This is a genomic window from Bacillus sp. WP8 (assembly GCF_000800825.1).
Lineage (GTDB): Bacteria > Bacillota > Bacilli > Bacillales > Bacillaceae > Bacillus > Bacillus safensis.
On sequence record NZ_CP010075.1, the window covers coordinates 2,759,327 to 2,990,012 of the forward strand.

Sequence of the window (230,686 nt, forward strand, 5' to 3'; positions counted from 1 at the left end):
GTCGCAACTGTTGACCAAACTTCAACAATTTGGTCTTTGATTTCAATGGCTTTTTGGCCAATCTTTTCAAATCCGCCGCCATCAAACCATTTTCCGATCGTTTCACCGATAGATTCGCCGCCCATACTTCCAGCGATGCCGCCTACTAGACCACCGATAGCTGTACCTACTCCTGGAACTACGCTTCCAATGGCTGCACCTGCTGCTGCACCTGCCATCCCGCCGGCGATACCGCCTCCAGTCGTACCGATCTTTTCACCAGCATTCTCTTTTTTCATACCGATTAAATTTGTTGCACTAAGTAAACCACCTAGAATAGGTACTTTCTTTAGTAATTTACCGCTCCCTTTACCGATATTTTTCATCGCATCCCCTAGTCCCCTTAACCTAGATGTTGGCGCTGTTGTTGGCACTGTTGTTGGCGCTGTTGTTGGCACTGTCGTTGGCGCTGTTGTTGGCGCTGTTGTTGGCACTGTTGTTGGCGCTGTTGTTGGCGCTGTTGTTGGCACTGTCGTTGGCGCTGTTGTTGGCGCTGTTGTTGGCGCTGTTGTTGGCACTGTCGTTGGCACTGTTGTTGGCACTGTTGTTGGCGCTGTTGTTGGCGCTGTTGTTGGTGTCGGAGTGGTACTGCTATTTTCACTTGATTGATCACTTGCTCCAAAGAGACGATCTAATCCAGTCTTCACCCATTGATCTAGTTTTTCTTCAGGATTAAATTTAATCTTCTCTTTAATTCTTCCGATCACATCTTGTTTGTACTCTTCTATTTTATTTTCAACCCAAGGAAGTGCTTTTTCATCCCAAAACTTTCTAGGACTCAATTTTTCCTTCACTTTGTCTGCAACGTCACCTGCATATTTTTGAATTTCATTTAATCCTTTATTGGCAAAGTTCTGTAGCAAACTCTGTTTAGGTTCATCCGTTTTAGCTGACGGACTAGCAGCCTCAGGCTCTTTTTTTATGGTTTTTTCTTTCACAACAGACTCTGCCTGATCTCGTTTTTTCAACTTACTTTTTGCATTGTCTTGAACAGACACTCTGATTTCGTGTTTGGACATCGTCAAGCTTTTGAGTGTCTTTTTGATTCGTTGAATTGCAGCGGTGGCTTGGTCAACCATGTTTAATCTCATATAGTACGTTCTGTTGATGAGCTGAAGGATTGATTTTTTGATTGATGATATTTTACCTGATAATTGATCGTTCAATTTAAACGTCAGCATAATGGGACTTGTCCCCACTTGTCTCAAACGATCTATGCTGGTTTTAATGACATCCAGTCCCTTTGCTTGAATGGATATGACCATATGATTCGGTAACATATTTAACTGATTTTTTAATGATTTTAGATCACGATAGATTCCCTGATCCAGCGTCATGGTAACAGCTGAAATTTTCCGGAGCGATAAGGTGAGATTTCTAAGCTTCTTTTCATCCATTTCTAGGCTTATTTTCACTGGTTTTCTAAATGGTTTGAGCTGCTTCTCAAATGTTTGAAACCGTTTTTGAATGCGTAATAGCTTTTTCGACACCCGGTCTTCTAATTCAAATCGCGCTGTAAGTTTCGCCATTTACTTACCTCCTTTCTTTGCTTCTTTTTCTAACATGTCTAGTTTGTAGCTGATCAGTCCGAAAAGGAATGCTTTGAACGGTCTTGGTGATTCGTATAAATCAAGGAGTTCAGATGGGGAGTAGTGAAGCTCGTGCATCGCGTAATATAAAAACACGGCTTCTTTATCCCCATCTTTTATTAGTTTTTTGCTGCTTCTTCTAAATCTTCAATTTCATCTTCGAATCCATTGATTTCGATTGCTTTGTTTAACCAGTTCGCATATTCGCCACCGACTGACAGGACACGTTTTGCTACTTCAACTGGATCTTGAGTGCTGTAGGCTTCTCTTAATTCCTTTGAACGGAAATCTGGGTAAATCGTCGATTCAATTGCAATACGTGCGTAGAAGCGCTGGCTGTCTAAGTCTTTCACACGTCCTCTGCCTTTGATATTTTTGAAGGTTGTGTTTTCTTTTTCCAGTTCATCAATACGTTCAGTTGTAATAGCTTTAAAGACAAAAGGAATGACATTCCCTTTTTTATCAACAAAACGCTTAGAAATCGGTACTTTGACTTCTTCCGCTTCTACTGTTTGTCCTGGCATAAAAAATGAAAGATCAAATGTTTGTTTTTCACTCATGTTTAAAAACTCCCTTTGTTATGTTTTTTTGAATGCAAAAAAGCACATCCATTTTTTGAATGTGCTTTCCAATCTTTTCATGTATAATTTTAATTGTACAATTGAATGGCTTGCTCAAGGGCGTCTGGCTCATCCCCGATAGGAAGGGGGTGATGCATATGTCAACATTTGAAGCGATTTCCCTCATGTTTTTATTCGGGATGTTTATCCTTACTTTGTTGACGTATATAAACAAAAAATAGACTCCCCTTGAGCTTTGGACGGTTGAAGGGGAAGTCTATCCTAAAAACTATCTAAATTGATTAGCCAGCCCCTTTGAGGGCCTCATTGTACATTGCCGGGATGTTAGAGCATCCTGGCTTTTTTTATTGTATGCAAATGGCTTTGCATGTAAACATATTTTAATGAATCGAATACAAGACGCTGCCAGACGAAATTTAGACGGCTTCAAGACGGCTGTATTACAACTGCATTATAGCATATTCAGTTTTTAATTTGCTAATTAATTAGCTGATTTCCTCCACTTTTCTTAGAAAGTATTCTTCAGCTTCTCAGGAAGATCAAAGTCTTCAAACGTGAAAGGAACTTCTTCTTCAAGCGCCTCTGAATCAACATCCAATCCAGCGATTTTAGCTGAATCAAAGTTGACATCAAATAATGTCACACGCTCAGTGCCACGGCCTGATGATTTATCGTCAATGACAGCTTGAAGAGTGAAATATGGATCTTCTCCTTTTTTCACGTAATTGAGCATCAATTGAACGAAACGAGATGTAACTTTATAAAAGGTTGCCGTTCCTGTTCCGTTTGCTCCCGTTGTTTTATGGCCAGTCATTCGGCGGCCCATGACGTTCACTTCTGATTTGTTTTTCTCCACGTTTGCTTCGAAGGTTTTGATAAATGCAAGCTCCTCACCTTCTAAGAAAAGACGACCTTCTTTACCTGAAATTGTATTTTGCGCTTTAAAAGCCATCTTACTTCACCTCCACATTGAAATAGAATTTTTCTGCTGCATCTACTGGTTGAACCGCTAAATCGATGATAAATCCATCACGATCTTCATTGAGGCCGATCACGATATCTGTTTCTGAGTTAAAGCCTGTAATGCCGCTGCCATCTTGAAGCTGTGTGAGATACTGGGTAATCAGTGTTTTCACAAGCTGCACACCATCATCTGATGCTGGAATGTCATTGCCATTGGCTTTGCGTAATTTAATCAGATTTTTTAATTCGAAAGTTAAATCATTGTTGATCGCATCAAGCACACGAATGATTTTGTTTTTCGCCATTTGCTGGTTCTTTTCAGCTGTGAAGCTTGTCAAAGAGTTAATATCTTTTTCAACACTCACGGTGCGATCTCTCGCATCAAAGGTGAAAATGAACTCCCCTTGTGATAATCGGTATTCTACTTGATCATTGTCAAGGCGTTCTAATGTATCGACTGCTCCTTCGTATTCAACAAAGGTGAGTGACTGATTGAAGTTTGCTCCGGCACTTGCACCTGCGACCCATGCTGTTGTTTGAGCAGGTGTTAGTTCTGTTCCATCTTCGAGTACAACACCGCTTGTCACATTGATGATTCCTTCTTGGTCAGCTGCGTAATTAGCCACAACCCCTTGCACCTTACGTCCTTGCTTATCACGTAAACGCTCGATAAATGAAGCGAAGGTTGCTTTTAATTGCTCACTATTATCGACTGGAAGGGCAATGACATCGAAGTATTCTGTTTCTGCTGCTTCTAGGAAAGCTGTATAATCTGCAACACTTGCCACGCCGTTTTTCCCGCCGCTTAGTGCCACACCAGCTGTGATGACTGCTTCACCTTCACCAGAAAATTGAACGTACTTGTTTTTCACAAGATCTTTGACATCAGTGACAACCTGTTTGTCCACAATATCTGTTCCAAGATAAGTGATAACATCGCGCTTTGTGCTATCAAGTACATTTTCTGCCACTTGTACTGTGATCTCATTTCCTTTTAGGCCGCCATAATTTGCTGTGACCACAAAGTTTTCAGCAATTTCAGCTTTAGCCGGCTCCCCTTCATTTAAGCGGTAAAGCAAGACCGTTTGCGCTTTTTTCTTTGCTTCACGGAAAAGAAGAAGTGACTTATCATCAATGTTAAGTCCAACCTTCTTATTTAAGTCTTCCATATTTGAAACGGAAATAAAGGTTTTTGGTTCTCCCCAGCTCATCACAAGAGGAAGTGCCACCGTACCTCGGTCACCTAAAGTAATTCGCTGCTCTGCTGTTGTTTTAAAATTAAAGTAAATGCCAGGACGCTTTTTCTCTGTACCTGGTGTAAAAGTGCCTCCGTTCATCCTTTAAACCTCCTTGGACAAAAAAGCATCAATGTGCTTTTTTGCTTCTGTTTTTGTAATTGGTTGATCTTTGATATAAAAAAGAGCGCCTTCAAGGATTTCTGGTTTGACCCCAAAAAGATCCTTGCTGTGCTCCTTTAAGGCTTCAAATGAAAAGCCAAATTCTTTTTCTTCGCCGGCTGTTTGAGCGGGCTGTGCATTTTTAGTCTTGCTCACGTTTGATCACCCCATCTGAAAAGTTGATATCTTCAAGGCTTGCCTGTTTGTCCCGGTTGTACCAATAGCTGCTATCCCATGTCAGGACAATCGCTGCTACGCCTTGATCTATCATTCTTGTTTCCACTCTTTTTATGCGGACATAATCATCAAGCACCTCTCCGTCTTCACTCATCATCTGAATGATTTGACGATCAGCAAGCAATGCATCAACGATTGTTTCTGCCGCATCATGTGCTTTTTCTGTATCAATATGAAAGACTTTCACTTGTAGCGAATAAGATTTCATAAAGGTAGAAACCGTATCTGGACCACTGATCACTGTCACAGGCGGCACATAAACAGATGGCACTTGAAAGCGTTCTGGCAAAAGACGATCATACATTGTCACAGGAAAGTGTGTGTAGATATAATGCATGATTGCCCCGACTTCTTGATTCATTCCATCACCTCCCAAAATGTCGATCGAACCAGCTTTGCAGCTTTCGATCCAGCGACTGTTCAAACATTTTCTCATAGAGCATGACAGCATGATCCCAGTAGCCATTGCCTTCAATCCATTGAGAGGCAAGCATCATTCCTGTACTTGCATTCGGATCATATTCAAAGCGGCTGCCAGTCCATCTGCCAGGCACCCATCTTCGCTCTCCACTTGAAGAAGTGGCATGTCCGTCATTGACATAGGAGGCATATTCAAGCTGCGTTCCCACTTCAAGTGTGAGACCGCCTTTTGAAAGGAAAAAAAGATTCTCCTTGTCGCCTTGTGTAAAGGATCTTAGAAGCCGTCCTGTATCAACAGCATTCTCCTTGATTAATTCATCCTGAATGATGTCTAAAAACTGCAGGCCCATGTCCTCCAACCAATCTTGATATTCTGCCTTTAAACCGCCACCACACGCTGTCTGCAGTTGTGAAATCAGCCGGTCAAGTCCATCAATTTTCATAGATTTTCCTTCCTAACTGCCATCACTTCGATGTGATGATTTTTCACTTTTTTAGGCTGCTGTAATTTGAGTGACACGCCATTCCACACCATTTTGTCATGCAAGCGAATATCACTTCCTAAAGGAAAATGGACAAGATAGGATTGATAAATGACTGTATTCGGCTCTTCTTGCACAAGTGACTGGTTCTTTTCTATGACATAACAAGCTAGATCGGTCAGGCTGGGAGCGTCGGGATAGGAAAGTGTCATTTGTAAATCATCAGCTGGAATTCCAAATTTCCCGCGGGCAGACTCCTTATGTTCAAGGTGAAAAAGATCACAGCGATCTGTTAATAGAGATTGATAGCTCATAATGATCTCACCTTTAGTTTGGCACTGCCGGCAGTTAATGTTGGTTCAATGTAATCTACTAGCAAGGCATATACATAGGGTCTGCCTTTCACTTGATCAGCTGCCTTTGCATATGAATAATCGCCCATTTTCTCTGACGTAAAGCCTTTCATCATAGATTCGTCATCATTCAGCATGGCAAAATATTGGGCCATTTTTAATAATGCGATTCTTGCTTTTTCAGGGAGAGGCTGATATTTTTCGCTTGAGAAATCGTGACCTACGATCTGAAATACCGCAGCTTCTGCTTCGATAATATCTGCTGTCAGTCTTTCTACAGATCGATTTTTCACACGATCAAATACAGAATAGGCCTGCAGTTCTTCAGCAGAAATGATCATGGTCTGCCGTCACCTACTCTTTCACTTTCATCACTTTTGCTACAGCATCCTCTTCCTCAAATTTGCTGTCTAGCTTCGCTGTGAGGACAATAATAAATTTACGGCTGCGAATATCTTTTTCTACTTCAATTCGAATATTTCGAGAGAAACCTACGATAATATTTTTAGGATGTGTCAGCAAAATATCTGATACATCTGTTCCCGCTTCGTCATATGGCTGCATATTGGCAAGACCTTTGACCGGCACACCGAATGCAGAAGAAAGTCCGCCTTGAATGGCCGCATCTCCAAGGCCCGTCTGACGGTTTGCTACTTGATCCTTCCATTCAACTTCTAAGCTTGGGGATGTGTAGAAACGGAAATCCTGAGGAACACGTAAATATTTTGACGGCATCGCTTTATAAGCTTGCTTAAACATTTGGCGGCTGATTTCCGCTCCATTTGCATCTACGATATGAGATACTGCTTGTTTTCTCACGCCATCCATTTGAGCTAGAAATGGATCTGCTGAAGTCGTATCGCCATTGACGATGAGCTCTTCAATGTCAACCGCTGCTCGTTCAGCGAGCATTTGCATAATCGTCTGCTGAATGCCGTCTTTCTCAATATTGTTTTCAATGCTGTCGTAGGTCATGTGGATCTCTGCGATGACCTCTTTCGCATTTAGCTGGACAGTGCTTGTCGCTGGGACAACACGGTCTTTCGCATCAAGCGCTTTGCCTTCTTCTGCTGGGCGCAAAATACGCTGGCCAAAGCCGATTTTTTCGATTTTTTGTGAATCACTTTCCATTGGAATGATACGTGCATCATTTAAAACGGTTGGTGTATTTTGCATCATTCTAATGAATGTGTTGGATTGGGTTGCGTTCATGAGACCGCCGGTTTTTAAGCTGGCAAGTGTCATTTCGGCCTTGCGAATCAACTCTTGATTTCTCACACTATTTCCTCCTTATTTAGGCTTATAGTAAGCCATCCCATATGGGCTTTGTACTGTCGTTTTGTGTATCGTGGATTGTTTGTTTTGACATGCCGCGCGCTTTTTCAAGCATGTGAATCCGCTCTGAAATAGGCAAAAGCTGCTGCTGAAGCACTTGCTCAAGCGCAGCTTTTTCTCTGCTGGCTGATTTCTCTAAAGAAGAAAGCTGATGACGAATTGGTGCTACGGCTTGCTCAAGCACCTTTTGGACAGGTTCTTCCCCAGTTTGATCTGTTTCCTGCTGTTCAGCATGCTGTAAGACGTTTTCGATGGCCATTTTTGCTTTTTCAAGCTCTCGTACTTGCTCCGTCGTCAAAGCGGCGTCTTGTTTTTGTACGGAGGCTGGCCTTTCACCAATCGTTTGAAGCACATCTTCTGTCTTCAAAATCTCCTGCACGATTGGCAGCAATTGCTCAAGCGCTGATCTTACACCCACCTCATCACCATCACTTGACTGTAAGGTTTCCAGCAGGTGGTCTAAAACGCTCCAAAATTGTTGTGACATGTTTGCACCTTCCTCTTTCAAAAAGAAATTTTTCAGCAAAGAAAAAAGCCCTCTCTCATTCGTGCTTTGAGATAGGAGCTGATCTTGTTCTTCAATTGCTACGATGTCCGCCGTTCCTGCCATTGAATATCCTGTAATGTGGCCTTTCTGAATTTGATCCCAAATCTCTTGAGAAGCCTTTGTTACAAGCACCCAAGATCCTTTTCGAATCAGCTCACCGCCTACTTCAAAATCAGCTGGTGCAATGTATGATTCAACCACTTCTCCAACACCATGTTGAAAATCATGTTGCTTATCAATGTGGCGGGCATCCTTCATAAAACCATGTGCTGCTCTTTCAATTTCTTTGGCAGACATAAAGTCTTGGTGTGCATCAGGTGTATTCGGTTCATACACGACACCATACACAAGGCGATGAGCATCTTCTGCCTTTGTCAGCACACTCACCTCTTTTTGAAAGTCAGGCTGGCTTTTCTTTGCCTTCATCAAAAAGAATTTCTTTTTGTTTGCGGCTCTGTCCACGTAGGAAACATGCGTAATTTTTGCGTTTTTTAATTCTCTTGGCATATGTTCACCCCCTTTCAAAAAAGCGCACGCGCTTCGGTTTATTCTTTCAACTGATCTGGCTCTCGTTGAGGCTGTTGTTCAGCTGATGTCATGCGGCTTTCTAAAGGTCTGTGATAGAGATCCTCCGGCCATTCCTCTAACGTTTTCCCAAGGATACGTCCCGCCAGATCTCGCAAATCGTTTGGTGACACTGCCCCAGCCTGAATAAATGGTGTCAGAACCTTGGCAATCTCTAATGGGTCTCTAAAGTCAGGACCATTTAATAGGAAACGGACATGCCAAATATCAAGATCCGGCAGGAAAAGGGTATTGAGTTTCCCTGTGATGAGGTGCCGTTCAGGCTGAAATACCTGTTCTTCTGTTGTTTTCCGCGCCGTATCGGCTGTCGCTTTGTTATAGTCTTGAGACTCACCTGTATAAATAGGCGGCAGTCGAAAAGCAGAGCGGATTTTGTTTCTTGTTTTTTCATCGTATTCTAAAAAGAGTGCATCTTCTTGCAAGATCTCTGCTAAGGATTTGAAGTTCACTTTGACATTTGAAACATCTTCTTCTCCAGTTAACCCTTTTTCCGTCGGGAGACCTTCGACTTCAAGCAATAGAAACTTATGTGCATGATCAGAGCCTTCAATATCGTCCATATAATCTTGAAGCTGCTGATAGGATGACTCAGACAGCATTCCATTTTCGACAATGATGGCACCAGGTACGTGCCGCCCTTGTTTAAAATAAAGGTAGTTCAGTTCTTCTGCCTTGCGTGCCCCATACATATTGACGATGTTGCCAATCCAGCGGGGAATCCCATACGTTCCACTGCCGATTTTAAAATGAATCACTTCTGTTGCACGCAGCGGCTCTGGGGTGGTGTCATCGTATTTGCCTGTTTCACAATGTAAAATGCGGGGATCACCATACTCCTTGAAGAAGACTTTCTTTTCATTGATCACCTGCACATATTTACGGAATCGCTTCTTTCGATTCATTGTTTTCAATTCGCCGTTTTCTGTATACCGAAATTCGACGTCGACTGGCTCACTCAGCTTGCAAATGCGGATATGGAGCGCATCTAAATACTCGATTCCTGCCGGCTTTCCCTGGCCATCTCGGAGAACTTCTAAAAAACCATTCCCTGTTTTCTCCCGGTCTTCGATGACATAGCCAAGCACCACATCAGCAGACTCATCATAGTTCATGTATTTCGTAAACTCTTCAAGTCTTGTCCATTCCTTCTCTGCTGCCTTCTTTTTTGCCGGTTTCACGCCTTCTGCATTAAAGTCAAAGGCATATTCTACACCAAAACCAAAGCCTAAAATATTGGTCTTATACGCATCAATACATTGCTGAAGAATGGTTGAATATTCTGCCATACTTTTTAATTCATTAATATTGTAAGGCGGGGGAACAATGTCATCCTTTTCGTAGGAAAATTCATCTGCATACATTTGTTTTGTATGATCAGACATGTTTGCCTTCATAATGGTTGCTTTCAATTGTTTCATTGTATGGACCTCCTCTCTCTGTTTGGACGGACACGCTCCGAGGCAGTCTGTTTCAAATCTGTCACTTCATAATCATCCAGCGCATACCAGATGGCTGATAATGTGTGTGGATCGATTTGAAATTCATCTTCCTCTAGACGTCCATCCTTATCTGCCTTATAGGTTAGTGATTGAAGTTCATAGATGGTATATGGACATGCATCAGAACAAATAATTTTCTTAAACCGTTTGATCTTTTTTGTATACTGCAAACGTGAGCCTTGGAACTTATGTGCCGCCACCATTTGAAAGCCGCGCTGCCGAAAATAGTGAATGGTTTTAGGTTCGGCTGCATCGGCTTTAATCAGTTCTTTTGATTCAATAAACTCTTTCAAGTCAAGGGCTGTTTCATCATCTGTTTTCCCGCGGTCGTAATATTCCCAATAAATATATAAGTACTTTTTTTCATGATCGACAGCTAGCCGAATAAGCGCATTGTATGATTCAACAAATCCAAAATCCATGCCTGCTCGTTTCAGCGGTCTGTCAATCTGCTGAATGGCTTCTAATACATCAGAATGGCTTCTCACCTCAAATTGAGGAAAAACCTTTGTGCCATTAATGCCGAAATATCCCTTCCTCGCAATGCGATAGAGGTCTGGGTCATACTCTTTCAGCTCATCCAGCTGCTTTACGTAACTTTTAGGAAGGAATAGATTATCTTCTGCCGTGGAGTGATGGTAATACGTATCCTTGATAACAACGGTTCGCTTTTTGTATAAGGTTTCATCATCTAAAACAAAACGCTTCAGCTGTTCATCTCGAAAAAAATGTCTATACGTCCAATTATCCTGACCAACAGGATTGGTCGATAACATCATATAAAGCGGTAAGGATGGATGCCTCAGCCTTCCAAGCAGCTCTTTAAAGCCTTCATAAGAAACCTCTGAACATTCCTCAATCCAAATGATCGAGATGTTGTTGATTGATTTCAATTTTTCAGGTTTGTCCAGCCCTTTAAATAAGATGCTGCTGCCGTTTCGAAACGTCAGTGCAAGCGGCGAACTTCGGCACTTCACCACATGGTCGATGCCGAGGTCGCTGACGATCTCTTGTAATAAAGAAAAGGTTGATTCGCGGTGCGTATCATACACTTCTCGAATGACAAGTGCTGTCCGTTTTTCTTCCAGCAGCTTTAAGACGAGCTTTAAAGCAATGTGATAGCTTTTAGAGGAGCCATAGCCTCCAACTAAAAATTGAAACTTTTGATTCCAATCGAATAGAAAGTGTTCAAAGTGAGGATTGACTTCTTTTTCAATCAATGGCGTCATGAGTCGTCCTCTTTTCGCTTGATCATGATTTGAAGATCTTCCTCTTTTTCTTCACGCACTGCTTTTTTTGTTTTTTCGATCGTCAGTTCAATTTGTTTCAGCCTTAATCTTCGTTCATCCTTCGCATGTGCGAGCTCTTCAAACTGTTTTATTAAACGCCTGAGTTCACCCATTGCACGGGATTGTGCATTTAGAAACGTCGCATGCCGATCCCATGAAAATTGAAACGAATATTCTTCTGAGGTGATGTCTAGTTCTGGCTGAATGCCTTCTCCTGTTTCTTCTAATGAAGAAGGCATGTATGCCGCCTTTTTCAGCTCTTTGATCATGTCCTCTTGATCTGCTACATACATGATTCGCTGCGCCCGAATAATGGCTGCATATTGAATTTGAATTTGATCCCAGATTAAATCAAGCGATGTGCGTCCATCCATTTTCTCCATGATTTCAATCGTTTCATCTGAAAGAAATTGATTGAAGATTGAGTGTGCTTGCTTAGACGAAGTTTTTTGTCTTTGCCATCCGTATCGCCTTTTCCACGATTTGACGGTATGGATTGAGACATTGTAATGATCAGCAATTTGCTGGTACGTCATCCCCTTCATATAATCCTGCTTGGCCTCTATCCGTTTATCTTTCATTTACATTCACCTGCCGCCTCCTTTTAATTCGAATGATTCCCTTTGAAGGAATCATTTGTGTAGGGCTAGCAAACATTCGTTTGGTCTTTCTAACTATAGGTGGCAACTGTAAGACAAGCTTTAGCTGATTTATTTTGGATAGAAAAAAACGCCTATTCAGCAGCTCTGAATAGGCGTTCTTGTACTTTTTTGGACATCTTCGTCCGCGCTCTTTCCATATGTTTTTGCACAGTTCCTTTTTTGACATCCAGCATGACCGCAATCTCGCTAAACGATAATCCTTGTGTTGTGTGCATAAAGAATACGTCCTTTTCTCGATCTGTTAAAACAGACAAAGCTTCATCAATTCGTTTTTTGTCTCTCTCACTGACTTCTCTTTCTTTCTCTTGAATAAGGGTATATTCATGTGATAAAGCCTCTAACACTTCTGGATTTGCAAGAATGGTGCGCTGATAGACTGAACGTCTGTCTAACCCTCTGCGCGCACCTGGCTCTCTTCCGATTTGTAGCCATTCTACTACGTATTCTAGATCGCTCACCATACTGGCGATCATTTTTTTATCATGCTTGTCTTGAACGGACAGCTGATGTTCTTCTTTTTCTTTAAATGGTTCATATTGTTTTCTAGCATTCTTTAAGGCTCTTTTATATTCAATGAGTAAATCTTGCATATTGGCTCTCTCCCTTTTTTAAGAAAATAAAAAACGGACACCAATCAGGTCCCCTTTTAGCAGGGTCTTGATCAGTGTCCGCAGGCTTTCCGTCTTGGACGTATTATGATTTGATGTGTTTAGTCTGTTAGCTGATTTTAAAACCAATCTCGTGATCTACTCTTGCAAAATGACCTTTTGCCGTTTGAATAATGGTTTTTCCATGTTCAGGTACATCTATTTGATAAGCCGTTCCTACATTTCCATCTAACACGATGACTTGAATTTTTCCTTTTTCCATCTCACCGACAAATGTTTGGTTATCTTGAATGAATAGTTGTTTTGGCTCGTTCATATGCTTGTCTCCTTTTTTGATGGTGGCCTCGTGCCACCACCTACCGTATTGATAATGATTTCAACTCTTTCACACATACTATAAAACTGGGAAACTCTTAAATCGACAATCTGCAGAGGGACTTGATCGGCTATAGAATGAAGTGCTTCTTGAATATGCTGTAGACTTGGCTGTAAGATGCTGACGTGGACCGGGCGTATCAACCCTTTTTCTGCGTATGTACGCTTTTTTTGGCAGTCAGCTATGTCAAGCGGCATGTGATCAAATAAACGAATTTCAAGTGATAGTGCACCTTCTAATTTTTGCGGGCATTGTACTTTTGCAGCTGATCGTATTCTTTTCATCAATGTCTCTTTTGTTAACAAATGTTCATGTTCAATGATTAAATGGATGACCATGTTATGATCTCCCGTCATCCTCTGCCCACTGGCGGATATCTTGTTCGTTTTTACTCGCTTTGAGCAAGCATTTCAAAAATGTCATGATTTGCTTCCATCGTTTCACGTCGCCCTAATTCCTCCTTTTTTGTCATCGACTTAGCTTTCAGGAGGGTCATATATGTCTCTTTCTCTTCTGCTGTGGCAAAAACAAACATCGGTTTCTGTTGATAAAAGGCGATCCAGCCGCCAGCTTGGTCTAAACAAAGCTGCGCTTCTTTTCTAGCATCAAACATCAGCTGATGTCTCATCTTCTTCAGATCCCTCCAAACTGTCATCAATTTCTGTTTGGTATCCATATCGTTTCATGTCATATGACCAGTAGCTTTTTGGATAACCAAAGTCACTCATCTGTGTCACCATTGGATGTTCAATATTCATTCTGCTCGTCTCTCCTTTTCTAAGAACTGATCTTCTTCTAGAGATTTACTCTTTTTGTGTAACTTTTGACCAAAAAAAAGCTCTTGAACACCGGTATTCAGCAGATCTGCAATATGCTTTGCTATTTCTAAGCTTGGCTTCGTTCTGCCCATTTCTATATTCGCATAGCCACTTGTGTACTTATAACCTAATTTTTTCGCCATATAGGTTTGTGTTTTTCCTTGCAACATGCGCTCTTCTCGTAAATTTTCAAGTTTCATCTTTCCACCTCTTACTCAATATGTGTAAGTTATATTCATTATGATAATATACACAAAACGAGTAAGTCAACCACATTTTTATTCTTTTTGTGTATTTATTTATCTTTTCCGTGTAATTCATGATAAAATTTACTCATAACATGAAAAAAGGTGTTTCTGATGGATAATTTGACTGGGAAGATTTTAACTGAATTAAGAGAGAAGCATGGATGGAGCAAGTCAACAGTTGCTAAAAAACTCGGATTAAAGGCGATGTCCACTTATGCAAACTGGGAATATGGCTTGAGAAAGCCCGACGGTGAAATGATTGTGAAAATTGCTGAGTTATATGGGGTCTCAACCGATTATCTTCTCACAGGTAAGGACAAAGGCAGACACGATGATGATCTTGCAGACGATCCTGATTTGCAAATTGCATTTAAAGCCGCCTCAGATTTTTCCGAAGAAGCACGAAGACAAACCATCGATTTTATTAACTACATTAGAGAGAAAGAGAAGCAAAAAGGCCGTCAGCCAAAACAGCAAGACGACCATTGATCACTCTTTCATCTGCTTTACATTGCTGGGGTGAACCCAGCTTTTTTTATACCTCTTTTTTCCCTTAAAAAGAAAGAGCATATGAATAAAAAATCATGTGTTTTTTTAATATTCCCGACATAATATGTGACAATTTTCACCACAATTACTCTTTTTTCACATATTATAATTGACATATAATTCTATTAATATTAATATATGTATATACCAAAAAAAGGAGTGTTACCGATGAAAAAATTCATGAAAGTCTGTACATTGTCTTTAGCTGCTTTAGGTGCTCTTACGTTCTCTCAAACTGAAGGTGCTCATGCAGCTGCACAGCCAAAAGAACCAGTCATAGCAAAAGCTCCTATTATGAATAAAGTAATTACAGTGAACCGTACACTTTCTGTAGGTTCTTCAATCGCCGTCTCTCTTCCAGCAAGCCAAATTTCTGTGTCGGGTGCAACGTATGCGATTCAATTAGATCAAACGGCTCCAAACTTCACTTGGATTCGTGCCGTACAACGCGGTTCAGTAACCGTTTCTTACTATAATTCACAAGGCGAGCTTGTCATTAACTATATTACGGTTCGATAAGCAATCTAGCTTTACATATCTGAAGGCGATGACATGGAGTCATCGCCTTTTGGTGTTTAAAGTTGGTTTCATTTGATTCATGATTGCCAACACCTCTCCATTATGTTAACTTTTAATAAAAATAAGTTAACATAATAAGGGAGGCATTAATGATGAAAGAGCAACTGTCTTTGTCTTGGGAAGCGATAGCGGAGAAGGCCATGAAAAATGAACCGATTACGGTGCAAGAGGGTTTAGACATTCTTGAAGCTGACGATAGTGAATTGTTACCTATTATGCATGCAGCCTATCAAGTACGATTTCATTTTTTTCAAAAAAAGGTGAAATTAAATATGATTTTCAACTCAAAAAGTGGATATTGCCCTGAGAACTGTGGATATTGTTCACAATCGATGATTTCAAAAGCACCGGTTGAAAGATATACAATGCTTGATCAAAAAACCATTGTGGCAGGGGCGCGTGAGGCTCTCAAAAGAAAAGCCGGGACTTATTGTATTGTGGCAAGCGGGAGAGCGCCTTCTCATAGGGAATTAGATGAAGTTACAGCAGCAGTAAAGGAAATCACTGAAACGATGCCTTTGAAGGTGTGTGCCTGTCTTGGGTTATTAAATGAAGACAAAGCGAAGCGGCTGAAGGAAGCAGGTGTTCATCGGTATAATCACAATATCAATACACATCATGAACATCATGCTCACATTACGACAACTCATACATACGATGACCGCGTGTCGACCATTGAGCAGGTCAAACAGTCTGGCATGTCACCTTGCTCAGGGGTCATTATTGGAATGGGTGAAACCAATCAGCAAATCGTTGAAATGGCTTTTGCGCTTAGAGCACTTGATGCGGATTCAATTCCAGTCAACTTTCTTCATGCCATTGAAGGAACACCGCTTGAGCATCAAGAACGGACACATCCGATCAAAGCATTGAAAGTGCTGGCAATGATGAGATTTGTCAATCCAACAAAGGAAATTCGGGTATCCGGAGGTAGAGAGTTTAATTTACGGACACTCCAGCCGCTCGCACTTTATGCGGCAAATTCGATTTTCGTTGGTGATTATTTAACCACAAAAGGCCAGCAAGTCCAAACGGATCATCACATCATTGAAGATTTAGGGTTTGAAATAGAAGAATGTGCGTTATAAAAAAGTCTGCCGATTCACCGGCAGACTTCTAAGATTAGAATCTTTTATGAAAATCGACAGTTCCGCTTCCATCTTCTCGGTCAAAGCTGCCAACAAACGTCCAGTTAATATATCCACCGTCACCATTGTTGACAAACGTACCATCTTCAAATACCCAAATCCCAAACGTAATACCGTCATATTCAACACTATCATAGTAGACAACATTGTTCAGACCGCTAAAGTCGTGATCTTGGCTTAAGTTTTGGACAACTACGTTGTAGTTTTGACCTGCTTCATAGAACGCACTGTATGCCGCGTTTTTTACGAATCCATCACGATTTTGAGATGATTTTACTGCTTGTTCAATTTTATCGGCAATGGCTACTGGATCAATTGAGACACTTCCATCAACACCTGTTGTTGTAGCAGCTTCAGCCGTTTGACCAAAAGTCGTAAGAGATAGAGGGGCAGCAATCATTGACGTAGCGATGACAGAACCAACAAACATTTTACTTGTTTTTCTCATATTTTCTAACTCCTCCTTTAATTGGTATGTTTATGTACTACCCCTTTCTCTGTCTCTTAAACACTATTTTATGAAAAAAATTCTTATTCTACCAATTAAGAGGGTGTTTTTACTGTTTAATTAGGCGAAATAACAAAGAAACTACTCTTTATAAAAGAGTAGTTTACAGTATTACATGAACAGGATAAATAAAATCACACCTAGGATAATTCGGTATATCGCAAAAGGCACCAGTTTGATTTTATTGATCAGTTTTAGGAAGAATCGAACAACAAAGAGAGCCACAACAAACGCACTCACAAAGCCGACGATAAAGAATGGCAGCATGTCTGTTGTTAAATATTCAGCATTTTTCACAAGGGTTAACAGGCTTGCTCCCGCCATAATCGGCATCGCCATGATAAATGTAAAGTCTGCCGCAGCACGGTGATTCAAACCAAGAATAACCCCGCCTGCGATCGTCGAACCTGAGCGCGAGAAGCCTGGCCATAATGCCAAACATTGAAACAGTCCAATATAAAGCGCCTGTCTGTACGTCATGTTATCGACAGAGCTTGTTTCTGTTTTCCGTTTATTGATCCAGTCAGCGACAAGCATCAGCACTGCCCCTAAAATCAAACCGACAGCGACCGTTCTGACGTCAAATAAGTATTTATCAATATAATCTTCAAATAAGAATCCTAAAATGACGGCTGGAACAAGTCCAACAGCAATTTGGGCGATGGTCAGCTTATGCCCGCTGCGCTTTTGTTCTTCGGTGATATTTTTCTTTAAGCCCAATAAGTTTAAAATACGATCTTTAAACACGATCATGACAGCTAAAATAGAGCCTAACTGAATCACGACTTTAAATGTGTTAGCCGCTTCTGGCGTAATAATTTCCTTTGATTTTAACCAAAGATCATCGACAATGATCATGTGACCTGTAGATGAAACAGGTGCGTACTCTGTTAATCCTTCGACAATTCCTAAAACCAGTGCCACGAATAAATCCCATAGATTCATGATTTTCTTTCCTTTCAATTCTGATCTTTTGAACACGCCAAACATCTATGTCCACATAAAGACAAGCTTCCTTTATCGAAAGCTCGTCTTTATGATACTATATTTTTTTCAAAAAAAGATTATGACATCAAACCTTTTCTTCTTTATACAAATTGGACCGCATTTTAAACCAATCAAACAAGTGGGTTGTGATAACCTTCAGAACGGCATACGTCGGAATAGCGACAATGATGCCGATGACGCTGAACAATTTACCAGCTGTTAATAGAACAAAAATAATCGTAATTGGGTGAATATGAAGGTTTTTCCCCATCACCTGAGGCGAAATAAATTTACCTTCAATGAGCTGAACAACTGTCCAGACAATAATGAGTTTTAAAAGCATCACTGGTGACGTCACAAGTGCAATCACAATCGCTGGTGTAATCGCAATTGTTGGACCAAGGTAAGGTACTACGCTTGTACATGCCGCAATGATAGCAAGCAGCAACGCATAGTCAAGTCCAATGATCATATAACCGATTAACAGAAGAACACCGATACAGAAGCTGACAATAATCTGTCCGCGAATATACGAGCTCAGCCGGTGGTTCATTTCGTGAAGCACGATATGTGTATGTTCTCTCATTTTATTTGGAATGAATTTCAAGAAATAGTCAGGCAGCTTTTTGCCGTCTTTTAATAGATAAAACAGAATGAACGGCACCGTCACGATCGAGATGATAACTTCTGTGAGCGCCCCTAAGAATGTTCCTACACCGGTAAAGGTGCTTTCCAAAATCTTCGTCGCTTGACTAGATGCTTTACTTACCAATTCAGACACATTAAAGTTCATCGTTTTTTGCACTTGATTAATAAAGTTACTTCCCGTTAATTGTCTAATTTGTTCTTCTACTGTATCGACGTATTTCGGAAGATTATGAAATAGACTCATGGTTTGAGCTTGTAAAAAAGGAATAATAGACACGATGGTCACTGTAATAATCCCAATAATGACAAGATATAAAAGCAAAATGGAATAGATCCGCTTGATTCTTGCTTTCTCTAACAAGTTGACAATTGGATTTAATAAATAATACACGACCCCCGTTAAAATAATCGGTAAGGCAATGGTTTTGACGAGTACAATGAGCGGTGTGAAAATAAATGATGTTTTCATGAAAACAAGAATATTCAATCCGATTAATAACAGGACGAGTAAAAAGAGAACAAACTTGTTATCAAGAAAAAATTTTCTAAATCGACTGCTCCACATTTGCATAGAATTCATATCGTTCCTCCAAACACGGGCTATTTTATGAGTAAATTGTACACTACTTGATCATGAGATGGTGATCATTGTTTCAGCTTTTTTTCCCATTTTGCAATAGACATCGCCCATACAATGAGAATCGGCTGTCCAATAAGTCTTATCCATAGCAAAGCTTGTTCTGTATTTTCTTGACCTGGAAATGGTATTCCCTCACGTGCAGCAAATAAGTTTGCCGGGAAAATGAGTACAAGATAGACAGCAATGAATTTTGCCGCTGCAATCCTGGAATTCGGCAAAAGCAGCAGCACGGCCAGCAGCCATTCAAGACATGCAGTCACATAGACCATTACATATGGAAATGGCCAGCCTGGCATCATGCGAGCAAAGCCGCCCGGCTCTATTACATGAAAAATACCAGCCACTATGAATAAAAGCGCAAAGGTGTATGTACTTCCTATATGCAGGACGCGCTTCATGTTTCCTCCTCTCCCTTCTATCCTGAGTATTACCCGAAGAAGGAAGAAACTACCCACTTTTCGTACATTTATATCCTTTATGTAAGACGCATCAGCCTATATAAAGGTTTCATCCGCTTTTCAATAAAAAGAATATTCTTTCATACAAACGCTTTCAAAGCATGTATAATCAGAGGAAAGCAGAAGGAGGGAATCACATGATTCGATTTGCTGTCATCGGAACGAACTGGATTACAGATCGGTTCTTACAAGCTGGTGAAGGAATCGCTGACTTTACATGTACAGCCGTCTATTCACGGTCCGCTGAAAAAGGACAGGCCTTTGCCGAAAAATACGGGATTGAGACGGTTTTTACGAACTTACAACAAATGGCGGAAAGTGATACGTTCGATGCCGTGTATATTGCGAGTCCAAATGCCCTTCATAAAGAGCAAGCTATGTTGATGATGGAGCATCAAAAGCATGTTTTATGCGAAAAACCATTCGCCTCTCATCGAAAAGAAGTGGAAGAAATGATTGCCGCAGCAAAAAAACATCAAGTGTGTTTGATGGAAGCGATGAAAACGACATTTCTGCCAAACTTTCTGCAAATCAAACAGCACCTTGATCAGCTTGGACCTATCAGGCAAGTGGTCGCGCATTACTGTAAATATTCCTCAAGATACGATGCCTATCGAAACGGCGAGCTTCCAAATGCCTTTAAGCCGGAGTTATCCAATGGTTCGTTAATGGATATCGGGGTGTACCTCATTTATCCAGTCATATCCTTATTTGGTCTGCCGAATCAAATCACCGCGAGAGGCTATAAGCTTTCCTCTGGTGTAGATGGGAACGGTTCAGTCCTTTTACAGTATGACGGGCATCAAGCACTTCTTTTTCATTCTAAAATTTCAACGTCTCATTTATCGGCTGAAATTCAAGGCGAGGATGCCACGATGGTGATTGATCAATTCCACCGGCCTTCACGAATCACGATACATCATCGTGACGGACATCAAACTGACATCTCGCTCAAAGATGATCAGCCAGCTATGTCTTATGAAATCAATCATTTTATTGAGTGCATTCAGCAGGGAATGGGGCAGTCTCCGATCAATACATTTGCGTTATCTGTTCAAACCATGTCCGTCATGGACGAAGCAAGAAGACAAATGGGCGTGATGTATCCTGCCGACAGACAAAATGTATAGGGCATAAAATGATGAACAAAGGGCGAATTATTTTTTGGTTCGCCCTTTGTTTTTTACGTTTCGTGTCAGTCGCTTATTTTGCCGCTAACACATCCGCAAATGCTTTCACATACGGCGGAAGGTCCGGCGGACGTCTGCTGGAGATGAGGTGGCCATCTGTGACGACCGCCTCATCAAACCAGTCCGCACCGGCATTTGTCATATCATCTTTAATACCAGGTGTACTTGTCACTTGTCTGCCTTTCAGGATTCCTGCTGAAATCAGCACCCAGCCGGCATGGCAAATCTGTCCGATTGGTTTTGCCTTCGCATCAAATGTACGGACGATGTCTAATACTTCTGGATAACGGCGCAGTTTATCAGGCGCCCATCCGCCAGGGACAAGCACAGCATCATAATCATCAGCTTGAATGGAATAAAAATCTGCATCAGATACCGCCGGCACACCATACTTCCCGATGTACTCATGATTTGCTTTTTCACCTACAAGATGGACAGTCGCCCCTTCTTCTCTTAAACGCAGAACTGGATACCACAGCTCTAAATCTTCAAAATCATCACTGACAAACGCAATGACCTTCTTATCTAATAAACGCATACTATCTCTCCTCTTTTTTCAATTTCCTCTATTGTACGAGATGATCTCTTAAAAAGAAAAGCGGTTCCCCTCGAGGAGAACCACTTGACCTTATTCACTGATCTTGAATTTTTTAATTAAATCGCGTAATTCTTCCGCCATTTGGGAAAGAGTCGTGGATGAAGAACTAATCTCTTCCATCGAAGCAAGCTGTTCTTCTGCTGAAGCTGCGATATCTTGGATGCTTGCTGAACTCTCTCTCGATACATCTGCAATTTCATTCACTGCTTTAGAAATTTGCTCAGATCCTTTCGACAGCTCGCGCACCGTTGTATTCATTTCGTTCATTCTTGCTGCGATTTCCGCTGTTTGCTCATTTATTTGTGAGAAGCTTTCTTTCGTTTGATCTGTAATAGTAAGACCGTTCTTTACTTCTTCATTCACTGCTTTGAACATATTTTGAGATGTTTCAATTTCAGAGACGATTTCATTCACAAGCTTTTCAATCTCTTTTGCTGAATCTGATGATTGAACCGCTAGTTTACGCACTTCTTCCGCAACAACGGAGAAGCCTCTGCCTGACTCGCCTGCGCGTGCTGCTTCAATTGCGGCATTTAGTGCAAGTAAATTCGTTTGATCCGCTATGCCGTTAATCACGCCTAGGATGTTTGTGATATCTTTTGATTTATGCTCGAGTCCGTTGATCACGCCTTCAGCTTCTTTCACTGAATGGTCAATCGTCTTCATTTGGCCGACAGTTTGCTCCACAAGTTGACCGCCTGTTTCTGCAACTGTTTTTGATTGAACAGATGACGCTGTGATGACATCAGACGTTTCGGCAACTTCGTTCAGTCCTTCATTCATTTGTTTTAAATGAACTGCGCTTTGCTCCACCATTTCGCTTTGATTTTCATTGCCGTTTGAGAATGTTTCAATAGACGATGTAATATGTTCGGTTGCTTTTGTTGTTTGACCTGCACTTGCCGTCAGTTCTTCAGATGATGAAGCGACATTCTCAACAGATGTTTGTACAGCTTGAATGACATCTCTTAGAGACTCACTCATTTCATTAAAGCTTGTGCCAAGCTGTCCAATTTCATCTTTTGAGTGGACATCAATTTTTTCTGTCAAATCTCCCTGACTGATCTTCTTCGAAGAAGAGACAAGAGTGGAAAGTGGTTTTGTAATGGAACGGATGATAAAGAAGATCAGAATCCCGCCAATGATAAGCGCGCCGGCTAAAATGATGGCGGCCATATTAAAAACTGGCTGTGCAGCTTCTTCTACTTCACTGACAAACATCGTCCCGACAATCTTCCAGCCAGTCGCCTTGTTTGTCGTGAACTCCATTTGCTTTTCTTTCCCTTCAAACATATAACTCATAGATCCGTTATCTTGTGAGTACATTTTTTCTAACCATTCACCAGATAATTTCGTTCCTGCTTTTTTCTTTGGATGTGCCACATATGTGCGGTCCGGACTTCCAATAAAGGCATAGCCTTGTTTCCCAATGTTAATGCTATTGGACTCTTTTACTAGATTCGCAATGTCTAGGTTCATCGCGATGACGCCTGATCCATCCTCTAGTTTTTTAGAAATCGTCACCACCAGCGTACCGGTTGATGCCGTTGCATATGGTGCTGAAATAGACAGCTCGCCGTTTTTCGCCCAGCCGTCTTTATACCAATCCCGCTCAGTTGCGACATAATCGGCAGGCATTTTTTGATTAGGATATCTTGAAAACACTTTGCCGTCACTTGAAGCGACAAAAATACCTTCTGTGTCATCATTCATACTCATGAACTGCTCAAAGCGTCCTTGAATATCGGTCGTGCCTTTTTGCTTGAGCTTTTTCTCCGTGATCCATTTGCTAAAGAAATCGGCTGCGTCTGTTTTCACTTTTACAACCTTCGTAATATTTTTATCTAGCTGTTCTACATTTTCCTTTGCGCTTTGCATAATTTGATCATTTAAGGAGGTGCTTGCCGTATGATATGAAGAGAATGCCAATACGATGATTGGGCATAAAAGAATAAATAAGAAAGAGAATACGAGCTTTTTTGAAATAGATGGCTTTCTGAAATACTGTAAAAATTTCATAAAAAAGAAAACTCCTTTTAGTAAGATAGTATATATATCGGAAGTACTACTAGGTTCTTTACTTTTTTAACTTATTAAAGTCTAAATAAGTCCAAATTACCCAATTTATATGCATTGAATGGAAAAACACCTGACGTTTTGGCGTCAGGTGCTTAAGATGGTTGACAAAGGGCTAAAATGTTCTTGATTTTAGCCCTTTGTCTTCTTTTCAGCGTGATAGAAAACCTTTGCAGTCCTAGGAAGGACGAGCACCGGAGCGGAGCACATTTGACATTCGTGAGCACCGGCGCGCAGACCTGAAACCGAATGCGAGGGTTTGTCTACACGCTGAAACACCTGACGTTTTGGCGTCAGGTGTTTCGCTACTCTCTTACATTTTAAATTGTTTAATGAGCTCTCTTAGTTCTTCTGCCATCTGAGATAAAGTGGCAGAGGAAGAACTGATCTCTTCCATAGATGCAAGCTGTTCTTCTGCTGAAGCTGCGATATCTTGGAAGCCTGCTGAGCTTTCTCTTGAGAGCTCTTTGATTTGATTCACCGCATGAGAAATATCATTTGAGCCATGCGATAGCTCTTTGGCTGATCCGTTCATTTGTTTCATTTGTTCTGTCATTTCTGATGTTTTATCAGTGATTTTCTCGAAACTCACTTTTGTTTCATCTGTAATGTTTAATCCAGACTGTACTTCCCCTGCTACTTGTTTAAACATTTTCTGCGATTTTTCTATTTCCTCCACAATTTCGTTCGTCAGGCTTTCAATTTCTTTTGAAGAGCTTCCTGACTGCTCTGCCAGCTTGCGGACTTCTTCTGCGACAACAGAGAAGCCTCTGCCTGCTTCACCTGCTCGTGCAGCTTCGATCGCAGCATTTAAAGCAAGGAGATTCGTTTGATCCGCAATACCGTTGATGACCCCCAGAATATTTGTAATATCCTTTGATTTCTGCTCTAAACCTGCAATGACAAGCTCTGCTTCTTTTACTGCCTGCTCAATGGTTTGCATTTGACCTGCTGTTTTTTGAACGAGTTCTCCTCCAGCCTGAGCGGTTTTGCTCGATTCGATCGACGATTCCATCATATGAGAGGTCGTGTCGACCATATGCGATAGGCTGCGATCCATTTCGTTTAACTGGACTGAGCTTTTTTCGATCATATCATTTTGATGTTCAGTGCTGTTTGAGAACTGTTCAATAGAGGATGTGATATGCTCGGTCGCTTGAGCTGTCTGTCCTGCACTTGCCGTTAATTCTTCAGACGAAGCAGCCACATTTTCAATCGAATTTTGAACAGCTTGAATGACTTGTTTCAGCTTTGCTGACATGTCGTTAAAGCTTTGCGCAAGTTTACCTATTTCATCGTGCGTACGAACTTCAATATGCTGGGTCAAATCACCTTGACTGATTTTCTCAGCCGATTCAGAGAGCTCTATCAGTGGCTTTCGAATCGATTTAATAATAAAATAAACCGCGATTCCGCCAATGACAATCGCAGCCGCAAGGATGATCATTGTTAAGTCGAGCACTGGCTGAGCGGCTTTTTTTACTTCATTCACATACATCGTTCCAGCAAGCTTCCAGCCTGTTGCTTCATTTGTGTCAAAAAACATTTGCTTCGGCTGGCCATTGTATTCATATTCAAAGCTGCCTTGTTTTTTATCATACAATTTCGAGATAAAGTCACCAGTCAGCTTTGTCCCAGCCTTATCGGTTTTATGGGCAACATAACGCTGATCTGAGGTGGCGATAAACGCATAGCCTTCTTGGCCAATTTTGATGCTGTTTGTATCTTTTATAACCGTATTTAATCGTACATTTACCCCGATCACACCAGATCCATCTGCTAATTGTTCTGATATTGTGATGAGCAGGTCATCAGATGACTTACTTGTAAAAGGATCTGAAATAATGAGTTTCTTATCTCCCATCGATTGCTGAAACCATGGTTCATTTTTTGCGCTCTTTGCATTATCTTTGTGTATCTCGGAATATTCAGTTAGTTTACCATTTTGATCTGCAACAAATACTTCTACTACATCGTCATCTGTTTCCGATAATTGCTCTAATTTCACTTTGAGTAAATCTTTGTTTTTAGCAGCCAATTCACTCTTTTTGACCGATTTGGATAAGTATGAAACAATGTCAATTTTAGGCTGTATATCTTTATTAATGAGTTCATTTAATTGTTGAACACCATTTGCAGCGCTAGACATAATCTCATCATTGAGAGACTTTGATGCCACTTCATAAGAAAATGCGGCCAATACGAGAATTGGCACTAGGAGAATCGCTAAAAATGCAGTAATTAATTTCTTCGACATCGTAAAGTGCTTAAAAAAGTTGATTTTTTTCATAACTCTACTCCTTTTGATTTATGATTTGTGGTCTTTCTCTTCTATTCTTAGGTAATATGAATTATTTTTCAAGGAATAATGTTCAAAAAACCCAAAAAATAAGTACAATTACCTATTTCTTTTTATTCAATAAATAAAAAGAGCCTCTAGTTGGAGGCTCTTTTCTTCATGTCTATTCAACTTTAAACTTGCTAATTAAATCGCGTAATTCTTCTGCCATCGAAGAGAGTGTGGCAGAGGATGAGCTGATTTCTTCCATTGATGCCAGTTGTTCTTCTGCTGAAGCAGCAATGTCTTGAATATTTGCTGAGCTTTCACGTGATACGTCTGCGATCTCACGAACAGCCTCTGACACATGTGCAGAGCCTTTTGAAAGCTGGACAACGGTTTGATTCATTGTTTGAAGCTGGTTAGAAATTTCTTTTGTCATGTCGAAAATATTGTGGAAGCTTACTTTCGTTTGTTCAGTGAAGCTTAGGCCTGATTGAACTTCTCGATTCACCGCAGTGAATACTTCCTGGGATACGTCGATGTCTTGCACGATTTCATTGATCAAATTCTCAATTTCTTTTGCCGAGTTAGCAGATTGAACCGCAAGTTTTCTTACTTCTTCTGCTACAACGGAGAATCCTCTGCCAGATTCACCAGCTCTTGCTGCCTCAATTGCTGCATTTAGTGCAAGTAAATTCGTTTGATCGGCAATTCCATTGATGACACCGAGAATTTGGGTAATGTTTTTAGATTTATTTTCAAGCGCCCTGATGACGTTCTCTGCTTTTTTCACGGACTGATCAATGACATTCATTTGAGAAGCCGTTTTTTCAACAAGCTGTCCGCCTTCTCCTGCGATATCTGTTGATTTGATCGATGAAGCCGTAATAGACTCAGCCGATTCATTCATATTTTGAAGACCACGGTTCATTTCCTCTAACTCGACTGAGCTCAATTCGACTTTATCATTTTGGCTTTCATTTCCGCTGGAGAATTGTTCAATGGCTAGTGTAATATGCTCAGTTGCTTTACTTGTCTGTCCTGCACTGGCAGTCAGTTCTTCTGATGAAGATGCGACATTTTCGACTGAAGTTTGAACGGCTCCAATGAGGGATCTCAATGAATCAATCATCGTATTAAAGCCTTTCCCAACTTGTCCAATTTCGTCATCTGACTGGATCTGAAGCTTATCGCGCAAATCACCATCGCTGACTTTTTTCGAGAAACGGGCAAGATTGGATAATCTTTTTGAAATAGAGCGGACGATAAAGAAAATAAGGGTTCCTGCTACAATGAGTGTGACACTGAATACGATAATGGCAGTATTGAAAACGGGCTTTGCCGCTTCTTCTACTTCAGATACGAGCATCGTTCCACCAATTTTCCAGCCGGTTAATTCATTGGTGACATATGCAACCTTTTTATCTGTTCCTTTGAGGGTATAGCTGCCGCTTCCTTCTTTGTTTTTATAAATAATACTGGCCAGATTTTCATTGACCTGACTTCCTGACTTTTGGGTTGGATCTGCTAAAACCGTTTGATCTTTCTCCATCATGAAAGCATAGCCTTTTTGCCCAATTTTGATTTCTTTTAGTTTTTGGAGCAGGCTGTCAATTTCCATATCAAGACCAATGACACCTGAACCATCTTTCGTTTTTTGGGCAATTGTGATCACCATTTTGCCTGTGGATGCTGCTACATATGGTTTTGTGATGACTTGTTTGCCGTTTTCTGCTTTCAATGCCTCTTGATACCAAGGACGTTCTCTTGGATCGTAGCCATCCGGCATCTTTTGGACTGGGTATTGCATAAACAATCCCTTTTCAGAGCCTGCATAGATCGCAGAAACATCTTTTTCATTAATTTTTCCAAATTGCTGTAATTCTTTAATGGTTGCATTTCTATTTTTTTCTTGAAGATTAGACGCTTTGAGTGAATCTGAGAACAGTGTCACAGCATCTGATTTGTTTCCAATATTCTCATTGATTAAGGTATCAAATGCATTGACCTGACTCATCGCACTGCCCATAATCTGTTTGTCTAGCTCTGTCTTTGATGTAAAAAACGCACTAATTGTCAGTGCCACGGTTGGCAGGATAAGAACTACCAAGAAGGCAATGATTAATTTTTTTGAAATGGATGGTTTTTTGAACCATTGGATCATTTTTCCCATTTTAACTTTCCCCCTTTACTTCTCTAAAGTTAATATCGGATGAAAGGTGTATTTTTAGAGACTGGAAATGACGTTTAAAAATAAAAAAAATACCCAGACAATTCTGGATATTTTTTCATCATTATTTAATTAATTTTAAATTGACTTGTGAGCTCTTTTAGCTCCTCTGCCATGTTAGCAAGTGTTACAGAAGAAGACGTGATTTCTTCCATAGATGCTAGCTGCTCTTCTGCTGAAGCCGCAATGTCCTGAATGTTTGCTGCGCTTTCTCTTGAGACTTGGCGCATTTCCTGCATCGCTTGTGAAACAAGCTTTGAACCGCTCGATAGGTCAATGGCTGTATCGTTTAATTGTGACAGTTTTTTCGACATTCCTTCTGCCGCCTCATAAATGTGCTGGAAGCTTTCTTTAGCTTCTTCTGTCATACCGAGCCCTGCGTTTACTTCTCGATTGACTGCTTTGAACATATCTTGAGATTTAGCAATTTCTAACACAATTTCTTGGATAAGCTTCTCAATTTCTTTCGCTGAATCTGCGGATTGGACAGCTAGTTTTCGCACTTCTTCGGCAACGACGGAGAAGCCGCGTCCTGATTCACCTGCTCTTGCTGCTTCGATTGCTGCATTAAGCGCAAGTAAGTTTGTTTGATCCGCAATGCCGTTAATGACATTTAAAATACTCGTAATATCTTTAGACTTGTATTCTAATTCTTTCATGACCTGTTCTGCTTCTTGTACGGATGTATCAATATGTTTCATTTGGCTCGCTGTGCTTTCAACAATTCGCCCGCCTTGACCAGCCGCCTCTGTTGATTGAAGTGAGACAGCAGCTACTTCAGATGAGGTTTGTGACATATCTTGTAATCCTTCGTTCATTGCCACAAGCTGATTCGTACTAGATTCTACTTTCTCGTTTTGTGCTTCATTTCCATTTGAAAATTGTTCAATCGACATCGTGATATGCTCTGTTGCTTGACTCGTTTGACTGGCACTTGCCGTCAGCTCCTCTGAAGCCGAAGCCACATTGTCGACAGATTGCTGTACAGCACGAATGACGTCACGAAGAGATTCACTCATCTTGCTGAAACTTCTTGTGAGATCTCCTATTTCATCCTTCGATTTCGTTTCGAGGGTTTCTGTTAAATCCCCTTCACTCACTTTTTCTGAGAAATCAACAAGCCTTCTCAGTCCAATTGTGATCGAGCGAACGATGAAGAAGATAGCGACACCACCAAGGATAAATGAAGAAATTAAAAGAATAATGGCAGAATTCCAAACTGGCTGTGCTGCTTCTTCTGTTTCTGAGACAAACATCGTTCCAGCAATTTTCCAACCTGTTAAATCATTTGTTACAAAAACGAGGCGTTTTTGTTCTCCTTTATTCTCATAAGTTGATGTTCCTTCTTTGCCGCTGTAAAGGATAGATGAAATATTTTCTGTGACCTTAGATCCTGATTTTTCTTCTGGATGGGCTACAATTTGTTTGTTTTTATTTGCAATAATTGGATATCCTTCTCGTCCAATTTTAATATCTTTTATTTTATTTACAATGTCTTGCACATCAATATCGATTCCGATGACTCCCGACCCATCCTTCAGTCGCTGAGCAATCGTGACAACCATGCCGTTTGTTTTGGAAGAGCCCTTTCCGTTTGTTGTGGCAGAAATGTATGGATTGGAGACAACAGGCTCACCTTTTTCATCCTGCATCGCTAGTTGATACCAATCACGTGTTGTTGGATCATAGCCTTTTGGTATGTCTACTTTAGGAAACTGAATGAAATCACGATTTTTACTTGCTGCATAAAAACCTACTACATCATCTTCATTGATTTTGCTGTATATTTCAAAATGCTCATACAGTTCGTCCTGGTTTTTCTTTTTAAAGTCTGCAGCAGTAGATGTTTCAGCAAAGAGTTTCACCGCTTTTTCCTTATTCGAAAGCTTTTGCTCGATCATGTCATTCAGTTCATTGACTCTTGCATTTGCTCCGTACATGATTTCATGATCTAGTTCTTCTTTGGCAATCTGATATGAAATCGTACTGAGTGTAATAATGGGCAAGACGAGAACAAGTGTGAATGAAATAATCAATCTTTTAGAAATCGATGGTTTTTTCAACCATTTTATGACACTTTTCATGTTTTTCCTCCTTTTAAACGTTATTTTATATATCGGACGGCTTGATATTATTTTCATGTTTTTCAAATAAAAAGGATGACTTTTTGTTTATTTTCACAAATTGATTCCTTGCCCAAGCACCCTGCATACGCTAATACTAAAGGGGGCGCTTTTCATATGATTATCCTTTCAGGACAGCCAGTGACTAATGAGCAGCTGGCATCGTTTCAGCTAGAAGGACAAAAGCGGATCATTTTGATGCAGTTACAGGCCTCGAATGGTACGTTCCGCTATAGGCAAGCATCTGATTTGTTATTTGAGGTCACTTTAAGATCAAACATTATGAATGCTGCAAGAGATTTGAATAAAAGCGGTGCCTCATTTGCCATCTTTCAAAGATCGCGTGCAAATGATGCGTTTTGGCGTGTATCGGAAGCAGGAGCATTAGAGCTGCGCTATCAAGTGGAGCCATCTAGAGGCATTAAAGACATTTTTGAAAATGGTTCAAAATATGCATTTGAATGCGCAACCGCGATTGTCATTGTGTTTTATATGGGGGTCTTGCAAACAGTAGGAGAGGAGAAGTTTAACCGAAGACTTCGCAGTTTAACACTGTATGACTGGCACTATGATACTTTGTCAATTTATACAGAGCGCGGAAATGATTTTATCTATGGGGATTGTTTATATTTCGAAAATCCAGAGTTTAGCTATCAGCAGTCGCAGTGGCGCGGGGAAAATGTGATTTACTTAGGAGAAGATCAATATTACGGTCATGGGCTTGGAATTTTAACAGCGGCAGAAATTATCGACAAACTGAATAAGAGAAGACGGCCAGGTGCAGTTCAATCCGCTTATTTATTACCGCAGACTACCCGGATGGATGTGATTTATCTCAGGCAAATGTTTGGCAGCTAAAAAAAGCCTCTTGTCTATTGGTTATGACAAGGGGCTTTTGTATGCCTTGCGCTTACGATAATTTTGGAGTGTGCCAAGCAACGTGTTCGCAAGGATCTCCATTTCTTCTAAATCTTTTCTTGTGACCGGTGGATCGTGCCTGCTCCACTTCACGTATCGAACAAAATAGTAGTGACGAATGGGCGTAAGGACGGCAGGAGAATGAGGAAAATCATCAAACCAGAATTCAATCTGACCTTTTTTTCGGTAGGAATGTTTTAAGATGTCCATCCTGTCACACCCCCCGTCATGATTTTATCTGCGTCAGTTCGTGCATGATGTCTTCAACGGTTAAAATCGAGCGAATACGCCCAACGCCCTGTCCTGCCCACAAAGCCATTTGTTCAGGGTTACCGCCGGCAGCAGCTGCTTTTCGCATCGGTGTTGTCCATACATGCTGAACCGGATAAGGAAGAACCCTATCTTCATGCAGGCTTTCATCCTCCATCCACTGATTCACAATGCCTCTCGCTCTTTTCCCAGAAAAAAGCCTTGTCACCCTTGTTTCACTGCCTTCTGCCTGTAAAATGGCCTTCTTGTATACCTCTGCCGCAGCACTTTCCTGGCTGGCTAAAAACCTTGTGCCGATTTGAACCGCATCTGCTCCAAGCGCCAGCACTGCTTTCACACCTGCTCGGTCCGTGATACCTCCGGCAGCAATCAATGGCACGCGGCAGAGCGGTTTGACATCAGAGATCAGACTGATCAGTCCCAGCAGTGCGTCTCCTTTTGCCCGTAAAAATGTGCCGCGATGCCCCCCTGCTTCACTTCCTTGCAGAACAATAGCATCCATTCCTTTTTCCTCTAAAAGCAGTGCTTCCTCTTTTGTTGTGGCCGTTCCGATTAAAAAGATTCCCTTTTGTTTTAAGCGGTGAATCGTTTGTTCTTTTGGACAGGCAAATGTAAAGGAAACAATCGGAACGTCTTCTTCCAGAAGAATGTTGATTTTTTGTTCAAAATCATCCCACAATTCTTCTTCGCTTGGCATCCTATCTGCTGACGGGCGTGCAGGCAGTCTCTTTTCCCAAAATGCCACATCCTCTTTTTTCACTTCTGGAATTGGCTCTGGTACAAACACATTGACCTGAAACAGGCGAGATGTCAGGTGTTTGACCTGTCTAATCTGCTGTCTTAAATGGTCAGGCTGCACATATCCACTTGCCAGGCTGCCAAGCCCTCCGTATTCCGAAACTGCGGCTGCCAGCTGCGGTGTCACAGCTCCTCCTGCCATTGGCGCTTGGATGATTCCATGTTCAATCTGCAGTAACTTTTTGATATCCCCCATTTACTTCCCCCATCTCTTACTCGTTTGACGATACTTGTACATAAAAATGACGATGTCTCGGCCCGTCAAACTCACAGAAATAGATTCCCTGCCACGTGCCAAGTACAAGATCTCCATCATGAATGAGAACATGCTGAGACGCCCCCATATAACTCGCTTTCATATGCGCTGCCGTATTCCCTTCCATATGGCGGTCCTTTGGATGTTCCCACGGGAAGACTTCATCAAGCCGGCGAAGCATATCCCGTTTCACATCTGGATCCGCATTTTCATTAATGGTGATCCCTGCTGTTGTATGTGGACAATAGACGATGACAGTTCCGTTTTGTATGCCTGTTTCCCTGACATATTGGAGAACCTCGTGTGTGACGTCGATCATGTCATCGCGTCTGTCTGTTTGTACATTGATTTTTTTCATATGAGCTGCCCCTTTTTGACGTTTCTATAAATTCATACCCTTTTTATGTGAAACAAATCTTCTTACCTAAAGTTTACCAAGCAAAAAAACCTCGTCAAGCAGTACGAGGTTTTTAAGAAAAGTGAACCTTTTTGACTTCAATGGTTCGAATATGGTGGTCTTCAGCATCAATGATCGTAAATTCACAGCCTTCTGCTTCAATCGTATCTCCAATGTCAAAATCAAATTTATGCGTCATCATCCAGCCTGCAATTGTATCAACATCATCATTCTCAATGGCTAAATCCAATAAATCATTTACTTCATCAATCAATGCTTTCCCATCCATCACATAATGGAAATCACCTTTTTTCACGATGTGAGGTGTTTCATCCTGATCATATTCATCTCGAATCTCTCCGACAATTTCTTCTAATATGTCCTCTACTGTGACAAGTCCCGCTGTACCTCCGTATTCGTCTACGAGCACTGACATATGGATTCGTTCCTTTTGCATCAAAATGAGCAATTCCTGAACAGGGGTGCTTTCAATGACCCGGATCACCGGACGCATTAAGTCTTCAATAGATACATCTTGATTTAGGAAGCTCGCTTTAAATACATCTTTGCTATTGATAACTCCAATCACATGATCTTTGTCCTCTTTAATAACAGGGTAGCGTGTGTACCTTTCGTTCAGCATATAATGGGTCACATCTTCTAAGGTCTGTTCAATCTCTATAGCTGAAATTTCTGTACGTGGGATCATGATCTCTCTCGCCACTCGGTTATCAAATTCAAAGATTTTATTCACATATTTGTACTCAGATTGGTTAATCTCACCCTTCTCATAGCTTTCAGATAAAATGAGTCGCAATTCTTCCTCACTGATCGCCACTTCATGTTCTTTGACAGAATGATAACCAAATAATTTCACGATGCTTCGTGCAGCCCCATTTAATGCTTTAATAAACGGGTACATGACTTTATAGAAAAAGATGAGTGGTTTTGCTGTCACAAGGCTGACGGCCTCTGCCTTTTGAATGGCAATTGTTTTAGGCGCGAGTTCTCCAACAACAACATGTAAAAACGTAATGATCACAAATGCGATGATAAACGAAAGGATGTCAGTTAATGCGGAATGAAGCCCGATTTTTTCAAAAAGCGGATGCAAAAAATGCTCCACCGTCGGCTCACCCAGCCATCCTAAGCCTAAAGCTGTGATGGTAATTCCTAGTTGGCAGGCGGACAAATATTCGTCTAGATTTGATATCAGCTTTTGAACATGGATGGCCCTTTTATCACCGCTTTCAATCAGCTGGTTAATTTTAGAGCCTCTAATTTTCACAATCGCAAATTCAGTGACAACAAAAAATGCTGTCGCAGCAATGAGTAATATGACTAAAAATACGTTTAAAATGTACAAAAAAACCCTTACCTAACACTGGTAAGGGCTCACCTCCTCTGGCATCAATTAATCATTACGGCCATTTAGGAAGATCATTACAAAACGGAGCAATTCAAACAGGGAGACAAGGGCTGCTGCTACATACGTAAGAGCTGCAGCATTTAACACCTTGTTCACGCCTCTTTCTTCACTGCTTCTAATGATTCCTTCTGAAACAATGATATCTTTTGCACGTGAACTTGCATTAAACTCGACAGGCAATGTCACAAGCTGAAAGAATACAGCTGCTGAGAACAAAATGATCCCAAGCCCGATTAAGTTAAGGCTGCTGAGCAAAATTCCACCAAGGAAAAGAAGCGGAGCAACACCAGATGCAAAGTTCACGACAGGAAAGATCTTATGTCTCAAAACAAGCGCACCATAGGATTCCTGATGCTGCAAGGCATGTCCAACCTCGTGTGATGCGACTGAAATGGCCGAAATGGAGTGGCCGTAGTACACAGGTTCAGATAAACGAACCACACGCTGCGTCGGGTCGTAATGATCAGTCAAAGTTCCTCTTACCGGTTCAACGGGCACATCGTATAACCCGTTGCGATCTAAAATATATCGAGCGGTTTCAGCACCTGTTTTCATACTGGATGCTTCCACCTTTGAATACTTTTCAAAATTATTCTTCACTTTAAATTGTGCCCAAAATGATAATCCCAATGCGGCAAATGTTAAAAAATAAAAAAACAGCATGCTCATCAGCTTCCTTTTTATTTTATATATTTATTTACAATTTTAATGACTTTTATGTACCATGTACAGCAAAAAGCACTAGGTCTTTTTCAGGGGAATGACCGCACCAATGAAAAAGAAGAACACACCTAAGCAAGCTGTATAAAAGGTCACTGTACCATAAAGGTCTTGAAAGAAGTGCAGCCATGAAAAATCATTCATAAAATGATTCACAGCATTTAAATCAAACACGAGTAAGATGACAGCTGATGATAAAAAGTGCACACCAATAAAAAGAAGTACGGTCTTTTGAACGAACGACATTCGAATTCCCTCCTTCTTCTCCCTTATTTTAAGATATGGGTTCTATTTCAATACATGACGAAGATGAAAAAATCTTTCCTCAATCGGGCATACTGACATTAGCATTCTCCTGAAAGGAAGAGTCCGATGAAATCAAACCGTATCTTTATCGCTTGGCTAAGGTGGCCGCTTTATCTTCGAATTGCCATCATCATCTGTTTCTTGCTTCTTTTTTTTGGACAATTGATCGTTTTACTTGAACCGAAGCAGTATCATACGATCTTTGATGGGATCTGGTGGGCGCTCATTACAGTCTCTACGGTTGGCTACGGTGATTTTGTGCCGCAAACCATGCCAGGGCAGGTGGCGGGTATGGCTCTCATTTTTATCGGAGCCAGCTTTGTCACCGCTTATTTCGCCACACTTGCCGCCGCCGTGTTCAGCAAGCAGCACCATTATGTTGAGGGCAAGGTAGCCTTTAAAGGGAAAGGACACCTGATTATCGTCGGCTGGAATGAGAAGACGAACAAACTGCTTCAGTCGTTTCAAACGATTGATCCAGCCATGCCGATTGTGCTGATTGATGACTCCTTGAAAGAGGGGCCTCTTTTGGAAAATGTTCATTTTATTAAAGGACATGGGACCGAAGACGTCACACTCCGTAAAGCCAATATTACCGGTGCAGATGCACTGATGATTACCGCAGATCAGCATGAAAATGAAGTGACAGCCGATATGCAGAGTGTTTTAACCTTACTTGCAGCAAAAGGCTTAAACCCTTCGCTATATTGTTTAATCGAAATCTTAACAGATCGTTACGTGAAAAATGCCGAACGTGCTGGTGCCAACCAAGTCATTCATACCTCTGATGCTGTCAATCATTTAATGGTTGAACATTTTCTGATAAAGGAACAGCTTACAGCGTTAACAAAAAAACGACAAATGACCTTGCATAAAAACGTCACGATCATACCTGTACCAGCTTCATTAGCCGGAGAAACATTCTTAACAGCGCTCCATCACTTTTTAGAGCATCATGTGATCATCGTTGGCGTACAAAAAAAAGAAGGACCCATGATGAATCCTCCCTTTGGCTATGAGCTTCATCCAGAGGATGAACTGATCAGCCTTTAAAGCAGTGCGTCTTCTAATTCCTTGACGAGCGAAAAGCCAATCTCAGCATAAGCCTTTGATACATCTCCATCTTTCTCTTTTGGTTCTTGGAATTGGTTAAAGGATGCGCCCACATTTCCAACCATCGCATGATCATCTAACTTGTCTTGGTATACATGCTTTAAGAGAAATGGATGTCCCATTTTCACCACAACACCTGGCTGATCCAGCTGGCCTTTCTCGGCTGTAAAAGGAACTCTGAGAAAGGTATAGCCATCACGGTTATCAATTTTATAATCAAAATACCCGTGATCATAATCCCAGTTCCCATTAATGACATAACCGAGCGGCTTCATCGTTTCTTCTAAATGGTAAAGTGAAAAGCTTTCACCAGGCAGCCTGGATGGTACATGAATCATACGAAACCCTCCTTTTTTATTAGGGTTCGTTAAAGAGAGGAATTCATACATTTCCTCTCGCGATTTGTACATTGTTTGTAAACGCGGCATCAAATAAGCTTTGATTGGTTGATTGATTCGTCTCGTTATCGCTGCCAGAACCTGCTGTTTCCTTCGTAACACTCTTAGAACAAATGCGTCCGACATTGCCAAAGTTCACGATCGCCTGGCCAGAAATATCATGAATATAAATATGATTCGTCCTCATTTTTCACCCTCCTCCATTTATTATTCTATGTACAGTACACAGGAAAGCTTGCACAGGAACCTGAAGAAAACAAAAAAGGCACACCTTTATGAAAAGGTGTGCTTTTTCGTCTTATGATTGTTTTAAACGGCTTTCAAGCTCTGCTTTTTTCTCTTCGAAGCCCGGTTTGCCTAGTAAAGCAAACATATTCACTTTATACGCTTCTACTCCAGGCTGATCGAATGGATTGACGCCTAGTAAATATCCAGACATCGCACATGCTTTCTCAAAGAAGTACACAAGGTATCCGAATGTATAAGCATCCATCTCAGGAATTGTCACGATAAGATTCGGTACTTTTCCATCTGTATGGGCAAGCATTGTTCCTTCAAATGCTTTTTTATTGACGAAATCAACCGTTTTTCCTGCCAGATAATTCAAGCCATCAAGGTCTTGCTCTTCTGCTTCAATCACAAGCTCATGTCGAGGCTTGTCTACATTGACGATTGTTTCGAACAAATCTCTTCTTCCTTCTTGAACATATTGGCCAAGTGAATGAAGATCTGTTGAGAAGTTAGCTGATGAAGGATAGATTCCTTTTTCATCTTTGCCCTCACTTTCACCGAATAATTGCTTCCACCATTCTGCGAAATATTGGAGGCCTGGCTCATAGTTAATCAGCATTTCAATCGTTCTGCCTTTATTGTAAAGGACATTGCGGACGACAGCATATTGGTAAGCCGCATTTTCAGAAAGCTCAGATGAAGCGAAGTCTTCGCTTGCTTTTGCCGCACCTTCCATCATCTGATCAATGTCTGCACCGCTCACAGCGATTGGCAAAAGACCAACTGCTGTTAATACAGAATAGCGTCCACCAACATCATCAGGGATGATAAATGATTCATAGCCCTCTTCAGTTGCTAATGTTTTCAGTGCACCGCGTGCCTTGTCAGTTGTCGCATAAATACGTTTTTTCGCTTCTTCAGCACCGTATTTTTCAATGAGGAGCTTTTTAAAGATGCGGAACGCAATGGCTGGCTCTGTTGTTGTACCAGATTTTGAAATCACGTTAATGGAGAAATCTGCATCTTCCAATAGATCCATCACATCTGTTAAATAAGAAGAACTGATGTTGTTTCCAATAAAAATGATTTGTGGTGTCTTGCGCTTGCCTTTTGGCAAAGTGTTATAGAAAGAATGGTTCAAAAACTCAATCGCCGCACGTGCACCTAGATATGACCCGCCGATTCCGACAACAAGCAGGACGTCAGAGTCAGACTTAATTTTATCTGCACTTTTTTTAATGCGGGCAAATTCTTCGCGGTCATATTGCTTCGGCAAGTCCACCCAGCCTAAATAGTCACTGCCTGCACCCGTTTGTTCATGAATATTATGATGGGCCACCTTCACAAAATCTTTTAAATATGTAAGCTCATGTTCTTGAAAGAAAGGTAACGCTTTCGAGTAGTCAAATTGAATATGTGTCATCGCTTGTAAGCCCTCCATTACGTTAGTTCTGTCCCTTTCACTTTAGCGGAACTAGCTTTTGAAATCAAGTGATCGTCACTGGCATAACAAAAAGCCGCTTCTCATTCGGAGAAGCGGCAATCTGAATTATAAAGAAGCTTTCAAAATCGATAGAATGTCATCACGGTTAAGTTTCATAAAGTTTCCAAAACCACCATATTCCATTTCTTTTGCTGCAATGTCAGCAATTTTGTCCAGCTGATCCTCACCAATGTCATAATCAGCTAAACGGCTTGGTGCACCAAGGCTTGTCCAGAACGCTGACAGTTTATCGATTCCTTCCAATGCGATGTCACGATCTGACTTTCCTTCTGTTTCGATGTCAAACATGTTCAGCATAAGGTTTTTAAAGCGTTCGACATTATGATCGAGCGTGTGGCGCATCCAGTTTGGGAAGAGGATGGCAAGTCCGCCTGCATGCGGAATGTCATAGACAGCCGATACAGCATGCTCAATCGTATGGGATGCCCAGTCGCCAAAGTAACCCATTTGCAGCGTGCCATTTAAAGCAATCGTTCCTGCATAAAGGATGGTTTCACGGTGTTCATAGTTTTGTAAGTCTTCAAGAAGCTTTGGTGCTGTCTCGATGACTGTTTGAAGAACAGCAAAACACATCCGATCTTGTAGAGGCGTGTTTTTCACATTATGGAAGTATTGCTCAAAAACGTGGCTCATCATATCAACCATACCATACACTGTCTGGTTTTCTGGCACAGAATACGTATGCTCAGGATCTAGAATCGAAAAAGCAGGGTGAGTGACAGAGCTGCCCCACACATATTTTTCATTCGTTTCCCAGTTTGTGATGACAGAGTCCGGGTTCATTTCTGAACCAGTTGCCGCAAGTGTCAGCACTGTGCCAAACGGCAAAGCTTTTTGAGCGGTTGTTTTCTTTGAAATAATATCCCACACATCACCGTCATACTCTGCTCCGGCTGCAATCGCTTTTGTACAGTCGATCACACTGCCACCGCCAACGGCTAATAAGAAATCAATGTTCTCCTTGTGGCAGATATCGATTCCCTTTTTCACTGTTGTGAGGCGCGGGTTTGGTTCAACGCCAGACAGCTCAAACACTTCGGCATCTGCTTCATTTAACGCACGGATGACATTGTCATAAAGACCATTTTTCTTAATGCTGCCGCCGCCATATACAAGTAACACTCGTTTTCCATAACGAGCGAGTTCGCTTTTGAGTCCTTCTAGTTGTCCTTTTCCAAACATCAATTTTGTTGGATTGTAGTAAATAAAATTCTCCATCTGTTGAAACATCTCCTTACAACGAATATATCCAAAAACATGAAAGACTACTGTAACATATGTACACGATGAACTCAAAAAAAGATAACTGCCCGCAAGCAGCTATCTTTTGTTGTTCAATTATAAAGAAGCGTTCAGAATGGCTAAAACATCTTCTTTGTTTAGCTTTTTAAATTGACCAAATTCACCGCGTGCCATTGCACGGTCTGCAATTAAATCAATTTTCTCATCGTTGATATCATAATCCGCTAAACGGCTTGGTGCGCCAAGACTTGTCCAGAAAGCTGACAGCTTGTCGATTCCTTCTAAGCCGACTTCTTCATCTGTTTTGCCCGCAGGATCTACATCAAATACACGCACCGCTAATTGTTTAAAACGGCCTGGGTTTTCTTGAATCACATGTTTCATCCAGTTCGGGAACAAGATCGCAAGTCCGCCTGCATGAGGAATATCATAGACAGCAGATACTGCATGCTCAATGTTATGAGATGCCCAGTCACCACGTGCCCCCATTGAAAGCATTCCATTAAGCGCAATTGTACCAGTGAATAAAATCGTTTCACGCAGCTCATAGTTCTCTAGATCGTTGATCAACTTCGGTGCTGTTTCAATGACAGTGCGAAGAAGTCCTTCACACATACGATCTTGATAAGGTGTATTTTCTGTGTGATGGAAATATTGTTCGAACACATGTGACATCATGTCAACCATGCCATAAATCGTATGGTTTTTAGGCACAGTGAATGTGTTGACTGGATCCAGAATAGAGAATTTCGGGAAAACTGCTGGACTTCCCCAGCCATACTTCTCATTTGTTTCCCAGTTTGTGATAACTGATCCAGAGTTCATTTCAGAGCCTGTTGCGGCAAGTGTCAACACAGTACCGAACGGAATAGCTTCCATTGGGACGTGCTTACGTGTCACGATATCCCAAGCATCTCCATCGTACTTCGCACCAGCAGCGATTGCTTTTGTCGCATCAATGACACTGCCGCCGCCAACTGCCAAAATAAAATCAATATCGTTCTCCTTGCAAAGCTCGACCCCTTTTCTTACTGTTGTTAAGCGCGGGTTTGGCTCTACGCCAGCAAGTTCAGTGATGGCAGCTCCTGATTCTTTTAGGATGCTGACAACTTGGTCATAAAGGCCGTTTCGTTTAATACTGCCTCCACCATATACAAGTAATACGTTTTTTCCGTAGTGTTTGAGTTCATCTGAAAGGGCTGATACTTCTCCCTTTCCAAAAATTAATTTCGTTGGGTTCCAATAAGTAAATCGATCCATGTGATCTCCTCCTCGCGCTACATTATGCGCCTCATTCATTCCAAAAGTAAAGTAATTTGCTTTCATCCATTTTCTTACGCATAGTTTGGCTAAAAATCTGCAAAATATAAATGTATTGATGCTGTAGCGAAAGGAGGAATCACGATGAGTGCTATTCAGCGTATTGCCCTCGTGCTCACGATTATCGGTGCTATTAACTGGGGACTAATCGGCTTTTTTCAATTTGACTTAGTAGCAGCGATCTTTGGCGGACAAGGTTCTGCATTATCACGTATTATTTATGGTCTTGTTGGAATTGCAGGTCTTGTCAACCTTGGTCTGTTGTTCAAGCCAAGCGAAGAAGCTGTTCGCCGTGACGAGCCGAATCCAGAAGTTCGTTAAATAAAAAGGCTGCCTACATGAGGCAGCCTAAGGCACCGTTTGAAGCGGTGCTTTTTTATTATTTCTTGATAAGGTCTTTACGGTTTGATTGCTCAATCCACTCTTCAAGTTTATCTTTAAGCGTATTGAAACCTTGTGGTGCAGCAGCTTCTTCTTTCACTTGCTGTGGTCTTTGTTTCTTTGGTTTGCTTTCTTTTCTTTCAGGTGCTTCTTGTGTCGCACGGATAGAAAGGCTGATTTTACCTGCATTTTCATCAACAGAAAGAACTTTTACTTGTACTTCGTCACCAATTGAAAGGTGCTCGTTGATGTCTTTTACAAAGCCATGTGTTACTTCAGAAATATGCACAAGTCCTTGAGTTTCTTCATCTAATGCAACAAACGCACCATACGCTTGTAATCCTGTTACTTTACCAGTGTAAACACTGCCTACTTCAAACTTTGTCGCCATGATAACAACTCCTAAATAAATGTTTTAATATTCGTTTATACGCAATTAAAAACTATATCACAGAACGGGCAGTTACGCAAAATATTTTTTAAATGGGTTTAGATTAGATCAAAAGGGGGAATACCTGAAAACAAGAATGCTTTCTAGTATTCCCCCCTAATTTGTGAGGCATGAGTCCATTTGGATTGATGCCTTTTTTTATTTTAAAATGGCTGATGCTTCTTCCTTCACTTGTCGAGCCTGCAAAAAGCGCTGAATTCTTGAAAGTGATTCCTGAAGATGATCAAGTGATGAAGCATATGAACAGCGAATATGACCCTCACCGCTCGGTCCGAATACATTCCCAGGAACAACAGCGACTTTTTCACTTAGGAGCAGCTCCTCAGCAAATTGTTCTGATGTCATGCCTGTGCTTTTAATCGATGGGAACGCGTAAAACGCTCCGTTTGGCTGATGGCATGTGAGTCCTAGTTCATTCAGGGAGCCGACAAACAAATTACGGCGTCTTCTATAGCTTTTCTTCATTTTCTCTACATCTTCAAGCCCATTTTTTAATGCTTCTTCTGCCGCATATTGTGCCATCGCCGGCGCGCACATCATAGAATATTGATGTATTTTCAGCATGGCATCGCGCAGTACAGGTGGTGCTGCCACATATCCTAAGCGCCAGCCCGTCATGGCAAACCCTTTAGAAAAGCCTGAAATCAAGATCGTTCTTTCTTTCATATCCTGAATAGCCGCCACGCTTGTAAAAGCTTCATCGTATGTCAGCTCTGCATAAATCTCATCCGTAATAATGAGCAGGTCATGCTCTTTCGCAAATTGAGCAATATCTTCAAGCTCTTCCTTTGAATAAACAGACCCCGTTGGATTTGATGGCGAGCAAAGCAAAATGGCTTTTGTCTTCGGCGTCAGCTTTGTGCGAAGATCAGCAGAATCCGCTTTGAAATCTTTTTCAGCGGATGTACTTAAATAGACAGGCACTCCGCCTGCTAGTGTCGTAAGCGCCCCGTATGCTACGAAACAAGGCTCTGGAATGATCACTTCATCTCCGCTGTTTAAAATCGCACGAAAGGCCAAATCAAGTGCCTGGCTTCCGCCAACTGTGATAATGAGTTCTTCTTCTGGACTGTAGTCAATGTGAAACCGCTTATATAAATAGTGGCTCAGTTCTTTTCGCAAAGAGATTAAACCTGCATTCGCCGTATAGGAGGTCAGTCCTTGTTCTAATGACATAATACTTGCTTCTCTGACATTCCAAGCTGTCACAAAATCCGGCTCACCGACACCAAGGGAGATAACCCCTTCCATTGTGGCAGCCAAATCAAAGAATTTCCGAATACCTGACGGCTGAATGCTTTGTACCGTTTCAGATAAATAAGACTTTTTCATTTAAGGAGACACCACGATTCTTTTGTCATCGTCTCCTGTTTCAAACACTTTCCCATCATGTTTATATCTTTTCAAAATAAAGTGGGTAGTTGTTGAAACAACGGAATCAAGTGTCGATAATTTTTCAGATACGAAGCGGGCAATATCAGACATTGATCTTCCGCGGATCACAACGGAAAGATCATAAACACCTGACATGAGATAGACAGACTCCACTTCCTGAAACCGATAAATCCGTTCAGCAATTTCATCAAATCCGACGCCTCTTTTTGGTGTCACTTTTACATCAATCATTGCTGTAACGCCTTCATGGCCATCCACTTTTCGCCAGTCAATCATAGTTGAATAATCAATAATAACTTTTTGATCTTCAAGTTTTTGAATGATGGCTTCGGCTTCTTCTGTTGTCACGCCTGCCATTTTTGCTATTGTATTTAAATCGGCGCGGCTGTTTTCATCTAAAATCTCTAATATTTCAGTTTCTTTTTCTGTTAGTTTCATTTGATTTCACACCTCAGATTATAAAAGCTAGTTTTAAAAAATCTTCTGAACATTATAGCACGTTTTTCCCATTATGCTAAGCAGGGAAAAGATTCTAATGATAGCTTAAAATCCACTTTTTAGGGTACAATACAGTCACCTAACAGAGAGAGTATCAAGTATCGGAGTGAAGAATGTGGACATTGTTCAGCCAGCTTATATGAAAAGTACATTCGGTTTAGACATCTATTACGAGCACTATCCAAATGAGGGCAAGAAGACATTGATCTTAATTCACGGTCTCTTCTCTTCTACCTTCAGCTATCGAAAACTCATTCCGCTTCTAAAGCAGGACTTCAATTTAATTGCGATAGATCTGCCGCCATTTGGACAGTCCGAGAAGTCGAATACGTTTATTTACAGCTATCGCAACATGGGAAAAATTATTATTGAGCTAGCTGGTTATTTACAGATTCAGCATGCGATTCTAGTAGGCCATTCAATGGGAGGACAGATTGCCTTATACGCTGCCACTGAGCGGCCGGACCTATTTGAAAAGGCGGTTCTTTTATGCAGCTCTGGATATTTGAATAAGTCAAAAAGATCACTTGTTTACAGCACATATATTCCTTATTTTTATCTGTATCTAAAAAGAAAGCTTTTAAAGCAGGGCATTATGAAAAATTTAACTGCCGTTGTGCATGATCACTCCATCATTGATCAAGAGATGGTCGACGGATATTTAAAACCGTTTTCAGATGATCAAATCTTTCGGGGAATATTTCGTTTGATTCGGCACCGGGAAGGAGATTTAACCTCGGACGTTTTAAAGAAAATGGAAACACCCGTGCTGCTTATTTGGGGCGAGGAAGATCGAATCGTTCCCATTCAAATAGGCGAAAGACTGCACAAAGATCTGCCGAATTCGACCTTACATGCATTAAAAAAAACCGGGCACCTCATTCCTGAGGAAAATCCGGTCTTTGTGTCTGATCAAATCGGACATTTCAGCCTGTCTTAGCGTGAACAGGAGCTGCTGTCTCGCAAGACAAAAAGCTGATTTGCTATATGCTGACAGCTCTCTATCGGAAGAAGCTGTTCAAATGAGTGATGGTAGATGGCTTGAATCTCTTTTGCTAAAGATAACGGGTCTTCTGCGTCGTATAATGCACTGATGACGTCAGCAGGCTCCGTTTCATAAAAATCCTCTCCATAATGAAAAGGGTCCCATGCCTTAATGAATTGAATCATCTCTTCTACAGCTTGACTATCTTTCATCGGTATCACCGCTTATAATAAATTTTGTGATGTTTATTTTAGCACAACCAAGAATGGTTGAAAAACAGCTAGAGGTGGGTTTCATGAATTTCGACGAACAGATCATACGTAAAGGTTCAAAATCAGTGAAATGGGATCAAGCAGAGTCTTTGTTCCTGACAACAGATGCCCTCCCGATGTGGGTGGCCGATATGGATTTTAAAGCGCCGCAGGTCGTCCTTGATGCATTGAAAGAGCGATTAGGCCATGGTGTATTTGGCTATGCATTTCAAGATCAGGATACGCAGCAGGCAGTAGCTGGATGGCTCAAAAGAAGACACGGATGGACCATTCAGACAGAAGCGGTCACTTTTACACCAGGCATCGTAACGGCACTTAGTTTTGCTGTTCAAGCCTTTACAGCACCGCATGACGAAGTAGTTATACAGTCACCAGTGTATACACCTTTTTATCAAATGATTGAGCGAAATGGACGTACAGTCTCAACCAATCCTTTAAAAATAGAAAACAACCGTTATATGATGGATTTTGATGATTTAGAGAAAAAACTGAGCAGACCACAAGCAAAGCTCATGTTCCTATGTCACCCGCATAATCCGTCTGGAAGAGCGTGGTCAAAAGAGGAATTAAAGCGAGTTGGAGACCTCTGTGTGAAGCATGGAGTCACAGTCGTTTCAGATGAGATTCATTCTGATTTGATGCTTTACGGGAAGCAGCATGTGCCCTTTGCCAGCCTTTCTGACGACATTGCACATATTACAGTAACGTGTATTGCGCCGAGTAAAACCTTTAATCTAGCGGGGCTCCAGGCATCTGCTATTATCATTTCAGATGAAGAAAAAAGAACCCTTTTCACCAATGAATTGCAAAGAAACGGACTGTCCAAACTGAATGCATTTGCGATTCCAGCGATGGAAGCAGCATACCGCCACGGGGATGAGTGGCTTGATGCCCTTGTTCTTTATCTCGAAGGCAATATGAAGATGGCGATGGACTATATTGACGAAAATCTTCCAAATATGCGTTATATGAAACCAGATGCTTCTTATTTATTGTGGCTGGACATTCGGGATTATCAATTCAGTCAAGCGGAATTAAAGCGGAATCTGCTGAAAAAAGGGAAAGTGATCCTAGAGCTTGGCCACGTGTACGGACACGAAGGAGACGGCTTTATTCGGATGAATCTCGGCTGTCCTGCTTCAACAGTCAAAGAAGGACTGAAACGTCTTCATCAAGCGTTCACACCATCAGCTGAATAAGATCTATACGGTAGAAAGAACATCCTAACGGGTGTTCTTTTTAAAGAAAAAAACCCTCCTTTTATCATATCTACTTTGTACATGAAATGATATAATGAGAGGAATTACTATTATTTACGAGGAGAGCATTTAAATGGAAATGTTCAAGGATTTTCTGCTCCATGTATCTTTTATTCTATTTCCAATTTTTTTATATCATGCGCTATGGTTAAGCCGGACCCCTGCTCATTTCCCAAAAACGAATAAACTGCTCATCACAGTATTCGCATCCATCTCTTCAGCACTATGTATTATGTATCCAGTTGGTTCGATTTTAGATTTGCAGACTGGGCTTCAATCTATTCCCCTTGTACTTGCTATTTTATACGGAGGATACATGGCGGGGAGCGTTGCCATCTTGATAAGCATCATTGTCAAATTCGTGATGTATGGCTCTTTCTTATGGATTGGACTCATTGTTGTCCCAATTTACTTTTTCATCCCATTCCTGTTCTACCGAAAATGGCATCAATATTCGAAGCCAAATAAGCTTTTTTATGGAGTGCTTATCGGTTTATCCAAAGGATTCTTTATTTACATTGGACTGCTTGCGGTCAGCTTACTGGAATACAGCCCAGCTTTTATTATGCAGCAAAAGCTCCTTGAGTTATTTTTCTCAACTCTTTACTACATATTCTTTCTTGTGCTCAGTATCTATTGTATTGAATTCGTTAAAGAAAATGCGGAAATGAGAACACAGCTTGTCCAGTCAGAAAAACTGACCATTGTAAGTGAACTTGCTGCAAGTGTCGCCCATGAAGTACGCAATCCGCTGACAGTTGTGAGAGGGTTTATTCAATTGCTCTTTTCGAGTGATCATACGAAAGAGCCGCCTGCCAATAAAGATTATAAAAATCTTGTTCTATCCGAATTAGACCGGGCGCAGGACATTATCACGAGTTATCTTGACATCGCAAAACAAAACTATTATCAAATTGAATCACTCAATCTATCTAAATTACTTGAGGAATGTGCATCACTGATGACATCCTATGCGAATTTTAAATCGGTCACGATTCATCAATCCATTGAACCTGACTTATACATTCAAGGTGACGTAACGAAGATCAAGCAAGTCATGATTAATTTAATCAAAAATGCGATAGAAGCAGCTCCCGAACATGAAGGAAAGGTTGAACTTTTTGCTTCGAAAGAAAATCATAAAATCTGCCTTTATTTCGTTGATAACGGTGTAGGTATGACAGAAAGCCAAATGAAAAAGCTTGGCGAACCGTATTACACCTTGAAAAACAAAGGGACTGGGCTTGGGCTGACAGTGACTTTTTCAATTATTGAAAATCACCATGGTACCATTCGTTTCAAAAGCTCGCTGCAGTCTGGAACAACCGTCACCGTAAAATTTCCTGAAGATACAAGAAGAAAATGATTAATCCATTTTTTTTGTTCTTTTTTCATCTATCCGCTCCTGCTTTTTAGACGCACGCACGATGAGACGAAAACAAATAAACGCAGCAATAAAGAAAATCACCGTGGTGATTGCCGCCGGGATGTACTCCCTTTTATCTTCAGGAAAATATAGTAGAAAAAGTACGATGAATGACATCTCGCCATTCCCCCTTTTGCTCGTTTACTTCACTATATTGGCTAAAAGAAATGAAATACCTTCCTATGAGAAGGAAATGGAGGAATTTCACATGACAGACATTCAAATTGGACAAGTTGTGAAAGGTTTTTATAAAACAGGTGTATACGTTGGGGAAGTGACAGCAGTGAAACCATCGACCTATCTCGTTCAAGTAAAAGCCGTTCTGACACATCCCACTCAAGGCGACCTGCATCATCCGAAAGAAGCAGACGTGCCTTTTTTCCAGGAGAGGCGGGCTTTGGCCTATAGAGAACAGACCAATATCCCTCATCATATGGTGAAACCTTATGATGGCGATATACCTGATTATGAAGAGTCACTGAAAGAAGCTGTAGATAAATTGAAACAAGCACTCCATGCGGATGATTCCAAATGGGCTGAAAAATCAAGAGCGTGCCTATCTTCTCTTGAGAAAGATTATTTTCCAGAAGACGTCCGCTAATCAGCCGAATCAAAAAAATGTGAGAAATCGATCAGCTCACCAATTTTGGTCGTTTGCGGATTTTCCACATAGGCTCTGTCTTTTTCAAAAAGGGTTAACAGCTGATAAGTCGTCATGGCATCATCGAGTGCTTTATGATGCTTACCAGCTCCTTCACTGCCATATTCCTTTGCCGCTTTTCGAAGCCCTGTCAGTGTGCGGTCACCAAAAAAGGTTTTATATTCAAAGGCAAGATCCCTCAGTTTCCCCTTAAAAGGAAAGCTAATATGATTAAGCATACAATTTTGCTTCAATACCTTCATGTCCATGTTGCCCCACGTAATAATCTCACAATTCTCTCCCCCATCAAGTGACACGAGCTTCTCGATAAACAACTCAAATGAAATCCCGCTCTCTACATCCTCCTGCGTAATTCCGAGGAATGATTTACAGCGCTTCGTCAGCTTTGGGAACTTTTTCGGTTTGACGTAGCTGGAGAATGTGTCTATGATCGTTTCATCTGCTGCTTTCACTACTCCAGCTTCAATAATTTCAGGAAAAAAGTTTTGTGGATGATATTTTCCATCAGGCATCGTAAATTCAAAATCGACCACAAGCACCGTCTTCTGTTCCACCAGTTTCACCTCACTTTTTCGTCAGTTTTCATTCTCATACCATTATATTAAGGTGGACCTTGAAATCACTTCATTTTCGTGAAAATAATGCAGATTCACTACGCCCAACCTATTCATCTGATGAAAGATCGTTTATTTTCCTTTATAATTATTAAGGAACACGAAATAAATAAAGAAGGTGGTCTCTATCACAAACAGGAAGAAAAACTTGTACATCATGTGGTTTGTGAACTTTTTTGTATCTGCGAGCATTACAATGATCGTCCCTTTTTTATCACTTTACATAGAATCTCTTGATAGCAGCTATTCAAATGAATTTGTTCAAAGATGGAGCGGCTATGTCTTTGGGGTCACGTTTTTAACGGCCTTCCTGATCTCTCCGATTTGGGGGCGGATTGGCGACCGGCATGGCTATAAAAAGATATTATTAATTAACGGTATTGGCATCGCCACAAGCATTTTATTAATGGGGCTTGTGCACACCGTGTATCAGCTATTCGCATTAAGGCTCTTCATGGGGCTTGTCACAGGCTTTATCTCGACTTCCATGGCACTGATTTCTGCACAGACCGAAAAGGCAACAGCCGGTAAAACCCTTGGAACGATGCAGATGAGTAATGTCGCCGGAGGATTGTTTGGTCCATTAATGGGCGGATTCATGGCAGACAGCGTCGGATTTATTTATACGTTTTTCCTCACAGCGGCTGTCATTTATGTGTCAGCTATTGTGATTATCTTCGGAGTGAAGGAACAGCCGATCCGGTCAAAAGAAGCAAAGCGTGTTTCTTACTCACGGAAGGATGTACTCTTTCACATTTTCAAACAGCCTTTACTTATAGTCACGATGCTTTTAACGTTTATTACACAAGTAGGGAACTTTAGCATTCAGCCGCTTTTGGCTTTATACATTCATGATTTACATGGTCCTGTCAATCTCGCTTTTTATGCGGGGCTTGCATTTTCTGCAACTGGACTTGGCAATTTGCTGTTTACGCGAAAATGGGGAGATCTCGGAGATCGAATTGGTCATGACAAGGTGCTGCTTGCCCTTCTCATCCTCTCCTCTATTTTATTCATCCCGCAAGCGATGGCGGATTCGTACGTGATGTTAGTCATTTTCCGTTTCCTATACGGCATGGCACTTGGCGGCATTATTCCGTGTACGACGGCGTATATTCGGATCAAAGCACCTACTTCTATGCAAGGGGAAGTGCTCGGATACAATGTCAGCTTCCGCTTTCTTGGGAATGTCGTCGGTCCGGTAATCGGCGGCATTGTGGCGAGTCATTACGGGATTCCAGCTGTCTTTTATGTCACTGCCGGCATTTTTCTGTTTGGCGCTTTATTTTTATGGGTGGTCCGCTCGCATGCGAAGACAAAGGAAAGGAGTGTCTGATCATCTTCAGACACTCTTTTTTTCTTTCAGAAAAGCCTTATTCACTAGACTTCACGCCCATTCTTTTCTAAAAATAACCTTCTCGTATTCGCAAAAGAATGGTACGATATGGCTAGAAAATTGAAGAAAGTGAGTGACCTCATGTTTCGTGCAATCATTGGTTGGTTATTACTTGCTGCCCTCATCCCATTATTTGCTCTGACTTTTTATCTATCAAAGGAAGAAGCTGCAAGTGTAAAGCCTGTTAACGAAGTGCTTGATCAAAAAATCAAGCTGGAAAAGATAGATTTTTCCCAAAACAGTTATATGTATGACCGGGATGGTTCTCTCATCTCCGAGATCGTCTCAAACGATGAGAACCGAGTGTTCGTAAAATACGATAAAATTCCTGAACCTGTGAAGGAGCTGTTCCTCCGTTCAGAGGACCGCAACTTTTATGACCATAAAGGCATTGACTTTATGGGGGTAGTTCGTGCCCTTGCTGCAAACGTCAAAAATCATGGCATCAGCCAAGGAGCGAGTACGATCACACAGCAGCTGTCCCGTAACTTATATTTAAGCCATGAACGTTCGTTCAGCCGAAAGTTTACAGAGCTGCTCTATTCCTATGAACTTGAGCGGAAATTCTCGAAAGATGAAATTCTCGAAAGCTATTTAAATACGATTTATTTCAGTAATGGTGTTTACGGTGTCGGTTCTGCGGCTAATTACTATTTTGATAAGCCGCTTAGTTCTTTAACACTCGCACAAATGGCATTTATCTCTGCTATTCCAAACAACCCAACACTGTATGACCCATTAAAACAGTTCAAGCACACAAAGAAACGCCAAGAACGACTGCTTGGTATTTTGAAGAAAGATGGCGTCATCACCAAAAAGCAATACAAAAAAGCCGTCAAAGAAAAAATCAGTCTATCCTTAAGTGAAAAGAAAAACCTTTACCCTGACTATGTGACATATGCCAATGAAGAGTTTACCGATCTTGTGTCTGATCAGGAGGGCTTTACAAAACGATTGAAGAAGGCCAAAACGGCTGAAGCAAAAAAGGCGATTCAAAAAGAATTATCTGAAAAGGTCAGTGCTCTGCTCCAGGATGGCGTGAAGATTTATACGGCGCTTGACCCTTCCTTACAGCAAAGAGCTGTCTATCAGCTCAATGCTCAATTGCCTTACCAAGGGGTCGAAGGCGGATCAGCCGTCATTAATCATGAAACGCATCAAATTGTTGCACTTGCTGGCGGGAAAAACTATAAGAAATTTGATTTCAACTACGCTTATCAAGCGCAAAGACAGCCTGGTTCTGCGATTAAGCCGCTTTTAGACTATGCGCCTTATATTGATCAAACCGGTGCAACGGCTTCAAGCACCATCAGTGCCGGCAAGTTTTGCAGCAGCGGATACTGCCCGCAGAACTATAATCATAAAACGTATGGAACAGTCACACTTGAAACAGCCTTTAAAAATTCTTACAATACCCCTGCGATCCGAATGCTGGATACAGTAGGTGTCAAAAAAGGCTTCAGCTATTTAGAGAAGTTCTCATTCGAGCATATCGTAGCAGATGATTACCGCCTTCCTTCTGCACTTGGCGGATTTACGAAAGGCTTCTCACCGCTAGAAATAACAGATGCGTACACCGTTTTTGGCAACCAAGGAGCCTACACACAAAGTCATTCGATCACAAAAGTGACAGACTTAAACGGCAAGACCCTTTACAAGTGGAAAGAGTCGCCAAAGCAAGTATATTCTCAGCGGACAAATGAAACGATGCGTAAGCTGCTTTCCTCCGTTGTAAAAAGTGGAACAGGGAAAAAAGCGAATTTCAATGCCCCTTATATCGGTGGTAAAACAGGGACATCCAATGACTACAAAGATATTTGGTTTGTGGGACTGACAGATCAGTACACAATGGGTGTCTGGGTCGGAAGAGATAGAGGAACGGTTGAATCGATTTATCGTTCAAGCCCGCACTTACGTATTTGGAAAAATACGATGCAATACGCCAGATAAACAGGAGGTTTGATTGCGATGCATTCAACACATCCATCCCATTTAATTTTATTTGACGGTGTCTGCAACGTGTGCAGCGGCGCTGTTCAATTTGTGATTAAGCGCGATCCGAAAGAACGGATGATGTTCGCTTCATTACAATCAGATACAGGACAGCGTATTTTAAAGGAAAACGGTTTGCCTTTAGAAGAGTTCAATTCATTCATTTATATTGAAAAAGGAACACTTTATACGAAGTCAACAGGCATCTTAAAAGCCGCGCGGCATTTAAAAGGGATCTACAGATGGAGCTTTTTACTCCTGGCCATACCTCGCCCACTCCGTGATTGGTTTTATGAGCTGATTGCAAAAAATCGCTACAAATGGTTTGGTCAAAAAACATCTTGTATGATGCCTACACCCGATATTCAAAAGCGGTTTCTTTCATAAAAAAAGCATCCTCCAATGATAGGAGGATGCTTTCTTTGTCTGCTTACGAAGGCAGACTTGCCATCACACTGTTATAAAGCTTAATAAATAAGTACAAAATACCGATCAAAAATGTCGCCCAAAACAGCAGAATGAACATCATAAATCCAATCAAATTCAGCATATTAAGCGATTGATAAATGCGAACCACAACCCAGATAAAATAGACAAGACTTGCTAATGCAAAAAGTCCGACTAGCAGAATGAGCTGCTGCGTCAACAGAAATGCAAGCAAGCTGGCAAATAAATAAACAACGGATGCAATCCGAATTTTCTTTAAGTTCTCCCCTTCAGGGTCCTTAGCGAAAAAGAGTAACGCCAGCTCTAATACCGTATCTGCAATCAGTTTTAAGGCAGATAAGATCATAAAATAAACAAGTGCAAAAGCGGCAAAAAGAGCAAGACGGATGCCCTGTTCTGAGAAAAATTCCAGCATTCCTTTTAAAATACCTGCTTGAGTCAAGAAATCAGTTGTGATACCTACTGTAAAAATCGAAAAAGCAGAGCTGAATAGTAAGATTGAAATCAGCGGAAAATATCCAGTCAAATATGTATTTTTCATAAATAGTTCCTTTCTCATAAGCTCACATTTATTATGGCTCACTTAAAACGGATTGACAAGATGCTTTCAAAGTAAACTGACAGCAAAATCAAATTTATGATTTTGCACGTACATTCCTTCACAAACTTACATTTTCCCGTTAAAGTATTACTGTTACGAAAAAATCGTGCGTTAGGGGTATACTCGTGAAAAAAACTTTAAGACTGCAAACACGGCTGACGATCTTTGTGTGTATCGTTGTCCTGATCTCCCTTTGTATCACATTCTTTACGATATGGTCGGAAACAGCCAAGAACATTCATCAGCAGGAGCGTGACATTGCTCTGTCTACTGCCAAAATGGTCGCAGAGGCACCGATCACAGCACAATCATTAGAAGATCATTCATATTCAGCATTACGAAAATATACAACAAATGTTCAGCAAATCACCAAAACCGAATTCGTTGTCGTCATGGATATGAAAGGTATCCGCAAAACACACCCGAATCCGCATAAGATTGGGAAACGGTTTGCCGGCGGTGATGAAAAAGCAGCATTACAGGGAAAAGAACATATTAGTACGGCTTCTGGAACACTCGGCAGATCCATGCGTGCTTTTGTTCCTGTTTATGATCAAAATGGTAAGCAGCTCGGGGCTGTAGCCGTAGGGATTACGTTAAAGGAAATTGACTTGATTATTCATCAAAGCTTACTTCCACTCTACTTCGTCACATCACTCAGCCTCCTATCTGGCATCATCGGGGCACTCATTGTGGCAAGAAAAGTGAAGAAGATTATGTTTGGACTTGAGCCGGATGAGATTGCCACATTGCTAAAAGAACGAAGTGCCATGCTAGAATCAACAAAAGAAGGGATTCTTGCCGTCGATCAGCACGGTAAAATCAAGCTGGCCAATGCAGAGGCAAAACGACTCTTTCATAATATGGGCATTATGGTTGATCCTAGAGAACAAGATGTTCAAACTCTCCTCCCTTCAAGCGGCTTAAAACAGGTCATTGAAACACGCAAGCCACTGCTTGATCGTGACGTGAGAATGAATGGACTGGAGCTCGTTTTTAATGAAGTACCAATTACAGTAAATGATGAGATTGTCGGGGCCATCGCCACCTTCCGTGACAAAACAGAAGTCAAACACCTGGCTGAGCAGCTTAGCGGGGTCAAAATGTATGCGAATGCCCTCCGTGCCCAGTCACATGAATTTATGAACAAGCTTCATGTCATTTTAGGTTTGGTCCAGCTCAAAAACTACGATGACCTTGGCACCTACATCAAAGATATTGCCATTTATCAGCAAACGGAAACAAATGAAATCATCAACCATGTGAAAAACTCTGTTTTAGCAGGATTTTTACTAGGAAAACAAAGCTATATCAGGGAACAAGGCGCTTCCTTGGAGGTTATTTGCAGCACACAAGTGCCAAATACAGAGGACCCGGCAGTGACGCATGACCTCATTACCGTGATTGGCAACCTGTTAAATAATGCACTCGATGCGGTTTCACATACTGAGACGAAAAACATCTCGATCTCCTTCAGATACGTTCAGGAGCAGCTTCACATTGAAATCACGGACACAGGTGTTGGTCTCACTAAAGAAGAACAAGACATCATGTTTGATCAAGGCTTTTCAACTAAAGGAGAAGACCGAGGTTTCGGACTCTACTTCGTTGACCAAAGCATCAAGAAATTGAATGGACATATGATTGTCACGAGTGAAAAAGGAGAAGGAACGACCTTTAGTCTTCGCATTCCGTATAAACAAAAGGAGGATTCACATGATTAATGTGTTAATAGTAGAAGATGATCCAATGGTTGGGGAGCTGAACAAACGCTACCTGACCCAAATCGATGGCTTTGAGTTAAAGGGAATTGCCACCTCTTTTCAGCAGGCGCTTGAAGTGTTAAAAACAGAAGTCATTCACCTCGTACTGCTCGATATTTATATGCCAGGTCAAAATGGGCTGGCTTTACTAACAGAAATTCGCCAGCAAAATCATGCCGTTGATGTCATTGTCATTTCGGCTGCAAATGAAGTGGACGTTGTTCAGCAAACGATGCGAAACGGAGCGGTTGATTATTTAATCAAACCTTTTGAGTTCGAACGATTCCAATCAGCACTGGCAGAGTATAAACGGAAACACGCCCTGTATCAATCCATGAACAGCATTTCGCAAAATGATTTAGATGCGAAGCTTTTTCATAAAAAAGCAGAGGCGGAAAAAGTCCTCCTGCCAAAAGGCCTGACCAAAAGCACACTCAAACTCATATGGACAAGCATTCAATCATTTGGTCAGCAGGCTTTCACGACCGAAGACCTAGCCAATCATACAGAAATCTCTCAAGTCTCCATTAGAAAATATTTGAAATTCCTTGAGGACATCGAAGTGGTGGATGTTGAAATGGCTTATGGGACAATTGGACGTCCTGTTTTCCAATATAAACTGAACACGAGCAATATGAATTTGATTCAACAATATCTTTAAACTGTTACATCTGACCTTCACGAAAGGCCAGATGTTTTTTTATGGCATACGATGTAACAAACCCCTTGATATCAGTGGTTCTACTGTAATAGAGCACATCACAAAAGCGGCATTATATCATATTTCGGCAGATAAAAAGACATCAAATAAAGCCATTTAACATTTTTTTTAAAATAAAACAAATTTCTATTTATTTATTCGATGGGAAATGATAAATTATGATTGATTAGTTCAACGAGATATAAGTCTGATGTCTTACATCTTCTCTCCTGCCCTCCATAAGTTTCGTGAGAAAGCAGGATAAAATACCCTCTTTAGGGTGAGAAGAGATAGATCGGTCTTTTTTCGCGAGACTTTTCTGAAACTTTTAAATTTTATAGGGGGTTATGTTTTGAAGAAGCGCAAAATTGGACTAGCATTGTCCTTAGTCGTAGCAGCAGGAACCATCCTTGGAGCATGCGGCAACTCTGGCTCAAACAGCGGTGAAAGCAAAAAAGATAAAGATCAATTCACTGTTGCAATGGTAACTGATGTCGGTGGTGTCGATGACAAATCGTTTAACCAATCAGCTTGGGAAGGTTTACAAGCATTTGGGAAAGACAACAATCTAAAAAAAGGTAAAAACGGCTTTGATTACTTACAATCTAAATCAGATGCTGACTATACAACAAACTTAAACACACTTGCTCGTGAGAAATTCGATCTGATTTACGGAATTGGTTTCTTAATGGAAGATGCTATATCTGAAATTGCGGATCAACGTAAGAAAAACCACTTTGCTATCGTTGATGCAGTCGTGAAAAAAGACAACGTGGCCAGCATCGTTTTTAACGAAAACGAAGGATCATTCCTTGTGGGTGTTGCGGCTGCTCTTACAACAAAATCAAACAAAATTGGTTTTGTCGGCGGCGTTGATTCTGAATTAGTCAGAAAATTCGAAGTCGGTTTCCGCGCAGGTGTTGAAGCTGCTAACCCGAAAGCAAAAGTTGAAGTGAAATATGCTGGTGCATTCGATAAGGCTGACATCGGTAAAGCAACAGCTGAAAGCATGTACAAATCTGGCGTCGACATCATCTATCATGCTGCTGGCGGCACTGGAACTGGTGTCTTCACAGAAGCGAAAAACCTGAAAAAAGCAGATCCTAACCGTAAAGTTTGGGTCATCGGTGTAGATAAAGACCAGTATGACGAAGGAAAAGTACCTGGAACAAAACAAAGTGTCACTCTTACTTCTATGGTTAAGAAAGTAGACACAGCGGTACAAGACTTAACAACAAAAGCAAAAGATGGTAAGTTCCCTGGCGGCGAAGTGATCACATACGGTCTGAAAGAAGGCGCTCTTGACATCTCTCCATCTAAGGAAAACCTTGATAAAGATGTATTAAAGAAAGTGGAAGAATGGAAACAAAAAATCATCAAGGGCGAAATCAAAATCCCTGCAACACGCGATGAATTAAAAGATTTTAAAGCTTAATTTGAGCATCGGGATAAGCGCGCCTTATCCCCTTGCCTCTCCTTTACCTCCTCTTTATTCGTAAAAGGTGGTAAAAGAAAAGCTGCAGCCTCGTTTTGCAGCTTTTCTTTTGCTAGTTTTTATCTTCATCAGCACCCTAAAAAAGGAGCGGTTAAACCTGTGGATTATGTCATTGAAATGTTGAATATACGCAAAGAATTCCCTGGCATTGTAGCAAACGACAACATTACGCTGCAGCTAAAAAAGGGCGAAATTCATGCGCTGCTTGGTGAAAACGGCGCTGGAAAATCAACGCTCATGAACGTGCTTTTCGGACTGTACCAGCCTGAAAAAGGTGAAATCAAGGTACACGGAAAACCCGTGACCATCTCTAGTCCAAATGATGCTAGTGATTTAGGCATCGGAATGGTGCATCAGCACTTTATGCTTGTCGATACCTTTACTGTCGCTGAAAACATCATTTTAGGTAAAGAGCCAAAGAAGTTTGGAAAGATTGACAAAGAGCAAGCCATACAGCAAGTACAAGAGCTTTCTGACCGCTATGGTTTAAAAATAGATCCTGCCGCAAAAGTATCTGACATCTCTGTCGGTATGCAGCAGCGTGCAGAAATCTTAAAAACACTTTACCGCGGCGCTGACATTTTGATCTTCGACGAACCAACGGCCGTTTTAACACCTCAAGAAATCAAAGAACTCATACAAATCATGAAAAACTTAATCAATGAAGGCAAATCCATTATTTTAATCACCCATAAGCTGAAAGAAATTATGGATGCCTGTCATCGCGTGACCATTATCCGAAAAGGTCAAGGTATTCGTACACTTGATGTGGAAAGCACAAATAAAGACGAACTTGCAAGCCTCATGGTTGGTCGTGAAGTGTCATTTAAAACAGACAAAAAAGCTGCTTCTCCTGCTGAGGAAGTTCTTCAAATTCAAGACCTCACAGTAAAAGACGCCAGAGGAATTGAAGCGGTCAAACAGTTAAACCTCTCAGTAAAGGCTGGCGAAATTGTTGGAATTGCTGGGGTAGACGGCAATGGCCAGTCTGAATTAATTGAAGCCATTACCGGTCTAAAAAAATCAGAATCTGGCACGATCATGCTAAACGGGAAAGCCATTCAAAATCTCCCGCCTCGTAAAGTGACCGAATCTGGGATTGGACATATTCCTCAGGACCGTCATAAACATGGACTTGTACTCGATTTTTCAATTGGAGAAAACATTTCCTTACAAACGTATTATCAGCGTCCTTATTCAAAATTCGGCTTATTGAATATGAAGAATATTTATCAAAAGGCAAAACGAATCATTGCGGAGTATGACGTCAGAACACCGAGTGAATATACAGAAGCGCGCGCCCTGTCAGGCGGTAACCAGCAAAAAGCCATTATCGGCCGTGAAGTGGACCGCAATCCTGATTTATTAATTGCCGCTCAGCCGACACGAGGACTTGATGTTGGTGCGATTGAATTTGTTCATAAACGTCTCATTGAGCAAAGAGACTCTGGCAAAGCCGTTTTGCTCATCTCCTTTGAGCTTGATGAAATTATCAATGTTAGTGATAAGATCGCTGTCATTTTCGAAGGCAGCATTGTGGCCATTGTTGATCCAAAAGAAACAACAGAGCAAGAGCTTGGCCTATTAATGGCTGGAAGTACGCAACAGGAAGTGGGGAAAGAAGCAAATGTCTAATCGCTTAACAAATCTGCTGATTCCGCTTATAGCCATTGTACTTGGTCTTTTGGTTGGGGCCATTATTATGCTGGCAAGCGGTTATAGTGTCATCGAAGGCTATGGCGCCCTTTGGAATGGCGTTTTCGGTGAAACCTATTATATGGGAGAAACCATCAGGCAAGTGACACCTTATATTTTATCAGGTCTTGCTGTTGCCTTTGCATTTCGGACAGGCCTGTTTAATATCGGTGTCGAAGGTCAAATGCTTGTTGGCTGGGTAGCTGCTGTATGGATTGGAACAACTGTCCATGCACCTATGTATATTCATCTGCCGCTTGCACTCATCACCGCAGCTGCTGCAGGTGCTTTATGGGGCTTTATTCCCGGATTTTTAAAAGCTCGTTTTTATGTGCATGAGGTCATTGTCACCATCATGATGAACTACATTGCCCTTCATGTCACAAACTATTTAATCTCAAATGTCTTAACAGATAATAAAGATAAAACAGATAAAATCGATGCCACTGCCTCTCTTCGCTCTGGATTTTTTGAGCAGATCACTGATTTCTCCCGGATGCATAACGGTATTTTTGTTGCCATTATTGCGGCGGTCGTGATGTGGGTCATTATTCAAAAAACTTCTAAAGGGTTTGAATTACGGGCTGTTGGAATGAATCAGCAGGCATCACAGTATGCTGGCATGAATGTTCGCCGCAATATCATTTATGCGATGCTCATTTCAGGTGCTTTTGCAGGTCTTGCAGGCGCTATGGAAGGCCTTGGTACATTTGAATATGCCTCTATTAAAGGCTCGTTTACAGGCGTAGGTTTTGATGGAATTGCTGTCGCTTTATTAGGTGGAAATACGGCTGTTGGTGTTGTCCTTGCTGCATTATTGCTTGGTGGATTGAAGGTCGGTGCATTAAATATGCCGCTTGAATCAGGCGTACCGACTGAGGTTGTTGATATTGTCATTGCGATCATCATTCTTTTCGTCGCCTCAAGCTATATTATTCGTCTTGTGATTCAACAAATGAAGAAAAAGGGGGGAAAATAAGTGGGATTTCTGCAAATACTTGAAATCATCGTCCCAGCTACACTTGTTTATGCTGCACCACTTATTTTAACCGCTCTTGGAGGCGTCTTTTCAGAAAGATCAGGTGTTGTCAATATCGGTCTTGAAGGTTTGATGGTCGTCGGAGCATTTTCCAGTATTATCTTTAACTTATTTTTTGCTGATACGTTTGGAGCCTTGACCCCGTGGCTTGGGCTTCTCGTTGGAATGGCCGTTGGCGGATTGTTCTCACTGATTCATGCAGTCGCGACCATTACCTTCCGAGCTGATCAAACGGTCAGTGGTGTGGCCATCAACATGCTGGCACTTGGCGCTACATTGTTTGTCGTAAAACTGATTTACGGAAAAGCACAAACTGATAAAATTACAGAACCTTTCTATAAAGGAGATATTCCCCTTTTAAGTGACATTCCGATCATTGGTGATATTTTCTTTAAAGATGTTTATTATACGTCCATACTTGCTTTAGCCCTTGCGGTGGTTGCATGGTTTGTTTTATTTAAAATGCCATTTGGTCTTCGTCTTCGTGCAGTCGGAGAGCATCCAATGGCAGCAGATACAATGGGAATCAAAGTGTACCGGATGCGTTATATCGCTGTCTTCATTAGTGGACTGTTTGGCGGTCTGGGCGGGGCTGTTTATGCCTCAACGATCGCGCTTGATTTCTCCCATGCCACCATTACTGGACAAGGCTTTATCGCACTAGCTGCGCTTGTATTCGGTAAATGGCATCCATTCGGCGCAATGGGAGCTGCTTTATTCTTTGGATTTGCTCAAAGCTTAAGCATCATTGGTTCTCTCCTGCCGCTGTTCCAAGATATACCGAATGTGTATATGCTCATAGCACCATATGTGCTCACCATTTTAGCACTTACTGGCTTCATTGGACGTGCCGATGCACCTAAAGCACTTGGTACACCTTATTTAAAAGGAAAACGATAAATACGATGTATGATCAATCCCCTGAAGGACAAACTACCTTCAGGGGATTTTTGTATGATAAAAAACTCAAAAACTCCTGTTTATTTTACTTTTATTACACTTATTTTAGTTTAATAAATAGATGAGTGTCACAGAATCTTCTACAATTGAGACAAATAGCATTTGGGGGTGTTTATGTGGCTAATGCACAACAATTGAAATCGATTACAGACGATTCTGACAATAATAAAAGCGTTTTCCGTAAGATCATGTCTTGGAAAATTGGTGTTATTGATCTACCTGTGTATTTAGTACTTGCAGCGATTATTTTAACTGCCGCTTATTTTAATAAAATTCCAGCAAATATGCTTGGTGGTTTCGCTGTTATTATGATTTTGGGGATTTTCCTTGGAGATGTAGGACAACGTATTCCAATCTTAAAAGATATTGGTGGACCCGCGATTCTTTCTTTATTCGTACCATCGTTCCTGGTCTTTTTTAATGTTCTAAATCCGAACTCATTGGAAGCGGTTACGTCTCTGATGAAAACGTCGAACTTCCTTTACTTCTATATTTCTGCTCTTGTAGTAGGAAGTATTCTTGGCATGCAGCGAACTGTTTTAGTACAAGGCCTTATTCGTATGTTTGTCCCTCTAGTTGCAGGTACAATTGCAGCTGTGAGTGCTGGTATCCTTGTTGGCCTTTTAGTTGGTTACACACCGCATCATTCATTCTTCTTTATTATTGTACCGATTATTGCCGGTGGTGTTGGAGAAGGAATTTTGCCATTATCTATCGCTTATTCACAAATTCTTGATGTATCAGCAGAGTCATTAATTTCTCAATTAATTCCTGCGGCTGTCATTGGGAACGTCATTGCCATTATCTGTGCTGGCGCAATGAAGAAGCTTGGTGAGAAACGTCCTGAACTGAATGGGAATGGCCGTCTTGTGAAATCTAAAGAAGCAAACGAAATTTTCGAACAGCCAGATATGGATGCAAAAGTTGATTTCGGGTTAATGGGTGCTGGTGTACTCGTTGCTTGTACAACCTTCATCTTTGGTGGTTTGTTAGAAAGCTTTGTTCATATTCCAGGTCCAATCTTAATGATTGTTCTTGCTGCTTTAATCAAATACTTAAACGTGATGCCTCAGCATCTTCAAAATGGCTCACAGCAGTTCTACAAGTTTGTATCAAGAAGTTTTACATGGCCGCTAATGGTTGGTCTTGGTATTCTATACATTCCACTTGATGATGTAGCAACTGTCATCTCAATTCCATTCGTATGCGTATGTATCGCTGTTGTACTCGCAATGGTTGGTTCTGGTTACTTCGTTGGAAAACTAATGAACATGTATCCAGTAGAATCTGCTATTGTCACTGGCTGTCACAGCGGACTTGGCGGTACTGGTGATGTTGCCATTCTTTCAGCTTCTGGAAGAATGGGTCTTATGCCTTTCGCACAAGTATCTACACGACTTGGCGGAGCAGCAACTGTTATCTGTGCAACGATCTTACTCAGAATGTTTAGTTAAACTACCACACATAAAAAGCATGAGCTCTCACATGGGCTCATGCTTTTTTATATTTCTTTTCTCCTATAGGATCTCTTATTCATCAGCTAATACAATTCGTAAATATTCCCTGGGCTGAAAAGGATACAGCTTCGTTTCTTGATAGCTCATGTGAAGAAGATGCTCAGAAAATAGCGGCCATTCACTTCCGGCCTGCCACCTTTTTTGATCATTTCGGTCAATCAAGAATGCTCCTCCTAAAATCGTGCAGAATAGGCTTAAGCTGATGGCGATCTTTCGTTTCATTTGATCAGCTCCTTTAAGAAAAGCATGTACGAAAAACAAAACAATATACAATGAGTGTCATTTTTGATAAAATTATTTTTGTGGTCAAAAGAACCTAAAACAAATACAGTTTGCTTGAAATCGTTTCAAACCAATGCACTATGGCTGTATTTACGCTATAATTTTAATTACCAGTTCTTTAGAACGTGAATTTATATTGATCAAAGGAGGTTCATTTTCTTGCAGCTTATTCACTTCGCCATCCTATCACCTTTTTTACTCGCTTTTGTTGTACCTTTCCTTTACAAATATGTGAAGCGTATACATACAGGATGGTTTGTTCTCATCTTGCCGATTCTTTTATTTACCTATTTCATCCAAATGTTACATATCACTTCGAATGGACGAACGCTTTTCTCACAGGCTGAATGGATTCCATCTTTAGGGATGAATTTCACTGTGTATGTCGATGGTCTCAGCCTGTTATTTGCTTTATTAATTACAGGTATCGGCGCACTTGTGGTACTGTACAGTATTTTCTACTTATCAAAGGAAAAAGAACAGCTTGGCTCTTTCTACACGTATTTGCTCATGTTTATGACCGCGATGCTTGGTGTCGTTCTTTCTGACAACATGGTGGTTCTATACTTGTTTTGGGAGTTAACGAGTATCTCTTCCTTCCTCTTAATTGGGTATTGGTATAAGCGTGAGCGCTCTAGGTATGGAGCAACGAAATCACTGCTTATTACTGTTTTTGGCGGATTAGCTATGCTTGGTGGCTTCATCCTCATTTACCTGATTACTGATTCATTCAGTATTCGTGAAGCAGTCAATCAGCTTCAGCTCATTATGGCATCACCTTACTTTATCCCTGCCATGATCCTAATCTTACTAGGTGCCTTTACGAAATCTGCGCAGTTCCCATTCTATATCTGGCTGCCTGATGCAATGGAAGCACCGACCCCTGTGAGCAGTTATCTGCATTCTGCTACGATGGTGAAAGCCGGTATTTATCTTGTTGCCCGCTTCAGTCCAATCTTTGCTATATCAGAGGTATGGTTCTGGACCATTTCCATCGTTGGACTTGTCACATTATTCTGGGGATCATTCCACGCCGTCCGGCAAAACGATTTGAAAGCCATTCTGGCCTATTCGACAGTGAGTCAGCTCGGCATGATTATGCTCATGCTTGGCGTCGGCGCAGCTGCGATTCATGAAAACAATCCTGCCTTTTTTGGTGCAGCCGTTCTTGCAGCTATTTTTCACCTCATTAACCATGCTACGTTTAAAGGAAGTCTCTTTATGGCAGCTGGTATTATCGATCATGAAACAGGGACTCGTGACATTCGAAAATTAGGCGGATTAATGACGATCATGCCGATTACCTTCACAATTACGTTAATCGGTACATTTTCAATGGCCGGATTACCGCCATTTAACGGTTTCTTAAGTAAAGAGCTATTTTTCACAAGTATGATACGAATTTCTGACATCAGTTTTACGGACGTTTCAACATGGGGTGCTATCATCCCAGCACTTGCTTGGCTCGCTAGTGTCTTTACGTTCATTTATAGTATGATGCTCCTCTTTAAAACTTTTAGAGGCCGTCTGAATATAGACCAATTGGAGAAAAAACCGCATGAAGCACCGATCGGCATGCTCATTCCGCCAATCATTCTCGCTGCACTTGTGGTCACCTTCTTCTTTTTCCCTAATATTCTTGCCTATTCTGTCATCGAACCCGCAATTGCGGCGATCATTCCTGAAGCGATTGAAACAGGAAGCCGTTTTTCTGTGAAGATTGAAGCATGGCATGGCTTCCAGCCAGAGCTCTATATGACAATAGGTGTTGTTGTACTCGGCACAATCGGCTACTTGACGCTTTCAAAATGGCGTCCAATGTACAACATCTTTAAGGAAAAATGGTCATTTAACGCTTTATACGACCGCTCTCTTATCGGTTTGGAAAAAGGGTCATACCGCCTGACCAACAGTTATATGACTGGTTTTCTTCGTGACTATCTTGTCTATGTGTTTGGGTTCATGATTATCGTCATTGGCGGCGTCATGTTTTATCAGCAGGCCTTTTCATTTCAAACAGATCAGGCTGCCTCAATTGGCACGTATGAGGTGATTCTTTCACTTGTGATGGTGGCGGCGACGATTGCAACAGTCTTCGCAAGCTCACGATTAACAGCTATTATTGCTCTAGGTGTCATGGGCTACACGCTGTCATTATTCTTCGTGATTTTCAGAGCACCTGACCTTGCGCTGACGCAGCTGATTATTGAAACGATTTCTGTCGCACTGTTTTTGCTTTGCTTCTATCATTTGCCGAAGCTGAGCTTAAAGCAAAAAACGAGAAGATTCAAAATGACCAATTTCATCATTTCATTAGGTGTTGGGGTTGTTGTCACTTGTCTAGCTTTCGCTTCCACAAGTCAGCAGTCACTTGACACTATCTCAACTTACTTTATTGAAAACAGCTACAAACTTGCTGGCGGTGACAATATTGTCAATGTCATTCTTGTCGATTTCAGGGGCTTTGATACCCTTTTTGAAATCACTGTGCTCGCCATTGCGGCACTTGGTATTTATGGGTTATTAAAAACACAAGCAAAACGGAAGAGAGGTGTGCGGCGATGAGAAAGATTGATACGAATGATATGCTTTTGCAAGTCACAACAAAAATCACAGCATTCATCATCTTGCTCTTCTCCCTTCACCTATTTCTTGCGGGGCATAACAATCCTGGCGGCGGATTCATCGGCGGCCTGATGAGTTCTGCGGCTGTCGTTCTTCTGCTTTTAGCCTATGATCTGAAAACAGTAAGACGCATTTTACCCTTTGACTTTATTTATGTAGCTGGAGCCGGTTTGCTCGTTGCGATCCTGACAGGTATGGGATCCTTTCTATTCGGTGCACCTTTTCTATCACATGCATTTGATTATTTCCAATTACCGTTTTTAGGAAAAACAGAACTGGCAACAGCCGTCCTGTTTGATATCGGTGTGTACTTGGTCGTTGTTGGTGTCACCATGACCATTATTCAAATGATTGGAGAGAAGGAATAATGGAATTTCTAATGTCTATTATCGTCGGAATTATTTTTATGGCGGCGACCTATTTGATGCTGTCAAAAAGCCTTCTGCGGGTCATCGTCGGTACTGCTGTTTTGAGTCACGGCGTCCACTTGCTTCTTTTAACAATGGGCGGCTTAAAAAAGGGAGCACCTCCCGTTCTAAAAGAGGGGCTCACATCCTATGTAGATCCATTGCCGCAGGCATTAATTTTAACAGCCATTGTCATTGCTTTTGGTGTGACATCCTTATTACTTGTCATGGCCTTCCGAGCCTTCCAAGAGCTGCGAACAGATGACATGGATCAAATGAGAGGAAATGATCAGCATGAATAATCTCGTGATCCTGCCTATATTAATTCCATTACTAGCTGCTACACTATTGATTTTTATAAATAAAAACATCATGCTGTCAAGAGTTTTTAGTGTCTTGGCATCTCTTTCAGCCATTATATGTAATGCATATTTGGTTCAAACGATTTTCACAAATGGGATACAAACCCTTTATTTAGGCGGCTGGAAAGCCCCATTTGGAATTGCCCTTGTCGCCGATCAATTTGCTGCACTCCTTGTGCTGACTGCTTCCGTTGTCGGGCTTGTGACAGTCCTCTTCTCCTTTCAAACGATTGGGAAAGAAAGAGAGCGGCTCTTCTATTATTCTGGTGTGCAGTTTTTGTTAGCTGGCGTGAGCGGAGCCTTTTTAACGGGAGATATATTCAACCTGTTTGTCTTCTTTGAATTACTGCTGATGGCATCTTATATGCTCATTGTATTAGGCGGATCAAAGCCTCAGCTTCGTGAATCACTCAAATATATTGTGTTTAATATCATCTCGTCGGCATTATTTATTGTCGGAGTTGCCTGTTTATATGCAGTTACGGGTACGCTCAATATGGCTGATTTAAGTGTGAAAATAGCTGAATCAGGGCAAACAGGGTTAATCACTGTTATTTCCATCCTGTTCCTCATTGTATTCGGCTTAAAAGCTGGGATCTTCCCGCTTTATTTCTGGCTGCCAGGATCGTATCATGCACCGCCAGCAGCGATTTCAGCTCTTTTTGGGGCTTTGCTCACAAAGGTTGGCTTATATGCGATTGCCAGAGTCTTTACATTAATTTTTATACACGATACAGGCTTCACCCATACACTCATGGCGTGGCTTGCCGCACTGACGGTGATATTCGGTGTGATAGGTTCGATCGCCTATTCTGATGTGCAGAAGATTGTGATTTATAATATTGTCACAGCTGTTGGTGTCATTTTGTTTGGATTTGCAGCCAACACACCTGCATCACTCCAAGGAGCTATTTATTATCTCATTCACGACATGGTGATCAAAGGGGCTTTATTTATGCTGGCAGGTGCCCTCTTTGTATACGCTGGCACAAACCAACTGAAAAAAATGGGCGGACTGATTCAATCCCAGCCTCTATTGGGATGGATGTTTTTCATATCGGCTTTATCGCTTGCAGGAATTCCGCCGCTGAGTGGCTTTGTTGGGAAACTAAAAATTGTGGAAGGTGGATTTTCTGCTGGACACATGACGTTTTCTATCCTGGTCTTACTGTCAAGTCTTCTTGTCCTCTACTCTATTATGAAGATTTTCATGTCCGCATTTTGGGGCGAGGAACAGGATATGCGAAGAAGAAAGCCATCAATTAAAGGAATGGTGTATCCTGGCGTACTGCTTGTCGTCTTATCGCTTGCTATTGGGTTAGGGACAGAGTTCATTGCCCCTTATATCAATCAAGCAGCGGAAATGCTCTCTACACCAGAAAAATATATTCAAGCTGTGCTGAAGGAGTAGATGAACATGGCCTTTCAAATATTACTAAACGCTCTCCTCGCCTTTACATGGATGTTTATGAATGATACATACAGAGCCGCAGACTTTGTATCAGGTTTTGCATTAGGGATGATCGCCATTTTTATGCTGCGGCGATTTTTCCCGCAGCGTTTTTACGGCTATGCCCTTTATGCGATTTTCAAGCTTATCATCATTTTTATTCGCGAGCTGCTTCTTGCCAATTTAAGTGTATTAAAGACCGTATTATCTCCAAAGCTCACGATTAAGCCCGGAATTTTCGCCTTTCGTACGGATTTGAAAACAGATTGGGAAATCACCATACTGGCCAATATGATTACATTGACACCAGGTACACTAGTGATTGATATTTCCGACGATCGTTCCATTTTATACATTCATGCGATGGATATTGAGGATGCTGAAAAAGCCATTCACGATATCCGGGTTTCATTTGAGAAAGCGATTCAGGAGGTGAGCGGTAAGTAATGGAACTCATTTTGCAAATTTCACTTGGCATTCTTGCGCTGTCTACGTTGCTTTTTGTGATACGAGTGATCAAAGGTCCCTCTATTCCTGATCGTGTGAGTGCGCTTGATGCGATAGGAATCAATTTAATTGGGATGACAGCCATCGTTTCAATTTTACTGAAAACCACTGCATTCTTTGAGATTATTTTACTGCTCGGTATCCTTGCCTTTATCGGTACTGTCGCTTTTTCCAAATTTCTTGAGAAAGGGGAAGTGATTGAAAATGATCGTCATCGCTAAAGCCATCGTCATTTTCTTTATCCTGCTAGGCGCTATCCTCTGTTTGATTTCAGCTATTGGTGTCCTTCGACTGCCGGATGTTTACACACGTATGCATGCTGCATCAAAAGCATCGACACTTGGCGTTGTTCTGATTTTAGTAGGTGTGTTTTTTCATGAATGGTTTCTTGCAGGCGTTATTTCTGCAAAAATCCTTCTCGGCATCGTATTCATCTTCCTGACAGCACCAGTCGGCGCACACTTAATCGGAAGAGCCGCCTACAATACTGGTGTTAAGCTCGACAAACGCAGTGTACAAGATGATTATGGCGGTTTCCGTAACTTTGTAATTAAACGAAAAGAAGATTCTTATTTATAAAAAGCGAAAAAAGAATGGCCTGATATGTTGGGCCATTCTTTTTTTATCGCTCAACGTGCATATAAAAAAAGCTTCCGCTGCACCGGGAGCTTTTTTATATGCGATCAATGACAGCAAGTGTGCATCTTGACGTACAGATGTGCCGGTCTCGATCATCTTTTATATCGATTTGAAATACCATTGTACGTCGTCCTACATGCACAGGAACAGCTGTCGCTGTCACAACTCCATCGCGTACAGATTTTAAATGATTGGCATTGATTTCAATACCTGAGCAAACTTGCTGCGTTAAGTCTAAATGAGCCGCAGCCCCCATGCTCGCCACTGTTTCTGCTAGAGCAGCAGATGCTCCTCCATGCAGTAGTCCAAATGGCTGTTTTGTTCTGTGATCGACTGGCATTGTTGCAACGCATCGTGATTCATTGCACTCTACAATCTCAATGCCTAGTGCCTCAAGCAGTGTATTTGATCCGCTCACATTCATTAAGGCCCTCTCCCTTCACACGTTTACAGCACACTTTCAGACTTGGCAATTAACACCGCTTCTGTACGAGATCCAACATTCAGCTTATTAAAGATGGATGTCAAACTGTACTCAATTGACCGTTTGCTCAAATGAAGCACATCGGCAATCTCCTGGTTCGTGTATCCTTTTTCCACTTCTCTAAGGATCAAACACTCCCGTTCCGTTAAGAGATCGTGGTCAGTCTGCTGCGCTTGTTCTGGCTTTTCTTGCTGCTGTGAAATTAATTTCTTTAAATAGGACAGCTGAATGACAACTTCTCCTTGCAATGTCCGGTGTATGTATTCAATAATTTTGTCTTTCGTCTCTGTTTTACTAATTGCACCGTGTAATCCAGCCCGAATAGCCTCTTCAAAATAATCATCTACTTCATACCCTGTATAAATGATAATTTTCACTTGATGGTTGGTTTCTAAAATTTGTTTCGCAATGTCCATTCCATTGATATCCCCGAGATTTAAATCCATTAAAATCACATCATAGATGGAAAAGTCATGCGTCTTTAAAAAGGCGGCTTCTGCATCAGGACTTAAACAATCGACTGATAGCTGCTGGTCTGATTCTAATATGCTTTTTGTCCCTTCCATGACAGCCGGATGATCATCAATGACCAATATCTTCTTCATGTCTTCCTCCCTTTAAATCACTCACTTCCATTTTATATAAAAGACTTGGCTGATGCCAAGTCTTAATCCTTAATAAATGGTTACAATTCCATTTCAATTTTCACCTTGAGCCCTTTGCCCGGGGCTGTGTGAATTTGAAGCTTTCCATTTAATGCTTTGACTCGTTCTCTAATTCCCGAAAGCCCCATGCTCATTGTGTGCTGATCAAGATGACTTGCATCAAAACCGACTCCATCATCCTCATAGTGAAGAACAACCTGATCTTTAATACAAATCAGCATCACTAACACTTGAGTGGCTTTAGAGTGCTTCAGGGCGTTGGATAACAACTCCTGAACAATTCGGTAAATATTCAGCTGTGAATCAATATCAATGTCCAATTCTTTATCAAAGCGTGTCGTATTCAGTCTAATATGAAACGGTGCTTCCTCCTGAATTTGAGAAGTTAGCTTCGATATCGCCTTTACTAAACCTAAATCATACAGCAGCTGAGGCCGAAGCTCATGACATGTTTCTCTCGTCGTTTGAATCACTTTAGACATTTGATCGTTCCATGAGATAAGCGAATTTTCAATAGATGTCGGGCATTGATTGCTTTGGAAATTCGTTAAAAACATCTCCGACTGTCTTTTTAGTGATATCAAGTCCTGCAGCACGGAATCATGAAGATCCCTTGCTAAATCTGAGCGCTGCTTTTCTTCCATGGCAAACATGATTTTCTTTAGCCAGGCAGGATTGGCCTCGCGCTGTTTCAAATCGTCAAGATGCTCCATCAATTCTTCAATCTTGACGACATTTTCTAAACTGACACTGGTGTAAAATGCCAATGTTTTCAACCAAGAAATCTCATCACGCGTTAATTTCGGTGTCCGTAAATTAGATAAACAGCAAATCACAAAAGAGTGACCGCCCCGCTCACCAATTTTCATCATAAACCCTTTATCAAGCGCGATGATTTTACCAACTTCACCTAAAATATCTTGAAATTGATCCACATAATCTTTCCATAGCTGGCTTTCTTCTATTGATTCATCAATTTCAACAATTTGTCCATCTGCCTTCACTTCAAGCACAAAGGCTTTGTTCACAACAAGTACTTCTAAGATGGTGTATTTTAAATGATACAATACTTGATGAAGTGATGACGCCTCACGAATGAGCTGTGTAAATTTAAATACACTATCCTGATAATTATGCTTCTCTGAAAAACGCTTTAATCGAAAACGGAAATCGATAATTTCTTTAAAGTAGAAGACGGTGAGCATAAGAATGTACGTGATGATCGTAAGTTTCACTGTATAGAAATTTGCATTAGGTTTTTGAATAAAATCAAAAATAACAACCACTAGTATTGTTGGCGTAATCGCTAAAAAACCGTAGTATTTAATCCTTCCCATAAAGAAATCAACATTATACAGCTTATTTGACATAAATTGATAGACTAAGAAAAAAGGAATTAAAAGAACAAACGATGCAACAACATAAGGTGAAATAAAATATATACCAAAAAAATAAGGAATGATAAAAAATAGCATGAATGGACTGAATGCTGAGATTAAAATGAGTGCAAATGCTCGAAGTACATTGCTGACTTCATTGTCTTTCAATTTTTTAGCAGCCCTTATAGTGATAATAATCGAAAGGAAAGCCAGAACAAAAAATGAAAGTAAATTGACATATGCTAATAGATCTACTGGTCCTGCTTTATTTTTATAGAATAAAACTAATAAAACGTTAGTAACTGGAACTAGATACAAATAAAAAAGAATTCGACGACGAATAATTTCTGTTCCTAATTCTTTTAAATATTGATACATAAAGTGCATATATAGTGGAGGTACAATATTCATTGTAATGATTACAAGAATACGACTGATAGCCTCTCCTTTTCCAGAACCACCAGAACTTACATAACCTATAGACACCGCCAAAAGAAATAAAGCTAAAATATAAGCTGACTCTTTTTGGTTTACTTTATTCATTTTTAAAATCATAAATATACAAAATAGACAGATGGAATAAAGAATGACTGGTATTAGATAAACAAACAGATTCGCTTGACTCAATAACCTTACATTCTCTAAATCAATTTTATCACCATGTCTATCAACGACTAAACTTTTAACATTAGCTAAAAAACCTCTTTTAACTTCTTCAACTGGTTTTTTATTCCCATTCACTTCAAGTATGATATCGCCTTTCCTAACTCCAGCTAGATAGCTATCTGTAAAATTATCGACATCCACTACCTCAAGTTGACCGTGGCTATTTTCCTTAACAGCTGCTCCAACAAAAATATTAAATACGTTGATATAAGAGATGTAAATCACATAGATGAAGCTAAGGATAACTAATATAACTGTTAACTTAGAGTAAAACTTTCTCATAATATTTATCTACTCAAGCAGTTGCCCATATGATTGCTTTAATAACGTCTTCTTTCTGGAATCCGTCAACAATAATACTTGCAGTTTCTTGATCAACGTGAAGCAATGATGCGTTCCCGTTAACGATTTGATTTAATGTTGAAGGATTCTCCACTAAATAACTAACCAATTCCTGAATTTTCATCTTCTCCATCTCCAATTAAAAAGAGTAGTAGCTTTTCCTTTTTAGAAGCCTCTAAATGTAATATTTTGAATGCTTCTTTAAACTTATTTCTGAGAAGGTTTCTCATAATAAATACATATTGTTGAGCACCAGATTTTTTTAATTTATCCTTTAATTCTTCAGAGCCGGCACTCTTATCCTTTGATTGAAAATAACTGAGCAAGTCTGAACTAGATGGATTAAACTCATTTTTCAAGTAAACTAGCGGTAATGTTTGCATTCTTTTAAAGTCAATATTATCTTTATTAAAAAGACCTAGGTAGTCATTTTCAAGCTGTTCCGCCATTCCTAAATAATAAGCATATTCTTCTACCTTCTTTTCAAAAGAACCTGTTGCCAAAACAACCCCCAACATACAGGGTAATACAAACAGTGATCCTGCCTTTAACTTCATAATATTTAAACATTCCTGCTCATTCTCCGGCACCAGTGTCATATCCAAATGCTGCCCTTGCATTGACTGAATAGAATAGGTGTATACACTGTTTAAAAGCTTCGCTCCATGATCAAGCTTTGAAAACACATCAAAACTCAATGCAAAGAGAACATTCGCCGCATTAATCGCAATTCCGCTCTGACATTTCATCCAAGGATACGAATCATTGTCCTGATCTTCAATATCATCTAATATATCGGCTGATAAGATGAGAAGTTCAATCCCTGCTGCCAGTTTTGTAATCGCTTGCTTGTCTTGACCGCCAAATGCCTCATAATGCTGGTAAGCTAATTGTCCAAAAGGGAATTCATTCTTTATATCAGTAAATTTCAGAAGCAGCTTTTGTAAATCATTCTGCCTGACTGCATGTTGAATAAAATCAGACATATTCTGCTTGATTTTTGTATTCTCTAGATAGTTTAGCATACTCGATCTCGTACCTCACCCTTTCGTCTTTTATTTTACTAAAAAGACATGAGCAAATGTCCACTGACATCGCTATTTAACAATTATATAATAATATATCCTTTTTTTGTATGTATTTGGATAAAAAAAAGACTTGATGATTATCAAGTCTTTAAGAAATTTTCACATATTCATATTTGTCGTATTGATCAATGCTTTTGTTAATGTTATGAAGAGAAGCCGTTGTTTCTCTGATTTCGTTTTCAAGTTTCCATAATAATTGTTTAAGCTCTTCGATTTCATACTTTTCCATCGATTCCACTCTCCTTTTTTGGAAGATCAATGTATTTGTGTATGGTGATTGGGTCATAAGTATTTGATCTGTTACTAACAGTGTAAATGTAATTGAGTATTTTTTCACCGAAAAGTATGCACAAAACGTGTGCGCGATACCGCAAAATTCAATAGGTCTTTTTTCATCATTTTCTGACTTTTCAAATCATACTTTTATCTCAATTTCAAAGGAATTGCGTCATTTTTGCGACAGGAATAGGCATCATTCGTCACACTTCTCTCCTAATAGAACGTACGATCCCCTCTATATCTTCGGTTTTGCGTGTCATAGGTCAGACGACAGACGCTATTGTGGACACCGCAATTTTTTGGCGACATTCACCGAAATTGACCGCAAAAGTACCTATTTTTATGCTGGAATTACAAAGATAGAAAGATCATTTTGATTCTTTATTCTGATTTTCTACATACATTTAGAACAGATATCCGTCCAATTTCACGCCAATGAGAGAAGAGGTGACCATGTGTTTTACTATGTACCTTATCCTGCTTTGCAGGTTCCCGCAATGAACAACGCATACCCGCCGCGCACGCCAATGACTTTTCCTCCAGTTGATGCCCACTCATTTCAACGAGCTGCAAAGGAATCAGCCCGTCTCGTTGCTGATGCTTCACTCATCACGCAGCAAATTTCCAGCTCCCTTCCGTTTGCGCAGCGCATCATGGAGGCTGCTGAGCGCTCTGATTCGACAAGTGTCATCCGAATGCTGAAGCAAATCGGGGTGAAAAGCGGCATTGATATCCGCTTTAGTCCAGAAGGTATTCGAATCTACTTGTCTCTTGCCTCCAGCAGACTTTTTCTTCTTTTACAGTGGGCATGACAAAGAAAAAGCCACTCTCACGCGAGCGGCTTTTCTTAAGATTCAAACATTTTATGGCACCATTCAATGGCTTCTATATAACAGCCATAGGCTTCCTGTTTCGGGAGATTTCCATTGAACATTTCATCATCCCATTCATTTCGTTCAATACGTTTGGCCACACCTAGCACAAAAGAATAATCATTTTCATAGCCAAGTAGTGCCTCGCCAACTTCATCAGAAAGCGGCAGCTCCTTCACAAGTTCTGTAATATCTGCCCTGACAAGTGTATCAATGAGAGAAAACATGCCTGTCAGCATATAAGAGGCAGGGTGCTCCCGTTCAGTCCGATAGGCAATCAGTTCACACGTTTTGGCACGAATGAATGACATTTTGATAATTTCTTTTTGGCTTGAGTTAGCTTGGACATTCAGTTCTTTAAATGAAAGGATAAAGATCCAGCGCCGAATTTCATTAAACCCAAGCAGGATAATCGCCTGCCGGATACTCTTAATTTGATATAGACGTCTCATGCCGCCTGAATTCAGCATTTTTAATAATTGATATGATAGCGAAAGGTCACTTTCAATAAAATGGGTCACGGTCTGGATATTCGGCTGGTCCTTGCTTAACTCATTTAAAAGCTGATGGTACGCATGGAAGCTGGTCGATAATGCTCGTCCTGATATCACATGCGGCTCACTAAAGAAATACCCTTGAAACAAGTGGAAACCTGCTTCTAGCGCTTCTTCATATTCTCTTCTCGTTTCTACTTTTTCTGCTAGAAATCGAAGGCGATACTTTTTATACGTATTCAGAATAGCTCTTCGTTCTTGCGTTGTCGTTTTCAGAAAGTCAATTTTTAAAATATCAATGCAATAGAGGAGTTCCTCAAGCAGCTTGTCACTATAATGTGTTCCGTTTAGGAAGAAATCATCGAGTGCAATCGTATATCCCCATTTTTTTAACTGCTTACATCTCATAATAAGTGCCGGGGTAATCGGTACATTTTCTAATATCTCGATCACAAGCTGATGCGGATCAAAATAGGTGAGCAGATCAGATGAAAGCAAGCTTTCGGTGAAATTAATGTAGCATCGTTTTCCTTCTGTCAGTGTTTCGATGCCGATATTTAGAAAACTGTTGATAATGAGGTCCGTTGTCGCTTGATCACCGTCTTCAGCGCTATATGTATTGGTTTCACTATCTCTATAAAGCAGCTCATATGATACGACTTGTTCTTTTCTGTTAAAAATAGGCTGTCTCGCAACAAACACCCTCAACTGCTCCAATCCTCCTTTATGCCATGACAAACAAGATGTGCTTTCAGTATACCAAATGATTGCGCTTTTAGTTCATTTTCAATCGGTCAAAATAAAAAAAAGAGACCATCTGGCTTGATGATCTCCCTTTCTTCTAATCATTCGCTTTCATAAAGCTCTTTTTTGATTTTATTTTTCACATCATGGATAAACTGCATTTTATTATCCCAGCATTTTTGACTCAAATCGACTGGATATTCTTCTGGTTTGCTGATTCGTTTGTATTCCTCCCAGAAGAGTCCCAGACTGTCCTGCACGTAGGCTTGAATCGTTTGAATATCTGGATTGTCATAGACAAGTTTACCTTGTTCAAAAATCGGTACGTGAAGATCTTTCGCCACAAAGTTTGTCACGAATTTACTAATAAATGTATGCACGGGATGGAACATTTTTAGTTTATCCTCACTATGAACATCTTCCTCTTCAAGTGCAATGTAGTCACCTTCAGAATGATGATTCAATTGATTAATAATGCGGTACACTCGTTTACGGCCTGGTGTTGTCACTTTCTCTGGGTTGGATGAAATTTTGATGGTATCATTCATTTTGCCGTTTTCTTCAATGGACACCAGTTTATACACTGCACCGAGGGCTGGCTGATCGAATGCTGTGATCAGTTTTGTCCCAACACCCCACACATCAATTTTGGCGCCCTGTGCCTTTAAATTCATAATGGTGTGTTCATCAAGATCGCTTGATGCAATGACTTTTGCATCATGGAATCCTGCTTCATCCAGCATTGTTCTAGCTTTTTTAGACAAGTATGCAAGGTCCCCGCTATCAAGTCTGACACCAATGAAGTTGATTTTGTCTCCAAATTCTTTCGCTACCTTAATCGCATTTGGAATACCTGATCTGACAGTATCATACGTATCGACTAAAAAGACACAGTCTGTATGTGTTTCAGCATATTTTTTAAATGCTGTATATTCATCACGGTATGCTTGTACAAGTGCGTGAGCATGTGTTCCTGATACAGGGATGTTGAAGCGTTTCCCAGCACGAACATTACTTGTTGCTTGGAAGCCGCCGATGAGTGCCGCTCTTGCTCCCCACATCGCCGCATCCATTTCATGTGCACGTCTTGTTCCGAATTCTAAAGCTGTCTCATTTTCAATGATTCCTTTAATCCGAGCTGCTTTTGTTGCAATCAGCGTCTGGAAATTCACGATATTGAGCAATGCCGTTTCGATTAACTGAGCTTCAACAAGCGTTGCCTCGATGCGCATAATCGGTTCATTCGCAAAGACAATTTCCCCTTCTCGCATTGAATGAAGTGTACCTGTAAAGGACAATCCGCTTAAATAGTCAATGAAATCGCTTTTATAACCAAGTTCATCTTTTAAATACGCGAGATCGCTTTCAGTGAAGGAAAAGTCCGATAAATATTCAATCGCTTTCTCTAAGCCAGCAAATACAGCGAAGCCATTGTCAAATGGAAGCTTTCTAAAGAAGAGTTCAAAGACTGCCTTCTTCTCATGAATGCCGTCTCTCCAATACGTTTCTGCCATGTTAATTTGATAAAGATCTGTATGTAGTGATAAACTGTCGTCATTAAACCGATGCTCCAACTTCCATTCTCCTTCCCTTACTTAACCACTTTCGCACCAAGCGACTGCTCAAAGTGAGAAAGTGCCCACTCGTGCCCCGCTTCATTAAAACTCGCCACAGCATTTTGGTGAATCACAAGTTCAAAGCCTTTATTGTACGCATCAACAGCTGTATGAAGTACACAAATATCGGTACATACGCCGGCTAAGTGAAGTTCCGTGATGCCGCGCTCGCGCAGTTTCATTTCTAATTGAGTGCCTGCAAAAGCAGAGTATCTTGTTTTTTCCATATAGTAGACATGTTTTAAATGTTTTGACGTGTGAAATAGTGAACTTAGTTGTCCATAAAGTTCAATACCCTCTGTTCCGCGAATATTATGGGGCGGAAATAACTTTGTCTCTGGATGATAAGGGTCCTCTTCTTCATGATGATCGACAGCAAAGACGACAAAGTGGCCTTCATCAATAAATGAAGAAGTGATCTCTGTGATCTTAGACTCAATCGTCTGTCCAGGCTTTCCGCATGTCAGTTTTCCATCGTCTGCAACAAAATCAACTGTATAATCAATACAAATCAACGCTTTGCCCATCCGCATCTCTCCCATATGCTCTTTTGAATCATTATATCTTATTCATTTCACTAGGGAAACCTATTCAACAGATTCATGAGAAAAAGCTTTTTGAAACAGCTCATCCTCTATATAGATGTGCTCCTGATTCACCGCACCCCGCATCTCTATGACAAGACCAAATGGAGAGTGCGCTTCATGATGATTCACCACTTTAAAGGAACATCCAGCGGCATTTGCCATTTTCACATATTGAGAATAAGAAGCATAGGACAGTTCACCATTTAAAAGAAGGGATGCCTGTCGATTGGCCTTCAATACTTGCTCCACCTCTTGATACGGTTTATTTCTTGATACCTGTCCCTTTGTGAGGGCGAGAAGCGCTCGTTCCCTTAATGAACCAAGAAACATCCTTCGTTCATCGGGTTTTGTTTCAGCATGTCCAAATATCCCCTGCTGCAAATAAAAGTCTACGGATTCTTCTTTCATCGCTGTTTTCACTCCTGGTTTCTAAATTTACATTTCTGTGACCCAGTGCACAATCTTGAGTGCGAGGTCACGGGCTTCGTCTGTTTCTACTCTTTCCATTAAAGATTGTTCAAGCGTATGGATGAGCTGCTCTTTTTCGTCCTCATACGCAATGGAAATACTCCATTCAATGTCAGGTACGGCTACAAGCGTTTTATATTCTTTTTTATTTTCATGTAAATATACATTGTAGGTCTTTGGTTGTCCGCTTGTGATGTGTGCTTTTCTAATTTTCATTTGACTCTGTTCACACCTCTTTTTTCTTCTTACATCCATATCCATTGTACCATAAAAAAAGACAGCTTCTGAAAAGGAATTCCCTTTCAAAGCTGGCTACGCATTAAAGCTCTTTTGCTGGCTGATCAGGTCTATATCCCACATAAACGTAACGTTTGGACTGCTAAAAAATTGGACAAAGTCCCCTGCATTATAGGTACCTGAACCACCAGCGGAGTGATCGACACTTTTTGGCGAAATGGCAAAAACATCACCGAAATGTGCAGAACCATTTCCAATCACACGGTCAATATGAATAGGTCCAACAATCGCTGGCATCTTTCCACCACCTTTTCTCCCCACATCATATGCCCAGCTTAAAAATACGTGTATGAAAAATAAAAAAGACAGCTGATCTGTAATCATCAGCTGTCTTTCTATGCGTTAAATGATTGAGGCTGGCCAAACAATGTGAAGTCCCAAAGCATTGTGGCATTCGGATCACTTGTAAGTGACATATAATCACCTGAATTAAAGGCTCCCGCTCCGCCAGTAGAGTGGTCTACAGCCAAAGGGGCAATGGCCAGGACATCACCGAAAGTAGCTGCACCGTTTCCTCCTAATGACTCGATATGAATAGGTCCAACGATTGCAGGCATCAGAATCTCCCCCTATCTGCTTATCTCAATCATCTTATGCAAAAAGGGAAAAGGTGTGCATCTGTCCTAGACGTTTAAATGCTGTTCCTTACGAGATCGCTGACGCAGCTGCACCAATCTGACAATATTCAAGGTGATGGCTTTGAGCAGTGCATAAACAGGAACCGCAAAGATCATACCAAGAATTCCGCCAAAGCTTCCTGCCCCAATTAATAGCAGGATAATGGTCAAAGGATGTGTGTTGAGGCGTTTACCAATAATCAATGGAGAAATGACATTTCCATCAACTTGCTGAACGACAAGAATCACAATCACTGTCACCACAGCTTTTCCAGGCGAATCAAGAAACGCAATAAGCACAGCTGGTGCCGCGCCAAGATATGGCCCAAGGTAAGGAATCACATTCGTGACCGCAATGATAATACCGAGAATGAGCGCATATTTCACACCAATTAATAAGTACCCGATAAAACAAGCCACTCCAACAAATAAACAGACAACAATCTGCCCTTGTATGTAAGCCGCAAGCGTATCGTTTAATTCTTTAAAGATTTTCAATCCTTCTTTACGGTAAGGCATTGGCAAAAATTGAACAAGCTTGTCCGGAAACTTATGTCCGTCTTTCAACATATAAAACAAAATGAACGGAACTGTGATCACAGCTAAAGCAATATTGGCAATCACGCCAAACACAGCAGACATACTTGAAGCAATATTTTCCGGCAAATCTTTTAATGTCGAAACAATTGTCTGTTCAAACTTCGAGACGGAGACATAATCTTGGTTCATCATCCAAGTAAATGTTTTAGAATGCGAGAAGTCATTCATAAATTTCTGCATATCCGTCACATAACCAGGGAAGCTTTTGACAAGTCCACCGACCTGCGTGACAATAATCGGTCCCGCAGCATTCACAATGAACGTGATGAGTCCGATGAACAAAAGATAAATGATCAGGATAGCCAGTGTCCTAGGAATTTTCTTGGACAAAAATCGAACAATTGGATTAAAGATGAAAAAGAGAATTCCAGCCAGTAAGATGGGAACAAACAAGGTTGAAGCAAATAAAATAATCGGCTGAAATAAAAACGAAACCTTTGTTGATACATAAACAATGAGTAAAACAAGTAATATTTGGAATGTCCAGAAATGAACTTTAGATTTTAACAAAGATGCTCCTCCTGTTACGTATTGATCTTATTAAAAAACTACTATTCAACCCACCTTCTGTCAACTGCTTCTTGTTTTAGAACCTTATTTTTTGTAAAAAAAAGAACAATTGGTATATCATGCACTTTTTCCAGATATACATTCTGTAAGCATGAAAAAAGCAGACACCTTTGCGTCTGCTTGCTACACTCTTTCACTGTGATCAGGCATCACCGATACAATTTGCTGGATCCGCACATAAAAAACTGATTTCGCCCCCGCCTCAATGACAATATGATCCGGCATGACTTCTTTTAATTTTCCACGCACCGTATCTTTCACTGTTTGAACAATTAATCTCATACCGATTACTTTCTGCAATGTTTGATAAACATATGGATCAACTAATGAAACAAGCTGTGGACTTCCTTGTTGTGCCATCCTACCTGCCCCTTTACTTGTGTATTTACCCACAGCGTATGCAATGACCCATGTGAATGTCACTCAGGGCAAACCTACAACATAAATACCATATTTTAACATTTTATGTTATTTTACATCTTTTGGAAGTATAATAGATTGGTGCTGCCAACAACTTAAATCATTTGAAGAGGTGAATGATCTTGAAAAAACTCATCTGTCTCGCTGCTGTCATGCTCTTTTTTTCCTTTGCAAGTTATGCGTATGCAGGATCAATTGGAGATGAACCTGGGACACCGGGGAAGTGGTTTAAAGGAGAAGCGCCAGTTCAAAAAGACGAGTCAAAACCGCCACTTGTTTTTGTTCACGGCATTAACAGCTCCTCCTCCACATGGTTCGACCGAAACGACATGGCAAAGCAAGCTGTTCTGAACGGATACGAAAGCGCATTCATAGATTTGTATCCAGATCAGGATACGAAAAAGAATGGCAAACTATTAGCAGAAAAGCTAAAAGAAATCTATGATGTGTTCGGTCGAAAACTCATTGTGATTGGTCATAGTAAAGGCGGGGTGGATACACAGTCCGCACTCGTGTATCACAATGCCCATCCATATGTAGAGAAGGTCATCACACTTGGCTCCCCTCATTACGGGACGCCGCTTGCAGATTTAGCGTATAGCAAGGGCGGAAGCTGGCTCGCGGAAATTCTTGGACAAAAAAGCGATGCGCTCTATTCTTTGCAAACGGGGCTCATGGCGGCTTTTCGAAGTGAAACCGACAAGCTGGAGAAGTTTCCTCAAAAATACATCACTTATTCGGGATCGGAATGGGGCACATTTGGCGGGGTGCTGTACTTAGGCGGCATGTATTTAAAGAGCTTTGGTGCAAACGATGGCGCCGTCACGGTAAGCAGCACAAGACTATCATATGCAAACAATATTTTAACAGGGAAATGGGATCACAACTCCATTAAAAACGGCACAAGCATGTTCCCTGTGTTCCAGCATCAGCTGCTGGCAAATGCCGCAAGCACTGGAAGTGAAAATATAGAGAGCCCGAACTCTACTGAGCTGAATACAGATGTTTATGTGAAAGGCGGAGAAAGTGAAAAGGATAAAACAGAAGCGTTCTATGTAGAGGAAGGAACGAATGGCTTATCGATTCAGTGGTTAAATGAAAGGCAGGAGGCGCGGCCGGAAATCATCGCCCCAAATGGAGACGTCTTAACAAATCTGAAGACATCGGAAGCATCTTTCCCATATGAAGGCGCATTTTCGCACCATGTGCAAATCAATAAACCCGTTCCTGGAAAATGGACAATTCGATCAAATTCAGAAAAAATGACTCCTTATTTGCTGCTCGTATCCTTTGATTCACCACTAAATGAAGAAATCAAAGCAGAAGCAGCGAAATCAGGGGATGATGCATCAACCCATTCAAGCGGTCTGATTAAACGATTAAGCAAGAAAGTAGAAACCTTTTACTTTAAGGATGCCCAAAAAGATCATCCTCTCAAAACAACTGCTTCATCAGCTGTTCAATTGAAAAAAGAAGGTGCTTATTCTGTCACGGTTCATTACACTGGACTCACTGCATCAGGTACATCAGCATTTAACCGTACCGTTATTCGCACATTGTATGTCGATCAGCATGGAAATATTCATGGTGACATTCCATACTAAACAGAGCGTTTCATGGGCTGAAGTGCCTGCTGCACTTTCTGATCCAATTCCGTGATTTTTTTCATTGCAAGTGATTCGTCTATTTGTCTGTAATGGTGATGCCCGCCAGGCTCTTCATCCATTTCATCTGCTTTCTTAACGATTTGCTGGAGTGTGTCCTTATGAAGGTCGCCCTCTGGCAAATATGAATCCGTATGAAGCAGAATTGCAAGCGCAATATCTTTGGCTGCCTTTGGTTCCTCACCGAGGCGTATGAGCAGTTTGTGAGCACGCTCCGCGCCTTTAATGGCATGAATATCATTCCGTCTATATGTCTCGTAATCCCATTCTCCGCCAGCTGTATACCATTCATAGTGGCCGATGTCATGCAAGAGGGCTGCTTTCACAGCGAGATCTGGATTAATCCCAGCCTGCACCGCCAGTTTGAATGCGTGATAAGCACAAGCAATCGCATGGGCTTTACCTGAACGATTTAAATATTTTTGAGCGACTGGATGGGTGTAAACATCCATTAATGTAACTTTTCTCATGGAAACCCCTCCTTATCTATATTTTTAGCATCCTAACATATTCTGAAAAGAAACTCAAATGTTCTGTTATATTTTCTATGAGTCTCAAAAATAGCTTATGTCAAATGAGCTGTTTTTGCTTGTACAATACGAAAAAAGCAGTCGTTATGACTGCTTTTTCACATACTCACGTGCATCGTAGACACATCCGCCAGCTGGATCATCTCCTAAAAGATCGAGCAAAATACCTGCGACTTCATCTGGACTCTTCAGTGTGCCTGTTTCATATAATTGCTGAAAACGGTCTATTTGTTCAAAGTCTTGTTTTGATGACTTCCGAATTTCCCCCTGCATATCTGTATCAATCGTGCCGGGTGAAAAGGAAAACGTGTTGATCGGATGCGCCTCGTCCTGCTGTTCCTCATGAAAAGTCCTCATAAACATATCGAGTCCTGCCTTTGAACTGCAATACGCACTCCAGCCTTTGTATGGGTTTTTCGCCGCTCCAGAAGAGAGATGAACGATCGTTTTCTTTCCGTTAAAAGATTGAGTCTGTTTGGCAAACACATGGCTCAGCAAAACAGGAATGACAAGATTCAACTTGTAATGCTGATGAAGCGTATCCTGTCCGCCTTGTCCAACGCGTTTGATAGGTGTAACCATTCCTGCGTTATTGACGAATAAGATGTCATCAGCATCTACCAGAGTTTGCGGCATGAGACTATGTTGAAGCCATTTGGCCGCTGCTTCTTCATCCGTCAGATCGACCTGAGTATGTGTGAGCTTTGGATGGGATATCGGCGATGCACTTCTTGCTGCTGTGTACACATGATCCCCGCGTGAAAGCAGCCTGTTCACAAGTGCTAGGCCAAAACCTTTTGATCCGCCTGTAACGATTGAAATTCGAATGACAATCTCCTCCCTTGATATCACTATTTTACGTAGTGAAACGGTGGGACATCAAGCAATCTGCATAAAGAAAAGCCTGCCTCTTTTAAAAGAGACAGACTATTTCTTTTCAGCCTTCGCATTCACCTTTGGAATCAGGATAATCATCACGACGAGACCAAGGGCTATCAAGAAACCAAAGATAATCGGAAGCAGTGCTGATGTCTGCTTCTCATGTTCATCCTCAGAAGGTGCTGATACAGCCGAATCACTAAAAGAAATATTCATCTCTTTCATCATGTGAGCTGGTGTTTTGGGTGGGTTCTCTTTTAGATCACTGAAAAGCTGCGGAGAAAGAGATCCACCCGGGGCTTTAGGCGGTTCAGCAAAATGAATGTCTGTTTTGACCTTTGACGTTGTTTTACTTTGTTCATATTTCGTTTGATCCCTCAATATACTCGAGTTAATATTGAGCTCCTTTTCCTGATATTCATTCGGCTTGACATTCGTATCGGTATCTTCACCAGCAGCAAAAGCGGCAGGGATGAGGAGAAAAAGGGAAACGGCAGCGAGTGCCGCCCCTTTCACGAATAGATTAAGCTTCATGAGTCACATCACGTTCCTCTGTTTTATCTTTCCATAGCTTTTTCACAAGCGGTACGACCATGAAAAGGACAGTTAAAATCACTAACCCTGTGACGCCCATTCCAAAGATGTCTCCATTTCCATATTGGATCGACAGGTACACGTCTGTCACTGGATTGGTAAAGTGGAAATTCGGCATCACCAAATCAATTAACGGTGCGACAAAGAAGAAAATAAGCGCCGTTGCTGCCATCCATCCTGCAATGGAACCGAAAAGGAAGGCCGTGCGAATAAAGGCAGAGCACGCCACTAATAACAAAATGGTGAAGATCGACCATTGAATAGCTTGATCATCTGCAAGCTTGTAAATGTTCAGTCCAAACAAGCTGATCATGAGTCCGACTAATAGATTTAAGATGCCAAACAGTGCACCTTTGACCAGCATCGGAGCTGACGCATAATACGAGCTGAAAAAGCCAATTAACAAACTGCTGATCATCACAATGACCAAAATGACGACCGGCGGTACAGTCTGCGTTTTTTCTTCCGGCACATCGCCGCTGATTTTCAGTGGATTGGCTAAATGATTATACACATAGTTGCTGTTGCCTTGATCACTTAATGTATTTCCTAAAATACCCTTTAAATCTTGCTGAACAAGTTTTGTAGAGTCGACATTCTTGCTCCAGTTTTCATTCAGCGTATCTGCTTTTTCTTGAACCGTTGTCACACTCTCTTCAATGTTATTCGTATAATCCGCCACCCCTTTTTGGCGGTCGGTTAACGAACTCATATTTTCAGAAAGACGAAGCACTTCCTGACCAATTGAATCCTGTGCACTGACAACAATTGAACTGCCTGCAAGGTCTGCTGTATATACCGCATCTCCTTGATCAGCCATTTGCTCAGCTACATTGTCCGCACTTTCAGCAATTGTCTGTAATTCCTGTTCCATACTTGCCTGCTGAGTCGTGATGTACTCAGCATAACCATCTGAAAACTTCTGCATCTCATCAATAAAAGTAGACACATCATCGTTTGATGTCAGCATCTGGTTTTTGAGTTTATCCCAGTTTTCTGTTTCTTCTTTTTTGATGGAGAGGATGGATTGGATTTCTTCTCCTTTAGTGTCATACAGAGAAGAGTTATTAGATGGTTGATAGACATTTGTGATCATTAGCTCTAGCTGAGAGAGTTGATTTGAATAGTCCATTAATTTTTTAGTTCTTGTTGATTTCGTTTCGAATTTTTTCTCAAAAAGATTATCGCTAAAGACATTACTAATCGGTGAATTTCTGCGCTTCAGCTCTTTTACTTTGCTGACAATGGATGATTCCTGATTTTTGATTTCATTTGGAATGACATTATATCGATCTTGTAACGATAGAATCATCTTTTCAAGTTTATCTACTTTTTTCGTCAGACTCTCAAGCTCTTTACTCATTTGACTCACTTTGTCTTTCAATTCGTCATTATGAGCAGCAGCTTTTTCTTGAATTTTCTTTTTCACTTCATCTAAGCGAGTTGAGAGTGCTTTTAGGTCATCCTGCGATGAATTCTTACTGCTGGTATCTGGCTGAGCAGGATTTTCACCGCTTTCACCTTGTTCCCCATCTTCAGTCGAAGGCGGTGTTTCCGGTTCTCCTAATTGATCCGCAAGTTCGTTCATCTCTATTGAAATTTGTGAGAGTTCATTTGTTTCTTCATCTAAGTTAATCCCAATCTCTTCTGGGTTTTCATTATCTTGGTCTGATGGCCCGTCATCATCAGAATCAACTGGCGGTTCCGACTCGTCCATTAACTCTTGCCTTTTTGCTAATAGCTTTGTCTGCAGGGCTGATATTTTATTTCGATAATCTTCTAAGTAACGCTCTTCATACTTTTTAATCAGTTCTTCCTGAGACGCTTTCACAAGTTCCGTTAATCCTGTTGATTGCTTAGGAATAGCTTCTTCTCTCGACCTTTGAACAGATTGGATGGCGCTGTCAGTTGTTTTCAGCTGGCTTTGTACCCCGTTGATGTCTGTTTTAAGTCCGCCCATTTGATCACTAAAGCTGCGGGCATTTTGGTTTTGAATGTCAGCGAGCTGTTTGAGCCCTTGCTGGATTTGCTTTTGGTTTGTTGATTGCGCTTTGATCAAAAGATCCTTTTGTTTGTCTTGATACTGCTGGTATTGATCGACTACTTTCACAAAGTCCTTTAACTGGTTCTTTGCTTCTTCTGTTGTACTCAAGCCGTCTTTATATTGTTTCTGTGAATCGGCCATTGCATTCTTTAATTCTTCTATTTGTTTCTTCTGCTGCTGTACGGCATCTGATAGTTTGTTCGAGTTCGGTTTATAGAAGTTGTACATCGTATTTTGGAATTCGACTTCTTTGCCGACAATATGCTCAAACTCTTCTCTCACATTACCAATTTCCTGTGATACAAAACTCCAGTATAACGTCGACATCTGTTCATTCATTTTCTTTTGTGCATTTTCCAGCTCTCTTTGCACTTTCTCTTTATTGACAGCATTGAGCTGATCTTGAATCGAAAATTGAATGGACGCCTTTTCCGGATGGTCTTTATCATAGCTCAGCACATTTTTAGAGAAGTCCGACGGAATATAGAGGACAGCGTCATACTTTCTGTTTTTCAGTCCATTTTCCGCCGCACTGCGATTCACTACAGTCCATGTATAATCAGGACGCTCTGACAATGCTGCCACAACATCCTGTCCGAAACGAGCCGTGTTTTCACTTTCACTCGCCCCCATATCCTCATTGACCACCGCAATATTTCGTGTGGCATTCTTCTTCTGTTTTGCCGGATCATCTCCAATCAGGTGGAAAAACAAAACCGGCAGCACAAGAATTAATATCATGGTGGATATGATTTTGATGGAGCTTTTTTGCTGCTCTGTCATTGAACACTCTTCCTTTCTACCGCACATAAAGGAACCTGGATTTTCTTCTCTTTCCCGTTTTCAACCAAATAGCCGAAGCCTGGCTGAATGTCTGGTTCTTGTCTTGCATACGGAAGCGGTATGATGTTTTGCTCTGATTTTTTCATGAGTAACATGGCATGACGAACTTGTTTGATTTCGTTTGTGAGTGCATCATAACCCTTACTGAACTCGGTATGATTCCCTGATGCAATCAGGCTGAAGCCTAAGTGTGCATATGACTTCATGAAATCAGCCAATTGATCTTGAAGACGCGGATCGATCGTCTGCTGAAAACGCGTAATGCCATCAATCACAAGCACAATTTGAGGAAATGACAGCTGATCGGTCTCCCCTCGGCGAACAGCTTCGACATACATCTCTTCCCGCACCTTGAATAAGCGGTCCATTTCTTCTGCCCATTCCGTGATATCATCCTTTGTTTCAAGGTAATCAATGTTCTCTTCTTTTGCATAATGGGATAGACCTCGATCAATTGAATCAAAGACTGCCAGTTTTTCAGGCTTTGCCACTAAAAGCTGATCAAGCATTAGTTTTGTCACATTTGTTTTCCCGCGCTGCGTTTGACCGATGATGAGGCAATGTTTATTCTTTTTCAAGTCAAAATAAACAGGTGCCACAGATTCCTCATCTAATCCGACTGGAATGTCATAAGGTGGTTTTTGTTCATCTAAACGACTCTCAAGCTCCCAAACTGTCAGCTTATCAGGAAGCATTGGCACAGGCTTTGGTTTTTCGGCTGCTTCAAAGCGGTCATGAAGAAGCTGTATCTCTTGTTTCAGATGCTCAAACAATTCGAGATCGTTCTCTCCTTCAACTGGCAGAAACATTTGCGCAAAATAAAGCTCTTCTTTGTTGATAATCACTCGTCCTGGGATCGGCTCTAAACTGAATTTCGGTCTGCCAATAATCGAGTACGCCTCTCCTTGATCCATTAAGTAATGGACAATCTTAGTTTTCAGATTGTTCATCAGCGATTGACGCACTGCATTTACCCGAGTCGCTGTAATCAAGAAGTATATACCTAGAGATTGTCCGTCACGGCTCAGCTGAATAAATTCAGATTCGAGATCATGCATTTCGTCTTTGACAATGTCAAAGTTGTCAATCACGATAAAAATGAACGGAAGCTTTTTCTCATTTAAGGCATTGTACATTTTGATATGACTCATTTCTTGCTGTCTGAATAACCGCTTGCGATATTCAACCTCTTCCCGCAGACGCTTCATTGATTTTTGAATCTTTCTCATCTGATCCATTAAGAAATAATCCGCCGTATGCGGCAGTTTGGCTAACGGAAGCAATGTTCCGTTTCCGAAATCATAAATATATGCGTGCCATTCTTCAGGTGAATACCTCTCCGCAAAGCTCATCAATAGTGTTGTAGCAGCAAGTGATTTGCCGTAGCCGGAGGAACCAAAGATGCCAATGTTCCCATCTTCCATCATTTGATAAGAAAGTGGATGCTGGCTTTGCTGATCTGGTTCATCGACAAGCGCAAAATGGAAGACATGCTCTTCACTCGACGCATACCGTGTTTTTGGAATCCGCTCTTCAAGCGGTGGAAGCCATGGACTTGGCAGCTTCTCAATTCCAAGCTCTTGCTGCATACGTTCAATTTCATCCACAACAGCAGAAATTTCCGTCACTGTCTCTTTTTTCACTGCTGGCTCTGTGCTTACTCCTGATAACGGAATAAGACCAGTATCAGTCACAATGGCAATATCATCTTCTGACCCGTAGCCATCTTCCATATATGGTGCACCGCTCCAAGCCGATTGGAACAATTCATAAATTTCATTGTTGCCCACTTGTAAATAGCCGCGGCCTGTGACGGTAATGGACGCTGCATCACTATTTTTCAAAATTTCCTTACTGTCTGACGCATCTTGCACTTTGAGTGCGACCTTAAAGCGGGAGTTACTCCAAATCTGGTCATCAATAACTCCGCCTGGCTTTTGGGTAGCTAAGATAAGATGGACCCCGAGGCTTCGGCCGATACGTGCAGCACTGACAAGCTCCCTAATAAAGTCTGGCTCTTCACTTTTTAATTCAGCAAACTCATCAGAGATTAAGAACAAGTGAGGCATTGCCTGCTCAGCCTTTTTCTCCTTATAGAGCTTCGTATAATCATTGATGTGATTCACATGATACTGATCAAACAGCCGCTGTCTTTTCTTCAATTCACTTTTAATTGAGGCAAGCGCTCTTTCACTAAAGTTCTTGCTGCCTTCAATATTGGTGATCGTTCCAAGTAAATGAGGAATATTTCGGAACGGCTGCGCCATTCCGCCTCCTTTGTAGTCAATCAACAGGAAAGCAACTTCGTGCGGGTGAAAATGTACAGCGAGCGATAAAATATACGTCTGTAAAAATTCACTTTTCCCTGATCCCGTTGTTCCCGCCAACAGTCCGTGCGGGCCGTGTGCTTTTTCATGCAGGTTCAGATCGACAATGTCGTTTTTCCCTTTATAACCGATTGGCACTGATAATGATTTGGCCGTTTCTGAAGTCAGCCATTTTTCACGAATGCCAATGTCATCTACCTGTTTGGCATGGAAAAGATCAAGGAATGAGACCGTCTCAGGAATCGAATTGGTCATACCGACTTGATGATCTAATGTTCTCAGGGTTCTGGCAAACAGTTCATTGTCCCCGCGCTGATGTGTATCAAGCTGAAACGGAATTCGTACTGCCTTCTTGTGCTGAATGAGAATATCTCCTTCTTCTTCGTTAATATAACGGACAAGCGTCGAAATATTTTCAGCTAAACTTTCCTTTGTTTCTGCTGCAAAGATGATGGAAATACCAAGATCTGTCCGGCTGCCTTCTAAGTATTCTAAAATCACATGCTCGGCAATGAGCTCATGATTTGTCACGATGAACACAAAATGAGGCGTAAAGATTTTCTTCTCTTTTTCTTCTTCTAAATCACGCTCACGTAAAATTTCATAGATTGAGGACAACAGCTGATCACGTGTTTGTTCGTTGTAAATAAACCCTTTGCCATATGTATGAGGCAGCTGGAAGTGCGGAAGCCATTTCATCCATTCCCAATTCTCATACTCCTGCTCATGAAAGATAAAGACAAATCTCAAATCGTGATAGCTGTGCGAGAAAGCAAGCTGTCCGACAAGCTGATGAAGCTCATTTTTCACAATCGCAGGCTTCCCAATTAATCCTGTTGGACCATCCGCAAGGCCGAATGTAATCGGGACATTCTTCACTTCACGATATACTTTTTGCATGTGCTGCGTTTGTTCCATTAAGTCATCAATATCCCGGTTGGCCATATCGCCGCCGCTCATCGATAATTCATAGCTTGATGGGACTGCGCCCGTTCCAAGACGCAGATGCAAGAAGTCGTCACTCACAAGCGTCTTTTCCCAAATGCGGCCGCTGATTTCTGATGTTAAATACTTCATTTGTTCAAATGACGGATAATGATACGTCAAAATATATTGCTGGCGGTCATACAGCTCCTGCAGCTCTTTCCGCTTATTTTCTAAATAAAGAGAATAGACTCGCTGCCGCTTCTCTTCTCGTCTTTTGCGCTGTGATTTTTCTTTAAAGTATTGAACGGACGATGTAATTAACGTCATGATAAACATCGCCATCGACACGACAATAAAGATTCCGCGCGGCTGGATAAGGGCGACAATCCCCATCACAAGGAGCATAACAAGCGGCGGAAGGACAACAAGCCAAAGCCCTCTGCTGTTATTTTCACTCTCCTGCGAAGGAAAGCTAAAGGATACCCGGTCATCTGGTAAATCATAAATCAAACGCGGTGTACGTCTGTATGAAGGGTATTTTTGTTTTGTTTCTGTGCTTGGAGGTCTTGTTTTTTCCAAACGCGTTTGAAAAGGTTCGTAAGCTGTCACCTGTAATAAATCATCATCTATAAATGTCACCGTCAGAAAGTTCCAGAACAACTCATCTCCGGTATAAACCCTCTCTGGACCGTTGATTTTCTTTCCGTTCACGTAAATCGTCTCATCCTGAGGCATGACATACCATGTTCCTTCGATTTTCTCTAAAGTGAACTGGTTGGCATCTTGAAACATGGAATGAGCTTGTTCTTTCCACACATCGATCTCATTTTTCTCATCACGTGAAAAAGACAGCTCAACTCTATTTCCTAGGTAATAAATATGCTGATCATGATGTGCATCCATTAAAATAAATGTGAGTGAACCAAGCTGATATGGTTCATGTGGAAGTAATTTGCCTTTCTTTTCATTCCCCTGATAAATAGTAAAACCATCATTCGGTTCATCAGGAGATAAACGAATTGTCCCTTCATCAAATGAAAGTGAAGGGATTGTCACCGTATGCTCTATTTCAGGTCCAATCAGAGCTTCTCGATTGAACTGCTCATCTAAACGGACGGTTTGATAATCCTCCTCATAAAAAACCCAAAGAAGACTCAAACGCTCCACCTCCTCATCGGACAGCACCAACTGTCAGTTGTATCGAAAGAATTATTTTTTCTCATCTTTTTTTGTCTGAGAGGTTTTCTTTTTCGCTTCAGATTCTTTCTCTTTTTTCTCTTGATCGGCTTTTGACTGCTCTTTTTGTTCAGCTGTTTCATCTGTTTGGCTTGTGCCCGAGGAGTCACTTGTGCTTGTCTCGGTTGTTTCTTTTTCTTCATATTTCGCCATTTCTTTAATGATTGGATCTAGCTGTTTTTGTTTTTCTTCAGCAGAAAGGCTGTCATCGTTTTGAATTTCATTGCGGTAGGCGACGAGTGCCGTGAATATGTACCTGTCGTCTCCAAGCACCCGTGCAATATCAAGTGCTTCCTTGCTATTGCCTTGTCCAATATGAATCCAGAATAGGAAGTATTGCGGATCTGTCTGTAATGTGTACGTTTCTGTGATTTCTTTTTTATGCTGATCAAGTAAGAGGCTGCCTTGATTCGTTTGTACATACGAAATGGCCAGTTCATATTGAAGAGAGACTGGCATTTTATTAGCTGGATATTTCTCTAACGTATCCACCACTTGACTGTACTGCTTGTTGAGATAATATTTGTTTGCCTCGACGTATGCTTCTTGTTTTGGCATGGCAAAAAAGAAGGTATAAATGGTGTACACCAAAGCAGGGATTAACAGGACAAGCAGACCTAGTCCAATGTATCGCTCAATCTTCCATTTCTTTTTAGGGATGGTTAAGAGCGTTTTTTCTTTCGTATCGATTGCTTTGATCTTTTGCTCAATCAAAGCTGACAATTCTTCCAGCGACTTCGTTTCACTAATTTCTTTTGCCAGCTCAGATAATTTCAACGTTTCATTGTAAGCCACATATTCTTGAAATTGATATTCATGGTCAACCACTCGAAGAACGACGGCCTTGACCTCTTTTAACAGGCGATGCTCATCAGTTTCATATGGCGGGATGCTTTCTTTGACTCCATAATGCAAAAATGCAGGAGCTAAGCCTTGATGAAAAACAATGTTTTCAGGAGAAACAATAGGATGCAGCCGCTTCACGTCGTGTTTAAGAACTGCATCGACAAGCTGGTATGAAAAAATCCATTTGCTTTTTTCATCCTTTGCATGGATGAAACGAAATTCCTGATAGGCAGGAGGCGGTTGAATAGAAATGATGACCTCATCTTCAGTTAATTGAATCTCTTTCTGAAATGAAGGGTTGATGTCTTTGATCGGTGCCGCTTCTAAACCGTCTAAGAGTTTAATTGTCTCTTTTTGAAAAATAAAGGTATAGGTGCCTCCCTCTTTTTTCATGACTGCTTCTAATTGTTCTTCTAAATAGGAACTCTTTTTATCTGCCATTTACAAAAGTCCTTTCATAGTATTTCCAGCCTGTCTCCTGTGGTAATTCCACAGTCTGACAGCTTATATTCGCCTGAAAACACAGCTTTCTTATTGACTACTCGCACCCATCCGCCTTCCCGCTTTGGAAGCGAGATTTGTTTTGCCTGCCAGGCGATATGGATGACTTGTTTAATATGTAAATAATTTGATAGTCTCAAATCAAACACACTGCCATCATAATTTTTTAAGTCGATGGTAATATCGATATACACAAATTTCCACCTCACAAAATAGAAAGAGCGCCGGCATCCATTGACAGACTCGGCGCTGTTTCTGCTTTTCACACTTAGAAAGGAAATCCCCTTGATTAGCCGCGGATTTGGCTTGCGATGTCTTGGTCAGTGCTTTCAAGTGTATTTGCCGTTTGATCAAGCTGATTGCTGACATCTGTTAATAGATCAGACATTTTGATAAATGAAGGCTTAAGCTGTTCGTATTGATCAGCAAATGCTTCACTAGAAGCACCTTCCCACATTCCTTTTAAATCAGAGATCATTCTATTTAGACGATCAACTTGGTTTAACACTTCTTGACTTTCAACACCATATTGCTTAGCGGTCGCTCTTAGTTCTTCTGGGGTTACGCGAATAATTCCTGACATATTCCTCATTACCTCCCGTGCATAGCCGCCATATAATGGGCTAATCCACTTATTTTTTGACGTTATTATTATAAAAACAGAAATGATACACAGTCAAACAAATCTGTTTTTATTTTACAAAATGAGTCTATAGAATTACTGTTTTTTCGCTTTTTATCTAGTATTTAACAGTTTTTTGGTCATATATTCTTAATAAGTATCCACCGACTTTGGTGGACCTTTCCGCCTATTGATTTTTTACTACGTTATTATTGTACTATTTCTTTTTCATCGTGCTTCAACATCCACTTGCTTGCTTCTCACACTTTTTGTTTTTTTAAGTTTATGGCAGTTTTTTGTTGATTTACGTACCTCATTCTCTTCATAATGTAAGTACGTGAAATATTCGAAAAAGCAGGGGTTTTTTATGACAAAAAAGACAGATCCGTTTAAGTATAGTCTTGATCGTTTAGAGGATGTGGCAGACCAAATAAGTGATGTGCTCAATTGCCCTATTACTATAGAAGATACTCATCATCGATTATTGGCATATAGCACACACAATGATTTTACTGATCCCGCCAGAACTTCAACCATTATCTCCCGCCGGGTACCGGAAAAAGTCATCAATCGGCTTTGGAAGGACGGCATCATCCCTACACTCCTTAAAACAGACGAACCGCTTCGTGTCCCTCAAATTGCAGAGGTGGGTTTATCTAGCAGGGTCGCCATATCCATCTGGAAGGACAAAGAAGTGCTCGGATTTATTTGGGCGATTGAATCTACGCAGCCATTTTCAGAAGAAGAAATGGACCTTCTCAAAATGGCAGCACATGCCGTGAAAAACAAATTACTCAATTTACAAATTCGAAAAACGAAAACAGAGGAACGCAATCAGGAGCTTTTCTGGAAGATGCTTACGGGTCATATTCATGAAAAGGATGAGATGCTCGACCTTTTTTTAAGACTTGGCATCAGATGTCCAGACACATATGCCATCATCATCTTCCGTCTTCGTGACGAACTCACAGAGGAGACAGAAAAAAAGCTGTCCTATCTGCTTGAAACAACACAGCAAGTACAGGTATTGTTAACGACTGTTGATTTTCACGAATTCATTATTCTTGTCTCACCAAAAACAGAACATCCGCTTCAAGATATTAAACAATTCACAAGCGGCATGCTGCAGCAACTTGCGGACCGGTATCATATTCAGCATGTTCAGGCAGCAATTGGAGGAATTTACGATAACATCTCTCAAATTCAGCCTTCCTATAAAGAAGCACTGGCTGTATTAAAAACGAAAGAACGCTTTCCAGTTGAAACAGAACGTTTAAACAGCTTTTCTGAACTAGGCATTTATCAATATCTTGATGTGCTTGCTGAGAAGCGAAAGGGCTCTTCTTACTCCAGTTACTCTTTATCGAAGCTGGAGGATTACGATCTGAGGCATCATTCCAACCTTGTCGAAACACTTGAACGGTTTATTGACTGTGACAGCAATGCCAATATTGCCGCAAAGCAATTAAATATCCACATCAATACCTTAAATTATCGATTAAAACGGATTACAGACATCGCAGAAATTGATTTAAAAAACATGAATGAGAAAATGACTATATACCTTGATATGAAGCTAAAAAACGTCCATTTGTGAAATTTCACAAAGAGGCGTTTTTTTATTTTTTATTTCAACCGAAGAATTTTCTAAACTTTCAGGATACACTAGACATACAATATCAATAGATAAGCATAGGAGGAATAAACATGATCATCGGCATTCCGAAAGAAATTAAGAACAATGAAAACCGAGTGGCATTAACACCAGGAGCAGCTTCTCAATTGCTTTCAGCTGGACATCAGATTTTAATTGAAACAAACGCTGGTTTTGGAAGCGGATTCACTGATGACGATTATGTATCTGTTGGTGCAGAGATTCTTGATCAGGCGAAAGATGTATGGGCATCTTCTGATATGATCATGAAAGTAAAAGAACCATTACCTGAGGAATATCCTTATTTCAGAGAAGGACTCATCTTATTTACGTACCTGCATCTAGCCGCAGAGCCCTCCTTGGCTGAAGCATTAAAACAAAAAGGCGTTACAGCCATTGCTTATGAAACCGTAACGGACGGAAAATCACTCCCTCTTCTCACACCTATGTCTGAAGTAGCAGGCAGAATGGCCGCTCAAATTGGTGCACAATTTTTAGAAAAGCCAAAAGGCGGAAAGGGTATTTTACTTGCAGGTGTACCAGGGGTATCAAGAGGAAAGGTCACCATTATTGGCGGCGGAGTTGTTGGAACAAACGCAGCGAAAATGGCAATCGGACTTGGCGCAGATGTCACCCTGATTGATGTAAATGCAGAACGCCTGCGTCAGCTGGACGACCAATTTGGCCATCAAATGAAAACGTTAATGTCCAACCCTGTCAACATTGCAGATTCAGTCAGTGAAGCAGATCTTCTCATTTGTGCTGTGCTGATTCCTGGTGCCAAAGCACCGACGCTTGTGACAGAAGAAATGGTGAAACAAATGAAGCCTGGTTCTGTCATCGTAGATGTAGCGATTGATCAAGGCGGCATTGTCGAAACCATTGATCATATCACAACCCATGACCAACCTACTTATGAAAAACACGGCATATTGCATTATGCTGTCGCCAACATGCCAGGTGCGGTTCCGCGGACATCAACTGTTGCGTTAACGAATGTCACTGTTCCATATGCACTGCAAATTGCGAATAAAGGCGCTGCTAAAGCCATTAGAGAAAACAACGCCATCGCAGAAGGCGTCAATGTCATGAACGGACATATCACGTACGAAGCGGTTGCTCGTGATCTCGGCTATGATTACGTACCTGTCAGCAAAGCCATCGATGCCACTTTTATGACTGAAGCTTAATCAACTACCTGCCCTCTTGATGGGCGGGTTTTTATTGTTAACTTAAAATAAAAACAAGTTGACAAAATTTCTTCTTCCCCTTAATCTATTTGTACAGATAAGACAGGGGGAAACATCATGCAAAAGAAGACACGAACTGCTGACTTTGTGCTAGTCGGAATGTTTGCTGCACTCATGGCTATCGGGGCCAATATCACATCCATTGTGCCGTTTTTACAGGTGGGCGGAATTCCACTTACGATGCAGCCGTTTTTTTGTGTGCTTGCCGGTCTCTTACTCGGCAGACGGCTCGGGGCATTAGCTATGATTGTCTATGCCTTGGTTGGAATTGCTGGTGCACCAGTATTCGCTCAGTTCTCTGCGGGCTTTGGGGTCATTTTAGGCAAAAGCGGCGGCTTTGTATTATCATACATCCCTGCTGCCTGGCTTGCCGGATTCATTCTAGAAAAAAGAAAAAACCCTGGCTTTGGCCGCTTTTTGCTTGCAGCCATTGCTGGTACGACCGTGATGTATGTGATTGGAACGACCTATACATACCTCGCATTAAATGTATGGCTCAATGCACCGATTTCCTATCAAACCACATGGTTCTTTATGATCTGGTTTATGGTAAAAGACTACGCATTGACTATATTACTTGCGATGCTGGCACCTAAAATTTATCGCTCTGTATCCAAAGCCACATCCTTTCGAAAACAAGAAGCTGTATCATAGAAAAAAGAGCCTGTCATCATTCAGGCTCTTTTTTCATCGTTACTCAGCGTATTGATCTATGATTTGTTCTAGCATTCCTTCAAGCACTTCTACATTTTCAAGATCTGATGGACTGAAGCGGTAGCGCGCAAGCTGTTCTCCTTCATTATACATCTCTTCGAGCCATCCTCTCAGGCCTCTTGCTCTGCGGTCGACTTCAAAAACAATGTCTAAGCCGCCTTCATCTATCAGAAAAATCAGCTCTAGCTCATCAAGCATATAGCGATAGTAGTCTGATGTCGGAATGAACTCGAATTCTTGGACGAATGGCAGGCGCCGCTGAAAGTAAGGTGCTTGCTCACAGTCTGCTTCGTTCAGGTGGAAGCCAAGATTTCTAGTGGCCTGCAGTACATTTCTCACCCAAGGATGTGCTTCAACGAAAATGCGGTCATAGTCAGATTTATCGATTCCGCCTTGGATATCAAGGTCTGTCTCCACTGCAATTTCTACTTTTCCGATCGTCATCGGGGTATCAATAGGAAGAATAAATGAAAACGGAAATTCATGCTTTTCTCCAGGCTGGATGGTAAAAGAATCCGCCACCCGGACAGAATGGATGTTGGCATATTTTCTACGCTCTTCATCATCTTTTACAATCACATACTGTGTTTCAATTTTAACATTGATATGACGGATTTCCTGAGAGATTTTCCCGCCCTTTACATGGACAGTTCCCTTTACTTCTTGTCCTGGATAATAAGCGTTTTTCTCTAAAATGGTATCTACTTTTGCTGCACCAATCCCAGCACTTGCCGCTAGCTTTTTAAAAAATGACATATCCCATCTTCCCCTTTTCATTTTTATCAGCATATATACGTAAGATAGAGGAAAAAAGATTCATTTAATTCATACTTTTGTCCTAATTATTTTTTCATCTACGAACAACAAAAAAGCTTATAGAAAAAACATCATCGTTTTCTCTACAAGCTTTTCATTTTACAGAATAATCGCCGCCAGCCAGCCGAACAGAACAAGCGGAATATTATAATAGATAAAAGTCGGGACACAAGTTCCCCAAATGTGGTGATGCTGTCCATCCATATTCAATCCAGATGTTGGTCCAAGCGTACTGTCACTTGCAGGTGAACCTGCATCTCCAACAGCCGCAGCAGAGCCAATAATGGCAATGGTGGCCATTGGACTAAATCCTAAGTGTAAGCAAAGTGGAACAAAGATGGTTGTAATAATCGGAATCGTTGCAAATGATGATCCGATCCCCATTGTCACAAGCAGGCCGACAAGCAGCATTAAAATCGCTGCAAGGCTCTGGCTGTTGCCGATAAATTGGGAAGATGCTTTGACAAGAGATTCAATGTCTCCTGTTTTTGTTAAAACGTTGGCAAACCCAGCGGCAACAAGCATGACAAAACCGATAAATGCCATCATATTCATTCCAGATGTAATAAGTTCATCTGCTTCATCGCGTTTCATCATTCCAGTCACAAACAAGACAAGCAGTCCTGCGAGTGCACCGAAGATCATTCCTTCCACACCAAGGCTTTGCGATAGATAAAGCTGGACAATCAACGAAACGAGAATAGCAAGACCGGCAAAGAATAAGCTTTTTTTCGTATAAGCCGATTTCTCTACATCTGTAATTTCACGATTCTCATATACCTTCGGCTTTCGATATACAAAAATGGAAACGATCAAGCCAAGAACCATTCCTGCTACAGGAATCAGCATCGCATACGGAATATCTGCAAGGTTTACGGTCAGACCCGCTTCCTTCATATTGTCACGAAGCATTCCGTGGAAAATCTGTCCAAAACCGACTGGAAGTAATATATATGGTGCAGTGAGTCCGAAGGTAATGACACACGCTAGCAGTCTGCGGTCAATCTGAAGCTCGTTAAACACCTTTAATAACGGCGGAATGAGGACTGGGATAAAGGCAATGTGAACAGGAACGACGTTCTGTGAGAAACAGGACACGATCAAAATGACAAGAACGATGAGCACTTTTGATAGTGTTTTCCGTCTTGAATCGCCTTCTTTTCCTAGAAGCTTCACTGCTCCTTCAACCATGGCATCTGGAAGACCTGTTTTCGTCAGCGCCGCAGCAAATGCCCCTAATAACGCATAACTAATCGCCACGGTTGCATTTCCTCCGAGTCCATCCGTAAAGGCGTCCACTGTTCCTCCCAAGCCTAATCCACCTGCAAGTCCGCCAGCTAAAGCACCTATGGCCAGCGCAATCACGACATTGACCCTCAGCAAGCTTAATATCAACATTAAAACAACCGCTAAAACAACTGCATTCATGGTGAAACCTCCGAAATCCTTTAGTTTACTAATGTAGTAGATAATTAAAGTACCAACGTATGTTACCATAGAAAAAAAACTTCGTCAAATGGCGTATGTCCTACATAAAAAAGCTCTGCCATCCGGCAGAGCCTTATCCTTTATTTTGTTCCTTCAAATCGTTCCACAAATGTAGCAAGTGATCTTACCATCACACCTGTTGCCCCTGTTGGCCCAAAGCATGAAGGTTTTTCTGTTGTTGCAGTTCCTGCAATATCTAAGTGAACCCAAGGCGTATCCTCTGCGAATTCACCAATGAAAGCACCTGCCATGATCGCATGACCATCACGGCCTGGTGAGTTATTGAGATCAGCCATTTTGCTGTTTCGTACTCGTTTCTTATCTTTTTCCGTGATTGGCAGCTGCCAGATCATTTCACCGCATTCTTCTGATGCTTCTTTAAACTGAGCGTACAGCTCATCGTTATTGGTCATTACGCCTGTTGTCTCATTTCCAAGCGCCACAATGACACCGCCTGTTAATGTGGCCACATCTACAAGGACAGAGGCACCGTGCTGCTTCGCATATGTCACCCCATCTGCTAAAACAAGACGGCCTTCTGCATCTGTATTGAGCACTTCGATTGTTTTCCCGCTTAGTGACACAATGACGTCGTCTGGCTTCATAGCGTCTGCGGAAATCATATTATCCGTTGAGGCGATGACCGCAATGACATTTTGCTCTGGGCGAAGTTCCCCGATGATTTCCATTGCGCCTAAAACAGAGGCTGAGCCGCCCATATCTGTTTTCATGCCAACCATACTCGCTCTTGGCTTTAAAGAGTAGCCGCCGGTATCATACGTGATGCCTTTACCGACAAGACCGATGACGTCTGTCCATTCTTCCTTGCCTTGATATTTCAGCACGATGAGTTTTGGTGGTTCTGTTGAGCCTCTATTGACGGCTAAAATACCGCCCATTCCGAGCTCTTCCATTTGTTCTTTATCTAAAATTTCAATCTCAAATTCATATTTATATGCAAGCTCTGCCGCATACGAAGCGAGATCAGAGGATGTGAGCATGTTCGGCGGCATATTCACAAGGGTACGGGCCGAATTGACTGACTGTCCGTATACTTCCCCGACTTTCAGACTCGCTTGAATTTCAGCTTGATCATGCTCCGTCGTTGCATAAACAAACTCGATAAAGCGATCTGGTTCATTTGTTTTATGTTTAAAATCCTGCAATTCATATGTAGCTAAAAGGCAGCTTTCAGAAAGGGCATGGGCTGCATCTTGAGCAGGCAGATCCTTTCCAACAAACGTATCCAGCAAGACAGAAACCGCTTGCTTTTTATCTTGATGAAGCTTTTTAAATAAATGGGCAAACACTTCTTTTGCCTCTTCAAACGTGTAATCTGATTCCTTCCCAAGCCCGACAAAATAAATGCGTTTGATGCCTGTTTCAGGGGATGGGAAAAACTTCGAAAGCTGATTTCGTTTGGATGAAATGTCGCCTTCTTTTAATAATTCAGTGATTCTTCCTTCAAGTAATTCATCCATTTCTTTTGCTTTTCCTGATAATTGGCTCTTTTGAAAAAGTCCGATCGCCAGTGTATCTTTATGCTGCAATTCATTTGTCGAGAAAAACATATTTATCACACGCTCCTTAATGAACTCCATTTTTCACATTGGAACTTCTATTATATCAAAATTTGCGTGCCTATACGATCATTGCCAGTCTGTCTTTACTTGATGAACATTTATATTTTCACACGTGGAAGGGCATCATGAAAAAGCACCGAAAACCTAAGTTGCCTGTCCGTGTTCTCCTCGTTCCACATCTAGTTTCTTTAATGTTATAATGAACATGGACTTGGCAGCATTTTTTACTGCTATCATTTTTTCATCATACTAGGATTTTTAGTTCATCATTTCGCACGATATTTTTTCTTAAAGAGAGGATGTTTCTTGTTCATGAGCGTACTGACGAATTTTCCGCTGCTTGCCAGCCTAGCAGCCATCTTTTTTGCACAATTTGTAAAAGTACCGATTCAATTTATTATTTCTAGACGACTAGATTGGTCGCTCATTACAAGCACAGGCGGAATGCCAAGTTCACACTCCGCAGCAGTAACAGCACTCTCCACAGCAGTGGCTTTAGAGCACGGGCTAGATACATCTATCTTTGCCATTTCCGCCATCTTTGCCATTATTACTATGTTTGATGCGACAGGCGTTCGCAGACAGGCAGGAGAACAGGCGACTGTTCTCAACAAGCTCGTAACAGATTTTAACCGATTTGTTTCCGAAGCAAAGAATTTCCCAAATGCGGAAGAAAAAGAAAAGCAAAAGAAATTAAAAGAGCTTCTTGGTCATAAGCCGATTGAAGTCTTCTTCGGCGGCTTAACAGGGATCTTGCTGACACTCATCTTAGATTATTACTTCATGTAGAAGCGAAAAAGCTTTGGACCTTAAACGGCCCAAAGCTTTTTTATTCTTTATTGGCTTGAAACTGCTGACGGAATACTTGCATCGATTCTGCTTCATTGAGCTGATTTAAGTCTTTTTCCGTTAACGTCCCTTCACCCTTTTTGATGATATACACATCGAGCACTTTTTTACCCCATTCTCTATACACATCATCAACGGTTTCATAGTATAAATCAAGCTTATGACCTTTAATGGCTTTCCCGGTATCTGCAACGACACCGTAGCCATAGTTTGGGATAAACAGCACCGTTCCAATCGGAAAAACGGATGGGTCGGCTGCCACTGTTGAATATAAATCACGTTTCACTTTGACGCCTGAATATGTAATGCCATATGCATGATGTTCCTTCGTTTTGCCTGTTGATTCCACACCTGCTGTATAGCCGGTTGCCACAACCTTCTGCTTCGGGTAATCGTTCCAATTAAACGCTTCTTCGAGAGAAACAGATCGCATGTCTTCACTTTTAAGTGCCATCGTTTCCCTTTTTGGCTGCTGAAAAAAAGAAGATACTTGCTTGCCCGCATCGGTCTCTTTCACCCACGCAGCTAAATCACTTGGTTCGACTCCAGATATGCCCGTAAAGCTTGTCAAAAGTGCAATCATGAATAGCGCTGTCATGAACAATCGTTTCATCCATGTTTTCATCTCTATTTGTCACTCCTCTACCCATCTATTTGTTTCCAAACAAAATGGAAACTATGCAAAGGAGAAACAAAAAAACCCACTTGCGTGTCCACAAGTGAGTTAAAACATTTGATACCCTCTTTTTCGAAGTGCATTAATGACAAAACCTGATGCGATCGCACCGATCAGGCCGCTTAATAAGATGATGATATCTGCCGCAGCGAGTGAGACGATCCGGTCTCCTATTCCTGAAAAAGCAGTGCCAGGCTCTCTTACATAAGCGATCATCTTTTGATTGTTAATAATGAAAAGGCATACAATTGGATATAAAATAGCCATAATCCATGACATTCTCAGCAGCATATTGAGCAAAAAACCAATGCCAAAGAATAACACGAAAAATAAAATAACTGAAATGATAACGACTGGTAAACTGATCACTTCATCTCCACCCCCAAATATCCCATCATTAGTTTAACTTGGAAATAGAGATGAAGTCAATCAATGGAAAAAGCAGATCGATTAACGCTTCTTTCCTGTCCCTTTACATTCCTCACACGTTTCAGATCCGCCGAGCAATAGCTGAAAATACCCTTTTCCTGAACAATATTGACAGGCTGATGTTTTTTCCTTTGTTTGTGCATTCATATTGCTCACTCCTTAATCTAAATTTTCTGATAATTCATCATAACATATTTTTCTGTCCAGTACCAAGTGAGAAAATATTCCGTCAAACATGAAAAAACGTGTACCACAGGGATACACGTTTTTGTCTATATCGGTTTAGAAGAACTTGAATTTTCCTTTTTTCAGAACAAGTCCTGGTCCGCCAACCATGAATAATGAACGGTTGTCGATGATTTTTTTCATTGCAGAAGCTTTTGTTCCTTGAAGTTTTTTACCAAACGCAACACCTACAGCGTCGTGTTCACCAAGAGAAGCAACTGTTCCTTTGATGTCTGGCTTAAAGCTTTCAAGAGAACCGCCTTTTACTAGTGCTGCAAGGTTTTTCGCTACTGTCTCACCTTGCTGCATAGCGATTTGTGCAGTTGGTGGGTATGGACGGTTGATTTCTTCATTGATAATCAATGAACAGTCACCAATGATGAAGACATCATCATTTTCTGGTACACGAAGATCTGGAGAAACTTTTACGCGGCCGCGCATGTTTTCAAAACCAGCTTCTTCAACGATCGGGTTACCGCGTACACCTGCAGCCCAAACAACAGTTTCAGCTTTGATTTCTTCTGTATCATCGTCTTTTCCAACAATGATACCTTCAGGCGTACATTCTTTGATCGCTGTACCGATTTTGAACTCAACACCTTTACCTTGAAGGTAGTTCATCGCATAGTCGATCAATTCTGGATCGAATCCAGGAAGAGCTGTTGGCGCAGCTTCTACACAGATGATACGCACGTCTTTTTGATCAATGTCATACTCTTTGCAAAGCTCAGGCACACGGTTTCCAAGCTCACCAAGGAACTCAATACCTGTGAATCCTGCGCCGCCGACAACGATCGTCAAACGCTCTGGACGTTTTTCAGCATCCGTATTATACGTTGCAAATTGAAGCTCGATGTGCTCACGAAGCTGACGAGCAGAGTTGATGTTAGAGATTGAGAATGCGTATTCTTTCAGTCCTGCAATACCAAATGTTTCAGGAACAGCACCAAGTGCAACAACAAGGTAGTCATAAGAAAGTTCGCCATCTGATGTCACAACTTTCTTCGCTTCCTTATCAATGCTTTCAACTGTTGCTTGTACAAAGTTGACACGGGAACTGTTAATCACATCTTTGATTTGATAACGACAGCGGTCATGATGAAGTGTACCTGCACTTGCTTCATGTAACCATGTTGTTTCGTAATGATAATTATGCTTGTTCACAAGAGTAATATCCGCATCATTTGTGCCAAGCTGTTTTGTTAATCTTGTTACAGTCATTAATCCGCCATAACCTGCACCTAATACAACGATTTTCGGTTTATTCACTGGAATCACATCCACCTTTTTTAAATTTGCTGTAAAACGGATAAAGAATTACATATCGTTATTCTCAACCGCTTTGCGGCATTTTATGAAATTTAAACAAAAAAATAAGTATGTGAAAATCTGAACTTTCACCTACATAAAACGAAAGCATTTGACCGTATCCGACAAAAATTCATAAAAAATTAATATTTAGTTCCCTTAACAATAATAGCGAGTTCTGCTCCAATTTTCAAGGCTTTAAACTGAAAATCCTTATGATAAACGGTCTTTCTCACTTTTTCCTCCTTTTCAAAGCTTCAGCATCAAAAAACGACAAGTTTTTCAAAACAAGTCAAACGACGATATGTGGTATGATATGATATAGTGATAACAATTTTCATTTGGGAGGATTAAAGGAATGCAAGAAGATTCTAAGGTATATGACATTACCGTTATCGGGGGCGGCCCAGTTGGATTGTTTACTGCGTTTTACGGAGGCATGAGACAGGCAAGTGTGAAAATCATTGAAAGCCTTCCTCAGCTCGGCGGTCAACTATCCGCTCTTTACCCTGAAAAATATATTTATGATGTGGCTGGTTTCCCAAAAATCCGCGCACAAGAATTAGTTGATAACTTAAAGGAACAAATGGATAAATTTGATCAAACCATTTGCTTAGAGCAGGCAGTTGAAACAGTTGAAAAGCAGGCAGATGGGATCTTTAAACTTGTCACAAATCAAGAGGTTCATTATTCTAAAACAATCATCATCACAGCTGGTAACGGTGCATTCCAACCGAGAAAGCTTGAATTGGATACAGCAGAATCATTTGAAGGAAGCAATCTGCACTACTTCATTAATGACCTGAACCAATTTGCCGGTAGACGCGTGGCCGTTCTTGGCGGCGGAGACTCTGCGGTGGACTGGGCACTCATGCTTGAGCCAATCGCAAAAGAAGTATCCATCATTCACCGCCGCGATAAATTCCGCGCACATGAGCACAGTGTAGAAAACTTGCACAACTCGAAGGTCAATGTGCTGACTCCATTTGTGCCAACTGAGCTCATTGGTGAAGACCGCATTGAACAGATCGTGCTCGAAGAAGTCAAAGGCGACAAAAAACAAGTGCTTGATGTGGACGACGTGATCGTCAACTTCGGATTTGTTTCCTCCCTTGGACCAATCAAACAATGGGGCCTTGAAATCGAAAAGAACTCCATCGTAGTGAAATCTACAATGGAAACAAACATTGAAGGCTTCTATGCGGCAGGAGACATCTGTACGTATGAAGGAAAAGTCAAATTGATTGCAAGCGGATTTGGTGAAGCACCAACTGCTGTCAACAATGCGAAAGCCTACATGGACCCGAAAGCCCGTGTACAGCCTCTCCATTCCACAAGCTTATTTGAAAACAAATAAGAACGGATCAAAAAAGGAGTTCCCACTCGCGGAACTCCTTTTTCGTTTATTTAAAAACCCCAATATAGGCATTTGCCATTCCAAGTACCATTGCAGCAAGCAGCACCACAACAATCCCTGCCACAACCAAAATCACCCGATCCTTCACACGTTCCTTTTTCGGAAGCGGCTTCTCAATCCCGCAAGATGGACACGTTTTGGAACGATACGGAATCAGCTCATGACAGTTCCTGCAATTGATTTGTTCACTCAAACCTCAGCAACCTCTTTTCTCACTACAGTTTATGTTTGGTTTTCATGATACTCTTTTCGAGTGGAAATAGCCAGTTGTTCGGGCCAGCTGTAACAAAATTGAGCGATTTGCGAAAAAACATAACTTCTTGAATTCTCTGCTTCAAACAAGATCAACAATGATATAAATTTTTAAAAAGATGATTGACCCTAACGCAACGTCATATTTTATAGTGAATATCAAGAGAGGTGAATTGAAATGAAAGTAAAAGAAGTAGCTGAATTATTTGGTATTAGCATTCGTACACTTCATCATTACGACAAGATTGGTTTATTGACTCCAAGTGAAGTCACAGATAATCGTTATCGACTGTATTCAGAAGAAAACCTTGAAACATTACAGCAAATACTATTTTTCAGGGAACTTGGATTTCCATTGAAGGAAATCCAAAAGATGATGCACAATTCTTCATTTAATAAGAAAGAAGCATTTATGCTACAAAGAAAAATGTTAATAGAGAAACGAGATAATCTCAATAAAATGATCGGAAATATTGATAAGACGCTACAACATTTAACGGGAGAAACTCAATACACATATAAAGAGAGGTTTGAGAATATGAATATGAAATTTAGTCAATATGAAGAAGAAGCTCGTCACCGTTGGGGAAATCAAGCTGTTGATGAAGTCAGCTCAAAACTAAATCATTTGTCTAAAGATGAACAAATTGAATTATCTGATAGCTGGGATAGCATATTGAATAAACTAGCCTCTCTTCGCAGCCATTCCCCTAAATCCAAAGAGGTGCAAATCGTCATCAAACAATGGTACGACTTTTTAAACGAAAACTTTCGTTATTACTCTCTTGATGCTTTTTACGGTTTAGGTCAACTCTATATTCAAGATGAACGTTTCAAAAAGAATATAGATCGTTATGGTGAGGGCTTGGCATCATTTATGAGCGAAGCGATGAAAGTCTTTACTACTCTTCATAAAAGAGGGAACAGCTTTGAAAATGATGAGAATACAATCGATTAATACGAAACGTTATTCTCAACGAAACACAACAAAGAACATTTTTTCCGACACACCATGATGAAACCTTTTGAAAAGATGTGGAAGATGAAGAGAGGAAATACTAAGAAACTGCGAGCTTTTTTCTAATTAAATATCTTTATAAAGAGGACGTGCTGAGTGATTGAAGTCATGTCCTTTTTTTGCATCTTTAAAAACAACACAAAAAACCTCCTCAAGAAAATGATTAATATGAGGAGGTCTTCATTATACAAATGGTTTTACAGAATGAATCGTTTTAACCCTTAACACTCTTCCGGCGTACCGGTATTCGTTGCTGTTCTGAAAGAAGAACCACATCCGCATGACGCGATGGCGTTTGGATTGTCAATCGTGAAACCGCCGCCCATTAGTGATTGTTTGAAATCAATGATGGTTCCGTTCATGATATCAAGGCTTTCGGAGTCGACAAGGACATTGATGCCGTGCTGCTCGAACTGCGTGTCTTTCTCTGAGACTTCATGGTCAAAGCCCATGCCGTACGAAAGACCGCTGCAGCCGCCGCCTTTTACGCCCACTCGCAGGAACGCATTTTCTTCTTCATGTTCTTTCATCATATCTTTAATCTGCAGTGCAGCAGCTTCTGTAATGGTTACTGGTGTACTCATGATCATCCCTCCTTTTGACTGGATGTTTCTTTTTCAATTATAAACGTGATGATGCCTTTTCTCAAATAAATGGTTTAGAGATAAAATGTCCCGTCACAAATGGTCTCCGCAGGTCCTGTCATAAGCACGTGGTCATTGTCTTTCCAGCGAATGATGAGGTCTCCGCCTGCTAAATGAACTGTCATGTCTGTTTCTTTTTTCGCCTTCCCATTCACAATCGTGGATACAGCCGCAGCACAAGCCCCTGTTCCGCAGGCCTGTGTAATGCCTGAGCCTCTTTCCCACACACGAAAATGCAGTTCGGTTTCACTGACAACTTCAACAAATTCTACATTAACGCCTTCTGGAAACATATCGTGTTTTTCAATGATCGGCCCAAGTGTATGAAGAGGTGCTTTTTCAATGTCTTCTAAATAAAAAACGATGTGCGGATTTCCCATTGAAACGGCTGTTCCATTTAAATTTGCAGTGCCAAAATCAAGCGGCTCATTTATTGTTGTGCTGGCCGGTTCACCAAGCATCGGCATCGCTTCTTTTTCAAAACGTGGTTTTCCCATATCTACTGTGACTAGCTGAACATGACCATCTTGAGCGTGAACGGTAGCTTCAACGAGTCCTGACAATGTCTCAATCTGGAACGTTGTGTCCGTCACAATTTGATGCTCATACACATACTTTGCAACGCAGCGCAGCCCATTACCGCAGTTTTTGCCCTCTGATCCATCATTGTTGAAAATGCGCATCTTCACAGGTGCAACATCTGATGGGCAAATCAGGATCATCCCGTCAGAACCGATTCCTGTATAAACAGAAGAAACGCGAATCGCTATTTCTGATAGCTGCTCTTCTGGAAGCTGTTCCTTCATCTGATTAACGTAAATATAATTATTTCCTAATCCGTGCATTTTCGTGAATTGAAATGATGTCATGAGCTTCCTCCAAAAATGTTGTTTCTTTATAGTATAAAAGGAGTCGATTCAGGAGACAATCTTATCATCCCCCGTTTTTCATACATAGAAGCTCTTTGCTGCCATGGCAAAGGGCTTTTATTATGCATATGCCTCTTTTTCTCTCGTGTGATGTTTCATATTGATGATATTTTATTAGCATAACATATTGAATACGCTTTCCATTCATTCTCCTTAAAAATGGAAGGTGGAAGAGTGAAAAAAATGCACCTCATGACCCATGTGGTGCATTTAAAACATGTCGTTTTCCTCTATAAAAGCATAAATACGCTCGACTAGCTGCTCTGCATTTTCTCCTGAAACAAATTCTCCATTCACAAGTGCAAATGGGGAGTCCATACATTTGCCGCAATAGCTTAAACAGCCGTATTCCATTACGTCTAGGTTTGGGTCTTTTTCAAGCTTCTCTTTTGCTTCTTGAGACCCTTGTGCAAGATTACTTACACAAAATTCGATCAGTGGAAACACTGTGCTTCACCTCACATTGCCTTACCATCCTACCGAAATTCCTTGTATTAGTCAAAATATGAGCTTCATCTGTATCGTTACGCCTATTCCTCGTAAAATGTTTTACTATTTAGGACTAACTGATGAATATGTAGGTTATTTTGAAACAATTATTGTGGTTTCACAGTAAATTCGATATAATTTTATTTGGTATTTTAACTTAAAGTTTTTTAGTATAAGTGTTTTTCAATGTCTACGGGGAAAAGGAGAATCGTCATGAAAAATTTAGTCTTGATCGGCGGAGGTTACGGGAATATGCGGGTTCTCCACCGCTTATTGCCAAATCAATTACCTGATGATGTCACTATCACATTAATTGATCGAAATCCTTACCACTGTTTAAAAACAGAATATTATGCACTTGCTGCTGGAACGATCTCTGATCATCACATTCGAGTATCTTTTCCAGAGCATCCGAAGCTGGATATTCAATACGGGGAAGTAGAAAAAATTGATATTGAAAACAAACAGATCTTATTCAGCGACCGTGAACCGATTCCGTATGATGATACTGTGATTGGACTCGGCTGTGAGGACAAGTATCATAATGTCCCTGGTGCAAAAGAACATACATACAGCATTCAAACCATTGATCAGTCAAGACATGCGTATAACAAATTAAACAATTTGAGCGCAGGTGCAACGGTTGGCATCGTCGGTGCTGGACTTAGCGGGGTAGAGCTGGCCAGTGAACTAAGAGAAAGCCGTGCTGATTTAAACATTATTCTTTTTGACCGCGGAGAGTTGATACTATCAAGCTTCCCAAAAAGATTAAGTTTGTATGTGCAAAAGTGGTTTGAAGAAAATGACGTAAAGATCATTAACTGTGCCAATATTACAAAGGTTGAAGAAGGTGTCGTTTACAACCATGATGACGCAATTGAAGCAGATGTCATCGTGTGGACAGCAGGAATACAGCCAAGCAAAGTGGTACGAGAGATGGATGTTGAAAAAGACGCACAAGGCCGCGTCGTATTAACTCCTCATCATAATCTTCCAGGGGATGAGCATGTATATGTCGTAGGTGACTGCGCAAGTCTGCCTCATGCCCCAAGTGCACAGCTTGCTGAGGCGCAGGCAGAACAAATTGTCCAATCTCTGCAAAAACGCTGGAAAAATGAGCCGCTTCCTGAGGCTTATCCACAGTTTAAGCTAAAAGGTGTTTTAGGTTCTTTAGGGAAAAAAGCCGGCTTTGGCTTAGTGGCTGATCGTCCACTTGTTGGCCGGGTGCCAAGACTCCTGAAATCTGGACTCCTTTGGATGTACAAGCATCACAACGGCTAAAATCATGTGAATTTTTTCTCAAAGCTCCTTCGTGACGAGGGAGCTTTTTTCTATGAAACGGCATGTGCCGATGAGTTGGTCCATTTGATCGGAGCAAGGGCAAGAATGCAGTCTTTACGAAAGGTTCTCATCGTCTTCTTCGATAAACAATACGCTTGGATAAGCTGATCCGTTTGACGGTGTACAATGATTTTTCTCTTTGTGCACTCTCCGTTTTTCTTCATATAAATCATCTCAATCGGTACTTGCTGATGAAGAGATTGTTTCAGTAAATAATTCATGATGCTCACGCTCCTTTCATTTCATTATAAACGAACAAACGTTCTTTTTCAATACAAAAAGGAACGTTTGTTCGTTTTATTCTTCAAAAAAAGAACAGCTTATTCACTGCTCTCCTTGTACCCGTATTTCTCCATTTCTTGATAAATGTCTTTTAATTTCGGATTGCCCTCTCCAACGATTTGATCCTCTACTAAGACAAGTGGATAAAAGAATTCATCATCAAGAATTCGTTCAGACAATTCCTTTTGTTGTTCGTTTTCTGGCGGGTGCTCAATATCAATATATGTGATGCGAAATGGCTGATTCGGATATTTTCGTTTTAATGCTGCATCTAACCATTCAAATGTATCTTTTGAAGAAGGCAGATTCACGCAGCTAGCGCACAATACATCTCTTCCATATACATAAAGATCGACAGTTTTGTTCATTTGACAAGCCCCCTATTCTTTCTTCATTTTAGCTGAATTTTCTGGATGAAAAAAGCCAAAATCACTTTTTGTTTCAAGATGAGATTGTGCTATAATGAAAAGGAAACTTTGAAACCAATTCAATAGATTTTTATCGTCCAGATGAATATAATGGTGATATGTTGTGAAAGGAGCGATTATATCTAATGACTGAAGTCGAAATGAAAGACCAAGTACAGGAAGTACTGGACAAACTTCGTCCATTTCTATTACGTGATGGTGGAGACTGTGAGCTTGTAGACATTGAAGATGGCATTGTGAAATTACGTCTTCTTGGTGCATGCGGCAGCTGCCCAAGTTCAACCATTACATTGAAAGCCGGTATTGAGCGCGCATTATTAGAAGAAGTGCCTGGCGTTGTAGAAGTTGAACAGGTTTTCTAATTCATATATGACATGAAAACGACCCAATTAGGGTCGTTTTTTTCATGATTGACAAAGGCTTTAGCCCTTTGTCTTCTTTTCAGCGTGATATGAAAACCCTTGAAGTCTAGGAAGGACGAGTACTGGCGCGGAGCGAATTTTCTATTCGTGAGCACCAGCACGCAGGACTGACACCAAATGCGAGGGTTTGTCAGCACGCTGAAGGGTCGTTTTTTATTAGGCTAGCTTTTCTCTAAACCATTCCTTTATAAAGGTCAGTCTTTGAATACGCTGCCCCGGGTGGCCGCTTCTGGATAAATCATGAGATGCCTTCGGGAATTTGACCAATCTTGTGTCTTTCCCAAGCTCCTTCAATGCCACAAAAAGCTGTTCTGCTTGATCAACTGGGCAGCGATAATCTTCATCGCTGTGCAGGATGAGAAGCGGCGTGTTCATCTGCTTCACATATTTTAGCGGCGAACGATCCCATAGCTTATCGACAGAATCATAAATATCCCCATCAATCTGCCACCTTGTAAAGAAATAACCGATATCACTAATGCCATAAAAGCTAATCCAGTTTGAAATGGAGCGCTGTGTGACAGCTGCGCGGAAGCGGTCGGTCTGACCGACAATCCAGTTGGTCATAAAACCGCCATAGCTCCCGCCAGTCACGCCGAGTCTTGTTTCATCAAGGAAATCATAGGCTTTGAGCACATGATCAACAGCCTGCATAACATCGTCATAATCAACGTCACCATAACTTCCTCTCACACGGTCGGTAAACATCTGTCCGTATCCATGACTTCCGTGCGGATTGATATACACGATGGCATAGCCTTCAGAAGCAAGCATTTGAAATTCATGAAAATACGTATAACCATACATCGCATGCGGTCCGCCATGAACCTCTAGAATGAGCGGATATTTCTCCCCCTCTTCCATCTTGGAAGGCTTCATAAACCAGCCATGCACCTCGTCGCCATCTTTTGACTGAAAAGAAAATGGTTCAGGTTCGGATACGACATACTCCTTTAGAAAATCATGATGCTCAAACGTGATTTGCTTTAGTTCTGTCTCCCCTAATGTCAGCTCATACAGCTCGCTTGGTAAAACAGGTGAAAGCCGGCTGAGCAGCAGTTTGGATTCATCTGGATGAAGGCTGAAATTGGTGATATGTTCCGACTCTAGTCGAACTGGATAGGCTAAACCTTCAATAGAGAAATAATAAATCCCTGTACTGCCTTGATCAGAAACAAGCGTATAAAATCCTTGGCTGTCTTTTGTCCACTGTGGAACCTGATAGGCCTCTCCCATCACGCTATCTCCTGCCATACAGTTTCCAACATACATATCGAGCATTTCTGATAGCTGAATCGCCTTGTCTTCTTTCAGATCATACAGCCATAATGATGGGAAGGTGGCATTTTGGAATTCACGCTCATGTCCAATATACAAAAGACTCTCGCCATTTGGAGAAAAAGATACGGTGGAATAAGCGCCGTTTGCTTGTGTGATCTTTTTTGTCTGACCATCTTCTAATGACAGAAGACACACGTCACTTATGTAAGGTATCTGTGGATTTAATTGAATAAAGGCAAGCCATTTTCCACACGGAGAAACGGTATGATTCATATGATGAACCTGCTCGCTCGTGATAGGCTCTACCTCTCCTGAACGGATTTCCACTTTCACGATCTGTGTGACACGTCCATCTAAAAAGCCTCTTCCATCTGCTTTATAGGTCAAATCATCATATACCGCTGGAGCAAATTCATCTTGCTCTTCCTTTTTTTCATCATGAATAGATTCTGATTGTTTCAATGACACAGCCGCATAAATGAATGCTCCGTCGGGAGAAAAGACAGGGTGAGATACTCCGTATGGAATCTTCGTTAAAGTACGTACGCCGCCTCCTTCGCTCTTTATGAGTGCGAGCTGAGGGACTTCCTTTGGCTTTTGCAAAATAAAAGCAAGCTGCCTGCCGTCCTTTGACCAAACTGGCTGATGATGCTTTCCATCCTCAAATGTCCATTGTGCCAGCTCCTCTGTCTCTTCATCTCGAACCCATAAGTGGATGTTGTAATCGTCCTTTTTCTCATTCACAGTGACTTTTGTAAAGACTGCCTTTTTTCCATCTGGTGAATAAACCGGATGAGAAACGGAAACAATCTTCGTTAAATCTTCTGCCGTCATCAATTTCTTCATGAATGTATCTCCCCCTTATATGCATAAAAAATAGTTCGATCCTCTAAATAATAATCCCTGCTTCTTCCCATAAAAACAAGCATAAAAAAGAACGTGCAGATTCACAGCACGTTCTCAGATTGCTGAAAAAGGGCTAAAATGATCTTTATTTTAGCTCTTTTTCTTCTTTTCAGCGTGATTGAAAACCCTTGAAGTCTAGGAAGAACGAGCACTGGCGCGGAGCGAATTGAACATTCGTGAGCACCAGCGCGCAGGACTGACAAAGAATGCGAGGGTTTGTCTACACGCTGGGAACGTGCAGATTCACAGCACGTTCTTTACTTGATTAACAGGATAATGCTGCACGACAACACCTTCTACTGGCACCGTCAGCAAATCGACTTCGCAATGCGGGAAATTTTGGGCAAGCTGTTCTTTCAGCGCTTCTCCCTTCCCTTTTTCCACTAAGGTGAGGATCGTCGGCCCAGCGCCGCTCAAAGCTGTTCCATACGCTCCTTTGAGCGAAGCGACATGCTCTACCTTCGACAGCTCTGGAACGAGCATTGTGCGGTAAGGCTGATGAAATAAATCCTTATTCATCATTTCTCCAACAAGCGGCCAGTTTTGTGTCATTAATGCGGCAACAAGGACGTTGCTTACAGCACTCGCACTAACAGCATGCTTATAGGAAAAATCCTCTGGCAGGACATCACGGGCATCCTTTGTGAGCACTTCATAAAAAGGAATGACCACGACGACATCTACATCCACATGCTGCACTTTAACGGCATGGGTTTTGTCTTCCTCATGAAGACCGATCAGTAAACCACCGAATAAAGAGGCACCCGCATTATCTGGATGACCTTCTACCTCACTTGCATAAAAGAGCTTCTGATCATCTGTCATGTTTAATTCAAGAAGCTGATTGGCAAGTTCAATGGCGGCCACGATGGCAGCAGCACTGCTGCCAAGCCCCCGTGCCAATGGAATATCACTCCACACTTTGACATGAACAGGCGGGAGTGTTTTTCCAAAGTCATCTGCGACCTTTTTGGCTGTTTGATAAATCAGGTTGTCGGTGCCTGATGGAATCCCAGACACGACATCTGTTTCTGCTTCAAACAGCCAGCTATCATGGTCATAGACCGATAGCTTTAAATAGCGGCTGAGTGCCATTCCAACTGAATCAAAGCCTGGTCCTAAATTGGCAGTGCTTCCCGGTACTGTGATTGAAAAAAGCATGGAGGCTTCACTCATACGCGTGCGGCCTTTTCTAAGTGTTCAAGAATTTGATCTTCATCTGCATCGAGTGTGACCGGCTTGATTTGTGAAATATCGATAGCCGTATTTGGATCTTTCAGTCCGTTGCCTGTTAGTACCGCAACAACTTTACTGCCTGGCTTGATTTCACCAGATTTCACCTGCTTTAACACGCCCGCAATCGATGCACATGAGCCCGGTTCTGCAAACACACCTTCTTCACGTGCAATCAATTGATACGCATGAAGAATTTCCTCATCAGTCACTTCATCAATCTTTCCGTTTGATTCATCTGCGGCTGCCACAGCTTGTTTCCAGCTCGCTGGATTTCCGATACGGATAGCTGTTGCCACTGTTTCTGGCTGCTCAATCACTTCATTTCGAACGATTGCCGCTGCACCTTCTGCTTCAAAACCACGCATGACAGGCAGTCCAGTTCCTTTTTTCTCATGATATTCCTTGAAGCCTTTCCAGTAGGCTGTGATGTTCCCGGCATTTCCAACAGGAATCGCTAGTACGTCCGGGGCTGAGCCTAGCTGCTCACAGATTTCAAATGCTGCTGTCTTTTGTCCTTCAATTCGATAAGGATTGACCGAGTTAACAAGAGCGATCGGCGCTTTTTCACAGATACTGCGGACGATTTTCAGTGCATCATCAAAGTTACCATCAATGGCAATGATCTCTGCTCCGTACATAACAGCCTGTGCAAGCTTACCGAAGGCAATTTTCCCGTCTGGAATGATGACAATACATTTCATATCAGCACGGGCTGCATATGCCGCTGCTGCTGCAGAGGTGTTCCCTGTTGAAGCGCACATAATTGTATCATTGCCTTCTTCTTTTGCCTTTGCAACGGCCATGACCATTCCTCGATCCTTGAAAGAACCTGTTGGATTCACGCCTTCTGTTTTCACATGAAGCTCGATTCCCAGCTTTTCTGAAAGCTTGGCGAGATGGATCAGCGGTGTATTCCCTTCATTTAATGTTAGTTTAGGTGTAGATTCGTTTACTGGTAAGAATTCTTGAAATTCTTCAATGAGTCCATTCCATTTCATCAGCTTAAACCGTTCCCTTCTACTCGGTACGTGCTCTTCACTTGAACCACCACGTCGAGGTCGTTTAATTTTTGCAGGATATTTGAGAAATCTTCTTCTGAGGTCTGATGTGTAATAATCACAATTTCAGCCAGCTCATCGTGTCCTTTCACAGGAAGCTGAAGGATCTTTTCAAAGCTGATGCCTTTTTCAGAAAAAATAGATGTAATACGGGAGAATGCCCCGACTTGATCTCTGACATGAATTCTTAAGAATTGCTGAGCAAATACTTCTGATGACGATTTGATCTTCTTCTCAAACTGCGGTGCGATAAATCCGCTTCCGTTCACGCCAAGGCGCATGTTTTTCATTACTGCGACTAAGTCTGATACAACAGCTGTTGCCGTTGGCAGACTTCCTGCTCCAGGTCCGTAAAACATCGTTTCTCCTACAGCACTTCCGTAAACATACACCGCATTAAATTCATTGTTAACGGATGATAATGGATGATGATCAGGAAGTAAGGTTGGCTGAACGCTGACCTCTACTTTCTCTCCGTCCCGCTGAGCAATTCCAATCAGCTTCATTGTATAGCCAAACCGCTTACTGAAATTAATATCCTCATCAGAGATATCTGAAATACCTTTCACCTTGACGTCCTCTAAATCTACATTCATGGAAAAGCCGAGTCTTGCAAGAATCGCCATTTTCCTGGCTGCATCCAGTCCTTCTACATCAGCTGTCGGATCCGCTTCTGCAAAGCCAAGATCCTGTGCTTCTTTTAAGACATCCTCATATGCGCTTTTATCGACATTCATTTTCGTTAAAATAAAATTCGTTGTACCGTTCACAATCCCCATCATCTTGGTGATTCGGTCAGAGGCGAGCCCTTCCTCCAGCGTGCGCAAAATCGGAATTCCTCCGGCAACACTTGCTTCATAATAAAGATCACAGCCATTTTCTTTCGCTACATGTAAAAGCTCCGTACCGTAAAGCGCCATTAAATCTTTATTGGCTGTAATGACATGCTTCTTCTCATTCAACGCATCTATTAAATATTGTTTTGTCTCTTCAATGCCGCCCATCACTTCAATGATGACGTCGACCTCTGGATCTCTAATCACATCGTATACTTCAGTTGTGAAGACCTCTCTTGCGACATCCACATCTCTTTTTTTATCGGGATTGCTCACAAGCACTTTTTGTATTAATACCGGACAGCCGATTTGGTGCATTAATTTATCCTGATGGTCTTGGATAATTTTTACGACACCGCTCCCCACTGTTCCTAATCCTAATAGCCCAACTCGAATTGCCTTCACCTGAAATTCCACCTTTCTCCATAAATGTCCTCTCTAAAAAGACATTTGTTAACCTTACACAGACATTCAATGTACACACATTATAAAGGGGTATCCTCATTTTGACAAGGTAATAAAATAAGAGATTGTCAGAATGAAACCGCTTAACAGCTATTTATATCAAGATTCTATATTTTCAAAATATTTTTGTCAGAAAAGCTCCCGAACACCGGGAAGCTTTATATTATGAACGAACCGGCGTTTTGGCTGGCTTGTCTTGTAAGACAAGTGCAATATTCTCAGCACATAAACGCATCATCGTTTTTCTCGTTTCGACACTAGCACTTCCAATATGAGGGAGGACTGTGACGTTAGGTAATGTCGTTAATGGATGAGATGGACTGACAGGCTCTTGTCTAAATACATCTAGACCTGCTCCGGCAATTTTTCCTGTCGTGACAGCCTCGTATAAAGCATCCTCATCCACAGTCTGTCCTCTTGATACGTTAATGAAATAAGCAGAGTTCTTCATCAGATCAAATGCTTGTTCATTAAACATGTCTTTTGTTTCCGGGGTTAACGGTGTCAGACAGACGATGAAATCAGACTGTTTGAGCAGTTCCTCAAAATCCGCATATGTCACACCAAGCTGCGCTTCTGCCTCGGGTTTTCTGGAACGATTATGATAAAGGACATTCATATTAAAGCCTTTGGCCCGCTTGGCTAGTGCTGTTCCAATGCTACCCATTCCGACAATCCCGAGCGTTTTGTGATGAACATCCGCACCGGCAAGAAGAAGCGGCCCCCAGCCTGTCCAATTTCCATCCTTAATCCAATCACTCGCCTCAACAATGCGTCTAGCTGACGCCATCAGTAGGGCAAAGGCTAAATCAGCCGTCGATTCTGTTAAGACGTCTGGTGTATGACATACAGTGATTCCACGCTTTTTGGCTGCTTCAACATCAATATTGTCATAGCCAACAGCAAGGTTTGCGACCACCTTGATATTCGGAGCCTTTGATAAGAGAGGCTCATCTATTTGATCTGACAGCATGGTGAGAAGCGCATCCGCTTTAGCTGCTTGTGTTTCTAGCTCTTCTCTTGGACACGGCTCATCCTCGCTTGGCCACATCTCAACATGAGCGACTTCTTTTAATGGTGTAAGTGATGCTTCATCAAGCTTTCTTGTGATATAGACATAAGGTTTCGTCAAGAAGGACACTCCTTTAATCGATTTCTTTAAGCATATCGAAAAACGCCTCAAGAGAAAAGAGACGTTTCGTCTGTTCACTGAAACTTCAAATCAGCTGCAGGCTGAATCCAGCCAATAGCCGGAATGGGGCTCCCACCGCTTCGCATGGCGCTCATTTCTTGAAAAACCTTTAGAAAGTATTCATAGCGATTGGCATCATTTAAAACGTAATCTAACCGCTCTTCATAATATGCTTTTTCATTTTCTCCCGACATGTAGTAGCCTTCCACAATTTCAAAATAATGAAGCGGGAACAGCAGACGGCTGTATAACAAACGCTTTGAAAAGGAGGAAAGAGGTGTCACCTGTTCATATTGCTGAAGAAAGGAAAAGCCCTCTTCAATTAAATCTTCCTTATGCTGCACAAAAGTCTCTCTTAAATATTCGGCAATATCACGGGTTGGATGATCAAAGACCCAATCCACAGGTAAACGAAGCGGCTGCTCATGCGGCCATGTCATACGTGAAAAGCGCTGGTGACAGACAGTGCCTGAGTCACATTCTTTCGGTTCATCATCAAGCTCAGTATCGACTAAATATTGAATGGCATTCTCCGTTAATCCAAGATAATACGGAAACGATTCAATGAATTTTTGTTCAAACCGTTCCAGCGGTTTTTGATGCATTTGCTGCATCCAAAAGCCTTCAAGCTGATCTAATCGTTTTGCCCATAATTCCTTCCAGGCACCGACACGTTTTGTTTCGGATACTTCATATGGAAAGCCTCTTCCCCTAACATGAAAGGCCGCCAGCTCTGACGCTTGCTGAAACGATCGGCTTGAGATCGGAGGCGCTGCTTTTAATAAAGCGTACTGCTCCTTCCCATGAGTAAAGATGGGCTTTTCTTCATTTGTTAATTCAAACACAGCGACGTATGGGTCTCCAGCATTCAGTAAATACTGACTGATATGATACATCTCTGCGAGTTCTTCTTCTCGCAAATGAGACACAGGAACAATGAGGAAGAGAGCCTCCGCCGTTTGAAAGCTCTGATAACTGCCATATGGCATAAACTGACGAACATCAATACCAAATGTGTGATAAATGGTTTCTTTCATGTTTTCACCTGCGTTCCTATGATCAATCTCTTATCATATCGTAGTCGCAGGTTGAGGGATTTATGAATACTATTTACTATCCGAAGCTTTTTACACGTTGTGGACAAATTAAGAGGATTGGGTGAGGAATACATGCCGCATCATCATGAGATGAACGAAGTAGAAAAAACAGCAAGACGCCGTTTACAAGAACGAGGCGTAACCATTCAAGATATAGCAGACCTTGTCTACTTTTTACAGGAAAAATATCATCCTGGCTTAGACATGACAGAGTGCATCCACAATGTGGAGCGTGTCATCGCAAAACGTGAAGTCCAAAATGCGATTTTAACGGGCGTCGAACTAGACGTACTCGCCGAGCAAAAGAAGCTGACTGAGCCGCTTCAATCAATACTTGAAACGGACGAAAGCCTGTATGGCGTTGATGAAATTTTATCCTTTGCTATCGTCAATATTTATGGTTCGATCGGCTTTACGAATTACGGATATATCGATAAAGAAAAACCAGGAATTCTCGGAAAACTCAACGATAAATCCACAGGTGAATGCCACACCTTTTTAGATGACATCGTCGGCGCTATTGCTGCTGCCGCATCAAGCAGGCTGGCACATAGTGCGAGAAATGCAGAATAAAGAAAAAGAGGACGCGCGCGTAACGCTTGTCCTCTTTTTTTATGATAATCGCTCAATCCACTCGGATAATGAATCAATGACATAGGTTGGCTGCTTTTCATACTGCTGAAGCAGCTCTTTTGTTGTCACACCGGTATGGACGAGTAATGTGTCCATGCCTGCATTCATTCCTGCCATAATATCCGTATCATAGTTATCACCCACCATGAGCGTCTCAGACACATCTGTTCCAAGCACACGCATCGCTTGTTCCATAATAATGGATTCTGGCTTTCCGATAAATGTCGGCTGTACTGTTGTCGTCACAGTCAGTACAGATGTTAACGAGCCATTCCCTGGCAAAAGCCCTCTTTCTGTTGGGATGGCAATATCTCCATTTGTTGAAACAAATTGTGCGCCTTGACGGATGGCAATCGCACCTACTGCTAATTTTTCATATGTAATGCCACGATCAATTCCAACAACAACAAAATCTGCGTCTTCCTGACCAAACGTCAGCCCTTTTTCTTCAATGGCCTGCTTGATTCCTTCTTCACCGATCACGTAAACTGACGCATCTTTCTTTTGCTCAGCAATATAATTGGCCGTCGCCATACTTGTTGTGAAAACTTGTTCTTCTGTGGCTGGAATATCGAAGGAAACGAGTTTTTCCGCTACCTGCTTTGGCGTGCGTGATGAGTTATTCGTGACAAACAAGTAAGGGATGTTCAACTCATTTAACTTCTGAACAAATTGACCTGCTTCTTCAATCTTTTCTGTTCCTTTATACATTGTCCCGTCTAAATCAATTAAATAGCCTTTGTATTTCATGATGCTCACAACTCCAATGGTTTATTTAAACGCTGATACTGGGCCAAGCTCCTGCTCCAAGTAGGTACGGATGCGGCTTGGAAAGACCTCTAGCGCTTGCTCTACTTCACTGATGACCTGCAATAAGTCATGATGATCCACTTCCTGATATTGCTGCACAAGTGTTTTGCGGGATGAGACAAGCTTTTTCAGCTGACTGCCTTCACCTTCTGGTACGACCTTTTCATCAACAAGGATATCCATGATGTCATCATAGCTTCCTGGGTCACGCATAATAAAGCCATCAATCATGTCATTTCCAGTATCAAGAATACATTCGACGAGCAAATGAACAATTCGTTCCAGCGCTTTTTTTTCTAAAGGACTTGTCCATGTTTGATGACTTTGCATCAACTCATATTGCTCCTCGAAAAAACGTAATGTCTCTTCAATCTTTTTTCTGTCTACGAAATACATTATGACGCTCCCCTTTGCGTTATTTTCTGATTCGTTTTAAGACAAAATAGGCACAGCCAAAATTACAGTATTCATAAATGTATTCATCGAGTGTGCTGATTTTAGTATCAAATGTGGCCTTTTGGTTTTGGTCATCAAAGAACCCTTTCAGCCTGAGCTGATTATAGCCCCAGTCCCCCACAATATAATCATACTTATTTAAAATATCTGAGTACCTTGCTTTAAACGCTTCTTCATTAAAGCCGTCTTTGATATCTCTTACAAGATCAAAGGTAGCATTCTGAATGACGATCATCTTCTCACCTCTTTTTAAACGATCCATCTTTAATGATAATTCATTGGAAGAACTCCATCAATTGCTAAAGCATGTTTTTTCCGATTTAGCCGAAGCTAAAGGAAAAAGGAGGTCACATTTATGAAGAAACAACTGACAGCCGCGATTCTCCTCAGCATGCTTTTAGGCGGGTGCGGCTTTCAATCAGGTATGAACCGGCAAGTGGATGAAGATTCTTCAAGTAAAACCATCCGTCTGTCGGATCGTCATGAAGGAAATAATTCCAACATGCCAGAAGCAGACACAAACAAAGCAGGATATGTTCGTTATCAGCGCCAGCAATTAACGGATCAGAAAGAAAGAACCCCTGCTTTAAATCGTGAGCATCTTGCCCACGTGATTACAAGTTTAACGGTGCAGCTGCCAAACATCAAAGATGCTGCGACACTTGTGACAGATGAGGATGCACTCATCGTGTATCGAACAGGAAACAAAAACCGTGATGAATCTGCCGATCAAGTAAAGAAAACGGCGGTTTCTGTTCTCCCTCGTTATTATCATGTATACGTCTCTGATAATCCAGAGCACTTTCAATCCATTGCCAATTTTTCACGTCTTCAAACCAATTCACGTGATTTTGACCAGATTTTAACTAAAACAATTCAGCAAATGAAGTACTCCCCTCAAGGTGGAGATATTTCAACGAAAGAAGATGCAAATGGGATGACGAATTCCGACCGTACGATGAGAAGAAACGCCCCTTATGGCCAAAATTAATATGAGAAAAAACGCCAGAGAGCTCTGGCGTTTTCTTTGTTATGCTTGCGCCTGACGCTTTTTAGACGCTTCGTTTACTTGTTCATCTGCATGGTAGGAAGAGCGCACAAGCGGCCCAGCTTCACAGTGGCTAAAGCCTTTTGACATCGCAATTTCCTTCAGCTCTGCAAACTCATCCGGATGATAGTATTTTTGAACTTTCAAATGCTTTTTCGAAGGCTGTAAGTACTGACCAATCGCCATAATATCCACGTTATTGGCAAGAAGATCATCCATGACTTCAATGATTTCTTCCTTCGTTTCACCGAGTCCAATCATAATGCTTGATTTTGTTGGAATGTCGGGCTGCATTTCTTTTGCACGACGCAAGAATTCTAATGAACGATCGTATGTAGCACGCGCACGAACTCTTGGCGTTAATCTGCGCACTGTTTCAATGTTGTGATTTAAAATGTCAGGACGAGTGTCCATTAACGTCTTCAAGTTATCATAATTACCGCCCATGTCTGAAGGGAGAACTTCAATTGTGGTAAATGGGCTTTTTCTTCTAATCGCACGAACGGTTTCAGCGAACACACCTGCTCCGCCATCCTTTTGATCATCCCTTGCAACCGCTGTTATGACAGCATGCTTTAAGTTCATTAATGCTACTGAATCTGCCACGCGTTCTGGCTCTTGCAGGTCAAGCTCAGTTGGAAGTCCAGTTTTCACCGCACAGAAACGGCATGCGCGCGTACAAACAGATCCAAGGATCATAAATGTAGCGGTTCTTCTCACTGCCCAGCATTCATGAATATTCGGACATTTTGCTTCCTCACAAACGGTATGCAGGTTGTTTTCCCGCATCATTTTCTTCAAACCGGTATAGTTTTCATTCGTATTCAGCTTAATTTTAAGCCAGTCCGGTTTTCTTACGTGCTCTTCCTTCTTTGCCAATTCCATCATCTCCATATGAATTCGTTAAAGGTGCATCTACAAAAATCTTCCTGCTATATACGATGGATGCAGCCAAGAAGCTGCAAAAAATTGAATCTTCGGCCTAAAGCCTTTTCTTTAGACACTTTAACATAGTACAGATTGAACAACAAGGGAATGAGCTGCAAAAATACCCAAAAGCCTCCTAAAAAAACAGAAGAAAATTACTAACATTTTCTTCTTATGAAATAGAGTGATCTAACCACACTAAACGGTAGAAGACGATGCTCGATGAAAGGAGATGGACGTTTGTGAAAGTGGTTTTAGCCATCATGATTGCTCTTTCAATGCTCCCTTTACCTGTTCATGCAGAAGGGACCGGCAAACAGCCAGATGAATTGAAGCAGAGAATGGCCCTATATGAAAAAGTCTCCATCACAACACAGGTTCCATGGTATGTACTTGCTGCAGTTGATCAGTATGAACACAATATTCGAAAAAGCAGAAGAGATTTACCGAAACAAAAAGGCGTCATTGGCATCTACATTCCCCGGGAAATGTGGATTGGACCAGAAAACCCGAATAAACAGGATACCTCTCCTTTAAGCATTAAAGTGTTTGATGGAATTGGGCTTGATGGGAATGGGGATGGCAAAGCAAGCAGCGATGACGATGAGGATGTATTATTCACGTTTGCTCAATACTTGCTTCACTACGGCAGCAGCATTGATCAATTAAAAATTGGCTTATGGGACTATTATGGACGTGATCAAACCGTTGGAATCATTTCATCTTTTATGAAGCTATATAAGCACTACGGCCATCTTGATCTTGGAAAGCATGCTTTTCCTCTACCAGTTGGAGCTGACTACAGCTACCGAAGTACATGGGGAGATGCGAGAGGATTTGGAGGAAGAAGAATTCATGAGGGAACCGATTTATTTGCCCATTATGGACTTCCCGTTCGTGCGACATCGTATGGCGTGATTGAAATGAAAGGATGGAACCGCTTTGGCGGCTGGCGGATAGGCATTCGAGATATTCATAATCATTATCATTACTTCGCTCACTTAAATGGCTTTGCGAAAGGACTTAAGACAGGTCAAATTGTTGAACCAGGTCAGGTGATTGGATCTGTCGGAAGCTCCGGTTACGGCCCTCCAGGCACCGCAGGAAAATTTCCGCCGCATCTTCACTATGGCATGTACAAAGACAACGGTAGAACGGAATGGTCATTTGACCCATACCCTCATTTGAGGGCGTGGGAAAGAGCTGAACGGAAACGAAAATCGTAAAAAAACAGCCCAATCATTGTTGGGCTGTTATTCCTTTTTCTCCTTTTTCTCTGGGAGAACAATTGGTGGAGCACCTGAATTTGTTCCGCTGCCATTATAATAATCTGGTACGTCTCCTTGAACGGCTTGTATGGAGACAGGAACAGAGTTTTTAACTACGATTGTTTCAGAAGCAAATGGGATAATGACTCTTACCTTAACCTCGATCAGAACACTAATATCAATCAAGGCATTGTTGATGCCATAAGGCTTAATGTTTTTCTCAACGTCCGTGTGCGGATCACCAATCACACTAAAGCGTACAGGTACTTTGGGTCCGAGGTTGGCGATGAGTGCATTTCCGGATGCCTGACCGAGCGGAATGTTATATATAATGCCGTCATGTCCATCTGCTTGATCCTTTAACGCTTCTTTTGCCTCTTTTTGAAAGTTCCCCTTTTCAATGTCCTCTAAATTTTTCTGAAGATGACGCGACAGGTCAGCCATTGCTTTCGATGTTGCTTGCGCATTAAAATCGATGGTCGTCACTTTTCCGTTCTCACTTGTATTCATGACCACCATATCCTTCATATTCTCCTGATCGTCTGCAAAGTCTTGAACTGAATATTGTATGAGGTGATTGGCGATGCGCTCTGTTTCTAGTTCAGCAATGTGAATAAGGGTTGGTTTAATTGATCGGTTGATAAAAAATAAACTAATCACGGTTGAGAGCACAAAGAATAAGATCGCAAGCAGCATGACGTAACGAAATGGCAAAGGGCCCTTCTTGTAGGGGCGATAACGGCGGTTCATTCTCAATAAAAAATCCCCCCTTCTCCATTACATGTGTATGCAGACAGGCGGGGGGATAGGAATCATCTCTCTATTTTATTTCACCATTTTTAATAATGCATCTCTTCCAATTGTTCCAGCAGAGATACCCAGTGCTTCTGCGGCGTATGTCACAGATTCTAAAGGAGCATCGAGCAATTGCTCAATGGTTCTTACCCCAACTGCTCTTCCTGCAATAATTCCTCTATCTGCAAGCTTTTCATTCAAGAGCCCGACATCAAGTGCACCGCACATGATATACCCGTGTTCATTTGTTACTGCCATGAAATTTGTCTTCGGCAGTTTGACGGTGACCGCTGTAAAGGAATGGCCATCAATTGTAATAGGTGTTAAATTCACCAAATCCCTTCACTCCTCTCATCACAATCTATGTGAAAAGAGGGCGCGTGTTGTTAGGCTGAAGCGGATTTCATGTTGCTTCCTTCAAGCGCCATGTCAGAACATCACGTAAAAATTCAGGCATGAAATATTCAATGTGATCGTGATCACGGATATGAGGAAAAAGAGAGCCTAATGTATACATATCGACTGTGCCAACTGTATAGGAGGCGTCTTTTTTGATCAATTGACCATGTACAAAGACATCCTTCACCCGTTTGGCCTCGCCTTCTTCTAACGTATAGCTGAGTCCGCTATATAGCATTTTCCCCATCAGCTCACCTCTAAAGCCGAAGCCTTTAATGCGCAGCTGTTCCATTTTTTCTTCACAGCCCCGTCGAACCGTTTCGATGAGCTGTTGACCGGTAAGCGTCACCCGAATGGGATTAATAGGATGCGGACATATCCGGTGGATTTCTTCTCTTGTGACGATCCCTGCCTCTAATGAATCAAGCACCATACCCGCATTCATCATGCCAATATCTGCCTCGCACCAATCTTTAATGGCATCTGTTAAGAGCTGCGGAAGCGGAGATTCGTCGAACCACTTCGTTTCTAGCTTCGACTCAATTGTTGTGACTTTTTCCTGCATGAGTGCTTTCGCTCTTCTTTCTGCCTGCTGTAAGGTGGTGATGGCTTCATCTGATTCACTGATGAGCTGATCCACTGACTGCACTGTCGCCTTTTTCTCTATCAGCTCTTTGCGTGCTGTATCGATTGTCAGCTCGACGCAGCCAATATAATGCCCATACTTTTCAGCGCATGCAAGAAGCACCCCATTGTCCATTTCACCTTGTTCTAACAGATGATGCGTGTGCGAGCCTAGGATGATGTCGATTTCAGGGAAGTCACGGGCGACCTCTCGATCATGGATAATACCGAGATGGGATAAGAGCACAATGACATCTGCCTGTCCCTTCACTTCCTGCAACATGTCCCGTATGCTGTCAAATGGATCAGTAATGTTCCAGCCCAGCTTTTCATAAACAGGTGTATACGCAATGGTCACGCCTAAGAGACATATTCTCAGTCCGTTTTCCATTGTGATCATATGATAGGGCTTTGCCCATGATGGCCTTTTGCCTTTCTCAAATAGATTAGACAGGACCACAGGAAATTGTGCATTCTCATATAGGTGATCCAGCTGATCATGAGGCAGCGTAATGCCTTCATTATTCCCGATCGTAACTCCATCATAGCCAAGCTCATTGAGGAGCTTGACATTTACCTTTCCATAATCAGCTTCGGATACGAGGTTCACTCGATCCATATGGTCGCCAATATCAAACAAGAGCATCTGATCGTGAACTTGACGCTTTTCTTCAATATAAGCTGCAATTTTTGGCCAGTTCTCAAAGTGGCTGTGCAAGTCGTTTGTATGATATAACCATAGCTTCTGCAGCATGTTGATCTCTCCCTCAAGTTGTCACTGACCGTCTCATTCAGGTTGAAAGCTTCAGTCAGCTCTCGGTTAACTAAATAAATCTAACTGCTTCGGAGATAGGCTTGAATACGTGATATCCAGCAAATCAATCATCTGCTGTCCATTTGCTGCTGCATCTCCGCCGGAGTTATTATTAAACACGACATAGACATCTTTCGATTGCTGATGCAGGATGTCGAGATTCTTTTTCCACTCTTTTAATTCAGCTTCATTATATAAATATAAGTATCTCACTTCACGCCAATTCTCATGGTCTGCCGGGTGAAGCCAGCCCTGTTTATTCCTCCCGTGAAATCGCACCAATGTTTTATCACGGTGTGTAGCTTGTATGACTGGCGGAATGGAGCCTTCTCCGACTTGCGGTTCATCACAGACGGAATGAATCCATCCTTCCTTTTCCATAAAGGATAAAGTTTGCTCATAAAATTCCTCTGAAAACCATGTACGGTTTCGGAATTCGAGAGCACAAGGAATATCGCCCATCTTCTCCTTACACCATCTTAAATAGTAGACGTGCTCTTTTTTGCAATCAAACCATGGGGGAAATTGAAACAGGACCATGGCTAGTTTCCCTTCACGAATAAGCGGAGTCAATGAAAGAATAAACGCGTCAAACATTTCTTCCTTCGAAGCAAACGGAATCTCGCCCCTTTGATGTCCAGTCATTCCTTGGTATGCTTTCACAACAAATTGAAAGTCATCCGGAGTATCCTTTATCCACTTTTCATGATTACGCTCAGGCTGAACCGCATAAAAGCTGGCATCTAGTTCCACAATGGGAAACGTTGATGCGTAGTGAAACAGCTTTTGCGCGCTGCCAATTTTCGGCGGATAAAGACTGTCATGATCTCCCCAGCCAGTTAATCCGATATAAATCATGTTTCTCACCTCTTGCCACTCTCATGTATAGACGGCTTCCTCATTCGAAGCCTTTGTTCCTTGTGATCCCCATAATTCTGAAAGAAATTCTTCTGTCTACAACATATCATATTTGCTCGTAATTCTGAATGAAGATGACTGGCGGCATGTGATTTTGTCCTGACGCTCTGTTTGTTTGTCATATTAATTAACAACTTTCTATCTAAAATGATTTTAGCTGATAACATAAAATGCATATCAGAGATGTTGACAGCAATTGTCCATTTTTTTATTCATCTTCACCAATAAAGGAGATTGAGTGGATATGAACATAGACGATAACCAGTTTGACATATTACAAAAAATCGCCAGAAATATTCATAAGCCTGTCTATTTGTTAAACCAGTATGGACGTATACTGTATACCTCGCACTCCATGATGACGAACCCAGAATGGATGCACATTCTCCCCTTTTTTCGAAGCAGGACAACTCATTCTTTTTCGATGATACATGCTAAACAAACCTTTTCCATCTTCCCGATTGATTTAAACGAACAAACATGTGATTACCTGGTCATCCTTTCTTTCATTCACCCGCAGAATAAAGCATTGCATGGGATGATTGCAAAAGCAGTGAACGAAATGTCGATTGCTCGTATGAGACAATATGCCGCCCTGCAAACGGCCAAGCGAGCTAGAAATGAGGGTTTTCGCAGATGGATAGAGAGGGCATCGTCTTCCCAGCAAGATCATTTACATTTCGCTCAATCGTTTGGATTAAGCGCCGAATGCCGCTATCTATGTATGATCTGTCAGCTTGACCAGCGTAGTGATACCACATGTTTTATGGAGCAGCAAATGGTTTTAGATCATGTGATTGATCTGCTCGAAAGTGCACTTCTAACCTGCCCATTTCCTGCCTTTCTGTTTGTCAAAGGTGATATGGGTGTTGTATTGATGGAGGAGACTGGCAGTTGGCCGGAGGTTAGCGGCAGTCTCATCTCTTTTTTAAAACAGTTGCAGAAGCTTGTTAAACTGCAATTGAATCACACCATTTCTTTTGGAGTGAGTTTGACCGCCTGCCTAATCCACCACCTGTCTGAGGGCTACAATGAAGCATTAGAGGCTCTTCAAACCGGACATCTCTCATCGCGAACTGATTATATTCAATTTTATCAGGCGAAGGATGTACCAGATTTACTAAGGCTTATTCCAAGAAAGGATATGATCACGTTTCACCAGCTGCACCTACACCCGTTATCTGAAGCATCACAAGTCGATCAAAGTCTTCTTCACACCTTGTCTGTCTATTTAGAAACCCATTGCCACATTTCAGAAACAGCCAAACGATTGTCTATTCATCGCAACACGGTCATTTATCGCCTTGAGAAGTGTGAAGAATTGCTTCGAATCAGCTTAAAAGATCCTGACGCAACATTGCGGCTGCGCTTAGCCTTCCGTATTCAAAGATTTCTCACATCCCATCCTGATTGAATTTTTTCTTCCGAAGCTTCATATAGTTTGGAAGAGAAAAATGAGTCTCGAGGAGGGATGACAAATGGATGATGAGCTCCGTCACATCCCGCAGCCCATTCGAAAGGATGGCGCGGGTGCTACCGACTTAGGCCCGCGTGATGTCCTTCGAGATATAGAGAACCCAGATATGCTCGTTCCCCCTAAAACCGATGCCGGAACAATCCCTAATTTAAAATTTTCATTTTCTGATACACACATGCATTTGAATCACGGCGGCTGGTCGAGGGAAATTACGAAGCGGGAGCTGCCTGTTTCAACAACGATTGCAGGTGTCAACATGCGGCTCACACGCGGAGGTGTTCGTGAGCTTCATTGGCATAAACAGGCGGAATGGGCGTATATGATTTTAGGCAAAGCCCGCATCACATCTGTAGATGCAGAAGGGCGAAATATGATCGCTGATATAGAAGAAGGCGATTTGTGGTATTTTCCACCTGGTATCCCGCACTCCATCCAAGGACTTGAGGATGGATGTGAGTTCCTTCTTGTATTTGATGATGGCGATTTTTCTGAATTTGATACATTCACGATCACAGACTGGTTTGCCCATACACCAAAAGAGATTCTATCCGCCAATTTTGGTGTTCCTAAGAAATTGTTTGACCGTATTCCGAATAAGCAGCGCTATATGTTTCAAGGCTCACCGCCGGCATCTTTAGAAAGCCAAATGGTATCTGATCCATACGGGAGCATTAAGCCGCCATTTACGCACCAGCTTCTTCGTCAAAAGCCGCTAACGACCTCAGGCGGAACCGTCCGAATTGTCGACTCACAGAATTTCCCGATTTCAAAAACGATTGCCGCTGCACTTGTCGAAGTAAAACCTGGCGGCATGAGAGAAATGCACTGGCACCCTAATAATGATGAGTGGCAATACTATTTAACCGGCACGGCCAAAATGACGGTCTTTGGAGCAGGAGGTACTGCCCGCACCTTTAATTACAGAGCAGGTGATGTTGGATATGTTCCTTTTGGTATGGGGCATTACATCCAAAATATCGGCCAAACGAGCCTTTGGTTTTTAGAAATTTTTAAAAGTGACCGGTTTGCAGATATTTCGTTGAATCAGTGGATGGCCTTAACCCCGCCTCAATTAGTGAAAGAGCATTTACACGTAGATGATGCAATGATTCGTGCGCTTCATAAAGAAAAATCACCTGTCGTGAAATATGAGAGATGATGCGATTTTATTGATAAAAAACCGATCATTTTTTAGATGATCGGTTTTTTATCATGGTTAACTCTTATCGATACCAAGCTTTTGCTAAATTGTTTTTAAAGTTACTGTCCTTGAATGGTACGTTGGCACTACCAAAGTCTGTTGTATTCAATGCATGTCTTGCTGCCGGCGTTAGATCATCCCAGCCAATTAAAGGCTGCATCCCTTTACCGCTCACATTGCCGCTTACATCCAGCTCGTGGTTCAATGGCCAATTGCTATCATAACCAACCAAAGGATTTGTTCCTAAAATACTTGCGGCACTCGGTGCTGCTTTCTTATATTGCCCATGACCTGAGTAAGCAATCGATTGAACACGCGGGCTCGCTACAGCTGGGTTGTCAATCCAAACGACAATGGATTCCCAGTCATGACGATGACCAAAGCCCGGTGAAGGATTATCTTTTGGGAAATACCAAGCATACATAATTGCCCAGCTGCCATTGTACCAATCTGAACGTGAATATACTTGACCGATATTACTGCTGCATCCACCATTATGTGAACCGCTCGTTTTTAACCCTCTGCTTGTGTTTCCAGCAGCATCTACAGCTGGGAATGGTACACATCCATGCCATACTTTCAAATAAGGCTGAAATTTTTTCGCTGCTTTTTGTGTAACAGTTGTTGGATTGACTTCTCTAAAACCAACTACCTTGTCATGATCAATTTCTGCCGCATGAACTGCTGATGGCACTGCTGTACTAAACATGGTGACGATAAAAAATATAATGGCAAACATAAACTTCTTCATTTTCTATCCCCTTTTCTCTTGATTATCTCAGTTACCTCATGCTGTCGAGATTGATGTTACCATTGCGGAAAAAACCAATCAATCACTTTTTACACAAAATGTATATTTTAGTATTTTATTAACAAGTTTTTATTGATCTTAAAGACCTAAATCTATGGATTTCATCTCAGTAAAAGGTGTAAATATTGATAAACTATACTATTCATTTAGATAAAATATAAAACATATACTATTTCTAATTGGAATTTTTTCTAAATGTATTTCATTCAATAAAAAAAGATTGTAGATCAACTACAATCTTCCTTGCGCTGCATGAGTATGCTGCACTTTTTTCCCCCACACGATGGATGCAGCGAAACTGACGCAAAGCACCAGTGTTCCAAACATAAAAGGAAACTCAATATTCACATCAAATAATATACCAGCAAGACTCGGTCCGACGATATTGGCAAGGCTCATAAAGGATGTATTGAGACCGCCTGCCACCCCTTGCTGATTGCCTGCCATCTTGGACAGCAATGTATTGAGGGCTGGACGGACAAATGACGTAGCCGATAAAAATAAAATCGAACCCGTAAAAATGAACCAAAAGGACGGCGCAAATCGGCAGGCGATCAGCATGAAAGCCGCTCCTAACAGCGCATAACGGACGACTCTCATCTCCCCAAATCGTTTCACACAGGCATTCACTAACGCACCTTGGACAAGCACCCCTGTAAGACCCGCAACCGTAATCACAAACGCAATATCCTTCGGTGAAAATCCGTGTTTTTGGTCTACATATAAGCCGAAAATCGATTCAAAGTGAATGATCCCGAAATTGAGGACAAAGGCCAATATAAACAAAAAGCCGTACGATGTCTTTAGAGCCTGGATCATTTGTACAAAAGGATTGAAATGAATGTCCTTGTTGAGCCGCGCCTCTTCCTGCTTTTCCTTTGTTAATGTTTCAGGTAAGAAGAGGATGGATAACAAAGTAGAAAGGGCAGCAAAGGAACCGGCAATGAGAAATGGAAAAGCGATCCCGTACTCAGCCAAATAGCCGCCTACGCCCGGCCCAATGACAAAACCTAGTGTCATCGCTGCACTGAATAGGCCCATTCCTTTCCCTCGGTCCTTTTCACTTGTGATATCAGCGATGTATGCAAACATGGCCGGCATGAGCAAAGCCCCGGCAGCACCGCCTAAAAAGCGAGACACAAACAGCATCCAAAGCTGATCAGCAAAAGCAAAAATAAACTGAGCAATCGTAAAGCCAGCAATCCCGGCAATGATCAATTTTCTTCGTCCAAATCGATCGGTCAGTGCGCCGGCGATCGGCGATAACGCAAATTGTGTGAGGCCTGTTGCAGCCACAAGAAAACCGAGTGTTTTTCCTGTTGCGCCAAAGGCTTCGATGTAACTCGGCATAACAGGTACAATGAGGCCAAAGCCAAGCATGGCAATAAAAATATTGAGCATCAAAATGTATAATCTGCCCATCTTCTTCATACAAAAAACCTCTTTCTGCAAAATAAATGAAAATGATGACAAAAAGGATGAGAACTTCTCCAGTATAGCGATAACCTTATCTATAAGTCTAGTTTTTCAAAAATTAGCGTTCTTTTCCAAATAAAAAATACCCGCCAGTGGCGAGTATGATGTATCTATTCAGCATGTTCATAGATAGAAAGAGCCGCCTGAAGCCCTGCTCCGCAATGGATAGATGCTCCGTGTTTGATGAGGATCGCTTCCAGACCCGCTAACACAAACAGCACATTTTCCTTTCGGCAGCTGTAGCCCATTGTCCCAATTCTCCATATACGGCCGGCAAGCGGTCCAAAGGAGCTTGCAATCTCAATTCCAAAATGATGAAGCAGGTCGGCACGGACCGCTTCTCCGTCAATACCCTTTGGAATGACAACACAGGTCACAACCGGCATTTTACAATCTGGATCACCAAACAATTCAAGCCCCATCGCTTCAAGACCTTTCATCAAGGCTTTTTCATGATACGTGTGTCTTTGAAAACGTTCAGACAGCCCTTCTTCCAGCACAAGACGAACCCCTTCTCGCAGTGCATAGAGCATCGTTGTCGCTTCTGTATGATGATTTAATCGTCTTGGGCTCCAATAATCCTGAAGCTGGCTTAAATCAAAATAATTGCTTTTGATTGGAGAAATATCGATCTGTTTTTGTAATTCATCCTGTGTCGCTATCCCTTTTTCTACTTTCTTTCTCGATTCAATGACAGCTGCGACTCGGTCATTATATGTAATAGGTGACATGCCTGATGGAACAGATAAACATTTCTGCGTGCCGCCAATCGCCGCATCAATTTCCCATTCGTCCACTTTTACCTCGACACCGCCAATGGTCGCCACAGCGTCTACAATGAACAGCGCATCAAGAACCCGGCATGCTTCACCGATTTGCTTGAGCGGCTGCAATCGTCCGGTGGATGTTTCACCATGAACCATGGCAACGATTTTAGGCTTGACCTGCTTTATTTCTTGGATGATGTCGGCAGGATCAAAAACCGTCCCCCATTCACATTCCATAGTATGTACCTCAGCACCGTAGCGCTGCCCTATTTCAATGAGCAGGTGACCGAAGCGTCCAAAGACAGGCACAAGCATCGAATCTCCCGGCTCAATCACACTGGCGAGCACAGCTTCAAGCCCTGAACGGGACGTACCGTCAATTGGATAAGCCCATTTGTTTTCTGTTTGAAAAAGTGACCGCAATAAGGTCATTGTTTCGTTCATTATGTGTGTAAATGCTGGATCAAATTGACCAAGAATAGGGGTGCTCATCACACGGAGCACTCTCGGATCTACTTCTACGGGCCCCGGTGTCATTATCGTTCTCGAAGGTGTTTGCAGTTCTTTCACGTTATCCATCCTCTCCCTTGCTGTCCATCCTTATAAGCCCACTTATACAGGAATGCTCTTAAAATAGCAATCTCTTTTCCTACGAACTCATTACATAAAATTTACGAGAAATCCATTTATTTCTTCATGACAATATGATAGAAATAAAGAGAATACATTCCCTATCAAGGAGGAAATCGAATGAAAAGAACTTTATTTGGAACTGTGGCCGCCGGAATCATGATATTCGGCACATTCGCCGCCCCGCTGCCTCCAGCTGCAAACGCTCAAGGTTTCAATCTGAATGAACCTAGTCAAACGATCACCTTTTCCCCGTTACAGCTTCAAAACGAAACATCTGCACAACAAACGCAAACTGCCGCCACAAGTCAAATCGATTCCTATTACCAATCTGCTGCTGGCAAATCAGGACCCGCTCTTAAAAAGGCTTTACACGATATCATTGATGATCATACGCAGCTATCCTACAGCCAGGTTTGGGATGCATTAAAGAAAACAGATGAAGACCCCAATAACTCTAACAATGTGCTGCTGCTTTATAGTGGTGCCTCCCGCTCAAAGCAAGCGAATGGTGGAAATGTCGGCCAGTGGAACAGAGAGCATGTCTGGGCAAAGTCTCATGGCAATTTTGGGACAAGTCAGGGGCCTGGGACAGATCTCCACCACCTTCGTGCGACAGATGTGCAAACGAACAGCACACGTGGAAATTTAGATTTTGATACAGGCGGTAATGAATACAAAGGGGCGCCGGGCAATTTCTACGATAGCGACTCATTCGAACCTCACAGCCGGGTCAAAGGAGATGTTGCGAGAATGCTCTTTTATATGGCGGTTCGCTACGAGGGTGATGACCGCTTTCCAGATTTAGAATTAAACGACAAAGTGAATAATGGAAGCTCGCCTCTTCACGGCAAAATGTCTGTGCTTCTCAAATGGCACAAGCAGGACCCAGTCGATCAAATCGAACGGAACCGCAATGAGATCATATATCAAACGTATCAGCACAACCGCAATCCTTTTATTGATCATCCTGAATGGGCAAGTGAGATTTGGGAATAAAAAAAGGCACTGCTATAAACAAGCAGTGCCACATATTGTTGACAAAGGGATAAAATGATCTTGGTTTTATCCCTTTGTCTTCTTTTCAGTGTGATAGAAAACCTTTGCAGTCTAGGAAGGACGAGCACCGAAGCGGAGCGAATTTGACATTCGTGAGCATCGGAGCACAGACCTGACAAAGAATGCGAGGGTTTTCCTACACGCTGAGGCACTGCTACGAGCAAGCAGTGCCTTTCTTTTGTTCAAGAGGACAAACAAGACAATAATCAAGACTCTCTGATTTTTTCTCAAGCTTATAATACATACAGCAGGTTTTCCGGTTGGATGTTTCAAGTAAGCTGTCGTCTAGGTTTAAACTGTGCTGAAATGGATTTTGCTGAGCTCCAAATACATCCCCAGCCGCCTGCTTCAGATACAGATAATCCTCCCGCACACGCTGCTTCACCGCAGGTTCTTCCGCTTCCCGCATCATGCTTCGATAAAGAGAGTTGATTCGAACCGCTACATTTTCCCATAAAATACGAGAAGAGAGTTTTGATGTGCGGTTCAGCACGTCTAAAAGAGGTGTGACACACTCCGTAAACAGTGCACGTACGACCTTCTCTCTCCATTCATGCCGATCTCCTTCTAGTGGAACAAACGAACACGCTGCCTCATCAATTTCAATTTTCCGATCCTCTCTAAATGCACATGCTGCTGGTGAAAACTGATAGACACCGTCATACAGCGTCATCAAATAAAGAGAGGAACTGACGGCTAAATAGGCATACCGCTTTGAAAACATAGAAGCTGCTACCGCAAGATTGGGTGCATGCATCGCTTCCTTTTCAGCTTCTAATAAACGTATGACGGCTGCTTCTGAAAAAAGCGCAGCAAGTGTGCGATCAGATGTCATTGGTCCATTTGTGATGTGTACCCCGAAATCAAGTAATTCTCTCTCAACCCACTCTGGCCTCATATCAAAACCCCTATCTTTCGTTTATCGATTTCGCTGTTGATATAACAAATAAATAAAGAATGGTGCACCAATTGCCGCCGTAAAAACACCTGCTGGGACATCTAACGGTAGAAAAGCGGTTCTAGCCACAAGGTCTGCCAGCATCACGAGAATACTTCCAACAAGCGCAGATGCTGGGACAAGCGCTATGAAAGAACGTCCGATGATCATCCTTGCGACGTGCGGCGCCATGAGTCCAACAAATTCAATGCCGCCTGCAAATGCGACTGCAACACCAGCCAATGTCACACTCATCAGGAGAAAGAATAATCGTTTCGCCTGCACTTTTACCCCGAGACCTGTTGCAAGATCATCGCCAAGTTCTTTTACATTCATCGTTCTTGCTAACACCATGACAATCGGTAAAATAATCATCACCCAAGGAAGCATCGCAGTGACGTCTTTCATCGTAGAACCATATAAGCTGCCCGTCAGCCAAATATATGACTTAGTCGTTGTCATCGTATCACTAAGAACAAGCGTAAACGTCACACACGCCTTCATAATGGCAGAAATTCCTATTCCCATTAGTACAAGTGTGATCGGTTTGACCCCTTTTTTCCATGACAGCAAATAGATCAGGCACGATACCGCAAAAGCACCGGCAATCGCCCATAAGGATTGATAAGCAATGGGCACAGTGCCCATCCAAAAGACGATGAACATAATCGCACCAAACGAAGCACCACTCGTAATCCCAATGATGTCAGGCGATGCAAGCGGGTTGCGAATCAATCCTTGCAAAATAAGCCCTGATACCGCAAGCGAGGCTCCGACTAAGACAGCCAGCAGCGTTCGTGGAATCCTCAGCGTATTTAACACAAAGGAATTTCCCTCTCCCTGACCGATTAAATGAAGCAGCACATCCACCGGCTGAATGAACCGGCTTCCCATACTGAGACTGAGAATAAATAAACCAAAGGCAATGGCCGTCAATAAAAGTAAAATCAAAAACGTCCGCTTTGAAAATTGAAATGAAATGCGCCCGCCCTTAGAACGCACTGTATATGTTTTAGCCACCTGTCTTCAACCCCTTGCGCACGAGATAAACAAATAGAGGCGCTCCTGCTACCGCCGTCATGACACCAATCGGCACTTCCTGCGGCATGATCAGAAAACGAGCCGCCAGATCCGCGGCAAGCAAAAGCGACGCCCCCACAACGGCACAATACGGCAGTACCCAGCGATGGTCAGGCCCGACAAGCTTTTTCACAATATGCGGCACAAGAAAACCAACAAAACCAATTGAACCAGCAACAGCGACCGAACCACCTGCTAAAAAGACGACGAGTACACCCATCGTGATTTTCAGCAGCAGTGTACGCTGGCCAAGTCCTTTGGCAATATCATCTCCTGACAAAAGAACATTTATAGAAGGTCCTAGAAGCAGCGCCACAATCGTCGCACCGAGAATATAAGGTAACACAGGGATTAACATATCAATGCTTCTTCCAGACACTGAACCCGCCATCCAGAACAAAATACTTTGAATCGACTGCTCATTCACGATTAAAAGACCTTGTGTAAAAGACGCAAACAGTGCAGATATCGCCGCTCCTGCAAGGACAATTTTGACCGGCGTCAATCCATCTCTTCCAATGGAACCCAATAGAAAAACGAGCATCCCTGCAATCGCTGCGCCTAGAAAGGCTGTCCACATATAGCCTGTTAACGACTCTGTTGAAAAAAAGACAATCGAAATCACGATAAAAAAGAGTCCACCTGCATTAATTCCTAATAAATCTGGCGCCGCAAGCGGATTTCTCGTCAATGCCTGCATGAGTGCACCTGAAATCGCCAGGCTAGATCCAACGACCGTTGCGATTAAAGCTCTTGATAATCTGGATGTCATGACAATGACACTGTTTGGATCCGATTCATCAAATTGAAGAAAAGCATGGATGGTGGCTTTGAGGGAAATTGAGGTTTGCCCAAGGGAAATACTGAGCATAAAAAAGACCAACATCAACACAATGAATCCAGCAAAAAGCAGTGCCTTGCTTGAATCCTTTTTTAATAAACTTCTCATCTGATTCCCGCTTTCAATCTGTTATGGAAAAAAGGAGAAAATGGTATGTTCACATTTTCTCCTCTGTTATGACTTATTTATCAATTCCTAGACGATCATAAATATCATCAAGCATCATGTTTGCAGCGATAATACCGCCGCCCATGTTCCAAGTGATTTCATCTACTTTATGCACTTGTTTCGCTTTCACTGCGTCAAGCTGCTTCCATAAAGGATGACTCGTCCACTCTTTATATGCTTTCTCAACCGCCTTATCTTGATCATCCATGAAGTAATAGATCACATCTGCATCCATTTGCGGAATGCTCTCTTTGTCTGTCAGTGTAATAATGTCTTGCTTTTTATCTTTGACATTCTTAGGTCCTTTAAAGCCTAACTCTGTTAAAATCGACCCTGCGAAACCAGTTTGATAGATTCTAGCATGGTCTGCACGGAAGTTCACCACAGACACACTCATTGGCCAGTTTTTGATGTCTTTTTTCGCTTTTTCTTTGAAGTCAGCGACGCGGTCATCCCACTTCGTCAGCAATTCTTTTGATTTGTCTTCCTGATTTAACGCTTCACCCATCAACTTCACTGTATCTTTAAAGGTGAACACTGTTTCTGTTGCAACAGTTGGAGCGATTTCTTGCAGCTGATCAAAAATTTGCTCATGGCGGATTTTCGATGCAATGATCAAATCAGGCTTGAGCTTTTCAATTTCCTCTAAGTTTGGCTGTGTTTCCTGCCCAACAATTTTAACATCCTTTAAGTCGTCTCTTAAATATTTATACGTAGGTGCTTCAAGCCATGATTCAACAACACCCACTGGTTTAATGCCCATAGCGACTGCTGCATCCGTTGCTCCTTGGTACAGCGTCACAATGCGCTTTGGTTTATCCTTAATATTGTCAGTTGAACCGATAGCGCTTTCAACAGTCCTTGTTTTCTCTTTATTACCTGACTTGCCGTCACTGCTATTGCTGCCGCAAGCTGCAAGTAAAACGATGGAGAGCACAACTAATAGCGACCAAAAAGATTTCTTGAACATGTACCTCACCTATCCATTCTATATGTAGTCATATCGTTTGATAACGATTCTCATTATCACATTATGATTTTATCATAGAAAAGGATGGTGTCAATGTAAATTTTTAATTAAATGGGAGAGTATTGACTAGTTGTTCATACTAAATAGAAGGATTCCACATTTGGATCGTCCTGCCAATCTGTTTCCCCGCTTCTAATAAAATCGACAAATGGGTATGTCCTTCCAGCACTTGATAGACTGATTGTTTTTTGATTGATTCCTTCGGCAGCTCATGATAGCCGAGAAATGTCTCGACGTCATATAGCTCATCCTTGCTGCCTACAAACATGCCATACGGCCGATCCATCTTCGCAAATTGTTTCTTAGGTGCAGATGGGGTTAAGGCAAGAGATAGATTGACGGTGATAGCCGTCAATAGAAGCGGATCCTGCTCAACTGCCCATGCAGGATAATGAAAACGTACGGCTTCAGAATGACTCATCAGACTCCCTTTTGTCATCGCAGACAGAATGAATTTCCATACTTGAACGGTGGCAAAAGGAATTTGATCAGCCCTTGCAGTACCTGATTTATAGCCAAATTCAGGTGCGATGAAAAAGTAACCGTCCACTTCTCTTTTTTTTGGCCAAGACAAGTAGTTAAGCAGCAGGCCTGCTCCCGAAGAATGCCCACAAAGGTAGATGGCACCTTTATGATCCTGTTTAATGGCATCCACAACCTGCGACATATCTTGCCATACATCCGTGACACTAGGTGTATCCCCTTTTTTTCCTTGTGAATGGCCATGGCCTCTTAGATCAAGTAAAAATACATTTACGTGAAAATCATGTTGCAGTGTGTAAGCGATATGCTCATAACCAGCCAAACTATGAGCACCACCGCCATGAATCAAGATCACATTGGCCTGCGTCTTCTTTTCTGATAAAAATGGATAATACGCAAGGCTTGTACCATCATGTGATGAAATGAATTGTCTTTCTGGAATATGTACAGAGGCTGCCTGCTGCATACTTGTAAACGAGAATGGTTCTGTCTTGGTGTGTGTCAATTGATTTCGCTCCTTTAGCCAGAAATGAGAATGACTAAGCCGAATTAGTCATCCTCCTTCCTGCATCCTATTCATTCATATCCTGCAGAGGGAAGGTCTTACTTTTTCTAAAGCATACCATAAGAACATGTCAATAAAGTCGGTGCTTTGTCAAACGCCTTTCATCATACTGTACATCTCTTTATGAATGCACAAAAAACGAACGTCCATCGTTCGTCTTCTTTCCTTACTTCACTTCCTCATGCTCTTGAGCAGCATCTCTTTTGCTCGCGATAAAGAGTGCACAGGTCATAGCAAGAATGGCCAGCGCCCACCAGAAGGTCGATACCGCCTCTTCATGATCAATGATAATTAAACGGATGACTGCTGTGATCCCTATATAAATAAAATAGCGAAGCGGAAAATGAAAGTTGGATTTAAAGTATTTAATAATTAAGGCAATAAACTCAAAGTACATAAAGAAGATCAGCAGTTCCCCAAGCATTCCATAATAGCTTTCTCCTTTGTTGAACAGTGTTTTATAAACAAATTGGACAATGTACCATGTTTCACTGATTAAGAGAACACTTAAAGCGATGGCCAAAAAGAACAGACAGATATTGAGAAGGCCTTGTAAGAGATCAGGTATCTTTTGGAAGTTGTTGAATCGTTTCATTGAGTTGTCTCTCCATTCCAGTATATTCATTGGTTTTCTACATTTTGATGTTCCAAAATCGCAGCACGATGTAGTAAACATCGTTCCTTTCTATCCTTTCAAACTGCCCGTGCATGCGGGTCATCATTCGTTTGATGCTTCGTTCACCAAGTCCATTGCTTTCCGGCGTGACCTTTGTCTCTTTTATCGCATTGCTGACATGAATCTCAAAGATTTCTTGATTCGATAAAAACGTGAGATTGATATCCTTTTTGGGATCTGCGTATTTCCGTAAATTGGACATCACATTATCAAATACTCGGCCAAGCAGCTCGACATTCACATTGATATAGCTGTCAGGCAGTTCTCCTAAAAGATGAACCTTAAAGTTCTCTTGATGCAGAATGGCCACCTGATCTGACAGGAGATCATAAATCACCTCTTTGACTGCAACGGTCTCAAGCTCAAATTCATGTTCTTTATCCAACAGAAAATAGGCAAACAGATTGTCAGACAGATTTTTTAATTGCAGTGCTTTCCCGTAGGCACTCGCTATATATTGATCTTTACGGGTATCCGCTCCAGTCTCTTCTTTTTTCGCAAACTCCAGATTCATCATCAACGACGTCAGCGGTGTCCTCATATCATGGGACATTTCGGTGACCAAGCTGCGGCTCTCTTCTTGCAGCTCATCAATGGCTTGAAGCTTGTCCAAAAAGGCTTTTCGCAGATCCTCAATACTTTTGGCAATCATCGCTAATTCATCATGCCCTTTTACAGTCATCTCATAGTCCAGCTCTCCGCCTTCAAGAATATGAATCTCTTGATGAATCATTTGCAGGTAGCGCAGACTTTTGCGAATGCCAAGAAGAACTATGAGGAGAAATATAAGCGTCGCCCCGAGCAACTCGAGTGTAAAGGCAAGATCGTGGTAACGAGATGAATAGAAACCATCCACCATGACGCGGCCATTACCGTCGCTAAACTGAACCGGATACGAATGGTGTTCAGCGTACTGGGTCATCCTTTCTTTTCCGTACGCCGATTCATCGGCAGCGGAATAAATAGAGTCATATTGCAGCACTTGATCCTTGAAAATGGTCAAATTAATGTAATTCTCTTTTTTCACCCACTCGCCAAACGCTTTTCGATCCGTTGAAGACAGCTCATTCTCAGACACGTAGCGGCTGAATTTTTGAATATACTTGGCTGACTCCTGCTCGTAATACTCGTCAGAACTCAAATATCCATCAATTAAATCATTGGTGATCTTTTGCAGCGTCAAAAAGACAATACCACTCACAATTGCAGCCGCCAAAATCAACAGAGCCAGCTTTTTGGTCAGTGTATATTTACGTTGTGCCAAATCGATATCCTCTTCCCCATTCTGTTTTGATATATACAGGGCGCGCAGGATCATCTTCAATTTTGGCACGAAGCTTTCGAATATGCACCATCACCGTATTGTTGGAACAATAGAAATAGGGCTGTCCCCACACGCTTTCATAAATATTTTGAGCAGAAAATATTTTGTTTCGCCTGCTCATGAGCAGCTTTAACATCCGATATTCTAGATCAGACAGCTTAATTTGCTGGTTTTCTTTCCATACTTCATTAAATTCTTCACTTACCCTCAGCTTACCCCCAACAAGAAAAGTCTCTTCCTGCTCCTTCTTTTCCTGATAGACGGTATACCTGCGTAATTGTGCAATGACTCTAGCATGAAGCTCCTCTTCTGAGAAGGGCTTTGTCATATAATCATCCCCACCGGCAAGTAATCCTTCAGTTTTATCGAATGTACTCGACTTGGCTGTCAGAAATAGAATCGGAACGTTAGATGAGGATCTTATGTGCTGGCATGTTTCGATGCCTGAGAGCCCTGGCATCATCACATCTAAAATCACCAAATCGAGCGAATCATCCACAAGCTTCAATGCTTGCTCGCCATTCATCGCTCTTAGCACCTCATATCCTGCACGTGTAAGGGATTCCTGCAGAAGTTCACCAATATCCTGATCATCTTCTACGACTAATATTCGATGGGTCATGTCTCTCACCTCATGAAATGTGATGCTCTTTCTTTTATGTCTTTACTATATATCATCTAGCTATGTGAAAAGATACAGCATAAACCTTAACAGTTTATGAATTTAAGAATCTGCCATCAAATGGACACATTCATTTCCAAAAATTCACTTCTTCATAATTTGTTAAGAATTGATCTATATATTGATTCATTGTAAGGATCAATGGTTCGATCCAAATCACATTTATCATAACAAGAAAAGGAGCATGGATATGAATGCAAACAAAGTAGCACACGGACAACCGATGAGTCTGCGAGAAAGGGTTCATTTCTTGGACATCGTACGAGGATTCGCCTTAATGGGGATTATTCTAGTCAATTACTTTTTGATCGTGGATTCGGCCAAGGGATTTGACATGCAGTCAAATGATGTCTTTCACAATGTGGTGAATTGGTTTGCCTCGGGGAAATTCATTACACTGTTTTCCTTTCTATTCGGGGTTGGTTTTATGATTTTTATGGACCGAGCTGCTCAGAAGGTAGACAGTCCGAACAAGCTGTTTGCCCGCAGATTAACCATTCTCTTAGGATTTGGCCTTCTGCATTTGACCTTTGTTTGGATTGGTGACATTTTGGCCTATTATGCAGTCGCTGGCTTTTTATTGCTTTTCTTTTACAAACGAACAGCCAAAACCATCCTATACTGGCTGATCACACTCTTTGTGATTCAATTGCTCACACCTATTTTCACGATGCTGTTCAATACCATGAACACAGCATCAGGCAAGCCGGATTTTGCTGATTTCGAGCTGACCAGCCACAACAGTCTGACTTATTTAGCATCTATTGGTGATCGGTGGACAGACATGGTCACAATGGCTTCCAGTTCTTTTTCCACCGTCTATTCTATGTTCTTCATGTTTTTACTTGGTGTGTATTTTGTGAAAATGAAGTTTTTCAAAAACATGAAGGCGAAAAAAGCGATTTGGAATCGCATTTGGGTCATTTGTACAATCGCGTTTCTCATCACACAAAGCAGTACGATCATTCTAGCGGTCAATCCTTTTGAAAATACACTCTGGGTGAACATTGCCACTGCTCTGGAACAAAACGGGGGATTCACTGGCAGTATGTTTTATATGAGTACACTTGCGATGCTGTTTCTGCACGTTCCTCAGCTGCGAGGTGCTTTGATGTTCTTTACCAAAGTTGGACGCATGTCACTGACCTGTTATTTGCTTCACTCTATCATTGGCACAATGCTATTTCTGAAATACGGGGCCGGACTTGCCAATCATCTTCAGCCAGCTGGCACGTTTATGATTGGACTGGGGGTTTATGTCTTCCTAGTGCTCTTCAGTACGCTATGGTTAAAGCGGTTTAAATATGGTCCGATGGAGTTTATTTGGCGTCAGCTGACGTATGGGAAGGTCGATGATAAATCGAAAACAAGCACAATGCATGTGGCTAAGTAACTGACATCATAGTAGTTAAAAAGAGTGAGAAAAGGCGAACTTTAGTGGTTCGCCTTTGCTGTAGTATATTAGTTTTTTGTGATTCAATACTGGTCAATCACTTCTCGTAATTGATTCAAATAACTTTCTTTCAATTCATCTGGGTATTCAATTTTCACATGTTTCCCAAATGACATCAAATAAAGAGTCATATACGATAATTCTTCTTGGTTGTATCCACCCACAATATAAGGGATCTGATCAATGATCTCCAATCTCATATTTGGGTAATGATGCTTCAAAAATTTTTCTTTTCCTTGTTCCGTTAATCGACATTTAAATGAGATATCATGATAAGTTTTTTCATATTCGAGTTGCAGTTCTTTTAATTCTTCCTTTGTAAATGTGTCTCTGATTTCTTCTTCAATCACCATGTCTTTCATAAAGTCACATCTATAGATGCCCCACTTTTTATTTTGAACATCATATGCTTGAGTAAACCAAATGCCATTTCGATAAAACAACTCAAGAAATTGCAGACTGATCCATTTATTTTCATATTGAGTGTACGTCATCTTCACTATTTGATCTTCCATCATTGCCTGTAAAATCAATTCCAAATGATTTTGTTCACTAACTGGTGCGACATTATAGTAATGAATCACATCCAAAGTCTCCGTAATCATTTGCTTTCTCTCTTCAGACATTGTGGCAAACAGCTTTTGCCGAATTTGTGAGTAGGATTTTTTAAATGGTGTTGCTGACACCAGGTCTAGCGCTTTAAGAGCGAAAAAAATAGCTTGAACTTCTTCTATATTGAAATATATAGGAACCAATGGAGATTGATTCACCAGTCGATATCCTCCGTGTCTGCCATTTTCAACGTAAAAAGCTAAGCCCATTGACTCTAACTCTTCTATATCCCTTAAAGCCGTCCTTTTAGAAATGCCAAATTCGGATTGTAAATCCTTTAACTGAAAAGAGTGTTTATCACTTAAAAAAATAAGTTCTTGGTTTAATCGTTCTGATTTTTTCATTTGTTTCCCTCTTAAAAAGGTGACTTCTTTTGTCACCTTTATCGTTTATACTCAGCTTATCAAAAGAAAAGGAGCATGTACATGCAAACATTAATTATTAACGCGCACCCAGATTTCACTCATCGAGAAAGTTATTCAAACAAACTGCAAACACTATTTTTAGAACAGTTTAAAGAAAGGTTTCCTCATAAAGAACCAACCATTTTGCATTTATATGGAACTGAAATTCCTCGTATCGAAAAAGAACAGCTGCTAGGTATTTGGGATAAGCAAGCATCCGAACAAACATTAACGGCTACCGAAGAAAAAATCGCCGCTGCGTCATCTGCTTTATTGGCTCAATTCAAAGCACATCATCGAATTGTGATCGTGTCACCTGTTCATAATTTCAATGTGACTTCACGAATGAAAGATTATATAGATAATATCTTTATTGCGAGAGAAACGTTCAAATATACAGAAAATGGTTCTGTTGGTCTGATGACTAACGATTATCGTGTACTTTTGCTTCAAGCAAGCGGCTCAATTTTCACAAATAACGATCGTTACACACCTCTGGAATTTTCACATCATTACCTAAAAGAAATATTTCAAAACTTGATGGGCTTTCAACAATTTCATATTGTCCGAGCACAAGGAACAGCGATTTTAGAAGAAGATACGATCTTGACATCTGCAGCTGACGATTTGTCTAAAGCCTTTGATGCGTTTTACCAGCCTAGCGGGGTGTAAGCAAAACAAAAAGACCAAAAACGTTTGATAGCACGTTTTTGGTCTTTTTTTATTAACCGATTGAACCTTCCATTTCAAGCTTACGTTCTCTTGTGGTCGTGATCCCCACGTTTTATATTTGTTAGGCATCATATAAAATAATAAGCCATCATAAGTTTATGGGTGTTTTGTAGGTGTGCCCACATCAACAGCAAGCTAAGAAAATACAACTACCCCAAGACCTTTTTATTTATCCCACCCTCTCATCTGCTAGTATACTATTTTTTATAACCAATGCTGCGGTTTCACTCGGATGGCTAAGCGGAAAATGGTGTCCATATGGAACAACATCAACCTTACCAAGATGCGATGGAGCAGAATAGCCTCTGTCATACTCCCCCCAAATCATATAAAGATTATCCTTTGTTATTTCATTGAAATCACTGTGTTCGTGTTTCAGTAGTAACTTGTTAAGCTGAACTGTCGTATTTAAAATTCTAGGAGAAGTAAAGCTGTTTCTGATTTTTTCAATATAACGTTCAGGGATGCTCTCCGTCTTTTCAAACAAACCATTACTTAATAAATAACGCTCTATCATATTAGGAGTTGCCAAGTTTAATGTCCATTTGTTCATCCATTGAGGAACATTTAGCGATTTAGCATTTCTTTTAGCAACAGGCGGCTGAAGTAAAGTGATTGAACACTTCTTATCTATGTACCCTTGTCCCAATGCTTTCAATAGAATAAACGCACCGAATGAATGGCCAATTAGATGTGCACCATTAACCGTTTTCTCCAATAACTTTTTCACTACATTCAAATAGATATCTAGAAGATGTTTCTCTCGTTTAAATGGCGAACGCCCCAAACCTGGAAGATCCAAGATCCATACAGGCTGACCCGTTTTTTCATGAAGCTCTTGTGCTAAAGGAAATAAATCCTCTCCATCACTCAATAAACCATGTAATAAAATAAATGGTTTTCCCTCTCCTTGTAATTGGTAAAGGGTATTGTTATCGCATAATGTTCGCTCAAATAAATGATGATGCTCACCATGTTGATCCATCATGCGATAATCCAGATCAGCTACTACAGCAGGGAAAAAGTTCATGACACTCGTCTTCTTAAACCAATCTCCCCCCATCATTTTTTTCACTAAAGCATTTGAAAATGTTCGTTTTGTCATAAAATTGAGTCCATCAGAAGGAATGTTTGTTATTTTACTTACGCCACTTTTCATCATTGCTTTCATAAACGGCATTGGGACAGAGATTTTTGGTGCTCTCATATTCATACTTTCCGACATCACACTTAATAATTCAGCAATGTTCTGATCATGCTCTTTGTCTTCAACAAGTGTATATGTTTGAATAGCCGGCTGCTCCATCCTGAAAACCTGCACAATAAACTTCGCAAACTCATCGTTTGAAATAAGTGGCAGCCTGTATCCTTTACCTCCAGGAATCACTGGCATGAGCCCTCTTCGCATACTTGTTACAAGCAAACCTATTCCTGCTATCTGTTCTGTACTCCCTGTTTTACTACTGCCGACCACAGTTGGCGGATTAATGACAGACAGTGGATAACCTACAGCTGATGCTTGTTGACGGATATAAAGATCTGCTAAAAATTTTGTTCTCTCATAAGGATTTTTTATTTTCAGGTGATTATTTCCTTCTTTAAACACATCAATTTCAATCTTGCTATTTTCATCATCAAAGGGACTCATATAACCGACAACATGGATAAATTGCTGCAAGCCCTTCGATTGATGAATACTTTTAGCTAATTCACCAATATATTTGGCGCCATTTAAAAAGACGGAAGCTGCCTCATTACTTGTCGCTTGAATATCCATGGGGCCTCCTGCGTGAATGATCACATCCGTTTTCAATACCCTTTCCTTATCTTCAGTACTTAGACCTAAATCTATTTTCGTCAAATCACCTTCAACAAAGTGCATCATTGACTCTTTTAAAATGCCTCTTTCTTGAAAAATACGTGCTGCTTTACTTTTCGACCTCACTAAAAGAAGAATGTTCACATCCTCTTTCGCTAATTCTTCAACTAATTGCTTTCCAATAAAGCCTGTTCCACCTGTTAAAAATACTGTTTTCATATAAAATCCCCTTTTTAGTACTATTTAGTACTAATTTGATGTAAAAAAAATGCTTCTTTATCGAAGCAAGTTAAATAAATGATCTGCTGTTTTTGTGATGACAGTGGCATCCTTCAATGTTTCTGAAATAAATAACGCCCCTTCAAGATTTGTAATAAAAAGTGATGCCACCTCATCAATCTGAATCGTATTTCTGAATTCCCCGTTCTCTACACCTTGTTTCAGTAATAGAGAAACTTTCTTTTGTAATCCTGTGAAAAAAAGACCTATTTTTTCTTTTATGTGCGTGGCCTGTGCAGGACTTTGAATATAAAGAGTAATAAATGGACAGCCGCCCTTATACTCTCTCGACTGAACGCCTTGTGATAATTGCTTTAAAAACATTTGGATACGATCTTCAACTGAAAATTGGGTCTGAGATATTACGTCATCAATTGCAGATTGATACATGTCAATCCAATAATCAACGACTCCTTCTAATAATTCTTCCTTATTAGAAAAGTGATAATACACATTCGACTTTGACACTTTGCTTACACGTACTAATTCATCCATACTTGTATAAGCAAATCCTTTTTCTAAAAACAATGTTGCAGCTACTTCAAGTACACGTTTTTGATTCATTAATTTAGCCTTTGTCATAATTAGAACTATACAGTACTAGTTTATATGTTGCAAGTATTTATGTTCATTTAGAGATAAGTTTAATTCCACAGAAAAATATGATGGCTTTAATGATGATGGTATTGGAGGGATGGACCTGACTTCACGAACTAAACACATCTGTCGTTTCATCATGAATGTGAATAAGAGACATTTGTTGAGGATGAACACTGTATACTTCTCCACATTCACATAAAAAAAACAAAGCCATGAAGGCATTTGATTAACAAGTGGTATCATAACGGTATCACTCGAAATTAAATGCCTTCGAAAAGCGTTGTGTATCCTTCAATTTCATTTTCTTTAATAAATCCTCCAATTTTTTTATTTCAGATATTTTTTGCTTAGTCTTGTGTTTTTGTAAATGGCAAAATAAATACATTTCTGCATCATAATTATCTCCGAATACCTGTCTTGCATAAAGATTATGCTTTGTTTCTCGACCGTAATATTCAAATTTGAATGGTTCCTGCCCACCCCTACACTTTACATCAAGTTTTATTTCATCAGCTGCTAGTATAAAATCAAGTCCAGTATCTGTATCCTTTCTATGTTTCGCATCAGGAAGATATTTCTTTACTACTAATTCAGCTAATCTTCCTGTAGCTTGTTCCTCAAGTGAACCAGCACTTTTTTCACTTATTACGTTTTTAAGGGCATACTTTAGTGCTTCCAATCTTAACTGATGCCCTTCTTCCTTTAATAAATAAACTGCAATTACATCAGACTCATATTTAGGATCTGGAATATTTGGTACATAAGTCTTTAAAGACATAATCCACCCAAAATTTCCTATAATAAATTCATCAATACCTGTGTTTAGTTATCTTTCGCTAGTATGATTGTATCAATAAAATTTTAAAAAAGTGCACTAAGTGAAATTCCAGATAAAAATTACTCCTTAAAGTGTTATTATTTAGATAAAGATTATTGTATAGGGGTTGATCATATTACTATGAAGGCACTCACGGGTTACAACGAAAGAAGTTGGGCAATAGATGTAATTCAAGAAATAACAAACTGGGCTAATCAAAGATCAGTAGCAATAAAAAGAGCAGGTGGCGAAAATACAGTTAGCACGGGTACAGGTAGTCTATTTCCAGATGTTCTTTTATATGGGGACAAGACAAGTAACATTAATATACTTCAAGGTTGGGAATTAAAATTTCCAGATACTCCATTAACTGATGCCGAACTAATTAAAAACGCAAGAAAAAAAGCGGATATTTTTGGTGTAAACAGTTTTCTTGTTTGGAATGTAACATCTGCTGCTCTTTATTTTATAAACGACAAAGGCGAGCATAGTATATTACATACATGGAACGATTTAAATCATATAACTAAGCGAAATCAAGTAGAGCAGCAGAAAGAAAAATGGATTCAGATGTTACATAATATCTTAAGTGATATTTCCGATTATTTTAATAATGGAACAATTAGAAGTGCATCAATCATAGATTCCGTTACAGGAAATGGTATATCAAACTTTATTCTTGGTAACACCGAACAGGTTGCAGAAAGATTAAAACAAGAAGCTCAAGTTAATGGTGATTTCCTTGATGAAGTTAACCTATGGTGGTTAGGGATTAGAAATGAATATATGGATGAAGATGATCCTTGGATACCTCTTGCAAGAATATTATTGATTTCCTGGACTAATAAACTAATTTTCGGTCATTTATTAAAAAGCTTTAGAGAAGAAGCAAACGAAATAAATAATATTACTGGTGACATTACTGTTAAAGAAGCTATGCAAATGATATCTATCATATCTGAAAAATGTGATTTTTGGAATGTATTCAGACCAAACCTTGGTGAGGAACTAATTCCTGAATCTGCATGGCGGGGACTTGTCAAATTCAACGACCTTTTAACACAACTAAGATTAGAAGGAGTAGAACAATCCTTATTACAAGAATTATTAAGACATACGGTTTTTCGTTCCCAACGAAAGGCTGCAGGTCAGTTCTCAACTCCAAGAGAATTAGCAACATTACTTGTTTCCATAACATTAAAAGATAAAAAGTCAAAGGTGATTGACCCTTGTTGTGGAACAGGAACAATACCAAGAGCGGCATATGATATTAAGGTAGATGCAGGTATAAGTAATAAAGAAGCATTAGAGAGTACTTGGGCAAGTGATAAGTTTACGTTTCCTATCCAAATGGCAACATTAGCTTTAGCTTCCCCGGAAAATATGGGTGAAATTATTCGTATTTTTAGAGAGGATGCAACACAGCTTTCTCCAAATTTGGTAGTAAATTTATATGATCCATTTGACGGAAGTATTATATCGGCAACTATACCCAAGTTTAAAAATATCGTATCTAATTTACCATTTGTTCAACAAGAGGATTTAAAAACTTTAAATCCCACTATTATTAATGATATAAATAAAACTATTTCAAAGATAGCTAATGAAGATCTAATGCTTGACTCTAGAAGTGATCTATATGCTTATATACCTTTCTCCCTCTGGTCTCTTTTAGAAGAGGGTGGAAGATTTGGATTAATCCTTTCTAATTCTTGGCTTTCAACAAACTGGGGCGAGAATTTCAGAAATTTATTGAGCCGATTCTTCCACATAGAAAGTATTATCACTTCTGGTAAATCCCGCTGGTTTAAAGATGCTGATGTAGTAACAAACATTATTGTTTTAAATAAAAGAACAGAAGACAAAGTAATAAATAATATTACCGACCCTGATGAAAAAACATCATTTGTAACACTCAATAAAACTATTGAAGAGACTGTAAGAGACAATAGCGGTAATATTGACTATAACAAGACAGGGCAACTTTCCAGCATAATTAGAACACAAAGTGCAACAACCAGTGGCGATTTAATTCTTTCTTCTTACACAAGAAAAGAAATAGCGTCTGTTACTTATATGGGTATAGGATTAAATTCACTCTTTGCCGACATAAAATGGCTTTTAACAATTTCAAATAAACTTGTTAAGGTCAATACTTTATTTGAATCTATCCGAGGAACTAGAAGAGGATGGGACCCAATGTTTTTCCCTAAAGCGGGACACGGGATAGAATCGGATTATATTCTACCAGTATTGCTATCCTCTAGAGACATAAAAGGACTTGATGCAAAAGCAAGTTCAGATGCATTTTGTTGTGACGTATCTGAACAATACCTTAAACAACTTGGTCATACTGGTGCTTTAAATTGGATAAAAACATTTGAGAAGGGCGTTAATAAAAAAGGTATGCCATTGCCTAATGCATTAGCTAAGAAAGGTATGCATTGGTATACTATGCTACCTAATGAACTAGCCGAATTAGTTATAAGTATAAATCCTGGAGATAGATTATTCTTTGCAAAACTTGACCATAGGTCGTTTATCAATCAAAGATTAGCTGGTTTAACTAGAATAAATCCAAATACAGACATTAATCTTTCTCATGCTCTTCTGAATAGCGTTCTGGGTTTATTCTATATTGAAGCCTTAGGCTTTGGTAGAGGATTAGGGGCTCTTGATTTAAGGTCGACTGATTTGAGAGATCGACTTCATATGCTAAATCCGAATATCTTAAATCAACAGCAAGCAAAAGACATAATTGCTAAGTTTTCAGTCCTAAAGAAACGACCAATCATGCCAATTTTAGAAGAATTAAAACAAGCAGATCGAGCTGAATTTGATGAAGCTGTCCTTGATGCCTATGGTATATTACACTTAAAGGACAAAATCAAAAACTCATTAACAACACTCTATAAGATTCGTATGTCAGTAAAAAACTAATAAAATGCAAAAGAGAGCCATTCTAGGCTCTCTTTTTATATATTCATTGTTATATTTTTAGTTTTTCTCTCATCTCCAAAGAATGAAAAAATTATTTCTCTCTGTTTATGGTTAACTGAATATATATCAAATATCTTTTCATCTATTTTATCTATTATTGATTCAAGATCGTTTTGATTTGATAATGCTTCATCAACGAGCATTTCAATATGTTTTATATCATCTTTACTTGTAATATATATAGGAAGAACGCTCATCCATGTAGGGAGAAAATGATAATACCCCCCAGCAATCTGTATGCCTTTATAGATAATACCATAAATAAAGCTGTAAAGCTTAGAGTTTAATAATCCAGTTAAGTATTTTACCGACAGGTCTGAATTATCAATTTCCTCTTTTTCAAACGCTATAGGAAATACATCTTTAGTTACCCATTCTCCCTCTCCATCATAAGTAGCGGTAATCTCCTTAGCGTGTTGGCAAAAAATTATCTTTCTCTTATTAAAATTCTCTATTGGTGGAAGAGCATTTCCTATAGATTTTAGATATTCATTGTCATAATTTATATAATATTCATTCCAATCAATTTTGTAACGGCTAACTTCATTCTTTTTAGAGTAGCTTAAGCCACCAAGATACTTTCTAATATTACTTTTATCAGCAATATTATTAAAGGTTTGTCCTACAAATTGTTCTCTTAACCCTTTTTTATGGAATGATACTGTTGATCTAAATTCTAAATATTTATCAATCCTATCATAATTTGAAAATAGATTTACAAAGAATTCTTTGAAATCTCCACTCTTAGGCAAACAGAAATATGTGTTCATATCCCCAATTTGTTTGTAAAGCTCTTGTGGCACTTCTGTGGCATATAAATCATCAAATAAGTCTACATAATTTTTCACAGACATTTTTGTTCGTACTTTATGATTTGTATTTGGTTTTGTATTTTTATATGTGAAAACTATCGGGTATACGTCAGCTTTACTGAAAATATCCATTTCTGATAAGTCAATTAGCTCTACTAATGAATAGTTATTTAAGTAAATCTCACGTATTTTCTTAGCATATTTTGCAACTGTAAATTTATTAGGAAGGATTAAACTTACTATACCATTTTCTGATGATAAACGATTACATTGTGCAAGAAATGCTATATATAAATCGAATGCTCCAAATATTTCTTCCTTATAATTGGCCTTACATATTTCTTTTAGATCTTTAGGCATTTTCTTTGCTTCTAAATATGGAGGGTTCCCAATAATATAGTCAAACCCGTTCATAAATTCATCTAATTTTAGCTTTATCTTGATATCAATTGAAGCGTTAGAATGTGTAAATATGTCTGATCGATTTTCAATAGAATTAGTGCTATAGATATTAAAGTCTACATTTTTAATTTTTGAAAAACATTCTGATGAAAATTCGAATAATAGAAAATTAAATATATTTAATTTGGTGATTATACATGAAACAGGATTGATATCAAGACCATAGATATTATTCATTACAGTCTTAATAATCACCTCTTCAGAATATCCTCTTCTTTTTAATACTTCAATATACTTCTTTATAGCACTTAATAAAAACACTCCCGTGCCACACGCAATATCAATAAATCTTTTAGATATTATTTCATCTTCCTCATCCAAACCTAAGCTTTCAACAATGTAATTTACAACTTCAATAGGGCTGTAAAAGGATCCAGAGGATTTTCTTGTACCGTTATTATGAATAAATGATTCATATACTCTTCCTACAACATCATACTCTAAAGGATTTATGACTTCTTTTGAATTTATGGGAATTGTTTCTGTAAAAGTAGTATTGAACATACTTTCGAATCTATTTATAATTATTTTTCTAGTTTCTATGTCATACCCCAGTATATTAATGTTATTTAATAAAATAGATTTTCCTAGGCCAACAGCAATATCTATTTCTAACTCTCTCTGTAAATCATACTCATTCTTTTTACTCTCTATTGCATACTCCCAATGCTTATACATTAGTTCGACTAATTTCGACATTTTATTCCTCCTCTTTAATTTCATTTTATTACACTGAGTTAGTATATGCAACTCAGTATAATAAAGTTTTTATAAAAAACATGAAGTCATTCTGAAAAGGCAAACCCTATCTAGGGAGTGTAGAAACTAAACTCAATAAAAGAGCAGCTACTTTTTACATAACTGCTAACGATTGGAGGGGTATTAAACAATTAAAAATGACTTAAACTAAAACAACAAAATTACACTTTAAACCTTTCCGCCTAACTTCTTTTTTAGGGTTATAAACTCTTGTAGTAATCCTTTTTTGCATCCTGCCATTTGTTTAAAAATTCTAACCCCACAGCACCGTAATTTTCTTCTAGCGCTTGGTACAATTCAGAAAAATAATTGTGTTTTACCTTCCCAAAAGGTTCGTCAACTAAAGAAATAGCCCTTGCTGCAGCTCCTCCTGCTTTCTTTGCATATTCCGTGCATTATTACAGTAATAAATGATAGTTCCAATTGAATAATTGTTTAATTTGACTTTTTCTCTTTCAAATTTCGTAAAGGTTTCACCTCTACCATTATCTATAATCGAACAAATTTCCAACGCTTGTTCCTCGGTAATCATACCTTCTTGAAACAAATCACATAAAGCCAGAATGAACCTTATCCAATGCTCATATGTAAGCAAAATTCCTGTTTCAGTTACTTTCAAAATACATTCTTTAAATAGATGAAAGTCAAAATCCTGATGCCTTGAAGAATTAAATTTGTTATTAGATTTCATGAAAACATATAAACATCAACAATTTCTTGATTATCAGCTTTATTACTTGCTTATGTACTTTTTAAGCAAAACAGGTTTAAGGATATCTGAAGGTTTAGCTTTAAGATGGAAAGATATTAATGATAATAAAATAACCATAGGTAAATAAACAAGCCGTGATGATAATAACAATGTAAAATTGACAAAATTAAAAAACTCTTCTTATCGCTCTATCAAAACAGACCCTGATTTAGTCCGTGAATTAAAGAAGTTCAAATTGAAGCAAAATGAATTAATTTTAGGAAATGGAAGATTTCACAGAAATAAAGATGGTATCATTTTCCAAAAATTGTCACAGTCATTATTTAACACCTTCTACTATTCGTGATACCATGCATGGTTACTGCAAAAAGACTGGTGTTGATTATAAAGGCACTCACGGCTTTAGGCATACTCATGCCAATCTACTGCTTGAATCAGGTGCAAGCCTTAAATATGTATCAAATCGTTTGGGGTATAAAACCATCAAAACAACTGCCGACACTTATCTTAATATTACTGAAAAAATAGAAGAAGACGAACTTAAAAAGTTCGTCTTCTACGCTAAAAGGTCATCTTGATCGGCACGCTTCATCAACCTCTTATATCTATCATTTTCAACCCTCTGTATTAACCAATAGAACCTTCCATTTCAAACTTAATCAAACGGTTCATTTCAACGGCGTATTCCATTGGCAGTTCTTTTGTGAATGGCTCGATGAAGCCCATGACGATCATTTCTGTTGCTTCTTCTTCAGAAATTCCGCGGCTCATCAAGTAGAATAGCTGTTCTTCTGATACTTTCGATACCTTCGCTTCGTGCTCTAATGAAATGTTGTCGTTTAAGATTTCATTGTAAGGGATCGTATCAGATGTTGATTTGTTATCCATGATGAGTGTGTCACACTCGATGTTTGAGCGTGCACCTTCTGCTTTGCGTCCGAAGTGAACGATTCCGCGGTACGTTACTTTACCGCCTTGTTTCGAAATTGATTTTGATACGATCGTTGAAGATGTGTTTGGTGCAAGGTGAATCATTTTCGCACCTGCATCTTGGTGCTGACCTTTACCTGCAAGGGCAATACTTAATGTCATACCACGAGCGCCTTCACCTTTTAGGATGACTGCTGGGTATTTCATTGTCAGCTTAGAACCGATGTTTCCATCAATCCATTCCATTGTTGCATTCTCTTCACAAATCGTACGTTTTGTCACAAGGTTGAAGACGTTGTTTGCCCAGTTTTGAATCGTTGTATAACGGCAGTAGCCGCCTTTTTTGACGATGATTTCAACAACCGCACTGTGAAGTGAGTTTGTTGTGTAAACTGGAGCTGTACAGCCTTCTACGTAATGCACATGTGCGCCTTCGTCAACGATGATCAGTGTACGCTCGAACTGACCCATGTTTTCAGAGTTGATACGGAAGTATGCTTGAAGTGGAGTATCTACTTTTACGCCTTTTGGTACGTAGATAAATGAACCACCAGACCATACAGCCGAGTTAAGCGCAGCAAATTTGTTGTCAGTCGGAGGAATGACTTTTGCCCAGTGCTCACGGAAGATGTCTTCGTTCTCTTTTAATGCGCTGTCTGTATCTTTAAACACAATTCCTAGATCTTCAAGATCTTGTTTCATGTTGTGATACACAACTTCAGATTCATACTGAGCAGATACACCTGCTAAATATTTTTGCTCTGCTTCTGGGATACCAAGCTTATCAAAGGTTTGTTTGATTTCTTCTGGTACTTCATCCCAAGAACGCTCAGAGCGCTCTGATGGCTTTACGTAGTACGTAATTTCATCAAAGTTTAATGCATTTAAATCTCCGCCCCATTGTGGCATCGGCATGTTGTAAAAGTGCTCAAGAGATTTCAAACGGAAGTCGAGCATCCACTGAGGCTCTTCTTTCATACGAGAAATTTCTTCAACGATCTCTTTTGTCAGTCCGCGCTCTGAACGGAAAATGGAAACGTCTTTATCAGAAAAGCCGTATTTATATTCACCAACATCTGGCATTTTTTTAGCCATCCATTTTCACTCCAATCTTATGATTTGCCGTTATCTTCGGCAGATGCGCCTTTTTCAAGCGCCTTCCAGGATAATGTTGCACATTTGATGCGGGCTGGGAATTTTGCCACTCCCTGCAGCGCTTCAATGTCACCAAGATCAATGGAATCGTCGTATTCTTTTCCTTGCATCATATCGGAGAAAATCCGAGACATTTTCAAAGCTGTTTCAATATCTTTCCCTTTAATCGCCTGCGTCATCATTGAGGCAGATGCCATCGAAATCGAGCATCCTTCTCCTTCAAATTTCGCATCAGTGACTTTTTCGTCTTCGATTTTCATCGTGAGACGAATGCGGTCACCACACGTTGGGTTGTTCATATCGACGACAATGCTGTCGTTTAACACACCTTTGTTTCTCGGATTTTTATAATGATCCATAATCACTTGTCTGTACAGTGTGTCTAAGTTTACATTAAAAGACATTCGTAAAATACTCCTTTGTCTTACGGAGCGCTGCAATCAGTTTGTCAATCTCTTCTTCTGTATTATACAGATAGAAGCTTGCTCTTGCAGTCGCTGATACACCAAGCCATTTCATGAGCGGCTGTGCACAGTGGTGTCCAGCACGAATGGCGACACCTTCCGTATCCAGAACAGTTGACGCATCATGCGGATGGACGTCGTCTAAGTTAAACGTCACAAGCCCAGCTCGGTGCTGCGGTCCATAAACAGTCGCACCTTCAAGCTCCTTAAAGCGCTCAAGCGCGTAAGTGGCAAGCTGATGCTCGTAACGGCTGACTTCCTCCATACCGATGTCATTTAGGAAGTCAATTGCTTTTCCTAGTCCAACTGCTCCAGCAATAATCGGTGTTCCCGCTTCAAATTTCCACGGCAGCTCTTTCCATGTGGAATCATACAAATCCACAAAGTCGATCATTTCACCGCCAAACTCAGCAGGCTCCATATTATTCAACAGGTCCTTCTTCCCGTAAAGCACACCGATGCCAGTCGGTCCACACATTTTATGCCCAGAAAATGCGAAAAAGTCACAATCTAGATCCTGAACATCAATTTGCATGTGCGGAGTGCTTTGTGCACCGTCGACGACAATGATTGCCCCATGTTCGTGGGCAATTTTGGCGATCTCTTTAATCGGGTTGATGGTTCCTAATACGTTTGAGACATGTGTGACAGCGACGATTTTCGTTTGATGTGTGACCGTTTGCTTCACATCTTCAAGCGATAGCGTGCCGTCTTCCTGTAACGGAATGTATTTCAATGTGGCGCCAGTTGCTTTCGCTGCTTGCTGCCAAGGGATGATATTCGCATGATGCTCCATATGCGTAATGACAATCTCATCGCCTTCTTTGAGGTTGGCTCTAGCATAGCTGATCGCCACTGTGTTTAGTGCAGTCGTTGTACCTCTAGTAAAAATAATCTCCTGGACAGATGAAGCACGGATGAATGCACGAACTTTCTCTCTCGCACCCTCGTATGCGTCCGTTGCTCTTGTGCCAAGGGTATGAACACCCCTGTGGACGTTCGAGTTGTAAGACCGGTAATACTCATTCATTGCATCAATGACCACTCTTGGTTTTTGAGAAGTCGCTGCACTGTCCAAATACACCAAATCATGTCCGTTCACTTGCTGATGAAGGATTGGAAATTGCTCACGAACGTCTTTGATATTCATTATTTTACTTTCCTTTCAATTACAGAAATCAGCTGCTTTTTAACTCCTTCAATCGGCAGTTCTTTCACAACTGGATTTAAGAAGCCGTAAATCACAAGTCTTTCTGCATCTTCTTTGGAAATTCCACGGCTCATGAGGTAGTACAATTGAATTGGATCGACACGTCCAACAGAAGCAGCGTGCCCTGCTGTCACATCATCTTCATCAATTAATAGAATTGGGTTTGCGTCACCGCGTGCTTTCTCACTCAGCATGAGGACACGTGATTCCTGCTCTGCATTTGACTTTGTTGCGCCATGCTCGATTTTGCCAATTCCGTTAAAGATAGAGGATGCTTGATCCTTCATCACACCATGCTTCAAAATATACCCTTCAGAGTTTTTACCAAAGTGGATGATGCTTGTTGTGAAGTTTTCTGTTTGGTTTCCTCGGCCGACAACAACTGATTTCGTATCACCGAATGTACCGTCGCCCATCAGTTTTGTGATGTTTTCAGACACAACGTCTCCATCATTCATCAGGCCAAGCGCCCATTCGATTTTACTGTCACGGCCATTTGCCATACCACGTCTGTTCACATATACTGTGACACCTTCTGCAAGGTTATCTACAGCGCCGTATGTGACGCGGGCGTTTGCGCCTGTGAATACTTCAGAAACGATATTGAAGATTGCTTCTTCTGGTTTTGCTGTACTGATGTAGTTTTCTACATATGTCACAGCACTATGATCGTCTGCTACGACGATGACATGGTTGAACAATGTCGTTTCGTCATTTTCATGAAGATAAACAGCTTGAATTGGTGCTTCAAGCTCAACGTTTTTCGGAACATAGAGGAAAGCTCCGCCATTGACTAAAGCAGCGTGTAAAGCTGTTAGTTTATGCTCATCCACTTTCACTGCATCTGTCATGAAGTATTGTTTCACTAAATCTCCATGCTCACGAATCGCTGTATGAAGATCAGTGAAGATCACACCTTTGTCTTTCGCTTCAGCTGAAAGAGACAAATAGGCCGGCGTTTGATCACGCTGAATGTAAACTGTCTTATCTGTGTCCTCTAAATCAATAAGAGATTTCACTTCTTCTGGAAGCTCTTCTAATGATCCAAATGGTGCACTTTCGACTGTATGCTGTTTGAAATTCGTTAAATTCCATTTTGAAATATTCGTTTTGTCAGGCTTTGGCATTGGGAGGTCTTCTGCTTTTTCAAGAGCCTGTAAGCGAAGGGAGCTCATCCATGCCGGTTCCTGATGCTTCTCGGAGAAGCTTTTGACATAATCTTGATCTACTGATAATTTCGTTTCTAATGTCATCAATAATCCTCCTAACGCTTACGCTTCTTGACCAACAGTTTCGTCTTCAATTCCTAACTCTTTTTTAATCCAATCATAGCCTTCTGCTTCTAGACGCTGCGCGAGTTCTGGTCCGCCAGATTTCACGATACGACCTTGCATCATAACATGAACGTGATCTGGTGTGATGTAGTTCAGTAGACGCTGATAGTGAGTGATCATTAAGCAGCCGAAGCTTTCGCCGCGCATTTTGTTAATTCCTTTAGAAACAACTTTCAGGGCATCGATATCAAGACCAGAATCGATTTCGTCAAGGATGGCGATCTTTGGTTCAATCATCATTAATTGAAGAATTTCGTTGCGTTTTTTCTCCCCGCCTGAGAAACCTTCGTTTAAGTAGCGCTGTGCCATATCTGGGTCCATTTCAAGGAACTCCATGTTTTCGTCCATTTTGCGGATGAATTTCATAAGAGAGATTTCATCGCCTTCTTCTCTGCGTGCGTTAATAGCAGAACGAAGGAAGTCAGCATTTGTGACACCGCTGATTTCAGATGGGTATTGCATCGCAAGGAAAAGACCAGCTTGAGCGCGCTCATCTACTTCCATTTCAAGGACATCTTCGCCATCAAGCAAGATGCTGCCTTTTGTTACTTCATATTTAGGGTGACCCATAATTGCAGCAGATAAAGTAGATTTACCTGTTCCGTTTGGTCCCATTACTGCGTGGAATTCTCCACCTTTTATCTCGAGGTTTACACCCTTTAAGATTTCTTTCCCTTCAATCTCAACGTGCAAGTCCTTAATTGTTAATGTCGAAGCAGTCATATATCGATACCTCCAAAATAATCATTATTCTCAATTTATTCTCATTCTAATTTTATAACAAATTAAAACTGAATACAACACATTCACGATAAGCGTGAGAGGATGCTCTCAAAATTCTAACAAAAAAAGCAGGTAGATAAAAGGATTTATGTCGAAAAGACTGTTTTCATAAAGAAAGGGCGGGAAACTGTTCTCCCCGCCCCTCAGCTATTATTAGCCTCTTATATTCATTTTTGCGAGCTGTCTTTTCTCATCTCGATAGGACTGCTCTCGTTTATATTCCACTTTCATCCTTAAGTCATGGTCTCTTTCGTACTCTGCATAGCTCATGCCATGAGCTTGATGCATGGCCTTTTCCATCTCGGCGGTATAATCCAATCCCAGTGTACTATGGTCCGAACAAATAATAAACCATTCCCTTCCTTGAGTGTAGCTTTATTGTAGCAAACGTATGCGGCTTCACTCAAAAGGGATATGACGCTCTATGACGGCATATTTTCTCACACATTCGGATGAGAAGTACTCAACTCCTTGATATGGAAAAATACCTTGTTTTCCTTCTTTTAATGCGTCTGTCCTCCAAATTCATCAATACATTGCTGAACGACAGTGATTCCTTGGCTTAGTGCTGCCCCGCCGCCAAAAGCTGCCGCCACGCTCACAACCTCTAGCAGATTCTCTTCTGTCGCCCCTTGATCGAGCGCTCCCTTTGTATGATAAATCATGCAGTATTCATCCTGCGCGTGAATACTGATGCCAAGGGCAATCATTTGTTTTTCCTTTTGCGTTAATGAATCGCTTTGAAAGCACTGCTCCGTAAATTCATTGAATTTCTTTCCAAACACCGGCATTTTCTTCTGGAATTCACCCATTGCGGTTTTATAATCAGTCAGTGATTGCTGCATGGATCCGCTCATATGCTGTTCATTCATCTTGATTCCATCCCTTCAGGTCATTTGTACGTTTTTATTATGAGCGAGATTTGAAAAAATACACAAAAAACCTCGCTTTGAAAGAAGCGAGGTTGCAGATTGTTGACAAAGGGCTAAAATGATCTTTATTTTAGCCCTTTGTCTTCCTTTCAGCGTGATAGAAAACCTTTGCATTCTAGGAAGGGCGAGTACCGGAGCAGAGCGAATTTGACATTCGTGAGCACCGGAGCGCAGAACTGACAAAGAATGCGAGGGTTTGTCTACATGCTGAAACCTCGCTTTGAAAGAAGCGAGGTCGAAATGTTGTTATTCAGATACAGGCAATACTGCACCGTCATATTTTTTGTCGATGAATTCTTTGATTTTATCAGAGTGAAGAACTTCCATTAATGCCTTGATCTTATCTGATTTTTCGTCACCTTTGCGAACCGCAACGATGTTTGCATATGGGTTGTTCTTTGTTTGCTCAAGTTCGATTGAATCTTTTTTCGGATTCAATTTATTTTGGATCGCATAGTTGACGTTGATAAATACAGCATCGCCTTCACTGTTTTCATAAGCTTTCGCAGTTAATTCAGGCGCGATTTTTTTGAATTTTAGGTTCTTTGGGTTTTCTTTAATGTTCTTTACTGTTGCGTTGATTGTATCAACCTTTGGATCAAGCTTGATGACACCAGCATTTTGCAGAAGGGCAAGCATACGGCCTTGTTCAGCTACGTTGTTTGTCATGATGATTGTGCCGCCGTTTGGAATATCTTTTACTGATTTGTATTTCTTAGAGTAGATACCGAAAGGCTCAAGGTGAACCGCACCAGCACTCACTAGGTTATAATCTTTGTTTGATTTATTTTCTTCGTTTAAGTAAGGGATATGTTGGAAAAAGTTCGCATCCACTTCTTTTTCAGCTAACGCTTTGTTGTACATTTTATAATCGCTAAGTACTTTCACTTTTAAATCGTAGCCTTTTTCTTTTAGAAGTGGTTTTGCTTCTTCAAGAATTTCGGCATGCGGCGTTTTTGATGCGGCAACCGTAATGGTTTTGCTTTCACTTGCGTTATTAGATGAACCGCACGCAGCTAAAATACCTGCAAATGCTAGAAATAGTGCACTTAAAATCAATTTCTTCATGAATAAATCCTCCCTTAACGTTTATCAATTTTATTTGTAATCAAATCACCGATTATTTGAATAATAAAGACGATGATCAGAATAAACACAGTGGCTACAAGTGTGACATCTGTATTACCAGATTGGTACCCTTCCACATAGGCGAGGTCACCAAGTCCGCCTGCTCCAATTGCACCTGCAATCGCAGTAGAGCCAATTAGAGCAATCGCTGTTACGGTAATACCTGAAATAAGGGCTGGCAATGATTCTGGCAGTAATACTTTGAAAATGATTGTCGACGTTTTTGCTCCCATTGATCGTGCTGCTTCAATGACTCCTTTGTCTACCTCACGCAGTGCAATCTCGACAAGACGTGCATAGAACGGAGCTGACCCTATGACAAGGGCAGGGAGTGCTGCATTTGGGCCAAGAATCGTGCCCATAATGAGTTTTGTAAATCCTAATAATAGAATGATTAGAATGATAAAAGGAATCGATCTGAAAATATTGACGACTGCCCCAATGACGGTGTTAATCGGTTTATTTTCCCAAAGACCGCCTTTACTCGTTAGAAAGAGTAATAGTCCAAGGATAATACCAATGGCAAAGGCAAATGCCAATGAAATCAGTGTCATATACACCGTTTCACCTGTTGCACTCCAGATGACGTCTAAATCAACGTTCGGAAACCATTTCTCAAACATGTGTCATCACCTCGATTTCAACCTGTTTGCTTTGGATATAGGCGATGGCTTTTTCTACCTCAGTCTCTTCTCCATTAATGTGGATAAAGAGTGTTCCAAACGCGCCTTCCTGCGTTTGAGAAATCTTCCCTTGAAGGATATTCACATCGACATTGAAGGATCGAATGATTTCAGTGATCAGCGGCTGCTCGGCAGAGTCTCCAATAAAGGACAACCGTACGACCTGACCTTCTTTTACTCGTTCTAAGACGTGCTCGATTGTTTCTTTCGCTTCCTCTGGTTCTGCAAGCTGTTTCACAAATCGTTTCGTCATTTCTTCCTTTGGCTGTCTGAAGACGCGTAATACTTCGCCTTCTTCGACAATGCGTCCATTTTCCATGACTGCGACGCGATGACAAATTTTGCGAATGACGTGCATTTCATGTGTAATGAGCACAATCGTGAGCCCTAATCGTTTATTGATATCCGCCAAAAGCTCAAGGATCGAATCGGTCGTTTGCGGATCTAGCGCAGATGTCGCTTCGTCACATAGAAGAACCTTTGGATCATTCGCTAATGCTCTCGCAATGCCGACACGCTGTTTTTGCCCGCCGCTAAGCTGAGACGGATACGCATTTTCTTTTCCTTCTAAACCGACCAATTTAATCAGTTCATTCGCACGTTCTCTCCGTTTTGATGTCGGTACCCCTGCGATCTCAAGCGGGAACATAATATTTTGTCTCACCGTTCTTGACCAAAGTAGGTTAAAGTGCTGGAAGATCATGCTGATTTCTTGTCTTGCTTTCCGAAGTTTCGCATTCGATACTTCATTGATCCGGTTGCCTGCCACTTCAACAATTCCTTCTGTTGGCAGCTCCAGACCGTTTAATAGGCGAATAAGCGAGCTTTTTCCTGCACCACTATACCCGATAATTCCGAATATTTCACCTTTATCAATATCCAAGTTGACGTCTTTCACGGCATCAACATTTCCGCTTTTTGAATGATACGTTTTTGATACATTCTGTAAATGAATCACAGTCTGATCACCTGCTTTCTTGCTGAATCTATAGGTTTCCATCACATACGTTATTTATTCTTCTTTCTGTCATGACTCTAGCCTGACGTCAGGTCAGTAAAAAAGACCTAACTGCAACGCAAGCAGAAAGGCCTTTTATGTCAATTACGCCTTTCTCTCATCTTTCAAAGCGCTGCGGCTTTGAGTGAATTGGCACCAATTTCAGCTATGCTGACGGTTGCCGGGTTTCATAGGGCACGTCCCTCCACCTCTCTTAATAAGAGAAAATATGTTGTTTTATGTGATGTTCATGTTTTTACTAACGTAGAATATCATGCTATCTCCGATATGTCAACGCTGTAAATCGCTAATTTCCAAGTAAACAACTACGTTATCATTTTTCGAAAAAAACCGTTCGTCAGCCAAAGCACTGCCTCTAGTCTAAGGAGCGCACGGAATGACCCTTTGACTTTGACTTGTCCTCTGCTGATTAACTGCTGTAAGGACATATCTCCATCTAATAATTGTAGAATCTCTTTCCTCTCACCATAAAAGATGAGATCCGATAACTCAATTGCAGGTAGTTTCTTCACTTCACCACGTTCATCCACAATCAATGTACAAGAGTCAGTTTCCGCCTCAAATGTAATCTTCAAGGATGATGATGAGAGCAGCGGTTTTAATAATAAACGCTGCCCTGTGTTACCATGGGCTTTCACATTTTCCACATGTATAACCTCCCTGTCATTTGGTTATACATAACATTTCTCTACAAACATCTTCTTGTCCTTTATAAATAACTCGACAAATTTTCAAATGAATTTCTTGAAATATGACAAAAAACCGCTTTATTTAGCGGTTTCAATCATTTCATGAAGATATGGAACTGAGTGAAAGGCATAGCCTTTTTGCACCAATTCTCCTTTTTTAAACAGTAGAAAGCAAGGAACACTCTCGATCTCAAATGCTTTTGCAAAGCCTGGTGAATAGTTTAAATTGTTTTCGTAAAATGGTACATCCGGCTGCATGGCGTCTACGACTGCCAGCATTTTCTTTGCCAGCTGGCATGTTCCGCAAAACGGTGTATATAAGTATAAAAGAAATAAATCGTCCTCTATCTCTTTGAATTCGTGTTCTTCAATTTCTTTCATAATACGTCCACCCTCATAAATATTTCGAATGAACATCAATGTTTGCAGCTAATAGGATAGATGCAATGTGGGCTGCCGGTGAAGCGGCCACTTCGCGGTACGTTCTGTCGACAAAAAGATGAAGTGCTTCAGGGAATTCTTTTCGAAATTGCTTCCGCAGTTTGTCGCCTGCATCGTCACTGTCTGCTAATATGTAAACGTCTTTCCCCACTAAATCGTCCACAAGCTGGTCCAGCTTCGATGTACTGATCGTGCCATTGGTGCAAATGATGGTAACAGGTTCACTTATGACTTCTTTCAGCTTTTGTTTGTCTGTTTTACCTTCTACAATGATGACCTTTTCTATCTCGACATTCATCACGATCACCCGGCCCTTTTGACGTTGATTCACTTCTTCCTTAGATTACAATCTTTCATTCAGGTTGTAAAGATTGAGTGCCTCATCATCAAAAAGACTGCAGTTTTTGTTCACTGCAGTCTCCTCTGTGATTAGCACCACCCATTTTCATCGTCACAGTCTACATATTTTTCTGTCCCATCGGTCAATGTATCCGTTAGACGATAAAAACGATTTTGATCATAGGAATATCCCGATTTCAGCTCATATTGGTTTTCACTAATCATTGTGCCAATCTCTTCATTTTGATGATAAAGCACCATGCCGCTTTCTTTGAATCGTCCAGTGACATGCTCTGTTATATCCACCTGTTCTTTTTGAAAAGACAAATTGGACACCCCCCATAAAGGTAGAGTGTCCAATTTCACATGAATTAGTCTTCTTTTGTCATTTCTTCATATTGCTCAGCAGTCATTAAGTTCTCGATTTCAGATGCATCAGCTGGTTCTACAACGATCATCCATGCTTTTTCATAAGGAGAGTCGTTGACGAATTCTGGGCTGTCATCCAGCTCATCGTTCACTTCGACGATTGTGCCATTGATCGGTGCATAAAGTTCAGAAACTGTTTTCACTGATTCTACACTTCCGAAAGGCTCGTCCGCTGTGATTTTGTCTCCTACTTCAGGAAGCTCAACGAACACGATATCGCCCAGCTCAGATTGAGCAAAATGCGTAATACCGATACGCACCTTATCTCCTTCTACTTTGACCCATTCATGTTCTTCTGAATAACGTAAATCTTTTGGTGTGCTCATTCAATACCCCTCCAGTCTTTTCTTACAATCTATATTGAAGATACCACAATCTGAATGAAAGTTACATCATTTCCAGACGCTTTTAAATGTATCTTCGTTAAATCCAACTGTTACTCGTTTACCGTCTGTTGTAATCGGGCGCTTGATCAGCATTCCGTTAGACGCGAGTAATTCTAGCTGCTCGTCCTCTGACATTGCAGGAAGTTGATCTTTCAGCTGCAGCTCCCGGTATTTTTGTCCGCTTGTATTAAAGAATTTCTTCAGCTCTAAACCGCTTTTTTCGTAAAGGGCTTTTAATGTTTCTTTATCCGGCGTCTCTTCGACGATATGTATGCTGTTGATGTCTTTATTGTGTGCTTCCAGCCACTTTTTTGCTTTTCGGCATGTACCGCAAGATGGGTATTCGTAAAAATCTAAAGCCACCATTTTCACCTCCTGCAAATTGTGACAACATTTTATCACAAAATATTTTAAAAACCTAAATGTATGCTTACAAAAAGGTGCGGAGTGATATCCGCACCTTTTAAGCCATCCTTATACGATATATTTCTCTGCTTCAAAGATTCGTTTTGCCACTTCACGCTTTTTGGCGATGACATTGATTGGAGTAAATCTTGTCAGCTTGCGAAGGGCTGACAGGCTCATGCGGAGTGAATCTCCTTCCTCCATCGCAATCAAGGATTCTTTTGCATGGGCTTCAATCTTTAAGAAAGCCTCCTGCGTGAAAATTTGTGTGTAAGCCAGCTTTTGAGCGTTCTTTTCTGCGCCTGATGCAGCGATTGCCTTTTCCGTACGCAAAATTGCTGATTCAGCAGCAAAAATTTCATTGACGATATCGGCTATGTTCACAAGAATTTCTTGCTCTTTGTCTAAGGCTTTCCCGTATTTCATGGCTGCCATACCAGCCACCATTAAAGCGACTTTTTTCGCATGGGCGAGCAAATATTTTTCTTGATCGAGCGGCTGATCGCCTGGCTCTTCCGGCATCATCATCATTAGCTCTTCCTGTAAGGTCTGCGCTTTTTGAAGCAGCGGAAGCTCTCCTTTCATCGCTTTCTTCAAGAATGTACCTGGTACAAGCAAACGGTTGATTTCGTTTGTCCCTTCAAAAATCCGGTTAATTCGTGAGTCGCGATAGGCTCTTTCGACCTCGTATTCTTGCATGAATCCATATCCGCCGTGAATCTGCACGCCTTCATCCACAATATAATCTAACGTTTCAGAGCCAAGGACTTTACAGAGAGAACATTCAATCGCATATTCCGCAATGGATTGAGCAATTTGTTTGCCGTCTTTTTGCTCTTCGTCACTTAATAGACCCATCCGCTGTTCAAATAATCCAACCGTACGGTAAACAGCACTTTCCATCGCATAGAGCTTTGCTGACATATTGGCTGCTTTTTCACCAATTAAGCTGAATTGAGAAATTGGTGTTTTGAACTGCTTACGCTGGTTCGCATATTCTGCCGACAATTGAATGACGCGCTTTGATGCACCGATTGTGCCAACTGCCAGCTTATAGCGTCCGATATTTAAAATGTTAAAGGCAATCACATGTCCTCTGCCGGCTTCACCAAGCAAATTCTCCTTCGGTACTTGGGCATCTTCAAGAATTAATGTTCTCGTCGATGATCCTTTAATGCCCATCTTTTTCTCTTCAGGTCCCGTTTTGACACCTGGAAAATCCTTTTCGACAATAAAAGCAGAGAAGTGTTCACCATCAATCTTCGCATACACAACAAAGACATCGGCAAATGCGGAGTTTGTGATCCACTGCTTTTCTCCATTGAGGACATAATGGGTACCTGCTTCATTCAGAACCGCAGTTGTTTTTGCTCCAAGAGCGTCAGAGCCTGATCCTGGCTCAGTGAGTGCGTACGCCGCAATGGTTTCACCAGAGGCGAGTCCTGGCAGGTACGTTTCCTTTTGCGCTTGATTTCCGAAGAGCACGATCGGCAGAGAACCAATACCGACATGAGCGCCATAGGAAAGTGAGAAACTGCCTGCTCTAGCGAATTTTTCAGTAATGATTGCTGAACTGATTTTATCCAATCCAAGCCCGCCGAATTCTTCAGGTACATCGGCTCCTAGAAGGCCAAGCTCACCAGCCTTTTTGAGAAGCCTGACCGAATGCTCGAACTCATGGTTTTCAATTTGATCTATATGCGGAACCACATCTTGTAAAATATAATCCTCTGTTGTCTTTCCAATCATTTGATGTTCATCAGAGAAATCCTCCGGTGTAAAGATATGCTCATAATTCGTCTCATCAATTAAAAAGCTTCCACCCTTTTTTACATCTTCCAATGCTTTCATCCTGATTTCCCCCTTTAGATCAATTCAAAAATGCCTGCTGCTCCCATGCCCCCGCCGATACACATTGTGACAATGCCAAATTGCTCGTTTCGCCGTTTCATTTCATGAATAAGTGACAGCGTTAGTTTCGTTCCTGTACAGCCGAGCGGATGTCCAAGCGCAATTGCCCCGCCGTTGACATTCACTTTTTCTTCATCAATTCCTAAATGGCGAATGACTTGAATTGCCTGAGAGGCAAACGCTTCGTTTAATTCAAACAGACCAATATCCTTCAGCTCAAGTCCAGCGATTTTCAGCGCACGCGGTATGGCTTCAACCGGACCGATTCCCATCACCTCAGGCGGTACACCGCCAACAGCAAATGCTCTGAATTTAGCGAGCGGCTGAAGAGAAAGTGAGGATGCTTTCTCGCGGTCCATCATCATCACACACGCAGCCCCGTCACTTGTTTGAGACGAGTTCCCTGCGGTCACCGTACCTTTTGTCGAAAAGGCTGGACGCAAAGTGGAAAGAATCTCTTCCGTTGTGCCTGCTCTCACACCTTCATCCTGTGAGAACGTGAATTGATGCTCTTCCAATTGATATTGCTCTCCTACCCGCCGGTCTGTTACATCAACGGGCACAATTTCATCAGAAAACTTCCCTTCTTGAAGTGCCTTTGCTGCCTTTTGATGACTCCTCACCGCAAAGGCGTCCTGATCTTGACGTGTGACCTGATACTTTTGCGCCACTTGCTCTGCCGTGTGCCCCATGCTCATGTAGTATTCAGGTGCTTGCTCTGCCAAGAGAGCATTCGGACGAATGGAATGCCCCATCATCGGCACCTGCGACATCGATTCGACTCCTCCGGCTAAAATCGTGTCTGCCTGACCGAGCATAATTCGTTCACCCGCATAAGCGATAGACTGAAGACCAGACGAGCAGTAGCGGTTTATGGTGATGGCAGGTACCGTATAAGGCAGTCCCGCTAGTGCTCCAATATTTCGGGCTACATTTAACCCCTGCTCTGCTTCTGGCGTTGCACAGCCGATGATCAAATCATCTATTTGACCGTCGTATTCACCGGCACGCTTTAACGTTTCTTTTACACATAATGCGCCCATATCATCAGGCCGGACATGTTTTAATGATCCCTTTTTCGCCTTCCCTACTGGTGTTCTTGCGCCAGCGACAATGACTGCTTCTCTCATTTTGACTCCCCCTTAGTTACGTAAAGGTTTTCCTTTGACGAGCATGTGCTGCATACGTGCCTGTGATTTCACTTCTCCTACAAGACTTAAAAAGGCTTCTCTTTCAAGCTCTAATAAGTATTGCTCCTCTACCTCTGTTCCAAATGGCAGTTTCCCGCCGGAAATGACATGAGCTAATTTTTTTACAATGGTCATGTCATGCTCTGAAATGTATCCTGACAGTCTCATATTTTCAGCAGCCAAAATCATCGCTGCATAGCCTGTTTCTCCCATGACCGGCACCTTTTGCTTGAGCGGCGCGCGATAACCGGCTTCATCAAGAGAGAGCACCAGTTGTTTTGCATCATAGATCAGGTGATCTCCGTTCATACTAATCCGGTCGCTCACGCGGAGCATGTTCATATCCCGCGCTTCCTCAGCTGAAGTTGATACTTTTGCCATTGCAATTGTTTCAAATGTTTTCAGCGTGGCATCCTGTATAGCCGTCTGCGACGGCTTCGCTGCTCCTTGCAGGTGACGAATATATAATTCTTTATTTCCACCGCCCCCTGGGATCAGTCCAACTCCCGCTTCCACAAGTCCCATGTAAGTTTCGCTGGACGCCTGTATAGCCGCTGCCGGCAGACAAACCTCCGTACCGCCTCCTAATGTCATCCCAAACGGTGCGGCTACGACTGGGCGGTCGCTATATTTCACCTTCATCATCGCCTGCTGGAAGCGCCTGATCACAAAGTCAATTTCAAAGAAATTGTCGTCCTGTGCTTCCATTAAAATTAGGGCAAGGTTGGCGCCAACACAGAAGTTCTTCCCTTGGTTTCCGATGACAAGCCCTTTGTAATTCTTTTCCGTCTCATCAACAGCGCGATTGATCATATCGATGACATCTAGTCCAATGGCATTGCTTTTAGAGTGAAATTCGAGCAAGGCGACATCATCACCAATATCAATCAAGCTCGCACCAGAATTTTTGAAGATGACGTCCTGTTTCTTTTTCAATCTAGCTAAAGAAATATGTTTGTCGTTCCCTTTTTCCTGTACGTAAGCCCCATCCTGATAAAACGCACGCTCTCCATCAGCATTCTCTTGATAGAATGTGTCGTGTCCTTTTGACAGCATGTCTTGCACCCATGCTGGGATGCTGTGGCCTTCTGCTTCCATGCGCTCGGCGGCTTTTTTGACGCCTATTGCATCCCACAGCTCAAATGGGCCGTGCTGCCAGCCGAATCCCCATTTCATTGCGTTATCGATGGACTGAATATCATCCGCAATTTCGCCTTTTAGATGCGCTGAATAAAGAAGTACGGGCGCTGTCATGTTCCAAAGCAATTGCCCTGCACGGCCATCTTGATAAATAAGCGCTTTCAACTTTGCTTTTGCACCCTTTTGCTGTTTCGCCATTTCAATGCCTGGATCTTTTAGCTTTGTGCGTTCACCATATGTGAGCGTCACTGGATCAAGCTCTAAAATAACCTTGCCATTTTTTTGATAAAATCCTTGTCCTGCCTTGCTGCCAATCCATCCTTTTTCGAGCATTCTTTCAATAAACTCAGGCAGCTGGAAAATCTCTTTTTCCTTTCCTTCTACCTGTTCATAGACGTTTCGTGCCACATGAGAAAATGTGTCAAGCCCCACTACATCGAGTGTACGGAAGGTCGCACTTTTCGGTCTTCCAATGAGAGGTCCTGTGACAGAATCCACTTCTCCAATGGTGTATTTGTTCTCAAGCATTTCACGCACTGTGACAAGAAGCCCATACGTGCCAATGCGGTTTGCAATAAAGTTCGGTGTGTCTTTAGCTTCAACCACACCTTTGCCGAGTACATCCTCGCCAAATGTTTTCATAAATGAAAGTACTTCTGGATCGGTTTCCTGAATAGGAATGATTTCTAAGAGCTTTAAATAACGAGCTGGGTTAAAAAAATGTGTGCCTAAAAAGTGGCGTTTAAAATCATCTGATCGCCCTTCTGCCATTTTTTCAACCGAAATACCAGATGTATTGCTCGAAACGATGCTTCCTTCTTTGCGGTGTTCGTCGATGAGAGAGAATACGTGTTGTTTTATGCTGAGCTTTTCAGTGACGACTTCAATGATCCAGTCAGCATCGTGTAATAAGGAAAGGTGGTCTGTGAGATTTCCCGGTGTGATGTATGATAGGTTTTTTGCTGAAGTAAGAGGTGCTGGCTTTTGCTTTAACAATTTTTTCATCGCTTCTTGACTTAATCGATTCCGAACACTAGGGTGATCAAGCGTTCTCTTTTTCGCCGTTTCTTCCTTTGTCAGTTCATTTGGCACAATATCTAGCAGTGTTACTGGTATCCCGATATTGGCTAGATGCGCAGCAATGCCTGATCCCATGACACCTGAACCAATGACAGCCGCCTTGCGAATATGTTTGCCCATAAATATCCCCCTAAACATTTTGAATGAACAGTCATTCATTTTTTGTCCAAAAAAAAGCAATGCCTCTTTCTTTATCTTAAAAGATTTTCCGAAACAGTTCAATAGCGGATTTCAAAAATTTACACATTCTCATGTGCCTTATTTTGCGGTGTATGAATTAAAGATCAAAGGGAATTGTAAGAATGGAGGTGATGTCCACATGTCTCGTTTGAAGAAAAACCCATCGAAAGCAGGCGTAAGTGCTGCAAGTGTAAAAGGAAACGCAGGTCCATCACAGGAAGCAGACCTAGGCGGGAAAAAAACCAGTCAAAATCAGCAATATAAAAAGAATCAGTAAGGAAACAAAATCGTAAGGAGGAACACATGTTGAACAATCAGCCAATGAATATGCCCCCAGAAGTCATTTCAGTGAAGGATTCCTTGTACTTAGAGGATATGCTCAACTGGAACTTGATCGCCATGAAAAAGGCTCATTTTATGGCCGAGCATTGCCAGGATCAAACATTGAAACAAGAATTAAATCAAGTTGGCCAAATGCATCATCAGCATTACACACAAATTCTTCAGCATTTAGGCAGCTCAGGGCAAGGCCAGTCTACTGGCTTTATGCAATAGGAGGAAAAAACATGGAACAGCAAAACCAACAAAAAATCGGGAATCCACAAACCCCGGTTCCCACAACTACAAACATGAACGATCGTGATTTCGTTACAGATCTCTTGTCTACTGAAAAATACATGACAAGTGGATACAACACAGCGCTCAATGAATTCAGTCATGAATCTCTTTACCAGGATATTCAGCGAATTGCGCTGGAAACACAGAAAACACAAAGACATTTATATGATGTCATGTTCCGATATGGCTGGTATTCTGTTGAAGCGGCTGATCAGCAAAAGCTCCAGCAGACACACCAGAAATTCCAGCAAACACTGACAGATCAATCTCCGTACGGATCATCACAAATGTCATAAGAAAAAAACTGCCAGTCTGATGCTGGCAGTTTTTTAACGGTCTTTATTGGCGCGATGAGCTTCGTTCAACTGTTTGATTCGTTGAATTGTTTCTTTGATTTCTTCTTTTGCTTCCGGATACGTTTCATTGAAATGCTTTGCTAGCGGCGGCATGCTTTTGGCAATATGAGAGTAGATCACCCATTGTTTCACATCTTGTTTCAGCTCGTCTGTTGATTCACCGAGCAGCAGCTCTGTATATTTATCAAGCAAGCCTTCCAGCTTTTCATCTAATTCATTTCCCATTGATATTCCGCTCCTTTTTCAGAAAAAAGCCTGACTCTGTGAGACACAGATGTCAGGCTTTTGACATACGATTATCTTGCAGCAAGAAATGTTTCAGCTTGCGCTTGCTGCACAATACAGCGTCCTCTACCGTGCGGAATACATAATGGTGTTCCAAATAGAGGATCTGTTGTCACTTGGCAATTCATATCAAAGACATTTTTCACGAGATCACAATTAATCACTGTTTCTGGTCTGCCTTCTGCATAAATTGACTTGTCTTTAATCGCGACAAGATGATGAGCATATCTGCATGCGAGATTGAGATCATGAAGAACCATCACAATCGTGCGCTGCTCTTTCTCATTTAAATCAAACAGAAGGTCCAAAATTTCGATTTGATGCGTCATGTCTAAATATGTCGTCGGCTCATCTAACAAAATAATATCGGTCTCTTGGGCCAGCGTCATCGCAATCCATGCACGCTGCCTTTGTCCACCTGATAATGAATCAACGGTCCGATCAGCAAGGTCTTCCATCTTTGTTGACTTCAATGCGCGATTCACTGCTTCTTCATCTTGCTTCGACCACTGCTTCAGCCAATTTTGATAAGGATATCTTCCTTGCTTCACTAACTGATGCACAGTTAATCCTTCTGGCGCTTCTGGTCCTTGTGGAAGAATAGCGAGCTGTTTCGCTACTTCTTTTGTTGGTAATTTTGCAATGGAATGACCTTCAAGCAGGACAGAACCACCCATTGGCTTCATAAGACGCGCCAAAGAGCGAAGTAGCGTGGATTTACCGCATCCATTACTGCCAATAAATACTGTGATTTCACCCTTAGGGATTGATACATTTAGTTCATCGATGATCATTGTTTCTCCGTAGCCTAAGCTTAAACCTTCAGTAGAAATGGCACTCATTCCGCTCAAACGCTCCTTTTCTCATCCAAATTTTTATATGAAATATCGTCTATGTACAGACGTAAAAGATCACTTATCTCAATTTAGTGTATCAGATTTAAGTGATCTTGAAAATCATTTTCAATTAAAAAATGAGAAAGTCTCGTTTATTTCTTCCTTTGGAATGTCCGTTTGGTCCCATCCTCGAGCTTCAGATCGATCTGAATCCGCTGATAATCATCATCTAAATTAAAAGCAGCTAATAGTTCATTTACATACGCTTCATTGATCTTTGCACTAGGAATCGACATATCATTCAGCTTCATCTTCATCTCGCGCAAGGCTTCTTCCCCTTCATAGCGGACCCCATTCATATGATCACGAATAATTGCCTCCTCTTTGCCTCTTGCCTGACGGTAGGTCGCTTCGTATAATTCGTTTTTCTGTCCATATTGTACATGCAGATGCAGATGCTGAAATGGCAGTTCCTTCATTTGAACAGCTGACAGACTTTCTGCCTCTGCTTCATGTGTTTGTTGTAATGGTTCAATTGATTGACAGCCGGACAGCATAAAGAGCAGCACTCCTATTTGTCCCGCCTTCTTCCAACACATCATGTGTTTCCTCCTATTTCATAGCATCGCTTTTTATTCTTCTCCAGGCTCCTTTTTGTTATTCAATAAAACATCTCACTATGATAAATTTAAACAAAAAGGAGAACCGGATGATGAAAAAAACAGCCATTGTAACTGGTGCCAATAGCGGCTTTGGCAAGCTCATCACGATACGTCTCGCCAAGCAGGGCTATACAGTGATTGCCGGCGTCAGACAGGAAACCAATGCAAAAAAGCTCGCTGAAGAAATCGAGCAAGCCTCTTTATCCGGCATGATACATATTGAAGCGTTAGATGTGACGGATACGCAGTCGATCCAAGCATTTCAGAAGAAACTTCATGCCTACGCACCTATTACCCTGCTTGTGAACAATGCGGGAACAGCCTTTGCTGGTTTTGCGGAAGAGATTCCTGTTGACACGTACCGCCAGCAATTTGAAGTGAATGTCTTCGGTGTGATGGAAATGACCCAAGCAGTCCTGCCGTTTATGACGAGCGGCGCAAAGATTTTCAATATGAGCAGTATCAGCGGATTAATGGGAATGCCTGCACTTTCTCCATATGTATCGTCTAAGTTTGCGTTGGAAGGCTATACAGAAAGCTTACGGATTGAACTAGCTTCGTTCGGTATCCAGGCGGCCTTAATTGAGCCGGGCTCTTTCCAAACAAATATTTGGAATACCTCCATGAACGAGCAAATGATTCGGCCAGCAGAGGGATCGAAATACATAAAACTCTATCAAAAGATGATGGCCCATATTGATGCCCAGAAATCCAACTATGGAGATCCTCGTGAAGTGGCAGCGCTTGTTGTTCGGTTAGCAGAGAAAAAGCGGCTGAAACGGCTGAGATATCTTGTTGGAAAAGGCGTACGACTTTCATTCACAGCAAAACAGCTTCTGCCGTGGAACATGTGGGAACACCTCATACTGCGTACACTCTCTTCAAAAAAATAAGCACAAAAAAACAGGTGGATATGTTGACCTCCACCTGTTTTTTTCATTTATTCGCTCTCTGACTGTCCAAGGGTAATATCTAAATTTTTGTTCTTTCCTTCACGGATGACAGTCATTGTGGTTTTATCGCCGACTTTTGTTTCTTTGTAAAGAATTTCTTTCAGCTGAGAGCTGTTCACTACGTCTTTCCCTTTGAACTTGATGATGACATCTCCAGATTTCAAGCCTGCTTTTTGCGCAGGTGAACCTTTTGAAACATCCTTTACGTAAATGCCTTTGCCGATTTGTTTATCAAATAAGCCGAGCGTATTTTCCTGATACGTCTCAGGCACTTGCTCAAGGTCAATCATTTGTACGCCAAGGTATGGACGTTCAACTTTTCCATTTTTCAACAGCTCATCTACAATCGGTTTGACATCGTTACTTGGGATCGCAAATCCGAGTGATTCCACACCGCTTTCGCTGATTTTCAAGCTGTTAATACCAATGACTTGACCATCTGTATTGATCAGTGGCCCCCCGCTGTTTCCTGGGTTAATGGCTGCATCTGTTTGCAGTACATTCATCTCCACTGTACCAGATGACGTATTTGCTTCTACGGTACGATCAAGACCACTAATGATTCCTTCTGTCACAGTACCTGAAAATTGTGCACCGAGCGGATTCCCAATGGCAATAACTTTATCTCCAGCACGAAGCTTAGAAGAATCACCAAAGCTTGCCACTTTATCAATGCCGTCTGCATTGATTTCAACAACGGCTAAATCTGTCATGACATCACTGCCGACAAGCTTTGCATCTTTTGTTTTACCATCGTATAGTGTGACCTTTAATTTATTGGCCCCTTCGACAACGTGGTTATTTGTAATAATGTACGCTTTTTTACCATCTTTTTTGAAAATGACACCAGAGCCTGTTCCAGCTTCAGCTTCTGTTTGATCACCGCTCAGGCCAAATGAATTTTGTGTAGATTGATAGTTTGAGACCCCTACAATGGTGGGCTCTAAATCTTCTACCATATCAGCAACATTTGTCGCATTGGTGATTTGTTTTGTCGAGAAATTATCTGAGGCTGCCGGCTCACTTGATGCGGTCTGCGTTTGCGTGTTGGCAGCTGTATCCTGTGACTGCGGCAAAAGCGGTGTAATGCCAAGTACAAGACCCCCGCCAATAATTCCTCCAAGAATCGGGCTGAGCCATGCCGCCTTCCGCTTTTTCTCCTTTTTTGACGCACGGTCATCCACCATTTGAGGAGAATGATTCGTCACACTCTCCTGCGCGGCAGATGCTTCGATTTCATGCTGGTGTAAAACGAGTTCCTTCTCTTTTTCTGGTGCGTCTATTTGTTTCTCCTTCTCTTGATGGGTATCTTCTTGATGGTTCATTTCATTGTCTTGATTCGTGTTTTCTGGATGATTCATCTTATTCTCTTCATCTTCTCTTCGGAAATCCATCGCTTGCACTCCTTTACATCATGTTTCATTTCATATGTCTAGATAGGACTCATGTCCTCTTAATGGAAAGATCATTGAAAAATACTTTATGGCAATATGTCAAATTATATAATACTTATTCATAGAAAAAAAGCAAGGTGCGCACATTGATGAAAAGCACCTATTCATCCGCCTTTTGTCTATGCCCTTTTTTCCCTTGACCTTATCATAATCAAACATTATGGGATAATGATGAGAAGAATATGTGAAATTGTGAAAAAAGCGTGTGATTGTTGACATGCCGCCTTTGTATCCCGTTATAATGACGTTGAGAGGATGTGGAAGACTTTGTCGTACACCATTTATTTAGTTGAAGATGAACAAAACTTAAATGAACTGTTAACCAAATATTTAGAGAGTGAGGATTGGAATGTCTCCTCTTTTTTAACCGGAGAAGCGGCACGCGAGGCAATGAACAAGCCGCCTCATCTATGGATTTTAGATATCATGCTGCCTGATACAGACGGCTACACCCTCATTAAAGAAATCAAAGCCGCATCACCTGACGTACCGGTCATTTTCATTTCAGCACGTGATGCCGATATCGACCGTGTCCTCGGCTTAGAGCTGGGAAGCAGTGATTATATTGCGAAGCCGTTTCTTCCGCGTGAGCTGATCATTCGGGTACAAAAGCTGCTGGAGCTTGTGTATAAAAACAATGATACTCCGCAGCAGCAAAGCGTCACAACCGTTTCTTCTTATGTCATTCATGAGGATGTAAGAGAGGTGTATGAAGAGGGTCAGCTCATTACCTTAACTTCTAAGGAATTTGACTTGCTGCTTTTATTTACACATCACCAAGGACATGCTTTTTCTCGTGAAGATATCCTCGTCAAAATTTGGGGACACGATTACTTCGGGACAGATCGTGTAGTCGATGACCTTGTTAGACGGCTGCGCAAAAAAATGCCCGACTTAAAGGTCGAGACCATCTATGGATTCGGTTATAGGATGCTAAAAGGATGAAGAACAAACCGCTCGCTTTTCAAATTTGGGTTGTGATCTCTGGCATTTTGCTCACCATTTCCATTGTCCTGATCATTCTATTTTCTAATACATTACGTGACTTCTTCACAAATGAAATTTATAAAAATATTGAAAATGAACAGCAAGTGCTGACAGAATATCCATTAAACCGAGACGGCTCGCCAAAGTCGACACCGGAAAACCGCTCCGTGCAGCACATTTTGATTCCGTCAAATGAATTAGATCAAATGGCGCAGTTTTTTCCGCATGCCTTTATTGAGAAAATCCAATCGTTTGTGAAAAAACAAAAAAGCGCAACGAAACGGTATTCTGAAGAGGTGAACGGCCAGCATATCTTTTTTGTCATCAAAAAGGTATCATCAGGCAATACACCATATATTCTTCTATCCTATGCACCAGATTCTTATCGAGACGACCTGTCCTTTACGCTGTTTAAACAGCTGATCTTTATCTTAGGCACCGTTATTTTACTAAGCTGGATTCCATCGATTTGGCTTGCCCGCTATTTATCCCGACCAATCGTTGCGTTTGAAAAACACGTCAAACGGATTGCACAAGAGGACTGGGACGATCCTGTCATCGTTGACCGGCAAGATGAAATTGGCAAGCTTGGTCATACCATTGAAGAAATGAGACAAAAACTCATTCAAAAGGATGAAACAGAACGGACACTTTTGCAGAATATTTCACATGACTTAAAAACACCTGTCATGGTCATCCGCGGCTACACGCAGTCCATTAAAGATGGTATTTTTCCTAAGGGAGATCTTGAACAAACGGTGGAAGTCATTGAAGGTGAAGCGGAAAAGCTTGAGAAGAAAATCAAGGATCTGCTGTACTTAACAAAGCTTGATTATTTATCAAAACAACATCCCGCACATTCTTCCTTCCTAATCAGTAATACGATGCTAGAAGTGGTCGACCGAATACGCTGGTCGAAAAATGAATTGCAGTGGAACGTGGACTTAGATGATGAGGCTGCTCTTGAAGGCGATCCAGAACAATGGAGCAAATTATTTGAGAATGTACTAGAAAATCAACTTCGCTACGCAAAAAGTAAGATTGATATTCAGATGAAACAGGAAGAGGATCAAATCCGCATTGTTATTCGAAATGACGGTCCTCCAATTGAAGAACATATGCTGTCCAACCTATACGAACCTTTTAGTAAGGGAAAAAAGGGCGAATTCGGTATTGGATTAAGCATTGTCAAAAGAATCCTTTCAATGCATCAAGCGTCCATATCTATTGAAAATGATGATCTAGGTGTACGTTATACAATCATAGTTCCAAAGAAGAGACTGTAGGTTTTTGACCGCAGTCTTTTTTAGATGAATGAATACCCATTGAAATCACGGTATGTGGCTTTGATCTTTTTGCCAGCTTGATACATCCATTTCTTTTCAATTGTTGTCTCTTTCGGCATTTTGACTTTTTCTACTTGAATCCCTTTTGTTCGCAAGCGTCTAATCATATCATCAATTTCTCTCATGGAACATCATCCTTTCACATATTTTGACCAGTTGGTCACCTTACTTTATAATATAAAGAATTACACTGTAAAAAACAAGTTACAATCTGATTAATTTTTGAAAACTTTCGTCGTTTATGACCGATAAGTCATATCTCTTTGCGCACGTTTCCTAAGACATTTGTCTCTCGGTAAGAAAGGATGACATTCATATTGAAAAAGAAAGAAAAAATGATCATTGAGGCTGGCATGAAATTATTTGCCAGCAAAGGCTACAACACAACGTCTGTTCAGGAAATTGCGGATGAATGCCACATGTCAAAGGGTGCTTTTTATCTTTATTTTAAATCAAAGGAAGCATTGCTCATTTCGATCCTTCATTACTATTACGATAAGGTATTTACCCGGATTCATGAGGTTCAAACAGAGGGCGGCACACCAAAAGAAGCCTACCGAAAACAGCTCACTGTCTATTACGATAATATTTTGCAGCAAAAGGATTTTATTAAAATGCAGCTGAGCGACAGGGCGCTTCCACTGAATGAAGAAACGCAGCAGCTCGCAAAACAAATTAGGCTTGCGACCATCCAGCTTCACATTGATAACATTAAACAAGTATATGGAGATGCTGCAATTCCTTATATGGCTGATTTATGTTTGACGATTGAGGGCATGAGCCACGTTTATTTCGAGCTGGCGATTTTATATGATTTTCAGCTGGAAGCAGAAGAACTTGCCACAACCATGATTCATCGTATCGATGATTTGATGGGCGGTATGATGAAGCGAAATGACCTTCCTCTCATTTCTGTAGATCAAGCGAGCGATTGGTTTGGCCCGATTTATGAACGGTCATTCGATCCGCTCACAGAATCTCTTTTAAAGGAATTAAGAGAGATTGCTGAATCACAATATGAAGTGAAGAACGAACCTGAATTATTTGAAGCGCTTGGCATACTAGAAAATGAATTAAACAAACAAAAACCAAGACAAGTCATCGTGAAAGGCATGCTGTACCAATTAAAATTATACGCACCGCTTCAAACCAACTCTGAGTCACTTTTGCGTATTTTGAAAGAGGATCATTTGTAAACACATCACTTTTAATGAAAAAAACCAGGGGCAGCCGCCCCTGGTTTCTTATTTTGCTTTCGGTGTCACCATTTCTTCTGGTTTCACAAATTGCTCGAACTGCTCCTCTGTTAGCAGCTCTAATTGAAGTGCTGCTTCTTTAAGTGTTAATCCTTCTTTGTGAGCAAGCTTCGCAATTTTCGCTGCATTTTCATATCCGATGTGCGGGTTAAGTGCCGTCACAAGCATCAATGAATTGTTCAAGTTTTTCTCAATTGTTTCTAGGTTTGGTTCGATTCCAACTGCACACTTGTCATGGAATGAGTTCATGCCGTCAGCAAGTAGTTCAACTGATTGCAGGAAGTTATAAATGATGACTGGCTTGAATACGTTCAGCTCAAAGTTTCCTTGGCTTGCCGCAAAACCGATTGTGGCATCATTCCCCATGATTTGTGCTGCAATCATAGTTAAAGCTTCACTTTGAGTTGGGTTGACTTTTCCTGGCATAATAGAGCTTCCCGGCTCATTTTCAGGAATGATCAATTCGCCAATTCCACAGCGTGGGCCACTTGCAAGCCATCTCACATCATTGGCAATTTTCATTAAATCAGCTGCAAGTGCTTTTAAGGCACCATGCGCATACGTAATTTCATCATGGCTTGTCAGCGCATGGAATTTGTTTGGTGAAGAATTGAATGTTTGACCTGTCAGCTGGCTGATTTCCTCAGCAACATATTGACCGAACTCAGGATGTGCGTTAATGCCTGTACCAACAGCAGTTCCGCCAATGGCTAATTCTCTCATTTTTTCAGTTGATTCTAGAATCATTTCTTTTGAACGGTCCAGCATGTATACCCAGCCGCTAATTTCTTGACCAACTGTCAGCGGTGTTGCATCCTGCAAGTGCGTACGGCCGATTTTCACAATCTCTTGATACGCTTTTGCTTTCTCATCAAGAGTTGTTCTTAACTGGTCAATAGCAGGCAGCAACTTTTTGTACACAGCTAAAACAGCTGCCACGTGCATAGCCGTTGGGAATGTATCGTTTGAGCTTTGGCTGCGGTTAACGTCATCATTCGGGTGAATGCTGAACTCACTATTTTTATCTTTCAAATAAGCAGTTGCTCTATTTGCAACGACTTCGTTCATGTTCATGTTACTTTGTGTTCCACTACCTGTCTGCCAAACAACAAGCGGGAAATGCTCGTCATACTTTCCGCTGATGATGTCATCACATACAGCAGCAATTGCTTCTGCTTTTTCGCTTTCAAGGTTGCCAAGACGCTCGTTGGCAATCGCTGTGCTACGTTTCAAAATTGCAAACGCATTCACAACTTCCTTTGGCATTTTCTCAGAACCGATTTTGAAATTTTCTTTGCTTCGTTGTGTTTGTGCACCCCAGAACTTGTCCTTCGGCACTTTGATTTCGCCCATTGTATCTTTTTCGATTCTAAATTCCGTCATTATGTATCCCTCCATAGCTTCTCATCACTCAACTCTATTCTATACAAAAAACGAAAATCCTTTAAGCGTTTTCAATTAAAATTTTATCTTTATTTTAATTTTAGTTCAATATAAACGCGAACATCCTTCGAATATTTGTATTTTGGGTTCGTTTTTCCGTAGTCCTTTGATGTATATGTCACCTCATAATGCTTGTCAAACGACTGTAGAATACGGTCGATCTCCTCTTTTGTTCCTGCTAAACGAATCTGTGCCATCTTGTTTCCTCCAAAACCCTCATTCTTTCTTTTACCACAAAATAATGTAACACAGAATATTGTTTTTTCAAGCAGGTAATGCTAAGAAAAAGATTTGAGGCGGGTGATCCGAATGAATCAAACTCCATTAAAAGAGCACTTATACGATAACCTCTCCGTCATCCTTCCACAATTAAAAGAAATGGACGACTTGGTTCATGAGAAAAAAACGCTGCCTCACGGACAGGTTGTTTACTATTTATACATAAAAGAAATGAACGAAACGATGGAGATTCAAACCTTTTTAAAGCTGCTTCTCCAAGATCATACGTCTCTCACAAAAGAGAAGCTGGAATCCAATTTATCGATGATGACCACCCGTTCGGTGAAGACTTCTGAGGAATTGGTCGCTGCGATTTTTGATGGGCATTGCGTGGTACTGATTAACGGTTTTCAGCATGCGTACATTTTAGAAACGCATGGAACGAAGAAACGCAGTATAGGGGATGCTACCTCTGAAACAGTTGTGAGAGGACCGAAAATTGGCTTTATTGAAGATTTAGATACGAACTTAGCTCTTGTAAGACAGCGCTTGAAAAACCCCGATCTCAAAACGGTTGATATGAAGATTGGACAAAAGAAGTACACCCAAGTGACCATCATGTACATAGATGGCATGGCTCAATCGTCTGTTTTAAAAGAAGTGAAAAAACGACTCAAGCAAGTCACCATTGATGATATACAAGACTCTGGGGTTCTTGAGGAACTGATTGAAGACAATGTGTACTCTCCTTTTCCGCAAATCCAAAACACAGAACGACCGGATAAAGTGGCGTCTGCTTTAAATAATGGACGTGTCGCCATTTTTGTTGATCATTCTCCTTTTGTGTTAATTGTACCTGCTTCTCTCGCGACGATTATGCAATCACCTGATGATTATTATGAAAGGTGGATCGCCGCCTCTCTCATTCGGATGCTGCGGTTTACCTCTATCTTTCTGACATTATTTTTATCAGCTATTTATATTGCGCTTGTGTCCTTCCATCAAGGACTGTTACCAACAACACTGGCTATTTCGATCTCAAGTACAAGAGAAAATGTCCCATTTCCTCCTATTGTGGAGGCACTCATTATGGAAATAACGATTGAGCTGCTGCGGGAAGCGGGTTTAAGGCTGCCAAATCCGCTCGGTCAAACGATTGGACTTGTAGGTGGAGTTGTCATCGGACAGGCGGCCGTTCAGGCTCATATTGTGAGCTCAATCATGGTGATTATCGTCAGTGTGATTGCCCTTGCGTCCTTTACTGTTCCTCAATACGGGATGGGCATGTCGTTCCGCGTGCTCCGCTTTGTGTCTATGTTTACGGCAGCTACTTTGGGTTTATATGGGATTGTGCTGTTCATGCTCGTTCTCCTTACTCATTTAACACGGCAAAAAAGTTTTGGTACGCCTTATTTTTCACCAGATTTTGTGTTCAGCTATAAAAATGAAGACAATTCCATCATTCGATTGCCTTTGAAAAATCAAAAGAAAGGAGAACGATATGGTCAATCATAAAGAGTCGATCACCAGCTATCAGGCAAGTGCCATTATTGCCAATACAACATTAGGTGCAAGTATGATGATTCTGCCAAGAGCAATGGCTCAAGCTGCAGCTACACCTGACGGCTGGATTGCGCTCTTGCTCATGAGTGCCATTTACATTGTATTTATTTTTGCGAATGTCCTTATGATGAAAAAAGTCCCCTTCTCCTCTTACTATGATTATACAAATGAGGGTCTTGGAAAGTACATTGGCGCTCTTGCTAACATATTGATTATTATTTATTTTCTTGGCGTTGCCAGCTATGAAGTACGAGCGATGTCGGAAATGGTGAAGTTTTTTTTGCTTCAAAACACACCTGTAGCAGTGACAATGATCAGCTTTATTTTGGTTGGCCTTTATCTCGTAGTCGGTGGGATTGGTGATTTTGCCAGACTGTGCCCCTTTTTCCTCATTGTCACCTTGATTATCTTATTTGTTGCATACGGACTCAGTGTTCAAGAATTTAAGTTAGATAACCTCCGGCCTGTTTTAGGAGAGGGATTCTCCCCTGTCTTCAAATCCCTTAACGCATCAGCCATTTCGTTTGTCGGCATTGAAATGATATTGTTTATGCCTGTCTATATGAAAACGCAAAAACACACCTTTGCTTATGGCGCAGTCGGCTTTTTGATTCCTGCGATCATCTATATTTTCACCTATATTCTTGTCGTTGGTGCGTTCACGGTGAAAGAAACAGCGACTTTGACTTGGCCGACGATTGCCTTATTTCAATCGTTTGATATACAAGGAATCTTTATTGAGCGAATCGAATCCTTTTTGCTCATCGTTTGGCTTGTTCAACTTTATACGAGCTTTGTAGGATATACGTTTTTTGCTGCAATGGGGTTATCAAAACTCACAAAATTCCCTAAAAAGATCGTGCTCGCGCTGATGGGAATTGTCATCTACTTTGCCGCCATTTTCCCAAAGGATGTTGATACAGTGCGCAATTATTTAACGTATGTAAACCATTTATTTTTCCTTTTATTCGGTATCCTCCCGTTTCTCTTATTTATCATCGTGTTTTTGAAAAGGAGGCGGAAAACAGCATGAAAAAGAAGAAGGTCTTTGCATTACTCGCCCTTGTTCTATTAAGTGGATGCTGGGATAGTACCAATATTGAGGAGCTCAACATGGCGATTGGTTATGGCTTAGATAAAGGAGATAACGGTCATAAGCTGAAAATATCTATGCAAGTCCTTGTTCCTCAAAAAATTGAACAGGAATCCAGCGTAAAAGACCCAACAAAGATTATTGAAACTAGCGGTGATTCCGTGCATCAAATATTCCGAACAACGACTCTCAAAAGCCATCGGATTTTCGCCCAGCAGCTGAGGGTGTATTTATTTTCTGAGGAGCTTATCAATGAAAATAATTTCGACCTCGTCATCAATCAATTTATTCGCGACAATGAAACGCGGAGAGGAAGCCTTGTCTTTATGACCGCTGAAAAGCCTGGAGACTTGCTGAAAATCAATGATGATGGGCAGCCTGCTTCTTCTACATTATATGATATTTCGGGGAATACAAAATCGACCATCCGTATGTTAAAGCCTGTTTCATTAGGAGATATTTCTACTGCTATGCAAAACAACGTATCTTTTGCTGTTCCGAAAGTCAGTGTGGATCAAGGGAAATTAATACTCGACGGTGCCTCTATTATTAAAAACAAACGATTTCTCACCGACATCTCTCCGTTAGCCGTGCAGTCATACAACCTGTTGACAGGGGAAGGAAAAGGCGGAGTCATTGAATTTGAATATGACCACAGCATCTATTCTTATGAAATATTTAAACTGAAACACAACATTGAAACGAAGAAAACAGCCAGCGGAAGATATCAATTTGATGTATCCGTAGAACTTGATGGAAGATTATCTGAGGATTGGAATGAGCGTGAGAATGCATTTAATGAGAAGTATCTTCAAGAGATTGAGGGTGCAGTGGAGCGTCAATTAAAGAAAACTGTAAAAGATTTCATTGGGGAATTACAGCATGAGATCAAAGCAGATATTTGCGGGTTTTCTCAAAAAGCGAGTATTGCGTATCCGAAGGACTTTCGAAAAGAAGCGAAGCATTGGGATGAGATTTTTAGTGAATCGGACATTCGTTACAAGGCAAATGTGAAAATCCGTGACTTCGGGACTAAGGGCGCAACACAATCTTTATAGAGTATGTTAAAATGGTAAGAAAAAAAGGGTGTCAATCATGAAACGAGCTTTACTTTCGGCCGGCATTCTATTTTTGATTCTAGGGATACTTCTGTTAATCGTTGTATTCATGCAATCAAAAGAAGATTTCTTCATTGAAGCCGACAGCTTTTCAAGCACATTTTTGATCGTGGTTTATTATGGACAAACCCCTGCGCTCCTTCTGTTGGGAGGCGGATTATTCGTCGGACTTTCACAGATCATTGATTTGCAGGAAAAAAAAGCGGCAGCAGCAAAGGAGAGCGTAAAGCTTTTATCCGAAATGAAGAAAACCCTGGAAGAAAAATCGGCCAAGGAGCAGGAGGCTTTTCCAGTTCCTGAGCTCCATCAACTATCCGAACGTCCGATCACAGGACAGAAGGACTAATTTTACGCATGTTCTAGCAGCTTTCACTTGAAAGCTGTTTTTTTATTGAATCAGCTTATGGCGGTGGGCATACACAGCCGCTTGCGTTCGATCTTCCACATCAAGTTTGGAAAGAATGTTGGTAATATGGGTCTTCACCGTTTTAATTGTAATAAATAATTCCTCGGCAATGACCTTATTCGATTTCCCATCCGCAATCAGCTTCAAGATCTCCATTTCTCTTGCTGTTAATGAATCGTGAAGGATAGACCCATTTGATGAATGACGGAGTTTATTCATGACCTTTCCTGCCACTTTCGATTCAAGTCTTGGTTCGCCGATGCTTGCAGATCTGATGGCATCCGCAATTTCTCCTGCCTTGGATGTTTTTAATAAATAGCTTAAAGCACCCGCCTCAATCACTGGATAGACTTTATCATCGTCAATAAAGCTCGTCAGAACAATGATCTTGGCATCTTCAATTTCCTGACAAATTCTTTTCGTTGCTTCGATGCCATCCATCCCTTCCATGACAAGATCCATTAAAATCACATCTGGCCTTAATTCAACGGCTAGCTCTACACCTTTTTGTCCATCTGACGCTTCACCAATGACTTCAATATCAGCCTGCGCCTCTAAAAAGGCCGCAAGCCCCATTCTCACCATTTCGTGATCGTCGATTAAAAGCACTCGAATCATCGAACGTTCTCTCCTTTTCCTTCATCAAAAATGGGAACCTTCACATCAATTTGTGTGCCTTTTCCCTCAAATGACATAATCTCTGCGACACCGCCTACCTCACTTGTTCTTTCTCGAATCGATTCCAGTCCGTAGGAGGCCGTCTTCACATGGTCTGTTTGAAAGCCAATACCATTATCAATAATCTTTAGCTGCACTTGACGGTTTCTTATGAGCAGACGCACTGTCACTTTTGTCGCCTTTGCATGCCTAAACACATTCGACAGTGCTTCTTGCACAATTCGGAAGAGGTGGTCCTCTACTCCTTTAGATAACGGAACATCATCTTCGATTTCCCAATCAATATCAATCGGCTGCTTTGCTTGAAATTCATTTAGCAGCTCAATTAAGCCTTTTTTCAGGTCTTTTCCTTCTAGAGTGATCGGTCTCAAATGAAGCAGAAGAGCACGCATCTCATTTTGTGCATCGCCAGACATTCGTTCGACAAGCTGCATTTGTTTTAAAATCTTTTCGTCCTTTTCCTTCATGCCTTCAAGAATAGCTGAGGTCATCATCGAAATCGCAAATAACTGCTGGCTGACCGCATCATGGAGCTCTCGTGCCAGCCGCTGACGCTCTTCTGAGACAACCGATTTCTTCATTTGAGCCTGCCATTCAGCCCGTTCATTCGAAAGCTTTTGCAAAGAGGCTACTTGCCCTTCCACCCGCTTCGCCATTTCGTTTAATTGATCGGCGGCTAAGCCAATTTCATCATCGCCAAGCGACGGCAGTCTGTATGCAAAGTTTCCATTTTCGAACTTCAAAATCGACTCTACAAGCTGGTCGAGCCTCTTCTTATGCTGATAGCCAAATACACTCGCGGCAGAAATCCCAATCGCAAGACTAACGATGAGTAAAATACAAAAAAACGGTATGCCAAACCAGCGGGTAGAAAGCAGGATCATTGGATCAAGCTGATAATAAAAAAACATCAGCAGTGTCGTCATCGTTACAACACCGAGCGAGACGCCGACTCCAAGACGAACAGATTGCCACTGGATACCTAAATGCAATTTCCTCATAAGTATCTCACATCCACATCTCCGATCAGTAGAGAGATGGAGATTTTCACTTTTCGTTTGCTCTCATCATAATCGTTGGTCATCACATACACTTTACTGCCGAAGCCGCTTCTTTTTTCATCTATGATTTTCATATCACCAATCGCGGCTGAAGCACTCACACATACTTCAATATCCTGCGGTACGTAAATATCCACATCGCCGATCAGTCCGCTAATCACGATTGTGCTCTCTTCTTCTGCAATGATCGCCTTTGATAAATCGATTTTAACATCGCCAATAAAACCTGAAATCGTCAAATCACTTAGTTGAAAAGGCTTTTTCATCAGCCTGACTTCACCGATAAAAAAGTCATGCTCTTTGCGCGGCTTTGTCTGGCTTTTTGTTTTCTTCTGATCGCCCTCTTTTTCAAGATTGACTTTCAGTGAAGGCTTCCCATCGTCTGATGTTTCCTTTTTATCGACATCAAAAACAGGTTTATTTTTCAATAAACGATAGCCCGCATAAATCAAAAAAGCCGCAAATAAGTACCCTGTTAAACTAAATGTAATATTGAGCAGAAATTTTAAGAAGAGAAAGCCGGCAAAAATATAGGAAACTGAACCGAGCCAACGTTTGGATCGTGAGTGCAGCCAATAACCCGCCAGCGCAAAAAACACAGGCCAAAACAGATCTGCTCCGATCCCAATAATTTTGAGAAATAAATTAATACCAAAAATCACCACAATGATGCCTAATATTTGATTCCTTGTAAAACGCAGTTGACTCGCCTCCTTCCTTTCTTTCATTCATTAACGCAGCTTGAGGTTACCACTTGTCATTTCAATATCGACTAAATGTGTCCCTTTTCCCCGCGTACCTTTAAAGCCTCGACCTTCATTCTCCACTTGATCAAAATCATACGAGTGATCGACGCTTCCACTTGTTTTTTTCACCTGAACGTTGAAATCTCCGTCGTCTGGCAAATTAAATTTCGCGCTCCCTGATGTCATCTGAAAGGAGACAGGTGACTCAATTGTATCAAAACTTGCCGTCATTCGGCCGCTTGTCATGCCCAATTGCAGTTTGCCTTTTACATCATTAATATCGGCACGCCCTGAAGTTGCCCCAATATCACTATCCTTCGCATCGATATGCGACACTGCCATCCTGCCAGAGGTTGCTTTGATTTCTACATTTTTTGCTGAAAAATTCTCGGCTGTGAGGTTTCCACTCGTTGATTTGAGTATCACATCTTGAAGGGACAGCTTTCCTCCTCCGTCAATCTCACTGACGCCACTTCCACCTGTAATCTTCACATTTTTATGATAATCTGTTGGAATTTTAACTAAAAGCTCTCCTTTTTCAAATTGAGTGAAAAACAAGAAGCTTTTATTTTCAGCACGAATTTTGAAGGTACCACCTGTTTGCTCCGCATACATTTTCCCTTTTCCATTGACAGCAGTCACGGAAATATCGGAACGATTTTCAGGTTTTACCTTCACGCGAAACCCAGAAAGAGAAATATCTAATTGATCAATCTCCTCTGTTTTTGCTGAAGCTGTTGTCACTGGTTTTTCACGGGAAAAACTTAAATGAAAGAGACCTTCATTTTTGAAAAGCATGCCAATCATTAAAAAGATACCTACAAGTATACAAATTAGACCGATTAATCGCTTCATTCATACCATCCCTTTATCTTCTGACCTTTTCATTATAAGGAAAAGCGAAACAGAAAGAAATCAAATATCGGAAGAAAAAGCCTGCTTTTCTTCCGATGTGATCTCTATACGTTTGCTTGCTGCTGTTCAGGCTTTTTCTCAAGCTTCAGTTTCTGCCATTCTTTTTCAACCTCATCGGCATAGTCTAAATGAGCATATGCCCCTTGATCCGCAAATTGTGCATAGCTGCCTGCTTTTGTTTCCATTTCTTCAATACGGTTCTCCATTCGAAGAAATTCTTTATATGCACTTTCACTGTCTACTTTATTGATGGAATCGTTCATATGCTGCTTTGCCTGTGCGGCATTGGCTCTTGCAATCAGTACCTGTTTCTTGTCTTTTATATCACGCAGCTTCGTTTCTAAGTGCTGTAATTGCTCTTTCAGCTCTTTCAATTGTTTCACAGACTGCTGGTACGCTTCCTGATATTCGTTGTGCTTTTCTTCAAAATACTTCATTTCTGTGAGCGCTTTTCGTGCAAGCTCCTCTTCTCCCGCATGATATGCCATCTCTGCCTGTTTCTTTCGCTTTTCAGCAAATGCTTCCGTCTCTTCTGCTTTTCGCAGGAAGCCTTGCTGAATCGTTTGCTGTTTGATGATGGCATGTTTCGCTTTCGCAACATCATCCTCCATATCACGAACGTATTGATTCAGCATGACACGCGGATTCTCCAATTTATCTAACCCTTCATTGACAGTTGCAACAAACATATCTCTTACTCTTCTTAATACCATTTGATGTTCCTCCTTTTATTTTTTCTTTAAAAAGTCTTCCCATTCTTGATCAAATGACGTGTGAATCGGTTCTTCCGTATTGGGTGCCGTGTTTGGCTCCATATAGGCTCTGCTTGATGATTTTTTGGTAGATTCACCATTAATCATCGACCAGCCAAAATAAAGAAGTACCCCTGCAAATGCGATGCCGAGTAAAAACGGCAGGAATTGCACGACGATCAGTACACCAATGACTGCTAGAATGATCCCTGAGGTTTTACTGCCTTTTTCATATTTTTTAACACCTACATAGATGAGCCATGCCCCAATCAAAACCGGAATCAGTCCACCTAATGAACCACCAAAGAAGATGGATAAACCGACAAACAATAAAATTGAACCGATAATGGTTTTACTTGTTATTTTCATCTTCATGCCTCCTTTCTTGCTCCTTGCTTTAACTATAGTCAAAAAAGAAAGCCGGCAAAACGTGTTACAGATTGATCTTTGATTGCGACTAGAGTCGTAACAATGCTCAGACTGAACGGTTGAATCAAACAAAAAGCACTCTTCGAAAAGAAGAGTGTTGCAGATTGTTGACAAAGGGCTAAAATGATCTTTATTTTAGCCCTTTGTCTTCTTCAGCGTGATAGAAAACCTTTGCAGCCCTAGGAAGGACGAGTACCGGAGCGGAGCGAATTAAACATTCGTGAGCACCGGAACGCAGACCTGACAACGAATGCGAGGGTTTGCCTACACACTGAAACACTCTTCGAAAAGAAGAGTGTTGTTAAACGTATGGTAGAATCACAGAATAAGTTGTATCTAAATCAAGTAAGAGGCAGGTGTCGTATATTGATAAATAGAGATCAACTAGCTGATCTATTTGCTAGTCATCCTTTTCACATAAAAGAAATCTATCGTTTAGTCATCCAGCCCCATAGTACATTAAGGGAGTTTAAGACAGAAAGTGCTTGCTTTCTTTTCAGTATTCGCGGGGAAGCTAGGCTGAATGTTAATGGAAAGAGCTACGATTTGCAGCCAGGGTCCGTCATCCATGTAACACCAGGATGCCAGCTTGCCCTGCAGGTGATCAGTCAATCAGAATACGAGTACCATTCACTTTTCTATCATTTGAATTGTGATAAAGAATCTGACTGTGACACTGTTTTCAAGCTGGAAACGGGAGCAAATCCGAGAATCATTGAATTACTCACCATGCTCCATCAGAATGTCCATACACCTGGCGGAATGGGGAAACTTCGAGTCAAAGAATTATTTTTACGCATCCTATATCAAATACTAATGGGCTGTAAGCAGGAAGAGAGCTCTCCTCATGAAAGGGTCATTGAGGAAGCCATCGCTTATATTAGAGGACAATATATGATTCCATTAACACTTCAGGATCTCGCTGAACTGTTCGATATGAATCCTAAAAGCTTCTCATACTTTTTCCATAAATATACCGGACTTCACCCAATTGACTATGTCATCCAGTATCGTATGGAAAGAGCGCTTGAAATACTAAAGGCAGGCAATATTTCGATTCGTGACGTTGCTATGACTGTCGGCTATCCCAATCCGCTATATTTTAGCAGACTATTTAAAAAGAAATTCGGAGTGCCGCCTAGCGCATATATCGCTAAATAAATCTGTCGTATTTCTTCTCAAAACGATAGACGCCAGCCTCATTCCTTAAAGGAATTCCACAGCTCTCTATGAAATAACCAGCCTAACTGCCTCATAAATTGAAGTCGATCAAGATCATCGCTCTTCTGTCAGTCCAGATTAGATAATAATGCATATGATATTCGCTATTTGTGTATTCGCATTTCACGAGGTCCTTGCTATACTATTAAATGATAATGATTATCAATATCGATTATTACTGACTAATAATCAGCAACGACAGGGAGGCAGATGATGTGAACAAAAAAAGGCAGCTTTGTATCGGAATGTCCTTGTCAGCGACCTGGTTGAAGGGAAAAGGCTGGCAGCATCCGAGCAGCATGGTAGAACACTTATTTTCAACCAACTTTTACGTTGAGCTTGCAAAGAGAGCAGAGATGGCCAAGCTTGACTTTCTTTTTAAGCCGGATGCACTGACACTCCACATAGAGTCATTGGATCACTCCCCTGGCTTTGGCGGTCTTGATCCAACGGTTCTGCTTGCTTCGATTGCTCATGAGACGGATCGAATCGGACTTGTTTCAACTGCCTCGACTACGTTCAATCCTCCCTATGTAGTGGCGAGACAGCTTCAGTCCTTGCACTCGATCAGCAATGGACGTGCCGGCTGGAATATTGTCACTTCGATCGACGGAGCCGATAATTTTAGCCATTCACCCATGCCAACCTCAGAAGAACGATATAAGAAGGCGATGGAATTTACGGATGTTGTACGCAAGCTTTGGGAGAGCTATCCAAATGAGGCGCTGCTCATCAATCGAGCGACAGGACAGTTTGCTGACAAGGAGAGAATTTATTCTATTCAACATGAAGGGCATTTCTTTCAAATTAAGGGGCCGCTTAATGTGCCAGCTCATCCGTCAGGAACCATTCCTTTGTTTCAGGCAGGTGCTTCGGAAACGGGGCGGGATTTTGCCGCTTCAACTGCAGATGCGATGTTTGCAGCAACCCCTGATATGGCCTCAGGCATTGAATTACGGAAAGACATGAGGAGAAGAGCATGCAAGCATGGCCGCCAGCCGGATGAGATCCGTGTGCTGCCTGGCTTGTACTTTTTTATAGGAAAAACACGTGATGAGGCGCATGAAATGTATCGAGAGGCTCATTCCCATTTAAGCACTGCACAAGGTTATGCAGCGATACAATCGATTCTAGGTCTCGATATTCGTCACCTTCCCTTAGATCAACCCGTTCCTGCCGATATGCTGCAAGGATTGGATGAGCAGGTACGCAGTCAGACTCATGCTGATTTGCTGCGCAGGTTGATTGTACAAACGCAGCCTACCGTAAGAGAACTACTCTCCAGACCAGAGGTCATTGGATCGGCACACTGGGTCATCGTGGGAACAGCTGAGGATGCACAGAGAGAAATAACCAGATGGTTTGAAGCAGGCGCTTTAGACGGTTTCATTGCTCTTCCGGGCTCAGTACAATCACTAGAATTATTTTTTGACGAATTGGTCCCCTTACTCGTCCAACATGGCTTATTTAGAAGTGAATATATAGGATCCACCTTACGTGAGCATCTGGGGATGAAATAAAGCACGACTACAATAGACAGTTTGAGAGGAGTTTTGAAAAGATGAATAAGAAATTAATGATCATCGGCTTCATTTCCTTATTGATGCTGATCATGGCGGCATGCGGCGGAGGAGACAAGCCTAAGCAATCAACTACTGCCTCCGGAAGCAAAAATGCCGGAATTGAAAATTCAGGTGATGCTGCTACGAAAACAATAGAGTATCTTGGGAAAAAGTATACCATCCCGAAAAAAGCCGAAAAAATCGTCATTACTGGGGCAATGGAAGCGATGGAAGATGCCGTTGTACTTGATGTTCATCCGGCAGGGGCAATATCAGTAGGAGGAAAGTTTCCGAAAATATTTGCTTCAATCACAAGCGATTCCGAATCAATCGGTGAAAAACAGCAGCCAAATTTTGAGAAAATATTAAGTTTGAAACCTGACGTTATTTTAGGCTCCTCTAAATTTCAACAAGTCGTACTTAACAAGTTAGAGAAAATTGCGCCGACCATTCCAATCTCCCATATCGCGACAAATTGGGAGGCTAATTTAGAGCTAATGGCCGAATTAACAGGAAAACAAACGAAAGCAGAGAAAATCCTCACTCAATACAAAACAGATGTCAAAGACGCAAAAGCTTCGTTAAAGGAAAAGCTCAAGGATAAAAAAGTAGCCATCATTCGCATTCGGGGAGCACAAGCCTTCGTATATCCAGAAGATGTGTATTTCAATCCTGTCTTGTATAACGAATTGGGTCTCGCCGTTCCTCAGCCGATTAGTTTGGCAAAGACACAAGAAGCAATCTCTGTCGAGCAGCTAGGAGAAATGAATCCGGATTATCTATTTGTACAATTTTCTACGGATGAAAATCAAGAGGCAAGGCAGGCATTTGATGACATGAAAAAGAATCCTGTTATTCGAAACATGACGGCCTTTAAAAAGGATCAGGTTTATATCAATGTGGTACATCCACTCCTTGAAGGAGGACCTGCTTATAGCCGCATCCAGTTTTTAGAAGCCTTGCAGCAGCAATTAGAAAATAAATGAGACTGCATGAATCAGCTATGAAATCATGACTATGGTCATTTTTAAAAATATATGAAGCAAAAGAAGTGGGGCGAATTGTACGATGCAGGATATGGAAGTATATGATGTAACCATTATTGGCGGCGGACCTGCTGGATTGTTTTCCGCCTTTTATAGTGGATTGCGTGAAATGAAAACGAAACTGATTGAATTCCAGCCTTTCCTTGGAGGAAAGGTGCATGTTTATCCAGAAAAGATGATCTGGGATATAGGAGGATTAACGCCAGTTCCAGGCTCGCAGCTGATTGAACAAATTGTTACTCAAGGACTGACCTTTGATCCAAAGGTCGTACTCGGAGAAAAGGTGACCTCTATTTCTCAAGACGAAACAGGTCACTTTGTTCTCCACACCGCGTCCAATCAAAAACATTACTCCAAAACCGTCATTTTAGCTGTTGGAGGAGGTATCCTCAAGCCGATTAAATTGGATATTGAGGGTGCAGAACGATTTGAGGTTCAAAATTTGCATTATACGGTCAAATCCCTTGCACGTTTTAAAGATAAAACCGTGTTGATCTCAGGAGGTGGTAATTCAGCCATTGACTGGGCGAATGAGCTGGAGCCGATTGCCAAGCAAGTGTATTTAACCTACCGGAAAGATGCTTTAAAAGGACATGAAGCCGAAATATCAAGACTTAATAACAGCTCTGTCCAATGTCTGCTTCATACCTCGATTGAAAAGCTCATCGCAGCAGACGATCATGAACGGATTGAAACGGTTGTCCTCAAAAATAATCAGGACGATACTTTATTTAAGCTAGCCATAGATGAAGTCATTATCAATCATGGATACGAACGAGACAAAGAATTACTTGCGAATAGTACCATTAAACTAGAGCAGAAGGATTACTGGATTGCAGGAACTCCACTGAGTGAGACGTCAGTCCGGGGCATTTATGCAGCAGGCGATATTTTGCATCATGAAGGAAAATTACATTTGATTGCTGGGGCTTTCCAGGATGCTGCGAATGCGGTAAACCAAGCGAAGCAATACGTAATGCCTGATGCAAGCGCTCGTGGAATGGTTTCTTCGCACAATGACATATTTATTCAAAAAAACAAAGAGCTGATGAAGCATTTGTATACGAAATAAAGTGTTCATTGCACAAGCAAGACTTGGAATCCCTTCTGTGCTTACAGAACGAAGACGTTTAGCACTCTTCTCATTCGAAGAGTGCTTTCCTTATTTAGAACGAAACACGTCGGCACTTCGTTCATATTCAACATCAGCTTCACCAAGCCGATAATTCACGATTCGGGCAGCAGCAAATAAATAATCGGATAGACGGTTTACATATGTGAGCGCAACGGTTGGAATCTCCTCCTGTTTCGCAAGCGTCACAATATGCCGCTCTGCTCTTCTAACGACTGTCCGCGCCACATGTAAAAGAGCAGCACCTTCCTGACCGCCCGGTAAAATAAACTTGGTGAGCGGCGCAGCTTCTTCTACATAGACATCCATTCTTTCCTCAAGGACTGCCACAGAGGCTTCTGTTAATTTGCCCTCTTTAGGTGGTTTCACTGCTGCCAAATCACCGCCGCAGTCAAACAGCTCATGCTGTATAACGATCAGCTCTGACAAAAGGTCCTGAAACAATTCGCCATGCTGCCGTAAATTTGCATGCGCAAGTCCAATGAAGCTATTCGCCTCATCTAATGTGCCGTAAGCTTCAACTCTCACGTCATCTTTATCGGCTCTTCCTCCGATCAAGCCTGTTTGTCCCTGATCCCCGGTTTTCGTATAAAGTTTCAACGGTATTCCCCCTTTTCTACTGCTTTGTCCTTTTAGTATAACCCGAACTAAATAGGATGTAGTTGTTTTACTAAAACATGGTGAATGAATGTCATTAATGAAACAGAAAAGTGAACCATTTGTCCATTATGAAGGCCAACCACCCCTTTTATTTCCTTATAAAATAATGATTGAAGATATAGTTTATAGTGTCTAAAATGTGATTAAGACAAAATGAAGGAGGATGGTATGAGTAAATTTAGTTTATTTAACAAGTTTATGGTACAAGAAGGCGAAAAAGAAAAAATGGTTGATATTCTGTTAGAAGCAGCAGAATCAATGAAGAATTTGGATGAATGTGAAATATATCTTGTGAATATTTCCGAGAATGAACCAAATTCTGTTTATGTTTATGAAGTGTGGGCAAACGAAGATGCCCATCAAGCATCTCTAGGTCATGAAGCTACCCAAACATTAATAAGTCGTGCGAAACCAATTATTACTGGTATTGATAGAATCAATACTTTAATAACACAAGGCGGAAAGGGCATTTCATCTAATTAGAATTCAACCGTCTTAGATATAAAATTAGAACTGGTTGTCATTGTGGCAGCTTTTTTTCTTAAGAACAATTGTAATGACTACACATTTTAGATATGTGTAGTCATTACAATATCAACTGTTTTACTCAACTAACCTAAATATAACTGTACGTTCACTTTTGAATGACTTTCAACTTATGAAGAAGCCCATACACCTTTTGTCCTAATCTTTCGTGTAGAAGGTCAACATCTTCCGTTTCCTGCGTATTGGGTGCAGCAATACAAAGATGATGGATTGGAATGCTTGTTTCTTGCTTTATGATGTGCATAAGCTGACCTATAAGCTGAACAGCTGCGCCGTCTGATAAAGATCGTTTCAGGATAAGCCAAATGTTCAACTTTTCCTGCTGAAGCATGCTGTAAAGGATCATATCGTCTTCGGCGTCTTCTGCAGCGTATTTCGCTAATCCTTTAGCTTGCTCGAAAAACAGCATATCTTCAGTTGGCTCTAACTGATGATGAAGCGTCTTCGTTCCCGTTCCAATCGACCTTTTCCAAAAGAACCCGCCGTTTTCCTTATGTGAGGTAAGGATGCGAAGAGGCTGATTAATGGAAAATGTCATTCCTTCTGAGCCATATGTCCTCCAGCCATCCGCTATGTTTACAATTGATGTTTTAGAAGGGGCGGAAGGTTCAACCATCAGCTGAGGGTTTGCCCTAATTGGATGCTGGAGCGGTGTCACATTTGTTTCATACACACGGTTGATTCGTTCGGTGGTCAAAACGTGATGCGGCAGTCCTAACATGTCAGTCTTTCCTTCATGAAGCAGCAGCAGCCGATCACAATATAAACTAGCAATGTTCACATCATGGAATACGCCAATGACCGTTAACCTAGAGGAAGTCGTTTCTTCTTTAATTAAATCAAGCAAATCTTTTTGATAGGCTAAGTCAAGGAAGCTGGTTGGTTCATCCAGCAATAAATATTCAGGCTGCTGCGCCAATGCCTGTGCCAAATACACACGCTGCTGTTCACCGCCACTTAACTCATGGATGGGTTGATCCTTAAACTGCGCTACACCCGTTTGTTCCATTACTTTTCTGACAACCTGCACATCTTCTTGCGTAGCAGATTGCAGCCACCCTTTTTGATATGGATAACGGCCGAATTGGACGGTTTCTTCCACCGTAAATGAAAAAGCTTGGTCCGTTTTCTGCGGCAGAACTGCCATCTTTTGCGCAAGCGCCTTTGGCTGATAGGATTGAACAAGGTGACCGCCGAGGCGCACTTCACCGCTCTCAGGGGCTAAAATTCCTGCCATCATTTTAAGCAGGGTCGTCTTCCCGCTCCCGTTTGGGCCGAGTATACCGAGAAATTCTCCTTGCTTTACTTCAAGGCTAATGCCACGAATGATCTCTTTCTCTCCATAGCCACCTCTGATTTCCTTCACTTGAATCATACGTGCGTCCCCCCTCTATATTGACGAATGAGGATGATGCCAAATACAGGTGCACCAATTAACGCAGTAATGATGCCAATCGGTAATTCAGTCGGCTCAATGATGGTACGGGATAACACATCTGCTAATACGAGAAAGGAAGCACCGTTCAACATAGACAAAGGCAGCAGATGCCGATGATCCGTGATAGTTAAGAGGCGGATAAAATGCGGAATCACAAGTCCTACAAAACCGATCGTCCCTGATACCGCTACTGCACTTCCGGTCAGAATCGAGCCTGCCAGGAGCACAATATATTTGCTCCTTTTCACATGGACACCTAATAGCTTTGCCTTCTCCTCGCCATATGTCATGACATTCAAATCTCGCCCCATCAACATTAACGTAAAGGTCCCAATAAGAAAGAAAGGAAGAAAAAGCGCAATATAACGCCAGCCTCTCATGGACACACTGCCAAGCAGCCAATGAATGATCTCTTTTAGATCATCACCTGTTAAAGCAATCATCAATGAAATGAGCGCACCCAAAAAAGAGCTAAAAATCACTCCTGTTAAAATTAAAGAAGAAATGCTCATCCCCCGATGAACAAGACGCGCAAAAAAGAGAACGAGACACAGGGTCACAAGCGCCGTTGTCATACTGAATAATGGCAATGTGAAACTGCCAACAAGCGGGAGCTGCAAGCTAAAAAACAGAGTCGCTACAGCTCCAACTGATGCCCCTTGAGATACCCCCAGCGTATAAGGGTCAGCGAGAGGATTTTTTAATAAACCTTGAAAAGCTGCACCAGATAACGCCAGTGCTGCTCCGACTAATGCCGCTAATATGACTCTTGGCAGCCGAATGTTCATCATAATATTGCGATCGATGGAATCAATGGTTCCAAACTGTACTCCGAATAGTTCATGAACAAATATACGAAGAATAGAAGGAATGGGAATCCCTAAGCTTCCAAAGGAGATTCCCATTCCAATGCTCATCACAAGAAGTAAAGCACTTAGTGTATATGCGATGATCAATTTATTTGAACGTGTCAGGATAGACGCTTTTCGCAAGAGCCTCGACTCCTTCAACCAATCGCGGTCCCGGTCTTGATGCGAGATCCGTATTCAATTGAAAGACTTGTTTTTCTTTCACTGCTTTCATTGCATTCCAGCCGTCTCTTTTTTTCAAATCAGCTAAGCTGGAACCATCAATTGTCACGATGACATCAGGATTTCGTTTGATGATCGATTCTTCTGTCATTTGCACCCAGCCAGTTTGATCGCCAGCAGCATTTTTGGCATGGATAACAGAAAGCATTTCATCCATAAATGTATTTTTACCAGTTGTATAGATTTCAGGCGCACCTGACACTTCGACAAAGACAGTTTTTTGTTTGTCTTTTGAAATCGTCTCTGCTTGTTTCTTGATGTCATTCAATTTTGTTTTCATCTCGTCTACAAGTTTTGTTGATGCTTCTTTCACGCCAGCTGCTTCACCGATCATATCGATTGATTTGTACACATCCTTAAAGGAGGTTGCATCATTTACAGTCAGAACTTTTATCCCTGCATCTTCAAGCTGTTTAAATCCTTCTTTTGATCCCATTTGAGATGCATGTGCTAACACAAGATCTGGCTTTAATGAAATGACCTTCTCGACATTGAATTCAAGTCCGCCAATCTTCTCTACCTTTTCGACTTCCTTTGGATAATTATCAAAGTCTGATCGTCCAACCATTTTATCTCCAAGGCCGAGTGCATAGGCAACTTCTGTATTACTTGGAATTAACGAAACAATTCGTTTAGGCTGTTCTTTGATTTCGACCGTTTTTCCAGCTGCATCTTTAATCGATACTGGAAATGCCGCAGTGGCCGTTTCTTTATTTTGTGACCCTGTTGCTTTATGATCTGTCTCAGCGCCTGCACATCCTGCTAAAACACCCATCACAAGCAATAACGATAGCCAAATAGCTGTTAACTTTTTCATGAGTGAACCCCCTGGTTTATGTACTGCTTAACGAAATCTCTTTCGTCAATTCTTTTCTAATTTCGGGAATATTATACTACAGTGCAGATAGGTTGTATATGTGATTTCTAAAAGCGTCTTTTCTGTTCATAAAACAAAAAAACAGCCTCTAAAAAGACTGTTTTTCACTCTTCTATTGATTGATTGGTTCTCCATTGATAACGACTTTCTGAAAAGCAGGAGAAACTGCATGCTCTAAAGATAAGGGATACGCCACTTCATCTATGACACAATCTTTCATTTTAAAATGAGTAACAGGAGAATGTGCGTATGCGGCTATTTTCACACCATATCGTCCGCCGTTGCTTTTGAGTCCTTCTACTTCAATATGACGTACAACAGGACGATGCGGACCAGCATCTCCTTCCTCATACATCATGTCGATACAGATCACTTCATGCTCTAGACTTTTGACTGTATTGTTTTTAAAATAAATATGTTCAATCGTACCGCCTCTGACAGAGTTGGTTTTAATACGCAGTGCCCGATCAAGGTTCGGACTGTCCATTACGTTATCTTCTGCATAAACAAACTTTACCCCGCCAGAAATCTCGCTCCCGATCGTCACACCGCCGTGTCCATCCCTCATCTCATTTCTACGAATGACGATGTTTTCAGATGGAACCCCTATTCTCCGTCCATCCTCGTTTCTGCCCGATTTGATGGCAATACAATCATCTCCGTTATCAAAGTAACAATCTTCAATGAGCACATTCCGGCAAGACTCCGGATTGACACCATCTGTGTTTGGTCCATGCCCAATGATTTTAACGCCGCGGACGATGACGTGACTACTTAATACAGGATGAATTTGCCACATTGGTGAATCCTTCACTGTCACTCCTTCGATTAGAACTTGCTGACATTGGTATGGCTGAATAAAGCTCGATCTTAAATAATGGCCTTCTCCAAATACCCTTTCTTCTACCGGTATTCTCTTTTCCGCCATTTCAAACAAGAGCTGACGATCCTGATCTTGAGAGGGCTGGCCATTTGTCCCATACTTCCAAGGCCACCAATGATGCTCATCCCCTCTGCCATCAAGCGTTCCGGCTCCAGTAATAGCGATATTTTCTGCATGGTGTGCATAAATGAGAGGTGAATAATTATAAAGCTCAATCCCCTCATATCTTGTCAGTACAAGAGGCAGATAATCCTTTGGGTCTTGACTGAATGTCACATAGGCTTTCTCCTGCAGATGAAGTTCTACATTGCTTTTCAATTCTAAAGCACCTGTCACAAACGTCCCTCTTGGGATCAGCACCCTTCCTCCTTTCAACCGATGTGCTTCATCGATGGCAGACTGAATGGCATTTGTAGATAACTCTTTCCCTTCCGCATCTGCTCCATAATGAACCACATTCAATTCACGATCTGGGAAATGCGGCGCTTTTATCTGCTTTAACACTTGATCGATCCCGTTTGCTTTTTTATCTTTCTTCCCTTGCTTTGCTAAACGAGCAATTCCGACTCCAGTTAGTACCGTTCCTGCTGTGATATACATCAAATTCCGTTTTTTAGACACTTTCTCATCCCCCAGTCGCCTTAAAGTGTGACACCTGTTTTGAAAATAGCCAGCTCTCTAAAATTGTTTTTTTCATGATTTAACAGCTTCCCACTCGCCACATCAATAACCGTTGAAATGAATTTTTCTAACACAACATCTTTCGGTACATCTTCAAGCAGTTCTCCGGCATTAAAGTCAATCCAGTGCTTTTTTGTTTCATATAAAGCTGTGTTGGTCGAGATCTTCATTGTTGGCACAAACGTACCAAATGGTGTCCCCCTGCCTGTTGTAAAAAGCACCATTTGACAACCGGAAGCAGCAAGAGCAGATGAAGCAACCAAATCATTACCAGGTGCACTTAATAAGTTCAATCCCTTTTGTTTCAGCAGCTCCCCATATTTCAATACATCTTTAATATCAGAAGTGCCTGCTTTTTGTGTACAGCCGAGAGACTTATCCTCTAATGTCGAAATTCCACCAGCTTTATTTCCCGGGGAAGGATTTTCATATACCGGCTGTCGATGATCCAAGAAGTATTGTTTAAAGTCATTGATCATTTGCACAATATTGTCGAAAGTCGCTTCTGATGCTGCTCTCTCCATTAAAATCGTTTCAGCACCAAACATTTCGGGCACTTCTGTCAGCACCGTCGTTCCACCTTGCGCGACAATAAAATCGGACAGTCTGCCTAAAAGCGGATTTGCAGTAATACCGGAAAATCCATCTGATCCTCCACACTTCAAGCCAATTTTCAGCTCAGATAACGGAATATCTTCACGATGATCTTCTTTCGCCGCATCATAAATTTCCTTGAGTAAAGCGACTCCCGTCTCAATCTCATCTCCTACTTCTTGGCTTCTTAAAAATTTCACTCTCGTACGGTCATATTCACCTAATGTGGACTGAAAATCCTCAATGTCATTGTTTTCACACCCAAGTCCAAGAACAAGTACTCCTCCAGCGTTAGGGTGCTTCACCGCATTTTGTAAAATGGTTTTCGTATTTTCATGATCGTCCCCAAGCTGTGAGCATCCATAATTGTGCTTTAATACGAGGGCTGTTTCAAAAGGATGGATGTTTCCACCCATTTCAGCGGTGAATATTTGGATCATTTGATCGGCGATGCCATTCACGCATCCAACGGTGGGAACAATCCAAAGCTCATTGCGGATTCCGCTTTCACCATTTTTTCGTTTAAATCCTTTAAATGTAAGATTCGTTTTTTTATAGGGGTTTTCTGATAATGAAGGCTGGTATTCGTATTCTAGCTTGCCAGATAAATTGGTTTTAATATTATGCGTATGCACCCATTCCCCAGCAGAAATGGCAGTCACTGCATGACCAATGGGATAGCCATATTTGATAATATTCTCTCTTTGCTTGATATCAGCCAATGCAAACTTATGACCTTTGCCAACGGTCTCTTTTAAGATAATCGTATGTCCTTGATGCTGCAGCTCTTCCCCTTGTTCCAATCCTTTTAAAGCAATACCGACATTATCTGAAGGGTGGATGACAATAAAGTCTTTCATGCCTTCTCCCCCTGATTTTCATATTGATGACGCATCATTCGGTGAACAGCCGCTCTCATCCCGTACTTCTGTATGAGGGTAAGCTGATCAGCTACAGCTTGACTCAATCCTTTTACATCGGTTAAATCTCTGCCCCATAATGATTCGTATGAAAGGATACTCGCTGCAACCGCTTCATTGGAACGGTTTTCCCATGCGTCCTTCATGAGCGTGAGCACAGTTTCATCATCCTTTACCCTTCCTGCATATGCTCTGTAGAAATAAATGAGACTGCTAAGTGAAAACACAAGTTTCATTGGCAGCTGTTTCTTTTGCTCGACATAATCAAGCAATGACGGAAGATTACGGGTTCGGAATTTGGATACCCCATTCAGTGCAATATCCAGCAATTGATGCTTTACAAATGGATTGCAAAAACGATCCCAAACGGATTGTGTATAAAGAAGAAGCTCATCTTGAGGAAGTTCAAGTCCTGGAAGTACTTCCTCCTCCAGCATACGCCGGATGAACGGACCAACATGCTCATCATCCACAGCTTCTTTTACAGTTTCTATACCGCATGAGTAAGCAATCGGCACCATCGCTGTATGTGCACCATTTAAAATTCGTACCTTGCTCATACGATAAGGCGCAATATCCTCTACAAAAAGAACATTTAACCCTGCTTCTTGAAAGGGGAGCTCCTTTTGTACGAAGGCAGGTGCTTCAATGACAAAAAGATGATAATATTCTGCCGTGACAAGCAATTCGTCAATATACCCTTCTTCCTTTTCTACGATTTCAGCCGCTTCCTTAGAGAATCCAGGGACAATCCGGTCCACAAGCGTATTACAAAACGTGTTGGCCTCTTTTATCCATGTCATAAACGCAGGCGGCAATTCCCACTCAGTTGCCATACTGATCACATATTCTTTCAATCGATCACCATTTTGTTCAACCAATTCACAAGGCAGAATGATCAGACCTTTCCGCTCATCTCCAGCAAAAGCTTTAAACCGGTGATACAAGAACGCTGTCAGCTTTCCTGGAAAACTGGCTTGTGGCCGATCCTCCAAACGATCCTCCTTTTTGAACACAAGTCCTGCCTCCGTCGTGTTTGAGAAGACAAAGCGGAGATCCGGGTTTTCCGCTACGTGTAAAAACTCCTCGTAATCCGTATACGTACTAATTCCTCTGCTAATCGATTGGATGATTATACGTTCATTCATTTCTTGCCGGTCATGATATCCCTGAATACATAATGTGTACAAGCCATCTTGTTCATTTAAGGCTGCCACTGATCCTTTTCGAGGAGGGACAACAACCGCTCTTCCTTTAAAATCTGTGCAGTCGTTCAGCTTCTGGATGTGCCAATTGATAAATCCTCGCATAAAATTTCCTTCACCAATCTGCAAAATCGTTTCCGGATACTCAGGTGCCGGGTAAATGGCTTTTGATAATCGTTTCAAATGGATTCCCCTCTCCAAGTAATATGCACACGTGAACATTTTTCTGAAAAGGTGCTGATTACTGCACCTTTTTAACTGAATCTCTGATCATCAGCTCTGTGTGAACATACACTTTTTCCATATGATCTTCTTCTTGCTCTTCACCGTTTATTACTGAAAGGATGGCTTCTGCTCCAAGTGCACACATTTTTTCAATCTGCTTTTTCACCGTTGTCAATGCAGGTGTGGTATAGGATGAAAATGCAATATCATCAAAACCAATAATAGAAATATCATTTGGACACGTTTTGCCTTTTGCAAATAAAGCATTCATTGCACCGATCGCCATGTCATCATTTGAGCAAAAGAGCGCTGTTGGCGGTTCATCAAGGGCCAGCAGCGATTCCATTGATTCATAGCCGCTTTTCATGTGATAATCGCCTTTCATCATATATTCTTTCTTCATAGGTATTTGGTGATCAATTAACGCTTGCAGGAAACCAGCTTTTCTTTCTTGAGTTGATTTAAAGCCTTCTTTCCCTTCAATGATGGCGATTTGTTCATGACCTTGCTGAATGAAATGGTGTGCAGCCTGGTAAGCTCCTTGACTATCATCTGCTAATATATTCATGACTTCATGACTTTCTACACGGCGATTCAGCACAATGATGGGAATGCCCTGTTTCTTCACATGATGGATAAACGCCTCATCGTGCTCGCTTTGACTCATGAGCAAAATGCCATCATAGCGTTGTTTATGAATGGTTGTATAATCGTGAAAGTCATCAATTCCTCTTACAAAGAGATTATAATACTCTGTCATGACGCTATTGACACCTTTTAACGCATCCACAAAGAAGCTTGAAGATGTGCCCTCTGTTAAACTCGTAAAAAACAGACCGATTGTAAATGATTTTTGTGATACAAGGCCTCTCGCATGGACATTCGGTGAATAATTCAGCTGTTTTGCAATCGACAAAATCTTTTGTTTTGTCTTCTCTTTAATAAAAGGACTGTTATTCAAAGCCCTTGATACCGTGGTATGAGAGACGTTTGCCAATTTTGCTATGTCTTTAATTGTGACTGTCATGCTATTCCGCCTTTTATGATTTTTTACCATCTTATCATAAAATCGCTTTCATTTTCTTCATGTCATTTTGTTCGGATGCTGGAGCTGCTTCGCCCGGTCAAATTGGAAATACTGTCTGGCATTTTCATAGCCGATTCCCTTCACGATTCCCCCTAACAGATCAAGATCATATGGAGCTTCCCCTTTTTCTACCCAATCTCCGATGATATCGCAAAGCAGTCTTCGAAAATATTCATGCCTTGTATACGACAAAAAGCTTCTTGAATCTGTCAGCATCCCAATGAAACGGCTGATCAGTCCAATACTGGATAGAGCCATCATCTGCTCTGTCATCCCTTGTTTCGTATCGTTAAACCACCAAGCTGTACCGTGCTGAATCTTCCCAGGTGCCGTTCCGTCTTGAAAGCTTCCAGCCAATGTGGCAATCACAACATTATCCCTTGGATTCAAGGAATATAAAATGGTTTTTGGCAGTACCTGTTCTTGTTCTAAACGATCCAATATTCGGCAAAGCGGCTTGGCAATGTCTTCATCATTCATCGCATCATACCCTGTATCTGGCCCAAGCCGCTCAAACATTTTCGTATTGTTGTTCCTAAGCGCATTGATATGAAGCTGCATCGCCCAGCCCCGCTCATAGTAAGCCTGACCAAGCTTAATGAATGTTTGTGTTTTAAATTTAATCTTCTCTTTTTCCGTCAATGCATGCCCAGACATTCTTTTATGAAAGATGGTTTCCACTTCTTCTTCCGTCGTTTCTTCAAACGTCATTTCGTTAATAGCATGATCTGAGATCAGGCAGCCCTGTTCATGGAAAAAATCAATTCTTGCACGGAGTGCTGTTAAAAAGTCTTGATAGGATTGGATTGGAGTAGATGAAGCCTCTGCCAGTTCGTGAACATACGCTGTAAATAGTTGATTCGTTATATCAAGTGCCTTATCAGGCCGAAATCCGGGCAGCACTTGCACAGTGAATCCTTCTTCCCGCAGTTTTTGATGATAGCAAAGCGAATCGACTGGATCATCTGTCGTCACGACTGTTTCAACATTCGATTTCACAATGAAGTCTCTTGCACCAAAACCCTCTCCTTGCAGCTTTTCATTTACTTTTTGCCAGATGATGTGTGCGGTTTTTTCGTTTAAAAGTTCCTCAACTCCAAAATATCGTCTCAATTCTAAATGAGTCCAGTGATAGAGCGGGTTTCCAAGGGTCATGGGAACAGTCTTCGCCCACGCCAGAAATTTCTCATAGTCTGAGGCATCCCCTGTGACGTGTGATTCTGGTATGCCGTTTGCTCTCATGGCACGCCATTTGTAATGATCTCCGTAAAGCCATGCTTCGGTGATATTATGGAAGGTTTTATTTTCATAGATTTCTTTGGGGCTTAAATGACAATGGTAATCTATAATTGGAAGGTCCTTAGCAAACTCATGATATAGCTTTTCCGCCGTTTGATTGTTGAGTAAAAACTGATCATCTAAAAAGGCTTTCATCAAACTCCCCCATCTCTCTTATAAATAAAAATGATTTGTTCACGTTAACAATTTTATTGTAATCGTTTACAAATTTGATTTCAATCCTAAAACAGGAAAAAACGATCTCCTTTAGAAAAGAAAATCGTTTTTTGGCTATTTTACAGGTGATGATTTTTTTAGGATAATCGCAATAGTTGTTCCAGAGCCTAGTTCACTTTCAACTTGAATATCACCGTCATGCAACAAGACAAGCTCTTTTGCTATCGCAAGCCCGAGACCAGTTCCATTCGTTGGATCATTTGTATTTGTCCCTCTGTAGTAGCGGTTAAATAGGTGATCCACCGTTTCCTGTGCCATTCCGCGGCCATTGTCTTTCATTTCGATCCGAACTTCTTCATCTGTTTCAGATAAAACAGCTGTAATATGAGTGCCTTTTTCGTTATGCTTCACTGCATTCGCCAGCAGGTTCTCAATCACTCGTCTGAACCAGGCTTTATCGATCTCAAATATGACACCATCTGTTTGATCTTCAAAGGTGGATGGATAATCCTCTGATGAGGAGCTTCTTGAGAACTCGTCCATAATGGAAGCTAAAAATTCACTGAGTTCAACAGGTTTCCGATTAATAGGCAGGGCGCCATTCTTCAATCGGTACGTGAGGTTTAAATCCTCAATCAGTGTCGACATGTATTCTGATTTCTCACGAATCACCTGTCCCATTTCCATGACTTCTTCCTTGGACCATTGATATTGATCGGATTCAAGCATGAGTCCATAGCCGTAAATCGTACTTAAAGGCGTTTTCAAATCATGAGACAATCCTGCAATCCATTCTTCCCTTGTGGTTTGAATTTTTCTTCGGTTTGCTTCATTCTCTTTTAACGTATGTGTGAGCTGATCCATTGTTTTTAGGATATCCTCAAATAAACGGTATTCCCGCTTAATACGGCCTTTTTTATTTTTACTGACTGGAATTCCCTTTCTATTTGTTGGTTCCTGCAATTTATTTTTTGATAAGAAAATCAGCCAGCGAATAATGTGATAAATTGGCAGCCCATAGCGATACGAATACCATAATGTCATGACAATGATAATAGTGAGAGCAAGACCTGCAATTAAGATGGTTGTATATTGATTTAAAGCGTCTCTCTCTTTATCGTAAAGCTCATCTGGGCTGTATACTTTATTTGGTACCGAAACGATGATATACAGGTTTTTATTCACCTTCATATAAGTGAGGTCACTTCTAAACTCCCAAGGCTTCGATTGATACTTGAGCAATTCAATATCTGTTACGTTATGTTTCAAACTTGTGTTGGTCCGAATGCCTTTTAAATATTTCCCTTCGTCATTGAACAGATGAACCGATCCGTTCATTCTCTTCAAGAATTCTTTCGTTTCAACCGAATATTGGGATAATGCAGCCAAATTTTTCTCGTGCTGCTTCAGATAATTAGCTACCTTTGTACTGTTCGTTTTGAACCCGTATAACACAATAAAGCTTTTTTGATCAATCTCAATTGGCCAGAAGTACATCTTGTAATCTTTAAATTCTCTTTTTTCAAAGATCTTGATCATTTCATCCTTTTGATAGGATGTTGGAATGGATTTAGGGCGGTGATAGCTATAAACGTTTTTCTTTTTCGAATCAATCACTTGCAGCCAGCCGTCTCGTTTTTTTACTGCTTGCTTGAGCTGATCGTCGGCTTCCATTTGTCCATCCTCGTTAAAATAAAGCCAGCTCATGAGTGTATCTCCATCAGCTTTTGTTAAACCGGTTTCAGCTATGTTCTCATAGTATTTTTTATAATATAAGTTATCAGAGAACGTATTCCCAATCATCAAAATGGCAATGACAATAAACATTTGTCCGACAAAGTGAAAGAAAAGTTTTGCTCGTAAATTCATAAACTATTGAAGAACCTTTGCAGGGTGTGGTATAAATTTATATCCCATACCACGGATCGTCACAATATATTCGGGCTGACTCGGATCTAACTCGATCTTTTCTCTCAACTTTCGAATATGAACCATGACAGTGTTGTTATCACCATATGACGGGACGCCCCATACTTTCTCATAAATTTGATCTTTTGAAAGAACCACATTCGGATGATCACAAAAGTACTTCAGCAAAGAAAGAAGCTGAGCAGAGCATGCCGTCACCTCTCCTCTTACTTTCAATTCGGCTGCATGAGGATGATAGGAGAAATGGGCATATTGATATTGGCTTTGAGTGTCTTCTTGTTCCTCCTGTAAGGAGATATATGTTCGGTTTAGATGAGCCTTAATTCTAGCCACTAGCTCAAGCGGATTAAATGGCTTCGTGATATAATCGTCTGCCCCCTGCGCAAAGCCCGTCAGTTTATCGACATCAGACGTTCTTGCAGTTAAATAAAAAATAGGCGCTTTCGTTACTTTTCTGATTTCAGGCAGAACGTCAAAGCCAGATTTACCGGGCATCATCACATCTAGAAGTAAGAGGTGGATGTCCTCGTTTTTGACAACATCTAATGCTTCATCTGCATGGTAGGCTTTATAAATATGCTTGAATCCTTCTTTTTTTAATACGCGTTCAACCATTTTCACAATTGCTTCTTCGTCATCTGCAATCAATATTTTTGCTGTTTCCACGCATCTCTTTCCTTTCTAGCTATGATCTCTAACCGTATATTACCATTGTCTAAAGTAAAAAAGTACCTCTTTTCTGCATAAAAGCGAAAAAAATCAACTGGAAAAAATAGCAGCACTAGGAAGTTTCAAACACGCAAAAAAACCCGGCATCTGCACCGAGTTCCTTTACATCTATTATCCATTTACAGCTTCTAGCTTTCGTTCATGATTCATTAAATCATATGTTAAACAAATCGGCTTATTCGTTCTAGGATCAAGCACAATTTCTGCATCAATATGGAATACCTGACTGAGTACCTCTTTGGTCATGACCTCATGAGGCGTACCGTCTTTTATGACTTTCCCTTGATTGAGGGCAATCATGTAATGTGAAAAACGCGCCGCATGATTCAAATCATGGATGACCATCAACACAGTTCGCCCCTGCTCTCTATTTAAGCGTTCTAACAGCTGAAGAATCTCGAGCTGATGTGCAAGATCCAAATACGTCGTAGGTTCATCCAATAGGAGCAGCTCTGTTTCCTGGGCAAGTGCCATCGCAATCCATACTCGCTGGCGCTGTCCGCCGGAAAGTGCTTCAATTGGTCGATCATGAAAAGCGATCATTCCCGTTTCCTCAAGTGCCCATCTGATGATTCGTTTATCTTCATTTGATAAGCGACCAAACCCATTTTGATGTGGGAAACGTCCATATGACACAAGCTCATACACTGTCAGTCCACTAGGTGCTTCGGGTGTTTGCGGTAAGATCGCCATTTGTTTTGAAATTTCTTTTGTCGGCGTCTCATGGATAGCCTGGCCATTTAAATAAACAGCTCCTCGATTGGCCTTCATAATACGAGACATCGTTTTTAAAATGGTTGATTTCCCGCAGCCATTCGGTCCAATCAGTGTTGTCACCTTGCCTTTTGGGATACTGACATTCAAATCTTCTACAATCAAACGGTCTTGATAACCGATACAAAGCTTTTCTGTTTCGAGCGATTTCATATGTTGTCTCTCCTTCCTCATTAGTTCGATTTCATCAATAAGTAAATGAAGTAAGGTGCGCCTAAAGCAGAAACGACAAGGCCAACTGGCACTTCTGATGGTGCAAGTATGACGCGGCCAAGTGTATCCGCCAATAATAATAGCAGCGCCCCAATTAACGCGGAGGCCGGTATCATTCCTTGATGCTTTGGCCCAACAAGCTTTCTCGCCAAGTGCGGTGCGGCTAACCCTAGGAAAGAAATACTCCCTGCAACAGCAACACTCGCACCAGCTAATGCAACGGCAATCAGCATGAACAAGCTTCTTTCTTTATGAACTGAAATACCCAATCCATAGGACAGCTGATCACCCAAATTCATGATATTTAAATAGCGTGATCTGACAATCGCGAATATAAGGAAAATCACCATCCATGGTAGAACAGACAGGACATACGTCCAGCTTGAGCCATAAATACTTCCAGATAACCACACGATGGCTTGGTTAAAATCATTTGGGCTCATTTTCAATTGAATGACCACAATCGCTGCTGAAAACGCAGCATTCACACCAATACCAGTTAAAATCAATCGAACAGGTGTGATGCCTTTTTTCCACGCTAACACATAGATGAGAAATGCAGCAAAGGCTGCACCTACGAACGCGAAAAGCGGCAGTACAAAAATCGTGAAATCACCTAAATTCGTCATCGTGCCTTGAAATGCAAAGATAAATAGCACAACGGCAAAGCCAGCGCCGGCATTGACGCCGAGAATACCTGGGTCAGCTAAACCATTTTGAGAAACGCCTTGCCAAATCGCGCCTGATACAGCGATAGAAGCACCGACAAGTAAAGCGATGACCATTCTTGGAAGTCGGAATTCGAATAATACGAGCTCATCCATCTCACTTCCGAATCCAAAAAGTGTTTTCAATGTATCCATCGGAGAGATCCGAATTTCTCCGGTATTTAAACTAATAAGGAACACAGCTACGATCGCGAAAAAGATCATGAGCATCGTTCGTTGATATTTCTTTTTCTTTGCTTGCTGCACCATTTCCATTTAGATTCCGCTCCTTTCACGTCTAGCTAAATATAAGAAGAAAGGAACGCCTATAATCGCCGTGATGGCACCGACTGGCGTTTCAAACGGAGCGTTGACCAGCCTCGCAGCAATGTCTGCATAAATTAACAAAGTGGCCCCTAAAATAGCGGAGCATGGGATAATCCAGCGGTAGTCCACTCCAACCAAGAATCGAGTGACATGAGGGATCACAAGCCCGATAAAACCAATAGAGCCCGCTACCGACACGGCAGCACCCGTTAAAAGAATAACAACCAATACGCCAAGCACCTTGACCGTTTTCGTATACTGTCCAAGTCCTTTCGCCAATTCTTCACCTAAGCTCAGAACCGTGATCGAACGGGCAAGGATCATTGCAATGATTAGTCCTGCAATGGCAACTGGAATGATGATATGAATGTTGCTCCAATTCACACCTGCCACTCCGCCAGCATACCAAAAGCTCATATCTTGAGCGACGTCAAAACGAATGGCAATGGCTGAAGAAATTGAGCTCAAAAGTGCTCCAACCGCTGTACCAGCTAGTGCGAGTTTAACCGGAGTCAGTCCCCCTTTTGACATAGTACCGACACCAAATACAATAGAGGCACCGAGTGCGGCTCCAACAAATGACCAAAGAATTAATGTGAAAGAAGATTGGCCAGGGAAAAATGCTAATGCAATGGCAATCGCAAATGCGGAGCCATTTGTCACACCCATAATCTCCGGTGACGCCAGCGCATTTCTTGTCATTCCTTGCATAATGGCACCTGATACGGCTAAAAAGGCACCGACGAGCGCGGCTCCAACTGTGCGCGGCAGCCTCAATTCCCGAATGATTTGATGTGAAGTTTCTTGTGGATCAAAATGAAAAACGGCTTCCCATACAGTCTGTAGATGAATGTTTGCCGCTCCTAATGATACCGATAAAAAAAGACCAAATGATAAAGCGATGATTCCTATGATGATAACAGCTGCTGTTCCAAAAGGCTTCGTGACAATATCGATCGTATCATCGCTGGCTGGCAGCTGTTTATTCGATTGTGAGCCCAAAACCAGTCTCTTCCTTTCCGTTCATGTTTATTCTTTATTAGTGATAATGATTATCAATCTCGAAGTCTAGTATATCACTTTCTTTTCTTTTTGAAATCATTGTTCTGATAAATTTCTTTATTTTCATCAAAAAACTGTGAGAATTTCATCATTTTTCTTTAGGCCTAAATTAGCCAATGCATTTTTGTTCCTATCATGTTACGATAAAAAATGAAATTGAGAATCATTATCAAGGAAAAATGAATAGGAGAGAACTTTTGTGAAAAAACGAACTGGATTTCTTTTGATTTCTTTATCGATTCTTATGATCTTTACAGCCGCTTGCGGCAGCACTTCAAATAAACAATCTGCAGCGAAAAAGAATGACATGATGACATATCAGGATGCAAAAGGTGAAGTGAAGCTTCCGAAAAATCCGAAACGAATAGTGCTTCTTGCAGAAAGCTATTACGGGGACCTCGTCACACTCGGCAAAACTCCGGTTGCTACAACATCACCCATCTTTAAAAACCCTTTTTATAAAGGGAAAACAGATGGAGTGGAAAATCTCGGAAGGACCCCATCGGTCGAAAAAGTAGCCGCTTCGAAGCCAGATATGATTATTGCTTGGGGGGAAGATGAGAAGTTTGATCAATACAAAAAAATCGCCCCAACTGTAGCGGTAAAATACAATCAATATTCTTTCAAAGACCAGCTAAAAGAATTCGGTAAAATGACAGGTACACCAAAAAAAGCAACAGAATGGATCACAAAATGGGATACCAAAATTGCTGAGGTGAAACCAAAGGTAACCAAAGCTGTTGGCAGCAAAACGGTCTCGATTGTATCGCCATTTGATAAAGGCATTTATATCTTCGGAAACACCTTTGCCCGCGGGGGCGAAATCATTTATGACGAGCTGAAATTAAAAGCACCGAAGGCTGTCAAAAAAGAAGCGATCGACAGCGGTGTTGGCTATGCGAATATTTCTCTTGAGAAGCTGCCAGAATTCGCAGGCGACTATATTTTCACAGGTCCATGGAGCGGCTCAAAAAGTAAAGGTGACCAAGTGTATCAAAGCAGCATTTGGACATCACTTCCTGCCGTCAAAAATAAACATGTATTCGAAATAGATCCAGTCGGTTTCTTCTTTAATGACCCAGTGTCACTAGAAGGTCAGCTAGAATTTATTGTGGATCGATTGACATCTGCATCATAAAAAAACGTTTCTCCAGAAATGGAGAAACGTCTTCCTTATACCGTTCCTTTGGCAAATCCTTTTGACATGAATGGATAAAGCAAAATACCTACTAAGAATAGACCGATTCCAAGACCAAAGGTTTTCAAGTCGGCTGTTCCTGAAATAATGACCCAAGCTGAATACCCCATCGCAACAAGTGCAATGATGCCGTCTCTCGTTCGATTTCCTTTTTGAAGCTCATACGTGTCACCTTGCATAATGACCTTAAAGCTGTAGATGGAAGACACAATATACGGAATAAGATACGCAAGTGTCGCTGATGTAGTTAAAAAGGTAAAAGCTTCATTAATCGTACGTGACATCACAGAGAAGATAAACAGCTGTGACATAATATTTGTAACAGTCAAAGCGAAAGCAGGGCTTCCTTTTTTGTTTGTTTTTGCAAATACTGCTGGAAAATCACCAGCCTTTGCTGCTTGATACGGTACTTCTGAACCAAGTAAAATCCAGCCAAGCATCGAACCAAACAAGCAAATAATCGCCAGCAGAGCCATGACAATTCCGCCAGCTGGCCCAATAATAAGCTGAAGCACATCTACGAATGGTTTGTCAGAGCCTTGCAATTGATCGTGCGGCAGAACGCCCATCGTAATCAATGTGATAATCATGTAGATCGAAAGTGCGATTAAAAGACCTGTAATCGTCGCACGTTTCACATCACGCTGTGAGGATGCTCTTCCTGATAAAATGACAGCTGATTCAATTCCAATAAATGCCCATAGTGTGGAAATAGCCGCATGATGAATTTGACCTCCAAGGCCAAGCACTCCTTCGCTGCCTGTTTCAACCGGGAAGTAGTAATGTTCAAATAATGCCGTTTGAAATGCAAATAATCCCGCAACAATAAAAAGGACGAATCCAAGCACCTTTGAAAAGGTCGTAATAAAATTCAATTTACTTGCAGCACTTAAGCTTGTAATTAAAATGGTATGTGTTCCCCATAGAAGAAGGGTACATACGATAAACGTCATGAGCTGACCAAGCGTGACCGCTTCTTTTCCAAAGGTAAAAACTTCAGTCTTCACTGTGAGAATCGGGAAAAAAGTCGTTAAATAACCAGCAAGACTTGTAATAATTGCGACATTACTAATCCAGCTTGCCACCCAGTATCCCCAAACCATTGTAAATCCAGCTGCTTTCCCTTTTTTCGGATCTTTAAAAAGCGCCCTTGCATAACTTTGTGGTCCAGCTGTCAGCTGCGGCTTATGAATGGACAAATGCCCAAATACAAGCGCAATCATCAGCACACCGCCGCCTGTGACAAGCCATGCCATCGTCACACCTAAAGGACTTGCGTGCTGTGCAAGCGTACTTGGCAGCATAAAGATGCCTGAACCTACCATATTTCCGACGACAAAAGCCGTCAATAACCAAAAACCCCATTTTTTTGTCTGTTCCATTTCCGTACCTCCGTTTTATTCACTTTGGACCAGACCCGGCAGTATCTTCATTGATATATTTGTGAAGCAATGACTTGCATTCTTTATGTTCATAATGGATTACTTTTTAACAGCATACCCTTATTTTTGTGACTCAGAACATAAAAAAAAGCCTGAACAAAAGTCCATGCTTTTCAAAACATACACCTTGATCTCCGGATAGCCCTCCACGCTTCAAAGACGTGGCAGTCCTGCATTTATTCAATGCAGACCCAGCATAAAGAAAGTTGGAGCTCTCTCTACACTTCGGCGCTGATGCCTTTTTTCTCATGATCTACGATTCCATCTCTCCTATGAGTGACTCATCATCCGCGCAACCTCTACCTCACTGAGACATAGCGTGAGGATTTCTATTCATTTTTACTACACGAAGGTTATCAAACATTCTCATTTCTGTCAAAGGGTAAAACATAGAAAAAGGGCAGAGAACCTTTTCTCTGCCCTTTACCTGCTTATTGTTGGTTGTTTTTCTTCTTTTGTACAGCTTCCTGAAGCGGATCGCCTGCTAGCTCTTTACTTGCTTCCTCTAACAGCTGATCTACCTGCTGATGGTTTTTCTCACTTTTCGCTTTTTTATCCTTTTGGAAAAATGACATCGCTGTTTCCTCCCTTTTCATATAATGCGGTTGCCTGTTTAATTTGTGCTACAGCGCTCAGCATTATACAAGGGAAGAGGCTCAATCATCATGAAAGGTCTGTCTCATTTTTTGCAAGTACGACAGAAAGGTTTTTAAATCATCCTTTGTGAAGTCTGACATCATATGCTGAATCACCTTTCCGAAAAGACGAGTATGCTTTTCATAAATGGCCATCCCTTTTTCCGTGACTTCTAAACGGACAAGTGACGAATCGTCCTTGTCCCGTTCTCTTTGAATATAACCCTGCTCACATAATTTATTGAGTGCAATAGAGGCTGCACCAGGGTTTAAAGAGAGTCTTTGCTTCAGCTCTTCGGCATGTGATACTTTGCCTTGTATCAAAATAGAAAGAGCATATATCTGTGGGGGCGTGATGTCTTTCTCTAACTCAAGTAACTTGCGGTTTAATTTACGGCTGACTTCATAATGTACAAGAACAATTTCTTTTAAAATGTCTGCATTACCCATCCGAATCGCATCCTTATCGTTAGTATCAACATGACTTCCCCCTTATTATAGAATGTTTTTCCATTCAGCCAACCCTTTTGGCCTCTTTTTCTTTAGAAATAAGCCTTGCTGAATGAATCCACCCTTGATATAGTGAGTACTTGAACTAAAGATAGAACAGGAGTACGCATCATGACAGGAAAAACACACATCATGGGCGGAATTGCCGCCTCCACAGCCGTTGCCTACTATTATGGATTCGACCCAGTGACGATGGCTGCTGCTGGATCAGCAGGTGCTCTGATCCCTGATCTTTGCCATACAAAAAGTAAAATCGGCAGAAAATTCCCGCTGCTCTCGACACTGATCAGCAGTGTGTTCGGTCATCGCACGTTTACACACAGTTTATTATTTTTGCTGATCATTTATTTTCTAGCAACAACATACATTCCAAATGACAGCCTAAGTATCGGTTTACTAGTCGGGATGGCAAGCCATCTCATTCTGGATGCAGGAACAGTGAATGGGATTAAATTTTTATTTCCGGCTTCCATTAAAGTGCGTCTTCCCTTCTATGTCAAAACAGGCAGCACAGGAGAACAAGTCGTACTATCTGCTCTCACCGTCGTTACCTGCTATTACATCGCTGTCCTCTGCGGCTTCTCCATCCCATTCTAATGAATCAGAAAGAGTTTTCAGAAAAACACAGGATATGAATTGATCATTCCTCATTTTTTTAGTAGGTTTAAGATAAGTGTTTTTGCCTTGCAGCTGAATACAGAATGGTGAGGAGCTACATAAATGAAAGCGTTTTTCAAAAATCACTGGTTTTTAGTGTACTCCATCCTCTTCATGTGGATGAAAACATACATCATTTATCAATTCGGATTTCACATACGAACAGCCAATCTGTTTCATGAATGGCTGCTTTTGATCAATCCACTTAGCTTTTTGCTCCCTTTGTTTGGGATTGCTCTTTTTTTAAATGAAACGAAGCAAAAGGTATTTTTATTAACCGCAAATTTGATTTTGACGGCGATTCTCATATCGAATACGATCTTTTATGGATTTTATATTGATTTCATTACAATCCCTGTATTATTCCAAGCGAAAAACATGGGAGATATGGGCAGCAGTATGACAGAATTATTTCACCCGCTGTTTTTACTGATGCTCATTGATTTCGTGGTGCTGGCGTGGCTGTTAAAGCGCAAACCTTTAGCGCCAAAAGCCTCCTTTAAAACGATCAAAACATATTATGCGGTGTGCTGCAGCTTTCTATTGTTTCATGTCAGTTCAGCCATGATGGATCACCCTCGCTTTCTGACAAGCTCTTATGATCGAGAAGTGATTGTACGAAACCTTGGGCTGTTTCAGTTCCATCTGTATGACGGTGCTGCCCAAACAGCACGTATTGGACAAAAGGCCTTTGCAGATGAAGATACACTTTCAACCGTAGCAAACTACACAAAGGCTGATTACAGTGCACCAAACGAAGAGTATTTTGGACTTGCTAAAGGGAAGAACGTTGTTTTTATTTCACTCGAATCAACACAGCAATTTGTCGTTGATCAAAAGGTGAATGGACAATACATCACCCCCTTTTTAAATCAACTCGCTAAAAAGAGTTTTTATTTTGATGAATTTTATCAGCAGACTGAGCAAGGAAAGACATCGGATTCAGAATTTATTGTCGCAAATTCCCTCTACCCATCTAGCAGCGGCGCTGTCTTTTTCACAGCGAGTGACAACGAATACGACACGTTATACAAACAGTTGAAAAAAGAAAACTATCAATCCGTCCAATTTCATGCGAATAATAAAACGTTTTGGAATCGTGATGTCATGTATGAATCGTTTGGGATTGACCGCTTTTATGATGTCGATTCGTATCAGGTCAATGAACAGAATTCAACTGGCTGGGGCTTAAAGGATATTGACTTCTTTGACCAATCCATTGATTATTTAAAAAAGTTGAAGGCGCCTTATTACAGCACGTTTATTACCTTGACCAATCACTTTCCATTTGAAATCGATCCAAAGGATCAATTGATTGATGAATATGATTCGTCCAGCGCCATTTTAAACCGCTATGTGACGACCGTCCGCTATCAGGATGAAGCCATTAAGACATTTTTTGACCGCATGAAAGAAGAAGGACTGTATGACAATACAATGTTTGTCCTCATGGGGGATCACTATGGTATCTCCGAGGCACATCATCAGGCAATGGCAGAGCTGCTCAAAAAAGATGAAATCACACCGTTTGATGCTGTGAAATTGCAGCGCGTGCCCTTTTTAATTTACATTCCGGGGGTCACAGATCAAGCACCGCAGACAATTTCTGAAACAGCTGGGCAAATCGACGTGAAGCCGACACTCCTGCACTTACTCGGTATTGAAACGAAGGATGCCATTCAATTTGGCAATGACTTATTTTCAAACGAACGGACGCCTTTTGCTGTTTTGAGAAACGGGAACTTTATTACAGATGATTATCTCTATACAAAGAACACCTGCTATGATCAAAAAACAAAAGAACCTGTTGAACAGGATGAGGTGTGTCAGCCTTATATCGAAAAAGCCAATAAAGAGCTTTCCTTATCAGACAAAGTGATCAATGGGAATTTGCTGCGTTTTTATCAGCATTAAAAAGCCGCCAGATGGCGGCTTTTTCTTTTCTCTTTTTACTGAAAGCCTATGAATGGGCAAATAAGTTTGCTTATAATATAGGATACATATGATATTGAATAATAAGAGGTGTGAACATGAAGTATGCGTTCTTCGCCTTCATCGCCATCTGCTTGCTCCTGAGCGGGTGTCAAACAGAGATGAAGTCATCGGATACAAGCAAAAAAACAGAACTTGTCATTTCAGCAGCGGCAAGTCTTCAGGATGCACTAAAGGAAATTGAATCCGCCTTTAATGATGAGCATCCGAATGTGACATTAACAAATAATTTCGGGTCATCCGGCGCATTGAAGCAGCAAATCGCGCAAGGGGCAAAAGCGGATCTCTTTTTCTCAGCAGCTGAAGCGCCCTTTGATGAGCTTGTGCAATCTGGAGATATCGATCAACATTTTATCAAGGATGCCATCCAAAATGAGCTTGTACTCATTGTGCCAAATGATCATTCTTCCTCTATTAAAAGCTTTCAAGACGCCCAGCACATAAAAGGGAAGATTGCTCTTGGCACACCAGAATCCGTTCCTGCTGGTACATACGGCAAAGAGATTTTCATAAAGCTGAACATCTGGAATCAAGTGAAAAAGAACGCTGTATACGGCAAGGATGTGCGGCAAGTTTTAAGCTACGTAGAAACAGGAAATGTGGAAGCTGGTGTTGTGTATAAGACAGACGCCCTCGTTTCCAAAAAAGTAAAGATTGCAGCTGAAGCCAATCAGGACATGCATTCCCCAATCATTTACCCAGTAGGAATCGTCAAAGGGACAGAACATGTAGAGGAAGCCAAGTCCTTTTTTCAATTTCTTCAATCAGAAACAGCCAAATCAATTTTTAAGAAGTACGGCTTTCAAGTGAATTAATGCCTATGATGACTGAAGAATTTCTATCTCCCATTTGGCTGTCCGTGCAAGTTGCCGTTGTAAGCGGGCTGCTTGCCACTGTTTTTGGTACATTGATTGGCTATTGGATGGCGCGAACTACATTTAAAGGGAAAATGATTGTGGAAACGCTGTTGATGCTTCCGCTTGTCCTCCCACCAACGGTTGTAGGTTTTTTATTGCTCTTCATATTCGGAAGGCATAGCATGATCGGGGGCGCGATTGAATGGATCTTTCACCAGCCGGTCATTTTCACTTGGTGGGCGGCAGTTATTGCATCAACAGTTGTGGCATTCCCGCTTATGTATCAATCTGCAAAGGCTGGATTTTCTACGATTGAGTCAGACATTGAAGGGGCTGCAAAAGTAGATGGTGCTCATTCATTCCAAGTCTTCGCCTATATTACAGTACCACTTGCCCTGCCTTCCCTCTTATCAGGCAGCATCCTCAGCTTTGCCAGAGCCCTTGGAGAATTTGGGGCGACCTTAATGTTTGCCGGCAACATCCCAGGAAAAACGCAAACACTCCCAACCGCTATCTATGTGGCGATTGATTCCGGACGAATGGAGCTTGCTTGGGCGTGGACAATTTGTATTATGATCCTATCTTTTATCATGCTGTTGGCTGTGCGCCGAAGCAGTACGTAAAAAATCCCCTTTCTCACATGAGAAAGAGGATTTTTTTATTTATTCAAACCCAACCGTCATCGTCTCTGGATTCGAGCCGACGCGTTCGTTATTGTTTAATGCATCGATTTTTTCCATGTCTTCTTTAGAAAGCTCGAAGTCAAAGATGTCTGCATTTTGTTTAATACGTTCTTCATTGATTGATTTAGGAATTGTCACGACACCGCTTTGCAGATCCCAGCGCAAGATGACTTGAGCAACAGATTTGTTGTAGCGTGCAGCAATGTCTTTCAAAACATCATGATCTAATAGCTTCCCTTGCATCAGCGGAGACCATGCCTCAATTTGAATGCCTTTTTCCTTTGCATATTGACGCAGTTCAACAAGTGTCAGTTTCGGATGAAACTCCACTTGGTTCACAGCTGGAACAACCTCAGCATCTTTTAAGAGCTCTTCTAAATGCTGAATATAGAAGTTGCTGACTCCAATGGCTCTGACTTTCCCGTCTTTATAAAGCTTCTCAAGTGCACGCCAAGTGTCTTTAAATGTATCTGCATTTGGTCCAGGCCAATGAATCAAATAGAGGTCTAAGTAATCAAGACCTAATCGGTTTAAGCTTGCGTCAAACGCCTCAAGCGCTTTATCATAGCCTTGATCTGTGTTCCATACTTTAGACGTAATAAATAAATCTTCTCGTTTCACACCAGATTCTTTAATCGCTTTTCCTACGCCTGTCTCATTTTTATAAACAGCTGCCGTATCAATGCTGCGATATCCGTTCCGTATGGCTGCTTTTACGGCATCTACCACTTGATTGCCGTCCTCCACTTTGAATACACCTAAACCAAACCAAGGCATTTCGACTCCGTTATTCAGTGTTACGGTATCATTCAAGCTTTTGACCATTTTAACAACCACCTTTTTTATAGATTCCATCTCTTTCATTATCTCATGTTGTGCTTCAAAACTCTATTATCAGGCGTTTCTCTTCGCTTCGATGGCTAAGAGCAGCGCACCAGTCATACCAGCCTTGTCTTCAAGTCCAGGGGAGACAATGTATGTATCAAGCGACGGCAGGTCCACATAATCATTGACATAAGCAGCAAGCTTCTCTCGAATGAGTGGGAATAGCTGCTTTTGCTTCATGACACCTCCGCCCATGATGATGCGCTCTGGGCTTAAAATGAGCGAGTATTGCATAAGCGCTTGCGCTAAATAATCGGCTTCAAGTGCCCAAACCGCTTCGTTCTGTGTCAGCTCTTTGGCAGGTTTCCCCCACCTTTTCTCAATCGCTGGTCCAGCTGCCAGTCCTTCTAAGCAATTTCCATGTGACGGGCAGACACCTGCAAATGGATCAGATTCATGCTGCCTGACAAGGATATGCCCCATCTCAGGATGTGAATGACCGTGTAGAAGCTCATTTTTCACAACAGCCCCCGCACCAATGCCTGTCCCGACCGTGATATACAAACAGCTGCTTAGCCCTTTGGCTGCCCCTTTTGTTAATTCACCTAGTGCTGCGGCATTGACATCGGTTGTAAAAGATACGGGGACGCCTAATTGCTTCTCAAGCTCAGGAATGAACGGGTAATGCTTCCACTCCACTTTCGGTGTGTTCATGATATAACCGTATGAAGGATCGTCCTTTTGTACACAAATGGGTCCAAAGGAGCCAACCCCTAATGCTGCAATGTCATGCTGCTTGAAAAATGGAATGAGCTTTTGTATTGTTTGATCCGGGTGCTCTGTCGGAATCGTCATTTCCTCTAAGATGTCTCCATGCTCATTGCCGATTGCACAACAAAATTTTGTACCCCCAGCTTCAATTGCTCCATAATACGCCATCATTGATCTCCCCCTGCTCGTTCTCTTTCTTCATCATAAAACAAGGGGGAGAAGATGACAACATCACGTATTAGTGAGCAGAACAGCTTCCATGTCATTGATATACTCTCTTAAATGATGGGCAATATCACGGTTGATCTCACCATCTTCATATAAGGTTTGTATTTCATTTCGAATCGTCTGTACAGCTTGGAAGTTCAGCTCTTTTTTCTTTCGGTCAAATGAACGGTCTTTTTGCTGGAAGAAGCTTGGACCGTGTTCACATCGGAAAATGACTTGGTTGTAAAAACCAATGACTTGATGACACGTTTGCTGGTTTTCATCTGTCATATGCTGTTTGATCGAGTCTACCGCAGCTTCAGCCGTTTTCTTACGGATTTGTTTATACGAGTCCTCTTTTTCTAAAATACCGTTTGAAATGTGCTGATTCGGCCGCCATAATTGCAGCCATTGAAGCAAGCGCAGAAACTTCACTTTTGAAAAACGAATTTTGAAGGAGTTTGAATACAGCATTTCCAGCTCATGAAATCTCTCTTGCAGCTCATAAGCTTCTTCCTTGTCAATTTTCTCTTCATCAATTAATTGTTGAAGTTTCATCTGTTCTGCTTTGATACCGTGCAGTCTGATTTTCCGCTCTTGTCTTCTCATCCCGAATTGGTATGGTTCACGCTGGATATTTCTCAGCTTCATTCGGTAATCATTGATGAGTGCAAGGGATACTTCCCTGTTGTCCTCATTCATCCCTTCTTTTAACGTTTTAATAGCACTTCTCAGCAGCTTCCGTTTTGCATGCTGAATCTTTGTATCCAAGTCCACGTCGACCTGCTTGTCTTTTTTCTCAGATAAAAGAGGCAGTAACACACTAGCTAAAATGAGTGTACATAAGATCACGCCTGCTGCGAGGAAAATAATCAAGTGCCGCTCTGGAAATGGTGATCCGTCCGCAAGCGTAAATGGTATTGAAAAGGCACCTGCTAATGTGACAGCACCACGAACACCAGAGAATGTCATCAGCATCGAAGCCCGCAGCTTCGGTTTTTTTACATTCTGCTTTTTCGTTACACTCCAGTTACCTGCCCAGAACAGCCATACCCATAAGAACCGCAGCACCATGAGACATAGCGTAATAATTAAGATATAGCCAATGACCTGCATATTATTAAATGCTTCATCCTGGAAAATGACTGTGGATACATCAGGAATCTGCAATCCAAGTAAAACGAAAACAAGTCCGTTTAAAATAAATAAAATAATATTCCATGTGTTTGATGAAGCAATTTGCAGTTTGGCTAAATTCGCTTCCATTCGATCTTGCTCAATGGCATGCGTCACACCACCGGCCACAACGGCTAAAATTCCGGATACACCAATTTCTTCTGCTGCTAAATAAATCACAAATGGTGTAAGGATTTGCAGGATGATATGCATCGTGACATCGTCCATTCCTAAACGGCGGAGAAAATAGCGAAAACGAATGATAAAGAAGGATAGAATAAATCCAGTTAATAAACCACCTGCGGCAATGAGGACAAAGCTAAAGGATGCCTGAGCAATTGAAAAGGCTCCCGTCACTGTTGCGGCAATGGCAAATTTAAAGGCGACAAGTCCTGATGCATCGTTCATCAGCCCTTCGCCTTCCAGCAGTCTCATGATGCCCTTTGGCATATTCACACGGCTGGATAAAGCACTTACTGCCACCACATCTGTCGGTGATAAAATCGCTGCAAGCGCAAATGCGGCTGGAAGCGGTATGCTTGGAATCATCCAATGAATGGTATATCCCGCTACAACGACGGTCGCAAACACTAAACCAAGCGCTAAAAGAAGAATAGGTGCTCTTAATTTCCATAGCTCGTCCCTTGGGGTACGCTTTCCGTCATTAAATAACAGCGGCGCAATAAATAGAACGAAGAAAAGTTCAGGATTTAAAGAAATATGTAAACCTGAAGGAAAAGCTGCCACCAATATACCTAAGCCCACTTGAATTAACGGAACAGGAATAAAGGGGACAAAACGATTGATAATATTGGACGCTGCAATGAGTGCCAGTAGTACGAGCACTGCTAAAAAAATCTCCACTAGTACATGTCCCTCCTATGTATATTTTTCGTCAAGTTTTGCTTACATGCAAAGATGTGTTCATTTCATCCATCCGTCCGATCAGAAGTGCTTCTTTAGTATTCCGCAAAAAGTGAAACCAACACATAACAATCCATCTAGGCAAAAAAAGGCTGAATCCAGATATTCAGCCTGCTGACAAAATTTTCATCATATGTATTGTTCAAATGATGAACAATAGACCTGCTTTTATTTTACACGAAAACTCCAACATCTGCTGACATTCAGCTCTTATTAAACACAAAAAAAAAGAGCGGAATCGCCCTTTTTTCGTTTTACCCTTTATTTAAAAAATAAGACCTGGCGGGAAGACGCCATTTGAATAAGTAGGAACAAACCCTGCATACGACGAGGATGACAAACAGCAGATATAAAGCAAGCTCGCCCTGCGCTAAGCCGAGTCCGACGAATAAGCCGCCAAGGGCTGCCCATACGGCGTAAATTTCTGCTTTTAGCACAAGCGGCTTTCGTCCTGCTAATAAATCACGTACAATTCCGCCGCCGCTTCCAGTCAAAATGGCTGCCACAATGACTGCACTGAGCGGAAGTTCTCTTTGCACAGCAAATAGTGCGCCTTGAATCGCAAACGCTGCTAAACCGATCGCATCCGAGAAATTTCCCCATGTGCTCCAGTGCTTAAGCAAAAGCTTTGGAAAAAGAAACACAATCGTAATAGATACAAGGGCAATGGTAAACATTTTGCCCTGTGACCATAAAGCAGACACCGGAAGACCAATTAATAGATTCCGAATCGCTCCACCGCCAAATGCTGTCACAATCCCTAAAATGTACACACCAAGAATATCGTACTCTTCCTCCATTGCCACAATCGCACCACTAATGGCGAATGCGACAATGCCAATGATACTTAAGACTTCCCATGCCATTTTCCGCTTATCTCCTTACCATTATCTAATCATCTAATACTACTCCCTTAATGTATATCTGACACAGGCGAAAAGCAATACAAATTTTCTTTAAATTTTATCTTTTTGCAAAAATAAAAAATAGCCCGCTTATAAGCAGGCTATAGATTGTTGACAAAGGGCTAAAATGATCTTTATTTTAGCTCTTTGTCTTCTTTTCAGCGTGATAGAAAACCTTTGAAGTCTAGGAAGGACGAGTACTGGAGCGGAGCGAATTTGACATTCGTGAGCACCAGCGCGCAGGACTGACAACGAATGCGAGGGTTTGTCTACACGCTGATAGCCCGCTTATAAGCAGGCTATCTCCTTCAATCTTCTTTTGCATTTAACAGCAGCATACTAATGATGATGAGAATAAATGCAATAAGGGCTAGTAGTGGAATCGTGATAAAACCAAACCAGTTCAAATAATCAACGGAACAAGGAATACCGCTCAGACAAGGGCGAATCGATGCAAAGCCAGGTATCTTTTGTTCCATATAATGATAAATAGAAAAACAAGCGCCAATCACAGCCAAAGGCAGAACGTAATATTTTACTTTTACATCGCCTCTGAATGTCGCAATTCCAAGTAAAAGCACAAGCGGGTACATGAAAATGCGCTGAAACCAGCACATATCGCATGGGATAAACTTTTTTACTTCACTTAAATACAGGCTGCTCATCGTCGCAACGATAGAGACGATCCAAGCACTGTATAAGTAAACAAGCTTATTCTTCATGATTTTTTCCCTTTGAGCTCTTGATCAATTAGTTCTTTGATTTCATCATAGTCATAAAAGTTTTGGACTTGTTTATTGTTAATGAAAAGAGTTGGTGTTGCATTCACTTTATATTGGTTCACAAGCTGATCGTCTGTGTTCAGCTGCGGCTGATATGTTTTCTTCGATAGGTTATCTTTAAGCTTGTCCGTATCTATTTTTGTTGTCTTTTTCGCTAGCTCCGTCAGCTTAGCAGGCGTAACCCATTCTGCTTCACTATCTGGCTGTGCTTGATAGACAGCTTCATGAAATGCCCAAAAGTTTTTCGGATCTTCTTTCCACACTTCTTCAGAAGCTAGTGCTGCAAGCACAGCGCCATCTCCATGAACAGGAAGTGGTAAGTTAATAAACGAAAATGATACATCGCCTTTATCTATGTAGTCCGCTTTCAGTTTTGGGAAAATGTCTGTTTCAAATGATTTACATGAAGGACATTTATAATCCCCAAACTCGACAATTTGCACGGCTGCGTTTTTATCTCCCATGACAGGCTGTCCTTTAATAGAAGGCTTACTGTCAACCGTTTGTGCTTCTTTGCTGTTGTTGTTCCCAATGACGACGAATAATCCGATGAGAAGAGCTGCGATAATGGTTAAAATAACAGCAAATTTAATGGATGAAGATTGATTATTTTTTTTACTCACAAAAGCACCTACCTTATCTTTTTCATTCCTTCAAAAGAAAAAGGATAATAGCTTAGAATAATGCCATTATCCAACTTCTTCTATTTTAACAAGAGGGGATTCATTATGAAAGATGGTATTCATGAATTTTTCCTTACAATTTTATTTCATCACCCTCATGGCATTTAAAACAGCTAGTACGGTCACACCGACATCCGAGAAGACGGCTTCCCACATGGTCGCAATACCAAATGCACCGAGTAATAGGAAAACCCCTTTAACCCCAAGAGCAAATGCGATGTTCTGCCAGACAATCCTTCTTGTTCGTTTAGCGACAGCGATGGCTTCTGCAACTTTTGACGGTTGGTCTGTCATAATGACGATATCAGCCGCTTCTACCGCTGCATCTGAACCAAGTCCGCCCATCGCAATACCTATGTCTGCTCTTGCTAATACCGGTGTATCATTAATGCCATCCCCAACAAATAATAATTTTTCTTGAGGCGCTTTTTTCTGATCAATTTCTTCTAATTTTGTTACTTT

General features: G+C 41.3%; 241 protein-coding genes, 4 pseudogenes and 2 riboswitches (2 of these 247 cut by a window edge). Of the genes and pseudogenes, 71 read left to right on the top strand and 174 right to left on the bottom strand.

All coding sequences use genetic code 11. From position 1 onward, the window contains the following. The 3 genes in view from QR42_RS14010 to QR42_RS14015 are tightly spaced (at most 41 nt apart) and all read right to left on the bottom strand, a layout consistent with a single transcriptional unit that may run on beyond the window. Positions 1–1,568: the beginning of a transglycosylase SLT domain-containing protein gene (locus tag QR42_RS14010; RefSeq protein ID WP_052196531.1), read on the bottom strand. It extends 2,410 nt beyond the left edge of the window; 1,568 of the gene's 3,978 nt are visible here — the first part of the coding sequence; the start codon lies at positions 1,566–1,568; its stop codon lies beyond the left edge, outside the window. Next, a complete protein-coding gene (locus QR42_RS19285) occupies positions 1,569–1,706 on the bottom strand; it encodes a hypothetical protein (protein WP_095285871.1) in 138 nt (45 codons plus the stop codon). It abuts the gene before it with no gap. 41 nt (positions 1,707–1,747) lie between these two features. Next, complete coding sequence (locus tag QR42_RS14015; RefSeq protein WP_039180982.1) at positions 1,748–2,188, bottom strand: phage tail assembly chaperone; 441 nt, start codon at positions 2,186–2,188, stop codon at positions 1,748–1,750. A 185-nt stretch (positions 2,189–2,373) separates the two neighbouring features. On the opposite strand from QR42_RS14015, the gene QR42_RS19660 reads away from it, so the two are divergent. Continuing rightward, positions 2,374–2,430: a putative holin-like toxin gene (locus QR42_RS19660; RefSeq protein ID WP_231730857.1), complete on the top strand. Its 57-nt coding sequence runs from the start codon at positions 2,374–2,376 to the stop codon at positions 2,428–2,430. 287 nt (positions 2,431–2,717) lie between these two features. Here the strand turns inward: QR42_RS19660 and QR42_RS14025 are convergent, their stop codons facing one another. The 18 genes from QR42_RS14025 to QR42_RS14105 all read right to left on the bottom strand — a co-directional run bounded on the left by QR42_RS14025 (position 2,718) and on the right by QR42_RS14105 (position 13,980). Then, positions 2,718–3,161 carry a phage tail tube protein gene (locus QR42_RS14025; protein WP_024423257.1) on the bottom strand — a complete coding sequence of 148 codons (444 nt, stop codon included), beginning with the start codon at positions 3,159–3,161 and terminating at the stop codon, positions 2,718–2,720. Position 3,162: 1 nt separating this feature from the next. Continuing rightward, the gene (locus tag QR42_RS14030) at positions 3,163–4,509 is read right to left on the bottom strand and encodes a phage tail sheath family protein (protein ID WP_039180985.1); all 1,347 of its coding nucleotides are present in this window, start codon (positions 4,507–4,509) and stop codon (positions 3,163–3,165) included. Between the two features lie 3 nt (positions 4,510–4,512). Further along, the gene (locus QR42_RS14035; protein WP_039180988.1) at positions 4,513–4,725 is read right to left on the bottom strand and encodes a YqzN/YkzM domain-containing protein; all 213 of its coding nucleotides are present in this window, start codon (positions 4,723–4,725) and stop codon (positions 4,513–4,515) included. Next, a complete protein-coding gene (locus QR42_RS14040; protein ID WP_039180991.1) occupies positions 4,712–5,167 on the bottom strand; it encodes a phage tail terminator family protein in 456 nt (151 codons plus the stop codon). Before QR42_RS14040 ends, QR42_RS14035 begins: the two co-directional genes overlap by 14 nt. Before the next feature lie 4 nt (positions 5,168–5,171). Then, positions 5,172–5,669, bottom strand: coding sequence for an HK97 gp10 family phage protein (locus QR42_RS14045; RefSeq protein ID WP_039180994.1), 498 nt, complete (start codon positions 5,667–5,669; stop codon positions 5,172–5,174). Further along, entirely contained in the window at positions 5,666–6,022 is a 357-nt protein-coding gene (locus tag QR42_RS14050) for a YqbH/XkdH family protein (RefSeq protein WP_039180997.1), read from the bottom strand. Before QR42_RS14050 ends, QR42_RS14045 begins: the two co-directional genes overlap by 4 nt. Then, a complete protein-coding gene (gene yqbG, locus QR42_RS14055) occupies positions 6,019–6,402 on the bottom strand; it encodes a protein YqbG (RefSeq protein ID WP_039181000.1) in 384 nt (127 codons plus the stop codon). Before yqbG ends, QR42_RS14050 begins: the two co-directional genes overlap by 4 nt. 13 nt (positions 6,403–6,415) lie before the next feature. After that, a complete protein-coding gene (locus QR42_RS14060; protein WP_024425904.1) occupies positions 6,416–7,339 on the bottom strand; it encodes a phage major capsid protein in 924 nt (307 codons plus the stop codon). 22 nt (positions 7,340–7,361) lie between these two features. Continuing rightward, positions 7,362–8,450 carry an XkdF-like putative serine protease domain-containing protein gene (locus QR42_RS14065; protein ID WP_039181003.1) on the bottom strand — a complete coding sequence of 363 codons (1,089 nt, stop codon included), beginning with the start codon at positions 8,448–8,450 and terminating at the stop codon, positions 7,362–7,364. A gap of 38 nt (positions 8,451–8,488) precedes the next feature. Beyond that, the gene (locus QR42_RS14070; RefSeq protein ID WP_039181005.1) at positions 8,489–9,946 is read right to left on the bottom strand and encodes a phage portal protein; all 1,458 of its coding nucleotides are present in this window, start codon (positions 9,944–9,946) and stop codon (positions 8,489–8,491) included. Then, entirely contained in the window at positions 9,943–11,244 is a 1,302-nt protein-coding gene (locus tag QR42_RS14075) for a PBSX family phage terminase large subunit (protein ID WP_162253746.1), read from the bottom strand. Before QR42_RS14075 ends, QR42_RS14070 begins: the two co-directional genes overlap by 4 nt. Positions 11,245–11,252: 8 nt before the next feature. Beyond that, positions 11,253–11,897, bottom strand: a complete 645-nt coding sequence (terS, locus tag QR42_RS14080; protein ID WP_024423266.1) for a phage terminase small subunit — start codon at positions 11,895–11,897, stop codon at positions 11,253–11,255. A gap of 152 nt (positions 11,898–12,049) precedes the next feature. Next, a complete protein-coding gene (locus QR42_RS14085; protein WP_039181011.1) occupies positions 12,050–12,568 on the bottom strand; it encodes a sigma-70 family RNA polymerase sigma factor in 519 nt (172 codons plus the stop codon). Positions 12,569–12,695: 127 nt separating this feature from the next. Beyond that, a complete protein-coding gene (locus QR42_RS14090; RefSeq protein ID WP_414428686.1) occupies positions 12,696–12,848 on the bottom strand; it encodes an XtrA/YqaO family protein in 153 nt (50 codons plus the stop codon). A gap of 50 nt (positions 12,849–12,898) precedes the next feature. Next, on the bottom strand, positions 12,899–13,300 hold the full coding sequence (locus QR42_RS14095) for a RusA family crossover junction endodeoxyribonuclease (RefSeq protein ID WP_039181017.1): 402 nt from the start codon (positions 13,298–13,300) through the stop codon (positions 12,899–12,901). 50 nt (positions 13,301–13,350) lie between these two features. Continuing rightward, positions 13,351–13,590 (bottom strand): hypothetical protein, encoded by a 240-nt coding sequence (locus tag QR42_RS14100; protein WP_144246071.1) that lies wholly within the window; start codon positions 13,588–13,590, stop codon positions 13,351–13,353. Further along, positions 13,568–13,720: a hypothetical protein gene (locus tag QR42_RS19485; protein WP_175297167.1), complete on the bottom strand. Its 153-nt coding sequence runs from the start codon at positions 13,718–13,720 to the stop codon at positions 13,568–13,570. Before QR42_RS19485 ends, QR42_RS14100 begins: the two co-directional genes overlap by 23 nt. Beyond that, on the bottom strand, positions 13,717–13,980 hold the full coding sequence (locus QR42_RS14105) for a helix-turn-helix transcriptional regulator (protein ID WP_039181019.1): 264 nt from the start codon (positions 13,978–13,980) through the stop codon (positions 13,717–13,719). Before QR42_RS14105 ends, QR42_RS19485 begins: the two co-directional genes overlap by 4 nt. A 159-nt stretch (positions 13,981–14,139) precedes the next feature. Here QR42_RS14105 and QR42_RS14110 point away from each other — a divergent pair, with 159 nt between their 5' ends. The 3 genes from QR42_RS14110 (at position 14,140) to bioB (ending at position 16,244) form a co-directional block, all read left to right on the top strand. Further along, complete coding sequence (locus QR42_RS14110) at positions 14,140–14,517, top strand: helix-turn-helix domain-containing protein (RefSeq protein ID WP_039181022.1); 378 nt, start codon at positions 14,140–14,142, stop codon at positions 14,515–14,517. Positions 14,518–14,745: 228 nt separating this feature from the next. Next, positions 14,746–15,096 carry a hypothetical protein gene (locus tag QR42_RS14115; protein ID WP_039181025.1) on the top strand — a complete coding sequence of 117 codons (351 nt, stop codon included), beginning with the start codon at positions 14,746–14,748 and terminating at the stop codon, positions 15,094–15,096. A 152-nt stretch (positions 15,097–15,248) separates the two neighbouring features. After that, a complete protein-coding gene (gene bioB, locus QR42_RS14120) occupies positions 15,249–16,244 on the top strand; it encodes a biotin synthase BioB (RefSeq protein ID WP_039181027.1) in 996 nt (331 codons plus the stop codon). 34 nt (positions 16,245–16,278) lie between these two features. Here the strand turns inward: bioB and QR42_RS14125 are convergent, their stop codons facing one another. The 4 genes from QR42_RS14125 to QR42_RS14140 all read right to left on the bottom strand — a co-directional run bounded on the left by QR42_RS14125 (position 16,279) and on the right by QR42_RS14140 (position 19,485). Continuing rightward, positions 16,279–16,752, bottom strand: a complete 474-nt coding sequence (locus QR42_RS14125; RefSeq protein ID WP_024423274.1) for a hypothetical protein — start codon at positions 16,750–16,752, stop codon at positions 16,279–16,281. Positions 16,753–16,923: 171 nt separating this feature from the next. Next, positions 16,924–17,757 (bottom strand): undecaprenyl-diphosphate phosphatase, encoded by an 834-nt coding sequence (locus QR42_RS14130; protein ID WP_039183288.1) that lies wholly within the window; start codon positions 17,755–17,757, stop codon positions 16,924–16,926. A 127-nt stretch (positions 17,758–17,884) separates the two neighbouring features. Then, positions 17,885–19,027, bottom strand: coding sequence for an AI-2E family transporter (locus tag QR42_RS14135; RefSeq protein ID WP_039181030.1), 1,143 nt, complete (start codon positions 19,025–19,027; stop codon positions 17,885–17,887). A gap of 65 nt (positions 19,028–19,092) precedes the next feature. After that, complete coding sequence (locus QR42_RS14140) at positions 19,093–19,485, bottom strand: DoxX family protein (protein WP_039181032.1); 393 nt, start codon at positions 19,483–19,485, stop codon at positions 19,093–19,095. Between the two features lie 197 nt (positions 19,486–19,682). Here QR42_RS14140 and QR42_RS14145 point away from each other — a divergent pair, with 197 nt between their 5' ends. Further along, on the top strand, positions 19,683–20,675 hold the full coding sequence (locus tag QR42_RS14145) for a Gfo/Idh/MocA family protein (protein WP_039181035.1): 993 nt from the start codon (positions 19,683–19,685) through the stop codon (positions 20,673–20,675). Between the two features lie 73 nt (positions 20,676–20,748). Here QR42_RS14145 and QR42_RS14150 read toward each other — a convergent pair whose 3' ends face one another. From QR42_RS14150 to QR42_RS19815, 8 genes and pseudogenes are all read right to left on the bottom strand, one after another. Continuing rightward, positions 20,749–21,273 carry a type 1 glutamine amidotransferase domain-containing protein gene (locus tag QR42_RS14150; RefSeq protein ID WP_039181039.1) on the bottom strand — a complete coding sequence of 175 codons (525 nt, stop codon included), beginning with the start codon at positions 21,271–21,273 and terminating at the stop codon, positions 20,749–20,751. Positions 21,274–21,363: 90 nt separating this feature from the next. After that, the gene (gene tlpB, locus QR42_RS14155) at positions 21,364–23,352 is read right to left on the bottom strand and encodes a methyl-accepting chemotaxis protein (protein ID WP_039181042.1); all 1,989 of its coding nucleotides are present in this window, start codon (positions 23,350–23,352) and stop codon (positions 21,364–21,366) included. Positions 23,353–23,722: 370 nt separating this feature from the next. After that, entirely contained in the window at positions 23,723–24,670 is a 948-nt protein-coding gene (locus tag QR42_RS19790) for a methyl-accepting chemotaxis protein (protein WP_369880186.1), read from the bottom strand. Then, positions 24,662–25,699, bottom strand: a pseudogene (locus QR42_RS19795) (HAMP domain-containing protein); the annotation flags it as partial. The gene QR42_RS19790 and the pseudogene QR42_RS19795, both read right to left, overlap by 9 nt. Positions 25,700–25,871: 172 nt before the next feature. Beyond that, the gene (locus tag QR42_RS19800; protein WP_369880188.1) at positions 25,872–26,822 is read right to left on the bottom strand and encodes a methyl-accepting chemotaxis protein; all 951 of its coding nucleotides are present in this window, start codon (positions 26,820–26,822) and stop codon (positions 25,872–25,874) included. Beyond that, a pseudogene (locus tag QR42_RS19805) lies at positions 26,817–27,863 on the bottom strand (HAMP domain-containing protein); the annotation flags it as partial. The pseudogene QR42_RS19805 and the gene QR42_RS19800, both read right to left, overlap by 6 nt. A gap of 125 nt (positions 27,864–27,988) precedes the next feature. After that, positions 27,989–28,939, bottom strand: coding sequence for a methyl-accepting chemotaxis protein (locus tag QR42_RS19810; protein WP_369880190.1), 951 nt, complete (start codon positions 28,937–28,939; stop codon positions 27,989–27,991). Continuing rightward, a pseudogene (locus QR42_RS19815) lies at positions 28,931–30,061 on the bottom strand (cache domain-containing protein); the annotation flags it as partial. The gene QR42_RS19810 and the pseudogene QR42_RS19815, both read right to left, overlap by 9 nt. Positions 30,062–30,160: 99 nt before the next feature. On the opposite strand from QR42_RS19815, the gene QR42_RS14175 reads away from it, so the two are divergent. Continuing rightward, on the top strand, positions 30,161–30,901 hold the full coding sequence (locus QR42_RS14175; protein WP_039181052.1) for a protein-glutamine gamma-glutamyltransferase: 741 nt from the start codon (positions 30,161–30,163) through the stop codon (positions 30,899–30,901). Between the two features lie 21 nt (positions 30,902–30,922). On the opposite strand, the gene QR42_RS14180 is transcribed toward QR42_RS14175, so the two are convergent. The 6 genes from QR42_RS14180 to QR42_RS14205 all read right to left on the bottom strand — a co-directional run bounded on the left by QR42_RS14180 (position 30,923) and on the right by QR42_RS14205 (position 35,077). After that, the gene (locus QR42_RS14180; protein WP_039181054.1) at positions 30,923–31,171 is read right to left on the bottom strand and encodes a hypothetical protein; all 249 of its coding nucleotides are present in this window, start codon (positions 31,169–31,171) and stop codon (positions 30,923–30,925) included. A gap of 16 nt (positions 31,172–31,187) precedes the next feature. Then, complete coding sequence (locus QR42_RS14185; RefSeq protein WP_039181057.1) at positions 31,188–32,225, bottom strand: nitronate monooxygenase; 1,038 nt, start codon at positions 32,223–32,225, stop codon at positions 31,188–31,190. 16 nt (positions 32,226–32,241) lie between these two features. Beyond that, a complete protein-coding gene (locus QR42_RS14190) occupies positions 32,242–32,643 on the bottom strand; it encodes a secondary thiamine-phosphate synthase enzyme YjbQ (protein WP_039181060.1) in 402 nt (133 codons plus the stop codon). A 112-nt stretch (positions 32,644–32,755) separates the two neighbouring features. Next, positions 32,756–34,048 carry a hemolysin family protein gene (locus tag QR42_RS14195; RefSeq protein ID WP_024423287.1) on the bottom strand — a complete coding sequence of 431 codons (1,293 nt, stop codon included), beginning with the start codon at positions 34,046–34,048 and terminating at the stop codon, positions 32,756–32,758. Between the two features lie 48 nt (positions 34,049–34,096). After that, positions 34,097–34,771, bottom strand: a complete 675-nt coding sequence (locus QR42_RS14200) for a zinc metallopeptidase (protein WP_024423288.1) — start codon at positions 34,769–34,771, stop codon at positions 34,097–34,099. Between the two features lie 81 nt (positions 34,772–34,852). Then, complete coding sequence (locus tag QR42_RS14205) at positions 34,853–35,077, bottom strand: YuzI family membrane protein (protein ID WP_039181063.1); 225 nt, start codon at positions 35,075–35,077, stop codon at positions 34,853–34,855. A gap of 126 nt (positions 35,078–35,203) precedes the next feature. On the opposite strand from QR42_RS14205, the gene QR42_RS14210 reads away from it, so the two are divergent. Further along, positions 35,204–36,190, top strand: a complete 987-nt coding sequence (locus QR42_RS14210; protein ID WP_039181066.1) for a potassium channel family protein — start codon at positions 35,204–35,206, stop codon at positions 36,188–36,190. Here QR42_RS14210 and QR42_RS14215 read toward each other — a convergent pair. The 5 genes from QR42_RS14215 to QR42_RS14235 form a co-directional block, all read right to left on the bottom strand. Beyond that, positions 36,187–36,588, bottom strand: coding sequence for a YugN-like family protein (locus tag QR42_RS14215; RefSeq protein ID WP_024423291.1), 402 nt, complete (start codon positions 36,586–36,588; stop codon positions 36,187–36,189). The genes QR42_RS14210 and QR42_RS14215 overlap by 4 nt on opposite strands. 43 nt (positions 36,589–36,631) lie before the next feature. Beyond that, entirely contained in the window at positions 36,632–36,835 is a 204-nt protein-coding gene (locus QR42_RS14220; RefSeq protein WP_235354772.1) for a spore germination protein, read from the bottom strand. Positions 36,836–36,946: 111 nt separating this feature from the next. Beyond that, positions 36,947–38,302 (bottom strand): glucose-6-phosphate isomerase, encoded by a 1,356-nt coding sequence (locus QR42_RS14225; RefSeq protein WP_024423293.1) that lies wholly within the window; start codon positions 38,300–38,302, stop codon positions 36,947–36,949. A gap of 126 nt (positions 38,303–38,428) precedes the next feature. After that, on the bottom strand, positions 38,429–39,601 hold the full coding sequence (locus QR42_RS14230; RefSeq protein WP_039181070.1) for an iron-containing alcohol dehydrogenase: 1,173 nt from the start codon (positions 39,599–39,601) through the stop codon (positions 38,429–38,431). A 120-nt stretch (positions 39,602–39,721) separates the two neighbouring features. Next, positions 39,722–40,885 carry an iron-containing alcohol dehydrogenase gene (locus QR42_RS14235; RefSeq protein WP_034282535.1) on the bottom strand — a complete coding sequence of 388 codons (1,164 nt, stop codon included), beginning with the start codon at positions 40,883–40,885 and terminating at the stop codon, positions 39,722–39,724. 144 nt (positions 40,886–41,029) lie between these two features. Between QR42_RS14235 and QR42_RS14240 the strand changes: the two genes are divergently transcribed. Next, a complete protein-coding gene (locus tag QR42_RS14240; RefSeq protein WP_003212952.1) occupies positions 41,030–41,266 on the top strand; it encodes a DUF378 domain-containing protein in 237 nt (78 codons plus the stop codon). A 58-nt stretch (positions 41,267–41,324) separates the two neighbouring features. On the opposite strand, the gene yugI is transcribed toward QR42_RS14240, so the two are convergent. From yugI to QR42_RS14255, 3 genes are all read right to left on the bottom strand, one after another. Continuing rightward, positions 41,325–41,717, bottom strand: a complete 393-nt coding sequence (gene yugI / locus QR42_RS14245; RefSeq protein WP_008345795.1) for a S1 domain-containing post-transcriptional regulator GSP13 — start codon at positions 41,715–41,717, stop codon at positions 41,325–41,327. Positions 41,718–41,915: 198 nt separating this feature from the next. Then, positions 41,916–43,109: an aminotransferase gene (locus QR42_RS14250; RefSeq protein WP_039181074.1), complete on the bottom strand. Its 1,194-nt coding sequence runs from the start codon at positions 43,107–43,109 to the stop codon at positions 41,916–41,918. Then, positions 43,110–43,610 carry an Lrp/AsnC family transcriptional regulator gene (locus QR42_RS14255; protein WP_003213765.1) on the bottom strand — a complete coding sequence of 167 codons (501 nt, stop codon included), beginning with the start codon at positions 43,608–43,610 and terminating at the stop codon, positions 43,110–43,112. It abuts the gene before it with no gap. 175 nt (positions 43,611–43,785) lie between these two features. On the opposite strand from QR42_RS14255, the gene QR42_RS14260 reads away from it, so the two are divergent. Beyond that, on the top strand, positions 43,786–44,610 hold the full coding sequence (locus QR42_RS14260) for an alpha/beta fold hydrolase (protein ID WP_024425926.1): 825 nt from the start codon (positions 43,786–43,788) through the stop codon (positions 44,608–44,610). Here QR42_RS14260 and QR42_RS14265 read toward each other — a convergent pair. Then, positions 44,607–44,867 carry a YugE family protein gene (locus QR42_RS14265; protein ID WP_039181076.1) on the bottom strand — a complete coding sequence of 87 codons (261 nt, stop codon included), beginning with the start codon at positions 44,865–44,867 and terminating at the stop codon, positions 44,607–44,609. The genes QR42_RS14260 and QR42_RS14265 overlap by 4 nt on opposite strands. Before the next feature lie 83 nt (positions 44,868–44,950). Between QR42_RS14265 and QR42_RS14270 the strand changes: the two genes are divergently transcribed. Beyond that, positions 44,951–46,126: a MalY/PatB family protein gene (locus QR42_RS14270; protein ID WP_039181078.1), complete on the top strand. Its 1,176-nt coding sequence runs from the start codon at positions 44,951–44,953 to the stop codon at positions 46,124–46,126. Positions 46,127–46,259: 133 nt separating this feature from the next. After that, positions 46,260–47,552 (top strand): sensor histidine kinase, encoded by a 1,293-nt coding sequence (locus QR42_RS14275; protein WP_039181080.1) that lies wholly within the window; start codon positions 46,260–46,262, stop codon positions 47,550–47,552. Here the strand turns inward: QR42_RS14275 and QR42_RS19490 are convergent, their stop codons facing one another. Next, positions 47,553–47,729 (bottom strand): hypothetical protein, encoded by a 177-nt coding sequence (locus QR42_RS19490; RefSeq protein WP_162860193.1) that lies wholly within the window; start codon positions 47,727–47,729, stop codon positions 47,553–47,555. Between the two features lie 91 nt (positions 47,730–47,820). Here QR42_RS19490 and QR42_RS14280 point away from each other — a divergent pair, with 91 nt between their 5' ends. Further along, positions 47,821–48,213 (top strand): kinase-associated lipoprotein KapB, encoded by a 393-nt coding sequence (locus tag QR42_RS14280; RefSeq protein ID WP_039181082.1) that lies wholly within the window; start codon positions 47,821–47,823, stop codon positions 48,211–48,213. Here QR42_RS14280 and kapD read toward each other — a convergent pair. Continuing rightward, positions 48,210–48,827, bottom strand: a complete 618-nt coding sequence (gene kapD / locus QR42_RS14285) for a 3'-5' exonuclease KapD (protein WP_039181084.1) — start codon at positions 48,825–48,827, stop codon at positions 48,210–48,212. The two genes, QR42_RS14280 and kapD, sit on opposite strands and share 4 nt — an antisense overlap. Positions 48,828–49,044: 217 nt before the next feature. Between kapD and QR42_RS14290 the strand changes: the two genes are divergently transcribed. The 3 genes from QR42_RS14290 (at position 49,045) to QR42_RS14300 (ending at position 52,662) form a co-directional block, all read left to right on the top strand. Further along, positions 49,045–50,223, top strand: a complete 1,179-nt coding sequence (locus QR42_RS14290; protein WP_313902631.1) for an MFS transporter — start codon at positions 49,045–49,047, stop codon at positions 50,221–50,223. 108 nt (positions 50,224–50,331) lie between these two features. After that, positions 50,332–52,233: a transglycosylase domain-containing protein gene (locus tag QR42_RS14295; RefSeq protein WP_047203301.1), complete on the top strand. Its 1,902-nt coding sequence runs from the start codon at positions 50,332–50,334 to the stop codon at positions 52,231–52,233. An 18-nt stretch (positions 52,234–52,251) separates the two neighbouring features. Next, positions 52,252–52,662 carry a thiol-disulfide oxidoreductase DCC family protein gene (locus QR42_RS14300; RefSeq protein WP_039181086.1) on the top strand — a complete coding sequence of 137 codons (411 nt, stop codon included), beginning with the start codon at positions 52,252–52,254 and terminating at the stop codon, positions 52,660–52,662. A 43-nt stretch (positions 52,663–52,705) separates the two neighbouring features. On the opposite strand, the gene QR42_RS14305 is transcribed toward QR42_RS14300, so the two are convergent. Beyond that, on the bottom strand, positions 52,706–53,263 hold the full coding sequence (locus QR42_RS14305) for a YufK family protein (RefSeq protein WP_039181089.1): 558 nt from the start codon (positions 53,261–53,263) through the stop codon (positions 52,706–52,708). Between the two features lie 185 nt (positions 53,264–53,448). On the opposite strand from QR42_RS14305, the gene malK reads away from it, so the two are divergent. The 7 genes from malK to QR42_RS14340 all read left to right on the top strand — a co-directional run bounded on the left by malK (position 53,449) and on the right by QR42_RS14340 (position 62,429). Continuing rightward, positions 53,449–55,047, top strand: a complete 1,599-nt coding sequence (malK, locus tag QR42_RS14310) for a malate sensor histidine kinase MalK (RefSeq protein ID WP_039181093.1) — start codon at positions 53,449–53,451, stop codon at positions 55,045–55,047. Continuing rightward, a complete protein-coding gene (locus QR42_RS14315) occupies positions 55,040–55,747 on the top strand; it encodes a response regulator (RefSeq protein ID WP_024423307.1) in 708 nt (235 codons plus the stop codon). The genes malK and QR42_RS14315 overlap by 8 nt, the downstream gene beginning before the upstream one ends. A gap of 391 nt (positions 55,748–56,138) precedes the next feature. Beyond that, on the top strand, positions 56,139–57,221 hold the full coding sequence (locus QR42_RS14320) for a BMP family lipoprotein (protein ID WP_039181096.1): 1,083 nt from the start codon (positions 56,139–56,141) through the stop codon (positions 57,219–57,221). 159 nt (positions 57,222–57,380) lie between these two features. Next, on the top strand, positions 57,381–58,916 hold the full coding sequence (locus QR42_RS14325) for an ABC transporter ATP-binding protein (RefSeq protein WP_039181099.1): 1,536 nt from the start codon (positions 57,381–57,383) through the stop codon (positions 58,914–58,916). Next, complete coding sequence (locus QR42_RS14330) at positions 58,909–59,955, top strand: ABC transporter permease (protein WP_039181102.1); 1,047 nt, start codon at positions 58,909–58,911, stop codon at positions 59,953–59,955. Before QR42_RS14325 ends, QR42_RS14330 begins: the two co-directional genes overlap by 8 nt. Beyond that, on the top strand, positions 59,956–60,915 hold the full coding sequence (locus QR42_RS14335) for an ABC transporter permease (RefSeq protein WP_024423311.1): 960 nt from the start codon (positions 59,956–59,958) through the stop codon (positions 60,913–60,915). Between the two features lie 176 nt (positions 60,916–61,091). Then, positions 61,092–62,429, top strand: a complete 1,338-nt coding sequence (locus tag QR42_RS14340; protein WP_039181105.1) for a 2-hydroxycarboxylate transporter family protein — start codon at positions 61,092–61,094, stop codon at positions 62,427–62,429. Between the two features lie 75 nt (positions 62,430–62,504). Here QR42_RS14340 and QR42_RS14345 read toward each other — a convergent pair whose 3' ends face one another. Further along, positions 62,505–62,714, bottom strand: coding sequence for a hypothetical protein (locus QR42_RS14345; protein ID WP_024423313.1), 210 nt, complete (start codon positions 62,712–62,714; stop codon positions 62,505–62,507). A gap of 219 nt (positions 62,715–62,933) precedes the next feature. Between QR42_RS14345 and QR42_RS14350 the strand changes: the two genes are divergently transcribed. The 7 genes from QR42_RS14350 to mnhG are packed head-to-tail and all read left to right on the top strand — an operon-like array spanning position 62,934 to position 68,704. Next, positions 62,934–65,339 carry a Na+/H+ antiporter subunit A gene (locus QR42_RS14350; protein WP_039181108.1) on the top strand — a complete coding sequence of 802 codons (2,406 nt, stop codon included), beginning with the start codon at positions 62,934–62,936 and terminating at the stop codon, positions 65,337–65,339. Beyond that, positions 65,336–65,767, top strand: a complete 432-nt coding sequence (locus QR42_RS14355; protein ID WP_039181111.1) for a Na(+)/H(+) antiporter subunit B — start codon at positions 65,336–65,338, stop codon at positions 65,765–65,767. Before QR42_RS14350 ends, QR42_RS14355 begins: the two co-directional genes overlap by 4 nt. After that, positions 65,767–66,108, top strand: a complete 342-nt coding sequence (locus QR42_RS14360) for a Na(+)/H(+) antiporter subunit C (protein WP_024423316.1) — start codon at positions 65,767–65,769, stop codon at positions 66,106–66,108. Before QR42_RS14355 ends, QR42_RS14360 begins: the two co-directional genes overlap by 1 nt. Beyond that, positions 66,101–67,579 carry a Na+/H+ antiporter subunit D gene (locus QR42_RS14365; protein WP_039181114.1) on the top strand — a complete coding sequence of 493 codons (1,479 nt, stop codon included), beginning with the start codon at positions 66,101–66,103 and terminating at the stop codon, positions 67,577–67,579. The genes QR42_RS14360 and QR42_RS14365 overlap by 8 nt, the downstream gene beginning before the upstream one ends. A 6-nt stretch (positions 67,580–67,585) precedes the next feature. After that, positions 67,586–68,065: a Na+/H+ antiporter subunit E gene (locus QR42_RS14370; protein WP_024425941.1), complete on the top strand. Its 480-nt coding sequence runs from the start codon at positions 67,586–67,588 to the stop codon at positions 68,063–68,065. Next, entirely contained in the window at positions 68,065–68,346 is a 282-nt protein-coding gene (locus tag QR42_RS14375; protein ID WP_039181117.1) for a Na(+)/H(+) antiporter subunit F1, read from the top strand. The genes QR42_RS14370 and QR42_RS14375 overlap by 1 nt, the downstream gene beginning before the upstream one ends. Further along, complete coding sequence (mnhG, locus tag QR42_RS14380; protein ID WP_024423320.1) at positions 68,330–68,704, top strand: monovalent cation/H(+) antiporter subunit G; 375 nt, start codon at positions 68,330–68,332, stop codon at positions 68,702–68,704. Before QR42_RS14375 ends, mnhG begins: the two co-directional genes overlap by 17 nt. Before the next feature lie 94 nt (positions 68,705–68,798). On the opposite strand, the gene QR42_RS14385 is transcribed toward mnhG, so the two are convergent. From QR42_RS14385 to degQ, 6 genes are all read right to left on the bottom strand, one after another. Further along, positions 68,799–69,188, bottom strand: a complete 390-nt coding sequence (locus QR42_RS14385) for a hotdog fold thioesterase (RefSeq protein ID WP_039181120.1) — start codon at positions 69,186–69,188, stop codon at positions 68,799–68,801. 23 nt (positions 69,189–69,211) lie between these two features. After that, a complete protein-coding gene (locus tag QR42_RS14390) occupies positions 69,212–69,853 on the bottom strand; it encodes a two-component system response regulator ComA (protein WP_024423322.1) in 642 nt (213 codons plus the stop codon). A gap of 80 nt (positions 69,854–69,933) precedes the next feature. Next, a complete protein-coding gene (locus QR42_RS14395) occupies positions 69,934–72,240 on the bottom strand; it encodes a sensor histidine kinase (protein ID WP_039181123.1) in 2,307 nt (768 codons plus the stop codon). 13 nt (positions 72,241–72,253) lie between these two features. Further along, positions 72,254–72,424, bottom strand: coding sequence for a competence pheromone ComX (comX, locus tag QR42_RS14400; protein WP_034317154.1), 171 nt, complete (start codon positions 72,422–72,424; stop codon positions 72,254–72,256). Further along, positions 72,402–73,325, bottom strand: a complete 924-nt coding sequence (locus QR42_RS14405; RefSeq protein WP_039181129.1) for a polyprenyl synthetase family protein — start codon at positions 73,323–73,325, stop codon at positions 72,402–72,404. Before QR42_RS14405 ends, comX begins: the two co-directional genes overlap by 23 nt. A 151-nt stretch (positions 73,326–73,476) precedes the next feature. After that, a complete protein-coding gene (degQ, locus tag QR42_RS14410; protein ID WP_003213123.1) occupies positions 73,477–73,617 on the bottom strand; it encodes a degradation enzyme regulation protein DegQ in 141 nt (46 codons plus the stop codon). Between the two features lie 505 nt (positions 73,618–74,122). Here degQ and QR42_RS14415 point away from each other — a divergent pair. Further along, positions 74,123–74,479, top strand: coding sequence for a YuzC family spore coat inner layer protein (locus tag QR42_RS14415; protein ID WP_039181132.1), 357 nt, complete (start codon positions 74,123–74,125; stop codon positions 74,477–74,479). 35 nt (positions 74,480–74,514) lie between these two features. On the opposite strand, the gene QR42_RS14420 is transcribed toward QR42_RS14415, so the two are convergent. The 9 genes from QR42_RS14420 to QR42_RS14460 all read right to left on the bottom strand — a co-directional run bounded on the left by QR42_RS14420 (position 74,515) and on the right by QR42_RS14460 (position 80,892). Next, positions 74,515–75,741, bottom strand: coding sequence for an EAL and HDOD domain-containing protein (locus QR42_RS14420; protein WP_039181134.1), 1,227 nt, complete (start codon positions 75,739–75,741; stop codon positions 74,515–74,517). A 137-nt stretch (positions 75,742–75,878) separates the two neighbouring features. Continuing rightward, positions 75,879–77,351 carry a nicotinate phosphoribosyltransferase gene (locus tag QR42_RS14425; RefSeq protein WP_039181137.1) on the bottom strand — a complete coding sequence of 491 codons (1,473 nt, stop codon included), beginning with the start codon at positions 77,349–77,351 and terminating at the stop codon, positions 75,879–75,881. A 17-nt stretch (positions 77,352–77,368) separates the two neighbouring features. Then, positions 77,369–77,920, bottom strand: a complete 552-nt coding sequence (locus QR42_RS14430; protein ID WP_039181140.1) for a cysteine hydrolase family protein — start codon at positions 77,918–77,920, stop codon at positions 77,369–77,371. Positions 77,921–77,980: 60 nt separating this feature from the next. Further along, positions 77,981–78,388 carry a YueI family protein gene (locus QR42_RS14435; RefSeq protein WP_039181143.1) on the bottom strand — a complete coding sequence of 136 codons (408 nt, stop codon included), beginning with the start codon at positions 78,386–78,388 and terminating at the stop codon, positions 77,981–77,983. A 27-nt stretch (positions 78,389–78,415) separates the two neighbouring features. Continuing rightward, positions 78,416–78,664 (bottom strand): YueH family protein, encoded by a 249-nt coding sequence (locus tag QR42_RS14440; RefSeq protein ID WP_024423330.1) that lies wholly within the window; start codon positions 78,662–78,664, stop codon positions 78,416–78,418. Positions 78,665–78,760: 96 nt separating this feature from the next. After that, on the bottom strand, positions 78,761–78,982 hold the full coding sequence (locus tag QR42_RS14445; protein ID WP_024425952.1) for a spore germination protein: 222 nt from the start codon (positions 78,980–78,982) through the stop codon (positions 78,761–78,763). Positions 78,983–79,080: 98 nt separating this feature from the next. Then, the gene (locus QR42_RS14450) at positions 79,081–79,302 is read right to left on the bottom strand and encodes a spore germination protein (RefSeq protein WP_003213446.1); all 222 of its coding nucleotides are present in this window, start codon (positions 79,300–79,302) and stop codon (positions 79,081–79,083) included. A 66-nt stretch (positions 79,303–79,368) separates the two neighbouring features. Next, entirely contained in the window at positions 79,369–80,472 is a 1,104-nt protein-coding gene (locus tag QR42_RS14455) for an AI-2E family transporter (RefSeq protein ID WP_039181146.1), read from the bottom strand. Between the two features lie 183 nt (positions 80,473–80,655). Beyond that, a complete protein-coding gene (locus QR42_RS14460; protein ID WP_024423334.1) occupies positions 80,656–80,892 on the bottom strand; it encodes a YuzF family protein in 237 nt (78 codons plus the stop codon). A gap of 176 nt (positions 80,893–81,068) precedes the next feature. Between QR42_RS14460 and QR42_RS14465 the strand changes: the two genes are divergently transcribed. After that, the gene (locus QR42_RS14465; RefSeq protein WP_235354773.1) at positions 81,069–82,556 is read left to right on the top strand and encodes an esterase/lipase family protein; all 1,488 of its coding nucleotides are present in this window, start codon (positions 81,069–81,071) and stop codon (positions 82,554–82,556) included. On the opposite strand, the gene QR42_RS14470 is transcribed toward QR42_RS14465, so the two are convergent. From QR42_RS14470 to QR42_RS14505, 8 genes are all read right to left on the bottom strand, one after another. Further along, entirely contained in the window at positions 82,553–83,086 is a 534-nt protein-coding gene (locus tag QR42_RS14470) for an HD domain-containing protein (RefSeq protein WP_024423336.1), read from the bottom strand. The genes QR42_RS14465 and QR42_RS14470 overlap by 4 nt on opposite strands. Positions 83,087–83,230: 144 nt before the next feature. Further along, complete coding sequence (locus QR42_RS14475; RefSeq protein WP_039183296.1) at positions 83,231–83,974, bottom strand: (S)-benzoin forming benzil reductase; 744 nt, start codon at positions 83,972–83,974, stop codon at positions 83,231–83,233. A 99-nt stretch (positions 83,975–84,073) separates the two neighbouring features. Further along, positions 84,074–84,559 carry a type VII secretion protein EssA gene (essA, locus tag QR42_RS14480; RefSeq protein ID WP_039181152.1) on the bottom strand — a complete coding sequence of 162 codons (486 nt, stop codon included), beginning with the start codon at positions 84,557–84,559 and terminating at the stop codon, positions 84,074–84,076. Next, entirely contained in the window at positions 84,549–87,446 is a 2,898-nt protein-coding gene (gene esaA, locus QR42_RS14485) for a type VII secretion protein EsaA (RefSeq protein WP_039181155.1), read from the bottom strand. The genes essA and esaA overlap by 11 nt, the downstream gene beginning before the upstream one ends. Then, a complete protein-coding gene (gene essC / locus QR42_RS14490; protein ID WP_039181158.1) occupies positions 87,443–91,918 on the bottom strand; it encodes a type VII secretion protein EssC in 4,476 nt (1,491 codons plus the stop codon). The genes esaA and essC overlap by 4 nt, the downstream gene beginning before the upstream one ends. A gap of 51 nt (positions 91,919–91,969) precedes the next feature. Beyond that, entirely contained in the window at positions 91,970–93,283 is a 1,314-nt protein-coding gene (gene essB, locus QR42_RS14495) for a type VII secretion protein EssB (RefSeq protein WP_039181160.1), read from the bottom strand. Positions 93,284–93,297: 14 nt separating this feature from the next. Further along, positions 93,298–93,537 (bottom strand): ESX secretion system protein YukD, encoded by a 240-nt coding sequence (locus QR42_RS14500; protein ID WP_003213579.1) that lies wholly within the window; start codon positions 93,535–93,537, stop codon positions 93,298–93,300. A 95-nt stretch (positions 93,538–93,632) separates the two neighbouring features. After that, entirely contained in the window at positions 93,633–93,926 is a 294-nt protein-coding gene (locus QR42_RS14505; protein ID WP_003213769.1) for a WXG100 family type VII secretion target, read from the bottom strand. Between the two features lie 406 nt (positions 93,927–94,332). On the opposite strand from QR42_RS14505, the gene QR42_RS14510 reads away from it, so the two are divergent. The 3 genes from QR42_RS14510 (at position 94,333) to QR42_RS14520 (ending at position 97,523) form a co-directional block, all read left to right on the top strand. Beyond that, entirely contained in the window at positions 94,333–95,562 is a 1,230-nt protein-coding gene (locus QR42_RS14510; protein ID WP_039181162.1) for a sporulation transcriptional activator AdeR, read from the top strand. Positions 95,563–95,672: 110 nt separating this feature from the next. Beyond that, positions 95,673–96,809 carry an alanine dehydrogenase gene (ald, locus tag QR42_RS14515; RefSeq protein WP_034282594.1) on the top strand — a complete coding sequence of 379 codons (1,137 nt, stop codon included), beginning with the start codon at positions 95,673–95,675 and terminating at the stop codon, positions 96,807–96,809. Between the two features lie 117 nt (positions 96,810–96,926). Continuing rightward, positions 96,927–97,523 (top strand): biotin transporter BioY, encoded by a 597-nt coding sequence (locus QR42_RS14520; RefSeq protein WP_034282595.1) that lies wholly within the window; start codon positions 96,927–96,929, stop codon positions 97,521–97,523. Positions 97,524–97,562: 39 nt separating this feature from the next. Here QR42_RS14520 and QR42_RS14525 read toward each other — a convergent pair whose 3' ends face one another. From QR42_RS14525 to QR42_RS14535, 3 genes are all read right to left on the bottom strand, one after another. Next, the gene (locus QR42_RS14525) at positions 97,563–98,339 is read right to left on the bottom strand and encodes a sporulation protein (protein WP_039181164.1); all 777 of its coding nucleotides are present in this window, start codon (positions 98,337–98,339) and stop codon (positions 97,563–97,565) included. A 159-nt stretch (positions 98,340–98,498) separates the two neighbouring features. Continuing rightward, positions 98,499–99,827: a Na+/H+ antiporter family protein gene (locus QR42_RS14530; protein WP_024425962.1), complete on the bottom strand. Its 1,329-nt coding sequence runs from the start codon at positions 99,825–99,827 to the stop codon at positions 98,499–98,501. A gap of 140 nt (positions 99,828–99,967) precedes the next feature. Continuing rightward, positions 99,968–101,458, bottom strand: a complete 1,491-nt coding sequence (locus tag QR42_RS14535; protein WP_039181166.1) for a leucyl aminopeptidase — start codon at positions 101,456–101,458, stop codon at positions 99,968–99,970. A gap of 324 nt (positions 101,459–101,782) precedes the next feature. Here QR42_RS14535 and QR42_RS14540 point away from each other — a divergent pair, with 324 nt between their 5' ends. Then, positions 101,783–102,259 carry a divergent PAP2 family protein gene (locus QR42_RS14540; RefSeq protein WP_024423347.1) on the top strand — a complete coding sequence of 159 codons (477 nt, stop codon included), beginning with the start codon at positions 101,783–101,785 and terminating at the stop codon, positions 102,257–102,259. Positions 102,260–102,299: 40 nt separating this feature from the next. Here the strand turns inward: QR42_RS14540 and QR42_RS14545 are convergent, their stop codons facing one another. The 4 genes from QR42_RS14545 to QR42_RS14555 all read right to left on the bottom strand — a co-directional run bounded on the left by QR42_RS14545 (position 102,300) and on the right by QR42_RS14555 (position 104,924). Then, entirely contained in the window at positions 102,300–102,944 is a 645-nt protein-coding gene (locus tag QR42_RS14545; RefSeq protein ID WP_039181168.1) for a 3D domain-containing protein, read from the bottom strand. Positions 102,945–103,043: 99 nt separating this feature from the next. After that, positions 103,044–103,364 (bottom strand): YuiB family protein, encoded by a 321-nt coding sequence (locus QR42_RS14550; RefSeq protein WP_039181171.1) that lies wholly within the window; start codon positions 103,362–103,364, stop codon positions 103,044–103,046. 81 nt (positions 103,365–103,445) lie between these two features. Then, the gene (locus QR42_RS19355; RefSeq protein WP_158333015.1) at positions 103,446–103,571 is read right to left on the bottom strand and encodes a YuiA family protein; all 126 of its coding nucleotides are present in this window, start codon (positions 103,569–103,571) and stop codon (positions 103,446–103,448) included. Between the two features lie 135 nt (positions 103,572–103,706). Continuing rightward, entirely contained in the window at positions 103,707–104,924 is a 1,218-nt protein-coding gene (locus tag QR42_RS14555; RefSeq protein ID WP_162473404.1) for an NAD(P)/FAD-dependent oxidoreductase, read from the bottom strand. 391 nt (positions 104,925–105,315) lie between these two features. Between QR42_RS14555 and yumC the strand changes: the two genes are divergently transcribed. Continuing rightward, positions 105,316–106,314: a ferredoxin--NADP reductase 2 gene (gene yumC / locus QR42_RS14560; RefSeq protein ID WP_039181175.1), complete on the top strand. Its 999-nt coding sequence runs from the start codon at positions 105,316–105,318 to the stop codon at positions 106,312–106,314. 46 nt (positions 106,315–106,360) lie between these two features. On the opposite strand, the gene QR42_RS14565 is transcribed toward yumC, so the two are convergent. Next, on the bottom strand, positions 106,361–106,567 hold the full coding sequence (locus tag QR42_RS14565; protein WP_024423352.1) for a hypothetical protein: 207 nt from the start codon (positions 106,565–106,567) through the stop codon (positions 106,361–106,363). 237 nt (positions 106,568–106,804) lie between these two features. Between QR42_RS14565 and QR42_RS14570 the strand changes: the two genes are divergently transcribed. Next, positions 106,805–107,584, top strand: coding sequence for a MerR family transcriptional regulator (locus QR42_RS14570; protein ID WP_200885519.1), 780 nt, complete (start codon positions 106,805–106,807; stop codon positions 107,582–107,584). A gap of 281 nt (positions 107,585–107,865) precedes the next feature. Here the strand turns inward: QR42_RS14570 and QR42_RS14575 are convergent, their stop codons facing one another. From QR42_RS14575 to QR42_RS14585, 3 genes are all read right to left on the bottom strand, one after another. Further along, positions 107,866–108,228 carry a HesB/IscA family protein gene (locus QR42_RS14575; RefSeq protein WP_024423354.1) on the bottom strand — a complete coding sequence of 121 codons (363 nt, stop codon included), beginning with the start codon at positions 108,226–108,228 and terminating at the stop codon, positions 107,866–107,868. A gap of 74 nt (positions 108,229–108,302) precedes the next feature. Next, the gene (gene dapF, locus QR42_RS14580) at positions 108,303–109,157 is read right to left on the bottom strand and encodes a diaminopimelate epimerase (protein WP_039181179.1); all 855 of its coding nucleotides are present in this window, start codon (positions 109,155–109,157) and stop codon (positions 108,303–108,305) included. Positions 109,158–109,427: 270 nt separating this feature from the next. Next, positions 109,428–109,664 carry a YuzB family protein gene (locus QR42_RS14585; protein ID WP_008346813.1) on the bottom strand — a complete coding sequence of 79 codons (237 nt, stop codon included), beginning with the start codon at positions 109,662–109,664 and terminating at the stop codon, positions 109,428–109,430. A 255-nt stretch (positions 109,665–109,919) separates the two neighbouring features. On the opposite strand from QR42_RS14585, the gene QR42_RS14590 reads away from it, so the two are divergent. Next, on the top strand, positions 109,920–110,987 hold the full coding sequence (locus QR42_RS14590) for an NAD(P)/FAD-dependent oxidoreductase (protein ID WP_034282611.1): 1,068 nt from the start codon (positions 109,920–109,922) through the stop codon (positions 110,985–110,987). Between the two features lie 50 nt (positions 110,988–111,037). On the opposite strand, the gene QR42_RS14595 is transcribed toward QR42_RS14590, so the two are convergent. Continuing rightward, entirely contained in the window at positions 111,038–111,268 is a 231-nt protein-coding gene (locus QR42_RS14595; RefSeq protein ID WP_039181181.1) for a hypothetical protein, read from the bottom strand. Between the two features lie 99 nt (positions 111,269–111,367). Next, the gene (locus tag QR42_RS14600; protein WP_034282615.1) at positions 111,368–111,697 is read right to left on the bottom strand and encodes a YuzD family protein; all 330 of its coding nucleotides are present in this window, start codon (positions 111,695–111,697) and stop codon (positions 111,368–111,370) included. Positions 111,698–111,781: 84 nt separating this feature from the next. Here QR42_RS14600 and QR42_RS14605 point away from each other — a divergent pair. Further along, positions 111,782–112,119: pseudogene (locus tag QR42_RS14605) on the top strand (NifU family protein). A 216-nt stretch (positions 112,120–112,335) separates the two neighbouring features. Here the strand turns inward: QR42_RS14605 and QR42_RS14610 are convergent. The 6 genes from QR42_RS14610 to yutH form a co-directional block, all read right to left on the bottom strand. Then, the gene (locus QR42_RS14610; RefSeq protein ID WP_039181183.1) at positions 112,336–114,306 is read right to left on the bottom strand and encodes a S9 family peptidase; all 1,971 of its coding nucleotides are present in this window, start codon (positions 114,304–114,306) and stop codon (positions 112,336–112,338) included. 303 nt (positions 114,307–114,609) lie between these two features. Further along, a complete protein-coding gene (gene thrB, locus QR42_RS14615) occupies positions 114,610–115,542 on the bottom strand; it encodes a homoserine kinase (RefSeq protein ID WP_039181185.1) in 933 nt (310 codons plus the stop codon). Continuing rightward, the gene (gene thrC, locus QR42_RS14620; protein ID WP_024423361.1) at positions 115,539–116,600 is read right to left on the bottom strand and encodes a threonine synthase; all 1,062 of its coding nucleotides are present in this window, start codon (positions 116,598–116,600) and stop codon (positions 115,539–115,541) included. Before thrC ends, thrB begins: the two co-directional genes overlap by 4 nt. After that, positions 116,600–117,901 carry a homoserine dehydrogenase gene (locus QR42_RS14625; protein ID WP_039181187.1) on the bottom strand — a complete coding sequence of 434 codons (1,302 nt, stop codon included), beginning with the start codon at positions 117,899–117,901 and terminating at the stop codon, positions 116,600–116,602. Before QR42_RS14625 ends, thrC begins: the two co-directional genes overlap by 1 nt. Positions 117,902–118,124: 223 nt before the next feature. Further along, positions 118,125–119,093 (bottom strand): 2-hydroxyacid dehydrogenase, encoded by a 969-nt coding sequence (locus QR42_RS14630; protein WP_039181189.1) that lies wholly within the window; start codon positions 119,091–119,093, stop codon positions 118,125–118,127. Positions 119,094–119,167: 74 nt separating this feature from the next. Beyond that, entirely contained in the window at positions 119,168–120,190 is a 1,023-nt protein-coding gene (yutH, locus tag QR42_RS14635; RefSeq protein ID WP_039181191.1) for a spore coat putative kinase YutH, read from the bottom strand. Between the two features lie 132 nt (positions 120,191–120,322). Here yutH and QR42_RS14640 point away from each other — a divergent pair, with 132 nt between their 5' ends. Further along, positions 120,323–120,823, top strand: a complete 501-nt coding sequence (locus QR42_RS14640) for a phosphatidylglycerophosphatase A family protein (protein ID WP_025094161.1) — start codon at positions 120,323–120,325, stop codon at positions 120,821–120,823. Positions 120,824–120,862: 39 nt separating this feature from the next. Here the strand turns inward: QR42_RS14640 and QR42_RS14645 are convergent, their stop codons facing one another. From QR42_RS14645 to QR42_RS14655, 3 genes are read right to left on the bottom strand one after another with little or no spacing between them, the layout of a single operon-like run. Further along, positions 120,863–121,636 (bottom strand): TIGR01457 family HAD-type hydrolase, encoded by a 774-nt coding sequence (locus tag QR42_RS14645; RefSeq protein WP_099663641.1) that lies wholly within the window; start codon positions 121,634–121,636, stop codon positions 120,863–120,865. 18 nt (positions 121,637–121,654) lie between these two features. After that, positions 121,655–122,089, bottom strand: a complete 435-nt coding sequence (locus tag QR42_RS14650) for a DUF86 domain-containing protein (protein ID WP_039181197.1) — start codon at positions 122,087–122,089, stop codon at positions 121,655–121,657. Positions 122,090–122,108: 19 nt separating this feature from the next. Then, on the bottom strand, positions 122,109–122,384 hold the full coding sequence (locus tag QR42_RS14655) for a YutD family protein (protein ID WP_039181199.1): 276 nt from the start codon (positions 122,382–122,384) through the stop codon (positions 122,109–122,111). Between the two features lie 120 nt (positions 122,385–122,504). On the opposite strand from QR42_RS14655, the gene QR42_RS14660 reads away from it, so the two are divergent. Continuing rightward, positions 122,505–123,140 (top strand): YhcN/YlaJ family sporulation lipoprotein, encoded by a 636-nt coding sequence (locus QR42_RS14660; RefSeq protein ID WP_039181203.1) that lies wholly within the window; start codon positions 122,505–122,507, stop codon positions 123,138–123,140. A gap of 39 nt (positions 123,141–123,179) precedes the next feature. Here QR42_RS14660 and lipA read toward each other — a convergent pair whose 3' ends face one another. Continuing rightward, entirely contained in the window at positions 123,180–124,076 is an 897-nt protein-coding gene (lipA, locus tag QR42_RS14665; protein ID WP_008360456.1) for a lipoyl synthase, read from the bottom strand. A gap of 326 nt (positions 124,077–124,402) precedes the next feature. Between lipA and QR42_RS14670 the strand changes: the two genes are divergently transcribed. Further along, on the top strand, positions 124,403–125,350 hold the full coding sequence (locus QR42_RS14670) for a M23 family metallopeptidase (protein WP_228280212.1): 948 nt from the start codon (positions 124,403–124,405) through the stop codon (positions 125,348–125,350). 27 nt (positions 125,351–125,377) lie between these two features. Here the strand turns inward: QR42_RS14670 and yunB are convergent, their stop codons facing one another. From yunB to QR42_RS14690, 4 genes are all read right to left on the bottom strand, one after another. Continuing rightward, on the bottom strand, positions 125,378–126,148 hold the full coding sequence (gene yunB, locus QR42_RS14675) for a sporulation protein YunB (RefSeq protein WP_084096433.1): 771 nt from the start codon (positions 126,146–126,148) through the stop codon (positions 125,378–125,380). 69 nt (positions 126,149–126,217) lie between these two features. Next, positions 126,218–126,523, bottom strand: coding sequence for a YunC family protein (locus QR42_RS14680; protein ID WP_024425980.1), 306 nt, complete (start codon positions 126,521–126,523; stop codon positions 126,218–126,220). 67 nt (positions 126,524–126,590) lie between these two features. Continuing rightward, on the bottom strand, positions 126,591–127,964 hold the full coding sequence (locus QR42_RS14685; RefSeq protein WP_039181208.1) for a bifunctional metallophosphatase/5'-nucleotidase: 1,374 nt from the start codon (positions 127,962–127,964) through the stop codon (positions 126,591–126,593). A gap of 66 nt (positions 127,965–128,030) precedes the next feature. Further along, complete coding sequence (locus QR42_RS14690; RefSeq protein WP_039181209.1) at positions 128,031–128,882, bottom strand: DUF72 domain-containing protein; 852 nt, start codon at positions 128,880–128,882, stop codon at positions 128,031–128,033. Between the two features lie 304 nt (positions 128,883–129,186). On the opposite strand from QR42_RS14690, the gene QR42_RS14695 reads away from it, so the two are divergent. Together QR42_RS14695 and QR42_RS14700 are read left to right on the top strand one after the other, a co-directional pair. After that, positions 129,187–130,356, top strand: a complete 1,170-nt coding sequence (locus tag QR42_RS14695; protein ID WP_039181213.1) for a PucR family transcriptional regulator — start codon at positions 129,187–129,189, stop codon at positions 130,354–130,356. Between the two features lie 64 nt (positions 130,357–130,420). Beyond that, positions 130,421–131,578: an oxalate decarboxylase family bicupin gene (locus tag QR42_RS14700; protein ID WP_039181215.1), complete on the top strand. Its 1,158-nt coding sequence runs from the start codon at positions 130,421–130,423 to the stop codon at positions 131,576–131,578. 64 nt (positions 131,579–131,642) lie between these two features. On the opposite strand, the gene QR42_RS14705 is transcribed toward QR42_RS14700, so the two are convergent. The 3 genes from QR42_RS14705 to QR42_RS14715 form a co-directional block, all read right to left on the bottom strand. Continuing rightward, complete coding sequence (locus QR42_RS14705) at positions 131,643–132,371, bottom strand: NPP1 family protein (RefSeq protein WP_039181218.1); 729 nt, start codon at positions 132,369–132,371, stop codon at positions 131,643–131,645. A 291-nt stretch (positions 132,372–132,662) separates the two neighbouring features. Next, positions 132,663–133,862 carry a tetracycline resistance MFS efflux pump gene (locus QR42_RS14710; protein ID WP_039181221.1) on the bottom strand — a complete coding sequence of 400 codons (1,200 nt, stop codon included), beginning with the start codon at positions 133,860–133,862 and terminating at the stop codon, positions 132,663–132,665. Between the two features lie 155 nt (positions 133,863–134,017). Beyond that, entirely contained in the window at positions 134,018–135,253 is a 1,236-nt protein-coding gene (locus QR42_RS14715) for a pyridoxal-phosphate-dependent aminotransferase family protein (protein ID WP_039181224.1), read from the bottom strand. A gap of 171 nt (positions 135,254–135,424) precedes the next feature. Between QR42_RS14715 and QR42_RS14720 the strand changes: the two genes are divergently transcribed. Then, positions 135,425–136,303 (top strand): endonuclease I family protein, encoded by an 879-nt coding sequence (locus tag QR42_RS14720; RefSeq protein ID WP_039181227.1) that lies wholly within the window; start codon positions 135,425–135,427, stop codon positions 136,301–136,303. A 214-nt stretch (positions 136,304–136,517) separates the two neighbouring features. On the opposite strand, the gene QR42_RS14725 is transcribed toward QR42_RS14720, so the two are convergent. From QR42_RS14725 to QR42_RS14760, 8 genes are all read right to left on the bottom strand, one after another. Further along, positions 136,518–137,261: an IucA/IucC family C-terminal-domain containing protein gene (locus QR42_RS14725; protein ID WP_039181230.1), complete on the bottom strand. Its 744-nt coding sequence runs from the start codon at positions 137,259–137,261 to the stop codon at positions 136,518–136,520. A 21-nt stretch (positions 137,262–137,282) separates the two neighbouring features. Beyond that, entirely contained in the window at positions 137,283–138,320 is a 1,038-nt protein-coding gene (locus QR42_RS14730; protein WP_039181233.1) for a FecCD family ABC transporter permease, read from the bottom strand. Next, positions 138,313–139,329 (bottom strand): FecCD family ABC transporter permease, encoded by a 1,017-nt coding sequence (locus tag QR42_RS14735; RefSeq protein WP_039181235.1) that lies wholly within the window; start codon positions 139,327–139,329, stop codon positions 138,313–138,315. The genes QR42_RS14730 and QR42_RS14735 overlap by 8 nt, the downstream gene beginning before the upstream one ends. A 73-nt stretch (positions 139,330–139,402) precedes the next feature. Then, the gene (locus tag QR42_RS14740) at positions 139,403–140,359 is read right to left on the bottom strand and encodes an ABC transporter substrate-binding protein (protein WP_039181238.1); all 957 of its coding nucleotides are present in this window, start codon (positions 140,357–140,359) and stop codon (positions 139,403–139,405) included. A gap of 139 nt (positions 140,360–140,498) precedes the next feature. Continuing rightward, entirely contained in the window at positions 140,499–141,407 is a 909-nt protein-coding gene (locus tag QR42_RS14745; RefSeq protein ID WP_235354774.1) for an alpha/beta hydrolase, read from the bottom strand. 226 nt (positions 141,408–141,633) lie between these two features. Then, positions 141,634–142,062 carry a phosphate-starvation-inducible protein PsiE gene (gene psiE, locus QR42_RS14750; protein WP_039181241.1) on the bottom strand — a complete coding sequence of 143 codons (429 nt, stop codon included), beginning with the start codon at positions 142,060–142,062 and terminating at the stop codon, positions 141,634–141,636. A 37-nt stretch (positions 142,063–142,099) separates the two neighbouring features. Further along, positions 142,100–143,407: a HAMP domain-containing sensor histidine kinase gene (locus tag QR42_RS14755; RefSeq protein WP_039181243.1), complete on the bottom strand. Its 1,308-nt coding sequence runs from the start codon at positions 143,405–143,407 to the stop codon at positions 142,100–142,102. Then, complete coding sequence (locus QR42_RS14760) at positions 143,394–144,089, bottom strand: response regulator transcription factor (RefSeq protein WP_039181246.1); 696 nt, start codon at positions 144,087–144,089, stop codon at positions 143,394–143,396. The genes QR42_RS14755 and QR42_RS14760 overlap by 14 nt, the downstream gene beginning before the upstream one ends. Before the next feature lie 250 nt (positions 144,090–144,339). Here QR42_RS14760 and QR42_RS14765 point away from each other — a divergent pair, with 250 nt between their 5' ends. Next, positions 144,340–145,542, top strand: coding sequence for a DUF418 domain-containing protein (locus QR42_RS14765; RefSeq protein ID WP_039181249.1), 1,203 nt, complete (start codon positions 144,340–144,342; stop codon positions 145,540–145,542). Positions 145,543–145,625: 83 nt separating this feature from the next. On the opposite strand, the gene QR42_RS14770 is transcribed toward QR42_RS14765, so the two are convergent. After that, a complete protein-coding gene (locus QR42_RS14770; RefSeq protein ID WP_039181252.1) occupies positions 145,626–146,558 on the bottom strand; it encodes a helix-turn-helix transcriptional regulator in 933 nt (310 codons plus the stop codon). A gap of 81 nt (positions 146,559–146,639) precedes the next feature. Here QR42_RS14770 and QR42_RS14775 point away from each other — a divergent pair, with 81 nt between their 5' ends. Next, the gene (locus QR42_RS14775; RefSeq protein ID WP_039181255.1) at positions 146,640–147,290 is read left to right on the top strand and encodes an FMN-dependent NADH-azoreductase; all 651 of its coding nucleotides are present in this window, start codon (positions 146,640–146,642) and stop codon (positions 147,288–147,290) included. Between the two features lie 229 nt (positions 147,291–147,519). Here QR42_RS14775 and QR42_RS14780 read toward each other — a convergent pair whose 3' ends face one another. From QR42_RS14780 to QR42_RS14790, 3 genes are all read right to left on the bottom strand, one after another. Then, positions 147,520–149,388 carry an alpha/beta fold hydrolase gene (locus tag QR42_RS14780; protein ID WP_039181259.1) on the bottom strand — a complete coding sequence of 623 codons (1,869 nt, stop codon included), beginning with the start codon at positions 149,386–149,388 and terminating at the stop codon, positions 147,520–147,522. 57 nt (positions 149,389–149,445) lie between these two features. Beyond that, the gene (locus tag QR42_RS14785; protein WP_039181262.1) at positions 149,446–150,012 is read right to left on the bottom strand and encodes a TetR/AcrR family transcriptional regulator; all 567 of its coding nucleotides are present in this window, start codon (positions 150,010–150,012) and stop codon (positions 149,446–149,448) included. A gap of 286 nt (positions 150,013–150,298) precedes the next feature. Further along, a complete protein-coding gene (locus tag QR42_RS14790; RefSeq protein ID WP_039181265.1) occupies positions 150,299–150,826 on the bottom strand; it encodes a hypothetical protein in 528 nt (175 codons plus the stop codon). 180 nt (positions 150,827–151,006) lie between these two features. Here QR42_RS14790 and QR42_RS14795 point away from each other — a divergent pair, with 180 nt between their 5' ends. Continuing rightward, positions 151,007–153,805, top strand: a complete 2,799-nt coding sequence (locus QR42_RS14795) for an N-6 DNA methylase (protein ID WP_039181269.1) — start codon at positions 151,007–151,009, stop codon at positions 153,803–153,805. A gap of 35 nt (positions 153,806–153,840) precedes the next feature. Here QR42_RS14795 and QR42_RS14800 read toward each other — a convergent pair whose 3' ends face one another. After that, positions 153,841–155,838, bottom strand: coding sequence for an N-6 DNA methylase family protein (locus QR42_RS14800; RefSeq protein ID WP_039181272.1), 1,998 nt, complete (start codon positions 155,836–155,838; stop codon positions 153,841–153,843). A 749-nt stretch (positions 155,839–156,587) separates the two neighbouring features. On the opposite strand from QR42_RS14800, the gene QR42_RS19665 reads away from it, so the two are divergent. Together QR42_RS19665 and QR42_RS18735 are read left to right on the top strand one after the other, a co-directional pair. Beyond that, complete coding sequence (locus tag QR42_RS19665) at positions 156,588–156,737, top strand: site-specific integrase (protein ID WP_235354824.1); 150 nt, start codon at positions 156,588–156,590, stop codon at positions 156,735–156,737. A 136-nt stretch (positions 156,738–156,873) separates the two neighbouring features. After that, complete coding sequence (locus tag QR42_RS18735) at positions 156,874–157,188, top strand: tyrosine-type recombinase/integrase (RefSeq protein ID WP_235354775.1); 315 nt, start codon at positions 156,874–156,876, stop codon at positions 157,186–157,188. A 49-nt stretch (positions 157,189–157,237) separates the two neighbouring features. Here the strand turns inward: QR42_RS18735 and sufB are convergent, their stop codons facing one another. The 19 genes from sufB to QR42_RS14900 all read right to left on the bottom strand — a co-directional run bounded on the left by sufB (position 157,238) and on the right by QR42_RS14900 (position 174,377). After that, positions 157,238–158,635: a Fe-S cluster assembly protein SufB gene (sufB, locus tag QR42_RS14815; protein WP_017368012.1), complete on the bottom strand. Its 1,398-nt coding sequence runs from the start codon at positions 158,633–158,635 to the stop codon at positions 157,238–157,240. Between the two features lie 17 nt (positions 158,636–158,652). Then, positions 158,653–159,099, bottom strand: a complete 447-nt coding sequence (sufU, locus tag QR42_RS14820) for a Fe-S cluster assembly sulfur transfer protein SufU (RefSeq protein WP_039181277.1) — start codon at positions 159,097–159,099, stop codon at positions 158,653–158,655. Further along, on the bottom strand, positions 159,089–160,309 hold the full coding sequence (locus QR42_RS14825; protein ID WP_039181280.1) for a cysteine desulfurase: 1,221 nt from the start codon (positions 160,307–160,309) through the stop codon (positions 159,089–159,091). Before QR42_RS14825 ends, sufU begins: the two co-directional genes overlap by 11 nt. Continuing rightward, on the bottom strand, positions 160,309–161,622 hold the full coding sequence (sufD, locus tag QR42_RS14830; protein WP_024423399.1) for a Fe-S cluster assembly protein SufD: 1,314 nt from the start codon (positions 161,620–161,622) through the stop codon (positions 160,309–160,311). Before sufD ends, QR42_RS14825 begins: the two co-directional genes overlap by 1 nt. 18 nt (positions 161,623–161,640) lie before the next feature. After that, on the bottom strand, positions 161,641–162,426 hold the full coding sequence (sufC, locus tag QR42_RS14835) for a Fe-S cluster assembly ATPase SufC (RefSeq protein WP_007500355.1): 786 nt from the start codon (positions 162,424–162,426) through the stop codon (positions 161,641–161,643). A gap of 213 nt (positions 162,427–162,639) precedes the next feature. After that, the gene (locus QR42_RS19735; protein ID WP_254965641.1) at positions 162,640–162,774 is read right to left on the bottom strand and encodes a YuzK family famiily protein; all 135 of its coding nucleotides are present in this window, start codon (positions 162,772–162,774) and stop codon (positions 162,640–162,642) included. 215 nt (positions 162,775–162,989) lie between these two features. Beyond that, positions 162,990–163,358, bottom strand: coding sequence for a carboxymuconolactone decarboxylase family protein (locus QR42_RS14840; protein WP_003212803.1), 369 nt, complete (start codon positions 163,356–163,358; stop codon positions 162,990–162,992). A gap of 306 nt (positions 163,359–163,664) precedes the next feature. Continuing rightward, positions 163,665–164,486 (bottom strand): methionine ABC transporter substrate-binding lipoprotein MetQ, encoded by an 822-nt coding sequence (gene metQ, locus QR42_RS14845; RefSeq protein WP_024423400.1) that lies wholly within the window; start codon positions 164,484–164,486, stop codon positions 163,665–163,667. A 14-nt stretch (positions 164,487–164,500) separates the two neighbouring features. Further along, positions 164,501–165,169, bottom strand: coding sequence for a methionine ABC transporter permease (locus QR42_RS14850; RefSeq protein WP_034623843.1), 669 nt, complete (start codon positions 165,167–165,169; stop codon positions 164,501–164,503). After that, positions 165,162–166,187, bottom strand: a complete 1,026-nt coding sequence (locus QR42_RS14855) for a methionine ABC transporter ATP-binding protein (RefSeq protein WP_024423402.1) — start codon at positions 166,185–166,187, stop codon at positions 165,162–165,164. The genes QR42_RS14850 and QR42_RS14855 overlap by 8 nt, the downstream gene beginning before the upstream one ends. Before the next feature lie 154 nt (positions 166,188–166,341). Further along, a riboswitch (SAM riboswitch) is annotated at positions 166,342–166,450 on the bottom strand. Between the two features lie 102 nt (positions 166,451–166,552). Continuing rightward, positions 166,553–166,894, bottom strand: coding sequence for an SCP2 sterol-binding domain-containing protein (locus QR42_RS14860; RefSeq protein WP_024423403.1), 342 nt, complete (start codon positions 166,892–166,894; stop codon positions 166,553–166,555). 120 nt (positions 166,895–167,014) lie between these two features. Further along, positions 167,015–167,317 carry a thioredoxin family protein gene (locus tag QR42_RS14865; RefSeq protein WP_024426005.1) on the bottom strand — a complete coding sequence of 101 codons (303 nt, stop codon included), beginning with the start codon at positions 167,315–167,317 and terminating at the stop codon, positions 167,015–167,017. Positions 167,318–167,330: 13 nt separating this feature from the next. Continuing rightward, positions 167,331–167,675, bottom strand: coding sequence for a toprim domain-containing protein (locus QR42_RS14870; RefSeq protein WP_039183305.1), 345 nt, complete (start codon positions 167,673–167,675; stop codon positions 167,331–167,333). A gap of 131 nt (positions 167,676–167,806) precedes the next feature. Continuing rightward, positions 167,807–168,043 carry a YusG family protein gene (locus QR42_RS14875; RefSeq protein WP_039181284.1) on the bottom strand — a complete coding sequence of 79 codons (237 nt, stop codon included), beginning with the start codon at positions 168,041–168,043 and terminating at the stop codon, positions 167,807–167,809. A 44-nt stretch (positions 168,044–168,087) separates the two neighbouring features. Continuing rightward, a complete protein-coding gene (gene gcvH, locus QR42_RS14880) occupies positions 168,088–168,471 on the bottom strand; it encodes a glycine cleavage system protein GcvH (protein ID WP_008347039.1) in 384 nt (127 codons plus the stop codon). 66 nt (positions 168,472–168,537) lie between these two features. Next, a complete protein-coding gene (locus QR42_RS14885; protein WP_024423406.1) occupies positions 168,538–168,894 on the bottom strand; it encodes an arsenate reductase family protein in 357 nt (118 codons plus the stop codon). A 111-nt stretch (positions 168,895–169,005) separates the two neighbouring features. Further along, positions 169,006–170,787 (bottom strand): acyl-CoA dehydrogenase family protein, encoded by a 1,782-nt coding sequence (locus QR42_RS14890; protein ID WP_039181287.1) that lies wholly within the window; start codon positions 170,785–170,787, stop codon positions 169,006–169,008. Positions 170,788–170,801: 14 nt separating this feature from the next. Further along, positions 170,802–171,977 carry an acetyl-CoA C-acetyltransferase gene (locus QR42_RS14895; RefSeq protein WP_039181290.1) on the bottom strand — a complete coding sequence of 392 codons (1,176 nt, stop codon included), beginning with the start codon at positions 171,975–171,977 and terminating at the stop codon, positions 170,802–170,804. A 12-nt stretch (positions 171,978–171,989) separates the two neighbouring features. Continuing rightward, positions 171,990–174,377 (bottom strand): 3-hydroxyacyl-CoA dehydrogenase/enoyl-CoA hydratase family protein, encoded by a 2,388-nt coding sequence (locus tag QR42_RS14900; RefSeq protein WP_039181292.1) that lies wholly within the window; start codon positions 174,375–174,377, stop codon positions 171,990–171,992. 199 nt (positions 174,378–174,576) lie between these two features. On the opposite strand from QR42_RS14900, the gene QR42_RS19150 reads away from it, so the two are divergent. The 3 genes from QR42_RS19150 to QR42_RS14910 are packed head-to-tail and all read left to right on the top strand — an operon-like array spanning position 174,577 to position 175,351. Further along, on the top strand, positions 174,577–174,714 hold the full coding sequence (locus tag QR42_RS19150; RefSeq protein ID WP_003212904.1) for a YuzL family protein: 138 nt from the start codon (positions 174,577–174,579) through the stop codon (positions 174,712–174,714). A 26-nt stretch (positions 174,715–174,740) separates the two neighbouring features. Next, a complete protein-coding gene (locus QR42_RS14905) occupies positions 174,741–174,992 on the top strand; it encodes a hypothetical protein (RefSeq protein WP_047202428.1) in 252 nt (83 codons plus the stop codon). Between the two features lie 11 nt (positions 174,993–175,003). Beyond that, positions 175,004–175,351: a spore coat protein gene (locus QR42_RS14910; protein ID WP_039181293.1), complete on the top strand. Its 348-nt coding sequence runs from the start codon at positions 175,004–175,006 to the stop codon at positions 175,349–175,351. Positions 175,352–175,384: 33 nt separating this feature from the next. Here QR42_RS14910 and QR42_RS14915 read toward each other — a convergent pair whose 3' ends face one another. From QR42_RS14915 to QR42_RS14925, 3 genes are all read right to left on the bottom strand, one after another. Further along, positions 175,385–175,636 carry a YusU family protein gene (locus tag QR42_RS14915; protein ID WP_039181295.1) on the bottom strand — a complete coding sequence of 84 codons (252 nt, stop codon included), beginning with the start codon at positions 175,634–175,636 and terminating at the stop codon, positions 175,385–175,387. A 71-nt stretch (positions 175,637–175,707) separates the two neighbouring features. Then, positions 175,708–176,538 (bottom strand): ABC transporter ATP-binding protein, encoded by an 831-nt coding sequence (locus QR42_RS14920; protein WP_008347057.1) that lies wholly within the window; start codon positions 176,536–176,538, stop codon positions 175,708–175,710. Positions 176,539–176,684: 146 nt separating this feature from the next. After that, entirely contained in the window at positions 176,685–177,131 is a 447-nt protein-coding gene (locus tag QR42_RS14925) for a YusW family protein (RefSeq protein ID WP_180272447.1), read from the bottom strand. 113 nt (positions 177,132–177,244) lie between these two features. On the opposite strand from QR42_RS14925, the gene QR42_RS14930 reads away from it, so the two are divergent. Continuing rightward, on the top strand, positions 177,245–178,087 hold the full coding sequence (locus tag QR42_RS14930) for an oxidoreductase (protein WP_212042556.1): 843 nt from the start codon (positions 177,245–177,247) through the stop codon (positions 178,085–178,087). 47 nt (positions 178,088–178,134) lie between these two features. Here QR42_RS14930 and QR42_RS14935 read toward each other — a convergent pair whose 3' ends face one another. Beyond that, positions 178,135–179,541 (bottom strand): S1C family serine protease, encoded by a 1,407-nt coding sequence (locus tag QR42_RS14935; protein ID WP_039181302.1) that lies wholly within the window; start codon positions 179,539–179,541, stop codon positions 178,135–178,137. 327 nt (positions 179,542–179,868) lie between these two features. Here QR42_RS14935 and QR42_RS14940 point away from each other — a divergent pair, with 327 nt between their 5' ends. Both QR42_RS14940 and QR42_RS14945 read left to right on the top strand, forming a co-directional pair. Next, complete coding sequence (locus QR42_RS14940) at positions 179,869–180,546, top strand: response regulator transcription factor (protein WP_039181305.1); 678 nt, start codon at positions 179,869–179,871, stop codon at positions 180,544–180,546. Further along, a complete protein-coding gene (locus QR42_RS14945) occupies positions 180,543–181,874 on the top strand; it encodes a HAMP domain-containing sensor histidine kinase (protein ID WP_039181308.1) in 1,332 nt (443 codons plus the stop codon). Before QR42_RS14940 ends, QR42_RS14945 begins: the two co-directional genes overlap by 4 nt. A 20-nt stretch (positions 181,875–181,894) precedes the next feature. Here QR42_RS14945 and spxO read toward each other — a convergent pair whose 3' ends face one another. Beyond that, complete coding sequence (gene spxO / locus QR42_RS19495; protein ID WP_003212782.1) at positions 181,895–182,059, bottom strand: anti-adapter protein SpxO; 165 nt, start codon at positions 182,057–182,059, stop codon at positions 181,895–181,897. A gap of 192 nt (positions 182,060–182,251) precedes the next feature. Here spxO and QR42_RS14950 point away from each other — a divergent pair, with 192 nt between their 5' ends. After that, positions 182,252–183,130: a TetR/AcrR family transcriptional regulator gene (locus tag QR42_RS14950; RefSeq protein WP_039181310.1), complete on the top strand. Its 879-nt coding sequence runs from the start codon at positions 182,252–182,254 to the stop codon at positions 183,128–183,130. 48 nt (positions 183,131–183,178) lie between these two features. Here QR42_RS14950 and fumC read toward each other — a convergent pair whose 3' ends face one another. Continuing rightward, positions 183,179–184,573 carry a class II fumarate hydratase gene (gene fumC, locus QR42_RS14955; RefSeq protein ID WP_024423418.1) on the bottom strand — a complete coding sequence of 465 codons (1,395 nt, stop codon included), beginning with the start codon at positions 184,571–184,573 and terminating at the stop codon, positions 183,179–183,181. A gap of 89 nt (positions 184,574–184,662) precedes the next feature. Next, entirely contained in the window at positions 184,663–184,830 is a 168-nt protein-coding gene (locus QR42_RS19155) for a YvzF family protein (protein ID WP_003213147.1), read from the bottom strand. Positions 184,831–184,942: 112 nt separating this feature from the next. Here QR42_RS19155 and QR42_RS14960 point away from each other — a divergent pair, with 112 nt between their 5' ends. Genes QR42_RS14960 through QR42_RS14975 form a run of 4 tightly spaced genes read left to right on the top strand, consistent with a single transcriptional unit; the run spans position 184,943 to position 188,972 of the window. Then, the gene (locus QR42_RS14960) at positions 184,943–186,367 is read left to right on the top strand and encodes a spore germination protein (protein WP_039181313.1); all 1,425 of its coding nucleotides are present in this window, start codon (positions 184,943–184,945) and stop codon (positions 186,365–186,367) included. After that, positions 186,354–187,448, top strand: coding sequence for a GerAB/ArcD/ProY family transporter (locus QR42_RS14965; RefSeq protein ID WP_039181316.1), 1,095 nt, complete (start codon positions 186,354–186,356; stop codon positions 187,446–187,448). The genes QR42_RS14960 and QR42_RS14965 overlap by 14 nt, the downstream gene beginning before the upstream one ends. Beyond that, a complete protein-coding gene (locus QR42_RS14970) occupies positions 187,445–188,566 on the top strand; it encodes a Ger(x)C family spore germination protein (protein WP_039181318.1) in 1,122 nt (373 codons plus the stop codon). The genes QR42_RS14965 and QR42_RS14970 overlap by 4 nt, the downstream gene beginning before the upstream one ends. A gap of 37 nt (positions 188,567–188,603) precedes the next feature. Next, the gene (locus tag QR42_RS14975; RefSeq protein WP_039181321.1) at positions 188,604–188,972 is read left to right on the top strand and encodes a hypothetical protein; all 369 of its coding nucleotides are present in this window, start codon (positions 188,604–188,606) and stop codon (positions 188,970–188,972) included. 42 nt (positions 188,973–189,014) lie between these two features. On the opposite strand, the gene QR42_RS14980 is transcribed toward QR42_RS14975, so the two are convergent. From QR42_RS14980 to QR42_RS15005, 6 genes are all read right to left on the bottom strand, one after another. Further along, positions 189,015–189,650 (bottom strand): two-component system response regulator LiaR, encoded by a 636-nt coding sequence (locus QR42_RS14980; protein ID WP_024426015.1) that lies wholly within the window; start codon positions 189,648–189,650, stop codon positions 189,015–189,017. Continuing rightward, the gene (gene liaS / locus QR42_RS14985) at positions 189,647–190,711 is read right to left on the bottom strand and encodes a two-component system sensor histidine kinase LiaS (RefSeq protein WP_039181324.1); all 1,065 of its coding nucleotides are present in this window, start codon (positions 190,709–190,711) and stop codon (positions 189,647–189,649) included. Before liaS ends, QR42_RS14980 begins: the two co-directional genes overlap by 4 nt. Next, entirely contained in the window at positions 190,708–191,499 is a 792-nt protein-coding gene (gene liaF / locus QR42_RS14990; protein ID WP_185847158.1) for a cell wall-active antibiotics response protein LiaF, read from the bottom strand. The genes liaS and liaF overlap by 4 nt, the downstream gene beginning before the upstream one ends. A gap of 3 nt (positions 191,500–191,502) precedes the next feature. Then, complete coding sequence (gene liaG / locus QR42_RS14995; protein ID WP_039181325.1) at positions 191,503–192,372, bottom strand: LiaG family protein; 870 nt, start codon at positions 192,370–192,372, stop codon at positions 191,503–191,505. Between the two features lie 104 nt (positions 192,373–192,476). Beyond that, positions 192,477–193,145: a stress responsive protein LiaH gene (gene liaH / locus QR42_RS15000; protein WP_039181328.1), complete on the bottom strand. Its 669-nt coding sequence runs from the start codon at positions 193,143–193,145 to the stop codon at positions 192,477–192,479. A 15-nt stretch (positions 193,146–193,160) separates the two neighbouring features. Further along, entirely contained in the window at positions 193,161–193,553 is a 393-nt protein-coding gene (locus QR42_RS15005; RefSeq protein ID WP_039181331.1) for a hypothetical protein, read from the bottom strand. A gap of 426 nt (positions 193,554–193,979) precedes the next feature. Between QR42_RS15005 and QR42_RS15010 the strand changes: the two genes are divergently transcribed. The 4 genes from QR42_RS15010 (at position 193,980) to QR42_RS15025 (ending at position 198,514) form a co-directional block, all read left to right on the top strand. Next, positions 193,980–194,774: an AraC family transcriptional regulator gene (locus QR42_RS15010; RefSeq protein WP_039183310.1), complete on the top strand. Its 795-nt coding sequence runs from the start codon at positions 193,980–193,982 to the stop codon at positions 194,772–194,774. A gap of 275 nt (positions 194,775–195,049) precedes the next feature. Beyond that, positions 195,050–196,354 carry an NtaA/DmoA family FMN-dependent monooxygenase gene (locus QR42_RS15015; RefSeq protein ID WP_144246072.1) on the top strand — a complete coding sequence of 435 codons (1,305 nt, stop codon included), beginning with the start codon at positions 195,050–195,052 and terminating at the stop codon, positions 196,352–196,354. 41 nt (positions 196,355–196,395) lie between these two features. Beyond that, positions 196,396–197,382, top strand: coding sequence for an ABC transporter substrate-binding protein (locus QR42_RS15020; RefSeq protein ID WP_039181335.1), 987 nt, complete (start codon positions 196,396–196,398; stop codon positions 197,380–197,382). An 82-nt stretch (positions 197,383–197,464) separates the two neighbouring features. Beyond that, positions 197,465–198,514: an NAD(P)/FAD-dependent oxidoreductase gene (locus QR42_RS15025; protein ID WP_039181337.1), complete on the top strand. Its 1,050-nt coding sequence runs from the start codon at positions 197,465–197,467 to the stop codon at positions 198,512–198,514. 90 nt (positions 198,515–198,604) lie between these two features. On the opposite strand, the gene QR42_RS15030 is transcribed toward QR42_RS15025, so the two are convergent. Then, positions 198,605–199,174, bottom strand: coding sequence for a cob(I)yrinic acid a,c-diamide adenosyltransferase (locus QR42_RS15030; RefSeq protein ID WP_039181340.1), 570 nt, complete (start codon positions 199,172–199,174; stop codon positions 198,605–198,607). Positions 199,175–199,402: 228 nt separating this feature from the next. Between QR42_RS15030 and QR42_RS15035 the strand changes: the two genes are divergently transcribed. Next, positions 199,403–199,717: a putative quinol monooxygenase gene (locus tag QR42_RS15035; protein ID WP_039181343.1), complete on the top strand. Its 315-nt coding sequence runs from the start codon at positions 199,403–199,405 to the stop codon at positions 199,715–199,717. 151 nt (positions 199,718–199,868) lie between these two features. Here the strand turns inward: QR42_RS15035 and QR42_RS15040 are convergent, their stop codons facing one another. The 13 genes from QR42_RS15040 to QR42_RS15100 form a co-directional block, all read right to left on the bottom strand. Continuing rightward, on the bottom strand, positions 199,869–201,155 hold the full coding sequence (locus QR42_RS15040) for a heme ABC transporter ATP-binding protein (protein ID WP_039181347.1): 1,287 nt from the start codon (positions 201,153–201,155) through the stop codon (positions 199,869–199,871). Continuing rightward, positions 201,152–202,210: a FecCD family ABC transporter permease gene (locus QR42_RS15045; RefSeq protein WP_052196533.1), complete on the bottom strand. Its 1,059-nt coding sequence runs from the start codon at positions 202,208–202,210 to the stop codon at positions 201,152–201,154. The genes QR42_RS15040 and QR42_RS15045 overlap by 4 nt, the downstream gene beginning before the upstream one ends. Further along, positions 202,176–203,126, bottom strand: a complete 951-nt coding sequence (locus tag QR42_RS15050; protein WP_039181350.1) for an ABC transporter substrate-binding protein — start codon at positions 203,124–203,126, stop codon at positions 202,176–202,178. The genes QR42_RS15045 and QR42_RS15050 overlap by 35 nt, the downstream gene beginning before the upstream one ends. 172 nt (positions 203,127–203,298) lie before the next feature. After that, positions 203,299–204,690, bottom strand: coding sequence for a glycoside hydrolase family 28 protein (locus tag QR42_RS15055; RefSeq protein ID WP_039181353.1), 1,392 nt, complete (start codon positions 204,688–204,690; stop codon positions 203,299–203,301). A 20-nt stretch (positions 204,691–204,710) separates the two neighbouring features. Continuing rightward, positions 204,711–206,204 (bottom strand): UxaA family hydrolase, encoded by a 1,494-nt coding sequence (locus QR42_RS15060; protein ID WP_039181356.1) that lies wholly within the window; start codon positions 206,202–206,204, stop codon positions 204,711–204,713. Next, positions 206,201–207,652 (bottom strand): tagaturonate reductase, encoded by a 1,452-nt coding sequence (locus QR42_RS15065; protein WP_039181359.1) that lies wholly within the window; start codon positions 207,650–207,652, stop codon positions 206,201–206,203. The genes QR42_RS15060 and QR42_RS15065 overlap by 4 nt, the downstream gene beginning before the upstream one ends. Before the next feature lie 58 nt (positions 207,653–207,710). Continuing rightward, entirely contained in the window at positions 207,711–208,721 is a 1,011-nt protein-coding gene (locus tag QR42_RS15070) for a LacI family DNA-binding transcriptional regulator (RefSeq protein WP_039181362.1), read from the bottom strand. 57 nt (positions 208,722–208,778) lie between these two features. Next, a complete protein-coding gene (gene uxaC / locus QR42_RS15075) occupies positions 208,779–210,215 on the bottom strand; it encodes a glucuronate isomerase (RefSeq protein ID WP_039181365.1) in 1,437 nt (478 codons plus the stop codon). 135 nt (positions 210,216–210,350) lie between these two features. Then, positions 210,351–212,105: a HAMP domain-containing sensor histidine kinase gene (locus QR42_RS15080; RefSeq protein WP_039181368.1), complete on the bottom strand. Its 1,755-nt coding sequence runs from the start codon at positions 212,103–212,105 to the stop codon at positions 210,351–210,353. A 3-nt stretch (positions 212,106–212,108) separates the two neighbouring features. Further along, positions 212,109–212,831, bottom strand: coding sequence for a response regulator transcription factor (locus QR42_RS15085; protein ID WP_039181371.1), 723 nt, complete (start codon positions 212,829–212,831; stop codon positions 212,109–212,111). Between the two features lie 174 nt (positions 212,832–213,005). Further along, positions 213,006–213,821, bottom strand: coding sequence for an ABC transporter ATP-binding protein (locus QR42_RS15090; protein ID WP_039181374.1), 816 nt, complete (start codon positions 213,819–213,821; stop codon positions 213,006–213,008). Positions 213,822–213,841: 20 nt separating this feature from the next. After that, on the bottom strand, positions 213,842–214,864 hold the full coding sequence (locus tag QR42_RS15095) for a FecCD family ABC transporter permease (protein ID WP_052196534.1): 1,023 nt from the start codon (positions 214,862–214,864) through the stop codon (positions 213,842–213,844). After that, the gene (locus QR42_RS15100; RefSeq protein WP_039181376.1) at positions 214,865–215,917 is read right to left on the bottom strand and encodes a FecCD family ABC transporter permease; all 1,053 of its coding nucleotides are present in this window, start codon (positions 215,915–215,917) and stop codon (positions 214,865–214,867) included. It lies immediately after the preceding gene. A gap of 259 nt (positions 215,918–216,176) precedes the next feature. On the opposite strand from QR42_RS15100, the gene QR42_RS15105 reads away from it, so the two are divergent. Then, positions 216,177–217,115, top strand: coding sequence for an iron-hydroxamate ABC transporter substrate-binding protein (locus QR42_RS15105; RefSeq protein ID WP_039181380.1), 939 nt, complete (start codon positions 216,177–216,179; stop codon positions 217,113–217,115). 35 nt (positions 217,116–217,150) lie between these two features. On the opposite strand, the gene QR42_RS15110 is transcribed toward QR42_RS15105, so the two are convergent. The 3 genes from QR42_RS15110 to QR42_RS15120 form a co-directional block, all read right to left on the bottom strand. Next, the gene (locus QR42_RS15110; RefSeq protein ID WP_039181382.1) at positions 217,151–218,557 is read right to left on the bottom strand and encodes an amino acid permease; all 1,407 of its coding nucleotides are present in this window, start codon (positions 218,555–218,557) and stop codon (positions 217,151–217,153) included. A 191-nt stretch (positions 218,558–218,748) separates the two neighbouring features. Further along, positions 218,749–218,927, bottom strand: a riboswitch (Lysine riboswitch). Between the two features lie 121 nt (positions 218,928–219,048). Then, on the bottom strand, positions 219,049–219,192 hold the full coding sequence (gene sspJ, locus QR42_RS15115; protein WP_024423454.1) for a small acid-soluble spore protein SspJ: 144 nt from the start codon (positions 219,190–219,192) through the stop codon (positions 219,049–219,051). A gap of 81 nt (positions 219,193–219,273) precedes the next feature. Beyond that, positions 219,274–219,702 (bottom strand): MarR family winged helix-turn-helix transcriptional regulator, encoded by a 429-nt coding sequence (locus QR42_RS15120; protein ID WP_024423455.1) that lies wholly within the window; start codon positions 219,700–219,702, stop codon positions 219,274–219,276. A 171-nt stretch (positions 219,703–219,873) separates the two neighbouring features. On the opposite strand from QR42_RS15120, the gene QR42_RS15125 reads away from it, so the two are divergent. The 4 genes from QR42_RS15125 (at position 219,874) to modB (ending at position 223,891) form a co-directional block, all read left to right on the top strand. Beyond that, positions 219,874–220,359: a metal-dependent hydrolase gene (locus QR42_RS15125; RefSeq protein WP_039181385.1), complete on the top strand. Its 486-nt coding sequence runs from the start codon at positions 219,874–219,876 to the stop codon at positions 220,357–220,359. Between the two features lie 123 nt (positions 220,360–220,482). After that, positions 220,483–222,333 (top strand): LTA synthase family protein, encoded by a 1,851-nt coding sequence (locus tag QR42_RS15130; RefSeq protein ID WP_039181389.1) that lies wholly within the window; start codon positions 220,483–220,485, stop codon positions 222,331–222,333. A gap of 116 nt (positions 222,334–222,449) precedes the next feature. Continuing rightward, positions 222,450–223,226, top strand: a complete 777-nt coding sequence (gene modA / locus QR42_RS15135; RefSeq protein WP_039181392.1) for a molybdate ABC transporter substrate-binding protein — start codon at positions 222,450–222,452, stop codon at positions 223,224–223,226. Further along, positions 223,226–223,891, top strand: a complete 666-nt coding sequence (gene modB, locus QR42_RS15140; protein WP_039181395.1) for a molybdate ABC transporter permease subunit — start codon at positions 223,226–223,228, stop codon at positions 223,889–223,891. The genes modA and modB overlap by 1 nt, the downstream gene beginning before the upstream one ends. A 39-nt stretch (positions 223,892–223,930) precedes the next feature. On the opposite strand, the gene QR42_RS15145 is transcribed toward modB, so the two are convergent. The 7 genes from QR42_RS15145 to QR42_RS15175 form a co-directional block, all read right to left on the bottom strand. Beyond that, entirely contained in the window at positions 223,931–224,776 is an 846-nt protein-coding gene (locus QR42_RS15145; protein ID WP_039181397.1) for an aldo/keto reductase, read from the bottom strand. A 69-nt stretch (positions 224,777–224,845) separates the two neighbouring features. Further along, the gene (locus tag QR42_RS15150; protein WP_039181398.1) at positions 224,846–225,715 is read right to left on the bottom strand and encodes an ROK family protein; all 870 of its coding nucleotides are present in this window, start codon (positions 225,713–225,715) and stop codon (positions 224,846–224,848) included. Positions 225,716–225,778: 63 nt separating this feature from the next. Then, the gene (locus QR42_RS15155) at positions 225,779–227,794 is read right to left on the bottom strand and encodes a Na+/H+ antiporter (RefSeq protein ID WP_039181402.1); all 2,016 of its coding nucleotides are present in this window, start codon (positions 227,792–227,794) and stop codon (positions 225,779–225,781) included. A gap of 314 nt (positions 227,795–228,108) precedes the next feature. Then, the gene (locus tag QR42_RS15160) at positions 228,109–228,720 is read right to left on the bottom strand and encodes a trimeric intracellular cation channel family protein (protein ID WP_024423463.1); all 612 of its coding nucleotides are present in this window, start codon (positions 228,718–228,720) and stop codon (positions 228,109–228,111) included. Positions 228,721–229,067: 347 nt separating this feature from the next. After that, positions 229,068–229,481 (bottom strand): disulfide oxidoreductase, encoded by a 414-nt coding sequence (locus QR42_RS15165; protein WP_024423464.1) that lies wholly within the window; start codon positions 229,479–229,481, stop codon positions 229,068–229,070. Beyond that, a complete protein-coding gene (locus QR42_RS15170; protein ID WP_025094107.1) occupies positions 229,478–230,164 on the bottom strand; it encodes a DsbA family protein in 687 nt (228 codons plus the stop codon). Before QR42_RS15170 ends, QR42_RS15165 begins: the two co-directional genes overlap by 4 nt. A 141-nt stretch (positions 230,165–230,305) precedes the next feature. Continuing rightward, a protein-coding gene (locus tag QR42_RS15175; RefSeq protein ID WP_039181406.1) for a heavy metal translocating P-type ATPase crosses the window boundary here: on the bottom strand, positions 230,306–230,686 show its final stretch. Its footprint extends 1,719 nt past the window's final position; the window shows 381 of its 2,100 coding nt (coding positions 1,720–2,100); the start codon falls outside the window, past its right edge; its stop codon occupies positions 230,306–230,308.

Coding starts and splice junctions, on each gene's coding strand:
- QR42_RS14015 (WP_039180982.1), bottom strand. CDS start 2,188: ATGAGTGAAAAACAAACATTTGATCTTTCATTTTTTATGCCAGGACAA.
- QR42_RS14295 (WP_047203301.1), top strand. CDS start 50,332: ATGGCTAGAAAATTGAAGAAAGTGAGTGACCTCATGTTTCGTGCAATC.
- sufD (WP_024423399.1), bottom strand. CDS start 161,622: ATGACATTAGAAACGAAATTATCAGTAGATCAAGATTATGTCAAAAGC.
- QR42_RS14040 (WP_039180991.1), bottom strand. CDS start 5,167: ATGAATCAAGAAGTCGGGGCAATCATGCATTATATCTACACACACTTT.
- QR42_RS19665 (WP_235354824.1), top strand. CDS start 156,588: ATGAAAACATATAAACATCAACAATTTCTTGATTATCAGCTTTATTAC.
- QR42_RS14255 (WP_003213765.1), bottom strand. CDS start 43,610: ATGAAACTAACAGAAAAAGAAACTGAAATATTAGAGATTTTAGATGAA.
- QR42_RS14760 (WP_039181246.1), bottom strand. CDS start 144,089: ATGACCCATCGAATATTAGTCGTAGAAGATGATCAGGATATTGGTGAA.
- QR42_RS14785 (WP_039181262.1), bottom strand. CDS start 150,012: ATGAATCAAAAACGTGTACTTGAAGTAGCTGCAACATTGTTTTTAGAA.
- QR42_RS14535 (WP_039181166.1), bottom strand. CDS start 101,458: ATGTTTTTCTCGACAAATGAATTGCAGCATAAAGATACACTGGCGATC.
- QR42_RS14115 (WP_039181025.1), top strand. CDS start 14,746: ATGAAAAAATTCATGAAAGTCTGTACATTGTCTTTAGCTGCTTTAGGT.
- QR42_RS14790 (WP_039181265.1), bottom strand. CDS start 150,826: ATGTCTTTAAAGACTTATGTACCAAATATTCCAGATCCTAAATATGAG.
- QR42_RS15080 (WP_039181368.1), bottom strand. CDS start 212,105: ATGAATTTACGAGCAAAACTTTTCTTTCACTTTGTCGGACAAATGTTT.
- QR42_RS14470 (WP_024423336.1), bottom strand. CDS start 83,086: ATGAGAAAAGTTACATTAATGGATGTTTACACCCATCCAGTCGCTCAA.
- QR42_RS14720 (WP_039181227.1), top strand. CDS start 135,425: ATGAAAAGAACTTTATTTGGAACTGTGGCCGCCGGAATCATGATATTC.
- QR42_RS19150 (WP_003212904.1), top strand. CDS start 174,577: ATGTCTCGTTTGAAGAAAAACCCATCGAAAGCAGGCGTAAGTGCTGCA.
- QR42_RS19735 (WP_254965641.1), bottom strand. CDS start 162,774: ATGCATCAAGCTCATGGCATGAGCTATGCAGAGTACGAAAGAGACCAT.
- QR42_RS14330 (WP_039181102.1), top strand. CDS start 58,909: ATGTCTAATCGCTTAACAAATCTGCTGATTCCGCTTATAGCCATTGTA.
- essA (WP_039181152.1), bottom strand. CDS start 84,559: ATGAAGCTTAATCTATTCGTGAAAGGGGCGGCACTCGCTGCCGTTTCC.
- QR42_RS15005 (WP_039181331.1), bottom strand. CDS start 193,553: ATGAAAATAACAAGTAAAACCATTATCGGTTCAATTTTATTGTTTGTC.
- yqbG (WP_039181000.1), bottom strand. CDS start 6,402: ATGATCATTTCTGCTGAAGAACTGCAGGCCTATTCTGTATTTGATCGT.
- QR42_RS15110 (WP_039181382.1), bottom strand. CDS start 218,557: ATGGAACAGACAAAAAAATGGGGTTTTTGGTTATTGACGGCTTTTGTC.
- QR42_RS14895 (WP_039181290.1), bottom strand. CDS start 171,977: ATGAGAGAAGCAGTCATTGTCGCTGGCGCAAGAACACCAGTAGGGAAG.
- QR42_RS14740 (WP_039181238.1), bottom strand. CDS start 140,359: ATGTTCAAGAAATCTTTTTGGTCGCTATTAGTTGTGCTCTCCATCGTT.
- QR42_RS14210 (WP_039181066.1), top strand. CDS start 35,204: ATGAAATCAAACCGTATCTTTATCGCTTGGCTAAGGTGGCCGCTTTAT.
- QR42_RS14045 (WP_039180994.1), bottom strand. CDS start 5,669: ATGAAAATTGATGGACTTGACCGGCTGATTTCACAACTGCAGACAGCG.
- dapF (WP_039181179.1), bottom strand. CDS start 109,157: ATGACATCATTTCAATTCACGAAAATGCACGGATTAGGAAATAATTAT.
- QR42_RS14135 (WP_039181030.1), bottom strand. CDS start 19,027: ATGAATTCTATGCAAATGTGGAGCAGTCGATTTAGAAAATTTTTTCTT.
- QR42_RS14840 (WP_003212803.1), bottom strand. CDS start 163,358: ATGAATGAACAGCATATGAGCGGATCCATGCAGCAATCACTGACTGAT.
- QR42_RS14725 (WP_039181230.1), bottom strand. CDS start 137,261: ATGAGGCCAGAGTGGGTTGAGAGAGAATTACTTGATTTCGGGGTACAC.
- QR42_RS14690 (WP_039181209.1), bottom strand. CDS start 128,882: ATGATTTATATCGGATTAACTGGCTGGGGAGATCATGACAGTCTTTAT.
- QR42_RS14090 (WP_414428686.1), bottom strand. CDS start 12,848: ATGGAAAAAGGAAAAATTCAAGTCATCGTGTTAGATGGAAATGTAGGA.
- QR42_RS19810 (WP_369880190.1), bottom strand. CDS start 28,939: ATGAGTGAATCTCTTCGTGACGTCATTCGTGCTGTACAGCAATCTGTC.
- QR42_RS14800 (WP_039181272.1), bottom strand. CDS start 155,838: ATGTCGAAATTAGTCGAACTAATGTATAAGCATTGGGAGTATGCAATA.
- QR42_RS15130 (WP_039181389.1), top strand. CDS start 220,483: ATGAAAGCGTTTTTCAAAAATCACTGGTTTTTAGTGTACTCCATCCTC.
- QR42_RS14850 (WP_034623843.1), bottom strand. CDS start 165,169: ATGTTTGAGAAATGGTTTCCGAACGTTGATTTAGACGTCATCTGGAGT.
- QR42_RS14110 (WP_039181022.1), top strand. CDS start 14,140: ATGGATAATTTGACTGGGAAGATTTTAACTGAATTAAGAGAGAAGCAT.
- QR42_RS14650 (WP_039181197.1), bottom strand. CDS start 122,089: ATGTATTTCGTAGACAGAAAAAAGATTGAAGAGACATTACGTTTTTTC.
- QR42_RS14290 (WP_313902631.1), top strand. CDS start 49,045: ATGTGGTTTGTGAACTTTTTTGTATCTGCGAGCATTACAATGATCGTC.
- QR42_RS19485 (WP_175297167.1), bottom strand. CDS start 13,720: ATGAATATTGAACATCCAATGGTGACACAGATGAGTGACTTTGGTTAT.
- QR42_RS14530 (WP_024425962.1), bottom strand. CDS start 99,827: ATGAATGCAGTTGTTTTAGCGGTTGTTTTAATGTTGATATTAAGCTTG.
- QR42_RS14600 (WP_034282615.1), bottom strand. CDS start 111,697: ATGAACAAAACTGTCGATCTTTATGTATATGGAAGAGATGTATTGTGC.
- esaA (WP_039181155.1), bottom strand. CDS start 87,446: ATGACAGAGCAGCAAAAAAGCTCCATCAAAATCATATCCACCATGATA.
- QR42_RS15160 (WP_024423463.1), bottom strand. CDS start 228,720: ATGGCATGGGAAGTCTTAAGTATCATTGGCATTGTCGCATTCGCCATT.
- QR42_RS15020 (WP_039181335.1), top strand. CDS start 196,396: ATGAATAAGAAATTAATGATCATCGGCTTCATTTCCTTATTGATGCTG.
- QR42_RS14435 (WP_039181143.1), bottom strand. CDS start 78,388: ATGAAAGAAGAATCCGTAGACTTTTATTTGCAGCAGGGGATATTTGGA.
- QR42_RS14305 (WP_039181089.1), bottom strand. CDS start 53,263: ATGAAAAATACATATTTGACTGGATATTTTCCGCTGATTTCAATCTTA.
- metQ (WP_024423400.1), bottom strand. CDS start 164,486: ATGAAGAAATTGATTTTAAGTGCACTATTTCTAGCATTTGCAGGTATT.
- QR42_RS14065 (WP_039181003.1), bottom strand. CDS start 8,450: ATGCCAAGAGAATTAAAAAACGCAAAAATTACGCATGTTTCCTACGTG.
- QR42_RS14590 (WP_034282611.1), top strand. CDS start 109,920: ATGAAAAATTTAGTCTTGATCGGCGGAGGTTACGGGAATATGCGGGTT.
- QR42_RS14430 (WP_039181140.1), bottom strand. CDS start 77,920: ATGGGCAAAGCGTTGATTTGTATTGATTATACAGTTGATTTTGTTGCA.
- QR42_RS14970 (WP_039181318.1), top strand. CDS start 187,445: ATGAAAAAGAAGAAGGTCTTTGCATTACTCGCCCTTGTTCTATTAAGT.
- QR42_RS14390 (WP_024423322.1), bottom strand. CDS start 69,853: ATGAAGAAGATATTGGTCATTGATGATCATCCGGCTGTCATGGAAGGG.
- QR42_RS14230 (WP_039181070.1), bottom strand. CDS start 39,601: ATGGAGAATTTTATTTACTACAATCCAACAAAATTGATGTTTGGAAAA.
- QR42_RS14385 (WP_039181120.1), bottom strand. CDS start 69,188: ATGAATGTGAGCGGATCAAATACACTGCTTGAGGCACTAGGCATTGAG.
- QR42_RS15070 (WP_039181362.1), bottom strand. CDS start 208,721: ATGACAGTCACAATTAAAGACATAGCAAAATTGGCAAACGTCTCTCAT.
- QR42_RS14695 (WP_039181213.1), top strand. CDS start 129,187: ATGAACATAGACGATAACCAGTTTGACATATTACAAAAAATCGCCAGA.
- QR42_RS14935 (WP_039181302.1), bottom strand. CDS start 179,541: ATGGATTTCCGAAGAGAAGATGAAGAGAATAAGATGAATCATCCAGAA.
- QR42_RS14140 (WP_039181032.1), bottom strand. CDS start 19,485: ATGAAGCGCGTCCTGCATATAGGAAGTACATACACCTTTGCGCTTTTA.
- QR42_RS14540 (WP_024423347.1), top strand. CDS start 101,783: ATGAGCGTACTGACGAATTTTCCGCTGCTTGCCAGCCTAGCAGCCATC.
- QR42_RS15090 (WP_039181374.1), bottom strand. CDS start 213,821: ATGAAATCGCTCGAAACAGAAAAGCTTTGTATCGGTTATCAAGACCGT.
- QR42_RS15165 (WP_024423464.1), bottom strand. CDS start 229,481: ATGAAGAATAAGCTTGTTTACTTATACAGTGCTTGGATCGTCTCTATC.
- QR42_RS14610 (WP_039181183.1), bottom strand. CDS start 114,306: ATGAAGAAATTGATGACGGCAGAAGATTTAACGAAGATTGTTTCCGTT.
- fumC (WP_024423418.1), bottom strand. CDS start 184,573: ATGACGGAATTTAGAATCGAAAAAGATACAATGGGCGAAATCAAAGTG.
- bioB (WP_039181027.1), top strand. CDS start 15,249: ATGAAAGAGCAACTGTCTTTGTCTTGGGAAGCGATAGCGGAGAAGGCC.
- yumC (WP_039181175.1), top strand. CDS start 105,316: ATGCAAGAAGATTCTAAGGTATATGACATTACCGTTATCGGGGGCGGC.
- QR42_RS14770 (WP_039181252.1), bottom strand. CDS start 146,558: ATGAAAAAATCAGAACGATTAAACCAAGAACTTATTTTTTTAAGTGAT.
- QR42_RS14100 (WP_144246071.1), bottom strand. CDS start 13,590: ATGAGACATCAGCTGATGTTTGATGCTAGAAAAGAAGCGCAGCTTTGT.
- ald (WP_034282594.1), top strand. CDS start 95,673: ATGATCATCGGCATTCCGAAAGAAATTAAGAACAATGAAAACCGAGTG.
- QR42_RS14915 (WP_039181295.1), bottom strand. CDS start 175,636: ATGGGAAATGAATTAGATGAAAAGCTGGAAGGCTTGCTTGATAAATAT.
- QR42_RS14365 (WP_039181114.1), top strand. CDS start 66,101: ATGAATAATCTCGTGATCCTGCCTATATTAATTCCATTACTAGCTGCT.
- QR42_RS14510 (WP_039181162.1), top strand. CDS start 94,333: ATGACAAAAAAGACAGATCCGTTTAAGTATAGTCTTGATCGTTTAGAG.
- degQ (WP_003213123.1), bottom strand. CDS start 73,617: ATGGAAAAGTATGAAATCGAAGAGCTTAAACAATTATTATGGAAACTT.
- QR42_RS15120 (WP_024423455.1), bottom strand. CDS start 219,702: ATGGGTAATGCAGACATTTTAAAAGAAATTGTTCTTGTACATTATGAA.
- essB (WP_039181160.1), bottom strand. CDS start 93,283: ATGGCAGATAAAAAGAGTTCCTATTTAGAAGAACAATTAGAAGCAGTC.
- QR42_RS14700 (WP_039181215.1), top strand. CDS start 130,421: ATGGATGATGAGCTCCGTCACATCCCGCAGCCCATTCGAAAGGATGGC.
- QR42_RS14185 (WP_039181057.1), bottom strand. CDS start 32,225: ATGGGGGATATCAAAAAGTTACTGCAGATTGAACATGGAATCATCCAA.
- QR42_RS14670 (WP_228280212.1), top strand. CDS start 124,403: ATGCTCCCTTTACCTGTTCATGCAGAAGGGACCGGCAAACAGCCAGAT.
- QR42_RS14395 (WP_039181123.1), bottom strand. CDS start 72,240: ATGAGAAAGTTTTACTCTAAGTTAACAGTTATATTAGTTATCCTTAGC.
- QR42_RS14965 (WP_039181316.1), top strand. CDS start 186,354: ATGGTCAATCATAAAGAGTCGATCACCAGCTATCAGGCAAGTGCCATT.
- QR42_RS15035 (WP_039181343.1), top strand. CDS start 199,403: ATGAGTAAATTTAGTTTATTTAACAAGTTTATGGTACAAGAAGGCGAA.
- QR42_RS19155 (WP_003213147.1), bottom strand. CDS start 184,830: ATGGCACAGATTCGTTTAGCAGGAACAAAAGAGGAGATCGACCGTATT.
- QR42_RS19800 (WP_369880188.1), bottom strand. CDS start 26,822: ATGATTGATTCATTGAGATCCCTCATTGGAGCCGTTCAAACTTCAGTC.
- QR42_RS14795 (WP_039181269.1), top strand. CDS start 151,007: ATGAAGGCACTCACGGGTTACAACGAAAGAAGTTGGGCAATAGATGTA.
- QR42_RS14905 (WP_047202428.1), top strand. CDS start 174,741: ATGTTGAACAATCAGCCAATGAATATGCCCCCAGAAGTCATTTCAGTG.
- QR42_RS14130 (WP_039183288.1), bottom strand. CDS start 17,757: ATGAATCTATGGGATTTATTCGTGGCACTGGTTTTAGGAATTGTCGAA.
- yugI (WP_008345795.1), bottom strand. CDS start 41,717: ATGGCGACAAAGTTTGAAGTAGGCAGTGTTTACACTGGTAAAGTAACA.
- thrB (WP_039181185.1), bottom strand. CDS start 115,542: ATGAGTGAAGCCTCCATGCTTTTTTCAATCACAGTACCGGGAAGCACT.
- QR42_RS15040 (WP_039181347.1), bottom strand. CDS start 201,155: ATGATTCAAGTGAAGGAAATCAGAGGTGGCTATGGAGAGAAAGAGATC.
- QR42_RS14025 (WP_024423257.1), bottom strand. CDS start 3,161: ATGGCTTTTAAAGCGCAAAATACAATTTCAGGTAAAGAAGGTCGTCTT.
- QR42_RS19285 (WP_095285871.1), bottom strand. CDS start 1,706: ATGCACGAGCTTCACTACTCCCCATCTGAACTCCTTGATTTATACGAA.
- liaS (WP_039181324.1), bottom strand. CDS start 190,711: ATGAGGAAATTGCATTTAGGTATCCAGTGGCAATCTGTTCGTCTTGGA.
- uxaC (WP_039181365.1), bottom strand. CDS start 210,215: ATGAAAGCCTTTTTAGATGATCAGTTTTTACTCAACAATCAAACGGCG.
- QR42_RS14925 (WP_180272447.1), bottom strand. CDS start 177,131: ATGTGTTGGAAGAAGGCGGGACAAATAGGAGTGCTGCTCTTTATGCTG.
- modA (WP_039181392.1), top strand. CDS start 222,450: ATGAAGTATGCGTTCTTCGCCTTCATCGCCATCTGCTTGCTCCTGAGC.
- QR42_RS14865 (WP_024426005.1), bottom strand. CDS start 167,317: ATGAAAGAAATTGAAGAACACGAATTCAAAGAGATAGAGGACGATTTA.
- QR42_RS14655 (WP_039181199.1), bottom strand. CDS start 122,384: ATGATCGTCATTCAGAATGCTACCTTTGATCTTGTAAGAGATATCAAA.
- QR42_RS14050 (WP_039180997.1), bottom strand. CDS start 6,022: ATGAGCTATCAATCTCTATTAACAGATCGCTGTGATCTTTTTCACCTT.
- QR42_RS14685 (WP_039181208.1), bottom strand. CDS start 127,964: ATGCTGCAGAAGCTATGGTTATATCATACAAACGACTTGCACAGCCAC.
- QR42_RS14270 (WP_039181078.1), top strand. CDS start 44,951: ATGAATTTCGACGAACAGATCATACGTAAAGGTTCAAAATCAGTGAAA.
- QR42_RS14085 (WP_039181011.1), bottom strand. CDS start 12,568: ATGCAAGATTTACTCATTGAATATAAAAGAGCCTTAAAGAATGCTAGA.
- QR42_RS14180 (WP_039181054.1), bottom strand. CDS start 31,171: ATGGACATCTTAAAACATTCCTACCGAAAAAAAGGTCAGATTGAATTC.
- QR42_RS14780 (WP_039181259.1), bottom strand. CDS start 149,388: ATGAAAACAGTATTTTTAACAGGTGGAACAGGCTTTATTGGAAAGCAA.
- QR42_RS14460 (WP_024423334.1), bottom strand. CDS start 80,892: ATGGCACAACAAGGAAGTCCACAGCTTGTTTCATTAGTTGATCCATAT.
- QR42_RS14345 (WP_024423313.1), bottom strand. CDS start 62,714: ATGAAACGAAAGATCGCCATCAGCTTAAGCCTATTCTGCACGATTTTA.
- QR42_RS14240 (WP_003212952.1), top strand. CDS start 41,030: ATGAGTGCTATTCAGCGTATTGCCCTCGTGCTCACGATTATCGGTGCT.
- QR42_RS14190 (WP_039181060.1), bottom strand. CDS start 32,643: ATGAAAAAAATCAATGTACAAACAGACAGACGCGATGACATGATCGAC.
- QR42_RS14640 (WP_025094161.1), top strand. CDS start 120,323: ATGCCGCATCATCATGAGATGAACGAAGTAGAAAAAACAGCAAGACGC.
- QR42_RS14145 (WP_039181035.1), top strand. CDS start 19,683: ATGATTCGATTTGCTGTCATCGGAACGAACTGGATTACAGATCGGTTC.
- QR42_RS19790 (WP_369880186.1), bottom strand. CDS start 24,670: ATGTCAGCAAAGCTGAAACAAGTCATTCAAGCTGTTCAAAATTCGATT.
- QR42_RS14525 (WP_039181164.1), bottom strand. CDS start 98,339: ATGTCATTTTTTAAAAAGCTAGCGGCAAGTGCTGGGATTGGTGCAGCA.
- QR42_RS14215 (WP_024423291.1), bottom strand. CDS start 36,588: ATGATTCATGTACCATCCAGGCTGCCTGGTGAAAGCTTTTCACTTTAC.
- QR42_RS14890 (WP_039181287.1), bottom strand. CDS start 170,787: ATGAAAGCATTGGAAGATGTAAAAAAGGGTGGAAGCTTTTTAATTGAT.
- QR42_RS14570 (WP_200885519.1), top strand. CDS start 106,805: ATGAAAGTAAAAGAAGTAGCTGAATTATTTGGTATTAGCATTCGTACA.
- QR42_RS14265 (WP_039181076.1), bottom strand. CDS start 44,867: ATGAAAGATAGTCAAGCTGTAGAAGAGATGATTCAATTCATTAAGGCA.
- gcvH (WP_008347039.1), bottom strand. CDS start 168,471: ATGAGCACACCAAAAGATTTACGTTATTCAGAAGAACATGAATGGGTC.
- liaF (WP_185847158.1), bottom strand. CDS start 191,499: ATGAAAGAAAGGAAGGAGGCGAGTCAACTGCGTTTTACAAGGAATCAA.
- QR42_RS14280 (WP_039181082.1), top strand. CDS start 47,821: ATGACAGACATTCAAATTGGACAAGTTGTGAAAGGTTTTTATAAAACA.
- QR42_RS14775 (WP_039181255.1), top strand. CDS start 146,640: ATGCAAACATTAATTATTAACGCGCACCCAGATTTCACTCATCGAGAA.
- thrC (WP_024423361.1), bottom strand. CDS start 116,600: ATGAAATGGAATGGACTCATTGAAGAATTTCAAGAATTCTTACCAGTA.
- QR42_RS14710 (WP_039181221.1), bottom strand. CDS start 133,862: ATGAAGAAGATGGGCAGATTATACATTTTGATGCTCAATATTTTTATT.
- QR42_RS14735 (WP_039181235.1), bottom strand. CDS start 139,329: ATGAGAAGTTTATTAAAAAAGGATTCAAGCAAGGCACTGCTTTTTGCT.
- psiE (WP_039181241.1), bottom strand. CDS start 142,062: ATGAAACGATTCAACAACTTCCAAAAGATACCTGATCTCTTACAAGGC.
- QR42_RS14825 (WP_039181280.1), bottom strand. CDS start 160,309: ATGAATATCAAAGACGTTCGTGAGCAATTTCCAATCCTTCATCAGCAA.
- QR42_RS14095 (WP_039181017.1), bottom strand. CDS start 13,300: ATGGTCATCCATTTAATCATTGAACATGAACATTTGTTAACAAAAGAG.
- QR42_RS14030 (WP_039180985.1), bottom strand. CDS start 4,509: ATGAACGGAGGCACTTTTACACCAGGTACAGAGAAAAAGCGTCCTGGC.
- QR42_RS14505 (WP_003213769.1), bottom strand. CDS start 93,926: ATGTCAGGAATTATTCGCGTAACCCCAGAAGAACTAAGAGCGACCGCT.
- QR42_RS14660 (WP_039181203.1), top strand. CDS start 122,505: ATGAAGAAACAACTGACAGCCGCGATTCTCCTCAGCATGCTTTTAGGC.
- QR42_RS14360 (WP_024423316.1), top strand. CDS start 65,767: ATGGAATTTCTAATGTCTATTATCGTCGGAATTATTTTTATGGCGGCG.
- comX (WP_034317154.1), bottom strand. CDS start 72,424: ATGAAAATTCAGGAATTGGTTAGTTATTTAGTGGAGAATCCTTCAACA.
- QR42_RS14440 (WP_024423330.1), bottom strand. CDS start 78,664: ATGAAAATTAGAAAAGCACACATCACAAGCGGACAACCAAAGACCTAC.
- QR42_RS14930 (WP_212042556.1), top strand. CDS start 177,245: ATGAAAAAAACAGCCATTGTAACTGGTGCCAATAGCGGCTTTGGCAAG.
- QR42_RS14375 (WP_039181117.1), top strand. CDS start 68,065: ATGGAACTCATTTTGCAAATTTCACTTGGCATTCTTGCGCTGTCTACG.
- QR42_RS15060 (WP_039181356.1), bottom strand. CDS start 206,204: ATGAAAGACTTTATTGTCATCCACCCTTCAGATAATGTCGGTATTGCT.
- QR42_RS15050 (WP_039181350.1), bottom strand. CDS start 203,126: ATGAAAAAGTTAACAGCTATTTGGCTATCGTTATTGCTTGTGATGGGT.
- QR42_RS14980 (WP_024426015.1), bottom strand. CDS start 189,650: ATGATTCGAGTGCTTTTAATCGACGATCACGAAATGGTGAGAATGGGG.
- QR42_RS14175 (WP_039181052.1), top strand. CDS start 30,161: ATGATTATCCTTTCAGGACAGCCAGTGACTAATGAGCAGCTGGCATCG.
- QR42_RS14595 (WP_039181181.1), bottom strand. CDS start 111,268: ATGAATTATTTACTGAAACAATCTCTTCATCAGCAAGTACCGATTGAG.
- QR42_RS14150 (WP_039181039.1), bottom strand. CDS start 21,273: ATGCGTTTATTAGATAAGAAGGTCATTGCGTTTGTCAGTGATGATTTT.
- QR42_RS14370 (WP_024425941.1), top strand. CDS start 67,586: ATGGCCTTTCAAATATTACTAAACGCTCTCCTCGCCTTTACATGGATG.
- QR42_RS14705 (WP_039181218.1), bottom strand. CDS start 132,371: ATGAAGAAGTTTATGTTTGCCATTATATTTTTTATCGTCACCATGTTT.
- mnhG (WP_024423320.1), top strand. CDS start 68,330: ATGATCGTCATCGCTAAAGCCATCGTCATTTTCTTTATCCTGCTAGGC.
- QR42_RS15150 (WP_039181398.1), bottom strand. CDS start 225,715: ATGGCGTATTATGGAGCAATTGAAGCTGGGGGTACAAAATTTTGTTGT.
- QR42_RS14105 (WP_039181019.1), bottom strand. CDS start 13,980: ATGAAACTTGAAAATTTACGAGAAGAGCGCATGTTGCAAGGAAAAACA.
- sufU (WP_039181277.1), bottom strand. CDS start 159,099: ATGTCTTTTAATGTAAACTTAGACACACTGTACAGACAAGTGATTATG.
- QR42_RS14900 (WP_039181292.1), bottom strand. CDS start 174,377: ATGGGCAAACATATTCGCAAGGCGGCTGTCATTGGTTCAGGTGTCATG.
- sspJ (WP_024423454.1), bottom strand. CDS start 219,192: ATGTCATTTTTCCAAAAGGATAAAAAAGCGAAAAGTGAGAAAAACCAT.
- QR42_RS14205 (WP_039181063.1), bottom strand. CDS start 35,077: ATGTCGTTCGTTCAAAAGACCGTACTTCTTTTTATTGGTGTGCACTTT.
- QR42_RS14405 (WP_039181129.1), bottom strand. CDS start 73,325: ATGCTAAACTATCTAGAGAATACAAAAATCAAGCAGAATATGTCTGAT.
- QR42_RS14450 (WP_003213446.1), bottom strand. CDS start 79,302: ATGCCTGCAATCGTTGGACCTATTCATATCGAGTCATTAGGAGGAAAC.
- QR42_RS14250 (WP_039181074.1), bottom strand. CDS start 43,109: ATGAAAAAGTCTTATTTATCTGAAACGGTACAAAGCATTCAGCCGTCA.
- QR42_RS14355 (WP_039181111.1), top strand. CDS start 65,336: ATGAGAAAGATTGATACGAATGATATGCTTTTGCAAGTCACAACAAAA.
- QR42_RS14960 (WP_039181313.1), top strand. CDS start 184,943: ATGAATCAAACTCCATTAAAAGAGCACTTATACGATAACCTCTCCGTC.
- QR42_RS14225 (WP_024423293.1), bottom strand. CDS start 38,302: ATGACACATATTCAATTTGACTACTCGAAAGCGTTACCTTTCTTTCAA.
- liaH (WP_039181328.1), bottom strand. CDS start 193,145: ATGGTATTAAGAAGAGTAAGAGATATGTTTGTTGCAACTGTCAATGAA.
- liaG (WP_039181325.1), bottom strand. CDS start 192,372: ATGAAGCGATTAATCGGTCTAATTTGTATACTTGTAGGTATCTTTTTA.
- QR42_RS14765 (WP_039181249.1), top strand. CDS start 144,340: ATGAATGCAAACAAAGTAGCACACGGACAACCGATGAGTCTGCGAGAA.
- terS (WP_024423266.1), bottom strand. CDS start 11,897: ATGAAAGATAAACGGATAGAGGCCAAGCAGGATTATATGAAGGGGATG.
- QR42_RS15095 (WP_052196534.1), bottom strand. CDS start 214,864: ATGGAAATGGTGCAGCAAGCAAAGAAAAAGAAATATCAACGAACGATG.
- QR42_RS14520 (WP_034282595.1), top strand. CDS start 96,927: ATGCAAAAGAAGACACGAACTGCTGACTTTGTGCTAGTCGGAATGTTT.
- QR42_RS15125 (WP_039181385.1), top strand. CDS start 219,874: ATGACAGGAAAAACACACATCATGGGCGGAATTGCCGCCTCCACAGCC.
- QR42_RS14235 (WP_034282535.1), bottom strand. CDS start 40,885: ATGGATCGATTTACTTATTGGAACCCAACGAAATTAATTTTTGGAAAG.
- modB (WP_039181395.1), top strand. CDS start 223,226: ATGCCTATGATGACTGAAGAATTTCTATCTCCCATTTGGCTGTCCGTG.
- QR42_RS15145 (WP_039181397.1), bottom strand. CDS start 224,776: ATGGTCAAAAGCTTGAATGATACCGTAACACTGAATAACGGAGTCGAA.
- QR42_RS19490 (WP_162860193.1), bottom strand. CDS start 47,729: ATGTCATTCATCGTACTTTTTCTACTATATTTTCCTGAAGATAAAAGG.
- QR42_RS14975 (WP_039181321.1), top strand. CDS start 188,604: ATGAAACGAGCTTTACTTTCGGCCGGCATTCTATTTTTGATTCTAGGG.
- QR42_RS14070 (WP_039181005.1), bottom strand. CDS start 9,946: ATGAAACAATTGAAAGCAACCATTATGAAGGCAAACATGTCTGATCAT.
- QR42_RS14300 (WP_039181086.1), top strand. CDS start 52,252: ATGCATTCAACACATCCATCCCATTTAATTTTATTTGACGGTGTCTGC.
- sufB (WP_017368012.1), bottom strand. CDS start 158,635: ATGGCTAAAAAAATGCCAGATGTTGGTGAATATAAATACGGCTTTTCT.
- QR42_RS14545 (WP_039181168.1), bottom strand. CDS start 102,944: ATGAAAACATGGATGAAACGATTGTTCATGACAGCGCTATTCATGATT.
- QR42_RS14445 (WP_024425952.1), bottom strand. CDS start 78,982: ATGCCAGCGATTGTTGGACCTATTCATATTGACCGTGTGATTGGAAAT.
- QR42_RS14910 (WP_039181293.1), top strand. CDS start 175,004: ATGGAACAGCAAAACCAACAAAAAATCGGGAATCCACAAACCCCGGTT.
- QR42_RS14220 (WP_235354772.1), bottom strand. CDS start 36,835: ATGAGGACGAATCATATTTATATTCATGATATTTCTGGCCAGGCGATC.
- QR42_RS18735 (WP_235354775.1), top strand. CDS start 156,874: ATGGAAGATTTCACAGAAATAAAGATGGTATCATTTTCCAAAAATTGT.
- QR42_RS15025 (WP_039181337.1), top strand. CDS start 197,465: ATGCAGGATATGGAAGTATATGATGTAACCATTATTGGCGGCGGACCT.
- QR42_RS14315 (WP_024423307.1), top strand. CDS start 55,040: ATGATTAATGTGTTAATAGTAGAAGATGATCCAATGGTTGGGGAGCTG.
- tlpB (WP_039181042.1), bottom strand. CDS start 23,352: ATGAAATTTTTACAGTATTTCAGAAAGCCATCTATTTCAAAAAAGCTC.
- QR42_RS14465 (WP_235354773.1), top strand. CDS start 81,069: ATGATCTTGAAAAAACTCATCTGTCTCGCTGCTGTCATGCTCTTTTTT.
- spxO (WP_003212782.1), bottom strand. CDS start 182,059: ATGAGAGAAATTGATGATATGATTAGACGCTTGCGAACAAAAGGGATT.
- QR42_RS14575 (WP_024423354.1), bottom strand. CDS start 108,228: ATGAGTACACCAGTAACCATTACAGAAGCTGCTGCACTGCAGATTAAA.
- QR42_RS19355 (WP_158333015.1), bottom strand. CDS start 103,571: ATGAATGCACAAACAAAGGAAAAAACATCAGCCTGTCAATATTGTTCA.
- QR42_RS14945 (WP_039181308.1), top strand. CDS start 180,543: ATGAAGAACAAACCGCTCGCTTTTCAAATTTGGGTTGTGATCTCTGGC.
- QR42_RS14715 (WP_039181224.1), bottom strand. CDS start 135,253: ATGGATAACGTGAAAGAACTGCAAACACCTTCGAGAACGATAATGACA.
- sufC (WP_007500355.1), bottom strand. CDS start 162,426: ATGACTGCTTCGACATTAACAATTAAGGACTTGCACGTTGAGATTGAA.
- yutH (WP_039181191.1), bottom strand. CDS start 120,190: ATGAAAGAAACCATTTATCACACATTTGGTATTGATGTTCGTCAGTTT.
- QR42_RS14275 (WP_039181080.1), top strand. CDS start 46,260: ATGGAAATGTTCAAGGATTTTCTGCTCCATGTATCTTTTATTCTATTT.
- QR42_RS14870 (WP_039183305.1), bottom strand. CDS start 167,675: ATGAATGTCGAGATAGAAAAGGTCATCATTGTAGAAGGTAAAACAGAC.
- QR42_RS14920 (WP_008347057.1), bottom strand. CDS start 176,538: ATGAGTGCCATTTCTACTGAAGGTTTAAGCTTAGGCTACGGAGAAACA.
- QR42_RS14125 (WP_024423274.1), bottom strand. CDS start 16,752: ATGAGAAAAACAAGTAAAATGTTTGTTGGTTCTGTCATCGCTACGTCA.